202 protein-coding genes, 7 tRNA genes, 3 rRNA genes and 3 pseudogenes (2 of these 215 only partly in view) are annotated in these 230,136 nt (G+C 62.9%); 113 read left to right on the plus strand and 102 right to left on the minus strand.

Annotated features, from left to right (window positions below; genetic code table 11):
- On the minus strand, positions 1-2,136 hold the 5' portion of the coding sequence (locus HU763_RS18000; protein WP_186687874.1) for an FdhF/YdeP family oxidoreductase. The gene continues 195 nt to the left of window position 1, outside the view; 2,136 of the gene's 2,331 nt are visible here — the first part of the coding sequence; it begins with the start codon at positions 2,134-2,136; its stop codon lies off the left edge, out of view.
- Between the two features lie 214 nt (positions 2,137-2,350).
- On the opposite strand from HU763_RS18000, the gene moaA reads away from it, so the two are divergent.
- Positions 2,351-3,355, plus strand: a complete 1,005-nt coding sequence (gene moaA, locus HU763_RS18005) for a GTP 3',8-cyclase MoaA (RefSeq protein ID WP_186687877.1) — start codon at positions 2,351-2,353, stop codon at positions 3,353-3,355.
- Positions 3,356-3,375: 20 nt separating this feature from the next.
- Positions 3,376-4,275 (plus strand): bestrophin family protein, encoded by a 900-nt coding sequence (locus HU763_RS18010; RefSeq protein ID WP_186687880.1) that lies wholly within the window; start codon positions 3,376-3,378, stop codon positions 4,273-4,275.
- A 160-nt stretch (positions 4,276-4,435) separates the two neighbouring features.
- Here the strand turns inward: HU763_RS18010 and moaB are convergent, their stop codons facing one another.
- Positions 4,436-4,975, minus strand: a complete 540-nt coding sequence (moaB, locus tag HU763_RS18015) for a molybdenum cofactor biosynthesis protein B (RefSeq protein WP_170031469.1) — start codon at positions 4,973-4,975, stop codon at positions 4,436-4,438.
- Positions 4,976-5,115: 140 nt separating this feature from the next.
- Between moaB and HU763_RS18020 the strand changes: the two genes are divergently transcribed.
- Positions 5,116-6,003, plus strand: coding sequence for a LysR family transcriptional regulator (locus HU763_RS18020; protein WP_186687882.1), 888 nt, complete (start codon positions 5,116-5,118; stop codon positions 6,001-6,003).
- Between the two features lie 142 nt (positions 6,004-6,145).
- Positions 6,146-7,048, plus strand: coding sequence for a DUF6216 family protein (locus HU763_RS18025; RefSeq protein ID WP_186687883.1), 903 nt, complete (start codon positions 6,146-6,148; stop codon positions 7,046-7,048).
- On the opposite strand, the gene HU763_RS18030 is transcribed toward HU763_RS18025, so the two are convergent.
- Positions 7,014-7,784, minus strand: coding sequence for an AraC family transcriptional regulator (locus HU763_RS18030; protein WP_186687884.1), 771 nt, complete (start codon positions 7,782-7,784; stop codon positions 7,014-7,016). The genes HU763_RS18025 and HU763_RS18030 overlap by 35 nt on opposite strands.
- A gap of 344 nt (positions 7,785-8,128) precedes the next feature.
- On the opposite strand from HU763_RS18030, the gene HU763_RS18035 reads away from it, so the two are divergent.
- The 5 genes from HU763_RS18035 to HU763_RS18055 all read left to right on the plus strand — a co-directional run bounded on the left by HU763_RS18035 (position 8,129) and on the right by HU763_RS18055 (position 14,696).
- A complete protein-coding gene (locus tag HU763_RS18035) occupies positions 8,129-9,739 on the plus strand; it encodes an APC family permease (protein ID WP_186687885.1) in 1,611 nt (536 codons plus the stop codon).
- Positions 9,740-9,762: 23 nt separating this feature from the next.
- Positions 9,763-10,689 carry a 4-hydroxyproline epimerase gene (locus HU763_RS18040; RefSeq protein WP_186687886.1) on the plus strand — a complete coding sequence of 309 codons (927 nt, stop codon included), beginning with the start codon at positions 9,763-9,765 and terminating at the stop codon, positions 10,687-10,689.
- Positions 10,690-10,732: 43 nt separating this feature from the next.
- Positions 10,733-11,680 carry a dihydrodipicolinate synthase family protein gene (locus tag HU763_RS18045; RefSeq protein WP_186687887.1) on the plus strand — a complete coding sequence of 316 codons (948 nt, stop codon included), beginning with the start codon at positions 10,733-10,735 and terminating at the stop codon, positions 11,678-11,680.
- Between the two features lie 188 nt (positions 11,681-11,868).
- The gene (locus HU763_RS18050; RefSeq protein WP_186687889.1) at positions 11,869-13,446 is read left to right on the plus strand and encodes an aldehyde dehydrogenase (NADP(+)); all 1,578 of its coding nucleotides are present in this window, start codon (positions 11,869-11,871) and stop codon (positions 13,444-13,446) included.
- A gap of 2 nt (positions 13,447-13,448) precedes the next feature.
- A complete protein-coding gene (locus HU763_RS18055) occupies positions 13,449-14,696 on the plus strand; it encodes an NAD(P)/FAD-dependent oxidoreductase (protein WP_186687891.1) in 1,248 nt (415 codons plus the stop codon).
- Between the two features lie 123 nt (positions 14,697-14,819).
- On the opposite strand, the gene xenA is transcribed toward HU763_RS18055, so the two are convergent.
- Entirely contained in the window at positions 14,820-15,911 is a 1,092-nt protein-coding gene (gene xenA / locus HU763_RS18060) for a xenobiotic reductase XenA (protein ID WP_186687893.1), read from the minus strand.
- A 50-nt stretch (positions 15,912-15,961) separates the two neighbouring features.
- Here xenA and HU763_RS18065 point away from each other — a divergent pair, with 50 nt between their 5' ends.
- The gene (locus tag HU763_RS18065; protein WP_186687896.1) at positions 15,962-16,297 is read left to right on the plus strand and encodes an ArsR/SmtB family transcription factor; all 336 of its coding nucleotides are present in this window, start codon (positions 15,962-15,964) and stop codon (positions 16,295-16,297) included.
- A gap of 167 nt (positions 16,298-16,464) precedes the next feature.
- Here the strand turns inward: HU763_RS18065 and mqo are convergent, their stop codons facing one another.
- Complete coding sequence (mqo, locus tag HU763_RS18070) at positions 16,465-18,102, minus strand: malate dehydrogenase (quinone) (protein WP_186687899.1); 1,638 nt, start codon at positions 18,100-18,102, stop codon at positions 16,465-16,467.
- A gap of 328 nt (positions 18,103-18,430) precedes the next feature.
- Complete coding sequence (locus tag HU763_RS18075) at positions 18,431-18,622, minus strand: YhfL family protein (RefSeq protein ID WP_046616491.1); 192 nt, start codon at positions 18,620-18,622, stop codon at positions 18,431-18,433.
- A 461-nt stretch (positions 18,623-19,083) separates the two neighbouring features.
- Here HU763_RS18075 and HU763_RS18080 point away from each other — a divergent pair, with 461 nt between their 5' ends.
- Positions 19,084-19,347, plus strand: a complete 264-nt coding sequence (locus HU763_RS18080) for a hypothetical protein (protein WP_186687905.1) — start codon at positions 19,084-19,086, stop codon at positions 19,345-19,347.
- Positions 19,348-19,485: 138 nt separating this feature from the next.
- Positions 19,486-19,758 (plus strand): DUF3077 domain-containing protein, encoded by a 273-nt coding sequence (locus HU763_RS18085; RefSeq protein ID WP_186687908.1) that lies wholly within the window; start codon positions 19,486-19,488, stop codon positions 19,756-19,758.
- A 53-nt stretch (positions 19,759-19,811) separates the two neighbouring features.
- On the opposite strand, the gene HU763_RS18090 is transcribed toward HU763_RS18085, so the two are convergent.
- The 5 genes from HU763_RS18090 to dapA all read right to left on the minus strand — a co-directional run bounded on the left by HU763_RS18090 (position 19,812) and on the right by dapA (position 23,517).
- A tRNA-Ser gene (locus HU763_RS18090) sits at positions 19,812-19,901 on the minus strand.
- 91 nt (positions 19,902-19,992) lie between these two features.
- The gene (gene purC, locus HU763_RS18095) at positions 19,993-20,703 is read right to left on the minus strand and encodes a phosphoribosylaminoimidazolesuccinocarboxamide synthase (RefSeq protein ID WP_004375217.1); all 711 of its coding nucleotides are present in this window, start codon (positions 20,701-20,703) and stop codon (positions 19,993-19,995) included.
- A gap of 30 nt (positions 20,704-20,733) precedes the next feature.
- Positions 20,734-21,492: an MBL fold metallo-hydrolase gene (locus HU763_RS18100; protein WP_170031508.1), complete on the minus strand. Its 759-nt coding sequence runs from the start codon at positions 21,490-21,492 to the stop codon at positions 20,734-20,736.
- The gene (gene bamC / locus HU763_RS18105; RefSeq protein ID WP_170031511.1) at positions 21,493-22,614 is read right to left on the minus strand and encodes an outer membrane protein assembly factor BamC; all 1,122 of its coding nucleotides are present in this window, start codon (positions 22,612-22,614) and stop codon (positions 21,493-21,495) included.
- A gap of 15 nt (positions 22,615-22,629) precedes the next feature.
- A complete protein-coding gene (gene dapA, locus HU763_RS18110) occupies positions 22,630-23,517 on the minus strand; it encodes a 4-hydroxy-tetrahydrodipicolinate synthase (protein ID WP_186687911.1) in 888 nt (295 codons plus the stop codon).
- Between the two features lie 259 nt (positions 23,518-23,776).
- Here dapA and HU763_RS18115 point away from each other — a divergent pair, with 259 nt between their 5' ends.
- Together HU763_RS18115 and HU763_RS18120 are read left to right on the plus strand one after the other, a co-directional pair.
- A complete protein-coding gene (locus HU763_RS18115; protein ID WP_013973793.1) occupies positions 23,777-24,337 on the plus strand; it encodes a glycine cleavage system transcriptional repressor in 561 nt (186 codons plus the stop codon).
- A gap of 9 nt (positions 24,338-24,346) precedes the next feature.
- The gene (locus HU763_RS18120) at positions 24,347-24,820 is read left to right on the plus strand and encodes a peroxiredoxin (RefSeq protein ID WP_186603457.1); all 474 of its coding nucleotides are present in this window, start codon (positions 24,347-24,349) and stop codon (positions 24,818-24,820) included.
- A gap of 116 nt (positions 24,821-24,936) precedes the next feature.
- On the opposite strand, the gene HU763_RS18125 is transcribed toward HU763_RS18120, so the two are convergent.
- Positions 24,937-26,007 (minus strand): AI-2E family transporter, encoded by a 1,071-nt coding sequence (locus HU763_RS18125; protein ID WP_170031519.1) that lies wholly within the window; start codon positions 26,005-26,007, stop codon positions 24,937-24,939.
- Positions 26,008-26,026: 19 nt separating this feature from the next.
- A complete protein-coding gene (locus HU763_RS18130; RefSeq protein ID WP_012273752.1) occupies positions 26,027-26,266 on the minus strand; it encodes a sulfurtransferase TusA family protein in 240 nt (79 codons plus the stop codon).
- Between the two features lie 122 nt (positions 26,267-26,388).
- Between HU763_RS18130 and HU763_RS18135 the strand changes: the two genes are divergently transcribed.
- Positions 26,389-27,825 (plus strand): M48 family metalloprotease, encoded by a 1,437-nt coding sequence (locus HU763_RS18135; protein ID WP_186687913.1) that lies wholly within the window; start codon positions 26,389-26,391, stop codon positions 27,823-27,825.
- Between the two features lie 120 nt (positions 27,826-27,945).
- On the opposite strand, the gene nadA is transcribed toward HU763_RS18135, so the two are convergent.
- The gene (nadA, locus tag HU763_RS18140) at positions 27,946-29,004 is read right to left on the minus strand and encodes a quinolinate synthase NadA (RefSeq protein WP_170031525.1); all 1,059 of its coding nucleotides are present in this window, start codon (positions 29,002-29,004) and stop codon (positions 27,946-27,948) included.
- A 214-nt stretch (positions 29,005-29,218) separates the two neighbouring features.
- A complete protein-coding gene (locus tag HU763_RS18145; protein WP_186687915.1) occupies positions 29,219-30,727 on the minus strand; it encodes a YdgA family protein in 1,509 nt (502 codons plus the stop codon).
- Between the two features lie 445 nt (positions 30,728-31,172).
- Here HU763_RS18145 and HU763_RS18150 point away from each other — a divergent pair, with 445 nt between their 5' ends.
- The 4 genes and pseudogenes from HU763_RS18150 to HU763_RS18165 form a co-directional block, all read left to right on the plus strand.
- On the plus strand, positions 31,173-32,525 hold the full coding sequence (locus HU763_RS18150; RefSeq protein WP_186687917.1) for an APC family permease: 1,353 nt from the start codon (positions 31,173-31,175) through the stop codon (positions 32,523-32,525).
- Between the two features lie 66 nt (positions 32,526-32,591).
- Positions 32,592-34,655 carry a methyl-accepting chemotaxis protein gene (locus tag HU763_RS25215; RefSeq protein ID WP_186687919.1) on the plus strand — a complete coding sequence of 688 codons (2,064 nt, stop codon included), beginning with the start codon at positions 32,592-32,594 and terminating at the stop codon, positions 34,653-34,655.
- Between the two features lie 161 nt (positions 34,656-34,816).
- Entirely contained in the window at positions 34,817-35,776 is a 960-nt protein-coding gene (locus HU763_RS18160; RefSeq protein WP_186687921.1) for a cation diffusion facilitator family transporter, read from the plus strand.
- A gap of 215 nt (positions 35,777-35,991) precedes the next feature.
- Positions 35,992-36,260 (plus strand): annotated as a pseudogene (locus HU763_RS18165) (ATP-binding domain-containing protein); the annotation flags it as partial.
- A 159-nt stretch (positions 36,261-36,419) separates the two neighbouring features.
- Here HU763_RS18165 and HU763_RS18170 read toward each other — a convergent pair.
- Entirely contained in the window at positions 36,420-36,965 is a 546-nt protein-coding gene (locus HU763_RS18170; RefSeq protein WP_186687923.1) for a hypothetical protein, read from the minus strand.
- A gap of 475 nt (positions 36,966-37,440) precedes the next feature.
- Between HU763_RS18170 and HU763_RS25125 the strand changes: the two are divergent.
- A pseudogene (locus tag HU763_RS25125) lies at positions 37,441-37,581 on the plus strand (TIGR03756 family integrating conjugative element protein); the annotation flags it as partial.
- Positions 37,582-38,214: 633 nt separating this feature from the next.
- Here HU763_RS25125 and HU763_RS18175 read toward each other — a convergent pair.
- From HU763_RS18175 to HU763_RS18260, 18 genes are all read right to left on the minus strand, one after another.
- A tRNA-Lys gene (locus tag HU763_RS18175) sits at positions 38,215-38,290 on the minus strand.
- Between the two features lie 61 nt (positions 38,291-38,351).
- Positions 38,352-39,026 (minus strand): 7-cyano-7-deazaguanine synthase QueC, encoded by a 675-nt coding sequence (gene queC / locus HU763_RS18180; RefSeq protein ID WP_186687941.1) that lies wholly within the window; start codon positions 39,024-39,026, stop codon positions 38,352-38,354.
- Between the two features lie 13 nt (positions 39,027-39,039).
- Positions 39,040-39,687 (minus strand): 7-carboxy-7-deazaguanine synthase QueE, encoded by a 648-nt coding sequence (queE, locus tag HU763_RS18185; RefSeq protein ID WP_186687944.1) that lies wholly within the window; start codon positions 39,685-39,687, stop codon positions 39,040-39,042.
- Between the two features lie 160 nt (positions 39,688-39,847).
- A complete protein-coding gene (gene ybgF / locus HU763_RS18190) occupies positions 39,848-40,654 on the minus strand; it encodes a tol-pal system protein YbgF (protein WP_170031546.1) in 807 nt (268 codons plus the stop codon).
- A 6-nt stretch (positions 40,655-40,660) separates the two neighbouring features.
- Positions 40,661-41,161 (minus strand): peptidoglycan-associated lipoprotein Pal, encoded by a 501-nt coding sequence (gene pal, locus HU763_RS18195; RefSeq protein WP_015271469.1) that lies wholly within the window; start codon positions 41,159-41,161, stop codon positions 40,661-40,663.
- Positions 41,162-41,214: 53 nt separating this feature from the next.
- Positions 41,215-42,486 (minus strand): Tol-Pal system beta propeller repeat protein TolB, encoded by a 1,272-nt coding sequence (gene tolB, locus HU763_RS18200; RefSeq protein ID WP_189665821.1) that lies wholly within the window; start codon positions 42,484-42,486, stop codon positions 41,215-41,217.
- Between the two features lie 26 nt (positions 42,487-42,512).
- A complete protein-coding gene (gene tolA / locus HU763_RS18205; protein WP_186687949.1) occupies positions 42,513-43,622 on the minus strand; it encodes a cell envelope integrity protein TolA in 1,110 nt (369 codons plus the stop codon).
- Positions 43,622-44,074, minus strand: coding sequence for a protein TolR (gene tolR / locus HU763_RS18210; protein WP_003254760.1), 453 nt, complete (start codon positions 44,072-44,074; stop codon positions 43,622-43,624). The genes tolA and tolR overlap by 1 nt, the downstream gene beginning before the upstream one ends.
- Before the next feature lie 14 nt (positions 44,075-44,088).
- On the minus strand, positions 44,089-44,784 hold the full coding sequence (gene tolQ, locus HU763_RS18215; RefSeq protein ID WP_170031555.1) for a protein TolQ: 696 nt from the start codon (positions 44,782-44,784) through the stop codon (positions 44,089-44,091).
- 2 nt (positions 44,785-44,786) lie between these two features.
- The gene (ybgC, locus tag HU763_RS18220; RefSeq protein WP_170031559.1) at positions 44,787-45,239 is read right to left on the minus strand and encodes a tol-pal system-associated acyl-CoA thioesterase; all 453 of its coding nucleotides are present in this window, start codon (positions 45,237-45,239) and stop codon (positions 44,787-44,789) included.
- A 125-nt stretch (positions 45,240-45,364) separates the two neighbouring features.
- Positions 45,365-46,411 carry a Holliday junction branch migration DNA helicase RuvB gene (gene ruvB, locus HU763_RS18225; protein WP_170031562.1) on the minus strand — a complete coding sequence of 349 codons (1,047 nt, stop codon included), beginning with the start codon at positions 46,409-46,411 and terminating at the stop codon, positions 45,365-45,367.
- A complete protein-coding gene (ruvA, locus tag HU763_RS18230) occupies positions 46,408-47,025 on the minus strand; it encodes a Holliday junction branch migration protein RuvA (RefSeq protein ID WP_170031565.1) in 618 nt (205 codons plus the stop codon). Before ruvA ends, ruvB begins: the two co-directional genes overlap by 4 nt.
- Positions 47,026-47,134: 109 nt before the next feature.
- Positions 47,135-47,659: a crossover junction endodeoxyribonuclease RuvC gene (ruvC, locus tag HU763_RS18235; RefSeq protein WP_085622805.1), complete on the minus strand. Its 525-nt coding sequence runs from the start codon at positions 47,657-47,659 to the stop codon at positions 47,135-47,137.
- 186 nt (positions 47,660-47,845) lie between these two features.
- Positions 47,846-48,592 carry a YebC/PmpR family DNA-binding transcriptional regulator gene (locus HU763_RS18240; RefSeq protein WP_186687951.1) on the minus strand — a complete coding sequence of 249 codons (747 nt, stop codon included), beginning with the start codon at positions 48,590-48,592 and terminating at the stop codon, positions 47,846-47,848.
- Between the two features lie 114 nt (positions 48,593-48,706).
- Positions 48,707-50,482, minus strand: a complete 1,776-nt coding sequence (aspS, locus tag HU763_RS18245) for an aspartate--tRNA ligase (RefSeq protein WP_015271474.1) — start codon at positions 50,480-50,482, stop codon at positions 48,707-48,709.
- 93 nt (positions 50,483-50,575) lie between these two features.
- Positions 50,576-50,797 carry an FmdB family zinc ribbon protein gene (locus HU763_RS18250; protein WP_003254776.1) on the minus strand — a complete coding sequence of 74 codons (222 nt, stop codon included), beginning with the start codon at positions 50,795-50,797 and terminating at the stop codon, positions 50,576-50,578.
- Between the two features lie 92 nt (positions 50,798-50,889).
- Entirely contained in the window at positions 50,890-51,219 is a 330-nt protein-coding gene (locus tag HU763_RS18255) for a ribbon-helix-helix domain-containing protein (protein ID WP_186687954.1), read from the minus strand.
- 235 nt (positions 51,220-51,454) lie between these two features.
- Positions 51,455-51,928: a Dps family protein gene (locus HU763_RS18260; protein ID WP_170031573.1), complete on the minus strand. Its 474-nt coding sequence runs from the start codon at positions 51,926-51,928 to the stop codon at positions 51,455-51,457.
- 276 nt (positions 51,929-52,204) lie between these two features.
- Between HU763_RS18260 and HU763_RS24875 the strand changes: the two genes are divergently transcribed.
- On the plus strand, positions 52,205-52,798 hold the full coding sequence (locus tag HU763_RS24875; RefSeq protein WP_186687957.1) for a cold-shock protein: 594 nt from the start codon (positions 52,205-52,207) through the stop codon (positions 52,796-52,798).
- Positions 52,799-52,873: 75 nt separating this feature from the next.
- On the opposite strand, the gene HU763_RS18270 is transcribed toward HU763_RS24875, so the two are convergent.
- Both HU763_RS18270 and HU763_RS18275 read right to left on the minus strand, forming a co-directional pair.
- Entirely contained in the window at positions 52,874-53,080 is a 207-nt protein-coding gene (locus HU763_RS18270) for a SlyX family protein (protein ID WP_186687960.1), read from the minus strand.
- A 1-nt stretch (position 53,081) separates the two neighbouring features.
- Positions 53,082-53,501, minus strand: a complete 420-nt coding sequence (locus tag HU763_RS18275) for an HIT domain-containing protein (protein ID WP_186687963.1) — start codon at positions 53,499-53,501, stop codon at positions 53,082-53,084.
- 678 nt (positions 53,502-54,179) lie between these two features.
- Here HU763_RS18275 and HU763_RS18280 point away from each other — a divergent pair.
- The 3 genes from HU763_RS18280 (at position 54,180) to HU763_RS18290 (ending at position 58,334) form a co-directional block, all read left to right on the plus strand.
- Positions 54,180-55,484 carry an OprD family porin gene (locus tag HU763_RS18280; RefSeq protein ID WP_186675961.1) on the plus strand — a complete coding sequence of 435 codons (1,305 nt, stop codon included), beginning with the start codon at positions 54,180-54,182 and terminating at the stop codon, positions 55,482-55,484.
- Between the two features lie 160 nt (positions 55,485-55,644).
- A complete protein-coding gene (locus tag HU763_RS18285; protein ID WP_170031588.1) occupies positions 55,645-57,360 on the plus strand; it encodes a proline--tRNA ligase in 1,716 nt (571 codons plus the stop codon).
- A 20-nt stretch (positions 57,361-57,380) separates the two neighbouring features.
- Positions 57,381-58,334 carry a hypothetical protein gene (locus HU763_RS18290; protein ID WP_170031591.1) on the plus strand — a complete coding sequence of 318 codons (954 nt, stop codon included), beginning with the start codon at positions 57,381-57,383 and terminating at the stop codon, positions 58,332-58,334.
- A gap of 160 nt (positions 58,335-58,494) precedes the next feature.
- On the opposite strand, the gene dinB is transcribed toward HU763_RS18290, so the two are convergent.
- Positions 58,495-59,553 carry a DNA polymerase IV gene (gene dinB, locus HU763_RS18295; protein WP_186688139.1) on the minus strand — a complete coding sequence of 353 codons (1,059 nt, stop codon included), beginning with the start codon at positions 59,551-59,553 and terminating at the stop codon, positions 58,495-58,497.
- A gap of 220 nt (positions 59,554-59,773) precedes the next feature.
- Here dinB and HU763_RS18300 point away from each other — a divergent pair.
- From HU763_RS18300 to HU763_RS18320, 5 genes are all read left to right on the plus strand, one after another.
- Positions 59,774-59,850 (plus strand) — tRNA-Met (locus HU763_RS18300).
- Positions 59,851-59,986: 136 nt separating this feature from the next.
- Positions 59,987-60,063: transfer RNA gene (locus HU763_RS18305), tRNA-Met, on the plus strand.
- Positions 60,064-60,187: 124 nt separating this feature from the next.
- A tRNA-Met gene (locus HU763_RS18310) sits at positions 60,188-60,264 on the plus strand.
- Between the two features lie 261 nt (positions 60,265-60,525).
- Positions 60,526-63,168, plus strand: coding sequence for a bifunctional lysylphosphatidylglycerol flippase/synthetase MprF (gene mprF / locus HU763_RS18315; protein ID WP_186687965.1), 2,643 nt, complete (start codon positions 60,526-60,528; stop codon positions 63,166-63,168).
- Complete coding sequence (locus HU763_RS18320; RefSeq protein WP_186687967.1) at positions 63,168-64,460, plus strand: virulence factor family protein; 1,293 nt, start codon at positions 63,168-63,170, stop codon at positions 64,458-64,460. Before mprF ends, HU763_RS18320 begins: the two co-directional genes overlap by 1 nt.
- A gap of 179 nt (positions 64,461-64,639) precedes the next feature.
- Here the strand turns inward: HU763_RS18320 and HU763_RS18325 are convergent, their stop codons facing one another.
- Entirely contained in the window at positions 64,640-66,550 is a 1,911-nt protein-coding gene (locus HU763_RS18325) for a potassium transporter Kup (RefSeq protein WP_186687969.1), read from the minus strand.
- Between the two features lie 234 nt (positions 66,551-66,784).
- Here HU763_RS18325 and rimO point away from each other — a divergent pair, with 234 nt between their 5' ends.
- The 5 genes from rimO to tsaA all read left to right on the plus strand — a co-directional run bounded on the left by rimO (position 66,785) and on the right by tsaA (position 70,697).
- A complete protein-coding gene (gene rimO / locus HU763_RS18330; protein WP_186687971.1) occupies positions 66,785-68,116 on the plus strand; it encodes a 30S ribosomal protein S12 methylthiotransferase RimO in 1,332 nt (443 codons plus the stop codon).
- 130 nt (positions 68,117-68,246) lie between these two features.
- A complete protein-coding gene (locus HU763_RS18335) occupies positions 68,247-68,699 on the plus strand; it encodes a GNAT family N-acetyltransferase (RefSeq protein ID WP_170031605.1) in 453 nt (150 codons plus the stop codon).
- Positions 68,700-68,777: 78 nt separating this feature from the next.
- Positions 68,778-69,488, plus strand: coding sequence for an rRNA pseudouridine synthase (locus HU763_RS18340; RefSeq protein ID WP_186687973.1), 711 nt, complete (start codon positions 68,778-68,780; stop codon positions 69,486-69,488).
- A 48-nt stretch (positions 69,489-69,536) separates the two neighbouring features.
- On the plus strand, positions 69,537-69,998 hold the full coding sequence (locus HU763_RS18345; protein WP_170031611.1) for a YehS family protein: 462 nt from the start codon (positions 69,537-69,539) through the stop codon (positions 69,996-69,998).
- A 6-nt stretch (positions 69,999-70,004) separates the two neighbouring features.
- Complete coding sequence (gene tsaA, locus HU763_RS18350; protein ID WP_170031614.1) at positions 70,005-70,697, plus strand: tRNA (N6-threonylcarbamoyladenosine(37)-N6)-methyltransferase TrmO; 693 nt, start codon at positions 70,005-70,007, stop codon at positions 70,695-70,697.
- A gap of 202 nt (positions 70,698-70,899) precedes the next feature.
- On the opposite strand, the gene HU763_RS18355 is transcribed toward tsaA, so the two are convergent.
- The 4 genes from HU763_RS18355 to HU763_RS18370 all read right to left on the minus strand — a co-directional run bounded on the left by HU763_RS18355 (position 70,900) and on the right by HU763_RS18370 (position 75,349).
- A complete protein-coding gene (locus HU763_RS18355; RefSeq protein ID WP_170031617.1) occupies positions 70,900-72,222 on the minus strand; it encodes a dicarboxylate/amino acid:cation symporter in 1,323 nt (440 codons plus the stop codon).
- Positions 72,223-72,572: 350 nt separating this feature from the next.
- Positions 72,573-73,919 carry an ATP-binding protein gene (locus HU763_RS18360; RefSeq protein WP_186687976.1) on the minus strand — a complete coding sequence of 449 codons (1,347 nt, stop codon included), beginning with the start codon at positions 73,917-73,919 and terminating at the stop codon, positions 72,573-72,575.
- Positions 73,916-74,593 carry a response regulator gene (locus HU763_RS18365; RefSeq protein WP_186687979.1) on the minus strand — a complete coding sequence of 226 codons (678 nt, stop codon included), beginning with the start codon at positions 74,591-74,593 and terminating at the stop codon, positions 73,916-73,918. The genes HU763_RS18360 and HU763_RS18365 overlap by 4 nt, the downstream gene beginning before the upstream one ends.
- 150 nt (positions 74,594-74,743) lie before the next feature.
- The gene (locus tag HU763_RS18370; RefSeq protein WP_170031625.1) at positions 74,744-75,349 is read right to left on the minus strand and encodes an outer membrane beta-barrel protein; all 606 of its coding nucleotides are present in this window, start codon (positions 75,347-75,349) and stop codon (positions 74,744-74,746) included.
- 130 nt (positions 75,350-75,479) lie between these two features.
- On the opposite strand from HU763_RS18370, the gene HU763_RS18375 reads away from it, so the two are divergent.
- Positions 75,480-76,271, plus strand: a complete 792-nt coding sequence (locus tag HU763_RS18375) for a dienelactone hydrolase family protein (protein WP_186687982.1) — start codon at positions 75,480-75,482, stop codon at positions 76,269-76,271.
- A 66-nt stretch (positions 76,272-76,337) separates the two neighbouring features.
- The gene (locus HU763_RS18380; protein WP_186687985.1) at positions 76,338-77,039 is read left to right on the plus strand and encodes a 4'-phosphopantetheinyl transferase family protein; all 702 of its coding nucleotides are present in this window, start codon (positions 76,338-76,340) and stop codon (positions 77,037-77,039) included.
- Positions 77,040-77,042: 3 nt separating this feature from the next.
- Here the strand turns inward: HU763_RS18380 and HU763_RS18385 are convergent, their stop codons facing one another.
- Positions 77,043-78,650, minus strand: a complete 1,608-nt coding sequence (locus HU763_RS18385) for an ATP-binding protein (RefSeq protein WP_186687988.1) — start codon at positions 78,648-78,650, stop codon at positions 77,043-77,045.
- Positions 78,647-79,345: a response regulator gene (locus tag HU763_RS18390; protein WP_186687989.1), complete on the minus strand. Its 699-nt coding sequence runs from the start codon at positions 79,343-79,345 to the stop codon at positions 78,647-78,649. Before HU763_RS18390 ends, HU763_RS18385 begins: the two co-directional genes overlap by 4 nt.
- A gap of 830 nt (positions 79,346-80,175) precedes the next feature.
- On the opposite strand from HU763_RS18390, the gene HU763_RS18395 reads away from it, so the two are divergent.
- The 7 genes and pseudogenes from HU763_RS18395 to HU763_RS18430 all read left to right on the plus strand — a co-directional run bounded on the left by HU763_RS18395 (position 80,176) and on the right by HU763_RS18430 (position 88,065).
- Positions 80,176-83,055, plus strand: coding sequence for a ribonucleoside-diphosphate reductase subunit alpha (locus HU763_RS18395; protein ID WP_170031639.1), 2,880 nt, complete (start codon positions 80,176-80,178; stop codon positions 83,053-83,055).
- A gap of 268 nt (positions 83,056-83,323) precedes the next feature.
- On the plus strand, positions 83,324-84,574 hold the full coding sequence (locus HU763_RS18400; RefSeq protein WP_170031641.1) for a ribonucleotide-diphosphate reductase subunit beta: 1,251 nt from the start codon (positions 83,324-83,326) through the stop codon (positions 84,572-84,574).
- A 233-nt stretch (positions 84,575-84,807) separates the two neighbouring features.
- Positions 84,808-85,536: a hypothetical protein gene (locus HU763_RS18405; RefSeq protein ID WP_338053002.1), complete on the plus strand. Its 729-nt coding sequence runs from the start codon at positions 84,808-84,810 to the stop codon at positions 85,534-85,536.
- A pseudogene (locus HU763_RS25130) lies at positions 85,511-86,225 on the plus strand (TIGR03747 family integrating conjugative element membrane protein). Before HU763_RS18405 ends, HU763_RS25130 begins: the two are co-directional and overlap by 26 nt.
- Before the next feature lie 179 nt (positions 86,226-86,404).
- Positions 86,405-87,217, plus strand: coding sequence for an MrpH family fimbial adhesin (locus HU763_RS18420; protein WP_186687992.1), 813 nt, complete (start codon positions 86,405-86,407; stop codon positions 87,215-87,217).
- Positions 87,218-87,253: 36 nt separating this feature from the next.
- On the plus strand, positions 87,254-87,754 hold the full coding sequence (locus HU763_RS25135) for a fimbrial protein (RefSeq protein ID WP_186687993.1): 501 nt from the start codon (positions 87,254-87,256) through the stop codon (positions 87,752-87,754).
- Positions 87,754-88,065, plus strand: a complete 312-nt coding sequence (locus tag HU763_RS18430) for a hypothetical protein (protein WP_186687994.1) — start codon at positions 87,754-87,756, stop codon at positions 88,063-88,065. The genes HU763_RS25135 and HU763_RS18430 overlap by 1 nt, the downstream gene beginning before the upstream one ends.
- 404 nt (positions 88,066-88,469) lie before the next feature.
- Here the strand turns inward: HU763_RS18430 and HU763_RS18435 are convergent, their stop codons facing one another.
- Both HU763_RS18435 and HU763_RS18440 read right to left on the minus strand, forming a co-directional pair.
- Positions 88,470-92,111 carry a transporter substrate-binding domain-containing protein gene (locus tag HU763_RS18435; protein ID WP_186688141.1) on the minus strand — a complete coding sequence of 1,214 codons (3,642 nt, stop codon included), beginning with the start codon at positions 92,109-92,111 and terminating at the stop codon, positions 88,470-88,472.
- An 81-nt stretch (positions 92,112-92,192) separates the two neighbouring features.
- Positions 92,193-93,389, minus strand: a complete 1,197-nt coding sequence (locus tag HU763_RS18440) for an EAL domain-containing response regulator (RefSeq protein WP_186687996.1) — start codon at positions 93,387-93,389, stop codon at positions 92,193-92,195.
- Between the two features lie 203 nt (positions 93,390-93,592).
- Between HU763_RS18440 and HU763_RS18445 the strand changes: the two genes are divergently transcribed.
- The 12 genes from HU763_RS18445 to HU763_RS18500 all read left to right on the plus strand — a co-directional run bounded on the left by HU763_RS18445 (position 93,593) and on the right by HU763_RS18500 (position 104,146).
- Entirely contained in the window at positions 93,593-94,222 is a 630-nt protein-coding gene (locus HU763_RS18445) for a response regulator transcription factor (protein ID WP_186687999.1), read from the plus strand.
- 203 nt (positions 94,223-94,425) lie between these two features.
- Positions 94,426-94,950, plus strand: coding sequence for a fimbrial protein (locus tag HU763_RS18450; RefSeq protein ID WP_202883424.1), 525 nt, complete (start codon positions 94,426-94,428; stop codon positions 94,948-94,950).
- A gap of 70 nt (positions 94,951-95,020) precedes the next feature.
- Complete coding sequence (locus HU763_RS18455) at positions 95,021-95,545, plus strand: fimbrial protein (RefSeq protein WP_186688005.1); 525 nt, start codon at positions 95,021-95,023, stop codon at positions 95,543-95,545.
- A gap of 44 nt (positions 95,546-95,589) precedes the next feature.
- Positions 95,590-98,076, plus strand: a complete 2,487-nt coding sequence (locus tag HU763_RS18460; protein ID WP_202883425.1) for an outer membrane usher protein — start codon at positions 95,590-95,592, stop codon at positions 98,074-98,076.
- A gap of 21 nt (positions 98,077-98,097) precedes the next feature.
- Positions 98,098-98,856: a fimbria/pilus periplasmic chaperone gene (locus tag HU763_RS18465; protein WP_186688011.1), complete on the plus strand. Its 759-nt coding sequence runs from the start codon at positions 98,098-98,100 to the stop codon at positions 98,854-98,856.
- Positions 98,857-98,888: 32 nt separating this feature from the next.
- Positions 98,889-99,458 carry a fimbrial protein gene (locus HU763_RS18470; RefSeq protein ID WP_186688014.1) on the plus strand — a complete coding sequence of 190 codons (570 nt, stop codon included), beginning with the start codon at positions 98,889-98,891 and terminating at the stop codon, positions 99,456-99,458.
- A 9-nt stretch (positions 99,459-99,467) separates the two neighbouring features.
- On the plus strand, positions 99,468-99,947 hold the full coding sequence (locus tag HU763_RS18475; protein ID WP_186688017.1) for a fimbrial protein: 480 nt from the start codon (positions 99,468-99,470) through the stop codon (positions 99,945-99,947).
- Positions 99,944-100,447 (plus strand): fimbrial protein, encoded by a 504-nt coding sequence (locus HU763_RS18480; protein WP_186688019.1) that lies wholly within the window; start codon positions 99,944-99,946, stop codon positions 100,445-100,447. The genes HU763_RS18475 and HU763_RS18480 overlap by 4 nt, the downstream gene beginning before the upstream one ends.
- 8 nt (positions 100,448-100,455) lie before the next feature.
- Complete coding sequence (locus tag HU763_RS18485) at positions 100,456-100,989, plus strand: fimbrial protein (protein WP_186688022.1); 534 nt, start codon at positions 100,456-100,458, stop codon at positions 100,987-100,989.
- A 1,226-nt stretch (positions 100,990-102,215) separates the two neighbouring features.
- Positions 102,216-102,581, plus strand: a complete 366-nt coding sequence (locus tag HU763_RS25140) for an MrpH family fimbial adhesin (RefSeq protein ID WP_420831058.1) — start codon at positions 102,216-102,218, stop codon at positions 102,579-102,581.
- Positions 102,582-102,679: 98 nt separating this feature from the next.
- On the plus strand, positions 102,680-103,087 hold the full coding sequence (locus tag HU763_RS18495) for a hypothetical protein (protein WP_186688028.1): 408 nt from the start codon (positions 102,680-102,682) through the stop codon (positions 103,085-103,087).
- A 363-nt stretch (positions 103,088-103,450) separates the two neighbouring features.
- The gene (locus HU763_RS18500) at positions 103,451-104,146 is read left to right on the plus strand and encodes a hypothetical protein (protein WP_186688031.1); all 696 of its coding nucleotides are present in this window, start codon (positions 103,451-103,453) and stop codon (positions 104,144-104,146) included.
- Between the two features lie 169 nt (positions 104,147-104,315).
- Here the strand turns inward: HU763_RS18500 and HU763_RS18505 are convergent, their stop codons facing one another.
- From HU763_RS18505 to tagH, 16 genes are all read right to left on the minus strand, one after another.
- Positions 104,316-104,579, minus strand: a complete 264-nt coding sequence (locus tag HU763_RS18505; protein ID WP_186688033.1) for a hypothetical protein — start codon at positions 104,577-104,579, stop codon at positions 104,316-104,318.
- 150 nt (positions 104,580-104,729) lie between these two features.
- Positions 104,730-105,191 (minus strand): hypothetical protein, encoded by a 462-nt coding sequence (locus tag HU763_RS18510; protein WP_186688036.1) that lies wholly within the window; start codon positions 105,189-105,191, stop codon positions 104,730-104,732.
- A gap of 31 nt (positions 105,192-105,222) precedes the next feature.
- Positions 105,223-105,663: a hypothetical protein gene (locus HU763_RS18515; RefSeq protein WP_170031644.1), complete on the minus strand. Its 441-nt coding sequence runs from the start codon at positions 105,661-105,663 to the stop codon at positions 105,223-105,225.
- Positions 105,660-106,553, minus strand: coding sequence for an Ssp4 family T6SS effector (locus HU763_RS18520; RefSeq protein ID WP_170034259.1), 894 nt, complete (start codon positions 106,551-106,553; stop codon positions 105,660-105,662). The genes HU763_RS18515 and HU763_RS18520 overlap by 4 nt, the downstream gene beginning before the upstream one ends.
- A gap of 137 nt (positions 106,554-106,690) precedes the next feature.
- A complete protein-coding gene (tagQ, locus tag HU763_RS18525; protein ID WP_186688038.1) occupies positions 106,691-107,596 on the minus strand; it encodes a type VI secretion system-associated lipoprotein TagQ in 906 nt (301 codons plus the stop codon).
- 71 nt (positions 107,597-107,667) lie between these two features.
- Complete coding sequence (locus HU763_RS18530; protein ID WP_186688049.1) at positions 107,668-109,464, minus strand: formylglycine-generating enzyme family protein; 1,797 nt, start codon at positions 109,462-109,464, stop codon at positions 107,668-107,670.
- Positions 109,457-110,659: an ABC transporter permease family protein gene (locus tag HU763_RS18535; protein WP_186688052.1), complete on the minus strand. Its 1,203-nt coding sequence runs from the start codon at positions 110,657-110,659 to the stop codon at positions 109,457-109,459. Before HU763_RS18535 ends, HU763_RS18530 begins: the two co-directional genes overlap by 8 nt.
- Complete coding sequence (locus HU763_RS18540; RefSeq protein ID WP_170031656.1) at positions 110,659-111,363, minus strand: ATP-binding cassette domain-containing protein; 705 nt, start codon at positions 111,361-111,363, stop codon at positions 110,659-110,661. The genes HU763_RS18535 and HU763_RS18540 overlap by 1 nt, the downstream gene beginning before the upstream one ends.
- Positions 111,363-114,368, minus strand: a complete 3,006-nt coding sequence (locus HU763_RS18545; RefSeq protein ID WP_186688143.1) for a serine/threonine-protein kinase — start codon at positions 114,366-114,368, stop codon at positions 111,363-111,365. Before HU763_RS18545 ends, HU763_RS18540 begins: the two co-directional genes overlap by 1 nt.
- 8 nt (positions 114,369-114,376) lie before the next feature.
- Complete coding sequence (locus HU763_RS18550; RefSeq protein WP_170031659.1) at positions 114,377-115,096, minus strand: PP2C family protein-serine/threonine phosphatase; 720 nt, start codon at positions 115,094-115,096, stop codon at positions 114,377-114,379.
- Positions 115,093-115,749 (minus strand): type VI secretion system-associated protein TagF, encoded by a 657-nt coding sequence (tagF, locus tag HU763_RS18555; RefSeq protein WP_186688055.1) that lies wholly within the window; start codon positions 115,747-115,749, stop codon positions 115,093-115,095. Before tagF ends, HU763_RS18550 begins: the two co-directional genes overlap by 4 nt.
- A complete protein-coding gene (tssM, locus tag HU763_RS18560; protein WP_186688058.1) occupies positions 115,746-119,255 on the minus strand; it encodes a type VI secretion system membrane subunit TssM in 3,510 nt (1,169 codons plus the stop codon). The genes tagF and tssM overlap by 4 nt, the downstream gene beginning before the upstream one ends.
- Positions 119,252-120,559, minus strand: coding sequence for a DotU family type VI secretion system protein (locus HU763_RS18565; protein ID WP_186688060.1), 1,308 nt, complete (start codon positions 120,557-120,559; stop codon positions 119,252-119,254). The genes tssM and HU763_RS18565 overlap by 4 nt, the downstream gene beginning before the upstream one ends.
- A 6-nt stretch (positions 120,560-120,565) precedes the next feature.
- Complete coding sequence (tssK, locus tag HU763_RS18570) at positions 120,566-121,900, minus strand: type VI secretion system baseplate subunit TssK (RefSeq protein ID WP_186688066.1); 1,335 nt, start codon at positions 121,898-121,900, stop codon at positions 120,566-120,568.
- A 15-nt stretch (positions 121,901-121,915) separates the two neighbouring features.
- The gene (tssJ, locus tag HU763_RS18575) at positions 121,916-122,413 is read right to left on the minus strand and encodes a type VI secretion system lipoprotein TssJ (protein WP_170031675.1); all 498 of its coding nucleotides are present in this window, start codon (positions 122,411-122,413) and stop codon (positions 121,916-121,918) included.
- Between the two features lie 39 nt (positions 122,414-122,452).
- A complete protein-coding gene (tagH, locus tag HU763_RS18580; RefSeq protein WP_186688067.1) occupies positions 122,453-123,874 on the minus strand; it encodes a type VI secretion system-associated FHA domain protein TagH in 1,422 nt (473 codons plus the stop codon).
- Between the two features lie 395 nt (positions 123,875-124,269).
- Here tagH and tssA point away from each other — a divergent pair, with 395 nt between their 5' ends.
- From tssA to HU763_RS18695, 23 genes are all read left to right on the plus strand, one after another.
- The gene (gene tssA, locus HU763_RS18585; protein ID WP_186688075.1) at positions 124,270-125,307 is read left to right on the plus strand and encodes a type VI secretion system protein TssA; all 1,038 of its coding nucleotides are present in this window, start codon (positions 124,270-124,272) and stop codon (positions 125,305-125,307) included.
- A 72-nt stretch (positions 125,308-125,379) separates the two neighbouring features.
- Positions 125,380-125,895, plus strand: coding sequence for a type VI secretion system contractile sheath small subunit (tssB, locus tag HU763_RS18590; protein ID WP_025340314.1), 516 nt, complete (start codon positions 125,380-125,382; stop codon positions 125,893-125,895).
- 11 nt (positions 125,896-125,906) lie between these two features.
- Positions 125,907-127,403, plus strand: coding sequence for a type VI secretion system contractile sheath large subunit (gene tssC / locus HU763_RS18595; RefSeq protein ID WP_186688079.1), 1,497 nt, complete (start codon positions 125,907-125,909; stop codon positions 127,401-127,403).
- Positions 127,404-127,474: 71 nt separating this feature from the next.
- Positions 127,475-127,963 carry an Hcp family type VI secretion system effector gene (locus HU763_RS18600; protein WP_170031691.1) on the plus strand — a complete coding sequence of 163 codons (489 nt, stop codon included), beginning with the start codon at positions 127,475-127,477 and terminating at the stop codon, positions 127,961-127,963.
- 71 nt (positions 127,964-128,034) lie between these two features.
- Positions 128,035-128,475: a type VI secretion system amidase effector protein Tae4 gene (locus tag HU763_RS18605; protein WP_170031693.1), complete on the plus strand. Its 441-nt coding sequence runs from the start codon at positions 128,035-128,037 to the stop codon at positions 128,473-128,475.
- The gene (locus tag HU763_RS18610; protein WP_186688081.1) at positions 128,472-128,912 is read left to right on the plus strand and encodes a hypothetical protein; all 441 of its coding nucleotides are present in this window, start codon (positions 128,472-128,474) and stop codon (positions 128,910-128,912) included. Before HU763_RS18605 ends, HU763_RS18610 begins: the two co-directional genes overlap by 4 nt.
- Positions 128,906-129,421 carry a type VI secretion system baseplate subunit TssE gene (gene tssE, locus HU763_RS18615; protein WP_170031699.1) on the plus strand — a complete coding sequence of 172 codons (516 nt, stop codon included), beginning with the start codon at positions 128,906-128,908 and terminating at the stop codon, positions 129,419-129,421. Before HU763_RS18610 ends, tssE begins: the two co-directional genes overlap by 7 nt.
- Positions 129,418-131,280, plus strand: a complete 1,863-nt coding sequence (tssF, locus tag HU763_RS18620) for a type VI secretion system baseplate subunit TssF (protein WP_170031702.1) — start codon at positions 129,418-129,420, stop codon at positions 131,278-131,280. The genes tssE and tssF overlap by 4 nt, the downstream gene beginning before the upstream one ends.
- Positions 131,244-132,293: a type VI secretion system baseplate subunit TssG gene (gene tssG / locus HU763_RS18625; protein ID WP_420831059.1), complete on the plus strand. Its 1,050-nt coding sequence runs from the start codon at positions 131,244-131,246 to the stop codon at positions 132,291-132,293. Before tssF ends, tssG begins: the two co-directional genes overlap by 37 nt.
- Positions 132,286-134,961, plus strand: a complete 2,676-nt coding sequence (tssH, locus tag HU763_RS18630; protein ID WP_186688093.1) for a type VI secretion system ATPase TssH — start codon at positions 132,286-132,288, stop codon at positions 134,959-134,961. The genes tssG and tssH overlap by 8 nt, the downstream gene beginning before the upstream one ends.
- A gap of 11 nt (positions 134,962-134,972) precedes the next feature.
- Positions 134,973-136,910: a type VI secretion system Vgr family protein gene (locus tag HU763_RS18635; RefSeq protein ID WP_170031711.1), complete on the plus strand. Its 1,938-nt coding sequence runs from the start codon at positions 134,973-134,975 to the stop codon at positions 136,908-136,910.
- Between the two features lie 11 nt (positions 136,911-136,921).
- Positions 136,922-137,356, plus strand: coding sequence for a DcrB-related protein (locus HU763_RS18640; RefSeq protein ID WP_186688096.1), 435 nt, complete (start codon positions 136,922-136,924; stop codon positions 137,354-137,356).
- Positions 137,357-137,365: 9 nt separating this feature from the next.
- A complete protein-coding gene (locus tag HU763_RS18645) occupies positions 137,366-141,721 on the plus strand; it encodes an RHS repeat-associated core domain-containing protein (RefSeq protein ID WP_186688099.1) in 4,356 nt (1,451 codons plus the stop codon).
- A 1-nt stretch (position 141,722) separates the two neighbouring features.
- Complete coding sequence (locus HU763_RS18650) at positions 141,723-142,388, plus strand: hypothetical protein (protein ID WP_186688102.1); 666 nt, start codon at positions 141,723-141,725, stop codon at positions 142,386-142,388.
- Positions 142,389-142,429: 41 nt separating this feature from the next.
- Positions 142,430-143,080, plus strand: a complete 651-nt coding sequence (locus tag HU763_RS18655; protein WP_225931895.1) for a hypothetical protein — start codon at positions 142,430-142,432, stop codon at positions 143,078-143,080.
- A gap of 56 nt (positions 143,081-143,136) precedes the next feature.
- The gene (locus HU763_RS18660; protein WP_186688108.1) at positions 143,137-143,739 is read left to right on the plus strand and encodes a hypothetical protein; all 603 of its coding nucleotides are present in this window, start codon (positions 143,137-143,139) and stop codon (positions 143,737-143,739) included.
- Positions 143,740-144,022: 283 nt separating this feature from the next.
- Positions 144,023-145,261 (plus strand): OprD family porin, encoded by a 1,239-nt coding sequence (locus tag HU763_RS18665; RefSeq protein WP_186688111.1) that lies wholly within the window; start codon positions 144,023-144,025, stop codon positions 145,259-145,261.
- An 82-nt stretch (positions 145,262-145,343) separates the two neighbouring features.
- A complete protein-coding gene (locus HU763_RS18670; protein WP_170031729.1) occupies positions 145,344-146,150 on the plus strand; it encodes an NAD-dependent epimerase/dehydratase family protein in 807 nt (268 codons plus the stop codon).
- Positions 146,151-146,176: 26 nt separating this feature from the next.
- Positions 146,177-147,058 carry a glucurono-1,5-lactonase gene (locus tag HU763_RS18675; RefSeq protein WP_186688114.1) on the plus strand — a complete coding sequence of 294 codons (882 nt, stop codon included), beginning with the start codon at positions 146,177-146,179 and terminating at the stop codon, positions 147,056-147,058.
- 63 nt (positions 147,059-147,121) lie between these two features.
- On the plus strand, positions 147,122-148,093 hold the full coding sequence (locus HU763_RS18680) for a TRAP transporter substrate-binding protein (protein WP_186688115.1): 972 nt from the start codon (positions 147,122-147,124) through the stop codon (positions 148,091-148,093).
- Positions 148,094-148,157: 64 nt separating this feature from the next.
- Complete coding sequence (locus HU763_RS18685) at positions 148,158-148,685, plus strand: TRAP transporter small permease (protein ID WP_186688117.1); 528 nt, start codon at positions 148,158-148,160, stop codon at positions 148,683-148,685.
- The gene (locus HU763_RS18690) at positions 148,686-149,966 is read left to right on the plus strand and encodes a TRAP transporter large permease (RefSeq protein ID WP_170031742.1); all 1,281 of its coding nucleotides are present in this window, start codon (positions 148,686-148,688) and stop codon (positions 149,964-149,966) included. It begins immediately after the preceding gene.
- A 25-nt stretch (positions 149,967-149,991) separates the two neighbouring features.
- Positions 149,992-150,861: an aldose 1-epimerase gene (locus tag HU763_RS18695; RefSeq protein ID WP_186688119.1), complete on the plus strand. Its 870-nt coding sequence runs from the start codon at positions 149,992-149,994 to the stop codon at positions 150,859-150,861.
- 13 nt (positions 150,862-150,874) lie between these two features.
- Here HU763_RS18695 and HU763_RS18700 read toward each other — a convergent pair whose 3' ends face one another.
- From HU763_RS18700 to HU763_RS18765, 14 genes are all read right to left on the minus strand, one after another.
- A complete protein-coding gene (locus HU763_RS18700; RefSeq protein WP_170031748.1) occupies positions 150,875-151,771 on the minus strand; it encodes a LysR family transcriptional regulator in 897 nt (298 codons plus the stop codon).
- 111 nt (positions 151,772-151,882) lie between these two features.
- Positions 151,883-153,919 carry a pyridoxamine 5'-phosphate oxidase family protein gene (locus HU763_RS18705; RefSeq protein WP_186688120.1) on the minus strand — a complete coding sequence of 679 codons (2,037 nt, stop codon included), beginning with the start codon at positions 153,917-153,919 and terminating at the stop codon, positions 151,883-151,885.
- Positions 153,920-153,946: 27 nt separating this feature from the next.
- A complete protein-coding gene (locus HU763_RS18710; protein ID WP_170031754.1) occupies positions 153,947-154,576 on the minus strand; it encodes a glutathione S-transferase family protein in 630 nt (209 codons plus the stop codon).
- A gap of 174 nt (positions 154,577-154,750) precedes the next feature.
- The gene (locus tag HU763_RS18715) at positions 154,751-155,299 is read right to left on the minus strand and encodes a UPF0149 family protein (protein WP_186688122.1); all 549 of its coding nucleotides are present in this window, start codon (positions 155,297-155,299) and stop codon (positions 154,751-154,753) included.
- A gap of 91 nt (positions 155,300-155,390) precedes the next feature.
- Positions 155,391-156,380, minus strand: a complete 990-nt coding sequence (locus HU763_RS18720) for an asparaginase (protein WP_186688125.1) — start codon at positions 156,378-156,380, stop codon at positions 155,391-155,393.
- Positions 156,377-157,531, minus strand: coding sequence for a hypothetical protein (locus HU763_RS18725; RefSeq protein ID WP_186688128.1), 1,155 nt, complete (start codon positions 157,529-157,531; stop codon positions 156,377-156,379). The genes HU763_RS18720 and HU763_RS18725 overlap by 4 nt, the downstream gene beginning before the upstream one ends.
- 11 nt (positions 157,532-157,542) lie before the next feature.
- A complete protein-coding gene (locus HU763_RS18730) occupies positions 157,543-158,439 on the minus strand; it encodes a nitrilase family protein (protein WP_186688130.1) in 897 nt (298 codons plus the stop codon).
- 138 nt (positions 158,440-158,577) lie between these two features.
- Complete coding sequence (locus HU763_RS18735) at positions 158,578-160,524, minus strand: flavin monoamine oxidase family protein (RefSeq protein ID WP_186688132.1); 1,947 nt, start codon at positions 160,522-160,524, stop codon at positions 158,578-158,580.
- 144 nt (positions 160,525-160,668) lie between these two features.
- Positions 160,669-162,312: an acetolactate synthase large subunit gene (locus tag HU763_RS18740; RefSeq protein WP_200627349.1), complete on the minus strand. Its 1,644-nt coding sequence runs from the start codon at positions 162,310-162,312 to the stop codon at positions 160,669-160,671.
- A gap of 373 nt (positions 162,313-162,685) precedes the next feature.
- Positions 162,686-162,801, minus strand: a 5S ribosomal RNA gene (rrf, locus tag HU763_RS18745).
- 134 nt (positions 162,802-162,935) lie between these two features.
- Positions 162,936-165,827: ribosomal RNA gene (locus tag HU763_RS18750) — 23S ribosomal RNA — on the minus strand.
- Positions 165,828-166,072: 245 nt separating this feature from the next.
- Positions 166,073-166,148, minus strand: a tRNA-Ala gene (locus HU763_RS18755).
- A gap of 26 nt (positions 166,149-166,174) precedes the next feature.
- Positions 166,175-166,251 (minus strand) — tRNA-Ile (locus HU763_RS18760).
- Positions 166,252-166,336: 85 nt separating this feature from the next.
- Positions 166,337-167,873 (minus strand): 16S ribosomal RNA (locus HU763_RS18765).
- The 16S, 23S and 5S rRNA genes sit together here with 2 tRNA genes alongside, the layout of an rRNA operon.
- A gap of 457 nt (positions 167,874-168,330) precedes the next feature.
- Here HU763_RS18765 and HU763_RS18770 point away from each other — a divergent pair.
- Both HU763_RS18770 and HU763_RS18775 read left to right on the plus strand, forming a co-directional pair.
- Positions 168,331-169,227, plus strand: a complete 897-nt coding sequence (locus HU763_RS18770) for a formate/nitrite transporter family protein (RefSeq protein ID WP_170031776.1) — start codon at positions 168,331-168,333, stop codon at positions 169,225-169,227.
- 134 nt (positions 169,228-169,361) lie between these two features.
- A complete protein-coding gene (locus HU763_RS18775; RefSeq protein ID WP_217884017.1) occupies positions 169,362-171,947 on the plus strand; it encodes a bifunctional diguanylate cyclase/phosphodiesterase in 2,586 nt (861 codons plus the stop codon).
- A gap of 2 nt (positions 171,948-171,949) precedes the next feature.
- Here the strand turns inward: HU763_RS18775 and HU763_RS18780 are convergent, their stop codons facing one another.
- Together HU763_RS18780 and HU763_RS18785 are read right to left on the minus strand one after the other, a co-directional pair.
- The gene (locus tag HU763_RS18780; RefSeq protein WP_186690462.1) at positions 171,950-172,279 is read right to left on the minus strand and encodes a DUF2025 family protein; all 330 of its coding nucleotides are present in this window, start codon (positions 172,277-172,279) and stop codon (positions 171,950-171,952) included.
- Between the two features lie 118 nt (positions 172,280-172,397).
- Entirely contained in the window at positions 172,398-173,306 is a 909-nt protein-coding gene (locus HU763_RS18785; protein WP_186690464.1) for a LysR family transcriptional regulator, read from the minus strand.
- A 112-nt stretch (positions 173,307-173,418) separates the two neighbouring features.
- Between HU763_RS18785 and HU763_RS18790 the strand changes: the two genes are divergently transcribed.
- Entirely contained in the window at positions 173,419-174,177 is a 759-nt protein-coding gene (locus HU763_RS18790; protein ID WP_186690466.1) for an SDR family NAD(P)-dependent oxidoreductase, read from the plus strand.
- A gap of 86 nt (positions 174,178-174,263) precedes the next feature.
- On the opposite strand, the gene HU763_RS18795 is transcribed toward HU763_RS18790, so the two are convergent.
- The 7 genes from HU763_RS18795 to HU763_RS18820 all read right to left on the minus strand — a co-directional run bounded on the left by HU763_RS18795 (position 174,264) and on the right by HU763_RS18820 (position 179,124).
- Positions 174,264-175,127, minus strand: coding sequence for an efflux RND transporter periplasmic adaptor subunit (locus HU763_RS18795; protein ID WP_170031789.1), 864 nt, complete (start codon positions 175,125-175,127; stop codon positions 174,264-174,266).
- A 12-nt stretch (positions 175,128-175,139) separates the two neighbouring features.
- Positions 175,140-175,346, minus strand: a complete 207-nt coding sequence (locus HU763_RS18800) for a DUF1656 domain-containing protein (protein WP_170031792.1) — start codon at positions 175,344-175,346, stop codon at positions 175,140-175,142.
- Positions 175,333-177,321, minus strand: a complete 1,989-nt coding sequence (locus HU763_RS18805) for an FUSC family protein (protein ID WP_186690468.1) — start codon at positions 177,319-177,321, stop codon at positions 175,333-175,335. Before HU763_RS18805 ends, HU763_RS18800 begins: the two co-directional genes overlap by 14 nt.
- 237 nt (positions 177,322-177,558) lie before the next feature.
- Positions 177,559-177,675 carry a cytochrome c oxidase subunit CcoM gene (gene ccoM / locus HU763_RS24880; RefSeq protein WP_027918924.1) on the minus strand — a complete coding sequence of 39 codons (117 nt, stop codon included), beginning with the start codon at positions 177,673-177,675 and terminating at the stop codon, positions 177,559-177,561.
- A 135-nt stretch (positions 177,676-177,810) separates the two neighbouring features.
- Positions 177,811-177,972 carry a hypothetical protein gene (locus tag HU763_RS18810; protein ID WP_170031798.1) on the minus strand — a complete coding sequence of 54 codons (162 nt, stop codon included), beginning with the start codon at positions 177,970-177,972 and terminating at the stop codon, positions 177,811-177,813.
- A 67-nt stretch (positions 177,973-178,039) separates the two neighbouring features.
- Complete coding sequence (locus tag HU763_RS18815; RefSeq protein WP_186690470.1) at positions 178,040-178,366, minus strand: aspartate-semialdehyde dehydrogenase; 327 nt, start codon at positions 178,364-178,366, stop codon at positions 178,040-178,042.
- Between the two features lie 62 nt (positions 178,367-178,428).
- Positions 178,429-179,124, minus strand: a complete 696-nt coding sequence (locus HU763_RS18820) for a M949_RS01915 family surface polysaccharide biosynthesis protein (protein ID WP_186690472.1) — start codon at positions 179,122-179,124, stop codon at positions 178,429-178,431.
- A 176-nt stretch (positions 179,125-179,300) separates the two neighbouring features.
- Here HU763_RS18820 and rapA point away from each other — a divergent pair, with 176 nt between their 5' ends.
- Positions 179,301-182,147 (plus strand): RNA polymerase-associated protein RapA, encoded by a 2,847-nt coding sequence (gene rapA / locus HU763_RS18825; RefSeq protein WP_186690474.1) that lies wholly within the window; start codon positions 179,301-179,303, stop codon positions 182,145-182,147.
- A gap of 71 nt (positions 182,148-182,218) precedes the next feature.
- Here the strand turns inward: rapA and HU763_RS18830 are convergent, their stop codons facing one another.
- A complete protein-coding gene (locus HU763_RS18830; RefSeq protein ID WP_170031810.1) occupies positions 182,219-183,106 on the minus strand; it encodes an NAD(P)-dependent oxidoreductase in 888 nt (295 codons plus the stop codon).
- Positions 183,107-183,285: 179 nt separating this feature from the next.
- Positions 183,286-183,597 (minus strand): DUF2288 domain-containing protein, encoded by a 312-nt coding sequence (locus HU763_RS18835; RefSeq protein ID WP_170031813.1) that lies wholly within the window; start codon positions 183,595-183,597, stop codon positions 183,286-183,288.
- A gap of 359 nt (positions 183,598-183,956) precedes the next feature.
- On the opposite strand from HU763_RS18835, the gene HU763_RS18840 reads away from it, so the two are divergent.
- The 8 genes from HU763_RS18840 (at position 183,957) to nhaA (ending at position 192,891) form a co-directional block, all read left to right on the plus strand.
- Positions 183,957-185,072, plus strand: a complete 1,116-nt coding sequence (locus HU763_RS18840) for a branched-chain amino acid ABC transporter substrate-binding protein (RefSeq protein WP_186690476.1) — start codon at positions 183,957-183,959, stop codon at positions 185,070-185,072.
- Positions 185,073-185,257: 185 nt separating this feature from the next.
- Positions 185,258-186,181, plus strand: coding sequence for a high-affinity branched-chain amino acid ABC transporter permease LivH (gene livH / locus HU763_RS18845; protein WP_023379080.1), 924 nt, complete (start codon positions 185,258-185,260; stop codon positions 186,179-186,181).
- Positions 186,178-187,434 carry a high-affinity branched-chain amino acid ABC transporter permease LivM gene (locus HU763_RS18850; protein WP_186690477.1) on the plus strand — a complete coding sequence of 419 codons (1,257 nt, stop codon included), beginning with the start codon at positions 186,178-186,180 and terminating at the stop codon, positions 187,432-187,434. The genes livH and HU763_RS18850 overlap by 4 nt, the downstream gene beginning before the upstream one ends.
- A complete protein-coding gene (gene livG / locus HU763_RS18855) occupies positions 187,431-188,198 on the plus strand; it encodes a high-affinity branched-chain amino acid ABC transporter ATP-binding protein LivG (RefSeq protein WP_114169627.1) in 768 nt (255 codons plus the stop codon). The genes HU763_RS18850 and livG overlap by 4 nt, the downstream gene beginning before the upstream one ends.
- On the plus strand, positions 188,199-188,900 hold the full coding sequence (locus HU763_RS18860) for an ABC transporter ATP-binding protein (RefSeq protein ID WP_013973921.1): 702 nt from the start codon (positions 188,199-188,201) through the stop codon (positions 188,898-188,900). It abuts the gene before it with no gap.
- Between the two features lie 179 nt (positions 188,901-189,079).
- Positions 189,080-189,754: a COG3650 family protein gene (locus tag HU763_RS18865; protein WP_186690479.1), complete on the plus strand. Its 675-nt coding sequence runs from the start codon at positions 189,080-189,082 to the stop codon at positions 189,752-189,754.
- 103 nt (positions 189,755-189,857) lie between these two features.
- Positions 189,858-191,465: an NAD(P)/FAD-dependent oxidoreductase gene (locus HU763_RS18870; protein WP_170031825.1), complete on the plus strand. Its 1,608-nt coding sequence runs from the start codon at positions 189,858-189,860 to the stop codon at positions 191,463-191,465.
- A 250-nt stretch (positions 191,466-191,715) separates the two neighbouring features.
- On the plus strand, positions 191,716-192,891 hold the full coding sequence (gene nhaA, locus HU763_RS18875; protein ID WP_186690480.1) for a Na+/H+ antiporter NhaA: 1,176 nt from the start codon (positions 191,716-191,718) through the stop codon (positions 192,889-192,891).
- Positions 192,892-192,961: 70 nt separating this feature from the next.
- On the opposite strand, the gene HU763_RS18880 is transcribed toward nhaA, so the two are convergent.
- Positions 192,962-193,426 carry an outer membrane lipoprotein gene (locus HU763_RS18880; protein ID WP_009684613.1) on the minus strand — a complete coding sequence of 155 codons (465 nt, stop codon included), beginning with the start codon at positions 193,424-193,426 and terminating at the stop codon, positions 192,962-192,964.
- A gap of 146 nt (positions 193,427-193,572) precedes the next feature.
- Between HU763_RS18880 and HU763_RS18885 the strand changes: the two genes are divergently transcribed.
- On the plus strand, positions 193,573-193,806 hold the full coding sequence (locus HU763_RS18885) for a hypothetical protein (protein ID WP_170031831.1): 234 nt from the start codon (positions 193,573-193,575) through the stop codon (positions 193,804-193,806).
- Between the two features lie 183 nt (positions 193,807-193,989).
- Here HU763_RS18885 and pdxH read toward each other — a convergent pair whose 3' ends face one another.
- The 5 genes from pdxH to dinG all read right to left on the minus strand — a co-directional run bounded on the left by pdxH (position 193,990) and on the right by dinG (position 201,592).
- Positions 193,990-194,637: a pyridoxamine 5'-phosphate oxidase gene (pdxH, locus tag HU763_RS18890; protein WP_186690481.1), complete on the minus strand. Its 648-nt coding sequence runs from the start codon at positions 194,635-194,637 to the stop codon at positions 193,990-193,992.
- An 18-nt stretch (positions 194,638-194,655) separates the two neighbouring features.
- Positions 194,656-195,633, minus strand: coding sequence for an OmpA family protein (locus tag HU763_RS18895; RefSeq protein ID WP_186690482.1), 978 nt, complete (start codon positions 195,631-195,633; stop codon positions 194,656-194,658).
- Positions 195,634-195,732: 99 nt separating this feature from the next.
- Entirely contained in the window at positions 195,733-196,878 is a 1,146-nt protein-coding gene (locus HU763_RS18900; protein ID WP_186690485.1) for a serine hydrolase domain-containing protein, read from the minus strand.
- A gap of 255 nt (positions 196,879-197,133) precedes the next feature.
- A complete protein-coding gene (locus tag HU763_RS18905) occupies positions 197,134-199,368 on the minus strand; it encodes a beta-galactosidase (protein WP_186690491.1) in 2,235 nt (744 codons plus the stop codon).
- Between the two features lie 79 nt (positions 199,369-199,447).
- Complete coding sequence (gene dinG, locus HU763_RS18910; protein ID WP_186690487.1) at positions 199,448-201,592, minus strand: ATP-dependent DNA helicase DinG; 2,145 nt, start codon at positions 201,590-201,592, stop codon at positions 199,448-199,450.
- A 98-nt stretch (positions 201,593-201,690) separates the two neighbouring features.
- Here dinG and HU763_RS18915 point away from each other — a divergent pair, with 98 nt between their 5' ends.
- Positions 201,691-202,155 (plus strand): CopD family protein, encoded by a 465-nt coding sequence (locus HU763_RS18915; RefSeq protein WP_186690489.1) that lies wholly within the window; start codon positions 201,691-201,693, stop codon positions 202,153-202,155.
- A gap of 147 nt (positions 202,156-202,302) precedes the next feature.
- Here HU763_RS18915 and HU763_RS18920 read toward each other — a convergent pair whose 3' ends face one another.
- From HU763_RS18920 to HU763_RS18930, 3 genes are all read right to left on the minus strand, one after another.
- Entirely contained in the window at positions 202,303-203,061 is a 759-nt protein-coding gene (locus HU763_RS18920; protein ID WP_186685082.1) for a collagen-like protein, read from the minus strand.
- Positions 203,054-203,329, minus strand: coding sequence for a DUF1145 domain-containing protein (locus HU763_RS18925; protein ID WP_170031852.1), 276 nt, complete (start codon positions 203,327-203,329; stop codon positions 203,054-203,056). Before HU763_RS18925 ends, HU763_RS18920 begins: the two co-directional genes overlap by 8 nt.
- Before the next feature lie 218 nt (positions 203,330-203,547).
- A complete protein-coding gene (locus tag HU763_RS18930; protein ID WP_186685084.1) occupies positions 203,548-204,240 on the minus strand; it encodes a PA1041 family peptidoglycan-binding anchor lipoprotein in 693 nt (230 codons plus the stop codon).
- A 158-nt stretch (positions 204,241-204,398) separates the two neighbouring features.
- Here HU763_RS18930 and HU763_RS18935 point away from each other — a divergent pair, with 158 nt between their 5' ends.
- Genes HU763_RS18935 through HU763_RS18950 form a run of 4 tightly spaced genes read left to right on the plus strand, consistent with a single transcriptional unit; the run spans position 204,399 to position 206,061 of the window.
- Positions 204,399-204,893 (plus strand): DUF6231 family protein, encoded by a 495-nt coding sequence (locus tag HU763_RS18935; RefSeq protein ID WP_186685086.1) that lies wholly within the window; start codon positions 204,399-204,401, stop codon positions 204,891-204,893.
- 2 nt (positions 204,894-204,895) lie between these two features.
- A complete protein-coding gene (locus tag HU763_RS18940; protein WP_170031859.1) occupies positions 204,896-205,372 on the plus strand; it encodes a YchJ family protein in 477 nt (158 codons plus the stop codon).
- Position 205,373: 1 nt separating this feature from the next.
- The gene (locus HU763_RS18945; protein WP_186685089.1) at positions 205,374-205,856 is read left to right on the plus strand and encodes an LEA/WHy family protein; all 483 of its coding nucleotides are present in this window, start codon (positions 205,374-205,376) and stop codon (positions 205,854-205,856) included.
- Positions 205,857-205,863: 7 nt separating this feature from the next.
- Positions 205,864-206,061: an SEC-C metal-binding domain-containing protein gene (locus HU763_RS18950; protein ID WP_003258907.1), complete on the plus strand. Its 198-nt coding sequence runs from the start codon at positions 205,864-205,866 to the stop codon at positions 206,059-206,061.
- On the opposite strand, the gene HU763_RS18955 is transcribed toward HU763_RS18950, so the two are convergent.
- Positions 206,039-207,259 carry an MFS transporter gene (locus HU763_RS18955; RefSeq protein ID WP_225931896.1) on the minus strand — a complete coding sequence of 407 codons (1,221 nt, stop codon included), beginning with the start codon at positions 207,257-207,259 and terminating at the stop codon, positions 206,039-206,041. The two genes, HU763_RS18950 and HU763_RS18955, sit on opposite strands and share 23 nt — an antisense overlap.
- A gap of 155 nt (positions 207,260-207,414) precedes the next feature.
- Here HU763_RS18955 and HU763_RS18960 point away from each other — a divergent pair, with 155 nt between their 5' ends.
- From HU763_RS18960 to pdeM, 8 genes are all read left to right on the plus strand, one after another.
- Positions 207,415-208,788, plus strand: a complete 1,374-nt coding sequence (locus tag HU763_RS18960) for an aminotransferase-like domain-containing protein (RefSeq protein WP_186685090.1) — start codon at positions 207,415-207,417, stop codon at positions 208,786-208,788.
- An 85-nt stretch (positions 208,789-208,873) separates the two neighbouring features.
- Positions 208,874-211,315 (plus strand): penicillin acylase family protein, encoded by a 2,442-nt coding sequence (locus HU763_RS18965; RefSeq protein ID WP_186685091.1) that lies wholly within the window; start codon positions 208,874-208,876, stop codon positions 211,313-211,315.
- A gap of 104 nt (positions 211,316-211,419) precedes the next feature.
- Positions 211,420-211,761 (plus strand): hypothetical protein, encoded by a 342-nt coding sequence (locus HU763_RS18970; RefSeq protein WP_186685092.1) that lies wholly within the window; start codon positions 211,420-211,422, stop codon positions 211,759-211,761.
- 99 nt (positions 211,762-211,860) lie between these two features.
- Entirely contained in the window at positions 211,861-212,877 is a 1,017-nt protein-coding gene (locus tag HU763_RS18975; protein WP_186685093.1) for a ligase-associated DNA damage response exonuclease, read from the plus strand.
- Positions 212,874-214,532 carry an ATP-dependent DNA ligase gene (locus HU763_RS18980; RefSeq protein WP_186685094.1) on the plus strand — a complete coding sequence of 553 codons (1,659 nt, stop codon included), beginning with the start codon at positions 212,874-212,876 and terminating at the stop codon, positions 214,530-214,532. The genes HU763_RS18975 and HU763_RS18980 overlap by 4 nt, the downstream gene beginning before the upstream one ends.
- A 133-nt stretch (positions 214,533-214,665) precedes the next feature.
- On the plus strand, positions 214,666-215,781 hold the full coding sequence (locus HU763_RS18985) for a succinylglutamate desuccinylase/aspartoacylase family protein (RefSeq protein WP_170031876.1): 1,116 nt from the start codon (positions 214,666-214,668) through the stop codon (positions 215,779-215,781).
- A 67-nt stretch (positions 215,782-215,848) separates the two neighbouring features.
- A complete protein-coding gene (locus tag HU763_RS18990) occupies positions 215,849-218,302 on the plus strand; it encodes a ligase-associated DNA damage response DEXH box helicase (RefSeq protein WP_186685095.1) in 2,454 nt (817 codons plus the stop codon).
- Entirely contained in the window at positions 218,299-218,952 is a 654-nt protein-coding gene (gene pdeM, locus HU763_RS18995) for a ligase-associated DNA damage response endonuclease PdeM (RefSeq protein ID WP_186685097.1), read from the plus strand. Before HU763_RS18990 ends, pdeM begins: the two co-directional genes overlap by 4 nt.
- Before the next feature lie 4 nt (positions 218,953-218,956).
- Here pdeM and HU763_RS19000 read toward each other — a convergent pair whose 3' ends face one another.
- Both HU763_RS19000 and dcd read right to left on the minus strand, forming a co-directional pair.
- Entirely contained in the window at positions 218,957-219,184 is a 228-nt protein-coding gene (locus HU763_RS19000; protein WP_186677747.1) for a hypothetical protein, read from the minus strand.
- 93 nt (positions 219,185-219,277) lie between these two features.
- Complete coding sequence (dcd, locus tag HU763_RS19005) at positions 219,278-219,844, minus strand: dCTP deaminase (RefSeq protein ID WP_003254920.1); 567 nt, start codon at positions 219,842-219,844, stop codon at positions 219,278-219,280.
- Positions 219,845-220,172: 328 nt separating this feature from the next.
- Here dcd and HU763_RS19010 point away from each other — a divergent pair, with 328 nt between their 5' ends.
- Positions 220,173-220,382: a cold-shock protein gene (locus HU763_RS19010; protein WP_003254922.1), complete on the plus strand. Its 210-nt coding sequence runs from the start codon at positions 220,173-220,175 to the stop codon at positions 220,380-220,382.
- Between the two features lie 146 nt (positions 220,383-220,528).
- Here the strand turns inward: HU763_RS19010 and apbC are convergent, their stop codons facing one another.
- Entirely contained in the window at positions 220,529-221,623 is a 1,095-nt protein-coding gene (gene apbC / locus HU763_RS19015) for an iron-sulfur cluster carrier protein ApbC (RefSeq protein WP_186685099.1), read from the minus strand.
- 158 nt (positions 221,624-221,781) lie between these two features.
- Between apbC and metG the strand changes: the two genes are divergently transcribed.
- The 7 genes from metG to HU763_RS19050 all read left to right on the plus strand — a co-directional run bounded on the left by metG (position 221,782) and on the right by HU763_RS19050 (position 227,534).
- Positions 221,782-223,821 (plus strand): methionine--tRNA ligase, encoded by a 2,040-nt coding sequence (gene metG / locus HU763_RS19020; protein WP_170031891.1) that lies wholly within the window; start codon positions 221,782-221,784, stop codon positions 223,819-223,821.
- Between the two features lie 168 nt (positions 223,822-223,989).
- On the plus strand, positions 223,990-224,523 hold the full coding sequence (locus tag HU763_RS19025) for an Rnf-Nqr domain containing protein (protein ID WP_186685101.1): 534 nt from the start codon (positions 223,990-223,992) through the stop codon (positions 224,521-224,523).
- A complete protein-coding gene (locus tag HU763_RS19030) occupies positions 224,520-225,494 on the plus strand; it encodes an RnfABCDGE type electron transport complex subunit D (protein WP_186685103.1) in 975 nt (324 codons plus the stop codon). The genes HU763_RS19025 and HU763_RS19030 overlap by 4 nt, the downstream gene beginning before the upstream one ends.
- Positions 225,491-226,093, plus strand: coding sequence for an RnfABCDGE type electron transport complex subunit G (locus tag HU763_RS19035; RefSeq protein ID WP_186685105.1), 603 nt, complete (start codon positions 225,491-225,493; stop codon positions 226,091-226,093). Before HU763_RS19030 ends, HU763_RS19035 begins: the two co-directional genes overlap by 4 nt.
- Positions 226,086-226,610: an Rnf-Nqr domain containing protein gene (locus HU763_RS19040; RefSeq protein ID WP_186685107.1), complete on the plus strand. Its 525-nt coding sequence runs from the start codon at positions 226,086-226,088 to the stop codon at positions 226,608-226,610. Before HU763_RS19035 ends, HU763_RS19040 begins: the two co-directional genes overlap by 8 nt.
- 4 nt (positions 226,611-226,614) lie before the next feature.
- Positions 226,615-227,253 (plus strand): endonuclease III, encoded by a 639-nt coding sequence (gene nth / locus HU763_RS19045; RefSeq protein WP_186685109.1) that lies wholly within the window; start codon positions 226,615-226,617, stop codon positions 227,251-227,253.
- A gap of 104 nt (positions 227,254-227,357) precedes the next feature.
- The gene (locus HU763_RS19050; RefSeq protein WP_170031908.1) at positions 227,358-227,534 is read left to right on the plus strand and encodes a PA3496 family putative envelope integrity protein; all 177 of its coding nucleotides are present in this window, start codon (positions 227,358-227,360) and stop codon (positions 227,532-227,534) included.
- Between the two features lie 57 nt (positions 227,535-227,591).
- Here HU763_RS19050 and HU763_RS19055 read toward each other — a convergent pair whose 3' ends face one another.
- A complete protein-coding gene (locus tag HU763_RS19055; protein WP_186685111.1) occupies positions 227,592-228,215 on the minus strand; it encodes a response regulator transcription factor in 624 nt (207 codons plus the stop codon).
- A 361-nt stretch (positions 228,216-228,576) separates the two neighbouring features.
- Here HU763_RS19055 and HU763_RS19060 point away from each other — a divergent pair, with 361 nt between their 5' ends.
- The gene (locus HU763_RS19060; RefSeq protein WP_186685113.1) at positions 228,577-229,059 is read left to right on the plus strand and encodes a hypothetical protein; all 483 of its coding nucleotides are present in this window, start codon (positions 228,577-228,579) and stop codon (positions 229,057-229,059) included.
- Between the two features lie 69 nt (positions 229,060-229,128).
- Here the strand turns inward: HU763_RS19060 and HU763_RS19065 are convergent, their stop codons facing one another.
- Positions 229,129-230,136, minus strand: partial view of an argininosuccinate synthase gene (locus HU763_RS19065; RefSeq protein WP_013973956.1) — the 3' portion only. Its footprint extends 210 nt past the window's final position; 1,008 of the gene's 1,218 nt are visible here — the last part of the coding sequence; its start codon lies beyond the right edge, outside the window; the stop codon is at positions 229,129-229,131.

Below are 230,136 nucleotides of genomic sequence, written 5' to 3' on the forward strand. Positions count from 1 at the left end.
GCGCCGCTCCACGCCATCCTCCCACAGCGACACCAGGTCCACATGCTCGCCCGGCTCGAAGCCCATCCGGCGGATGTCGACCTCGTTGACGAATACCACTTCACGCAGGCCGAACACCCCGCGATAACGGTCGTCCAGGCCATACAGGGTGGTGTTGTACTGGTCGTGCGAACGCAGGGTCTGCAGGATCAGGTCGGGCTTGTCACCGCGCGCCAGCACCTTGGCATTCACCAGTTGCTCCGGCAACGACTGCGGGCTGAAGCGCGCCTTGCCGGTGGCCGTGCGCCATTTGCGCTCGGCGGCATGGTTGCCCAGGTGGAAGCCACCCGGGTGCTGCAGACGCTGGTTGAAATCGCTGAAGCCGGGGATCACATCGGCGATCATGCTGCGGATACGACCGTAATCGGCAACCGCGTATTCCCAGTCGATCGGCCGCTTGCCCAGGGTCGCCTGGGCCATGCCGGCGATGATCCACGGCTCCGAACGCAGGTGTGGCGAACGCGGGCGCAGTTGGCCGTGGGAAAGGTGCACCATGCTGAACGTGTCCTCCACGGTCACGCCTTGCGGCCCGCTGGCCTGCAGGTCGATTTCGGTACGCCCCAGGCAGGGCAGGATCAGCGCGTCGCGGCCAGTGACCAGGTGCGAGCGGTTGAGCTTGGTGGAAATCTGTACGGTCAGCGCGCAATTGCGCAGCGCCGCATGGGTGCGCGGCGTGTCCGGCGTGGCCTGGGCAAAGTTGCCGCCCAGGCCGATGAACACCTTGGCCCGTCCTTCTTCCATGGCCTTGATCGCCAACACCGCGTTGTGCCCATGGGCGCGCGGCACGCGGAAGCGGAAGCGCTTTTCCAGAGCGTCGAGCAGCGCCGGCCTGGGTTTTTCATCGATGCCCATGGTGCGGTCGCCCTGCACGTTGCTGTGGCCACGCACCGGCGACAGGCCGGCACCGGGTTTGCCAACGTTGCCGCGCAGCAGTTGCAGGTTGACGATTTCCTGTACCGTCGCCACCGAGTGGCGGTGCTGGGTCACGCCCATGGCCCAGCACATGATCACCCGCTCGGCCTTGCGATACATGCGCGCAGCCAGCTCGATCTCGGCCTGGGTCAGCCCCGATTGCTCGACGATGTGCGCCCACGGCGTAGCGTCCAGGGTGGCCAGGTAGGCGTCGATGCCACTGGTATGCTCGGCAATGAAGGCATGGTCGAACACCGCCGGTTCGCCGTTGGCCTGGGCTTCGCGCTCCCATTGCAGCAAGTACTTGGCCATGCCGCGCAACACCGCCATGTCGCCGCCCAGGGCCGGGCGGAAGTAGGCGGTATTGGTCGGTTCGGAGCCATTGCTGAGCATCTCGAACGGGTGTTGCGGGTGCTGGAAGCGCTCCAGGCCGCGCTCTTTCAGCGGGTTGAAGCAGACCACCTGGGCCCCACGCTTGACCGCTTCACGCAACGGTTCGAGCATGCGCGGGTGGTTGGTACCGGGGTTCTGGCCGATGACGAAGATCGCATCGGCCAGTTCCAGGTCGTGGAACACCACCGTGCCCTTGCCCACGCCAAGGGTTTCCGCCATGCCCACGCCACTGGCTTCGTGGCACATGTTCGAGCAGTCGGGGAAGTTGTTGGTGCCGTAGGCACGCACGAACAGCTGGTAGAGGAACGCCGCCTCGTTGCTGGCCCGCCCCGAGGTATAGAACTCGGCCTGGTCGGGCGAGTCGAGCGCGCGCAAGTGTTGGGCGACCAGGGCGAACGCCTCTTCCCAGCTGGTTTCAACGTAGTGGTCGGTGGCCGCGTCGTAGCGCATCGGGTGGGTCAGCCGGCCTTGGTATTCCAGCCAGTAGTCGCTCTGCGCGGCCAGCGCGCTGACGCTGTACCTGGCGAAGAACGCCGGGTCCACCGAGCGGCCGGTGGCCTCCCAGTTGACCGCCTTGGCGCCGTTTTCGCAGAACTTGACCATGTCGTTTTCCGGCGACTCGCCCCAGGCACAACCGGGGCAGTCGAAGCCGCCGTTCTGGTTGGTCTTGAGCATGGCGCGCAGGTTCTTGAAGGCATTGTCACTGCCCAGCCAGCTTTTGGTCACGCTCTTGAGCGCCCCCCAGCCGGCGGCGGCGCCCTTGTAGTCGCGGATATGTCGGTCCTGGCTCATGCGCTGAATCCTCACGCTTCGATGCTTTTTTTCAGCCTATGGAGCGCGGGGTAGAGCCGTCCAATCGAAAGATCTTACGGCGTGATAAGCGCTTTCGATCATGCGCCGGGGGTGATGATAGAAGCAGTCGATCAAATGGTCGGGCAAAGCAATTTGACGGCCTTGCCCCCAGGTTATAGCTTGGAGTGCAGTCCCAACCCATTCGAGCGCGAACGTGGAACAGAACAGCCGGGCCCTGATCGACGGCTTCAACCGGAAAATCGACTACCTGCGGATGTCGGTCACCGATCGCTGCGACTTCCGCTGTGTGTACTGCATGGCCGAAGACATGCAGTTTCTGCCACGCCAGCAAATCCTCAGCCTCGAAGAGCTGTTCGCGGTGGCCGAGCGCTTCGTCGCCCTCGGCACCCGCAAGATCCGCCTGACCGGTGGCGAACCGCTGGTGCGCCAGGGCATCGTCGACCTGTGCGGGCGCATCGCCGCCCTGCCCGGTTTGCGCGAGTTGTGCCTGACCAGCAATGGCTCGCAACTCGGGCGCCTGGCCCAGCCGCTGTTCGACGCTGGCGTGACCCGCCTGAACATCAGCCTCGACAGCCTGGATGCCGAGCGCTTCAGGCAGCTGACCCGTACCGGTGACCTGCACCAGGTGATCGCCGGCATCGACGCTGCGCGCCACGCCGGTTTCCAGCGCACCAAGCTCAACTGCGTGGTGCTCAAGGGCCGCAACGACCACGAACTGGTCGACCTGGTGCGCTTTGCCATCGACCGCGAGCTGGACATCACTTTCATCGAGGAGATGCCGCTGGGCGTGATCGACGAGCATGAGCGCGGCGAGTCGTTCTGCTCCAGCGACGAGGTGCGCGCGCGCCTGGCCGAGCACTTCACCCTGGTCGAATCGACCGAATCGTCGCAAGGCCCGGCGCGCTATTGGCGCCTGGCCGAAGCCGGCAACACCCGCATCGGTTTCATCTCGCCGCACAGCCACAACTTCTGCGCCACCTGCAACCGCGTGCGCCTCACCGTCGAGGGCCGCCTGCTGCTGTGCCTGGGCAACGAACATTCGGTGGACCTCAAGCAGGTGCTGCGCGCCCACCCGGGCAACGCCGAACGCCTGGAACAAGCCATTCGCGATTCGCTGCACCTCAAACCCTACCGCCATCACTTCGAAGTCGGTGGCGACGTGCAGATCCTGCGCTTCATGAACATGACCGGCGGCTAGGCCGCCGTCTCTGGATTGCCATGATCGTCCACCCCACTCCTGATGTGCTGCGCGTGCTGTTCACCCTCAAGGGCTCGATCGTCAAGCGCATTGCCCTGCGCTGCCTGATGATCACCTTGCTGGCCGCGCTGATCGTGCTGGTCGAGCGGCATTTCCCGGCGTTTTTCTACCCGGTCAGCGCCACCCCGTTCACCCTGCTCGGCCTGTCGCTGTCGATTTTCATGAGTTTTCGCAACAACGCCTGCTACGACCGTTGGTGGGAAGGGCGCAAGGCCTGGGGCAAGCTGATCATCGAAACCCGCTCGTTCGTGCGCGAGAGCCAGGTCATCGCCGACCCGGCCCTGCGCGTCGAGCTGTTGCGCAACCTGTGCGGCTTTGCCCATGCGCTGAATGCGCACCTGCGCAACGAGGACGAACTGGCGGCTGCCCGGCCCTGGCTGGCCCGGCCCGAAGCGCTCGGCAGCCACAATGTGTGCGACGCCATCCTGCGCGAAGTGGGCGAGCACTGCTCGCGGCTGGCGGAACAACAGCACATCAGTGACTGGCGCTACAGCCTGCTGGAACAGCGCCTGGTGGGCCTGACCGAGGTGCAGGCCACCTGCGAGCGGATCAAGGGCACGCCGTTGCCGTTCCCCTACACGCTGCTGCTGCACCGCACCATCTATATCTTCTGCCTGCTGCTGCCGTTTGCCCTGGCCGAGCCACTGGGCTGGCTGGCGCCGCTGTTCACCACCATCGTCGGGTACACCTTTTTCGGGCTGGATGCGATTGGCAACGAGCTGGAAGACCCATTCGGGCGCGATGAAAACGACTTGCCGACCGATGCCATGGTGCGCACCGTGGAGCGCGATGTACTGGCCGGATTGGGCGAACGACAGCTGCCGCCGGCGTTGTTGCCGGTGGGGTATGTGTTGAGCTGAAACTGCCATCGCAGGGCCGATGTAGGAGCGGCCTTGCGTCGCGAAAGGGCTGCGCAGCAGCCCCGGCAATCTTTGCATCAATGCGCAGGTACTGGGGCTGCTGCGCAGCCCTTTCGCGACGCAAGGCCGCTCCTACACGCGTCAGCCAGCCGTGAGTGAATCAGCCCCGGCTGGCGCAGGCCTCGATCGGCAGCAGGTGCTTGACAAAGTTGCACGGCCGGTGCCGCGCATCCAGCTGTTCCGCCAGGATCCCTTCCCAGGCCGTCCGGCAGGCCCCGGTGGAGCCTGGCAGGCAACACACCAGGGTGCGGTTGGCCAGCCCTGCGAACGCGCGGCTCTGCACGGTCGAGGTGCCGATATCCAGGATCGACAAGGCCCGGAACAACTCGCCAAACCCGTCGATGCGCTTGTCCAGCAGGCACTCGACCGCCTCCGGCGTGCTGTCGCGCCCGGTAAAACCGGTACCACCGGTGACCAGCACCACCTGCACCTGGTCGTCGGCAATCCAGGTAGCCACCTGGGCGCGGATCTTGTACAGGTCGTCCTTGAGCAGCGCCCGTGCCACCAGACGGTGGCCGACCTCCACCGAACGGCTGGCCAGCAGCTCGCCGGAGGTGTCGTTGTCAAAGGTTCGGGTGTCGCTGACAGTCAGCACGGCGATGTTGAGCGGTACGAAGACCGCGTCGGCTTGGACGCGCACGGCGAAGCTCCTTCAGTGGCATTGCAGCCACGCTAGAGGCATGGCCCGGGGGCGTCCAATCGATATGGCGTACCGGCTGATCAATGACATCTATCGCAAACGTGGGTTAAGGTCTGCACAACCCGATACCAGGCACTTCCATGGACATCAAGCAGCTCAAGTTCCTCATCGCCCTCGACCAGACCCGCCACTTCGGCCAGGCCGCGGCGCTGTGCCATATTACCCAGCCAACGCTGTCCATGCGCCTGCGCAACCTGGAGGACGAACTGGACCTGGTACTGGTCAAGCGCGGCCAGCGTTTCGAAGGCTTTACCGAAGCCGGCGAGCGCATCCTGGCCTGGGCCCGCACCCTGCTCGCCGCCCACGACGGCCTGCAGGCCGAGGCCGCCAGCTGCCGTGGCCAGGTGGTCGGCAGCCTGCGCCTGGGCACGGTGCCGCTGGCCAGCTTCAACCCCATGCACCTGCTGCTGCCGCTGCGTGAGAAATACCCCGAGCTGCACTTCCAGCTCAGCTCGCTGAGTTCGGAGCAGGTCATCGACGGGCTCAGCCGCAACCAGCTCGACCTGGGCATCTGCTACCTGGACCAGGTCAACACCAGCTTCTTCGAAGTGATCGAACTGGGCACCACCACCATGGGCCTGTTGCACGATACCCGGCACTTCCAGTTCGCCAGCGACACCCTGCGCTGGGACGAGCTCGGTGGCATTCCGCTGGGCCTGTTGAGCAAGGGCATGCACTACCGCCAGTCGCTGGACCTGAGCTTCCGCAGCCGCGGCCTGGAGCCGAATGCGGTGCTGGAAAGCGACTCCAGCTTCCAGCTGATCCAGGCCATCAACACCGGCATGTGCTGCGCGATCATGCCGCTGGACTGCGGCCTGGAAGACCTCAGCGAACACCTGCGCATCCTGCCGGTGGCCGACGCCGCCATCCACAGCCCGGTAGGCCTGCTGCTGCGCCGCAGCGAACCACGTTCGGCGATTGCCGAGCAGTGCTTTGCCGAGGCGCGGGCGTTGTTCGCTACCTGTTAATCGCTCAACAGCGAATTGTCCTACTGCACCCTAGGACTTTTCGCTAGCGACAGGCCGCTCCCGCCGCTTTTATCCTCCTTCACTCACCAGGCAGTGCGACAACGCGCAGCCATTTCTCATCCCATTTGTCCAAGGATCTGACATGACGACACCTTCAGCCGCTTCCACGCCATTGGTATGGAGTGCCGAAAACTTGGCCCCGCTAGGCGGCCTCGGCCTGTTGGTGATGGTGCTCTTGCTGGTGTCGTTTATCCACAGCAGGGCCGGGTCGCTGTACTTTCTGCGCGACCTGATCTGGCGCAGTTTCGGTGGAAAAACAGAGTTCGACGACCTCTCAGAACTGAACGAGATGCGTAAGGAGCTGCGTGAAATCGAATTTTTCAGATACGAGTTCAACATTCCTGCAAACAACTTGCGCGATGCAAGGCTCGCTCATCGCTGGATCGTGGACAATGGCTTTGCCCCAAGCGATATAGGCCGCAACCGCAAATATATGGATTGGAGCAATTTTGCTGCACCCACATTTGCAGTCAATCGATTCAGCCGATGGAAATTGGGGCTGACATTTGTCGCAATGCTTGGGCTCATTGGCACCTTTATGCCATTTTCGTTTTTCGGCGATTCCAAGTATTTGCTGGTGCATTTGAAAGACGCCCCCGACACGCCCTCGTTCTACCTCTCTACGGACAACATCAAGTTTGAAATGTGGCCAGACAAGGTCCTGACGCCGGAGCAATGCCGCTCAAACCAAACCCTGAAACCCTTCACAAAAGGCTTTCCTGAAAAGGACTTGGACACCGTTTGCTCATTTTTTATGGACCCCAACTACGAATCACACGTGGTGAATGGGCTCAAGGCGCAGCGTTCATTACTGGCAGGCATCGCGTTCGGCAGCATGGTGGGGTTGGTACTGCTGCTATTGAAACTTGCCCGTATGCATAGGGCACGATCGCTGTACCAGCAGTGGCAAAAACGCGCTCAATGCGGACTGCAGGCAACGCCATCGGCCACTACGTCGTCGCCTGCCGATACTGCCGCGGCGTAAAACCGGTCAGCTGCTTGAACTGGCGGCTGAAGGCGCTGTGGTCGGTATAGCCGCAGCGCATGGCCACTTCGGTGATCGGCAGGTCCGAGTGCAGCAGGCGATGGGCATGTTCGAGGCGCGCCTTGTGAATCATCTGCCGTGGCGTGAGGTGGAATACCCGCTTGCAGTAGCGCTCCAGCTGGGCCACGGAAATACCAGCTATCCGGGTCAGCTCGCGCATGCTGATCGGTTGGTGGAAATGCTGGCGGATGTGCTCGTCCACCGCCGCCAGGCGCTGGTAGGCCGGGTGGGTGTCGGCGGCTGACTGCAGGTCGACCGAGATGCCGACCAGGCCGATGATCTCCCCTGCCAGGTTGTACAGCGGGCGCTTGTGGGTCAGGCACCAGCCGGGCTCGCGGCTGCCATACAGGTGCAGTTCCAGCTGGTCTTCCAGCACCAGGCCTTCCTTGAGCACACGTCGATCCTGCTCGGTATAACCGGGGCCCAGCTGTGCCGGGAACACCTCGGCACTGGTCTTGCCCAGCAACGGTTGCAGGCGCTTGAGGCCGCAGCGCCGGACCAGGGTGTCGTTGGCCAGCACGTAGCGGGCAGCCGGGTCCTTGATGAAGATCGCCGCGTTGGGAATGGCATCGAGGATCGGTAGCAGCAAGGCCACACCGGCGAGCAGGGCCTCGAGGCTGGCGGGGCGGTGCTGGTCGAAGGACTGATACAGGGTTGCCAGGGGGGTGTCGCTCATCTGCTCTGTCTCGGTTTGCTGTGCCGGCCTCTTCGCGGGTAAACCCGCTCCCACAAGGGGCTTCACAGATCTTGAAGGCGGTGGGGTCCCTGTGGGAGCGGGTTAACCCGCGAAAGGGCCGGCACCGCCACTGCAGTTCTCAAGCCCTTGCCCTGTATGGCTTACAGCCTATCCAGCCGCCTTTCCCCAAGCCACTGCTTTTTTCCAACTGTGCCGATTTCGTCATCCACCCTGCAGAAAACCATCAAGAACCGCCGCCTTGATCGGTCCACTCTATGCCCCACGCAAGCCGCATCACGTGACATCAGAACTGCCTATCCAATAACCAACAAAAAGGCGCCCCCATGTCAGGCAAATTCAAGAAACAGTTGTCATTGCTGGACCTCACCTTCATCGGCCTAGGTGCCATCTTCGGCTCCGGCTGGCTGTTCGCCGCCAGCCACGTTTCGGCCATCGCCGGCCCGGCCGGTATCCTGTCCTGGTTCCTCGGCGGCTTTGCCGTGCTCTTGCTGGGCATCGTCTATTGCGAGCTGGGCGCCGCCCTGCCCCGCGCCGGTGGCGTGGTGCGCTACCCGGTGTACTCGCATGGCCCGCTGCTGGGCTACCTGATGGGCTTCATCACCCTGATCGCCTTTTCCAGCCTGATCGCCATCGAAGTGGTCGCCTCGCGCCAGTACGCCGCCGCCTGGTTCCCCGGGCTGACCAAGGCCGGCTCCAGCGAGCCGACCGTGCTCGGCTGGCTGGTGCAGTTCGCCCTGCTGGGGCTGTTCTTCTTCCTCAACTACCGCAGCGTGAAAACCTTCGCCAAGGCCAACAACCTGGTCAGCGTGTTCAAGTTCATCGTGCCGCTGCTGGTGATCGGCGTGCTGTTCACCTTCTTCAAGCCGGAAAACTTCGAGGTCCAGGGCTTTGCGCCGTTCGGCCTGTCCGGGGTGGAAATGGCGGTCTCGGCCGGTGGCATCATCTTCGCCTACCTGGGCCTGACGCCCATCATTTCGGTCGCCAGCGAGGTGAAGAACCCACAGCGCACCATCCCGATCGCGCTGATCCTCTCGGTGCTGCTGTCGACCGCCATCTATGCCCTGCTGCAACTGGCCTTCCTCGGCAGCGTGCCAACCGAAATGCTGGCCAACGGCTGGGCCAGCGTGGCCAAGGAACTGGCCCTGCCCTACCGTGACATCGCCCTGGCCCTGGGTGTCGGCTGGCTGGCCTACCTGGTGGTGGCCGACGCGGTGATCTCGCCCAGCGGCTGCGGCAACATCTATATGAACGCCACCCCACGCGTGGTCTATGGCTGGGCGCAGACCGGCACCTTCTTCAAGTACTTCACCCGTATCGATGCCGAGTCGGGCATCCCGCGCCCGGCGTTGTGGCTGACCTTTGCCCTGTCGGTGTTCTGGACCCTGCCGTTCCCGTCCTGGGAAGCGCTGATCAACGTGGTTTCCGCGGCCCTGGTACTGAGCTACGCCGTGGCCCCGGTCACCGTCGCCGCCCTGCGCCGCAATGCCCCTGACATGCCGCGCCCGTTCCGGGTCAAGGGCATGGGCGTGCTCGGCCCACTGTCGTTCATCATCGCCGCGCTGATCGTGTACTGGTCCGGCTGGAACACCGTGTCGTGGCTGCTGGCGCTGCAGATCGTGATGTTCGTGCTGTATCTGCTGTGCGGTCGCTTCGTGCCGACCCAGCACCTGTCGCTGGCCCAACAGGTGCGCTCGTCGGCGTGGCTGATCGGCTTCTATGCAGTGACCATCCTGCTGTCCTGGCTGGGCAGCTTCGGCGGCCTGGGGGTACTCGGCCACCCGTTCGACACCGTGGCCGTGGCCGCCTGCGCCCTGGGCGTCTACTACTGGGGCGCAGCCACCGGTGTACCGGCCCACCAGGTGCGCCTGGAAGGCGAGGATGAAAGCGAAGTTGGTGTTGAAACCTACAGCAGCCGTCCCGCTGTCGCTTCCTGAATCTCTAGCCAATGGACAAGCCCATGAAACACATCCACGTCATCGACTCGCATACCGGCGGCGAACCGACCCGCCTGGTGATGAAAGGCTTCCCGACACTGCACGGGCGCAGCATGGCCGAGCAACGCGACGAACTGCGCGAACTGCATGACCAATGGCGCCGCGCCTGCCTGCTGGAACCCCGCGGCAATGATGTGCTGGTCGGCGCGCTGTACTGCCCGCCGACCTCGGCCGACGCCACCTGCGGGGTGATCTTCTTCAACAACGCCGGCTACCTGAACATGTGCGGCCACGGCACCATCGGCCTGGTCGCCTCGCTGCAGCACCTGGGCCTGATTGCCCCGGGCGAACACAAGATCGACACCCCGGTCGGCCAGGTCATTGCAACCCTGCATGAGGACGGCGCCGTCACCGTCGGCAACGTGCCCTCCTACCGCTATCGCCAGCAGGTGGCGGTGGACGTGCCCGGGCACGGCGTGGTGCACGGCGACATCGCCTGGGGTGGCAACTGGTTCTTCCTGGTTTCCGAACACGGCCAGCGCATCGATCTGGACAACCGCGAGGCGCTGACCGACTACACCTGGGCCATGCTCAAGGCCCTCGAAGCCCAGGGCATCACCGGCGAGCACGGGGCGCCGATCGACCATGTCGAGCTGTTTGCCGACGACGCCACTGCCGACAGCCGCAACTTCGTGATGTGCCCCGGCAAGGCCTACGACCGCTCGCCGTGCGGCACCGGCACCAGCGCCAAGCTGGCCTGCCTGGCCGCCGACGGCAAGCTCGCTGAAGGCCAGACCTGGGTGCAGGCCAGCATTACCGGCAGCCAGTTCCACGGCCGCTACCAGCGCGACGGCGAACGCATTCGCCCGTTCATCACCGGCCGCGCCTACATGACCGCCGACAGCACCCTGCTGATCGACGAACAAGACCCGTTCGCCTGGGGCATCTGAGCCCCGGTTTTTTCCCAGACTGAATACCGCCAGGAGCAACACCATGACCAGCAACATCTTCACAGGCACCATGCCCGCCCTGATGACCCCGTGCACCGCCGAGCGCAAGCCGGACTTCGACGCCTTGGTGCGCAAGGGCCGCGAACTGATCGACCTCGGCATGAGCGCCGTGGTGTACTGCGGCTCGATGGGCGACTGGCCGCTGCTGACCGAAGCCGAGCGCCAGGAAGGCGTGGCCCGCCTGGTCGCCGCCGGCATCCCGACCATCGTCGGCACCGGTGCGGTGAACACCCGCGAAGCCGTATCCCACGCCGCCCACGCGGCCAAGGTGGGCGCTGCCGGCCTGATGGTCATCCCGCGTGTGCTCAGCCGCGGGGCCTCGCTGATTGCCCAGAAGCACCACTTCTCGGCGATCCTCGCTGCCGCGCCGAAGCTGCCGGCGGTGATCTACAACAGCCCGTACTACGGTTTCGCCACCCGCGCCGACCTGTTCTTCGAACTGCGCCGCGAATTCCCCAACCTGATCGGCTTCAAGGAGTTCGGCGGTGGCGCCGACCTGCGCTACGCCGCCGAGCACATCACCTCCAAGGATGACGACGTCACCTTGATGGTCGGCGTCGATACCCAGGTGGTGCATGGCTTCGTCAACTGCAACGCCACTGGCGCCATCACCGGCATCGGCAATGCCCTGCCACGCGAAGTGCTGCACCTGGTGAAGCTGAGCAAGCAAGCGGCCAAGGGCGATGCCAAGGCCCGGCGCCTGGCACGCGAGCTGGAAGCGGCGCTGGCGGTGCTGTCGTCGTTCGACGAAGGCTGCGACCTGGTGCTGTATTACAAGCACCTGATGGTGCTGAACGGCGACCGCGAATACAGCCTGCACTTCAACGAGACCGACGCCCTGACCGACGCCCAGCGCAACTATGCCGAACAGCAGTACGCGCTGTTCCGCAGCTGGTATGCCAGCTGGTCGGCCGAGCAGAACCTGGCCTGACTTATGCCCTGCGCGGCCCCTTGTAGGAGCGGCCTTGTGTCGCGACAGGGCTGCGAAGCAGCCCCGGGATTTCCGCGCCGGTACATGAATTGCCGGGGCTGCTACGCAGCCCTGTCGCGACACAAGGCCGCTCCTACAGGGGACGCGGTTTGCCTTGCTACCCGAACATGATTTCCCAAGGAGGCTCCATGACCCTCACAGGTAACCTGCTGATCGGCCAGACGCCGGTAACCGGCAGCCGCGTAGCCATCCGTGCCATCGACCCGGCCACTGGCCAGGCGCTGGAGCCGGCCTACCTCGGCGGCAGCGGCGAACACGTGGCCCAGGCCTGCGAACTGGCCTGGGCCGCGTTCGATGCCTACCGCGAAACCTCGCTCGAACAACGGGCGCAGTTCCTCGAAAGCATCGCCACGCAGATCGAAGCGCTGGGCGATGCGCTGATCGACCGCGCCGTGGCCGAAACCGGCCTGCCCCAGGCGCGGATCCAGGGCGAACGTGGCCGCACCTGCACCCAGCTGCGCACTTTCGCCCGCGTGGTACGGGCCGGTGAATGGCTGGACGTGCGGGTCGACAACGCCCTGCCCGAGCGCCAGCCCCTGCCCCGTGCCGACCTGCGCCAGCGCCAGGTGGCACTGGGGCCGGTGGCGGTGTTCGGCGCCAGCAATTTCCCCCTGGCCTTCTCGGTAGCCGGCGGCGATACCGCCTCGGCCCTGGCCGCCGGCTGCCCGGTGGTGGTCAAGGCCCATGGCGCGCACCCGGGCACCAGCGAACTGGTCGGCCAGGCGGTAGCCCGCGCGGTACAGCAGTGCGGCCTGCCAGCCGGCGTGTTTTCACTGTTGTACGGCTCTGGTCGGGAAGTGGGCATCGCCCTGGTCCGCGACCCGCGAATCAAGGCCGTTGGCTTTACCGGCTCGCGTAGCGGTGGCATTGCGCTGTGCCAGGCCGCGCAAGCGCGCCCGGAACCGATCCCGGTGTATGCCGAAATGAGCTCGATCAACCCGGTGTTCCTGTTCGACGCCGCCTTGCAGGCGCGCGCTGAGACGCTGGCGCAAGGCTTCGTCGCCTCGCTGACCCAGGGCGCCGGCCAGTTCTGCACCAACCCGGGCTTGGTCATTGCCCGCCAGGGGCCGGCGTTGCAGCGCTTCATCACCGCCGCCGGCGAGCAGGTAGCCAAGGCCGCTGCGCAAACCATGCTCACCCCTGGCATCTTCGCGGCCTACCAGGCCGGCGTCGCAGCCCTGGCTGCCAACGCCAATGCCCGCGTCGCCGCCACTGGCCAGGCCGGGCAAGGCCCCAACCAGTGCCAGGTGCAGCTGTTCGTCACCCAGGCCGAAGCGTTCCTCGCCGACCCGGCGTTGCAGGCCGAAGTGTTCGGCGCCGCATCGTTGGTGGTGGCCTGCGCCAGCGACGAGCAGGTCCGCCAGGTAGCCGAGCATCTGGAAGGCCAGCTGACCGCCACCCTGCAGCTGGACGATGGCGACATCGACAGTGCCCGCAAACTGTTGCCAACCCTCGAGCGCAAGGCCGGGCGCCTGCTGGTCAATGGCTGGCCGACCGGCGTCGAGGTGTGCGACGCGATGGTCCACGGCGGGCCGTTCCCGGCCACCTCCGATGCCCGCAGCACCTCGGTGGGCACGGCGGCGATCCTGCGCTTCCTGCGCCCGGTGTGCTACCAGGACTTCCCCGATGCCCTGTTGCCGCAGGCGTTGAAGCAGGGTAACCCGCTGCACTTGCGGCGCCTGCTCGACGGTAAACGGGAAAGCTGAGCATGCTCGATAACCGTGAAAGCGATATCGCCGTGGTCGGCGCCGGCATTGTCGGTGTCGCCTGCGCCTTGCAACTGGCCCGCCAGGGGCGCCGGGTCATGCTGATCGACCGCCAGGCACCCGGCCACGGCGCGTCCTACGGCAATGCCGGGCACCTGGCTACCGAGCAGGTGTTCCCGATTGCCGACCTGTCGATCCTCAAGCGCCTGCCACGCATGCTGCTGGACCCGATGGGCCCGCTGCGCCTGGACTGGAAATACCTGCCCAGGGCCATGCCCTGGTTCACCCGGCTGCTGCTCAACCTGCGCCCGGCGCCGTTCCAGCGCAGCGTGGCCGGTATCCGCCAGTTGAACGAAGGCAGCCTGGCCGCCTGGCAGCGGCTGCTGGGCTCGATCGGGCGCAGCACGCTGTTCCGCGAAGATGGCTCGCTGCTGGTGTTCGAGCGGCCCGAATCGCGCGCGGCACTGGAGGCCCTGCGCGCCCGCATGCAACAGCAGGCGGTGCCGGTCGACTTGTGGTCGGCGCAAAACGTGCGCGCAGCGGCGCCACAGCTCAACTCGTCGCTGCTGGGTGGGTTGTTCTTTCCGCGTACCGGGCACTTCATCGACCCTTACCGGGTGGTGTGCGAGCTGTTCGAAGCGGCCAAGGCCAGTGGCGTGCGTTTTGTCCAGGCGCAAGTCGAGGTTGGCCAGTTGCACAGCGGCGGGGTCAACCTGGCCAGCGACCAGGGCGCACTCAGTGCGCGCCAGGTGTTGATCAGCTGTGGCGCGCATTCTGCGCGGCTGACCGGCGCGCTGACCGGCAAGCGCGTACCGCTGGATACCGAGCGCGGCTACCACCTGATGCTGCCGGGCGAGCAGCAGCGCCTGCCGTTTGCGGTCACCTCACTGGAGCGCAAGTTCATCATGACGCCCATGGCCGAGGGCTTGCGCCTGGCGGGCACGGTCGAGTTCGCCGGGCTGGAGGCACCGCCGAGCATGCAGCGGGCCTGGCAGTTGCACCGCTTGAGCAAGGGCTTGTTCCAGCGGGAACTGAATGCCGAAGGGGCGACCCCGTGGATGGGGTTTCGGCCTTCGCTGCCAGACTCGTTGCCGGTGATCGACCGGGTGTGCGATGGGCGGGTGCTGCTGGCGTTCGGGCATCAGCACCTGGGGCTGACCCAGGCGGCGCTGACAGCGGAATGGGTGGGAAGGTTGGCTGAGATGGCCGGTGGACCGGAGATGGTGGCTTACCGGTTGGATCGGTTTTAGCCTGTGCTGGCCTCTTCGCGGGTGAACCCGCTCCCACAGGGATCGCACAGGCCTTGAGGGCAGTGGAGATCCTGTGGGAGCGGGTTTACCCGCGAATGGGCTGCAAAGCAGCCCCTTCATGCCTCAGCGATAACGCTCAAGCCAGTGCGCATAAGGCGCCGGCAAGGTCCAGGAGGCTTTCTCCACCCCCAGTTCCTTCGCCGCAAAGTAGGCCCAGTGCGGGTCCGCCAGATGCGCCCGGCCTACCGACACCAGGTCCAGCTGGTTGGCCTGCAGCGCCGCTTCCGCCAGTTGCGGCGTACCGAAGCCCCACGCCGACGTTACCGGCAGCTTCGCCTCACGGCGCACGCGCTCGGCAATCGACCCCATGAACGCCGGGCCCCACGGGATATTGGTCTCGGGGATGGTGAAACCGACACTCACGCTCAGCAAATCAAGGCCACCAGCCTTGAAGCGGCGCGCCAGCTCGATCGATTCTTCCAGGGTCTGCTCATCGCGGCCATCATATTCCAGCACCCCGAAGCGCGCGGTCAGCGGCAGGTTCTCCGGCCACACTTCGCGCACTGCCGCCAGGGTTTCCAGAAGGAAGCGGCTGCGGTTGTCGAAGCTGCCACCGTAGGCGTCGGTGCGCTTGTTGGAATGTTCGGAGAAGAAGCTCTGCCCCAGGTAACCATGGGCAAAGTGCAGCTCGATCCACTCGAAACCGGCATCACGTGCACGCCGCGCGGCATCGACGAAGTCCTGCTTGACCCGGGCGATGTCGGCCAGGGTCATCTCCCGCGGCACTTTCGGCAGGTGCGCGCCAAAGGCGATGGCAGACGGGGCGATGGTTTCCCAGCCACGCGCGTCGTCGGCGGCAATGTGGTCGTCTCCTTCCCACGGGCGGTTGGCGCTGGCCTTGCGCCCGGCGTGGGCAATCTGGATACCCGGCACGGCACCGGCGGCCTTGATCGCCTGCACCACCGGCACGAAGGCCTGGGCGTGGGCATCGCTCCAGATCCCGGCGCAACCGGGGGTGATACGCCCTTCCGGCGCCACCGCAGTGGCTTCGACTACCAGCAGGCCGGCACCGCCGCGGGCAAGGCCGGCCAGGTGCACATGGTGCCAATCGTTGATCATGCCGTCCTCGGCCATGTACTGGCACATGGGCGGAATGGCGATGCGGTTGCGCAGGGTGACATCCTTGAGGGTGTAGGGTTCGAACAGAGCGGACATAGGCAAGCTCCAGGGCTATGTGATTACGATTGTTCGATCATAATCGAACTATGGCAATTAATGATAGCCCCGTTATCATGATGCTCATGCGAGCCTACCAACATCCCAATTCCGAAGACCTGACCCTCGAACGCCTGCTCTATGCCCTGAGCGACCCGGTGCGCCTTGGCATCGTGCGCCACCTGGCGGGCGTGGCCGAAGCCAGCTGCGGCGAGCTGGACGGCGGCCGGCCGAAGTCGAGCATGTCCCACCACTTTCGCGTGCTGCGGGATGCGGGGCTGGTGCATACCCGCAATGTCGGGACGACCCACATGAATTCGCTGCGTAGCGAGATGCTGGCAGAGCGCTTCCCCGGGTTGCTGGACTGCATTCTGCGGCAGCAATGATTTTCCTGTGCCGGCCTCTTCGCGGGTAAACCCGCTCCCACACGGACCGCGTTGGCCACAGGCTTGGCGCTATCCCTGTGGGAGCGGGTTTACCCGCGAAAGGGCCCGAACAGGCAACAAAAAAGCCACGAGGTTTCCCCCGTGGCTTCTTTGACAACGATGGCCGCTTACAGCGCCATGTCGTTCTCAGGCTTGCTTTCCGCCGGCTGGCTCGGTGCAACCGTGGTACCGACGCTGGCGTCGATCACCGGTGGTTTCTCCAGCTGCAGCACTTCTGCGGTGTAGTTCCACTCTTTCTGGGTGGCCGCTGCCGAGTCGTTTAGCTTGGTACCGTAGCTTGGCACGATCTGCTTGATCTTGGCCTGCCACTCTGGGGTAGCGACCTTGTCCTTGAACACGGTTTCCAGCACGTTCAGCATGATCGGAGCTGCAGTCGAAGCACCTGGCGAAGCGCCCAGCAGGCCGGCAATGGTGCGGTCTTCGGAGGCAACCACTTCGGTGCCCAGCTTCAGCACACCGCCCTTCTCGGCATCACGCTTGATGATCTGCACGCGCTGGCCGGCCTGCCACAGTTTCCAGTCTTCCTTCTTGGCGTTCGGGAAGTAGGTACGCAGGGCTTCGAAGCGGTCATCGTCAGACAGCATCAGCTGGCCAGCGAGGTACTCGACCAGCGGGTACTGGTCGATACCGACCTTGGTCATCGGCCACACGTTGTGGGTGGTGGTGCTGCTCAGCAGGTCCAGGTACGAGCCGTTCTTCAGGAACTTGGTCGAGAAGGTGGCGAATGGGCCAAACAGGATCACCCGCTTGCCGTCCAGCACACGGGTGTCCAGGTGCGGTACCGACATGGGTGGCGCGCCGGTCGAGGCGATGCCGTAGGCCTTGGCCATGTGCTGCATGGCGATGGTCGGGTTCTCGGTCACCAGGAACGAGCCGCCCACCGGGAAGCCTGCGTATTCCTTGGCTTCAGGAATGCCCGACTTCTGCAGCAGCTTCAGTGCGCCGCCGCCGGCACCGATGAACAGGAACTTGGCGTCGGTGGCCGACTCGGTACCGTCCTTCAGGTTCTTGTACTCGACGTGCCAGGAGCCATCCTTGTTGCGGGTGATGTCCTGCACTTCGCTGGACAGCTTCAGGTCGAAGTTGTCCTGGGTTTTCAGGTGGCCGACGAACTGGCGGGTGATCTCGCCGAAGTTGACGTCGGTACCGATCGGGGTCCAGGTCACGGCTAGCTTCTGGTTCGGGTCGCGGCCTTCCATCATCAGCGGGACCCATTTGGCGATCTGCGCGTGGTCCTCGGAGTACTGCATCGGGCGGAACAGCGGGCTGGCTTGCAGCGCGTCGTAACGCTTCTTGAGGAACTTGATGTTGTCATCGCCCCACACGAAGCTCATGTGCGGCGTGGTGTTGATGAACGAGTGCGGGTTCTTCAGCACGCCCTGGCGCACCTGCCAGGCCCAGAACTGGCGGGAGATCTGGAAGGCCTCGTTGATTTCGATGGCCTTGCTGATGTTGACGTTGCCGTCTTTGTCTTCCGGGGTGTAGTTCAGCTCGGCCAGTGCGGAGTGGCCGGTACCGGCGTTGTTCCAGCCGTTGGAGCTTTCCTCGGCCACGCCGTCCAGGCGCTCGACCATTTCCATCGACCAGCTTGGCTCCAGCTCGTGCAGCCACACGGCCAGGGTGGAGCTCATGATGCCGCCGCCGACCAGCAGCACGTCTACTTTCTTGGTTTCTGCGGCGTACGCTTGCATGCAGCTTGCAGCGACAGCCAGGCCCAGCAAGGTCTTGCCAGCTTTCTTGAACATTGATCAATTCCAGTCAGGAGAACGGAGGGCGGGCCTGTGGCTGGCCCAGGTAACGCGTGTTCTTCAGCGCAGGCTTGTTGTGATCATTGTTCAGCAGCCAGAGAACCAGAAAACGACCCGGCCTTTCGTCGAATTGACCGACAGCGCTGAATCGTTTTTCCGGATTGTAACCGAATTGCCAGCACAAACAAATTGCCGCCCGGCGCGTCAAGGCGGCGGGTTGCCCCAGTGACGGATTGCCGCGCCGGCAAACAAAAACCCCCGGCCATGTACATGACCGGGGGCCTTGGATCACGCCGCAAGCGTCGCGATCAGGGTACCGCCAAGATTACTGCTGCTGAGGCAGTTTATCGATCGGGCCGCAGCCACCGATGATCTTGGAGATGGAAACCGAAGGGTGGAACAGGTAGTCGTAGCTGCAGTTTTTCGGCTGGTTGTAAACCTGGCCAGTGCAACCCGACAGCAGGGCAACACCCGAAACGACAGCAACGGCTACGGTAGCCTTGAACAGCTTTTTCATACTAAATCCTTTATATGAAATCATTTTCGGCCATCATTCTGATGGCGCCGGGATGATACAGAACCCGAGCCTTGGATCCAAGTCGCAATGTGCGCTCGCTAGTTGCTGTTGTAGGAGCGGCCTTGTGTCGCGATGGGCCGCAAAGCGGCCCCCGGCCTACAACCGAAACTCAGAATAATCCCCTTCCATGTAGGCAATTTCCCAAACATACTGCCAAACCGCTCAAACGGTTGCGACGGATTAAGTCGCGCTCTAGTCTCGGCTTGTCGTTGCGAATTCAACGACCGGCTTTGACAGGCCGACAATTTCCCGCACACGTGCACTGTTTATGGCGGCTGTACGTGGGGCACCTCGTGTGCGCCGAGTTACTCCGGGATCCTCGGTCTGTCAACCCATGTACAGCTGCCACCCTCTTGTTTGACAGCAAGTTCGCGGCGGCTCCAATGATCCTGGAGATGTGTATGCGCAAGATGGTCCCCGATCCACCCCACTCCCTCGACTCCACCCAGGCGCTGCAAGACACCCTGGTCCAATCCACAGAGTACGTACTCTGCGCGCTGTTCGTCGCTCGCCAATCCGTGCAACTCAAACCCGCTACGCCAAGTTCGATTGTGATGCAGGCCGTTATTCATGAAATGGAAGCGGTACAGGGGCTGGTCGAGTCGGCATTGATGCAATTGCAGATGCAGGCCCATTTACCGGCTGAGCCACGCACCTTGCACTAAGCAGGTCTGGCCTCTTCGCGGGTAAACCCGCTCCCACAGGAGGTAATCATTGCCCTCAAGTACTGCGCCGTACCTGTGGGAGCGGGTTCACCCGCGAAGAGGCCGGCCCAGACACCCAAGATTCCAGGGAGAAAAACAATGCCCACCGACGACTCAAAGCAACCCACCACAGCCGGCAAGACCTGCTTCTACCAAGGCGAAAACAACACCCACCCGCTATTCCGCATCGCACCCGGCATCCCCTGCCAGGACGCCCGCGAACAGGCCTCCGAACTGATGGGGTATGTCCGCGACCTGATCATCACCGGTCTGATGGACGGCGACCAGAAACTGATCTGGGCATCGCATTACCTCAGTGCGATGGCGAAGGCGCTGCTGGACGATGCCGAATTGGGGATGATGAAAAAATAAGCCACAACGAAAAAGCCCCTGGAAACTTGCGCTTCCAGGGGCTTCATCTTGTATGGCGGAGAGATAGGGATTTGAACCCTAGGTACTGTTGCCAGTACAACGGATTTCGAATCCGTCCCGTTCGACCACTCCGGCATCTCTCCAATGCCGCGCATCATACCAGCGTTCTTTTGAAAGGCAAATCTTTTTTTCAAAAAAATCGCGTGGTATCAGGCGCTTGCGTGAACGTAGCGCTTACAGCGGCACGCCCAGGCGCTTGGCAACTTCTTCGTAGGCTTCGATCACGTCGCCCAGGCCCTGGCGGAAGCGGTCCTTGTCCATCTTCTTGCGGGTCTCTTTGTCCCACAGGCGGCAGCCGTCCGGGCTGAACTCGTCGCCCAGCACGATCTGGCCGTGGAATACACCGAACTCCAGCTTGAAGTCGACCAGCAGCAGGCCGGCGTCATCGAACAGCTTGCTCAGCACTTCGTTGACTTTCAGCGACAGCTTTTTCATTTCCGCCAGTTGCTCGGCGGTGCCCCAGCCGAACGCGACAACGTGGGATTCGTTGATGAAGGGGTCGCCCTTCTCGTCGTTCTTCAGGAACAGCTCGAAGGTGGACGGCTCCAGCTTGATGCCCTCCTCCACGCCCAGGCGCTTGACCAGGCTGCCGGCGGCGTAGTTGCGCACCACGCACTCGACCGGGATCATGTCCAGCTTCTTCACCAGGCACTCGTTGTCGCCCAGCAGCTTGTCGAACTGGGTCGGCACGCCGGCTTCTTCCAGTTTCTGCATGATGAAGGCGTTGAACTTGTTGTTCACCATGCCTTTGCGGTCGAGCTGTTCGATGCGCTTGCCGTCGAACGCCGAAGTGTCGTTACGGAACAGCAGGATCAAGCGGTCGGCGTCGTCGGTCTTGTAAACCGATTTGGCCTTGCCGCGGTAGAGTTCGTCGCGTTTTTCCATGATTGGGCTCCGCTTGCTTGAGGTGTTGGGCTAGGCGATTTCACGCCAGTCGAGCCCGTGTTCCTGATTCGCCACCTGGAGCCAGTCCGGGTCGCACCCGAGGGTGTCGACGAAGCACTGGCGGGCCAAGTGTGGCAGGTTGTTCTTGCTGCTGAGGTGGGCCAGCACCAGGTGTTGCAGGTTGCTCCAGCCCAACTCGTGCACCAGGCGCGCGGCCTGGTGGTTGTTCAAATGCCCTTGCAGGCCACCCACCCGCCGCTTGAGGAAGGCCGGGTAGTGGCCACGCGCCAACAGGTCGCGGCAGTGGTTGGCCTCGATCAGCAGTGCATCCAGGCCCTGGTAACGCTCCAGCAGGCGCGCGTCGTACGAGCCCAGGTCGGTCAGCATGCCGAAGCGCCGCTGGCCATCGCCGACCACGTATTGCAGTGGTTCGTAGGCATCGTGCTCGACCCGTGCCGCGCTCACCTCCAGGCTGCCGATACGCAGGCTGTCGCCACAGGCGAGAAAACCGGCCACCTCCACCGGTTTGCGCAAGCCGCGCAAGGTCCCTTGGCTGAGGTAGACCGGTACATTGTAGCGCCGCGACAGCAAGCCGACCCCATGCACGTGGTCGGCATGTTCGTGGGTGACCAGTACCGCACTGAGCTGGGCCGGCAACACGCCGAGCAGCGCCAGGCGCCGCTCGGTCTCGCGCAGGGAAAAGCCGCAATCGACCAGGATGAACGTGTCACCACTGGCGATCAGCGTGCCGTTTCCCTGGCTGCCGCTTCCGAGTACCGCGAAGCGCACTTAGCCCAGGTGGTCCTGAATGGCGCTGAGCACGCGGCGGGCGACATCGGCCGGGGCCACGGTGTTGATGTTCTTCTCGACCGTGACCTGCACGCTGTCACCCACCTTGCTCAGGCGTACCTGATAACGCTCGGCACGGGCTTCACGCTCTTCCTTGGTCGGTTCGCTGCCGAACATGCGGCCGAAGAAGCCAGGCTCGTTCTGCTTGTCTTCGGGCTTTTCCGACAGGTTGATGTAGTACAGGCCCAGGCTGCGGTTGATGTCCTCGACGCGCCACTGGCCGCCCTGCTCCAGGGCACGGCCCACGCTGGACCAGGCACGGTCCAGGTCGGCGCCCAGGTACAGCACCGGGTTGCCACTGCCATCTTCGCTCAGGCTGACGCGGCTGGGGGCGTCGAAGTCGCGCGCGGCCAGCAGCGATACCGAACCGCCCTTCTCGGCGCTGCGGTTCATGCTGGCGAGCATTTCGTCGACCAGCAGGGCATCAGCGGCGGTATTGCTGGAGCTGGACGGGAAGTCCGGCTCGGCGGTGCTGCCGGCCGGGCGCTCGACGCTGACCACGTACACTTCGGAGGTGTTGCGCTGCACGCCAGGCTCCATGCGCACCCGCACGCGCACTTCGCTGTCACTGCTGCTGGCGGTGCTGGCCAGGCGCTGGCCGAGGGCGGCCGACAGTTCGTCGAAACGCTGCCAGGTGGTGTTGAATTCACCGGTCTGCGGGCGCTCTTCGGCGATGCGGAAGCCGTTGTCTTCGAAGAACTGGCGCGCCACCGGCCACACTTCGGCCGGCGAGTGCTGGGCCAGCACCCAACGGCTGCTGCCGCTGCGCTGCAGGCTGTAGTCGGTGACCTGGGCGGCGCCGCCGGTCAACGGTTGCGGGCGCGGCACCTCGAACTCGCCCGTGGCGTTGTCGTCGGCGACGTTACGCGGAATCGGCAGCAGCGGGTCAAGGCGCTTGATGTTGCTGGCGTCCGGCGGCAGCTGCATCGGCGCGGTCGGGTGCGCCTGCAGGTAATCGCTGCCGCGGTCGCGGAAATAGCCATCCTCGCCCCACAGCCAGCCACACCCACTGGTGCTGGAAATGATCAGGGCAAGGGCGGAAAGACCAGCCAGTCGCTTCATGCGGTGTACTTCCTCTTAAACCAGTACGCCGGACTGGCGCAAGGCAGTACGGACTTTTTCGTGGTAGCCTTCGCTCAGCCAGGTCAGCGGCAGGCGAATGCCTTTTTGCATCAGGCCCATTTCGACGAGTGCCCATTTCACCGGGATCGGGTTGGACTCGCAGAACAGGTCTTTGTGCAGCGGCATGAGTTTTTCGTTGATTGCGCGGGCCTTCTCGGCATTGCCCGCAAGGGCGGCCTCGCACAGGTCGGCCATTTCGCGCGGGGCGACGTTGGCGGTGACGGAAATGTTGCCCTTGCCGCCCATCAGGATCAGCTCGACGGCGGTCGGGTCGTCACCGGACAGGACGATGAAGTCGCTGTCGACGCCATCAAGGATGGCCTTGGCGCGGGCCAGGTCGCCGGTGGCTTCCTTGATGCCGATGATGTTCTTGACCTTCGACAGGCGGATCACGGTCTCGGCCTGCATGTCGCAGGAGGTGCGGCCGGGTACGTTGTAGAGGATCTGCGGGATGTCGACGGCTTCGGCAATGTGCTTGAAGTGCTGGTACAGGCCTTCCTGGGTCGGCTTGTTGTAGTACGGCACGACCAGCAGGCAGGCATCGGCACCGGCGCTCTTGGCGTTCTGGGTCAGGTGCACGGCTTCGGCAGTGGAGTTGGCACCGGTGCCGGCAATGACCGGCACGCGGCGGCTGCTGCGCTTGACCCGCTCGACCACGTGCTTGATGACCAGGATGTGCTCTTCGACATCCAGCGTGGCCGACTCGCCAGTGGTGCCGACAGCGACGATCGCGTGGGTGCCGTTTTCCAGGTGGAAGTCTACAAGTTTGTCGAGGCTGTCCCAGTCAAGACGCCCTTGTGCATCCATGGGAGTGACCAACGCCACCATACTGCCCGCAATCATGTAACTGCTCCTGCCGGAAAAAGAGAGCGGTAATGGTACTGGGGGCATCGGCCTTGCACAAGCGAAGCAGGCGGGCGGAGCATTCCCCTCGGCGCCTTATTTCGCTACCCTTGATGCTTTGATCGGTGCAGCGCGGCCCGCCGGGCCGTCGACCTTGCTCCCCGCCAGCGTCCACGACCTCGCATGCGAGCCCCGGGCCCTGCCGACAGGAGGCTTTCGCCCGTCCTGTGCCGACCGCTCATCGCTTTAGGAATGCTGCATGTCCACCCCCACCGTCCGCGAACAATTCCTTGTCATCAGTGCCCTGGGCCCGAACCCCATGGAACTGGCCAACGTCCTCAGCCGCGCTGCGTTCGAGAACCGCTGCGCGGTGGTCACCTCGCGCCTGAGCCGCCACGGCGAGACCAGCGCCCTGGTACTGCAGGTGGGCGGCAGCTGGGATGCCCTGGCACGCCTCGAAGCCATGCTGCCGGGCCTGGGCAAGAAGCACGGCCTGACCCTGGACGTGGTGCGCAGCGCCGACCAGGAAGTGCGCCCGCAGGCCCTGCCCTACGTGGCCTATGTCAGCGCCGCCTACCGCCCGGACATCATCAACGAGCTGTGCCAGTTCTTCCTCGACCACCGCGTCGAACTGGAAGCCATGACCTGCGACACCTACCTGGCGCCGCAAACCGGCAGCAGCATGCTCAATGCCCAGTTCACCGTGATCCTGCCGGCCGGTACCCAGATCAGCTGGCTGCGTGACCAGTTCCTGGACTTTGCCGATGCGCTGAACCTGGACGCGCTGATCGAGCCCTGGCGCCCACAGAACCCCATGTAAGGAGCCACCATGGCCGTAGCACTCGACCAACCGGTCGCCGATTTCCAGGCCCAGGCCACCAGCGGGCAGACCGTAAGCCTGGCCGAACTCAAGGGCCGCCAGGTGGTGGTGTACTTCTACCCGAAGGACAGCACGCCAGGCTGCACTACCGAAGGCCAGGGTTTCCGCGACCAGCATGACGCCTTTGCCGCAGCCAATACCGTGGTGTTCGGCGTGTCGCGCGATGGCATCAAGTCGCACGAGAACTTCAAGGCCAAGCAAGGCTTCCCGTTCGAGCTGATCAGCGACAAGGACGAGGCGCTGTGCCAGCTGTTCGACGTGATCAAGCTGAAAAAGCTGTATGGCAAGGAATATCTGGGCGTTGACCGCAGCACCTTCCTGATCGACAAGGATGGCGTGCTGCGCCAGGAATGGCGTGGGGTGAAGGTGCCGGGGCATGTGGATGCCGTGTTGGCTGCTGCCCAGGCCCTGAACAAGGCTTGAGATTGCGGTGGGCTGCTTTGCAGCCCTTCGCGGGCACGCCCGCTCCCACAGAAATCGAGCCGGAACCTGTGGGAGCGGGCGCGCCCGCGAAGGGCCGCAAAGCGGCCCCAATTACATCAAAGCATCGGCGAAACACTAGGCTCCTGCCGCGGCCAGGCATCCAGCACGGCCTTGATCAAGGTCGCCAGCGGGATCGCGAAGAAGATCCCCCAGAACCCCCACAACCCGCCAAATAGCAGCACCGCGCAAATGATCGCCACCGGGTGCAGGCTCACCGCCTCGGAGAACAGCAGCGGTACCAGCACGTTGCCGTCCAGCGCCTGGATGATCGCGTACACCGTCATCAGGTAGATGAACTGGTCACCCCAGCCCCACTGGAACAACGCAATCAGGGTCACCGGCACGGTCACCACCACTGCACCCACGTACGGCACCACCACCGACAGCCCCACCAGCAGGGCCAGCAGCGCGGCATAGTTGAGCCCGAGGCTGATGAAGGCGATGTAGGTGGCAATGCCGCAGATCAGGATCTCGATGCCCTTGCCGCGGATATAGTTGGCGATCTGCCGGTTCATCTCGCTGCCCACGCGGTTCAGCAGGGTGCGCTGGCGTGGCAGGTAGCCACTGACCCAACGGCCGATCAGTTCGCGGTCCTTGAGGAAGAAGAACACCAGGATCGGCACCAGCACCAGGTAGATCATGGCGTTGACCAGCAGCGGCAGGCTGGACAGCGAGAAGGTCAGTGCCCACTGGCCGAACTTGCCGATTTCTCCGCGCACCGACTCGATGGCATGCAGCACCTGCTCGTCCGACACCAGGTGCGGGTAGCGTTCGGGCAACAGCAACAGCAGCGACTGCCACTTGCCGAGCATGCCTGGCAGCTCGTTGAACAGGGTGATCAGCTGATGCCACAGCAGCGGCACCAGCACCAGCATGAACACGGCCAGCGCGCCCATGAACAGGGCGAACACCAGCAGCACCGCCAACCGGGTCGGCACCCGCAGGCGCTCCAGGGCATTGACCAGCCCCTGCATGAGGAACGCCAGCACCATGCCTGCCAGCACCGGTGCGAGCATGCCCCCCAAGGTAAGCACTGCGGTAAAAGCCAGGAACAACAAGACCGCCAGCACCACCGCTTCCTCATCGGAGAAGTAGCGCTGCATCCAGTCGCGAAGCACTTTGAACATTGACGATCCTTGGAAAGCCTCAGGCCTTGCGCAGCCAGTAAGTGTAGGTGCCAGCCTCGGCCGTCTCCTGCAGCAGGGTATGACCGGCCAGCTGGGCGAAAGTGCGGAAGTCGCGTTGCGAACCGGCGTCGGTGGCGATCACCTTGAGCACCGCGCCGCTGGCCAGGCGGTTGAGCTCCATCTTGGCCTTGAGCAGCGGCAACGGGCAATTCAGCCCGCTGGCGTCCAGCTCGGCGTCACAGGTCAGGGTGTCACTCATTGCGGGGCTCTCCAAAGGCGTTGCCAGGCTGCGGCCTGGTTGGGTCGGCTAGGATAGCGCCACTGGTCGCCAACGTGTGAGCCCGCTACAGTAGGTATCTTTGACCGACGCGAGTTTCATGCATGAATCTACTGCGCCCTACCCTGCTGACGCTGGCCTGCCTGTTGGCCCTCCCCGGCCATGCAGACGACCTGCCATCACTGGGCGACGCCAGTTCCGCAATCGTCTCGCCCCAACAGGAACACCAGCTTGGCCGCGCCTGGCTGAGCCTGTTGCGTGGCCAGGTCAACCAGCTGAACGATCCGCAGCTCAAGGACTATGTTGAAACCAGCGTGTACCGCCTGGCCGAAACCAGCCAGTTGCAGGACCGGCGCCTGGAATTCATCCTCATCGACAGCCGCGAACTGAACGCCTTCGCGGCCCCGGGCGGCATCGTCGGGGTCAACGGCGGGCTGTTCCTCAACGCCCAGACCGAAGGCGAGTACGCCTCGGTACTGGCCCACGAACTGGCGCACTTGTCGCAACGCCACTTCGCCCGCGGCGTCGAGGCCCAGCAGCGCATGCAGTTGCCGATGATGGCGGCGCTGCTGGCCGGTATCGTGCTGGCAGCCGGCGGCGGTGGCGATGCCGGTATCGGCGTGATCGCCGGCACCCAGGCGGCGGCGATCCAGGAACAGCGCCGCTTCTCGCGGCAGAACGAACAGGAAGCCGACCGCATCGGCATCCAGAACCTGGAAAAGGCCGGCTACGACCCGCGCAACATGCCAACCATGTTCGAGCGCCTGGCGCGGCAATACCGCTATGACGCCAAGCCGCCGGAGTTTTTGCTGACCCACCCGGTGACCGAGTCGCGTATCGCCGACACCCGCAACCGTGCCGAGCAGGCACCCAAGGGCGGCGTCGAGGACAGCATGCGCTACCAGCTGATCCGCGCGCGGGTGGCACTGACCTACGAAGGCACCCCAGGGCTGGCGGCCAAGCGCTTCCGCGCCCAGCTGGATGAAGACCCGAAGCTGGACGCCGCGCGCTACGGCCTGGCACTGGCGCAGATCAAAGGCGGCCAGCTCAACGAAGCGCGGGAGAACCTCAAGCCGTTGCTGGCCAAAGCGCCTAACGACATCACCTACAACCTGGCGCAAATAGACCTGGACATCACCAACAATCGCCTGGCCGATGCACAGCAGCGGGCCGAGCGCATGCAGGGGCTGTACCCGGACAACTACCCACTGAAGCAGGTACGTGCCGATCTGCTGGTGAAGCAGAACAAGCCTGCCGAGGCCGAAAAGGTATTGAACGAGCTGGTGAAAAGTCGCCCGGATGACCCGGACGTTTGGTACGACATGGCAGAAGTGCGCGGTTTGTCGGGCAATACCATCGGCCTGCACCGAGCCCGGGCTGAATACTTCACGCTGGTAGGCGATTTTGACCAGGCGATCCAGCAGCTGGATTACGCCAAGCGCCGGGCTGGCGGAAACTTCCCGCTGGCCTCGCAGATTGACCAGCGCCAGCGCGAGATCATGGAACAGCAGCGCATGGTTCGGGAGATGATGGGGCGCTGAAGATGCCGGGGGCGCTTTGCGCCCCTATCGCGACACAAGGCCACTCCTACAGGGGCTATGCGATCCCCTTGTAGGAGCGGCCTTGTGTCGCGATAGGGGCGCAAAGCGGCCCCAGCAATCTCAAGCGTTACCAGACAATTTCAGTCGTGCCGCCTGGGTAAAGTCCAGCATGCGGTTCAGCGGCTTGATCGCCTTCGGCACCAGTGCCGGGTCGACGAAGATCTCGTTGGTACCCTTGCGCAGGCAATCCAGCACCCGCTCCAGGGTATTCATCGCCATCCATGGGCAGTGCGCGCAGCTGCGGCACGCCGCGCCGTTACCGGCGGTCGGGGCTTCGACGAACTCCTTGTCCGGGCACAACTGCTGCATCTTGTAGAAGATGCCGCGGTCGGTGGCGACAATGAAGGTCTTGTTCGGCAGGGTCTGGGCAGCCTTGATCAGCTGGCTGGTGGAGCCGACCGCGTCGGCCAGCTCGATCACCGCCTCGGGCGATTCCGGGTGCACCAGGATCGCCGCGTCCGGGTACAGCGCTTTCATGTCGGCCAGCTGGCGCGACTTGAACTCTTCGTGAACGATGCAGGCACCGTCCCACAGCAGCATGTCGGCGCCGGTCTGCTTCTGGATGTAGCGGCCCAGGTGCTGGTCGGGGCCCCAGATGATGGTTTCGCCGTTGTCCATCAGGCTCTCGACGATCTCCAGCGCGCAGCTTGAAGTCACCACCCAGTCGGCACGGGCTTTCACCGCCGCGGAAGTGTTGGCATAGACCACCACGGTGCGCTCGGGGTGCTGGTCGCAGAAGGCCGAGAACTCCTCTACCGGGCAACCCAGGTCGAGCGAGCAGGTAGCCTCCAGGGTCGGCATCAGCACGCGCTTTTCCGGGGTGAGGATCTTGGCGGTCTCGCCCATGAAACGCACACCGGCAACCACTACGGTTTGCGCCGGGTGGTTCTTGCCGAAGCGGGCCATTTCCAGCGAGTCGGATACGCAGCCGCCGGTTTCTTCGGCCAGCGCCTGGATGACCGGGTCGCAGTAGTAATGGGCGACCAGTACGGCGTTCTGCGCCTTGAGCTCGGCAGCAATGGCCGCACGGTATTCGGCCTCCTGCTCGGCTGTCAGCGGGTTGGGCTGCTTGGCGTCGAGGTGGGCCTGAACCAACAGGCGTTCGGAAATCTGGGTCATGATCGCTGGACCTGCAGGCGCGTGCGCGCGTCGAATCGAGTGTATCACCCGGCCCTGGCAGATCGGCCAAGGGTGCCGGACGGCACACAGGCCGCCACGGCCCTCTGCGGGCGCGGATTATTATCGGAGGCCGAAGGCTACAGATAATCCAGCGATTTCTAAAGCGGTTTTTGTGTTGCCTGTGCCGGCGACCGGGCCGGCACAGGAGAAGCGATCAACCCTGCGGCGACAGGGCGCCCAGGTGCGAGGCCATGAGCATGGCGAACTCTTCCACGGTCATCTTCTGGCCGTTGAAGTCGACCATGCCGTCGGCATAGTGCAGGCTGCTCACCACATCGGTGCCCTGCACCGTGGCCATGCCGCTCTGCAGCGCCATCACCCCGACCATTTCCCCGGCCTGGCTCGATTGCAGGGCGATGGCCTGGGCGTCGGTCTGGCCGTCCAGCAGCGCCTGCAAGGTCGCCAGGTCACCAATCATCGGCTTGGACAGCGACAGCTTGCTCTTCACCTCGGTGATCAGCTGCTTGCCGAGCTGATCGGGTGGCAGGTCGAAGCTGGCCGGTGCGGCAAAGCCCATCGACAGGTCGAAGCGGCTTTCGCCATTGGCAGTCTTGAACGACAGGTTTTCCACCGCCACCCGCGGCTTGGCGGCCAGCAGCTTCTGCAGGTCGGCCTGGAACCGGGCTTTTTCTGCCTCGTCCATCTGGATTTCCGGCATCGGCTCGCCGGCGGCTGCAGCGGCCTCGAACTCCGGCAGGTGCGACTGGTACCACGCCGACAGCGCCTGCAGCGCCGGCGCATTGAGCGAAGAGACGCTTACCGCCATCTGCGCCTTGCCCACCGCCCGGTCATCCCAGCGGATATCCTCGACCTTGTACTCCACGCGGCCACCGACAGTGTCCGCCCCTTCCAGGGTTTGCCGAACATTCTGCTGCAGGCCCTTGACCAGCAGCACCTGCTGCTTGGGCCCCAGGGTGACCTTGGTTTCGGCCAGCGCCAGGTCGACGTTGCCCACATAGATGGCCTCGTGCCCGGTAGCCGACAACTGGCCATTAAGCTTCAGGCCCGTGAGCTCGACCGTGGCTGGCGGCTGGTCATCGCTTACCAGCTTCATCAGCAAACGGTCGGCCTGGCCGCTGACGGTCGAGGCCTTGCCTTGCTGGTCACCACTGACCTGCAGCTGCATGCCCGAGAAGTCGAGGCGGCTGCCGTCCGCTTCATCAAGCTTGACCGGCGCCAGCTGGATCAGGCTGGTCACATTGCCGCCGTAACCCAGGCTGGTCTGCGCGCTGACCGGAGCCTGCTCGCCGGCGGCCGCGAACCACGGCGCGGTGGTGTCGTCCTTCTGCAGCGTACTGCTGCTGAATGCCAGCACCGGCATCAGCTTGAACGCCTTGACCCGCGACCAGGGGAACGGGCCGTGCTCGATCTGGTCGGTCACGCCTACGTCGAAGTTCAGCACCTCGCCATCACCCAGGCGGATGTCCCGGGCCTTGAGCCGGTATTGGGCGGTACTGCTGAACCAATGCTGCTCCAGCGACACCCGCTCGATGCTCATGCTGCCGCCGGTGCTCACCAGCGCCTTGTCGAGTTCGGCGTTGCTGCGCGACAGGGCGTTGTCGAGCTCTGTGGGAAGCTGCTTGCCGGTGTACCAGGCGCCAGCGGGGATTGCGACGGCAATGGCGATAGCCAGGCCGGAAAGGATGCCAACTGATTTCTTCATGAATAGAACCGATTGCTGTCCGTAAGGGGTTCGTATGCGGCCCTGGGCCGCAGGACGCCAAGAGTACCACTGCAACCCCAGGCATGGCGCTGGGCCAGCTGGAGAAATTGCGTTTTGGGAAAGGCCTGACATTCGCCGCAAGGCGGCTCACTACTTGTAAATTTTTACGAACACACAAATTGATCAAAATCGCAAAAAAACGCGCAAAAACCGAACAAAAACCTGTTTTTATCGACACATATTTCAAATCAGTAACATCTTGTCATGTTTAACTTGACACCAACCTACGCATCGTTTTTTATTTTCACCACTTTGCGCGCTCCCCACGCGCCTCCCGCCGCTCCGACATAAAAGGTGAACAACATGGAGCCCACCCGCTCGCCCTTGCCGCATGCGCAATACCCCGTGCCCGTCGTTTACGCCCCGTCGCAGGAGCCATGCCAGCATGCAGCCTGACTACAGCGTTTCCGGCAACAGCCAACTGCGCAAAACCCTGCGCCTCTGGCACGTGATCATCATCGGCCTGGCCTACCTGACGCCGATGACCGTGTTCGACACCTTCGGTATCGTCTCCGGGATTACCGCCGGCCACGTACCCAGCGCCTACATCCTGGCGCTGGCCGGGATCCTGTTCACCGCCGTGAGCTATGGCACCCTGGTCAAACGCTTCCCGCAATCAGGCTCGGCCTACACCTACACCCAGCGCGCCATCAACCCGCACATGGGCTTCCTGGTCGGCTGGTCGTCGCTGCTCGACTACCTGCTGTTGCCGATGGTCAACGCGCTGCTGGCCAAGCTGTACCTTTCGGCCATGTTCCCGGAAGTACCGGAATGGATGTGGGTGGCCGCTTTCGTCACCCTGATCAGCCTGATCAACATGCGCAGCGTGAACCTGGTGGCGCACTTCAACCTGTTGTTCGTGGCCGTGCAGGTGGCGATCATCGCCGTGTTCATCTACCTGTGCGTGCGCGGCCTGGGCGAGGGTGAAGGGCTGGGTACCGCCTGGAGCCTGCTGCCGTTCGCCGACAACCAGACCCAGCTCAGCGCCCTGGCCGCCGGTGCGACCATCCTGTGCTTCTCGTTCCTCGGCTTCGACGCCGTCACCTGCCTGTCCGAAGAAACCCGCGACCCGGGCAAGACCATCCCGCGGGCAATCTTCCTCACCGCCCTGATCGGTGGCGTGGTGTTCATCACCGTGTCGTACTTCATCCAGGCCTACTTCCCGACCATGGCACGCTTCCACGACCATGAAGCGGCCCTGCCGGAAATCGCCCTGTATGTCGGCGGCAAGCTGTTCCAGTCGATTTTCATCGCCTGTACGGTGATCAATACCATCGCCTCGGGCCTGGCCTCGCAGACCAGCGTGTCGCGCCTGCTGTACGTGATGGGCCGCGACAACGTGATCCCGGCCAGCCTGTTCGCCCGCCTGCATTCGCGCTACAAGACGCCAGTGCTGAACATTGCCGTGGTCGGGCTGATCTCGCTGTCGGCGATCTTCTTCGACCTGGTCACCGCCACCTCGATCATCAACTTCGGCGCACTGGTCGCGTTCAGCTTCGTCAACCTGTCGGTGATCAACCATTGCTACCTGCGCGAAGGCAAGCGCCAGGGCCTGACCAACCAGCTGACCTACCTGGTGGTGCCCACCATCGGCTTCTGCATCATCGTCTCGCTGTGGCTCGACCTGAATGCCAACTCGCTGCTGTTCGGTGGGGTCTGGGCGCTGCTCGGCCTGTTGTACCTGGCCTGGCTGACCAAGGCGTTCCGGGACGCCCCGCCCAACTACATCGCTGAATGACCCATGCTGCCGCCAACGCCCGCGCCTGATCGCGGGCGTTGCATTTGCTCGAAAAGGAAAGCCCTGATGCCGCTGCGTCGCCTCTCCATCCAGTGGAAAATCACCCTGCTCGCCGGCCTGTGCCTGCTGGCAATCGTCGCCCTGCTGGTGACCAACTCGCTGGCCCAGGCCCGGCGCAGCGCGGCACTGGTCAACCAGGCCAGCAGCGAGATGCTCGACAGCAGCGCGCGCCTGCGCCTGCAAACCCTCGCCGAAAACCAGGCGCTGCGCATCCAGCGCTATTTCATGGACGCCTATCAGTACGCCAATGGCTTCGCCCGCCTGGTGCAGGTGCTCAAGGCCCGCGGCGGCAGCGACCTGCGCGCCGAACTGACGCGCCAGGCCCAGGCCAGCCTGGGCGCCAACCCGGATGTGATCGGCCTGTACCTGGTGTTCCAGCCCGACGCCCTTGGCCCGGACAGCCAGTATGTCGGCCAGGATGCCGCAGGCAGCAATGACAGCGGGCGCTTCTCGCTGTACTGGTCCCAGCCCCGCCCCGGCACCCTCGAGTTCGAAGCCATGCCGGAATCGATGCTTGGCGATGCCGGCATCGGCAGCAATGGCGTGGCCAAGAACCGCTGGCTGACCTGCCCGCAGGACACCGCCAGCGCTTGCGTGCTGGAGCCCTACCTCGACGAGGTGAATGGCCGCCAGGTGCTGATGACCAGCATCGCCCTGCCGCTGCTGGAGCATGGCAAGGTGGTCGGTGTGGTCGGCCTGGACATCGGCCTGGCCAACCTGCAGCAGCTGAGCCTGGACGGCCGCAGCGAACTGTTCGACGGCCAGGGCCAGGTCAGTATTGCCAGCGCCACGGGCCTGCTGGCTGGCAATAGCCGCGACGCCAGCACGCTCGGCAATCCGATGGACAAGACGGTCACCGAAGGCCTGCTGCGCGTGGCCCACCCTTTCACACCGATACCCGGCGCTGCGCCCTGGCAAGTGTTGCTGGACGTGCCGGAAAGCGCGCTGCAGGCCCCCGCCGTCGCCCTCAACCAGCGCCTGGGCAAGCACAACCAGAGCGCCAACCTGATCAGCCTGCTGGTGGGCCTGGGCGCTGCGCTAGCCGGCTTGTTGCTGGTCGGGTTGACTGCCCGCGGCGTGTCCCGGCCGATCCTGGCGGTGGCGGCGCGCCTGCAAGACATCGCCAGCGGTGAGGGCGACCTCACCCGGCGCCTGGACTACGCCCGGCAGGACGAACTGGGCCAGCTCACCGGTTGGTTCAACCGCTTCCTCGACAAGCTGCAGCCGGTGATCGCCCAGGTCAAAGGCTCACTGCAGCAAGCCCGCGACACCGCCGACCAGTCGGCAGGCATCGCCAGCCAGACCAGCAACGGCATGCAGCAACAGCACCGTGAAATCGAACAGGTGGCCACTGCGGCCAACGAAATGAGCGCCACCGCCCTGGATGTCGCCCATAACGCTTCGCAAGCAGCCCAGGCCGCACGCGCTGCCGACCAGGCCAGCCGCGAAGGCCTGCAACTGATCGACAGTACGCGCCAGGGTATCGACCGCCTCACCGCCGACATGGACGCCGCCATGGGCGAAGCGCGAGCATTGGAACACCGCAGCGGGCAGATCGGTTCGGTACTGGAGGTGATCCGCAGCATTGCCGAACAAACCAACCTGCTGGCGCTCAACGCCGCCATCGAGGCAGCCCGTGCCGGCGAAGCCGGGCGTGGTTTCGCCGTGGTCGCCGATGAAGTGCGCGGCCTGGCCCAGCGTACGCAGACCTCGGTGGAGGAAATTCGCCAGGTCATCGAAGGCTTGCAGCAAGGCACCCAGGATGTCGTCGATGCCATGCATGCAGGCCAGCGCCAGGCCCAGGACAGCGCCTCGCGCATGGAACAGGCGCTGCCGGCGCTGCAGCGCATCGGCGAGGCGGTGGCGGTGATCAGCGACATGAACCTGCAGATTGCCTCGGCCGCCGAAGAGCAGAGTGCGGTGGCCGAGGAAGTGAACCGCAACGTGGCTGGCATTCGCGATGTGACCGAATCGCTGGCGGGCCAGGCCGACGAATCGGCGCGCATCAGCCAGGCGCTGAACCGGCTGGCCAACCAGCAGCAGGCGCTGATGGAACAGTTCCGCGTCTAACCTGTCAGGGCCAATGCGCCTTTTCGCGGGCTTGCCCGCTCCCACAGGTTTTGTACCGACTCCGAAGGCGGCACCGGACCTGTGGGAGCGGGCGAGCCCGCGAAAAGGCGCATTGGCCCTGACAGGCGATACAGAATCAATGTTTTTACCGAGCACATCTTATGCAAACCGCAACCAGATCTACCTTCTTCGACATCACCAGCGAGCAGGGCCTGCTACGTACCTCGATCACCGTCACCCTGTTCATTGCCCTTATCGGTATCGCCTTCGGCCTGGCCTCCGGCTCGTTCTCCATCATCTTCGATGGCGTGTACTCGCTGGCCGACGCCAGCATGAGCGGGCTGTCGCTGGTGGTGGTCAGGCTGATCACTTCGCACACCACCAGCGTGCAGATGTCGCGCAAGCTGCGCGAGCGCTTCACCATGGGCTTCTGGCACCTGGAGCCGATGGTGCTGGCGCTGAACGGCATCCTGCTCAGCAGCGTGGCCATCTACGCACTGATCAACGCCGTCAGCAGCCTGCTGCAAGGCGGGCGCCACCTGGAGTTCGGCATCGCCATGGTCTACGCGGTGCTGACCGTCATCGCCTGCGTGACCATTGCCGTCATCGAGGCCCGCGCCAACCGCAGGCTGGGCTCGGATTTCGTGCGCATGGACGTCAAGGGTTGGGTAATGTCGGCCAGCATCACCGCCGCCCTGCTGATCGCCTTCTGCTTTGGCTACGCCGTGCAAGGCACGCCATGGGAGTGGCTGTCGCCGTACATCGACCCGGCGGTGCTGGCGCTGGTGTGCCTGGTGATCGTGCCACTGCCGATGTCGGTGGTGCGCCAGGCGCTTTCGGAGATTTTCCTGGTGACGCCGGGCGACCTCAAGTTGCATGTTGATGAAGTTGCCAAGGCTTTCGTCGCGCGCCACGGGTTGCAGTCGTACCGCGCCTATGTGGCCAAGGTCGGGCGTTCGCGGGAGATCGAGCTGTACTTCATCGTGCCCAAGGGCATGGCGGCGAAAACCATCGATGAATGGGATGCGTGGCGCAACGAGATCGGGGATGCGGTGGGTGGCGAAGGGCCGGACCGTTGGCTGACGGTGGTGTTTACCGGGGACCCGGAGTGGGCTGAGTAAAGCAGCTGACGGTCACTCGCCCGGTGCAGGTGCAGGAGCGGCCTTGTGTCGTGGTCGGGATGCAACAGCAGTGCATGATCTGCTGGGGCCGCTTTGCGGCCCGATCGCGACACAAGGCCGCTCCTACAAGCGGGCACAAGCCGGTTGATCGTATCTAGGCATTGAAAAACGAAAAAGCCCGCGGCCGTTGCCGGTAGCGGGCTTTGACGTAGCTGGTGGATAAGGAGCTTGACGCAACTATCACGCTAACCTCTGCCCACAAGTCGAAAGGCCAGGAGTGGGATTTCGTCGGGCTCTTCGACGACTTACGTCAGACCCGCTCTCACCCGATATCAATCCAGGCCGACGAGATGATGAGCTGAACCTTCTATATGTGGCCGTCACCCGAGCGATGAAGATCTTGGCGATCAACAGTCTGGTGCTGCCCCTTATGGAACGCTACGTCGACGCGCTCGCCCCCGGTGCACGTCAAGCGTGCGGCTGATTAAATAGAGGAAAAAACATGAGCAAGAAAATCGAACACCGCGCTGAGTTTGTCGCTATCCCATTCAAGAACGCGACTAGCGGCGCATGGATCTTCAAGAGCACCTCCTACCATCAGGGCAGTACATCGGTCGCCTAGTTGAATGACCCTCCCCTTCCTTCAAGGGGAGCAAATCTTGGCTTCGCGGTTTACAACAGTTTCGCGACGGATCTCTCCCGCCCCCTCATCCTTGACGATTTTTGCGATTTTGATGTAACACAAACCAGTAACGGCCTCATAGTCAGCTCCGGCCTCTGGAATAAAGTACAGGCTGGTAAAGCACTGATACCTTCGGCTTGATGGTACCCCTGCATAAACCAGAACAATAGGACTGCCCGGCTTAATATAAACTTCGGAGCTATTTTTTACTCTATCACCACCCGGCACTCCCAGCATGCGGTCATTGAACTTACGATTATTTGCAACAGCCAACGACCTTGAATTAACTATTCCAGCACCAGGCACGGACCAATCGACACAGGTACTATCTGGTACCAGGCGAACCGTTTGATCAGTTATAACTCTTAGCCTACTTGAGGTCGCAGCCGACGGCTCCTGGTATGCCGTGGTAAAAGATTTTAGATTTGCCACTGTGGAACAGCCGGACAGCATCAATACCGAAATAAAAATCGAACCACATTTCCAAATGCATTTCTTGTTTTGCATGACTTATGTCCTATAAACTGTCAGCAGACTGGAATACACCACCTCTCGCCATTAACCAAACACGCACTGAACGGACGTTGATTTAGTTCAAGACGGCTGGCACTAACCCGGAAAATGCCTCATGCATATTTCATATGAGGAAGTTGTCTATTCCCCAAAGGACACTGCTCGGACCGGTACAGCTTCGATGAATGGCCGAACCTCCCTCTTCACCATCGCCACTGTTTCTCTCTACATCGTGCCGCATCAGCTTGGACTTAGTATTGCCTCAAGGGCAGGATTGTGATCCTAGTGAAGATTCGCTTCAAGAAGAGATTCCTCTAGTCCTGTCATAAAATCCGAGCATCCTCTGTTTCCTATTTTCTGCTGCGCGTGAAGGGCTGATCCGTTTTCCTAAATCGGTCCCCACCCAAGGTGCAGCTCCATGACTCACAACCGTGCAAGGGAGCGATGATGAGGCGCCCCCAGACTCACCCTGACCGGTCTTCTTACAGCAGCACTCCCGTTCTCAGCATCAGCGGCCATCAGCTCGGCGGCGATTATCGCCTCCACCCGTTCGCCTACCTGCCTTGAGTACAAAGTGGTCGGCATCTGCTACTGGCTGCTCTGCACGCCTGCTGCGGATATCGAGACTACTCCCAGAGAAAACTACCCCCACGGAAATTCGCAGCCTACTCGAACTCGAGTCACCTACCGCCTACGAATTACTCGCCGCGCTACCAAAGCAGAAGCGCCCTGACAAATATCCGCTGGAGCAAATTTCCGCACCTACGACGGAGCTCTCACACGAACTGGGGTGGGATGGCCTGGCACTCTCTGGACTGACCTTGGCCTCCCCCCATGCAGCCTCTCGGAAGACGCTTTCGACCCTGCCACCCTGATGGACATAGCGCCATCGGTCAACGCCGTCGGGTCGTATAGGTGGAGCTGACACCTCAGCTATAACTGCAGTTTTTTAAAGCATGCCGGAATAGGTAGGACTGGCCGTGGCGGAAAAACGATGATCTGCCTCAGCTACGAAGCTGTTTTTGATGATTTTTTCTTTGAGCACTAGGCGCAGGTGGGAGCGGAATGAAGGCAGGTGCTAACGCTGGCTGGACCAACGAAAAAGCCCGCAAACCAATGCAGGCTGCGGGCTATTTCATATTGAATCACGATGAAGCGAGCCTAAGGTTCGCTCCAAACGGCTGCAAGACTAGACATGGCTGGGACAAGCCCTCTTTCTAGCACTCACGAACCGCTGTGAATATGGTGGGTCGTGTAGGATTCGAACCTACGACCAATTGGTTAAAAGCCAACTGCTCTACCAACTGAGCTAACGACCCGTTGGATGGCGCGTATAATACTGATTTCTAACGGGAAATCAACACCCCACCACAACTTTTTTTAAAAATATCGCGTCGGGTCGGCAACACCGGCGGCCTTGAAGCCTTCGGCACGCAGGCGGCAGCTGTCGCATTTGCCACAAGCACGGCCGTCATCATCGGCCTGGTAGCAGGAAACGGTCAGGCTGTAGTCCACACCACGGGCCAAGCCGGCCTGCACGATCTGCGCCTTGCTCATGTTCTGCAGCGGCGCCTGGATACGGAAGCCCTGCCCTTCGACACCGGCTTTGGTCGCCAGGTTGGCCATGCGCTCGAAGGCTTCGACGAACTCGGGACGGCAGTCCGGGTAGCCGGAATAATCCACCGCGTTGACGCCAATGAAGATATCGCGGGCTTCCAGCACTTCTGCCCAACCCAGGGCCAGCGACAGGAATACGGTGTTGCGCGCCGGCACATAGGTGACCGGGATGCCTTCACCCGGAGCTTCCGGCACGTCGATGCTGCTGTCGGTCAAAGCCGAGCCGCCGATGCCGTTCAGGTTCAGGCCAATCACCTTGTGCTCGACCACGCCCAGGTCGCGGGCAACGCGGTCGGCGGCGTTCAGCTCGGCGCGGTGGCGCTGGCCATAGTCGAAGCTCATGGTATAGCAGCTATAGCCTTCGGCCTTGGCCATGGCGACCACGGTGGCCGAGTCCAGGCCACCGGACAACAGGATTACTGCGCGTTTCTCGCTCATGTGTAGTTGCTCCTCAACGTCCGGGTTCGTCGTTCCACAGCAGCTTGTGCAGCTGCAGCTGAAAGCGCACAGGCAGGTTGTCGGCGACAATCCAGTCGGCCAGCTCGCTGGCGTTCAGCTGCTGGTAGCTGGGCGAAAACAGCACCTCACCAGCACGCTCGGCGAGGTTGTACTGGATGAGTTTGGAAACCGCCCAGTCGTAGTCCTCGCGGGAACAGATGACGAACTTGACCTGGTCGTTGCCGGTCAGCTGCTCGATGTTCTCGTAGCGGTTACGGTGCGACTCCTCGGAGCCGGGGGTCTTCAGGTCGAGCACACGGCTGACCCGGGTATCGGTGCCGGCAATATCCAGCGCACCGCTGGTTTCCAGCGAAACCTCGTAACCGGCGTCACACAGGCGCTGCAGCAATGGCAAGGCGTTGGGCTGGGCCAATGGCTCGCCACCGGTCACGCAGACGTAGCGCGGCTTGAAGCTGGCGACCTGCTCCAGGATCGAATCGAGGGTGCGCAGGGTGCCGCCACTGAAGGCATAGGCACTGTCGCAGTACTGGCAGCGCAGGGGGCAACCGGTGAGGCGCACGAATACCGTGGGCAACCCAGCCGTTCGTGTTTCACCCTGCAAAGAGTAAAAGACTTCGGTGATGCGTAATGTGTCTTGCATGCTCGCCACGGGCGTGACAGCTAAACAGGCTGTCCGCCTCCGTCAGGCACTGTCGCGAACTCGACATAGCGTTATCCGCAACAGCGTGTTTACGAAAAAAGGGCAGTGATTCTAACGAAAAAACCCGCGACAGGCGCGGGTTTCTTTCAAACGGTACGGCTCAGAGCTTCTGCAGGTCACGTTGCGCCAGTTGCGCGGCCGAGGTGCCGGGGTACTGGCTGATGACTTGTTGCAGGATACCCTTGACCTTGTCGGTATGGCCCATGCGGCGCTCGACATCGGCCAGCTTGTACAGCGAATCCGGTACCTTGCTGTGCTTCGGATACTTCTGGCTGACCTGGGCGAAGGCCTGGCTGGCAGCTGGCAGGTCGCCCTTGGCCAGGTTCACCTCACCCAGCCAGTACTGGGCATTGCCGGCATACTGGCTGTTGGGGTACTTGCGCAGGAAGGCGTTGAACGCCTGGCTGGCCTTGTCGAAGTCTTTCTGCTTGATCAGGTCGAAAGCGGCATCGTAGTAGAGCTTTTCTTTCGCCGGATCACCGGGCTCGCTACTGGCGGCCGGTTGTTGCGCAGCAGCACCTGCTGCTGCATCGGGGGCGGCACTGGAGGCACCACCACCGGAGGAATTGTCAGGGGTCGCGGCAGGCGCGGCGCCACTGTTGATGCGACGGTCCAGGTCCTGGTAACGCTCCAGGTTTTCCTGCTTCATGCGCGACACATCGTTCTGCAGCTCTTCGATGATGCCTTGCTGGCGGGAAAGCTGATCCTGCATCTGTTGCAGCTGCATGAACAGCTGGCCCTGTGCAGAGGCAGGGGCCGAAGCCCCTGACCCGGCATAGGCGCCGCTCGTGCCATAACCCGCGGGCGGATAACTGCCCCCGTTGTCATCAACTACAGGAACCTCAGCCCAGGCCGCGAGCGGCAGGCTGAGTGCGAGGACGGTTACTACACGGCGGCCCATACGCATGAGAACTTACTTACGCAGTTCTACGCGACGGTTCTGAGCCCAGGACTGCTCGTCGTTGCCAGTGGCAACCGGACGCTCTTCACCGTAGGAGACCAGTTCCAGCTGAGCAGGGGAAACGCCCTGCAGAACCAGGTAGCGCTGGACGGCCTTGGCACGACGCTCACCCAGAGCCATGTTGTACTCGCGGGTGCCGCGCTCGTCGGTGTTGCCTTCCAGAACAACGCGGTTGCCGTTGGCTTTCAGGTCCTTGGCGTGAACGTCCAGAGCGCGCATGGCTTCTGGCTTCAGGTCCGAGCTGTCGTATTCGAAGTAGAAGGTGGTGATTGCGCGCAGAGCAGCTTCTTCGCTCAGGGAGCCGTCAACAGCACCAGCGTTGGCACCGTAGCCAGCGTTCGGGTCTACAGCAGCGCCTTCGCCTGCGTTGTCACCGCCCTTCGAGGAGCAACCTACAGCTACGGCCATGGCCAGAGCCAGCGCAGCAAATTTACCAAACTTCAGCATTTCCATCGTGAAACTCCTAATGAAACCCCAGTGTGTTAAGCAAAAGTATTACGCCGCAATCAGTTCAGGTAAGGGGACCAGGACGGTTCTCTGACTTCGCCTTGAGCGGTAGGAAGTGGGAGCCTCACGCGTCCATTAAGCGACACGAGCATCAAGACTCCCCGGCCCTGCTGGCGGGTGGCGTAGATTAGCATGGTGCCGTTTGGCGCAACAGTGGGAGACTCATCAAGACTCGTCTCCGAGAGAATCTTTACACTTCCGCGCTGCAAATCCTGGGCCGCAACCTTGAAGTTGGTGAAGCCCTGCTGGCGATGGATCATCACCAGGGTCTTTTCGTCCGCCGACAGTTTCGGGTTGGCGTTGTAGTTACCGATGAAAGTGACGCGCTCGGCACCACCGCCACCGACCGACTGCTTGTAGATCTGCGGCTTGCCGCCACGGTCGGAGGTGAAGTACAGGGTGTTGCCGTCCTTGCCCCAGAACGGCTCGGTATTGATACCCGGGCCTGCGGTGACACGGCTGATCTGGCGCGAGGCCACGTTCATCACGTAGATGTCCGGGTTACCGTCCTTCGACAGCACGAACGCCAGGCGGGTACCGTCCGGCGACCAGGCTGGTGCGCCATTGAGGCCTTCGAAGTTGGTGACCTGCTCGCGGCGGCCGGTATCGATGTGCTGGATGAAGATGCGTGGGCGCTTCTGCTCGAACGAGACATAGGCGATACGCTTGCCATCCGGCGCAAAGCGTGGCGACAGGATCGGTTCACGCGATTGCAGCAGGGTCACTGCACGTGCACCGTCGTAGTCCGAACGCTGCAGGGTGTAGCGGGTGTTGTTGGTGGAGAAACGCTCGGCCGTCACGTACAGCATGCGGGTGGAGAACGCACCCTTGATGCCGGTGAGCTTCTCGAACGACTGGTCGGAAATGTAGTGGGCCATGTCACGCAGCTGGTCGACGCTGCCCGCCACGCTGCCGGTCAGCACTTGCTGCTCGGTGGCGACGTTGAACAGCGCGTACTGCACCTGCAGGCGACCGCCCGACGGCACGATGCTGCCGACCATCACATACTGTGCGCCCAGTGCTTTCCAGTCACGGAAGATCACTTCGCTGGCCTGCGACGGCTGGCTGATCATGTTCTGCCGCGGAATCGGCGAGTAGTAGCCGGAGTTGCGCAGGTCGTTACCGATGATGTCGGCCATGTCTTCCGGCAGCACGCTGCCGCCCTGCAGACCGAACGGCACTACCGCGATGGGCGTGGCCCGGTCGCTGCCGCTGGTGACCAGGATGTTCTTTTCCTCTGCCACGGCCATGCCTGCCACGCAGCACAGCATGACCAGCAGCCCTCTCAGACGTTTAATCACAACGCTAGATCCTCAGGTGTAAATGTCATCTTGAACGAACGATATTGGTTGAAATCGCTCGGCTTCATACCCTGCATTTCGGTCAGGCGACCGATGTTCTTCACCGCAGCCACCGCCGAACTGTCATACGGGCCGTCACCACTGGACCGGGCCACGCTGACGTTGGTGATGGTACCGTCCGGCAACATGTTGATCTGCAGGACCACCGTCATGCCCTTGCGCGCGGAAGGCGGACGTGCCCAGCCCTCGGCCGCGCGCAAGCGGATCAGGTCGTCGAAGTCACCGGCCACCTGGTCACCCTGCTCGTCGGCCAGCGCCTGCTGCCGTTCGGTGGTGTCGGACAACAGCTCGGCCAGGGCCTGGGCTTTCTTGTCTTCTGCCGCCTTGCGGGCCGCTTCCTGTGCCTTTTTCTTCTGGGCGTCTGCAGCGGCCTTCTTCTTGGCCTCTTCAGCTGCCTTTTTCTTCGCTTCCTCGGCTGCCGCTTTCTTCTTGGCGTCCTCGGCTGCTTTCTTCTTGGCCTCTTCGGCCGCCTTTTTCTTGGCGTCCTCGACGGCTTGTTTCTTCGCCTCTTCAGCGGCCTCTTTCTTGGCCTCTTCTTCGGCTTTTTTCTTGGCTTCTTCCTCGGCCTTCTTCTTGGCGATGTCAGCCTGCTGCTTCTCGGCGGCCTTCTTCGCCTCCTCGGCCTTCTTGGCTTCGGCGGCTTTCTTGGCCTCGGCAGCCTTGGCGGCTTCGGCAGCGGCTTCGGCCTTCTTGGCTTCGGCAGCCTCGCGTGCCTCTTCGGCCTTTTGAGCGGCGTCGGCTTTCTTTTGTTCCGCGGCCTTCACGGCCTCCTGCTCGACCTTCTTCTGTTCCAACTGCTCGACCTCGGTCTGGCGCGAAGCGGTTTTCTTCGCTTCCCCGGCAATCTTCTGATTGGTCTGGGTGGTCGCCTGGCTCTTGGACTTGAGCTGGTACAGGGTAGCCTGAACGATCGGCTTGGATGGCGGCAGCTCAGGCGTCATGGCAAAACTGACGAACAGCAGGGCGAACACCAGCACATGCAGGCCGATGGCCCAGATACTGGGCCAGAAGTAGCTTTCCGAGGCGGATGGCTCTCGCTGTTGCATCAGGGCGCCTCGGTAATCAGGCCAACGTTACCGACACCGGCCTTCTGCAACCCGCCCATGGCACCCATGACCGCGCCATAGTCGACAGCCTTGTCGCCACGAATGAACACCTGGGTCTGCTTGCCCTGGTCACGGCCGGCAGCAATGATCTTGGTAACTGCGTCGGTCATGGCTGGCAAGGTCATGGCCTTGTCCATCTGCTTGTCGGTATCGACTTCGCTGCCGAGGTTCCAGTAATAGGTCTTGTCGGCCTTGATGGAGATGGTGAGGATCTGGACGTTGTTGTCCTGCGGCAAGGCTTCGCTGGAAACCTTGGGCAGGTCGACCTTCACGCCCTGGTTGAGCATGGGCGCCGTCACCATGAAGATGACCAGCAGCACCAGCATCACGTCGATGTAGGGCACCACGTTCATCTCGGCGACGGGCTTGCGTTTGTGGCGAACTCGGGCCATGGGCTTCTACCTGATTACTCTTCGCTGGTGTGCACTTTACGGTGCAGGATCGCCTGGAACTCGTCGGCGAAGGTGTAGTAACGACCGATCAGCACTTCGCTGCGCGCCGAGAAGCGGTTGTAGGCGATGACCGCCGGGATTGCCGCGAACAGGCCGATGGCAGTGGCGACCAGCGCCTCGGCGATACCCGGGGCGACCGTGGCCAGGGTGGCCTGCTGGGCGCTGGCCAGGCCGCGGAAGGAGTTCATGATGCCCCACACGGTACCGAACAGGCCGATGTACGGGCTGGTCGAACCAACGGTGGCCAGGAACGGCAGGCTCTGCTCGAGTTTTTCTTCCTCGCGCGAAATGGCCACGCGCATGGCACGGGCAACGCCTTCCATGACCGCGTCAGGGTCAACCCCCGGCTGCTGGCGCAGGCGCGAGAATTCCTTGAAGCCGGCACGGAACACCTGCTCGACACCGGAATCCGGGTCCGGGTTGCTGCCTGCCTGACGGTACAGCTTGGACAGGTCGATGCCCGACCAGAAGCGCTCCTCGAAGGCATCCAGCGCACGACGACCGGCGCGCAGCATGGTGCTGCGCTGGAAGATCATGATCCATGAAGTGACCGAGGCGGCCACCAGGGTCAGCATTACCAGCTGTACCACCACGCTGGCATTGCTGACCAGACTCCACATGGAGGTATGGTCGACGACGTTAGCTTCCACGCTTATTCTCCTGCGTTCGATTGATTACCCGAGCCGTCCGCCGCAAAGGCGTCGCGCAGCTCCGGGGGTATGGCTCGGGGTTTGAAAGTGTCGGCGCGCACGGCGGCCACCAGGAACTGCCCTTCGCAGAGCAGCGTTTCATCCTTTTCCCGCCAGACCTGCTGCACGAAGCGCAGGCTGGCGCGATTGAGTTCAGTGACATGCGCGGTGACCCGCAGCTCGTCGTCCAGGCGCGCCGGCGCGTGGTAACGCGCTTCGCTGGAATGGACCACGAACAACAGGTTTTCCCCGGCCAGTTGCGCCTGGGAAAAGCCCAGGTGCCGCAGCCGCTCGGTGCGCGCACGTTCCATGAATTTCAGGTAGTTGACGTAATACACCACGCCACCGGCATCGGTATCTTCGTAATAGACGCGACAACGGTGTGCGAACGGTTCCAGGCCATTTTGCGCGCGCATACTCTAGTGCTTACTCCTCAGCTTGCCAATCCGCTGTGGCAACTGTTTTTTCTTCATTAATGTCTTATTGCCAGCGCACCCTCGGCGTGCCAGCGCTAGGACCACGAAAAGCCGTTTTCGATCTGTCAGTCATCGCCCGTTTCGGAAAAATCCCCACCCTCCCCCAGGCGCCCGGGCACATTCAGGCCAAAGTGCAGGTAGGCATGCCGGGTAACCACACGGCCACGCGGGGTACGCATGATGTAGCCTTGCTGGATCAGGTACGGTTCGAGCACATCCTCGATGGTATGACGCTCTTCGCTGATGGCGGCGGCCAGGTTGTCCACCCCCACCGGGCCACCGTCGAATTTCTCGATCATGGTCAGCAGCAGGCGGCGGTCGGAATGGTCGAAACCGCGCTCGTCGACGTCCAGCAGGTTGAGCGCCATGTCGGCCACGGCCTTGGTGATCTGGCCCTTGCCGCGCACCTCGGCGTAGTCGCGCACGCGGCGCAGCAGGCGGTTGGCAATACGCGGCGTGCCACGGGCCCGGCGGGCGATCTCGTAGGCGCCCTGGTCCTCGATGGCCAGGCCGAGGATGCCGGCCGAACGACTGACGATGGTGGCCAGGTCCCTGTCGCTGTAGAACTCCAGGCGCTGGACGATACCGAAGCGGTCGCGCAGCGGGTTGGTGAGCATGCCGGCACGGGTGGTGGCCCCGACCAGGGTGAACGGTGGCAGGTCGAGCTTGATCGAGCGGGCCGCCGGCCCTTCGCCGATCATGATGTCCAGCTGGAAGTCTTCCATTGCCGGGTACAGCACTTCTTCGACGACTGGTGACAGGCGGTGGATCTCGTCGATGAACAGCACGTCGTGCGGCTCGAGGTTGGTCAGCATGGCCGCCAGGTCGCCCGGGCGCTCGAGGATCGGCCCCGAGGTGCTCTTGACCGACACGCCCATTTCCTGGGCGATGATGTTGGCCAGGGTGGTCTTGCCGAGACCCGGCGGGCCGAAGATCAGGGTATGGTCAAGCGACTCGCTGCGGCCACGGGCGGCCTGGATGAACAGCGCCATCTGCTCGCGTACCACCGGCTGGCCGATGTACTCGTCCAGCCGCAGCGGGCGGATCGCACGGTCCTGGACTTCTTCACGGTCGCGGCCACTGGCGGCGATCAGGCGGTCGGCTTCGATCACTTGGTAATCATCCCTTTCAGGCTGCGGCGGATCAGCTCTTCACTGCTCAGGCCAGCCTTGTCCTTGATCGCGGCGATCGCCTTGCTGGCTTCCTGCGGCTTGTAGCCCAGCGAAACCAGGGCGCTGACGGCATCAGCCTCGGCCGTGGAGCTGCTGCTGACCGGCAGCGGCCCATCGGAGACCAGGGTGAACATGGCTGGCGAGGTTTCCCAGGCCTTGAAGCGGTCCTTGAGTTCGACCAGCAGGCGTTCGGCGGTCTTCTTGCCGACCCCCGGCACGCGCACCAACGCCGACGTGTCCTGGGCCTGCACACAGCGCACCAGCTCGTCGACTTCCAGGCCGGACATCAGCGCCAGCGCCAGCTTCGGCCCCACGCCATTGAGGCGGATGAGCTCACGGAACAGCTCGCGCTCGCGCTTTTCGGCAAAACCGTAGAGCAGGTGGGCGTCTTCGCGCACCACCAGGTGGGTGTGCACGGTGACGCTTTCGCCCACCTTGGGCAGACGGTACAGCGTGGTCATCGGCACTTCCAGCTCGTAACCCACGCCGTTGACGTCGATAATCAGGTGCGGCGGCTGTTTCTCCGCCAGGGTGCCGCGCAAACGTCCAATCACGTTCCGATCCTTCCTCTCGGGGAGCCGGTCAAAGACCGCTCAACCCTATCAGCAAATGCGGCGGGTGCACGTATCACCCGCACAAAATGTGTATCAGGGCATGAAGCGCCTACAGACGCAAGCGCCCGCCGCGTCGCCGCGCCGTGGCCAGGCCGTGCGGCACCAGGCTGGAGCGGGTATGCGCATGGCACAGGGCGATGGCCAGGGCGTCGGAGGCGTCGATCTGCGGCTTTTGCGTCAGTTTCAGCAGGTGCATGACCATCATCATCACCTGTTCCTTGTTGGCCCCGCCGGTGCCGGCTACCGCCTGCTTGACCTGGGTGGCGCTGTACTCGGCGATTTCCAGGCCGGCTTCGGCGGCAGCGACGATGGCCGCGCCACGGGCCTGGCCGAGCTTGAGCGCCGAATCGGCGTTGCGGGCCATGAACACCCGCTCGATGCCCATGGTCACCGGGCCGTGCTGGCTGATGATTTCACTGACACCGCGAAAAACGATCTGCAGCCGCTCGTGCAACTCGCCGCTGCCGGTGCGGATGCAGCCCGACGCCACGTACTCGCAACCACGGGCGGTCTGGCGTACCACGCCATAGCCGGTGATGCGCGAGCCGGGGTCGATACCAAGAATCAGAGTCATAGTGCCCGTCTAAAAATTGATGCATCCCTGCAAACTGTGCCGGCCCCTTCGCGGGTAAACCCGCTCCCACAGGTACTGCACCCCATTCAGGGTCGGTGCAGTACCTGTGGGAGCGGGTTTACCCGCGAAGGGGCCGGCACAAGCGCAGACAAATTTGAAGACCCGGCATGGAACGCCAGGACCACCTTAGCCGAGGTTTTCCATGATCTCATCGGAAATCTGGGCATTGGAGTAGACGTTCTGTACGTCATCCAGGTCTTCGAGCATGTCGATCAGCTTGAGCACCTTCTCGGCACCGTCCTGGTCAAGTTCGGCGCTGGTGGTGGGCTGCATGACGATTTCCGCGTCAGCGGCCTTGAACCCCGCCTCTTCCAGGGCATTGCGCACGGCATAGAAGCTGTTGAACGAGGTGAACACCTCGAACGAGCCGTCATCGTTGGCCACCACGTCATCGGCATCGGCTTCCATCGCCGCTTCCATCAGCGCATCTTCTTCCACGCCGGGGGCAAAGCTGATCTGCCCCTTGCGCTCGAACAGGTACGCCACCGAACCGTCGGTGCCGAGGTTGCCGCCACACTTGGCAAACGCATGGCGCACGGCAGCGGCCGTGCGGTTACGGTTGTCGGTCATGGCCTCGACCATGATCGCCACGCCGCCCGGGCCGTAGCCTTCGTAGCTGAGCTCTTCGACGTTGTCGCTTTCGTTGGTGCCAGCACCACGGGCCACGGCGCGGTCGATGATGTCGCGGCTCATGTTGGCGCCCAGCGCCTTGTCCAGCGCCAGGCGCAGGCGCGGGTTGGAGGCCGGGTCAGGGCCGCCCTGCTTGGCGGCGACCGTCAGCTCGCGGATCCACTTGGTGAAGATCTTGCCTCTCTTGGCATCCTGGCGCTCTTTGCGGTGCTTGATGTTCGCCCACTTGGAATGACCAGCCATAACGACTCCGAATCCTTTGAATCACAAACAGCCCCGCCCCTGTACGGGGCGGGACGGGAAATTGCCTGCGCCGAAACGCAAAGGCGCATCCCTGTGGATGCGCCCGAGGACTGCTTACTCGACCTTGGTCTGTTCGCGCAGTCGGATGTGCAGCTCGCGCAGGGCCTTGGCGTCGACCATGCCAGGGGCCTGGGTCATGACGCACGCGGCGCTCTGGGTTTTCGGGAAGGCGATCACTTCACGGATCGACTGGGCGCCGGTCATCAGCATGACCAGGCGGTCCAGGCCGAAGGCCAGGCCACCGTGAGGCGGAGCGCCGAACTTCAGTGCGTCGAGCAGGAAGCCGAACTTCTCTTCCTGTTCTGCCGCTTCGATGCCCAGCAGGCGGAACACGGCCTGTTGCATCTCCTTGCGGTGGATACGGATCGAACCGCCACCCAGCTCGGTACCGTTCAGGACCATGTCGTAGGCACGCGACAGGGCTGCGGCCGGGTTGGCCTCGAGCTCTTCCGGGGTGCACTTCGGCGCGGTGAACGGGTGGTGCAGCGCAGTGAAGCTGCCGTCTTCGTTCTCTTCGAACATCGGGAAGTCGACCACCCACATCGGCGCCCACTCGCAGGTCAGCAGCTCGAAGTCGTGGCCCAGGCGGATACGCAGCGCGCCCAGGGCTTCGCTGACCACCTTGAACTTGTCGGCACCGAAGAACACGATGTCGCCGTCAACCGCACCAACGCGGTCGAGGATGGTATTGAGGTTGGCCTCGGGAATGTTCTTGACGATCGGCGACTGCAGGCCTTCGACGCCCTTGGCGCGCTCGTTGACCTTGATGTAGGCCAGGCCCTTGGCACCGTAGATGCCGACGAACTTGGTGTACTCGTCGATCTTGCTGCGCGGCATGCTGGCACCGCCTGGCAGGCGCAGGGCGGTAACACGGCACTTCGGATCGTTGGCCGGGCCGGCGAACACCTTGAAGTCCACGTCCTTCAGCTGGTCGGCGACGTCGACCAGTTCCAGCGGGATACGCAGGTCCGGCTTGTCGGAACCGTAGCGGCGCATGGCTTCTTCGAAGGTCATGTGCGGGAATTCGCCGAATTCCAGGTCCAGCACTTCCTTGAACAGCTTGCGGATCATGCTTTCGGTCAGGCCCATGATCTCGCTTTCATCGAGGAAGCTAGTCTCGATGTCGATCTGGGTGAATTCCGGCTGGCGGTCGGCCCGCAGGTCTTCGTCACGGAAGCACTTGGCGATCTGGTAGTAGCGGTCGAAGCCGGCGACCATCAGCAGCTGCTTGAACAGCTGCGGCGACTGCGGCAGGGCGAAGAAGCTGCCGGCGTGGGTACGGCTTGGCACCAGGTAGTCACGCGCGCCTTCCGGGGTGGCCCGGGTCAGGATCGGCGTCTCGACATCGAGGAAGCCGTTTTCGTCGAGGAAGCGACGGATGCTGCTGGTGATGCGCGAACGCAGGCGCAGCTTGTCGGCCATTTCCGGGCGACGCAGGTCGATGAAGCGATAACGCAGGCGGGTTTCCTCGCCGACGTCGGAGTATTCGTTGAGCGGGAACGGCGGGGTTTCCGCTTCGTTGAGCACGTTCAGCTGGTAGCCGAGAATCTCGATGGCACCGGACGCCATGTTGGCATTCACCGCACCCTCAGGGCGCTTGCGCACCTTGCCGGTGATCTGCACGACGTACTCGCTGCGCACGCGGTCGGCAGCGGCGAAGGTTTCGGCGCGATCCGGGTCGAACACGACCTGGGCCATGCCTTCGCGGTCACGGATGTCGAGGAAGATCACCCCGCCGTGGTCGCGGCGACGATGGACCCAGCCGCAAAGGGTGACTTCCTGGCCGTCCAGGCTCTCGTTCAGTTGGCCGCAATAATGGCTGCGCATCATGATGGTGGTTTCGCTTCTCGTGATTCGTGTATTCGGTGGAGGCCTTGGCCGCCCGGAGGGCTAATACTGCAAGACCCGGTCACAGCATTCAACTCAGTCGGCCTTGTCGCCGCCTGCCAGATTCTTTTTCGCCCCGGTCTTGAAGTCGGTTTCGTACCAACCATTACCGCTCAGGCGGAAGCCTGGCACCGACAGCAGCTTCTTCAGCGCCGGCGCCTGGCAGGCCGGGCAATCGGTCAGCGGCGCGGCGCTGATCTTCTGCAGTACTTCCATGCGGTGCTCGCAGGATGCACATTGATAGTCATAAAGGGGCATGGGTGTCTCTCGTCAACCATAACGCTGGCTGCCGGGGCAGCAAAAAGCGGGATTATATATGGTTAGCAAGCACTGCGCAGCCCGCCCGGCGATCAGCGCGTGCTTGGTGGGTCCTGCAGCCAGGCGACGCAGATCACCCGGATCAACCCGCTGAAATTGCGCACCCCACCCTGGCGCAGGTGCACTTCGCGGTCGACGTAGGACAGCACGGCGCTGACCGAACAGCGGTTGGCCGCAGCGATGCGTTCGAGGATACCCCAGTAGACGGCTTCCAGGCGCAGGCACGTGGAAAAACCGTTGAGCCTGACCGAACGCGACACCGGCTGGGTCTGCTGCATGTCGAAATCCGCCTTGAACGGATCGATGCACTGTTTACCGGGCCAGCACCCCTGGCCAGCCACACGCTTGCTCGCTTGCATCATGCGCCACTTCTCCTCGTCACAGGTAGCAGGTGGCCTATGAAGCGCTGACGAGCGCGGTGAGAGCAGCGGCAAAATGTTCCTGATCAGAATCCACGGCGGATGTGCGCCAGGCAGGAGCGGCCTGGCGTCGCGATGGGCTGCGCAGCAGCCCGGCGATTGGTGCACTTACGCTGAACCTTGGGGCTGCTGCGCAGCCCATCGCGACGCAAGGCCGCTCCTACAGACAGACTGGCGATTACTGGCCGTCGAGCAGCACTCGCAACATCCAGGCGGTCTTCTCATGCACCTGCATGCGCTGGGTCAGCAGGTCGGCGGTCGGTTCGTCACTGACCTTGTCCACCACCGGGAAGATGCTGCGCGCGGTACGCACCACAGCCTCCTGGCCCTGCACCAGCTGACGGATCATCTCGTCTGCAGGCGGTACCCCTTCCTCCTCCTTGATCGAGGAGTGCCGCGCATAGAAGGCATAGGACCCCGGCGCCGGGAAGCCCAGGGCGCGAATGCGCTCGGCGATCGAGTCGACCGCCAGCGCCAGCTCGTTGTACTGCTCTTCGAACATCAGGTGCAGGGTGCGGAACGACGGGCCGGTGACGTTCCAATGGAAGTTATGGGTTTTCAGATACAGCACATAGGTATCCGACAACAGGCGGGACAGCCCATCGACGATGGACTTGCGATCTTCTTCACTGATACCGATATCGATTGCCATGAAGTTCCCCTTTCCATAAGGCTTGAGACTCAAGCGGGTGCCGACCACTTTAGCAACACTTGACGCAGGGTGCATGCGACATGGCGCAGCACAGCGCCTGGCAGCCTGTGGTTTGAGTAGCCTGCGGCTTTACTGTTAAATAGGCAGCGTGCCACCCGTGCGGACTGTCATTGCCGGGTGCATAGGCCGGCCTGTCACGTGTTCGCGCTCTACACCTCATGCGCACCGCGCCGCCGGCTCTTCCTGTGACCAGCCTTATCAACTGTGAGCCAACCCATGTTCAAGATCGTCCATCTGGTGACGGGCGTGGCAGCCTTGCTGCTATCGCTCATACCCAGCCTGAAAACCGATGCAACTCCCTTCCTGCAGCAACCCGATGCGGTCTACCTGGCCCTGCTCGGCCTGCTCAACCTGATCCTGGCCCCGGTGCTGCCGCTGTACTATCGCGGCGCCCGCCAGCAGTTGCAGCACCTGGCTTGCGCGCTGCTGGTGGTGGCGGTGGTAGTGCAGACCCTGACCCTGCTGGCCCGCCCGGAAATGGGCAACCTCGCCGCACTGGTCTGCGCCGCCCTGGCCGTGGCCGCACACCTGGCCGCAGGCCTGGCCCGCAGCCCGCGCAAGGCACGCGCCAGCCAGCCCGCCACGCAGGACTCCGGCAACCGTGATACCGGTACCGTCAAGTGGTTCAACACGTCCAAAGGCTTCGGCTTCATTTCCCGCGATTCGGGCGATGATATCTTCGTGCACTTTCGCGCCATTCGCGGCGAAGGCCACCGCATCCTGGTCGAGGGCCAGCGCGTGGAGTTTTCGGTGATGCACCGCGACAAGGGCCTGCAGGCCGAAGACGTGGTCGCTGTGACCCGCCGCTGATCATCTGCAACGGCTATCCCTGCAAGGCGGGCTCGCCGGCCTTGCAGGGCTGCTGCTCATCCAGCCGTATCGGCTTCAATAATGAGGCGGCGGCGCCTCTTCCCCTTCGTTGCCGTACTGGCCGACCATCTCTTCGTAACGCTTGATCAGCTCGGCCATCTGCAATTGCAGGCGCTCGATCACCCGTGCCTGCTCGACCACAACGTCATTCAGCGCCTGGATGGCGTCATCCTGGAACGCCTGGCGGGTTTCCAGCTCGACCACTCGCATTTCCAACGACATATCAGGCCTCTAGGTAACCTTCGAGTTTCAATTCACCCAGGCGCTGGCGTATGGCTTGCACCTGCTCGTCGCCATACGCCACTGCCGGGCACTTGCCCCACACCGGCGCAGGCCAGGCAGCGTCGTGGTGGTGACGCACGATTACGTGCACATGCAGCTGACTGACCACATTGCCAAGGGCGGCAACGTTCATCTTGTCGGCGTTGTAGCTGGCCTTCAGCGCCCCAGCCAGGTAGCTGGCTTCCTGCCACAACTGCTGCTGGTCCGCCGCATCCAGTTCGAACACCTCACGGATACCAGCACGCCGGGGCACCAGGATGAACCAGGGGTAGTTGGCATCGCTGCTCAGCAGCAACTGACACAGCGGAAAATTTCCCAGCACCAGGCAATCCTGCTGCAAACGCGAATCGAGGACGAACACGGCATATCTCCTTGAGGCAGAACCCACCCGCTACACGCGGAATACAGGGCAGCAAGGATACCTTGCACGTTCCCGGTAACACAGCGCTACTTTTCGCACCAAAATGAGGCCTGCTGCGCCTCACTCACCACCCATAAATGACTCTGGTTGAACTAGTTGCGGTAACACATTGACTTTCATGGCAGCTTTTTTGATTCGAATGATTATCGGCTGCGATAGCATCACAACCCGCTTCGCCCCGTGTTTACGGTACCTTCCGACCTCCGGTAGCAGATTTTGTGAAAATTTCATGAAGTGTTGCGTATTTTGAGCACGCTTGTTGCATTCCCTCCACGCCAAGTCGGCACGACATCTGCTACGGCAGCTGTACGCGACAAATGACAACAGCGGCATTGGTTACCAGGGAGTTTGCCGCGCCTGCCTGCATGTACAAATGCAAGGCGGCGACGGAAACAACGCTGGCGTTGTACGACCCTTTACCGGGGCGTGATTTGCGACATGGAAACACCTGTAAGCGACATGGCAAAAAAGTTCCGTAAAGGATGCATATAGCCATATCGCCAACAACAGTCAGCGTGCTATACATTTTCGCCGACATAACAAGAAAGAGCTGCACCATATAACTAAAACAGATGGCCGCAGCGGTACTCTTCCTAAAAACCAAAGGAGCAAATCACGATGCGCGTGATGAAGTGGAGCATGATCGCCCTGGCCGTTGCGGCAGGCACCTCGCAGTTGGCTTTGGCCTCTTCCCAGGACGAGTCCAAAGGCTTCATCGAAGACAGTACGCTGAACCTGAAGACCCGCGCCATGTACATGAACCGCGACTTCAAGCACGGCGCAGGCAACATCGCCGACCCAAGCAAATCCAGCGGTTTCAAGAGCGGCCACCGCGAAGATAGCGGCGCCTCGCTGCTGGGCGTCTTCGAATCCGGTTACACCCAGGGCACCATCGGTGTCGGCCTCGACGTGATGGCCATGGGCAGCGTCAAGTTCGATGGCGGCAAGGGCACCTCAGGCAACGGCCTGTTCCGCACCGACAGCGACGGCCACCCGGAAGATTCGCAGGGCAAAGGCGGCGCAGCCGTCAAGTTCCGCCTGTCCGACACCACCCTGAAGTACGGCCGCCAGTTCGTGGCCAGCCCGGTCTTCGCAACCGACGACAGCCGCCTGCTGCCAGAAGTGGCTGAAGGTACCTTGATCACCAGCAAGGAAATCAAAGGCCTCGAGCTGACCGCAGGTCGCTTCACCGCGCTGAGCTCGCAGACCGGCATGGGCAAGGACAGCATCAACGGCCCGCACTCGCCAGGCCTGACTTCGGCCAACATTGCTGGCGCGACCTACTCGTTCACCGACAACTTCATCGGCACCTTGGCAGCCTCTGACGTTGATGACTACTTCAAGAAGCAGTACATCAACCTCAACTACAACCTGCCGATCGATGACAGCCAGGCGCTGAACTTCGACTTCAACGGCTACCGCTCCAAAGACCAGGGCCAGGCCCTGTACGGCGAGCTGGACAACAAACTCTGGAGCCTGGCAGCTGCCTACAGCCTCGGCGGCCACAAATTCACCCTGGCCTATCAGCGCTCCAGCGGTGATACCGGCTACCTGTACGGCGTCGATGGTAACGGCACCATCTTCGTGTCCAACTCCATCCAGATCTCCGACTTCGTCGGCCGTGAAGAAAAATCCTGGCAGGCCCGTTACGACCTGAACATGGCTTCCTACGGCGTGCCTGGCCTGAGCTTCATGACTCGCTATGTCTACGGTGACAACATCGAGACCCTGGCGAACACCGAAGGCAAGGAACACGAACTGAACGTCGAGTCCAAGTACGTGATCCAGGAAGGCCCAGCCAAGGACCTGTCGTTCCGCGTACGCTATGCCGTGTACCGCGCCAACGATGCGTACGAAGCCGAGTACGCTAAAGACAACAACGACCTGCGCCTGATCGTGGAATACCCGCTGAGCATCCTGTAAGCCTGGCTTGCAGTGCCCCGCACCTGAAAAAGCCCGGCGATCACGCCGGGCTTTTTCTTGGCTGACAAGCGTCACGCCCTGGGGCATCCTGTACGCCTTCGTTTCGCCCCCGTACAATGCGGGGTCATTTCAATGTCTTAGGCAATCGACACGGCTCACCATGCGCACCAGTCAATATTTGCTCGCCACCCAGAAAGAAACCCCTGCCGACGCAGTGGTCATCAGCCATCAGCTCATGCTGCGTGCCGGCATGATCCGCAAACTGGCCTCCGGCCTGTACACCTGGCTGCCGATGGGCTTGCGGGTGATGCGCAAGGTCGAGGCCGTGGTGCGTGAGGAAATGAACGCCGCCGGCGCCCTGGAAGTGCTGATGCCCAGCATCCAGCCCGCCGAACTGTGGCAGGAATCCGGCCGCTGGGAACAGTACGGCCCCGAGCTGCTGCGCCTGAAGGACCGCCACCAGCGCGACTTCTGCGTCGGCCCGACCCACGAAGAAGTCATCACCGACCTGGCCCGCAACGAGCTGTCCAGCTATAAACAGCTGCCGCTCAACATGTACCAGATCCAGACCAAGTTCCGTGACGAGATCCGCCCGCGCTTCGGCCTGATGCGCGGCCGTGAATTCATCATGAAGGACGCCTACTCGTTCCATGCCGACCAGGCTTCCCTGCAGGAAACCTACGACCGCATGCACCAGGCATACACCAACATCTTCACCCGCCTGGGCCTGGACTTCCGCCCAGTGCAGGCCGACACCGGCTCCATCGGTGGCAGCTACTCGCACGAGTTCCACGTGCTGGCCGAGTCCGGCGAAGACGACGTGATATTCAGCGACAGCTCTGACTACGCCGCCAACATCGAGAAGGCCGAGGCCATCCCGCGGGAAACCGTGCGCCCTGCGCCTACCGAGGAGCTGCGCCTGGTCGACACGCCGAACGCCAAGACCATCGCCCAGCTGGTGGAAAACTTCGGCCTGCCGATCGAAAAAACCGTCAAGACCCTGATCGTGCATGGCGCGGAACAGGGCAAGCTGGTTGCGCTGATCGTGCGTGGCGACCACGAACTCAACGAAATCAAGGCAGCCAAGCTGGAACAGGTAGCCGACCCGCTGGTCATGGCCAGCGACGCCGAACTGCGCGAGGCGATTGGTGCCGGCGCCGGTTCGCTCGGCCCGTTGAACCTGCCGCTGGAAATCATCATCGACCGTTCGGTTGCCCTGATGAGCGACTTCGGCATCGGTGCCAACATCGACGACAAGCACTACTTCGGCGTGAACTGGGAGCGCGACCTGCCGGTGCCACAGGTTGCCGACCTGCGTAACGTGGTCGAAGGCGACCCGAGCCCGGACGGCCAGGGCACCCTGGTGATCAAGCGCGGCATCGAAGTGGGCCACATCTTCCAGCTGGGCACCAAGTACAGCGAGGCACTGAAGTGCCAGGTACTGGGCGAGAACGGCAAGCCGGTCACCCTGGCCATGGGCTGCTACGGTATCGGCGTGTCCCGCGTGGTTGCCGCTGCCATCGAGCAGAACCACGACGACAAGGGCATCATCTGGAATGACGCCCTGGCCCCGTTCCAGATCGCCCTGGTACCGCTGCGCTACGAAACCGACGTGGTCCGCGAGGCGACCGACAAGCTGTATGCCGAGTTGACCGCCGCCGGTTACGAAGTGCTGCTGGACGACCGCGACAAGAAGACCAGCCCCGGCATCAAGTTTGCCGACATGGAGCTGATCGGCATCCCGCACCGCATCGTCGTCAGCGATCGCGGCCTGGCCGAAGGCAACCTGGAATACAAGCACCGCACCGAGCAGGACGCCCAGGCATTGCCGCTCGCCGAAGTGCTGACCTTCCTGCAGGCCCGCGTTCGCCGCTGATAACCAATGCACGAGTGATCATGTACAAGCGAAGTACCTTTACCCTGGGGGGCGCCGCACTGTGCGGCGCCCTGCTCGTCAGCGGTTGCGCCAACCAGATGTCCCAGCGCAGCGACCATGAGGAGCGCGTCGAGCGCAAACTGCTCGAGCACACCCTGCAGATCGATGTCGGCGAGCCGAAGGTGATGGAGCTTCCGCAACGCCGTGTGCGTGTGCATGAGCAGCAGCGCTTCGAAGTCACCGAGTTCGAAGTCACCCGCCGCTATGACCGCTATACGCCCTACCAGCCCTGGCGGGAGATCTACGAGATCCCGCTGGGGGCAGTGGCCGTGGTGGCGGGCGTCGGCGCCAACGTGGTCAACGTCTTCGCCCTGGGCAACCTGCCGGACAGCATCACCCACGACTGGCTCAGCTATGGTGTGGACGGGCTCAACCCGTTCATGAACGTGCCGTCCAACGGCCGTGCCCAGCAGAACCTGGCCGGGATCAGCGAAGTGCAGAAGGGCAAGCGCGAGGAATCCACCAGCGTGCCGTGGAGCGAACGCCTGGTCGAAGTCAAGGCCGGCAGGATGACCCACGAGCTGACCACCGACAGGAATGGCGTGCTGCGCCTGAACCTGCTCGACAGCCCGTTCTCCGAGCAGAACCTCAACCACATCGGCACCCTGCACCTGCAGGTGGTCGACGAGGACAACGCGGTACGTGGCGATGCCAGCCTGCTGGTCAGCGCCACCCTGCGCAACAAGTTGCTCGAGGCCCACGAATTGATCTTCGATGACCTTGAGGACGACGACGTCGGCCAATGGGTACACCGGGTCAAGCGCCTGTCCGAACTGGGCCTGGAAGAAGAAGCCAGTGAAATGGAGCAGAGCCTGATCGAGCTGACTCGCAACGATCCGGAGCTGCAGCAGGAGTTTCTGCAGTCACTGACCAAGGCCACTGGCCGCCTGGTCGCTGACCCTGGCGCGCAATAACCGGCATCACGCACTACCTGGTAGGAGCGGCCTTGTGTCGCGATGGGCTGCGAAGCAGCCCCGGCAATTCATGCATCAAGGCTGAAATCATGGGGCTGCTTCGCAGCCCATCGCGACACAAGGCCGCTCCTACAGGGGCCGCGTTAAATTGGCGGGCCATTTATCGAGGCGGGAACAGCTCCAGCTGCTCATGCGCCCCGCGCAAATCGCGCAACCTCACCCCCACCCCCAGCAAGCGTACCGGCTTGCCCCCACGGGCAAACGCCTGCCCCAGCAATTGCCGATAACTCTCCAGGTCCCGGCCTGCCCCGGCCTGCTCCAGGGTGGTCTGGCTGAAGTCATGGAACTTGACCTTGACGAAGGGTTTTTCCGGCCGGTAACTGCTGTCCATGCGGGCGATGCGCTCGTCCAGGCTGGCCAGCAGTTCGGGCAACCGAGCCAGGCAACTGGCCAAGTCCGGCAAGTCGGTGTCGTAGGTGTTTTCCACGCTGACTGACTGGCGGCGGCTGTCATTGTGTACCGCACGCTCATCGATACCACGCGCCAGCCCCCACAAGCGCTCGCCAAAACTGCCGAACTCACGCACCAGCGCCAGCCGCGACCATTCGCGCAGCTCCAGGCAGGTGTCGATCCCCAGCCGCGTCAGCTTGTCTGCCGTCACCTTGCCCACCCCGTGCAACCTGGCCACCGGCAAGGCCGCGACGAATGCTTCCACTTCGCCCGGGGTAATCACGAACAGCCCGTTGGGCTTGCGCCAGTCACTGGCGATCTTGGCCAGGAACTTGTTCGGCGCCACACCAGCCGAGACAGTGATATGCAGGGTGCGGGCGACGCGGCGACGAATATCCTCGGCGATGCGCGTGGCACTGCCCGAATACCACTGGCTGTCCGTCACATCCAGGTATGCCTCGTCCAGCGACAACGGTTCGATCAGCTCGGTGTAGTCACGGAAGATCGTGTGGATTTCCCGCGAGGCCTCACGGTAGGCCTCGAAGCGCGGCTTGACGATCAACAGGTCGGGGCACAGTTTCAGGGCATGCCGTGAGGACATGGCCGAACGCACACCATAGGCGCGCGCCTCATAGTTGCAAGTGGCAATCACCCCACGGTGATCCGGTGAGCCCCCTACTGCCATCGGCCGTCCGGCCAGGCGCGGGTCGTCACGCATTTCGATGGCGGCATAGAAGCAATCGCAGTCGACATGGATGATCTTGCGCAAGGACATGGATGACCGTCAGCACTGTAAATTCATACAGATAGTATCGCATGCGTACTGTTATGAAACAGCTCACCCGCGTCGGCACGCGATAATCGGCCTGAAAGCCCCGTCGTGCCTGAGCTGCACGCGACTGAAGACGCTAAGGGGTTGAACAAAAAAGGTTTTTCCGCAATATTTGCTTGACAATGGGAAGCAAATCCGTAGAATTCGATCTCACAGGCGCGGGATGGAGCAGCCTGGTAGCTCGTCGGGCTCATAACCCGAAGGTCGTCGGTTCAAATCCGGCTCCCGCAACCAGATTCGAGAAAAGGCCACTGTTAACGCAGTGGCCTTTTTCTTTGTGCGCAGAAAACCTCTGCCAGCAAAAATGCTCGAGAAATCAAACGTTAGCGCTTGACACCCCCGCCACACACTGTAGAATCCGCCCCACTGACGCGGGATGGAGCAGCCTGGTAGCTCGTCGGGCTCATAACCCGAAGGTCGTCGGTTCAAATCCGGCTCCCGCAACCAGATTCAAGAAAAGGCCACTGTAGACACAGTGGCCTTTTTCTTTGCCCGTAAAAATGTGCATCGCTAGCCTGAAACGCAAAAACCTTGACAGCGACTGCTCAAGCTGTAGAATGCGCCCCTCTGACGCGGGATGGAGCAGCCTGGTAGCTCGTCGGGCTCATAACCCGAAGGTCGTCGGTTCAAATCCGGCTCCCGCAACCAGATTCGTCAGAACAAACCCCGCCTGTGTAACAGCAGCGCGGGGTTTGTTGCTTTTCCATCCCCTGCTTTTCGTCGCTGCCGTTTTCCCCGCCTTGCCGCCAACCCGCACGCTTGAGAGCTCGCACCGAGGATGAACTATCTTTAACCCTGCCAGCCCGCTGAAAATGCCGGAGGCCGGAGTAACATTGGATACGTTTTTCTAAGGGACTATCACTTGGCCATCTCTTCCGTTCTCCTCGCGCTGCCAGCCCGGGGCAATCCATGACTTCGCACAATCCCGAAACGCCGGTGCCGCTCGCCTCGGCACTACCCGGTGCCGCGCAGCGCCTGCCCTTGCTCGAACGCCTGAGCCGCTATCGCCAGCCGATTGGCCTGATGGTGACCCTGGTATTGTTCGCCATGGCCTTGATCGCCTGCCGCCACCTGCTGAGCGAGCTGGACATCTATGCCCTGCACGATGCCATGCTCAGCGTGCCAGCCCAGGCATTGCTGGGTGCGTTACTGGCTACCGTGCTCGGCTTCGTCATTCTGCTGGGTTACGAATGGTCGGCCAGCCGCTATGCCGGCGTGCAGCTGCCGGCGCGCAGCCTGGTGCTGGGCGGTTTCAGTGCCTTTGCCATCGGCAACGCCATCGGCCTGTCGATGCTTTCCGGTGGTTCGGTGCGCTACCGCCTTTATGCACGGCAAGGGGTGGGCGCAGGCGAAGTGGCACGGATGACCGTCTTCGCCAGCCTGTCACTGGGCTGCGCGCTGCCACCGCTGGCCGCCCTGGCGACCTTGACCGATCTGCCGGCAGCCTCGGCCGCCCTGGGCTTGCCAGCTGGCTTGCTGGCAGCTATTGCCAGCGCCGTGCTGCTGCTGTGTGGGGTGATGGTGGTCGGCTTGTACCGCCGACGCCTGGCCGAGCAGCCCTTGGCCGACAACCTGCTGGTACAGCTGGGCCGCCGCACGCTGCGCCTGCCCGGCGCGCGCCTGGCCGCCATGCAACTGCTTATCACTGCGCTGGATGTCGCCGCGGCTGCTACCGTGCTGTATCTGCTGCTACCCGAAGCCCCGCCGTTCGGCGCCTTTGTCCTGGTGTACCTGCTGGCCCTGGCCGCAGGCGTGCTCAGCCACGTACCGGGCGGCGTCGGGGTATTCGAAGCGATCCTGCTGGCAGCCTTCGCCGACCAGCTTGGCGCAGCCCCGCTGGCGGCGGCCCTGCTGCTGTATCGGCTGATCTACGTCGTGCTGCCCCTGCTGCTGGCCTGCGTGTTGCTGCTGGCCAACGAAGCCCGGCGCCTGCTGTTCGCCCAGCAGGCGATCAAGGCGGCTTCCGGGCTGGCGGCGCCAGTTCTGTCGATCCTGGTATTCCTATCCGGTGTGGTGCTGCTGTTTTCCGGGGCCACGCCCGAGATCGACACGCGCCTGGAGCACATGGGCTTCCTGGTGCCGCACCGCCTGATCGATGCCTCGCACTTCGGCGCCAGCCTGATCGGCGTGCTGTGCCTGTTGCTGGCCCAAGGCCTGCGCCGACGCCTGTCCGCCGCTTGGCTGCTGACCACGGTACTGCTGCTGGTCGGCGCGCTGCTGTCGCTGCTCAAGGGGTTCGACTGGGAAGAAGCCAGCCTGCTGACCTCGACCGCCGCCCTGCTCGCCCTGTTCCGCCGTTCTTTCTATCGCCCCAGCCGCTTGCTGGAACTGCCGTTCTCGCCAGTGTTCCTGGTGGCCAGCGCCTGCGTGGTCGGGGCATCGGTATGGCTGTTGCTGTTCGCCTACCAGGATGTGCCCTACAGCCATCAGCTGTGGTGGCAGTTCACCCTTGATGCCGACGCGCCACGTGGCCTGCGCGCCGCCATGGGTAGCGCACTGCTGCTGGCGGCCGTGGCTCTGACCTGGTTGCTGCGCACCGCACCGCCTGTGATCCACCTGCCCGATGAACAGGAACTGCAGCGCGCCAACCGCATTCTGCTGGCCTCTGACCAGCCCGATGGCGGCCTGGCCCTGACCGGCGACAAGGCGCTGCTGTTCCACCCGGGCGACAACGCCTTCCTCATGTACGCGCGCCGTGGCCGCAGCCTGGTGGCCCTGTATGACCCGATCGGCCCGGCCCAGGAACGCGCCGAGATGATCTGGCAATTCCGTGACCTGTGCGACCTGCACCATGCCCGGCCGGTGTTCTACCAGGTGCGCGCCGAGAACCTGCCGTTCTACATGGACATCGGCCTGACCGCTCTGAAACTGGGCGAAGAAGCACGGGTCGACCTGCGCCGTTTCGACCTGGAAGCCAAGGGCAAGGAGATGAAGGACCTGCGCTACACCTGGAACCGCGGCGGCCGTGACGGTTTGAGCCTGGAAATCCACGAACCCGGCCACGCCCCGCTGGCAGAGCTGAAGGAAATTTCCGATGCCTGGCTCGGCGGCAAGAACGTCCGCGAGAAAGGCTTCTCGCTGGGGCGCTTCAGCCCTGAGTACCTGCAGCACTTCCGCATTGCCCTGATCCGCTTCCAGGGCCGCCCGGTGGCCTTCGCCAACCTGCTGGAAACCCACGGCAAGGAGCTGGCCAGCCTCGACCTGATGCGCGCGCACCCCGAGGCGCCGAAGCTGACCATGGAATTCATGATGATCGGCCTGATCCTGCACTACAAAAGCCATGACTACGCCCGCTTCAGCCTGGGCATGGTACCGCTTTCCGGCCTGCAGCCGCGGCGTGGCGCACCGCTGACCCAGCGCCTGGGTTCGATGGTGTTCCGCCGCGGCGAGCAGCTGTACAACTTCCAGGGGCTCCGTCGCTTCAAGGACAAATTCCAACCGGACTGGGAACCCCGCTACATGGCCGTGCCGGCCGGGCTTGACCCGCTGGTGGCACTGGCCGACACCGCCGCCCTGATCGCAGGCGGCTTGACTGGATTGGTGAAACGTTGATGACCCGTCGCTTTTGGCTGTACTTGCTGATTCCCCTGCTGCTGGCCGCCCTGGGGGGTGCGCTGGCGTTCTGGCTGTGGACGCACCCGGCCCCCGAGGCGCGCCTGGAGCAACTGAGCATCAATGACACGCCGATTACCCGCGTGACGCCAGGCGTGCACCCCAAGGCCCGGGTGGCCATCGGTGTGCCGCAGGACCAGGCACTGACCGACAAGCAGCTGCTGGACTTGGCCAAGGCCGGCGAAGCGCAACTGGTGCAGGTGATCCTGCCGCCCAATGACTGCAGCAAGCAGCAGCAAGCCATGGACCAGGCCCTGGCCCAGTTGCCGCAGAAGCCGACCCTGGTTGCCGGTATCGGCCCTGGCGCGGCCCAGGCCTGGCGCTGGCTGGCCAGCCAGAATGACGACAAGGCGCGGGCGATTTCAGTGGACTTCAGCCTGGAACAACCCGGTTGCCAGGCGCCACTGCCGAAATCGGCCGCCCACGGGCACTGGAATGTCGCCTGGAACGACAACCCGGATGACGCCAGCGCCGCTTTCGTGCGTGACCAGGCCAATGCTGAAACCAGCATCAGCGACTACGACATCCACCTGCCCCAGGTGCTCAAGGCGCAACTGACCCAGGCCCTGGTCGGCCACGACGGCAACGCCCTGGCCATCCCGGTGGTCGAGGTGCCTGCCGGGCAAACCACCGACACGGTCACCCTGTTCCTCTCGGGTGATGGCGGCTGGCGTGACCTGGACCGTGACGTGGCCGGGGAAATGGCCAAGCTGGGCTACCCGGTGGTGGGCATCGACACGCTGCGCTACTACTGGCAGCACAAGACCCCGGAACAAAGCGCCGCCGACCTGTCCGAGCTGATGCAGCATTACCGGCAGAAATGGGGCACCAAGCGCTTCGTGCTGACCGGCTATTCGTTCGGTGCCGACGTGCTGCCGGCGATCTACAACCGCCTGCCGGTCGAGGACCAGCAGCGTATCGACGCGGTGATGCTGCTGGCCTTTGCCCGCAGTGGCAGCTTCGAGATCGAAGTCGAAGGCTGGCTCGGCAAGGAAGGCCAGGAAGCCCCGACCGGGCCGGAAATGGCCAGGCTGCCGGCGTCCAAGGTGGTGTGCGTGTACGGCGTCGAGGAAACCGACGAGAGCGGCTGCACCGACAAGACTGCGGTAGGCGAGCGTCTGAAACTGCCAGGTGGGCACCACTTCGACGAGAACTACCCGGCACTGGCCAAGCGCCTGATCGGCGAGATCGAGACGCGTCAGGGCAAGTCGAACGTGGCTGCACAGAACTGATAGCCCCTGAGGCCCATTCGCGGGCACACCCGCTCCCACAGGTACTGAAGCCGCGCTTGCAGGCGTGGCTTCAGCCGCGATCACCGGCACAGCCGGTGCCAGCCACCGCACCGCCTGCTTCGCGGATAAATCCGCTCCTACAGTTTGAATGCCTTAAGAGCCCGCGCCTGCCCTGAAAATCAGATTTCGACCTGGGTCCCCAACTCGATCACCCGGTTCAACGGCAGGTTGAAGAAGCGCAGGTTGCCGTTGGCGTTCTTCAACAGGAATGCGAACAGGTTGCCGCGCCAGCGCGACATACCCTCCAGCCGCGATGCGATCACCGTCTCGCGGCTGAGGAAGTAGGTGGTGCGCATCGGGGTGAAGTCCAGCTCGTCCAGGTGGCACAGGCGCAACGCCGCCGGCACATCCGGTTCATCCATGAAGCCAAAGTGCAACAGCACGCGGAAGAACCCGTCGCCATAGGCCTCCACCTCAAAACGCTCCTGCTCCGGCACCCGCGGCCGGTCCTCGCTGACCACCGTCAACAGTACCACCTGGCTGTGCAGCACCTGGTTATGCAGCATGTTGTGCAACAGCGCATGGGGCACGGCATCGGAGCGCGCCGTGAGGAACACCGCCGTGCCTTCGACCCGGTGCGGCGGCTGGATGCGGATACTGCTGATGAACAGTTGCAGCGGCAGCGCGCCTTCGTCGATACGCTCCACCAGGATCTGCTTGCCGCGTTTCCAGGTACTCATCAGCAGGTACAGCACGCCCCCTGCCAGCACCGGGAAGGCACCGCCCTGGGCAATCTTCGGCACGTTGGCAGCAAAGAACAGCCCGTCGACCAGCAGGAACCCCAGCAGAATCGGCACTGCCAGCAGCGGCGGCCACTTCCACAGCAGCAGCATCACCGCCGATACCAGGATAGTGGTCATCAGCATGGTACCGGTCACCGCCACGCCATAGGCCGCCGCCAGGGCGCCGGACGACTCGAAACCAACCACCAGCAATACCACGCCGACCATCAACGTCCAGTTGATCGCGCCAATGTAGATCTGCCCCTGTTCGTCACTGGAGGTGTGCTGGATCTGCATCCGCGGGATATAGCCCAGCTGGATGGCCTGGCGGGTCAGGGAAAACGCCCCGGAGATCACCGCCTGCGAAGCAATCACCGTGGCCAGGGTCGCCAGGCCGACCATCGGCAGCAGCGCCCAGCCCGGCGCCAGCAGGTAGAACGGGTTACGGGCGGCCTCCGCATCCTGCAGCAGCAACGCGCCCTGGCCAAAGTAGTTGAGCACCAGCCCCGGCAGCACCAGGGCAAACCAGGCCCGGGCGATCGGCTTGCGGCCAAAGTGGCCCATGTCGGCATACAGCGCCTCGGCACCGGTCAGCGCCAGCACCACCGCCCCGAGAATGGCGACGCCCATGCCGGGGTGAACCACGAAGAAGTTCACCGCCCAGATCGGGTTGAATGCCTTGAGCACTTCCGGGCTCTGCGAGATGCCATACACCCCCAGCGAGCCCAGCGCCACGAACCAGGTGACCATGATCGGGCCGAACAGCTTGCCGATCTTGTCGGTGCCGTGCTTCTGCACCAGGAACAGCGCTACCAGTATCACCAGCGAAATCGGCACCACCCAGTGGTCGATGCCCTCGAACGCCAGGCCCATGCCTTCCACCGCCGAGAGTACCGACACGGCCGGGGTGATCATGCTGTCGCCGTAGAACAGCGAAGCCCCAATCAAGCCGCACACCACCATCAGCGTGCGCAACCGCGGGTACGCCGCCGTGGCCCGCCGCGCCAATGCGGTCAGTGCCATGGTGCCACCTTCGCCCTGGTTGTCGGCACGCAGGATGAACATCACGTACTTGAACGACACCACCCATAACAGCGACCAGAGGATCAGCGATAGAATCCCCAGCACGCCGTCATGGTTGACCGGCACCCCGTAACCGCCGGTGAAGACTTCCTTGAGGGTATATAACGGGCTGGTACCGATATCGCCATAAACCACCCCGACCGCTGCCACCAGCAGGCTCAGCGACCGCGTCGCGCCCTGCTTCCCCTCGTGCCCGCCCTCGGCGTGACTGCTTGCCTGAACCATCGACCACTCCCGCAGACGGCCTTGTAGACCTTGGTATTCTCAATTCCTGCCCAGGCTGGCCTGCAACCTGGCGCAATGGCGCGAAGCATAGCGCAGCGTTCGTCGTATTTCTGCTGGTCAAGCGACGCAGTGCTCGCTAGAATTGCGCACTTTTTGATCAGAGGCGCCAAAAGCGCCCGTCAAGATCGCCCCCGATTCCGGCCGGGCGACCTGCATTCAATTCCGAGGTTAGTCATGTCCACCACGCCCGCCACCCCCAAGGTAGGTTTCGTAAGCCTGGGTTGCCCGAAAGCCCTGGTCGATTCCGAGCGCATCCTGACCCAGCTGCGCATGGAAGGCTATGAAGTCGTGCCCACCTATGAGGACGCCGACGTGGTGGTGGTCAACACCTGCGGCTTCATCGACAGCGCCAAGGCCGAGTCGCTGGAAGTGATCGGCGAAGCGATCAAGGAAAACGGCAAGGTCATCGTCACCGGCTGCATGGGTGTCGAGGAAGGCAGCATCCGTGAGGTGCACCCGAGCGTGCTGTCGGTCACCGGCCCGCAGCAGTACGAGCAGGTGGTCAACGCCGTGCACGAAGTGGTGCCGCCACGCCAGGACCACAACCCGCTGATCGACCTGGTGCCGCCGCAGGGCGTCAAGCTGACCCCGCGCCACTATGCGTACCTGAAAATTTCCGAAGGCTGCAACCACAGCTGCAGCTTCTGCATCATCCCGTCGATGCGCGGCAAACTGGTCAGCCGCCCGGTCGGTGAAGTGCTGAGCGAGGCCGAGCGCCTGGTCAAGGCCGGGGTCAAGGAGATCCTGGTAATTTCCCAGGACACCAGCGCCTACGGCGTCGACGTCAAGTACAAGACCGACTTCTGGAATGGCCGCCCGGTCAAGACCCGCATGCTCGAGCTGTGCGAAGCCCTGAGCAGCCTGGGCGCCTGGGTCCGCCTGCACTATGTCTACCCGTACCCGAACGTCGACGACGTGATCCCGCTGATGGCCGCCGGCAAGATCCTGCCGTACCTGGACATCCCGTTCCAGCATGCCAGCCCGAAAGTGCTCAAGGCCATGAAGCGCCCGGCCTTCGAAGACCGCACCCTGGCCCGCATCAAGCAATGGCGCGAACAGTGCCCGGAGCTGGTGATCCGCTCCACCTTCATCGTCGGCTTCCCGGGCGAGACCGAGGAAGACTTCCAGTACCTGCTTGACTGGCTGAGCGAAGCCCAGCTGGACCGCGTGGGCTGCTTCCAGTACTCGCCGGTGGAAGGCGCCCCGGCCAACGACCTGGGCCTGGAAGAAGTACCGGACGAGGTCAAGCAGGACCGTTGGGACCGCTTCATGGCCCACCAGCAGGCCATCAGTGCTGCCCGCCTGCAGCTGCGTATCGGCAAGGAGATCGACGTGCTGATCGACGAAGTCGAAGAACAGGGCTCGGTTGGCCGCAGCTTCTTCGACGCCCCGGAAATCGACGGCAGCGTGTTCATCGACGGCGATCATGGCTTCAAGCCAGGCGACAAGGTGCGTTGCCGGGTGGTGGATGCCGACGAGTACGACCTCTGGGCTGAACCGATCTGACCCCGCGGTAGCACGAAAAGGCCCTGTTCCGGCTGCCGGAGCAGGGCCTTTTTGCATCAGGGCAGCGGGTGAGCGCTGACTGACGGCTGGCCTGCTATGTTGTCAGGGTGCCCCTCGAGGAATCCTGCCCATGCATTCGACAATGACCTTGCAAACCCCGCGCTTGAGGGACTACGACGAACTGGTACAGGTGTGGGAAGACTCGGTACGCGCCACCCACGACTTTCTGCCTGAGGGCTACATCCAGTTGCTGCGCGAACACGTGCTGCGCCGCTACCTCGATGCGGTGATGCTGGTCTGCTGCAAGGATCGCCAACGCATCTGTGGCTTCGCCGGGGTCGCCAACGGGCGCGTGGACATGCTGTTCGTCGCCCCGGACTACCGCGGCAAAGGGGTTGGCAAGCGCCTCTTGCACTATGCCATCGACGAGCTGAATGCCGAACGCCTGGACGTCAACGAACAGAACCCACAGGCCCTGGGCTTCTACCTGCATGAAGGCTTCGAGGTGATTGGCCGTTCGGCAACCGATGGCCTGGGCCAGCCCTACCCGTTGCTGCACATGCGCCTGCGCAAAACGGCGTAAATGACACAGATTCCCAGCCCCTGCGCCGCGCAGGCAGGTACAATGCAGTCTTTCCCCTGCCTTTGCGAAAACGCCGTCATGTCCGAACCCGTCCGCCTGTCCAAACGCCTCATCGAGCAGCTCGGCTGTTCCCGCCGCGAGGCCGAGCTGTATATCGAAGGCGGCTGGGTCACGGTCGATGGCCTGGTGGTCGAACAGCCGCAGTTCAAGGTCGCGCAGCAGCGCGTCGAGTTGCTGCCTGGCGCCCGTGCCGAAACGCTGGAGCCGGTCACCCTGCTGCTGAACCAGCCGGCGGGAGCAAGCAGCGAAGCCGCCCGCGCCGAGATGAGCATGAGCAACCTCAGCGCGGCCCACCGCGAAGGCGTACGTGCCCTGCACGGGCACTTTGCCCGGCAGGCCTGCGTGGCACCGCTGGAGCCCGGCGCCAGCGGCCTGCAGGTATTTACCCAGGACTGGCGGGTAACCCGCAAGATCGACGCCGACCTGCGCCGCCTGGAGCAGGAGTTCATCGTTGAAGTGCGCGGCGAGACCACGCCCCAGGCGCTGGAACGCCTGGCACGCGGGGCCAGCCGCAATGACCGCGAGCTGCCCAGGGCCAAGGCCAGCTGGCAGAACGAGACCCACCTGCGCATGGCCCTGAAGAACCCGCAGCCAGGGCAGATTGCCGAGCTGTGCGCGTACCTGCGCCTGGAGCTGGTCAGCATGCGCCGCATCCGCCTGGGCGGTGTGTCGATGGGCAAGCTACCGCTGGGCCAGTGGCGCTACCTGGCCGCTACCGAACGTTTCTAAGCAATACGCCGCGCCCACAGCGCGGCACCTGAACAGGATTCTGCAGCAATGAACCACAACGACGTCCTGCGCAGCCTGCGCTACATGCTCAAGGTGAACGACGCCAAGATGGCCGAGATCATCGGGCTAACCGGCCTCGACGTGCATCCCCTGGTGCTGGCCACCTACCTGAAGAAGGAAGACGAGGAAGGCTTCGTGCGTTGCCCGGAGCGGGTCATGGCGCACTTTCTCGATGGCCTGGTGATCCACCGTCGCGGCAAGGATGACAGCCGCCCGCAGCAGCCGATCGAACTGCCGGTGACCAACAACCTGATCCTGAAGAAGCTGCGGGTAGCCTTCGAGCTCAAGGAAGATGACCTGCATGCCATCCTCAAATCGGTCAACTTCCCGGTCAGCAAACCCGAGCTCAGCGCGCTGTTCCGCAAGGTCGGCCATGACAACTATCGCCCGTGTGGCGACCAGTTGCTGCGCAACTTCCTCAAGGGCCTGACCCTGCGCGTACGTGGCTGAGCAGCCATGCAGCATACGGTTGCTCCGGTCGGTTTCGTCCGCTCCTGTTTCAAAGAGAAGTTCGCCATCCCGCGCCAGCCACAGCTGGCGCCCGCGGCACGCGGCGTGCTCGAGCTGTTGCCGCCGTTCGACCAGGGTGATGCGGTCGCGGGCCTGGAGCAGGTCAGCCATGTCTGGCTGCTGTTCCTGTTCCACCAGGCGCTGGAGGACAAGCCACGCCTGAAGGTGCGCCCGCCGCGCCTGGGCGGCAACAAGAGCATGGGGGTGTTCGCCACCCGCGCGACCCACAGGCCCAATGGCATCGGCCAATCGGTGGTGCGCCTCGAGGGCGTGGAGCCCGGGCGCCTGCTGCTGTCCGGGATCGACCTGCTCGATGGCACGCCGGTGCTGGACATCAAGCCCTATGTGCCCTACGCCGACAGCATCGCCGGCGCCAGCAACCAGATGGCCAGCGAAGCGCCTGCCGCGATCAGCGTGCAGTGGAGCGACAATGCCCTGCCCCAGGCCCGCGAGCATGCCTTGCGCCTGGGTGAGCCGGTGGTCGAGCTGATCGAGCAATGCCTGGCGCAGGACCCACGGCCGGCCTACCAGGTGCCCGCGGCAGAGCGGGTGTATGGGGTGAAGTTCTGGGATGTGCAGGTGCGCTGGCATTACCCGCAGCCGGAGGTGATCCGAGTGCTGGAGGTGGTGCCCGCCTGATCTCGGACCCGCCTGGAGCCCCTTTGTAGGAGCGGCTTTGCGTCGCGAAGGGCTGCGCAGCAGCCCCGGCGATCTTGCTGGAAGGCTGAAACCCTGGGGGCGCTACGCACCCCTTCGCGACGCAAGGCCGCTCCTACACAGGGGCCGCGCGGGCATGAAAAAGGCGACCCTAGGGTCGCCTTTTGGTTTTACAGCAGCGCGATCAGCGAGCCGGGCCTTCAGCAACACCCAGGTCGTCGGTTGGACGGTTATCGACCAGCGGCGCACCACCGGAGGCCAGCTCCGAGGCCAGCTTGTCGTTGTCCATTTCCTTGACCCACTTGGCCACGACCACGGTAGCCACAGCGTTGCCCACCAGGTTGGTCAGGGCGCGGGCTTCGGACATGAAGCGGTCGATGCCGAGGATCAGCGCCAGGCCGGCAACCGGCAGGTGGCCGACGGCGGACAGGGTCGCAGCCAGGACGATGAAGCCCGAACCGGTAACGCCGGCAGCACCTTTGGAAGCCACCAGCAGCACCAGCAGCAGGGTGATCTGGTGAGTGATGTCCATGGTGGTGTCGGTGGCCTGGGCAATGAACACCGCAGCCATGGTCAGGTAGATCGAGGTGCCGTCCAGGTTGAACGAGTAACCGGTCGGGATGACCAGGCCAACCACCGACTTCTTCGCACCCAGGCGCTCCATCTTGGCCAGCATGCGTGGCAGGGCCGATTCCGAAGAGGAAGTACCCAGCACGATCAGCAGTTCTTCACGGATGTAGCGGATCAGCTTGAGCACGCTGAAACCATGGGCGCGGCAGATGCCACCCAGCACCACCAGCACGAACAGCAGGCAGGTGATGTAGAAGCAGGCCATCAGGTAGCCCAGCTGCACCAGCGAGCCAACGCCGTACTGGCCGATGGTGAAGGCCATGGCGCCGAAGGCACCGACCGGGGCCAGCTTCATGATCATGTTGATGATGTTGAACATGACATGGGCGAAGCGGTCGATCAGGTCCAGCACCGGCTTGCCGTAGCTGCCCAGGCGGTGCAAGGCGAAGCCGAACAGCACGGAGAACATCAGCACCTGCAGGATGTCGCCATTGGCGAAGGCGCCGACCACGGTGTTGGGGATGACGTTGAGCAGGAAGCCGACGGTAGTCTGCTGCGCGCCGGCGGCGGCATAGGCAGCCACGCTGCTGGCGTTCAGGGTGTTGACGTCGATGTGCATGCCAGCGCCCGGCTGGACCACGTTGACCACCACCAGGCCGATGATCAGGGCGATGGTGGAGACGATTTCAAAGTACAGCAGCGCGTAGCCGCCCGTCTTGCCGACCGACTTCATGCTCTGCATGCCGGCGATGCCGCTGACCACGGTACAGAAGATGATCGGGGCGATGACCATCTTGATCAGTTTGACGAAGCCGTCACCCAAGGGTTTGAGGGCAACGCCGGTTTCCGGGTAATAGTGGCCGAGCAGGATGCCGATGGTGATGGCGACCAACACCTGGACATACAGGGATTTGTACAGCGGCTGACGTGTCGTCATGGCTAAATTTCCTCAAGTGTGCCGGTTCACCCTTCCCAGGGCGATGCGGCACCTGAATCGCTAACCCTCCTGCACCTGGAGGGATTTGTCGTTGTGTTCGAGCTGCCTGGGCAGGCCTCTGCGAGGATCAATAGCAAGGGTGGTGCCAAAATGCCCAGCAAGGGTGCAGGTGCCGTATTTGCTGGGGATAAATGCCCAACGACGGGGCGATCTGGCTGGGCAAGGCTGGCGGATTTCCGCCCGCTGGCGGGATTTGTACAGGGGAGATGGCGGGAATCCGCCCGCTGGGGTTTTGCCGGTAGCGGCGCTTTCGCGGGTTCACTTGCGAAAAGGCCGCTACCGGCGAGCACTCAATCCAGGTTGAAGGTGATCCTGAATGCCGCGCCGCCCAGTGGCGAATCGCCCAGGCTCAACGCCGCGTCATAACTGTCGACGATGTCCTTGACCACCGCCAACCCGATGCCCTGCCCCGGGTGCTGGCTGTCCAGCCGCTCCCCGCGCTCGAGGATGCGCTCACGCTGATCGGCCGGCACCCCGGGGCCATCGTCCTCGACGCACAAGGTCAACTGCCCGGGCGCCTGTGCCAGGCTCACCCGCACCTGGCCCAGGCTCAGGCGGTAGGCGTTTTCCAGCAGGTTGCCCAGCAGCTCCAGCAACGCCCCCTGCTCCATCGGCACCTGCGCCGCATCGGGCAGTTGCAGGGTCACGTCGACCCGTTTGTCCCGATAGACCTTGGCCAAGGTGCTGCACAGGCTGTCGAGCACCGGCCGCAACGCCACGCTGTGGCGAACCAGGCCGCTCTTGCGCAGGCTAGCGCGTTGCAGCTGGTAGTCGATCTGCTGGCTCATGCGCTCGATCTGGCTTTGCAGCACCCGCGCCTGCTCGCGCTCGCCGCTACGCTGCTGCAGGCTTTCGCCCACCCCTTGCAGCACTGCCAACGGCGTCTTCAGGCTGTGCGCCAGGTCGTCGAGCGAATCACGGTAGCGCTGGCGCTGCTCGCGCTCGCTGCGCAGCAGGCGGTTCAACGAGCCGGTCAGGCGCAACAGTTCACGCGGGTGCTCACCGCTCAGGCCATCGCGCGCGCCCGCCTCCACCTCGTCCAGCTCGCGGCTGAGCCGGCGCAACGAGCGCAGGCCCCAGGTCAGCCCGGCCCACAGCAGCGCCAGCAGCACCAGCAAGGCCGCGCCAAAACCGAGGTAGAGCTTTTCACGCAGGCCGTCGAGGGTATGCTGGTATTCGCGCACCGGCTGCAGGGCGACGATGCTGTAGGCCGCGCTCTGGCCACCCAGCAGCTTGATCTCGACGTCGTAGACGAAGAACTCCTCGCCATCGGCCTGGCGAATGCGCGCGAACTCGTTGCCGCGGCCATCGTAACGCGGGCGGTAGTTGACGTTCTGCGCGGCGGTGGCCCGCGACTGCCAGACCAGGTTGCCGTCGCGATCGAAGATATAGCCGAGCAACCCGGTGTATGGCAGATTGTAGCGCTCATCCGGCAGCAGCGTGGGCATCTGCAATTGGCCATGCTCGATGCGCGCGGCAGAAATCAGCGTGGTCACGTCCGAGGCCAGGCGTTGTTCGATCGACTCCTGCAGGGCCAGGCTGAAGGCCTTCTGCAAGGCTGGCAGCAGCGCCAGCATGAACAGCAGCGCCAGCACCGCCGCCGCCAGCATCAGGCGTACCCGCAGGGAACGCATCATCGGCAGCGCTCGGTGAACAAGTAGCCCAGGCCGCGCACGGTGTCGATGGGCTTGAAGCCGCGCTCGCCCTCGAGCTTGCGGCGCAGGCGGCCAACCAGCACTTCGATGACATTCGGGTCGCGTTCCTCGTCACCCGGGTACAGCTGCTCCATCAGGCGGTCCTTGGCCACCACCTGCTGGTGATGGCGCATGAGGTATTCGAGGATACGGTACTCGTATGCGGTCAGTGCCAGGGGCTGTTCGTCGAGGCTGGCCTGCTTGCGGTTGAGGTCGAGTACCAGGGGGCCGGCGGCGATGGTCGACTGGGTGAAGCCGCTGGAGCGGCGCAGCAGCGCGTTCAGGCGGGCCTCGAGTTCTTCGAACTGGAACGGTTTGACCAGGTAATCGTCGGCACCGGCGGCCAGGCCTTCAACCTTGTCCTGCCAATTGCCACGGGCGGTGAGGATGAGGATGGGGAAGGTCTGGTCCTGGCTGCGCAGCCGGGTGATCAGCTCCAGGCCGCTGATGCCGGGCAGGCCCAGGTCGATGATGGCCAGGTCGAAATGGTACTGCCCGGCCTGGTACAGCGCTTCCTCGGCATCGCCTACGGCCTCGACCACATGGCCGCTTTCGCCCAGGCGGGTAAAGAGGTGATGGCGAAGCAGGGCTTCGTCCTCGACCACCAGCAGTTTCATGTGCAGCTCCTTGATGTGTATTGCCTGTACCGGCCCTTTCGCGGGCACGCCCGCTCCCACAGGGATTGCACAACCGCCGAGGCTTGTGCAGCACCTGCGGGAGCGGGCGTGCCCGCGAAAGGGCCGGTACAGGATAACCCGGCTCGCCCGTCAGAACTTGTAGGAAGCCGCCAGGTAGGTCTGCGCGCTGCTGGTCAGGCGCAGGGTGCCGTCCTTCGGCCCGCCATGTGCGCCCACTTCGGTGGCGGCATTGCTGCGCAGGTAACGATAGCCCAGCTCGACCGAAGCCTTGTCGGTGATGTCCTGGATGACGCCGGCCTGCAGGCCGTAGGCATAGCCGTAGTCGGTATCGCGGCTCGCACCTGGCGAGTCCTGGGTCAGCTTGGTGACGCCCAGGCTGCCACCGCCGAACAGCTTGGTGGTGTCGCCTACCGGCAGGAACAGGTCATAGCTGCCCAGCAGGTTCTCCTGGCGCAGCTTGAGGCCGCTGTGGTCGCCCGAGACGTTGTCATAGGTCATGTAGTAGCGGCCCTGGTCATTGATCTTGCCCAGGCGCACGCCCCAGGTGTCATCCTTGCCGATGATGCCGTCGGCGTTGAGGTGGTCGGTGTTGCGCTGCAGCAGGCCGGACTTGCGAACCTTGTCGCTGGTCTGGCCATAGGTCAGGCTGGCGAAGTTGTCGTCGGCGGCCTGGGCCGAGGTGATGCCAGCGGCGCAGACGGCCATGGCGGCGAGCAGGGTATTGAAGGTTTTCATGGCTGGATACTCCAGTTGGGTGCGCTGTTACTGTCTGGAAGCTAGAGTAAGCAGGGCACCCTGAACCGCGACTGAACCCTGGCTGAACACCGGCTGAACGAACCGTTTGCAAGAACAAGGAGTAGTGACCATGCGCGCCCTGCTGGCCCTGACCCTGATGTGCAGCGCCGCCCTCGCCCAAGCGGCGGTACAAACCCGTGAGATCCCCTACCAGGACGCCGATGGCAATCGCCTGGTTGGCTACTACGCCTATGACGACGCCGTCGAAGGCAAACGCCCCGGCATCGTTGTGGTGCATGAATGGTGGGGGCTCAACGACTACGCCAAGCGCCGTGCCCGCGACCTGGCGGCGCTGGGCTACAACGCGCTGGCCATCGATATGTATGGCGATGGCAAGCACACCGAGCACCCCGCCGATGCCCAGGCCTTCATGGCCGAGGCGCTGAAGGACCCGAAAGCTGCCGAGCGCCGCTTCGACGCTGGGCTTGAACTGCTGAAACTGCAGCCCAATACCAACAAGCATCAACTGGGGGCGGTAGGCTACTGCTTCGGTGGCAAGGTGGTGCTGGATGCCGCGCGGCGCGGTGAGAAGCTGGATGGCGTGGTGAGCTTCCACGGCGCGCTGGTCACGCAGACCCCGGCCAGGCCCGGTAAGGTGCGGGCGGATATCCTGGTCGAACACGGTGCGGCGGACAGCATGGTGACCCCGCAGCAGGTAGCCGCGTTCAAGGCCGAAATGGATGCGGCGAAGGTCAACTACCAGTTCGTCAGCATCGATGGGGCCAAGCACGGGTTTACCAACCCGGACGCAGACCGCTTGAGCCATGGCGAGCATGGTGGGCCGGATATCGGCTACAACAAGGCAGCGGATGAAAGCTCCTGGGCGGACATGCAGGCGTTCTTCAAGAAGGTCTTCAAGTAAACCACGCGAGGGGCCGCTTTGCGGCCCCATCTCCCACGCCGCCGCCTCGGCTGGCACAATAGCCCCATGAATACACTCCCTGCCTGCTGCGCCCCTCTCCAGCATCACTGGCCCCTACCCCGCCCATTACCCGGCGCGGTGCTGGTCAGTTGCGCCTTCGACCCCAGCCGCCTGGCCCCCGACGACTTCCAGCGTGCCGGGGTGGTGCCAAGCGCCAGCCTGCAGCGCTCGGTAGCCAAGCGCCAGGCCGAGTACCTGGCCGGCCGGGTCTGCGCCCGCGCTGCACTGCAGCGCCTGGACGGCCGGGACTACGTGCCCGGCACCCACGAAGACCGCTCGCCGATCTGGCCCGCCGGCATCCACGGCTCAATCACCCATGGCAAGGGCTGGGCCGCCGCCGTGGTCGCCGCCGAGGGCAGTTGCCAGGGCCTGGGCCTGGATCAGGAAACGCTGCTGGACGATGAACGCGGCGAACGGCTGATGGGCGAAATCCTCACCCCGGCCGAGCTCGAACGCCTGGACCGCAACCAGCTCGGCCTTGCCGTGACCCTGACCTTCTCGCTGAAGGAAAGCCTGTTCAAGACCCTCTACCCGCTGACCCAGCAACGCTTCTATTTCGAGCACGCCGAAGTGCTGGAATGGTCCAGCGAAGGCCTGGCCCGCCTGCGCCTGCTCACCGACCTGTCGCCGCAGTGGCGGCAGGGTGCCGAGCTGCAGGGCCAGTTCTGCCTGCAGGACGGCCACCTGCTGAGCCTGGTCAGCGTCTGATCGTCATGCCGGTGGCTGCTGGCGTGGCCAGTTCAGGCTGAAGCAGGCACCTCCCAGCGCGGCACTGCGCCCCACCGTAGCCCGGCCGGCGTGCCAGTAGATGATGCGCCGTACGATCGACAGGCCCAGGCCATGCCCGCCCGAGGCGCGGGTACGGCTGTCATCGAGCCGGGTGAACGGCGTGAAGATGCGGTCCCAGACGCCCTCCGGAATCCCCGGGCCGTCGTCTTCCACATCGATGCGACAGCGCTGTTGCCCCAACTGGTAGCTCAGGCGCACCTCGCCCTCGGCATGGCGCATGGCGTTGCCCACCAGGTTCTGCAGGGCCCGGTGCAGGTAACGCGGCTCGGCCTCGACCCAGGCGCCTTCGGCATCGGCGCCCTGGCATTCACCGCGCAATACGCGTACCCCGGCCCGCAGCGGCGCCAGTTCTGCGATCACCCGCTCGAACAAGGCATCCAGGTCGACCCGCTCGAACTTCAGTGCAGGTGCCCCCTGCTCCAGGCGGGCATAGGTGAGCATTTCGTCGACCAGCTTGTCGAGGTCCTGGATATCCCCGTCCATGCCAGCCAGGTGCTTGGCCCGGGCTTGCTCGGTAGTGGCGCTTTCGATCATCTCCAGGCCAAAGCGCAGGCGTGCCACTGGCGTGCGCAGCTCGTGGGAAACCGCACGCACCAGCTCGCGCTGCATGCTCAACGAGCGCTGCAGGTGCTCGGCCATGCCGTTGAACGCTGCCGCCAAGCGCCCTACCGAGTCGGCATCGTCGGCTGGCACGCGGGTGTCCAGGCTGCCCTGGGCGATGCGCGTGGCCGCCACCTCCAGGCCCGACACGCGGCGCTCCAGCTGACGCACCAGCAGGTACACCACCAGGCCGATCAGGCACAGGCCGAGGAAGGCGATCAGGATCAACAGCTGCGGCGGATAAGGATTGAGCTGGTACAGCGGGCCGATTTCCAGTACCCAGGGCGAACCGGCCAAGCCGGCGAATACGCGGATCGAGTCGCCATCCTTGCCCAGCGCCATGACCGTGTCGCCCTCCTCGACCCGGCGCCGCTGGTCGTCGTCCAGGCTCACCCGCTCGATGCGCTGCAGGGCCACGCCAAAGCCAAAGCCCTTGTCGCGCTTGAGCTGCTCCAGGCGCTGCTGCTGTTCTGTCACCGGGTAGCGCACCAGCTCGTCGGCCAGCAGGTACAGGGTGGCCCGCGCCAGCTGCTCGCTGACCTGCTTGACCTCGGCGACCAGCAGTACGTCCTGCTGGCCAACCTTGCGCAATACCTGGGCGGCGTGCGGGCCGGTCTTTTCGACGACCACCAGGCCGCGGCCCAGACGCGCCCGCTGGCCGCCATCCAGCGCCCGCGCGGTGATTGGCTGCAGGGTCAGCGGCACCCCGAGCAGGCGCTCCCACATCAGCAGCGAGCGCTTGCGCTCGGTGTCGTTCTGCAGGGCCAGGTTGTCGGCCATCAGGCTGAAGGTACCCTGGGCCAGGCGCTCGCGATGCTGGGCGGCACGCACCTCGTTGACCAGGTGCAGGCTCAGCGCCCCGAGCAGGGCCACCAGCACCAGCACGGCCAGCATGCCGCCGTAGATGCGCAGGAAGATCGAGTTGTTCATGACGCCTCGCCGACGAACAGGTAGCCCTTGCTGCGCAGGGTCTTGATCAACCTTGGCTGGAGCGGGTCGTCGCCGATCTTGGGGCGAATCTTCGAAATGCGGATGTCGATGGAACGGTCTTGGCCGTCGTAGCCGACGCCGCGCAACGCGGTGAAGATCTGCTCGCGGGTCAGCACCCGGCCGGCGTTGCTGGCCAGCAACCAGAGCAGGTCGAATTCGGCGCCGGTCAGTTCGATCAGCTGTTCGCCCAGGCGCGCCTCGCGCAGGCGGTTGTCGATGCGCAGGGCACCGAAGGCCAGCGCCTGGGCTTTGCTGTCCGCTGCCTCGCTGCGGCGCAGCAGGGCCTGGATGCGCGCCAGCAGCAGGCGTGGGCGCACCGGTTTGCACACGTAGTCATCGGCCCCCAGGTCCAGGCCCTGGACCTGGTCGAGCTCGTCGCTGCGGGCGGTGAGCATGAGGATCGGCCCGGAGTACTGGCTGCGCACCCGCCGGCAGATGCTCAGGCCATCCTCGCCGGGCAGCATGAGGTCGAGGATGACCAGGTCGGGCTGGCCGTCGACGATGCGCCGCGCGGCACGCGCGCCATCGCCTTCGACGCTGACCTCGAAGCCGTTGGCCTGCAGGTACTCGGCGGTGAGCTCGGCCAGGCGCTGGTCGTCTTCGACGATGAGGATGCGGGGTGCGAGGTGGTCCATGGCTTGTGCCTATGTTTGTTGTTTTTCTATGGCCTGCGCCGGCCTTTTCGCGGGTGAACCCGCTCCCACAAGGACCGCACCGCTTTCGAACCCTGTGCAGTACCTGTGGGAGCGGGTTCACCCGCGAAAGGGCCAGCACAGGCAACATAACCCTTTAACCAAAAAGCAACATCCCCTCGGAATACTACGGCTGTCATCCGGTACTGCCAACCTGCCAGCACCCCCCCGACTGAACCGTTTTTTGTGATAGGGTTCGCGCCCGAAAAATTCTGCCCAGAGGCAGCAGAACGCAGAAAAATACTGCAAACCACTTGGCACAAGGCCTACAGCGAATACCCACCATTCACTCACAAAGTACGCACAAGTTATCCACAGGCGATCGCCTTGCAAAGCCCCCGATACCGCATTATCTTGTATCCCGATCGCAGCGAACCACTAGATATTGGGGTTCGTGCAAAATCACACACAAAAGTCAACCCGCAAAATCAAGCGATTTTTCGGCTGAGCTTCAAGTGATTTCAGCAGCCAAACCGCTCCTGCGGAGGCGACCGAGGCAAGCCCTTCCAGGGCCTTGTTCGGGTATGGGTGTGGCAGGCCAGGCCTGGCATCCATCAGCAACAGTTTTTGGGCACGGCCCAGAACCTTTGACTTCGGCCAGGGAGCGGCAAGCCATTGCCCCTTATTCCTGAGTCTGTCCCGAAGTCGGTACGCCCGTGCGGGCGGATGCGCATGCCTTTGCGCAGCCCCCGCCAGGCCATCGGGCAAGTGGACGGAACGGTGGGCGCCCAAAAGGCGCCTGAACAATATAGAAACTGTGGAGACACCCACCCATGCAAACCGATACGACTCGCGAGAACCCGCAGGCCAAGGTGCCGCAGGCCGCCGATTCCACCCAGGATCTGGCTGCCACCGCCCCCGGCCAACTGCGCGTGATCAAGCGTAACGGCACTGTCGTCCCCTACACCGACGACAAGATCACCGTGGCCATCACCAAGGCGTTCCTCGCAGTTGAAGGCGGTACCGCCGCCGCTTCGTCGCGCATCCACGACACCGTTGCACGCCTGACCGAGCAGGTCACCGCCACGTTCAAGCGTCGCATGCCATCGGGTGGCACCATCCACATCGAAGAAATCCAGGACCAGGTCGAACTGGCCCTGATGCGCGCCGGCGAGCAGAAAGTCGCCCGTGACTACGTGATCTACCGCGAGCAGCGCGCCAAGGAGCGTGCCACCCGCGTCAACACCGAAGCCGTGGTCGAGCCGCACCCAAGCATTCGCATCACCCTGGCCGACGGCAGCCTGGCGCCGCTCGACATGGCCCGCCTGAACACCATCATCAGCGAAGCCTGCGAAGGCCTGGCCGAGGTCGATGGCGACCTGATCCAGCGCGACACCCTGAAGAACCTGTACGACGGCGTAGCCATCAAGGACGTCAACACCGCCCTGGTGATGACCGCCCGTACCCTGGTCGAGCGCGAGCCGAACTACTCGTTCGTCACCGCCCGCCTGCTGATGGACACCCTGCGCGCCGAAGGCCTGGGCTTCCTCGGCGTCGCCGAGAGCGCCACCCACCACGAAATGGCCGAGCTGTACGCCAAGGCCCTGCCGGCCTACGTCGAGAAAGGCGTCGAGTTCGAGCTGCTGGACCCGGCCCTGAAAGGCTACGACCTGGAGCGCCTGGGCAAGGCCATCGACCACGAGCGTGACCAGCAATTCACCTACCTGGGCCTGCAGACCCTGTACGACCGCTACTTCATCCACAAGGATGGCGTGCGCTTCGAGCTGCCGCAGGTATTCTTCATGCGTGTGGCCATGGGCCTGGCGCTGGCAGAGAAAGACAAGGAAGCCCGCGCGATCGAGTTCTACAACCTGTTGTCGTCCTTCGACTACATGGCCTCGACCCCGACCCTGTTCAACGCCGGTACCCTGCGCCCGCAGCTGTCCAGCTGCTACCTGACCACCGTGCCGGACGACCTGTCGGGCATCTACCACGCGATCCACGACAACGCCATGCTGTCGAAATTCGCCGGTGGCCTGGGCAACGACTGGACCCCGGTACGTGCACTGGGCTCGTACATCAAGGGCACCAACGGCAAGTCGCAAGGCGTCGTGCCGTTCCTGAAAGTGGTCAACGACACCGCCGTTGCCGTGAACCAGGGTGGCAAGCGCAAGGGCGCCGTGTGTGCCTACCTGGAAACCTGGCACCTGGACATCGAAGAATTCATCGAGCTGCGCAAGAACACCGGTGATGACCGCCGTCGTACCCACGACATGAACACCGCCAACTGGATCCCTGACCTGTTCATGAAGCGGGTCTTCGATGACGGCAAGTGGACCCTGTTCTCGCCCTCGGAAGTGCCAGACCTGCACGACCTGACCGGCAAGGCCTTCGAAGAGCGCTACGAGTACTACGAAGCCCTGACCGAGTACAACAAGATCAAGGTGTTCAAGACCGTCCAGGCCAAAGACCTGTGGCGCAAGATGCTGTCGATGCTGTTCGAGACCGGCCACCCGTGGCTGACCTTCAAGGACCCGTGCAACCTGCGTTCGCCGCAGCAGCACGTGGGCGTGGTGCACAGCTCGAACCTGTGCACCGAGATCACCCTGAACACCAACAAGGACGAGATCGCGGTCTGCAACCTGGGCTCGATCAACCTGCCGAACCACATCGTCGACGGCAAGCTGGACACCGCCAAGCTGCAACGCACCGTGAACACCGCCGTGCGCATGCTCGACAACGTGATCGACATCAACTACTACTCGGTGCCGCAAGCGCGCAACTCGAACTTCAAGCACCGCCCGGTCGGCCTGGGCATCATGGGCTTCCAGGATGCGCTGTACCTGCAGCACATTCCGTACGGTTCCGATGCAGCCGTCGAGTTCGCCGACAAGTCGATGGAAGCGGTCAGCTACTATGCGATCCAGGCGTCCTGCGATCTGGCCGACGAGCGCGGTGCATACGAGACCTTCCAGGGTTCGCTGTGGTCCAAGGGCATCCTGCCGCTGGATTCGCAACAGATCCTGATCGAGGCCCGTGGTGCCAAGTACATCGACGTCAACCTGGAAGAGTCCCTGGACTGGGGCCCGGTACGCGAGCGCGTCAAGAAAGGTATTCGTAACTCGAACATCATGGCCATCGCGCCGACCGCGACCATCGCCAACATTACCGGCGTGTCGCAGTCGATCGAGCCGACCTACCAGAACCTGTACGTGAAATCGAACCTGTCGGGCGAGTTCACCGTGATCAACCCGTACCTGGTCCGCGACCTGAAGGCCCGTGGCCTGTGGGACTCGGTGATGATCAACGACCTGAAGTACTACGACGGTTCGGTGCAGCAGATCGAGCGTATCCCGCAAGAGCTGAAGGACCTGTACGCCACCGCGTTCGAAGTCGAGACCAAGTGGATCGTCGATGCCGCCTCGCGTCGCCAGAAGTGGATCGACCAGGCTCAGTCGCTGAACCTCTACATCGCCGGCGCTTCGGGCAAGAAGCTCGACGTGACCTACCGCATGGCCTGGTACCGTGGTCTGAAGACCACCTACTACCTCCGTGCCCTGGCCGCGACCAGCACCGAGAAGTCGACCATCAACACCGGCAAGCTCAACGCCGTTTCCAGCGGCGGCGACAGCGCCCCGGTCCAGGCAGCCGGCCCTGCGCCAGTGCCGAAGGCCTGCGCGATCGACGAGCCTGACTGCGAAGCCTGCCAGTAAGGCTTGGCTGAGGCTTCCCCCCGGGAAGCCTCTTTTCCGTGTAGCCACACGGAACCCTGTGGGAGCGGGTTTACCCGCGAAGAGGCCGGCACTGCCGCCTCCCGCCCCACAGCCAAACACAATAGGCCCGGGCGCCAATGCCCAGGCCAGCCCCTCAAAGGGCACTCAGATTTGCGTGCACTGCTGTACCCCATCCGGGGCCAAAGCAACGCAACCAAGATCCACTGGCCATACTTCACAGATGGCCCTCAAGCAGGAGAATCTCACCATGCTGAGCTGGGACGAATTCGATAAAGAAGACGGCGAAGTCGCCGCCAAAGGCAATACCCCTGCGCAGGCCGCTGCCGCTGCCACCCTCGACAAGCTCGACAGCGCCGGTGGTGCCGCTGCCCTGGAAGCCCGTGCCGCCAGTGCCGACGACTCCGACGCGGTGAAGCGCGCCAAGGCTGCCCTGAACGACCTCGACATTGCCGAAGGCCTGGCCGAGCTGGAAGGCTCCAGCGCCCGCGTGCGCGTTGACGAAAAGCGCATGATCAACTGCCGCGCCGACCTCAACCAGCTGGTCCCGTTCAAGTACGACTGGGCCTGGCAGAAGTACCTGGACGGCTGCGCCAACCACTGGATGCCGCAAGAGGTCAACATGACCGCCGACATCGCCCTGTGGAAGAGCATGGACGGCCTGACCGAAGACGAGCGTCGCATCGTCATGCGCAACCTCGGCTTCTTCTCCACCGCCGACTCGCTGGTGGCCAACAACCTGGCCCTGGCCGTGTACCGCCTGATCACCAACCCGGAGTGCCGCCAGTACATCCTGCGCCAGGCCTTCGAAGAGGCGATCCACACCCACGCCTACCAGTACTGCATCGAGTCGCTGGGCATGGATGAAGGCGAGATCTTCAACATGTACCACGAGATCCCGTCGGTGGCGAAGAAAGCCGCCTGGGGCCTGAAGTACACCCGCGCCATCTCCGACCCGGAATTCAACACCGGCACCGTCGAAACCGACAAGGAGCTGCTGCGCAACCTGATCGCCTACTACTGCGTGCTGGAAGGCATCTTCTTCTACTGCGGCTTCACCCAGATCCTGTCCATGGGCCGCCGCAACAAGATGACCGGCGTCGCCGAGCAGTTCCAGTACATCCTGCGTGACGAGTCGATGCACCTGAACTTCGGTATCGACGTGATCAACCAGATCAAGATCGAGAACCCGCACCTGTGGGACGCGGCGATGAAGGAAGAAGCGACCCAGATGATCCTGCAAGGGACCCAGCTGGAGATCGAATACGCCCGTGACACCATGCCACGCGGCGTGCTGGGCATGAACGCGGCGATGATGGAGGACTACCTCAAGTTCATCGCCAACCGTCGCCTGACCCAGATTGGCCTGAAGGAAGAGTACCCGGGGACTACCAACCCGTTCCCGTGGATGAGCGAGATCATGGACTTGAAGAAAGAGAAGAACTTCTTCGAGACCCGTGTGATCGAGTATCAGACGGGTGGGGCGTTGAGCTGGGACTGATAGTTCGGGCCGTAGGTTTTCACCACTGCCTGAAATTTTTTCACCAACACTGAACTGAAGCTGCCCTTATTTTTCAGCGAGAACCGAACGAATTTCAGATTTTCCGAGTTCTCGCACCAAATAAGCGCATGAAATGAAAAAAGCCACCTGAGCCGCAAAGGCCGAGGTGGCTTTTTCGTATATGCCGAAGAACGGCTAAACCACCGCCCGACTACACCGGCATTGAAAGGCAGCTGCGCATAGCGTTTCCAAACCAGTTTCCATTGGTCTCGCTGAGGATCCAAGTCGAGCCGTCCCCCTGGCTCGCATGGCCGCATGCCACTAGATCCAGGCTCTGTCTGCACGGTTTCCGCGAAAGGCCAATTACGGGAGATCCGGAAACAGTGGTACAGGACTGCGTCGTACGGCTTGGGGCAATTCTTGAGTTTGTTCGAACAGGTGCAGATCCTGCATTGCGTGATGCTGAGTTCCAAAAAGAATTCACCTCGTATTGGAACATGCAGCTTGATATTTCTCCTCAAGATGTCTTGCTGCTGGAGAGGCCTAAGGCGGCATCAGAACTGTTTGCAACCAGCGACCCCCGCCCTGGCCGGCGCACCCGCACCGCCTGGCTTGCACCAGATGTTCGATTACTCAGAACGCATATCAACCGTACGATTGGGTTAAGCGCGAAAATCAAAGCACCGGTCGTCGCAGGCTTCTATCTGAAGTTACTGACCTACCCCGATATCCAATGTCCAACTCCTGATCGCCTACTGGAATGGCCGACACCGCACCTCAGCCCAGACGATAGCAAGCAATTCCTGACCTGGTTCTCCGGAAAGGGCTCACTGGCCTATCGGTGGCTTGTACTTGAATTACCCGGTCCCACAGGAGCGCCTCTGTATTGCCTAGATGTCCGTTCTTACAGTAAACAACCAGATCATGGCCGCTGGTATGGCTTTCGCTCGGGGATCAGGTAAGCGCTTTGAATGTGGGGTTCATGGAGCGCTTACTGAAAAACAAAGCGCCTTAGCAGAACAATTCCTGCAAGTCGTGAAGGGCTTGTTAGCTAAAGGGGCCAAGACAATTCACCTGATCATCGCCGCGCCAAACAGCGTGGTATTCAATCTGGGGCGCATCTATGATCGGAGACTGCTACCTTCGGCCATTGTCTATCAATACGAACGGTCATGGCTGGTCACCGAAGCTTATGACTGGCTGATCGTGAAGACCGGGATGCTCAGCTGGGTCCAGGGGATGGAGTCGATCGCCACGCCGGGCCCCGCAACGAGTTGGACATGCGCCACTGGGCCGCGCAAAGCGTTACAACGGTCCAGAACTATGTGCTGGCGGCTCTCTTCACCGTCCTGATGTTTTGCGTCCGCTTGGTCGTGCTACTGATGACCATACCGCTGTTCGCCATGGCGGCACTGACGGGTCTGGTCGACGGCCTGGTGCGCCGGGATCTGCGCAAATTCGGCATAGGTCGCGAATCCAGCTATCTCTATCACAAGGCCCGCGCAACGATCATGCCATTGGCTATTTTCCCTGGACCTTCTACTTGGCACTCCCGATCAGCATCAGTCCCATGGTGATGCTGCTACCTTCCGCTGCCTTGCTCGGCGTGTCCGTGAGCATTACGGCGGCTAGCTTCAAGAAATATCTCTAAACGACTTGATGCAGAATGCTTACTCCCGGATTTTCAGCTATCGAATCGCTTTTGACTAGCTGATTACTACGCACTTGACCTAGGAATTTTCCCACGCAACCACCAGACATATCTTAAAGAAATTTAAACTTTTTTACGATACATTTGAACTTATCATTAATACCACCCCGGACTTAAGAATGCGACTCGCCGCTGTCATTTCTCTGCTTTTTTTAACCTTACAAAATTCAGCCGCTGTCACAATAGAAACAATCGGCGCAAGATATGAACAAGGCGGTACTAGATATTATTTCGTTATCACTGATTGGTACAAATCCGGAACAAAATTCTGCCAAAGCCAAAGCGGTGGAAAATGTTACTTAGCAATATATGGAATTCATGGACCTGGCAACTATATGAACATGATAGGAAGCAATTACAAGTGGTCAGATCTAAAAACCAACACTTCAATGCTTGACCTGTATTACCAAATGAGATCAAAAGGCGGCTTCACAATCCCTTTTGACGGAAGCCTATTTGTCCCTACAAGCGTGAAAGTTAAAGACGACTTCTGCATAGGCTTCGCTCAAGCCTCGACCACCGCCACTACCGGAGGGGTTGTGGGACCAATAGGACCTTGCACACAGGTTCAAAAACCGACACTAACTTGTTACGCAACTGGAAGCATCATAATAGACCATGGTGCACTTAGCCATAAATCCATAGATGGGAAATCAGCTGGAGCGCAGCTTTCTTTCAGGTGTAAAGGAGCTGCGACAAGTGTTTTTCTAAAATCTAGCGAAACGGACACAGACGGTGTACAACTAACAACGAATGGCAATTTATACTCAAAGTTAACTATTGAAAACAAGGATCTAGCAAGAGGCGTCATCATACCAATTGAAAATGACGTAGCCAAACGAATTTATATCAAGTCAACATTAAAAACTAAAGGACCGGTTATGCCAGGAAAATTCTTAGGCTCATCAGTAATTACCATTTCCTTACCGTAACCTGGCAAGCTCATAAATTAATAGACATTATCAGAAATGGCTTACATAAATCTCCCAAACGCCCTCTTACTAGCCATCGCATTTTATTCCCTAACTGCCACGGCCAACGCCAGCTTAAGCCAAATAACTGCGACTATAAAAGGTGTCGTCTACGCTGACCCTCCCTGCATCGTCAATAATAACTCACCAATTATCGGATCATTCGGAGACGTAGATGTAGAAAAAATTGATGGGAATCATAAAACCATTACCTTAAATTACTCTCTTGACTGCAGCCGAGCAGTCAGCAATAACTTAAGGTTTTATATATCCGGCAAGAGTACCGAATTCGATCGCTGGGCATTATATGTCCCAGACCACAAAAACATCGGAATAACCTTTAAAAGAGACGGCCATTATCACGCAATTAATACGTACTACTCATTAAACCCATTAAACCCACCAACTCTACAAGCCGTTTTGATTAAGCGGCCTGACGGCGATATCAATGGCGGCCCATTCAGATCCTCCGCCACCTTAGTAGTTGAGTACCAATAGTGGACACAATTTCATCTACATTTTTTGCAATCGCCAGCTTTACGTCAAACGCTGCAAATACACCTGCATTCTCGGCAGAATATTTCGACTTCAAACCTATCAACATAACGACAAAAGTGAAAATAGTGCAGTGTAATTTTTCACACACATCGCAGCAGAAATTCATATATGACACTCCCGGCAGCCCACACCTGAGCAACAGAGGGCTGACCAAGGGAAACCAAACATTTAAAGAATTTGCATATGCTGCTACTCCAAAAGAAAAGCAGCGTACCTTTGGATGCCATCTTATCAATAAAAAGCTTGGATAGTAAACGCGTAACCGGCTGCAACAACTCTTAATAGCAGCCTTTGCAGAGTAACAGCACTACCAACATTCACAACACAAATTCACAGCTCAACCCCGGCACAACCAAGGCACCAGAACGCATGTAAGCTCAAGAATATTACTCTAGATTTTTCCGCTTAATCAAGATGACCCAAAGCTGGCCTGGTTTCATGCAAGGGTGCGTTCGATAAGCGCTTATTTAAGCGCCATAGAGACATCGTGGATGTCCAACAATTATCGGATCGTCAATGAAATTTTCAACCAGCTCTAGCCGGATGGAGATTAAAACTCATAAAGCCCACCTAGAGTGTTTTTTGGACTTTTCAAATTTATAGAATACTCGACAAAGACACTATTGAAGCCCCCCACAGCAAATACAACTTGCACCTAGCCGACCAGCGATAACATGAGTGCCTGATTTAACCTCTCAATAGCCTTCTTAAGCTGATCAACCGCGTGCTCCAACTCCTGTGAAGGTATCTGGGCAAGTAAACACACCGCCTCCAACTGCCGACAGGATTCGACCACCTGATCACCCCTGACCACTCGCGCAGCACCTTTCATGCGATGCGCAAGCTCGCCGAGCTTGTTGGTGTCCCTCTCACGCAGCAATACACTTAACTGCTCACAGTCACTGCGGTTGTTCTTGATCAGCTCGTCGAGTATCTGGCGAAACTTCACCGGCTCGCTACTGATCATCAGCTCCAACGGCCCCAGGTCAATGACCTGCGACGTCTGAGGTGGCAGCATCAGCTGTTCCTGCTGACAGTGTTCAATGGTCTCCTCGGAATATGCATCTTCCGGCTGCAACGCGCGTAGCCGAGCATCCAACTCATCCAGACCCACTGGTTTAATTAGGCAATCGTTCATACCAGCCTGAATGCACAACTCGATTTCTTCTGGTTGAGCGTCTGCCGTCAGACCGATGATCACGGTCGCAGCCAAGCCCTGTTCCTGCTCGGACTGGCGTACGGCACGGGTGAAATCGGTACCGTTCATTACCGGCATATGGCAGTCTGTGATAATGATGTCGAAGGGTTGCTCGCACCAACGCGCGTAAGCCAGCTTACCATTCTCTGCCTCGAATACGTCATGGCCGAGGTAGTTCAGTTGCTGATGCAACACTTGGCGATTGATCCGGTGGTCGTCAACCACCAACACCTGCAATCGATACCGGGGAACATCTTGGGTCAAGGCAGACACCTGATCGAACTCGATCGGCTCCAACACTTGCAAGCGCATCTGGACGTCGACCCGAGTGCCCCGCCCCAGGGTACTGGTCAGGTCCACTCTGCCCCCCATCATTTCGCATAGCGATCGGCTGATCACCAACCCCAGCCCAGTCCCTTCGGTATGCTGGACATTGCGGTGGGCCTGGGCAAAAGGTCTGAACAAGCGCTCTTGATCGCCCGTGCTGATACCCACGCCAGTATCTTCGACACTCAGGTTGACTGTAAGCAGGCTGGCATCCATCAACATCCCAGCAATACAGACAGTGATCCTTCCCTCTTCGGTGAACTTGATTGCATTGCTAACTAGATTGGAAAGAATCTGTTTGAAACGCAGGGCATCGATGAGCACATCACAGTTGATGCTCGAGTCGATCTCGAGGACCAAGGTCAGGCGTTTCTGCCGTGCCAGGCCCTCAAACACACGCGCCACCGATTCCACAAGCTCTCGAAGGTTGGCGCGCTTGGGCGACAGGCTCAGGCGTCCAGACTCGATTCGAGCGATGTCCAGGATATCGCCGATCAACTCCAGCAGGCTCTTTGCCGAGGCATGGGCGATTTCAATGCTGGCGCGATCAATCGGCTTGTCATCCGCACGCTTGAGGGCGAGTTCGAGAATGCCGATCACAGCATTCATCGGTGTTCGGATCTCATGGCTCATGGTGGCCAGGAAACTGGTCTTGGCGCGGCTGGCATCGTCGGCAAGTGTCTTAGCCTCTTGCAGTTGTTGAACCAGCTCGCGGTGCTCGGTTATGTCCAACCAGCCGCAGATAACCCCTTTGATCTGGCCGGTAGAATCCCGAAAGGGTTGAACCCAGTGATTGATCCAAACTTCTCTGCCCTGCAATACGATAGCATGCACCGACTCGATGGTCTGGCCGTCACGCATGGCTTGCAGGTAACTACGATGAAAGTCCGGGCGGCTCTCGAAGTTCTCCTTAGGCAGCTGGCGCACTGTCTTATTTAGCACCTGATCAGCGCTCAGGCCGACACTTTCCAGGTAGCTGCGATTGCACGACAGCATGCGCCCTTTGATATCGCGTACATACAGCGGCGGAGGCATGCAATCGGTCAGGGTTTCGACAAACTGCAACTGATCGTTGAGCATTCGCTCGGCTTTGAGCCTTGCTTTGATCTGGCGCCGCAGGTAGAACACCCATACCAGCAACAGCACCAGCAGCACTACAGCAGCGGCGACGATTTCCTTGATCACCCGCTGATAATCGACCCAGGTCTGTCCACTCATTCCCGGTGGCGAGCGCCAGCGATTGGAAATGGCATTGAGCTCGTCGGGTGCAACGGTCTGCAAAACCTTGTCGATGATTGACTGAAGCTCGACATCACTGCGGCGCATCGCGAAGTTTGTTGTGGATGGCCCCAGATCGAGCATTTGATTGATGGCCAATCTGTCACGGAATAACCGCTCAATGTAGTAGCGCGCGGCAGGCAGCGACACCATGGCCGCATCGGTCTTGCCCTGGTAAAGCAGATTCATCGCATCCAACGAACTACCCGCTTCCATCACTACAGTTTCCGGATAACGTTTGCGCAATTGCCGGATTGCCACGTGACCTGTAGGAACAGCCACCCGCTTTTCATCCAAGCTCCCCAGTTTTCCTTGTTGATCAACGCTACTGAGCAGAACAAAAGGACTGTTGAGCAGCGACCGGGAAAAGCGCAGGTACTCTTCCCTTTCTGGACTGGCCGTCATCAACGCCAGATCGGCTTGACCTAGATTTACCGCTTCGATGATTTGCGGGAGGCCGCCACTGCGCGTAACCACTTCAAAATGCAGGCCAGTCGTGAGGGTGATCACCTCAAGGAGATCGGCTATCGCCCCCGAAAATACACCGTTCGAATCAAAGAACGCACCCGGCGCGAAATCATCATTGATCACCAGACGTACCACCGGGTGTCGCTGGATCCAGCGCACCTGCTCTGCCGTCAGGTCGACAGACTCTTCACCGGGAATGAAGCTATTGCCCACCCAGCGTTTGGCCAAGGTGCGCAATTGCTCTTCACCGATAGTCTCGATGGCGGTATTGATCAATTGCAGCAACCGCGTGTTGCCGGCCGCTAACGCATAACTGTAATCGCCGCCCCGCACGCCTGCGAAACGTTCAAAACGGACATAGTTGTAGAACGCACGGTTGATTAGGAAATATGCACTGTACAAGTCATCTAAGTACACATCCGCCTGGCCAAAGGCGGCAGCGGCTATCGCCTTTTCATGGCTGCCATAAACTCGAATATGGGCCCGAGGGTAGCGCTTCTTGACCTCGACGCTGTGTTCATCAGTGATCGCTACGCGCAACCCGGCAAGGTCGGAGGGCGATTGCCTTCTTTCAGAGCTGCGCTTGAACACCGCCAACCGATCCCTGGCATAGGGCGTGCTTAGCCACAGGTCCGGACTTGGCTCCGTGCTGCCGTGGGTGCTGATCACATCAACGCGCCCGGCCTGCAACGCCTTGCGTGCCTCCTGCTCGTTGCCGTAGGTCACTATCTTGACTTGTAAGCCTAATAGCTGCGCGACCAAAGCTGTGACATCGGCACTGATGCCTTCGTACAGGCTATCTTGGACATTGACCGAAAATGGCGCAGACTCGGTCTGTGACACACCGACCCTGAGTTCAGCCTTATGGCGCAGCCATTGCCAGTCCTCTATCGAAATCGCCATATCGTGGCGATCGATTTGCAACCGGCTGGCCAGCGTCCTAGGAACCGCAGGCAGTGAGTTCGCCAGCACTGAAGCGCAGCTCAACATCAGGCCAATGGATAAGCAGACAATACGTAGATACATGCTAGATAAGAGCCGAAGCAATCTGGGGTGGCTGACAAGACGGCGCAATGATAGTTCAAAGCAGTTACCGTCGCTCATTCATTACAAGCCGCCTTGCTCCGTGCTTTGGGTGCAAAAGTCGATCAGATGACGCTCCGGCATGGGGCGAGCAAACAAAAAGCCTTGGGCAAGGGTACCGCCCAGCTCGATCAGCCGAGCCTGTTGCACCACGGTCTCTACCCCTTCGATGACTAGCGAGATACCCAGTGCCTGGGCCAATGCCACCGCACAGCTGATGATCGCGGCACTCTTGTGCTGGCTTTGCATCTTGCGTACAAATACGCGATCAAGCTTGACCTGGGTAAAAGGTAGTTCGCTAAGCCGGTCCAGTGAGGAGTAACCTGCGCCAAAATCATCCATGGCCAAACCGCAACCGAGAATACGCAACCGTACAAGATTCTCTAAACTACTCGCGGGCGCGCTGATCAAGGAGGACTCGGTAATTTCGAACGTGACGCTGGTGGCAGACACCTGGGCGCGTTTGAGCATGAGTGAGATGCGCTCAGTCAGCGCGGTACAAGCAAGCTGTGATGGATGCAGGTTGAACGCCAGATTGATCGCCCTGCCCTCCAGTTTCAGTCTTTGCTGCAGCGAAAGGCCCTGCTCGAACAATTGCCAGAACAACCGGTCGATAAGGTTGTGCGCTTCCATCACGGAGAGAAAGTGCGCAGGTGTCAACACCCCCCATTGCGGATGCTTCCAGCGTGCGAGCACTTCTGCGCCGACCATCAGGTTACCTTGAAGCGTGACTTTAGGCTGGTAGTAGGCCTCGAACTCACCGTTGGCTAGCCCCTGCTGCACATCGCTCAGGGTGGGGAGTTCTGCAGGCGACAAACGTTGTGGGACGGCACTGCATAACTCTCGGTAGCGCTTGACCAATTGACTGAATTCTTCAAGTTTGAACGGCTTGCCAAGATCGCCCAGAAAGGTCAGACCCAGACAGTGGATCATCGCGACCGTGGCCTGGCGCAAAACGGGGTCAAGTTCGCTGCACAAAACCACCGCCCTGACCTTGCCAGCGCTACTGACATGGCGTAGCAATGCCAAACCATCCATGCCTGCCATTTTAAGGTCGCATAGAAGGATGTCCACCGTGTCGCAAGCGGATAATTGGCTAATTGCTTCATTGCCATCTGACGCTTGCAAAATCGGACCTGGTAGGAGTTTTTTCAGCGCCGTCACGGTAACGAGGCGCTGAAAGGGTTCATCCTCCAGCACCAAAACAGTCAAATCTTGCATTGCAGGTCTACACATGGCCCATTGAACGACAAACAGTGTGCAAATAAGCCAAGGTCCTTTCCATCAGAATTTTCCTGCGCTACGCTAGAATTTTCCCAGCGCGAACCGGGAAGGATTACAGCGCAGTGCTGCATAGAGCATACTGTCATCCGATGCAGCGAGACTACACACCTCGCAACAAAATCATTTCAAGGTAGGCTTATATGCATAGCGTTTTAATAGTTGACGACCACCCAGTCATTCGAATGGCAGTTCGCGTTCTATTGGAAAAGCACGGCATGCGCGTAGCCGGCGAAACAGATAATGGCATAGATGCAATCCAGCTCGCACGTGAACTCGCCCCTCAGGTGGTTATTCTTGATATTGGCATTCCTAAGCTGGACGGATTTACCGTTATATCGAGAATAAAAGCGCTGGATGTGCGTAGCGAGATATTGATTTTGACTTCACACCCCGCCGACTCGGTTTGTCGACGCTGCATCCAGCTGGGAGCACGCGGCTTTGTCAATAAGGAAGAGGATTTAGCCAGTCTGATTTCAGCAATCAAGGCAGTGGTTTCCGGCTACACCTTTTTTCCTGTCCTCACGTTTGATAGCGTAACCTCAACCGAACAGCCAACTGAGATGGAGTTAATTCGCTCGCTGACCGACCGAGAAATGACAGTATTGCAATATTTAGCCCAAGGTTATTCAAATAAGCAGATCAGTGAAATCCTTCTACTCAGCAACAAGACTGTAAGCACCTATAAAATCCGAATACTACAAAAACTGGGAATCTCCTCACTGATAGATCTTGCCGAGTTCGCCAAACGCAACTCATTGATTTCTCGATAGCCAGCGAGAAGACCCCTAGGAAATTTCTTAGGGCTGCTTCAGCAACGTCCTACATACATCTTCCATAACTTCCTCTAGGCTAACCCCACCTCAACGGTACGCAGGCATTCGAGATAAACACCTGCTCCATTGAGTTCCCCATCAAGGATTCCAACATCACCTAGGAGTATCAGATGCAAGTTCGTTCGTTGGCTGGTGCAATCATGGCCGTCACCTTGGCAGCAACTTCGGCGGCCAGTTTTGCCAAAGATCAGGGGCATGGTGTGATTACCTTCAAAGGCGCGATTATCGATGCGCCCTGCTCCATCGCTCAAGAGTCGCAATACCAGACTGTCGATTTGGATCAAGTTTCCAACGTCGCCCTGAAGAACGGTGGCAAATCCAACCCGAAAACGTTCAAGATCGAACTGCGAGGCTGTGAACTGGGCGCCCTGAAGTCGGCCACCGCCACGTTCACCGGCTCGCCGGCCGCCAACCCTGATCTGCTTGCAATCAAAGGTACCGCTCAAGGTGCGAGCCTGGCCATTGCCGACCACACCGGCGCGCTGATCAAGCTGGGCGACGCATCGCCTGCCCAGACGCTGAGTGATGGCGACACCTTCCTGCAGTTCAGTGCCTACCTGCAGGGCGATATGGTGACGCCAGGTGGTGGTGGTCAAGCGACGCCTGCCGAAATCGTACCGGGCGACTTCGAAACCTTCGCCAACTTCACCCTCGCCTATCAGTAACGGACGCCGTCACTGAAGTAACCCGCAGTGCGCACGGCTGCGTACTGCGGGGGAGCTCGCGGAGGTTTGGATGATTCGCTCAAGCGCGCTGGTACTGGCCCTCTGCACGTTGGGCGTACCCGTCTGTGCTGCCGATGTATTCAAGGGACGTGTACAACTGACCGGAAGCATCGTCGATAGCGCCTGCACTATTCGTATGGGTAATGACAGCCAGACCATTGCCTTCAATCCATTGGCACTCAATAGCCTGGTCAGCGGCAATACGTCGGCCAAGCAATCGCTGAAGATCGCTATCAGGGACTGCTTTACTTCGACAACAGCGCGTGACATCGCCCCTTCGCAACGCTTCAGGCTGACATTCGAAGGTCAGCCCGAGGGCAAGAACTTTGCCATTCAGGGCGCTGCGAAAGGCATTGCACTGCGGATTGAAGATGAACACGGGAAGTTGATTTCTCCCGGCGAGTCCATAGAGCACAACACCGACACTGCCGACCGTTTGCTACTCAACTATTCGCTGACGCTTGTCGGCAGCGGACATGCACTGGAAACGGGCGACTATAACGCCACGATCAAACTGAGTATTCAGCACTTCTGAACTGCAAGCACTCAGTGTGCAGTTTCGCTCAAGGATTTAATCACGTGGAACACCATAAGTTACTGGCCGCCACGGCATTGTGCTGTGCCGCGACGTGGGCAAATGCAGCCGGAGAATTCCAATTCAACACCGATGTCCTGGAACTCAAGGATCGCGAGAACCTTGATCTTGGGGTGTTCGCCTCGGCCAACTTCATTATGCCCGGCCAATACAACCTTTTGGTCCACGTGAACCGCGACACATTGACGGAGTATGCCGTCGACTATATTCCGGCCGATCACGACCCCAAAAACAGCGTAGCCTGTCTTTCGCCGGCGTTGGTCAATGAACTGGGTCTCAAGACACACGTCCTAAAGTCACTCAAGTGGTGGCATGACGGCGCCTGCCTGGACCTCAGCAGTGTCCCGGGCATGCAGGCCCGTGGCGAGCTGGGCCCCTCGGCCCTGTATCTGAGCATCCCTCAGGATCAGCTGGAATACACCGCACCGAACTGGGATCCGCCCTCACGTTGGGATGACGGTGTTTACGGCGTGCTGCTGGACTACAACCTCAACGCACAGACCACTGAGCGTCGGCAAGGCAAAGGCCGCAGCGACAACCTAAGTGGCAATGGCACCGCTGGCATCAACCTCGGCGCCTGGCGGTTGCGCGGCGACTGGCAAACCCAGATGCAACGCAGTGACGACCAGCCATCGCTCAATCAGTTCGCCTGGAGCCGCTTTTATGCCTTGCGCGCCGTGCCGTCGCTGCGCTCGAACCTGATCGTCGGTGAGGACTATCTGGACTCCAGTCTGTTCGGCAGCTTCCGCTACACCGGCGCTAACCTGAGCAGCAACGACAACATGTTGCCCCCCAACCTAAGAGGGTATGCTCCGGAAGTCACTGGCGTGGCGCGGACCAACGCGCGCGTGGTGATTCGTCAACAAGACCGGGTGCTCTATGACACCCAAGTGCCGCCCGGTGCGTTTCGTATCCAAGACCTCAACGATGCAGTCTCTGGCCAGCTTGACGTGCGCGTCGAAGAACAAGACGGCAGCGTCCAGGAGTTCCAGCTGGACACCGCCAGTATCCCCTACCTGACCCGTCCCGGCACCGTTCGCTACAAACTGGCCGCCGGCAAACCTTCCGATTGGGAGCACCAGATGGACGGGCCGGCGTTCGCCACCGGTGAGTTTTCCTGGGGGGTGAGCAATGGCTGGTCGCTGTATGGCGGCAGCCTCGGTGCCAAGGACTACGGTTCCCTGGCCGTGGGCATAGGCCGCGACCTGATGGCCTTCGGAGCGCTGTCGTTCGACGTCACCCAGTCGCGCGCGACGCTGCAGGACGATACGCTCAGCGGCAAGTCCTACCGTGCCAGTTATTCCAAGCGTTTCGATGAATACGACAGCCAGGTTACCTTCGCCGGTTATCGGTTCTCCGAGCGAAACTACCTGAGCATGAACGAATTCATCGAGGCCCAGCGTGGCAGCCAGTCGTTGAACCAAAGCAAGGAGCTGTACACAGCGACCTTGAGCAAGCAGTTTCGGAATTCCGCGCTCAGCCTGTACTTCAACTACAACCATCAGACGTACTGGAACAGCCAGGCGAGCGACCGCTACAGCCTGTCGCTGTCGCGCTACTTCGATGTCGGTGGCCTGAAAAACCTCAGCCTGTCGCTGACTGCGTACCAGAACAAGGCCAACGGCACCTCCGAGGACGGTGCTTATCTCTCGGTGAGCATCCCCTGGGGCAGCAGCGGTTCGGTCAGCTACAACTCCTCGGTCAATCGCGGCGATACCAGCCACAGTCTGAGCTACTACGACCGTATCGATGAGCGCAACCACTACATGGTCAGCGCCGGCCAGGCTTCAAATGGTCAAACCGCCAGCGGTTACCTGTCCCACGACGGTGACCTGGCTCAGGTCGTTGCCAGCGCCAGCTACCAGGCCGGCGAGTACACCTCGGCTGGGTTGTCCCTGCAGGGCGGTGCCACCCTCACCGGGTACGGTGCCGCGCTGCACCGGAGCAACGTCATGGGCGGCACTCGGCTGCTGGTCGACACCCAAGGCGTAGCCGACGTCCCGGTCCGCGGCAACGGCGGAATCACTCGCACCAACCGTTTCGGCAAGGCCGTGGTCACCGACGTCAACAGTTACTACCGCAACCAGACCAGCATCGTATTGGACAGCCTGGCCGATGACGTCGAGGCCACGCAGTCAATCACCCAGGCGACCCTGACCGAAGGCGCAATTGGCTATCGCCGCTTCGATGTGATCGCAGGCCACAAAGCCATGGTCGTCATTCGCATGAACAACCACCGTGCGCCACCGTTCGGCGCCTCGGTACAGAACAGCCGCGGCCAGGAAACCGGCATTGTCGGTGAGGGCGGCTCGACCTACCTGAGCGGCATGAAACCGGGGGAAACCATGTCGTTGCATTGGGACGGCAGCGCACGCTGCCACTTCACCCTGCCCGACCCCGTGGTCTCGCCCGACCGACAACTGGAGCTGCTGTGCCTGCCGGCCAGCGACGCGGACAACGCCACTGCTTGATTCACCACACCAGGTACATTCATGAACACAAGCTACAAACGCACCACCCTGACCCTGCTCGCCCTGTTGAGCACCTGCGCGGCGCAAACCAGCTTGGCCGCGATATCGCTCGACCGCACCCGCGTGATCTTCACTGGCAGCGAAAAGTCGGTCAGTCTCAGCATCAGCAACCAGAACACCCAGCTGCCCTACCTGGCCCAAGCCTGGATCGAAAACGAACAGGCCGAGAAGATCACTACCCCATTGGTGGTGGTACCGCCGATCCAGCGCCTAGAAGCCGGGGCCAACAGCCAGGTGAAAATCCAGGGCCTGCCTGCGCTCGGTCAGTTGCCCCAGGACCGCGAATCGCTGTTCTATTTCAACCTGCGCGAAATACCCCCACGCAGCGACAAACCCAATACCTTGCAGATCGCCCTGCAGACGCGGGTCAAGTTGTTCTATCGACCTGCGGCGATCGCGCCGAGGGCGGGTGTCAACCAAGCTCCCTGGCAGGAACAACTGACCCTGACACGCCAGAACGACCGCTACCAGGTGAACAACCCGACGCCCTACTACATAACACTGATCGATGCTGCGCCCAACCTCAAGGCTGACGGCGTCACCGGTTTCAAGCCGCTGATGATCGCCCCCAAAGGCCAGCTCGATCTGGGGGTGAGCAGCAAGGTGCTGGGCGACAAGCCAGTGCTGACCTACGTCAACGACTACGGCGGCCGTCCGCAGTTGCAGTTCAGTTGCGCTGCCGGCACCTGCAAGGCCAGCCCCGTTGCCAACAAACAGTAAATTCCCATGCTGTGTTCCTGTGAGGGCCAATCATGAAGATCGGACGCCGTAGTGCCCTGGCCGTCTTGCTGTGCGGGGCCAGCCTCTCGACTCACGCGGCCAGCCCTGCGCAATCGGCCGAGTTCCAGGTCACCGGCACCCTGCTTGAGAGCGCCTGCTACCTGGACCCCAGCTCCGCCTACCAGCGCTTGTCATTGGGTGAGCTGAGCACCACTCGCCTATCGCACATAGGCGACCAAGGCACGCCCGTGCCCCTGCACCTGAAGCTGCAGGGCTGTGTGCGCAGCGACGGCGGTCGTCATGACGAGCAGCAAGGCTCGCTGGTGTGGAGCTCCATCGAGCCGGTGGCGGCTGTGACATTCCAGGCGGTGGCCGACGCCGACACTCCATCGCTGATCAAGGTGGTCGGTGCCGAGGGGTTCGGCCTGCGCTTGCTCGATGTCCAGGGCAATGACGTGCGCCTGGGCCGCACTGCCCCGGCCTGGTTCGTCTCGCCCGGTGACAGCCAGCTGACCTATTACATTCGCCCCGAGCGCACGACGGCCCCACTGCGCCCGGGGGCTTTTCGCGCCAGCCTCAATGTGAATCTGGCATATGACTGAGGTCCCATCATGACTGTCGCACGTCTCGCTCTGCTTGCCCTGCTGCTTGGCTGCGGTCCTTTGGCCCAGGCCGCTGAGCAACTGCTGACGATCAAAGGTGTTATCTATGCGGCGATTCCCTGCGTGATCAACAAAAACGCGCCCATCAGCGCCCCGTTCAATGATGTTCAGATTGCCAGTATCGATGGCCAGTACAAGACCATCTCCATTGACTATTCGCTCGATTGCAGCCGCTCGGCCACCAATGAACTGCGGATGCAAGTGCGGGGATACCCGGCCTTCGACCCCACGACGCTTGAGATACCCGGATACGACAACATCGGTATCGCATTGAAGAAGGACGGCGAACGGTGGGCGCTCAACAGCTGGTCCAACTTCGATACGCGTAAACAACCCGTGCTGCAAGCCGTGCTGGTCAAGCGCGATGCCAGCGAAATCAAAGCCGGCGCGTTCAAGGCCAGCGCAACCCTGGTGGTGGACTATCGATGAGCCTCCTACATCGCACTTTGGCAATACTGTCGATCGCTGCCCTGCCCTTGTCGTGCGTCGAGGCAGGCAATCTTGAGTTCAGCGGGACGCTGTTGGCGCCGTCTGGTTGTACCGTCAGCGACAAAGGCGGGCGTATCGACGTACGTTTCACGCAAAACATCGCCGTCAACCGCATTGATGGCGAGCGCTATCGCCAGGCGATCCCCTACCAGATCGAGTGTCCGGGGGTCACCGATTACAACATCACCTGGCACATGCGCCTGACCCTCAAGGGGATACCCGCATCTTTCGACACCACCGCGCTGCAAACCTCGGAAAACGATCTGGGCATCAGAGTCCTGCTTGGCGGTACCGCATTGGCGCCCAACGAGCCACGAGAGATCGATGTCCGTGCATCGATACCGCCCGTGCTGGAAGCCGTACCGGTAAAGCTCGCTGGCGCTGCATTGCCTAGCACCGAATTTACTGCTTCGGCGCTCTTGATGGCTGAGCTCTACTAGGAGGATCCATGGGCAAGTGGGCCATTACCCTGGGCGCCTGGGCTGCTATCAGCCTCTGCTTGCCGGCGACCCAGGCTGCAGAAGACAACTTGTACTTTTCCGGCACCTTAGTAAATGAGCCTTGTGCGCTCGCCGAAAGGGATAAATTGATCGAAATGAACTTCGAGAGCGTGATCGACAAGGACCTTTACCTGAACGGCAGGACCAAGGGACGCCCCATCGAGTTACACCTGCAGAACTGCGACCTGGACGTCGGCAAGCGCATGGTCAACATCACCTTCAGCGGCAACGAGAGCAGCGAACCACCCGGGCTTCTTGTGCTGCGGAGCACAACCGTGCAAGGCTTGCTGGTGGGGCTGGAGACAACGCAAGGCGTAGCGCTGCCGTTGAACAAGACCCACCGCATCGGCGTGCTGAGCAGTGGCGACAACCTGCTCAGCTTCAACGCTTACCTGCAAGGCGATCCCAAGGTACTGGCCAACCGCACACTCGGCCAAGGCGACTTCGAGGCGTCCCTGACCTTTGCTTTGAGTTACGAGTGATCATCATGGAGAAATTTTATGTAACAGCGTTGCGCTGCCCCTAGCAGCGATGCTGCTTGGTAGTATGTCGGCCACGCACGCGTTATCGTCATTCAAACGACAAAGACTTAGTACGTCCTTGGAGGCGTACGTTACCATTTCGAGTTGACTAGCTGGGGATGAGCTAATGCCTCCCCCTGCACATAGAGCGACCCTGAAACTTATTATATGCTGCTTTGATTTTAGTGCACACATTAATGACCATTCAGTAGGAGATTACGCCGACTGGGACGTTTCCGCTCGCCCTAACTCTAACATGGGAGACATGTTGAAGGATTTGGAAAACAAGGGATTTCGGGTTCCGCTCAGTTGATCAATTTTTGTATATTCAAATATCGGCCTTCTAATTTTTGTATCGGTTTGTAGCTCAAATGAGATAGGACGGCTCAGTTGCTCCTGCCTACCCCTTCGGATGAGGCCTGTACAGCAAGGTTACAGTTAATGACAAGGACCACACGGCAAACATAGATATGCCAATCACGCAGCGACAGCTCACGCCGTTAACAGTTACCTCGACACTGGTTAAGCGCGGGGACGTTTTGCTAAGTCAATTCATTGGGTCAACAGTGCTAGATTTTCCATTGTAGGCTTCTGTACAAATTTTTATTGCATCCTTAAGAGTGGTCGCCGCCAGCCCTCGAAAACCTTCTTACACGCAGAATGCAAGATATATTTTATCATGATCAATTATCAGTTCGCGCAAATTAAATCAAGGAGTATTTGGAGCGATGAGAGTACTTGTTCGCCTTATATGGCTTTGGTCTGTTTTCGTTATTTCTTATTCTGCGGTCGCGGTAGAGATAGAATCTACCGGAAGCAGGAACGAAGAAAATGGAGTTCGTTATTTCTTTACCGTTACCCAGTGGGAAGGGGGGGGCGATAACTTTTGCCGGGACCTTTCAGCGCGCATCTGCAATTTAACCATAGCAGGAGTTTTGGGCCCAGGCCATCTCGCGTCAAGCAGCTATTATTGGTACAACTTGCGACCTAATAGCACTATGACGGATCTTCGTACTACCATGTCCAATAGCATAGGCGTAGGGTCGACGGCTTTCACAATACCCTTTAGAGGCTCGATTTTTGTGCCGGGCGCCCGCCATAGTGTATGTATTAGCTTTGTGCAACAGTTTGTTTATGGCGGCGACACCAAAACTCGGTTTGATCCCGTTGGCCCTTGTAGGTCGACCATGGAGCCGCCGGCGAAGTGTGACATCAATGGTTCTCCAACCATTAATCATGGCTCAGTTTCTGACAATATCAACACCCTTAACCTTAGTTCAGCGCAAACGACTCTGCGATTGACATGTACTGGGAAAGGAACCGTAATGGCTAGTGCAAGCAAAGAGAGCCCAACAGGCATCAAACTACGAGCCGATGGTAGTCTGTATTCCAAGATCACAATTGAAGGTAAACCTGCCGCTGCTGGTGTTCGCATAAATGTGGAGAGCGGTTTGGCTACTCCCATCACCATCAAGTCACAGCTGTATAGCAATGGTGCTGTTAAGCCAGGTGCTTTTTCTGGGTCTACTGTGCTGACAATCGCTCCCCCTTGATCGGCGAGCTGGCTGTCAGCGCTGCAGGACATAGCTTGATCGTGTCCCGGGAAGTGGTGTAACTGAACCAGCCGAAGGCGCCCTGCGGGCGAAAGAGGATGGTCATCGTGGTTCTTGGCTCTCTCGAACATCTTCACCAGCAATTCAGCAAGCTGCCAGCCCGGGAACTTCCCACCACCTCGAAAATACTGATTCCACCAAGGGTTATGCCGCAACTTCTTCACCTCAGCATCGACCAATGGGACAGGTTGAAAAATTATAGCAACATAAAAAAACTTCGCTCAACTCGAGACGGTCGTGGCAGCTATACGGTAGAAGAGCTTGAGCAAATCGCCCGTGAAATCCGCTCCTCGAATAGCCCTGTTGATCAGAGGAAAAGTTTAGAAACAGCTATACGGAGCGGCTTTTACTATGAACTTCAGGAAGCCAGGGACAAACTCTCAGTCTGCGAACGGCATTTCTCCTACCTCATACAGCAAAACGCCCTTGAAAAAAACAGGTACTAAATTCTAAAGTTTATCTACCCAAACATCTTGTTGACGACTTTACCAACAACCACATTCGCTCAATGATCCTAGCTCGCAAATTTAAAGCACTCAATTTTCGCAAATTGGTACGGCCCACCCTTTTTTGTCCGTCGCGAAGACATACCAGCTATTGAGGAGACAATACGAACTACTTCTAAGACTAAATACGGTCTAGCTTGTGCATCACGCCGCGTTTCCCCATCTCCTTCAACACCAGTAATCACGTGAACCAAAGCTGCCTCCATACTTCACGTGCCGACCCAGACGATTCAGTATTACCGTGATATTGGAACCCTCTCACATCACCCCGAGAGCCTGAGCCTAATAAGCCACGAAGATGTATTGAAATTCCATCAAAACTTTGCGACACCTTCCGACCTGGGGCAAGAACTCAACATCAGTTCCAAGGTGGTAACTCGTGTCCTGCAACGACTAGGAATATCACCGGTGGCAGGACCATCTATCACAGGAACAACAAGCCAAATATTTGCTCGATCAGTATTACCGGCAGACCTCAAGCATCGAGTCAACCCTTATAACGATGACTTCAGCATATATTGGTTAAGAAATGATATATCAACTATTGCACAGACAGCCAAAGAGCTAGGGCTTAGCCTACCAGACACATCACGCCTAATTAAGCTTTTCATAAAACCTACACGTGCGCCTTGCTACCGACATTATCACGGCATTTCACCTAAAGACAAAGCTAAACTGCAACCCCTATTGCGCACACTAGTACCACTGACTGATATCTTGTCAGCGCACAGTATGTCCCATCATAATTTTTCGCGCCGCTTCATGAACCCTAGATTTGTTAGAAAGGTCAAAGTTGGTAAAGTAGAATACCTCACTCAAGATGACGCTGAAAAGATTACATCATTATTGGCCGAGTATTGCACCACAATGGAAGCGGACAAGATTCTAGGAACTCCGAAAGGCGGAGAAATAAAGCTGATCAAGAGGCATAAAATTCGCCAACACTTTCTGCCTCACACAACTACAAACACCCCTTGTACAAAATTAACGAAATTCTAACAATTACAAAAGCAGTGAATAACTGAAACAAAGACCGATCTCAGCATTTTCGTTCCTACCCAAGTAGAAAGCATGGGTAGCACGCCCCAATAAATTTATGATTTTATCTTGACCCACTATCCCATCCAACTAAATACCACAGTGAATTGCGCTGGTTCTCTTCTCATGGTTAGGAGCCCTCTCCGATTTCGTCAAAACTGAAAAACTCCTGAGAAAATTCGGACTTCATGAAATCTAAATTCAGTATTTGTGAATTCCCGAATGGGCGAGTCTCCCGTACCAAGGCAATGCGTTTCAGATTGTGGTGAAAACCTACGCGGGCGAAGCATAGAGAAGGCTGCCGATTGGCAGCCTTTTTTTCGCCTGGATCCACCGCGTCGTCTGTTTCGCGGGCTTGCCCGCTCCCACAGGTAATGCGCGGGCTCAGGCTCATGCTTGGACCTGTGGGAGCGGCCGTGGCCGCGAACACCGGCGCAGCCGGTGCCATGCACCGCGTCGCCTGCTTCGCGGGCTTGCCCGCGCCCACAAATGCCGGTGACACCCACAGCTAGTTCATTTGCCTGCCTACAACACCACCGCCCTGCTACTTCCCTTCACCAACCGGCTCGACCCGCTGCACCACGATCTGCATATGGCTCGCCATGTCAGTCAGTATCACCTCCCCCTCCTTGTACTCCGGGGTGATCATCAGCGAGCGGACAAAATGCTCGTTACCACCTTCGCGCTTTTGCACGTTCTCGAACGCCACGATGATCGTGTCGTTGCGCCAGTTGCTGATGTCGAAACCGCCCGCAGCAACGAACTCACTAATGTCGCGCTCGTCGTTGAACACATTGGCCGGCAGGATCAGCAGGCGTTCCTTGAGAAACACCTGATAATATTGGCGAGGCCCCACCGGCCAGTTCTGCTCCACCACGTGCTCGATGCGCCAGTGATGGACGTTGTTCTCATAAACCACGACGCGCTCGACCTTGTGCCCGTTGCAAGCAACGAGCAAGGGCAATAGCAAACCACCGAGCCAGGTACGCTTTCGGCGCAAACTCATCCCGATCCCCTCGTTACATCAGAGACAGGTGTCATTTAGAGGTTTTAGCCGCGCGACGGTTGAATTTACGGATGTCCCGATACTCCACCAGGCGCACGCGCATCTCCCGGTAACGCTGGCTGTTGATGATCAGCAGAGCCAGCAAACCGAACACCAGGACGGAAATATACCCCCCCATGTGCGGGCGATAACCGTAGCTGGGCAATGCGGCGAGCAAGGCAACCACGAGGATGCCGATCACACCGCGCACGCCCCAGGCAAAGCCACGTACCATGGCGATATGCGAGGCGGCGCTCACTACACCGGCTGCCGCCAGCACCATCACCGAGAGTTCAGGGTCTGAACTGCGCATATAGGTGGAGAACACCAGCGAGACGGTGCCGCCCAGCGCCATGCAGGAAAAGAAAAACTCGGCAATGAACACGCCGAAATAACGGGAAAGGAATGCTTGCAGTTCCTGGCCATGGGTCATTCGTCAATTTCCTCATAAAGCCCCACGGCAACCGACTGCACGAAGCTACTGCTGGCAAAACCCGACAAGCCGCCAATCGAGTCCTTGATCAAGGTACGCGTGGCGTGCTGGATTTGGGTGGGGGTGAAACGCTTGATCGCGGTACCCGCCGCCTGCTTCAGCTTCAGCTGCTTGGCGGTGAGCGACGGGTGCTTGATCTGCAGAAGTTCCTCGGCCAGGGCCTTGCGCTGCTGCCGCGACAGGCTCTGGAACAGCTCTCTCCAGCCCTTGCCGGTCGCCGCTTTGCGTGCCTGCAGGAAACGCACGGTGTTCAGGCTCGATGCGCCCACACCGGCCAGCGCTACGCCGTCGAGTATGCTCATTACCGTCTGGACCGTGTCATTACTGTCGAGCCAGTCGTTCTGCCCAGGGTCGAACACTTCGTTGAACACCCGGTACCCGCCCATCATGCACTGCCCGGTCCCGGCCGCTGCGGCGGCATAACCGACCGCCGTCAACACCATGCTGGCGCCGCCAGTGAAGGGTACGGCAATGGTGCCGCTGAACATGACGACCCAACCCAGGTAGGCCGACAGGCAACTCAAACTGGCGTTCACGGCCTCTGCCATCACCTTGCGCTCACGAGCGCCGGTCTGCAGCTGGGTCATGAACTGTTCAGGTGACTTGTAAGGTGGCGCCTCCTGCAAAATCACGCGCTTGGGCGCGATGCTGCAGATCGGCTTGAATTCGCGCAGGACGATCACGTTGTACTGGGCATCGATGTAGACAACACCCGCGCCAACGATACCCGGGTCGGAATCGATGGCCCTGAACAACTTCTGCTGGTCGACGGTCAACAGCAGCCGCTGGCGGGCCATTTGCTGCTGGTAGCCGCCGAGCACGCCGGACATCAGGTCGGTCACGACAACTCTCCTTGGTTCGAAAAGCCGCTGCGCCGGCCCACGCACGCCCCGTGCAGGTCAGGCGACCTGCCTGGGGCGGCACGTGCACCGGCGCAAGCGCAAGCGCAAGCGCAACGGAGCGTGAGTTACACGTTCGGGCAAGGCACCGGCGCCCAGTCACCCATGTCGGGGCTGCGGCACATCTTGTTGACCTGGTCGACGCCAGCATTGGCCACCTGCTGGGCCTCGGCTTTCTTGGTCGTGGCCTTCTGCAGGGTCTTCTCGGTGGCGACCGCCTCTTGCGGCACGTTCTTGTTCACCTTCACGGCCTGGGTCTTCTTCTTGCCAGTGGTGGTCTTCGGCGGTTCAGCCACGGTCGCTACGTCGGTACGGGCCACGCCGACCTGCTTGAGGTCCTGCTCGTAGGCCTGGGTATAGTTGTCGAGGTTTTCCGCGACGCGGCCGTTGACGGTGGCCAGCAGCTTGTTCGACTCCTGCAGGCCGGAGACGATCTCGGCCAGGCGCTTGCGCCCTTCGGTGTCGTTGATGCGGTTGGCCTTGCGGCCTTCGATCAGGCTGGTGAATTCACGCTGGTAGCAGCTCTGCGAAGCCTTGGCATAGGCCGTGGTGCGGTCCAGGTCGGCAGCGCTCTTGTCGATGTCGGTGGCGTACGAGGCAATGCGCTGCTTGTCGTCGCTGATCTGCTTCTGGCGCTCGGTGTAGTAACCGGCCGCGCCGCCCACCAGGGCACCGCCCGCCGCACCGATGGCAGCGTTGCGGCCGCGGTTGTCGCCGTCGACCAAGGCACCGGTCAGGGCACCGCCGAGGGCACCGATGACCGCGCCGGTCGCTACCGAGCGGGTCATGTCGCCGTCGGTGGCGCGCAGGTGCTGCACCGGCTCGTAGCAGCTCGGGTAGTACTCGACCTTGGTCGTGGCACCCACCTTGGACACGGGTGAGCTGGAGCAGCCCGCCATCAGGACAGTGCTGAAACCTGCGGCGAGCAGCAGGGCGGAACGGGCATGGGAAGCCGTGAAGATGGTCTTGAACATGTCACTCTCTCACGTGGGTGGTTAAAACGGGGGGCCTCATGCCACCCCGCGCTTGCGTCAGGCAGAAGCCACTACGAAGGCCGCGCGGCGGCCGATGCCAGGAGCTCCTTGAGGATCGTCGCCGGGTCGGCCCGCCGGTTCTGGCGGTACTCCCCAACGTGGCGAACGAACAGGGTCGCGCGGCTCACCAGGCTCTGGCCCAGGACCGGCTTGCGATTGAGTTCTTCCTTGACCCGCTGGAACTGCGCCTGGATCACCGCATCGGTGTAGCGCGTGCCGCTGGCCAGGTTGTCGATGTAGATCGCCACCGCGCCATCGAGCGCAGCGCGGCCGTTGCTGATGGCCGCGGCATACATGCGCACGCTGGTCTGGTCGCCACGCGCCTGGGCCTCGGCCTGGGTGTTGCGCAGGTTGGTCAGGCGGATGTTGTAGTTGTTGATGGTCTCGGCCACCAGGGCGGCGGACTGGATCAGGTTGCCGGCCGCCTCTTCGCGCTGGCGGCCGATCAGCGACACGCTGCGCTTGAGCTCTTCGTTGACCAGCCCCAGCTCGGCCTGCTGGCGCGGGTCGGTGGTGGCGGCGATGAGGCTGTCCAGGCGCTTGGTCGGGTCCTCGGCGGCATCGATGTCGTCGGTCAGGCTGGCCAGGCGCCCTTGCTTCTGCCACTGCTCGAACAGTTCCTGGTAACGCGAACGGGGCGCCGACAGGGCCCCGATGGCCACCCGGAAGCCGGTGGTCTCGTTGCGCTGCTCGGTACCGTCAGCACCAAACAGCGGGTACTCGCGGCGCATGCCGGTGAACAGCGTGCCCTCGCCTTCCAGGTAGTTGCCGCCCTTGACCACGAAGCCGCCATAGGCGCCCTGCAGGCGCCCAGCGTGCACCAGCTGGAACGACTCCTGGACCATTTCCGCAGCATTGCCGATCACATCGAACAGCCCCAGCGGGTTCGGCAGCCGGGTGCCGATGGGCATCAGCCGTGCCGCCTGGCCGCTGCCGCCAGCCACCTGGTTGTACACCGCCCAGTCGCTGAGCGGCCCGTCGCTGTCACTGCCCTGGACCTTGCGCGGGAACAGCCGCCCTTCGAGTTCCTGGCGGCTTACCGCAGAACCGCCACGGGCAGCGAACTCCCACTCCACTTCAGTGGGCAGGCGCACGAAACCGATCCCGCCGTCCTCGGCCTTGCTGCCCCGGCCACTGACCGGCAGCAGGTCGCGGTGATACTTGAGCAGCCAGGCACTGTAGACCGCGACAAAGCGTTCGGCCTCGAAGCGCGACAGCTTGACCTTGGGCAGGCGCCCGGCCGCCGAGGTCTCGGGCTGGCAGGCCGGCGCCGCCTCGCCGCTGGCCAGCGACTGGGCCTGGGCCATTACCTGGGCATACTGGCGGGCGCTGACCTCGTACTTGCCAATGAAATACATCATTGGCTTGAGCGGGCCGGCCTGGTCGAGCTTGGGCAGGCTGGGGGCGACCGCCTTCTGCCACTCGGGCGACAGGTCCTGGAGGCTGAACTGGCCATTGATGAAGTCACGCCGGTAACCGGAAATGAACGACTGCTGGTAGCCGGCCTCGCCTTCGCTGAACGGGTAGCCAAGGTTGACCTCGCGGTCGTCCAGGCTGCCCTGGGCCAGTACGTAGACGCTGCGCAGCACCAGCTCGCCGCCGCACGGCAGCGGCAGGCTGACGTCACCGGGCAAGGGCTTGGGGTTGTCCAGCTTGCTGGTATCCACCGCCGCTGCCGGGGCGCTGGCCGCAGCGCTGTCGACTGGCTTGGCCGGCTTGGCCGGCAGCTCCTCGGCGCCCGGCGAACAAGCCGCCAGGCCCAGCGTGGTCAGAAGCAGGGCCGCAGCCCCGAGGCGAAGTTCAGACATCACGGATTCCTTGGCTGGCATCGATGCGTGTCACCCGCCAGCCGCCCACGGCAGCAGCGGCGGCGCTGGCCAGCAGCACCGCAGACAACGCAACGAAGTAATGCATCGGCAACAGGTGGCTGGCGTACTCGCCGGGCACCTGGGTGAAGATCCGGTTGAGGCCCTGCTCGGCCAGCAGGTACAGGCCGCCGGCAACGGCCGCCGCCAGCACGCCGCTGTACAGCGCCTGTAGCACCACGAACAGCAGCAGCGCGGCCGTACCGAACCCCAGCAGGCGCAGCACCGCCAGCTCGCGCTGCTTGCGCTGCACTGCCGCCACTGCGCCAGCGGCGATGGCAGCCACGGCGCCGGCCACGGCCAGGCTGGTGATGACCCAGAACACCAGGTCGAGGTTGCGGCTCAGGGCCTGCACCTGGGCGATCTGCGCCGCCTGGGTCGATACCAGCCATTTGCGTTCGGCAAAATAGGCGCGCAGCGGCTCGACATCGGCCAGCCCCCGGGCATACAGACGAAACGCCGGGTAGATCCGCCCGGCATCGCTGCCTGCGGCCTCGCCCGGCCAGCCCAGCGCCGGCACAGCGCGCCCGTCGCGGTAATCCTCGACCGCTTCGAGCAGGGCCAGCGAAGCGAACAGGCCATCGCGTTCGAACGCCGCCAGCGGCAGCACCGCGGCCACCTGCAAGCGCGTCTGGCGCCACTGCAGCTGGCCGGCCTGCTGGCGGCTGAAGCTGGCCTGCAACTCATCACCGGCAGCGGCACCGAGCTTCTCGGCAGCGGTAAAGCTCAATACCACCTGTTGCAGGCCCTGCGGTGGCGGCACCTGTTGCAACAACGGGTCACCGGCAGCGGTCGGCAGCATCTCGACGGTCACCGCGCGCCCTTGGGCCGGCAGCAACAGCTCGGCGGTGGCAGCGATCTGCCGGGTGCGCGCAATGGCGAAGGCAACGTCCGGTCGCTGAGCCAGGGCCTGGATGAAATCGGCATGGAAACGGCCACCGCCCAGGGGAATGATTTCGCGCACACTCGGGTCGCGTTGCAGCCGCTCGGTCAGGCTGCCGACCAGGCCGAACTTGAGCCCGAACAGCACCAGCAAGGGTGCGATCACCGCAACCAGCGCCAGCACGCTGCACGCCGACAGCCGCGCATCGTTGCGGTAGTCCTGCCAGGCCAGGCCGGCGATCAGCCACGGGCGCATCAGACGGCCTGCACCAGGCTGGCGGTGACGCCGCCGTCGGCATCGCGCCGGCAGGCCATGCGCAGCACGTCCAGCCCGGCCCGGCGCGCCAGCGCTTCGTCATGGGTGGCGAGCACGCAGGTTACCTGGCGCGCCTGGGCCTCGCGCAGCAGCAACTGCATGACCCGCTCGGCGTTCACCGGGTCCAGCGCCGCGGTAGGCTCGTCGGCCAGCAGCAACGCCGGCGCATGCGCCAAGGCCCGGGCGCAGCTGACCCGCTGGCGTTGCCCCAGCGACAACGCGGCAGGCTTCTTGGCCAGCTGGTCATGCACATCCAGCGCCTCGGCCAGGCGTTCGACGCTGCCGTCCTCGCCCAGCCCCAACAGCTGCCGCGGCAGGCGGATATTGCCCCGCACATCGAGGAAGCCGAGCAAGCCGCCGGCCTGCAGCACATAGCCCAGCTGGCGGCTGCGCAGCGCCGCCAGCTGGTCGAGACGGCGCTGGCGCCACAGGCCAGCCACATCGGCGCCAGCAAAGACGAAACCCTCGGCGGCATCCGGCGCCAGCACCAGCGCCAGCAGGTCGAGCAAGGTACTCTTGCCACAGCCGCTGGGGCCGACCAGCGCCACCCGTGCCCCAGCCGCCAGCTGCAGCCGGTCGATCTGCAGGCTGTAGCGCTGGGCACCCTGCCCGCGCGTCTTGCGCACCCCGTGCAGGCTGATCATCACGGCAGCGTCGACAGTGGTACACGGTACAGGGCGTCGCCCGGCTCGGCCTTGCCGAAGCGCACCCAGTTGGCCATGTCGTTGTGGAAGGTTTCGTACAGGCGGATCTTCGAGTCCAGTTCGTCGATGAAGTCCTCTTGTTCGGCCACCGACAGCGACAACCACAGGTCCTCGGTCATGCTCAGCGACTTGCTGCGGTATGGCAGGCCTTCGAGGTATTCGCCCAGCACCCCGCCCTGGGCCAGGTTGGCGCCTTTGCGCAAGGCCCCCGGATCGCGGCTCATGTAGGCACTGGCGCTGGCAATCTCGTTGAAGAAATCACCGGGCGAACTGCGGGTCTTGCGTGCGGCGTCGACGATCAGCTTCAGCGACTGCTGCAGGTCATTGAGCTGCAACTTGGTCAGCATCACGCACACCTGCAGGCTCGGCAGTGCCGGGTTGGTCAGGTCGCGGTCGGCGGCCCAGGCGCTGACCAGCTGCGGCGCCTGGCTGGCAGCGTGCCGGCCGAGGAAGTCCATGTGCATGGCGTAACCGATCGCCTGCGACTTGGCCGCCAGGCTCGCGCCCGTGGCCAACTGCGGTACTGGCTGTGGCTGTTGTTCACGCACCTGGTGCGCCAGCTCGGCGAAGGTCGAGCCGATCTCGCGCACGCGCTCGCCAAAGGCGCCCACATCGCCGCCCGGCACGCCCACGTACAGGTCGCCGATCTGCGGGTTGCTGTCGGCGGTGAGCACGCGGTACTGGCTTTCGGCCGAGCCATGGTTGTTCACCCCGGCGGGGGTGCGCAGGTGCAGGGCGTAGATCTTGATCTGCTTGCTCAGCGCGGCCTGGCGAACCTCGGCCTCGTTCATCTGGGTGCTGCTGTACGGGTCGTTCTTGCGCAGGGCGCCAGCATCGCTGACCAGCAGGACGATGCGCCCGCCATAGCCCGACCAGTCCATGCCTTCCACGGCCTGCATCACCCCGGCAAAGGCATCCTCATTGAACGAGTGGCTGGAAACGCTGGTGGCCTTGACCTGCGCCGCGGCCTTGAGGAAGCGCGCCGGGTCGCGGCCCTCCTCCAGGCTGACCAGGGTCTTGCTCAGGTAGTCCAGGCCCGGTGTGCGCTTGACGCTGTTGCGAAAGCCCACCAAGCCGAAGCTGACGTTGTCCAGTTCGCCGCGTGCGGCCAGTTGCGCCTGCAGTTCGCTGACCACCTGGCGCACGCGGTCGATGTAGGGTTGCATCGATACCGAAGTGTCGACCACCAGGACGATGCCGGTACGGAAGCGGTTGTCCGTCGCCACCGCCGCGCCGGCAGCCGTGGCCGCCTGGCTGCGGGAGCTGCTGCCGGGGTCGATGGAGGCGACGTTGAGCAACTGCACCGGCTGGCCGTCGGCGCCGAAGCTTTCACGGTAGTCGAAGATCGGCATCAGGTAGAACTGGTTCTGCGGCACCGCGCTGGCGGCCGGCTCCAGGGCCAGCACCTGGGGTACCTGGTCGGGCTGGTTCTGCGCCTTGAGCAAGTCGGCGCGGGCCTTGCCGGTGTCGTCGAGCAGTTGCTGCAGGTCTTCGGCCTGGCGCATGAACATCATTGGCGAACGGCCGGAACGCTCGGTGAATTTCAGCACCAGGCTTTGCTTCCAGTCGCTGGTTTGTGCCGCCGGCAACCAGCCGTCGCGCTGGCCGCTGCTGGAGGCACCCACTTCCAGCCAGGGCTGGCCGTCGATGTCCTTGCGCTGGTACACGTACAGCACCGAGAACGCCGGCAGCGGCTCACCCGCGCCGTCGCCGGGCTGGGCCAGCAATTGCGCTTCGGGCTTGCTCAGCACGCGTTGGAACAGGGTTTTCTTGCCTGGCATCAACAACGGCCGGCCGTCTTCGCTGGCAGCTGGTGGCGGCGCGGTCGGCGCCAGCGGGTCACTCGCGGTTTGTGCCAGCGGTGGTTGCGCAACCGGCTGCTCATTGCCAGAGCGCAACCAGAAGAAGGTCGCGCCCAGGCCCAGCGCTGCGGCAATGGCCACGGCCAGTATGGCCTTGGCCGGCTTGCCCGAGGCGGGTTGCGGCGGCGCAGCGGGCCGGGTCGGCTGCGGCTTTGGCGCAGGTGCAGGTGCGGCGACCGGCTTGGCCGTGGCCTGCGGGATATCGATGGACACCGGTGTCAGCCCACCCAGCTCGGCCTTGCCCGGCAGCGCGACCGGCAATGGGCGGATCACCGTGCTGTCCGCGCTGTCGGCTGGCAGGCGGTCGAGTGCAGCCAGCAACGCCGCGGCATCGGCGAAGCGTTGCTCAGGGTCCTTGGCCAGCAGCCCGCGCAGGATATCCTGATAGCGCCCATGCTCGATGGGCAGTTCCGGCAGCGGCTCGGTCAGGTGGGCCAGCGCAGTCGACAAGGCATCGGTGCCCCGGTAGGGCAGCTCGCCGACGAGGATCTCGTACAGCACCACCCCGAGCGCATAGAGGTCGGCGCGGCCATCGATGTCCATGCCCCGCGCCTGCTCCGGGCTCATGTAGCTGGGGGTGCCGACGGCGAAGCCGGCCTGGGTGAACTGGGTGCGGTCATCCAGCGACTTGGCGATGCCGAAGTCGGAGAGCACCGCCGTGCCGTCGGCACGGAACAGGATGTTGGCCGGTTTCACGTCGCGGTGCACCAGCCCCTGGGCGTGGGCATAGCCCAGCGCCTGGGCGATCTGCCGCACGTACAGCAAGCCCTGCTCAGGGGTAAGCCCGGCAGCGATGCGCTCCTTGAGGGTCCCGCTGGGCAGGTACTCCATGGCCATGTAGTACAGCTCGCCGACATTACCGATGTCGTGGATGGTGGCAATGTGCGGATGCGCCAACCGCGCCAGGGTGCGCCCTTCGCGCAGGAAGCGCTCGCAGAAGGTAGGGTCGGCGGCAAGGCTCGCGGCCATCACCTTCAGCGCCACCTTGCGCTGCAGCGAGCGCTGGGTCGCCAGGTAGACACTGGCCATGGCGCCTTGGCCAATCTCGCTGTCGATGTCGAATCCGGGGATCTGCATGTTCAGGGTGCTCTTCAATTCGCCTTCACCACCACGGCGGTAATGTTGTCGGGGGCGCCACGGGTCAGCCCCAGGTGCACCAGGCTGCGGACCACCTGGTAGGGGTCGGCGTGGCCGAGCACGTCGGCGATCTCGTGGTCTTCGGCAGTCTTGTTCAAGCCGTCGCTGCACAGCAGGTAGGTATCGCCGGGCTGTACCTGCACGTTCACCGCCTGCAGTTCGAGCTGGTCCTCCACGCCGATGGCGCGGGTGACGATGTTGCCGCGCGGGTGCACCCGCGCTTCGGCCTCGTTGAGCAGGCCGCTGTCCTGCAGTTCCTGGACATAGCTGTGGTCATGCGACAGGCGTTCGATGCGGCCATCGCGCAGGCGATACAGGCGGCTGTCACCGGCCCACAAGCCCACGGCCCGGTCGCCGCGTGCGGCCAGCAGCACCACCGTGCTGCCCATCATCGCCACGCCCCGGCGCAGGGTTTCCTCACGCACCACGCGGTTGACCCGGGCCAGAGTGTCGCGCAAGGCCTGGGCGAAATCCTCCAGCCCATCGATGAGCGGCAACTGGCGCAGGCTGTCCACCGCCAGGCTGCTCACGTAGTCACCGGCGGCGTGCCCGCCCATGCCATCGGCAACGGCCCACAGGCCATCCCAGGTCAACTCCAGGCAGGCGTCTTCGTTGATCTTGCGGACCATGCCCACATGGCTGTAGCTGGCCGCGCTGTAGTGCACACGGTTCATGCGGGTTGCGCCTCGCTGCCGAGCAGGAACGCGGCGAACTGGTCGCTACGCGGCAGGCCCTGGCTACGCAGCAGGCCAGGGGCGATTCGCTCGCTGCCCTGCCCCCACCACAGGCTCATGCCTTGGCAGGCGCATTCGGCCAGGGCCAGTGCCCGGCCCTGCGGGGTAACGCCGTCCAGCCGCTGCAACCCGCCCACGGTCACCCGGGGCCCCTGCAACAGCGGCCTGGCCTGGCTGAACGGCTGCAAGGCCGCCTCGAAACGCTCGAACGACGCATCCGCGTCAAGCGTGCCCAGCAACGCCGCCTCGACCGCTTCGAACCAGTCATCGGCACCGCCGACGATGCCTGCGAGCGCCACGCCGGGTTCCAGTACCTGCACCACGCTCAGCGGAAAATACCGCCCGACCCGGTCGATGCTCGGCATCAGTACGCCGACCACCGCCTCCGGGCCACACACCCCGGGTGCCAGGGCAAAGCGCCACAACGGGCTGACCAGGTAGGCCTGTAGCCAACCCTCGCCAAGCGCCTGCTGGCTGGCCTGGATACCGGCGGCCAGCCACTGGTCCCAGGGCTGGATGAAGGTCTGCGGCAAGCCGCGGCTGACGAAGTCGCCGCGGCAGGCCAGTTTTCCGTAGAAACCGACGTCGTTCACAGATGCTCCGGCAGGCTGAAACCGCTGACCACTCGGCTGCGGAACGGGTTGAAGGCACTGCTGGCGCGCAGCTCGTAGGACACGCTGGCGCCATCCACGCGCAAGCGCAGGTTGAAGCGCTCTGGCGAGCTGCCGGCCACCAGGTCGGACTGGTCGAGCAGGCGGAACCACGCCCATGGGCCTTCCACCGTCAGCCCCGAACGGCCGCTGGCCGCGGGCGGCGCGATCGACAGGCGGACCACGCCGATGCTGTTGGGGTTGGGCCACTGCAGCGCCACCGGGCGGCTCGGGCCGTGGTCGTAACTGACTTGCTGGCCGTCGAGGTCGAGCAGGAACTGGGTGATGCTCGCGTCCATCGCCACCGGCTTGAGTTCGAACCGCACGCTTGGCTGCAGGCCGTTGCCGCTGCGGAAGAAGGCATCGCGGATGGTCGCCGCGCGCTGGAAGGTGTACAGCACGTTGCTGCCGATGCCCAGCTTCTGCGCCGCGCCCGGCTGCCAGCTCCACGGTGTGCTGGAGGTATTGACGTAGGGTTGCAGGTACTTGCGGAAGTAGTTGTCCATCACCCCGCCGACGCCGAAGAACTGGCCGAAGTCTTCCAGCGTGGCGTCACGCGCACTGCCGGCCACCATCGGGTAGCGGCCACTGAGCGACTGGCGGTAGACATTCAGCACTTCGCTGGCCCAGGCGGCATTGAGCTGGTTGCGCACCCCGCCCATGACGATACCGTGGGTCGAGCCAAGTACCGAGCTGACCAGGTTCTGTACCACCTTGGGCTGGCGTGCCGCGCCCAGGGCCACCCGTTGCGCCGCGGCCTGGGCCTGGTTCTTGGCCTCGCCGAGCAAGGCGTCGCCACTGGCCCCGACCATGGCGCTAACCTGCACGTAGAGCGCATTGAGGTCGGTGAGCAAGCCGTCGATGGCGGCGGGCTGGCCTTCGCCGCTGCCGACCAGCGTGGCCAGCTCGGCGAAGTGCGTGGTCACCGGGTCCTGCGGGCGTGCAGCGGGGCTGTCGACGGGCAGCGGCGCGTCACCGAGCAACCCGCCAAGGCGCTGGCGCAGCTGGTCGACGCCGGCCTGCTCAGCCTTGTCCTGGACCTTGTCGAGAGTGGTTGGCTGCGCCAGGTTGGTTTCACGCGCCACCGCCTGCAGCAACTGCTTCATCGGCGAGGTCGGCCCGGACAACACGCGCAACACGTCAGCGGCCTGGCCGACACTGGTGATCGGCACGAAGTCCAGGTCGTCGAGCAGGGCATCCCAATGACGGATGTAATCCTGGTAGTAGAGCTGCTGCACATCGTCGGCCAGGCGCCTGGCATCGCCCGCCTCGCCCGGCGCGCGGCCCAGTACCCAGCGTTCCTCGGCCAGGGTGGTGCTCTGCGCCAGGCTGGCGGAGAGGAATGCCTGGCGATAGCCCTGCACGGTGAACAGCCCCGGCAGCGGCTCGCTCAGCGGCTTGCCGCTCTTGAAACGAAATACCAGGGCGGCATCGCGCCCGGCAGCGTCGCTGACGCGGAAGTCGTCGACCCCGCTGGGCAGCTTCTGGCGCTTGACCCGGTCGTACACCCGCTGGGCTACCGGCAGTTGCTGCAACTGGCGACGGGTATCGTCGATCAGGCGCTGGTCCAGGCGTGCATTCGGCGGGCGTTTCTCGAACAGCGCCGCCAGGTGCTGCTCCAGGGCCTGACGCAGGTCAGGCGCCAGGTCGCGAGGCAACTGGCGCTCCCAGTCGAGGGTGATCCAGGCCTTGATGAAGTCCGGGTCGTAGTGCTCGGCATCGGCCAGCATCAGGTAGGCCTTGAGGCCTTCGTAAAGGTAATCGGAGGGCCCGCCGGCATACAGCTGCTCCTCGATGCGGGTGACCAGGCGCGGGGCGAAGATGGCGATCAGCAGCTTGCGGTACAGGCTCTGCGATTCGCTTTCGAGCATGTCGCCCTGGTACAGGCCCAGGCCCTCGGCCCAGCTGGGTGGGTCGTCGGCCAGGTGGCGCACGGCGTTGAGCAGCGGCAGCACGTCGACCACGTTGCGCTGCGCGGGGCTCAGGCCTTGCACGCTTTTGCCCAGCGGCTGCAGGCGGCTGTCGACCTCGGCGATGTATTGCTGGTTGGCGCGGTAACTGAGGGTCCACAAGGTGCCGACCAACAGCACCAGGGCCACGCTCAGGGCCAGCGCGCCCCGGGCGATCCAGCGGCGCCGCTGCTCCACCTTGGGGTTGCTGCCAACCAGGCCGCGCTCGGCGAAGGCCACCGCGGTGAACAGCCGCTCGATGAAATAGCTGCGCCCGCTACCGCTCTGGCGTGCCAGGTGCGCACGGTCCAGGCCCATGCTCTGGGCCATGCTGCCGATCAGCCGGTCGATCGGGCTGCCTTCCTGGGTGCCGCTGGTGAAGTACACACCGCGCAGCAACGCCCGCGCCTCGAAGGCGTTGGGCTTGAAGATGCCGTCGAGGAACAGCTTGAGGTTGCCACGCAGGGCGGCGAACTGCTGCACGAAGCCGTAGATCAGGTCGCGCCGGGCCGGGTCGCGTTCCTGTTGCAGGCGCTCGACCAGGCGCTCGCCGAGGCGCTGTTCGAGCAACCCGAACTCGTTGTCGAACTGTGCCAACGGGCCGTCACCGCCCTGTTCGAGGGTATCCAGCGGGAACGTCATGCCCCACACCTGGGCACGCTCGTCCTTGCCCAGGTTGTCGAAGAACTCCATGAAGCCCGGCACCAGGTCGAGCTTGGTCAGCATCAGGTACACGGGGAAGCGCACACCCAGCTGGCTGTACAGTTCCTGGATGCGCGCACGGATCGCCGCGGCATGCGCGGCGCGCTCGGCATCGCTGCCCAGCAGCAGGTCGGACAAGCTGATGGCGATGAACGCGCCGTCGATCGGGCGGCGCGAGCGCTGGGTCTTGAGCAGGTCGAGAAAGCCCAGCCAGGCCGCCTTGTCGACCTGGGCGTGGCTATCCTGGGTGGTGTAGCGTCCGGCGGTGTCGAGCAGCACGGCCTGGTCGGTGAACCACCAGTCGCAGTTGCGCGTGCCGCCGACACCACGGATGGCACCCTCGCCCAGTTGCGCGGCCAGCGGGAAGTGCAGGCCCGAATTGACCAGCGCGGTGGTCTTGCCCGAGCCGGGCGGGCCGATTATCACGTACCACGGCAGCTCGTACAGGTTGCGCCGTTCGTCACCGCCCAGGCGGGCTTTCTTCAGCAGGGCCAGGGCTTCGTCCATGCGCTGGCGCAGCGCCGCCAGCTCTTCGCTGGTGGCCACGCTGGCAGGGTCCGGGGCGGTCTCTGCGGCCAGGCTCTGCATGACCTTGGCCGCCTGTCGGCGTGCCTGCACGATGCGCCAGGCGCGGTAGCCGCCCCACAGGGCGAACAGCAGGATGATCAGCAACCAGCGTGGCGTCGGCGGCGCCAGCATTTCCAGCAACGGCCCGACGAACCAGATGATCAGGCTGAGGGCGATCAGGCCCAGCAGCGGGATTACCCAGCGAATGACAAAACTGAAAAACGCCTTCACTCGACGCCCTCCGCCAGAACGGTGATTTCAACCCGGCGATTCTTCGCCCGGCCCTGCGCGGTGTCGTTCGACGCCAGCGGCTCGGTGTCGCTCAACCCTTGGGCACTGAAGCGCTCGGGTTGCCCGGTGCGCGCGGCGAGGATGCCCTTGACCTCTTCGGCGCGCGCCTGCGACAACGCCCAGTTGGACGGGAAGCGCAGCGTGGCGATGCGCTGGTTGTCGCTGTGCCCGGTGACCCGGACGTTGCCCTTGACCTTGGCCAGCGCCTCGGCAATGCGCAGCATCAGCGGCTGGAAATCGCCCTTGATGCTGGCGCTGGCGCTGGCGAACAGTTCGTCGCCGCGAATGGTCACCACCGAGCGGTCGACCGCGTCTTCGACGGCGACCCGGCCGGCCTTGATGTCCTCGGCGAGGAACCCGGCCAGGCGCGGGCGCTCCACCGGCTTGGGCTGCAGCACCGGGCGGTCCATGGCCTGCACCGGGATTTCACCCAGCGCGTGGATACCGCGGAACACCGGCTCGGCATCGGCGGCCAGCTTCAGGCGCAGGCCGAACAACAACAGCAACAGCAGCGCCACGGCCACCGCCAGGCCCACCCAGGGCGGCACGAACTGGGCCAGGCGGTCACGGCTGACCGCCACCCCGCGCCAGTGTGGCGAGAGTTCACGCTCACGCTCGCCACGGGCGCTGCGGATCGCCGCCGCGGTGCGCTCGCGCAGCGCTTCGAGCTGGGCACGGCCATCTTTCATGACCCGGTAGCGGCCCTCGAAGCCGAGGCTGGTGCACAGGTACAACAGCTCCAGCAGGTTGAGGCGTTCGCGCGGGCTTTGCAGGCAGTGCTCCATCAGCTGGAACACCTTCTCACCGCCCCAGGCCTCGTTGTGCACGGTGATCAGCAAGCTCTGCCGACTCCAGTCGCTGGCACTGCCCCACGGTGTGCTGAGCACCGCCTCGTCCAGCGCGGTACACAGCGCATAGCGCGCCAGCAGCACCTCGTTGCGCACCACCCCGGCAGCTTCGGCGCGGGTTTCGAACTGGCGCAGATAGGCCAGCAACTGCGCGCGCAGGCTGGCCGGCGCCGAGTGGGCGATGGTGTTGCGCAGGCGGGTAAGCAAGGCCAGCAACGGCCCGGCCGCCTGCTCCAGCGGGTTGAGGCCGACGCCCTGGCCTGGCGCCAGGGGCTCGGCCGGCACCTGCAAGGGCGGCTGCTGCGGGGCCGCCGCGGCAGGCTGCGGGGCCGCGCGGCCACCGGGGCGCGGCATGAACTGGGTACGGTCGTTGGCCTGCGGATCGTCCGGGTGCATCGCGGGTTATCCTCGAATGGCCCAGAAGGCCAGGCTCAGGCCGGGGAACTCACCGGCGACGTAAAAGGCAAAGCCACCCGAGTGCTGCAACTGCTTCCAGTGCTCGCTGCCCCGGTCGAGCTCGAAGTAGGTGGAACCGGCATGGAACGGAATCTGCCGTGGCGCCACCGGCAACGGCAGCAGGCCGATGCCCGGCAGCTGCAGGTTGACCAGGTCGCGGATGTGCTCCACCGAACCGATCTTGCTCTGTTGGCCGAAGCGGCTGCGCAGGGTCTCGCTGGGGACGTCGGCGCGCACCACCAGGATGAAGCTGGCGCTATCGAGCAGGCTGCGGTCGGCGAGCATGCCGACGTGGATGCCGTAGGCCTTCTCGACGATGGGAATAGCCACCGCCTTGCTGTCGATCAGGGTCGACAAGGCTTCGCGCAAGGCGGCCATCACCGGCGCGAAGGTCGCCGCCAGGTCGTCGTGCTGATAGACCGGAAAGCTGTGCGGGCGCCGGCCATCGCGGGTGAAGGTGGCGAACTCGCCGGCCAGCGCCACCAGCTCGCTGTACAGCCGCTCGGGGTGCAACGGGCTCAGCTGGTTGAGGTGCTCGACCAGCGGCTGGGCGCGGTTGACCAGTTGCAGCAGCATGAAGTCGGCAATCTCCGACGCGCCGCCATTGGCCGAGGCAACCACCCTGCCAGCCAGTGCTTCGCCACGCTGGTGCAACAGGCCCAGCAACTCGCCGCAGAAACCGGACAGCTGCTGGCTGGCCGCCACGTCGAGTACCGGCGGGATGTAGCTGTCATCCACCACCAGCGCGCGGTCGGCGCGTTTCTCGCGGATGCGCAGCATGCCGAGGGCGGCGTAGTCGCTCAGGCCGTCCTCGCTGCGCAACAGGCGCAGGGCGCGGCTGCCGAGCGCCAGCGGGGCACGGTTCTCGAACGGCGCGTTGTCGTCACGCACTTCGCTGACCCGGCTGATGTAGCGGGCGCCAGCCACGGCCTCGCCTTCGTCGACGGTGTCGCGGGCCCCGGCCCGCTTGAGCGGCAGCCCCAGGTAAAGCACGCCGTCGCGCAGCTCGTCGGGCACTTCCAGCGGTGCCGGCGGCAGGTCGTCACGGGGGATGTCGAACGGCGTGCCGTCGGGCAGCAAACCGCGGGCGCTGAGAATCGCCACCTTGCCCTGGGCCAGCAGGCCCTGGTCGAGCAGCAGCTCGGAAAAGCCCCAGGCGGCTACGTTCAACGGGCGGCTGCGGGTATCGACCAAGTGTTCGAGGTAGCGATCATGCTGTTGGAAGTGCTGGGTCGTGATGAACATGCCTTCCGACCAGACCACGCGATTGTTCCAGGACATGGGGACTCCGATTGCCTAGCGGGCAGGTTCAGGTTGGGGGGTGGCCACGGCGCTGCGCACGGCGCGCACATCGAGGCTGATCTGATAGTCGCGCGGCGGCACTGGCAGCACGCTGCGCCACTGGGCCTGGTCGATCTCGCGATAGCCGACCACCAGGCCGACCTGGCGAGTGGCGGGATCGAGCGGGCGTTCGAGGCGCAATTGCCCGCCCGGCTGCAACAGCACTTCGTCCTGGTCGATCAGGTCGGCGCCGAGGGTGGCCTGGGCGCGCTCGGCCAATGCGAAGTAATCGGCACGGGCGAAGGCCGCGCTGTTCTTCAGCTCGTACAGGCGCACCCGTACCGGCGCAGGCGCGCCGCCAGGGCCCGGGTTGAGGCCGGCAGCAGCACTGAAATACAGGGTCACGGCCGGGCTGGCCGGGGCCTTGTCGGCGACGGGGGCAACAGCCTCGTCCTTGCTGCAGGCACCGAGCAGCACCAGGCTCAGGGCCGCGACCAGTCGTATTGCTTTCATCCTTGTCCTCATGACGTACCGTGGTCTTCCCGGGCGTGCTCAGCTACGTTGCGAACGGCTGCTGTGGGCCTCGTAGGCGCGGGCGAATTCGCGGCCGAACAGCTCCTGGAAATCATCTTCGGCTTCGCGGGAGATTTGCCCGTAAAGCTCGGTGAACTGCTGCCAGCAGTGCGCCTGGCGCGAACCGCCGAACAGCTTGGCCAGCCCGGCCGCAGGTGCCAGGCGCTGCTCCAGGCGCGCCGGCTGGAAACAGCCGAGCAGGTGCTTGATCGCCGCCTGCACGCCCGCCATCACCGCCAGCTGGTGGGCGCGCAGGTCATCGAAGCTCTCGCGCACGGCCTGGTCCGGCGCCAGGAACGCTTGGTTGCCGTGACGCAGCAACAGCAGCAAGGCCTCGTCGGCATTGGGGGCGAATTTCAACGGGTTGTTCTGCACCGGGGCGATGGTCGTCTGCTGCATGCGAAACTCGCCTTTCAGGCTGCTGCGCGCCCGCAGTACGTCGATCAGGCCTTCGACCATCAAGCGGTAGCTGCGGCCGATGGCCTCCATTTGGGCGGCGGCATCGGCGGCGTCGATACGCAGGTGCTCGATACCAGCGCCACGCAGGAATGCCTGCAGCAATGCGTCGCTGGTCGCGGCCGCTACAGGTGCAACAGGCGCTGGCGCGACTGCTGCGCTCGCCGCCGGCTGTGCAGGAACTGCCGGAGCAGCTGGTACAGGTGGCGCTGTCGGTATCGGTGGCAGTGTCGGCGCTGGCGTTGGCACTGGCTCAGGTGCCACGGCTGGCGCGGGTGCCGGGGTCGAGCCAAGCAGGTCCCAGTCTTCCGGGATCATCCCTGGCGCTGCGGCGGCGGCCGGCGCAGCCGGGATCACCGGGGTTGGCGGGATCACCGGGGTTGGCGGACGAAAGTCGTGCTGCTGGGCCGGTACATGGTCGGGCTGGCTGACTGGCGGCACGCTCGCGGGGCCGAGGAAGTCGAACAGGTCAGGCAGCGTGTCGTGGTTCGACGCGCCTTGCAGGAATGCTGCCGGCGCACCGGATATCGCCGGGGCGGGGACGGCCGGAGCCGCTACCTGGTTGGCCATCAGCGCTTCGAAACTGTGCGCCTGGGGCTGGCCATCGAGGCTGCCGGGCAAGCTCGCGTCGATGCGCGCCTGGATCTCGTATTCACCAATGCGGATAACTTCGCCATCCATCAGCGGCTCACTGTTACCGCGACGCAGGCGAATACCGGCGCGAACTAATTCCACACCGTTCGTACTGTCATCGGTTAAATAATACCGCCCATCCTTGAACTGGATCATGCAATGCCTGGCCGATACCAACCGCTCCGGGTCGGGAAGTACCCAGTCGTTGTCCGCCGAACGGCCAAGCGTGATGGCACCGGTTTCCAGCCGCATCTCCGGGCATTGCCCCGGGGTAATCTTGTGGTAACTGGTGATAGTTAGGCAAAGTGCCATCATGCCTCCTTGCATCCGTTTTAAACGTCGATCCATCCATTTGAGTTATTTACCGCAGCCACTCAAATATTGCTGCACCCCTTGATTATCGGGGGTCTCGCGCAAAGCACCGACTATACGACGGGTATGCAGCGCCACTGCCGAGGCCAGCCGAAGGGAACCGGACGAGTGGTGCTCGGTTACTGCCAACGAAGTCACAAGTGAAACTCGGGGGCGCGTAGCTTACCTTGACACTCGCGAATAAATAAACCATAAATGCGCAACTTCGAAGTGCCAAAACAATATCATTGTGATATCACGCCGGCACTCTTTGGAAAGTTTGTGCGCCAGTTCACACTTGCAACTTCGCACAACAACACGCCCTCACCAAGGGCCGATAGGGAGATCGAATTCTGGTGAACGCATCGCCGTTGCTCGCCGCTGTTTCCGCTGACTTCCCCTGCGGCGATGACCTCGAATATGACGCCGAGTTTCTGCAACTGGAGCGTGACGCCCAGGGCCGCCCCGAGCGCGTCATGGGCGATGCCATCCAGCCTGCCGAACCGCCGCAGTGGCGCGATATCGAGCAAGCCAGCACGACCTTGCTGCAACGCAGCAAGGACCTGCGCATCACCCATTTCCTGCTGCAGGCCAACCTGGCCCTGCACGGCCTCCCGGGGCTGGCCGCCAGCCTGGAGCTGATCCGCGACCTGCTCGGCGAGTATTGGCTGCACCTGCACCCGCAACTGGACGCCGCTGACGACAACGACCCCACGGTACGGGTCAATGCCCTGGCCGGCCTCACCTGCGACACCAACATCGCGCTGCTGCGCGATGCCGTGCTGGTGCGTTCGCGCGCCTTCGGCCCGGTCACCCTGCGCGCGGCCCTGCACGCCGCAGGCGTACAGCATTTCGCCAGCGAACAGCTCAGCGCCGAGGAACTGGCCGCCGCCCTGCGTGACGCCGACGCCGACCAGTTGCACCAGTGCCAGGAGGCGCTGCGGCTGGCCCGCGAGGCGGTGGACGCCATCGAAAGCCGGGTCAACGACCAGGTCGGGTCGGAGCGTGGCATCGACCTGTCGGCCCTGCGCCAGCCGCTGCGCCAGGTGCAGCAGGTGCTGGCTGACTACTGCCCCGACGGTGCCGGCACGGCCGCGCAAGCCGTTGACGCGCCACTCGCCGAGCACGATGACCCGCAGCCGCTGATCGCCAGTGTCACCCCTACCGCACGGCCCGCTGCCCGCCCAGGCGAAGTCAACAGCCGCGAAGACGTGCAGCAGAGCCTTGACCGCCTGCTGCAGTACTACGCCCGCCACGAGCCATCGAGCCCGCTGCCGGTGCTGCTGCACCGGGCGAAGAAACTGGTCAATGCCGATTTCGCAACCATTGTTCGCGACCTGATCCCCGATGGCTGGTCGCAATTCGAGAACCTGCGCGGCCCCGAGGACAACTGACGTCCTCGGCCCGCATCAACACCGACGCCCGCAACGAACAGCGCCGCCACACCGGCGACCAGGAGGAACAACGTGGCGAAAGACAGCTCCCAGAAATTCATCGCGCGCAACCGTGCGCCACGGGTGCAGATCGAATATGACGTCGAACTCTACGGCGCCGAGAAGAAAGTCCAGTTGCCGTTCGTCATGGGCGTGCTTTCGGACCTGGCCGGCAAGCCGGCCGAGCCGCTGCCAGCAGTGGCCGAGCGCAAGTTCCTGGAAATCGACGTCGACAACTTCGACTCGCGCCTGAAGGCGATGAAGCCCCGCGTGGCCTTCAACGTGCCCAACGAACTGACCGGCGAAGGCAACCTGAGCCTGGACATCACCTTCGAGAGCATGGACGACTTCAGCCCGGCCGCCGTGGCACGCAAGGTCGATGCCCTGAACCAGCTGCTGGAAGCCCGCACCCAGCTGGCCAACCTGCTGACCTACATGGACGGCAAGACCGGTGCCGAGGACATCATCCTCAAAGCGATCAAGGACCCGGCCCTGCTGCAGGCCCTGGCCAGCGCGCCGAAACCCGTCGACAACGAGCCCAAGGCCTGAGGAGACAGCCCATGACCGATCCACTGCGCGACGCCCAGGCCCAGCCGGCCGCAGCCACCCAGGACCCGAGCGAGTTCGCCAACCTGCTGCTGCAGGAATTCAAACCCAAGACCGAACGAGCCAAGGAAGCGGTCGAAAGCGCCGTGCGTACCCTGGCCGAGCAGGCCCTGGCGCAGACCAACCTGGTGTCCAACGATGCCATTGGCTCGATCGAGCAGATCATTGCCGCCATCGACGCCAAGCTGACTGCCCAGGTCAACCAGATCATCCATCACAACGACTTCCAGCAGCTGGAAAGTGCCTGGCGCGGCCTGCACTACCTGGTCAACAACACCGAGAGCGACGAGCAGCTGAAGATCCGTGTGCTCAACGTCTCGAAGACCGACCTGCACAAAACCTTGAAGAAATTCAAGGGTACCGCCTGGGACCAGAGCCCGATCTTCAAGAAGCTGTACGAGGAAGAATACGGCCAGTTCGGCGGCGAACCCTACGGCTGCCTGGTCGGCGACTACTACTTCGACCAGTCGCCACCCGACGTCGAGCTGCTGGGCGAAATGTCGAAGATCTGCGCCTCGATGCACGCGCCGTTCATTGCCGCCGCCTCGCCGACCGTGATGGGCATGGGCTCGTGGCAGGAACTGAGCAACCCGCGCGACCTGACCAAGATCTTCACCACCCCGGAATACGCTGGCTGGCGCTCGCTGCGTGAGTCCGAAGACTCGCGCTACATCGGCCTGACCATGCCGCGCTTCCTGGCACGCCTGCCGTACGGCGCCAAGACCGACCCGGTCGAGGCGTTCGCCTTCGAAGAAGACACCGATGGCGCCGACAGCAGCAAGTACACCTGGGCCAACGCCGCCTATGCCATGGCGGTGAACATCAACCGCTCGTTCAAGTACTACGGCTGGTGCTCGCGCATTCGTGGCGTGGAGTCGGGTGGCGAGGTGCAGGGCCTGCCGGCGCACACCTTCCCCACCGACGACGGTGGTGTGGACATGAAGTGCCCGACCGAAATCGCCATTTCCGACCGCCGCGAAGCGGAGCTGGCCAAGAATGGCTTCATGCCGCTGCTGCACAAGAAGAACACCGACTTCGCCGCCTTCATCGGCGCCCAGTCGCTGCAGAAGCCGGCCGAGTACGACGACCCGGACGCCACCGCCAACGCCAACCTGGCCGCGCGCCTGCCGTACCTGTTCGCCACCTGCCGCTTCGCGCACTACCTGAAGTGCATCGTTCGCGACAAGATCGGCTCGTTCAAGGAAAAGGACGAGATGCAGCGTTGGCTGCAGGACTGGATCCTCAACTATGTCGACGGCGACCCGGCGCACTCCACCGAGACCACCAAGGCCCAGCACCCGCTGGCAGCGGCCGAGGTCGTGGTCGAGGACGTCGAAGGCAACCCGGGTTACTACAACTCGCGCTTCTACCTGCGCCCGCACTACCAGCTCGAAGGGCTGACCGTGTCGCTGCGCCTGGTATCGAAGCTGCCTTCGGCCAAAGGGGCGTAAACGCCCCAGGGGCTGCCTGACAGCCCCAACTGCACCCAACCGCCAACCTGACACGTAATACCGAGGACATCATGGCTGTAGATATTTTCATCAAGATCGGCGACATCAAGGGCGAGTCCCACGACAAGGGCCACAAGGACGAAATCGACGTGCTCAACTGGAGCTGGGGCATGTCCCAGTCCGGCAACATGCACATGGGTAGCGGTGGCGGTTCGGGCAAGGTCAACATCCAGGACCTGTCGATCACCAAGTACATCGACAAGTCGACCCCCAACCTGATGGCCCACTGCTCCAGCGGCAAGCACATCGACAAGGTCAAGCTGACCGTGCGCAAGGCCGGCGGCGAGAGCCAGGTCGAGTACCTGATCATCAACCTCGAAGAGGTCATCATCAGCTCGCTGAGCACCGGTGGCTCGGGCAACGACGACCGCCTGACCGAGAACGTGACCCTGAACTTCGCCAAGGTCACCGTCGACTATCAGCCGCAGAAAGCCGACGGCACCAAGGAAGGCGGCCCGATCAAGTACGGCTGGAACATCCGTTCCAACGTCAAGATCTGACCGACCGCGCCTGCGCCGCCTTGGCTGGCGCGGGCGCCTTCCCCTACCCTCACCCGCTCACGGTGAAACCCATGGCCAAGCCTTCTTTCATCAACCTCTGGAATGCCTACCCAACCGACTCCTCGCCTTGCGACGGCGGCTGGGACAACCAGTGCGCCATTCGCATGAGCATCGCGCTCAATGGCGAACATACCATCAAGGTGAATGCCGGTACCTACAGCGAACCGCGCTGTGCCCATGGCCATGCCCGGGGTGCCGAGTCGCTGGCCAACTGGCTGTGGAAGCACCATCTCGGTGCCCCGCTGCAACTGAGTGGCAGCGCAAGCGACCGCCTCAAGCTCAGCGACAAGCGCGGCATCATCTTCTTCAAGGATTGTTTTGCCCGTGCCGGGCAGGCCTTCGACAACCGTACCGGCGATCACATCGACCTGTGGGACAGAGGCCGGGTCACGGGCTATTTCGCCGACCAGGCGCATCGTTCCAAGGCCGTCTGGTTCTGGGAGCTGAAATGAACCGTGTGTGCAAAGCCCTGCCGGCCCTGCTGGTCGCGTTCGCCCTGAATGCCTGTGCGCAGGCCCCTGCTCCGTCGTCGAGCGCGGCGCCTGAAGTCACCCTTGGCGGCAAACAGCTGGCGCTGGTAAACCACCAGGGCCGCTGCGCGCTGCGCCAGGCCGATGCTTCGCTGCTGCAGCTGGACATGCCCTGGCCGTGCCAGCTCAGCCCCGAGCGCGCGGGCGGCAAGCCTCGCGTGGAGCAGTTCAATGGTGCGCAGATCATCATTGTCAGCCATGTGCAGCCAGACCCGTCGCAGCCCGGCCGTTGCGCTAGCCAGTACCAGGCCGTGCGCCAGCTGGGCGAGCGCCTGGAGCCATCCATCGTGGCCCATGGCGGCAGCTGTGCGAACGGCCCTGTAGACCAGAAGAACTTCGTGGGGCTGTTCGAGTGGTAGCCGATATTGCCGCCCGCGACCGTCTGCAGCCCTCGCTGCTGGACCGTCTGACCGACGACGACCCGGGCAACCCGCAGGAAGCGCCGGACAAGCGCGTACTCAGCCTGCACCAGCTCAAGGCCTCGGTACTGCGCGACCTTGCCTGGTTGCTCAACACCACCTCGCTGCTGGACAGCGCCGCCACCTTGGGCACCCCGGCCGGTGCGTCGGTGATCAACTACGGCCTGCCGGCCCTGGCCGGCAACAGCGCCTCGAACATCGACCTGGCCGCCCTGGAGCGCATCATCCACCAGGCCATCGCCACCTACGAGCCACGTATTCTCGCCCATACCCTCAAGGTGCGTGCCCAGGCCGCCCCCGGCGAGATGAATGCCAACGCCCTGAGTTTCGAGATCGAAGGCGACCTGTGGGCCCAGCCGGCGGCCTTGCCGTTGCTGCTGCAGACCGAGGTGGACCTGGAGTCCGGCCACGTACGCGTGGCCCCGGCCGAACGCCGGAGGCGTGCATGAACCCGCGCCTGCTTGAGCTGTACAACCAGGAATTGCAGCACATCCGCGAGAGTGCCGCGGAGTTCGCCAGGGAATACCCGAAGATCGCCGGGCGCCTGACGCTGTCCGGGATCGAGTGTGCCGACCCTTATGTCGAGCGCCTGCTCGAAGGCTTCGCCTACCTCACCGCACGGGTGCAGCTGAAGCTGGACGCCGAATACCCGACCTTCACCCACAACCTGCTGGAAATCGCCTACCCGCACTACCTGGCGCCGACCCCGTCGATGACCGTGGTGCAACTGCAGACCGACCCCGACGAGGGCTCCCTGGCCGCCGGTTTCCGCCTGCCGCGGGACAGCGTGCTGCGTGCCAACCTAGGACGCAACTCGCAAACCCCGTGCGAGTTCCGCAGCACCCAGGACGTTACCCTGTGGCCCTTGCAGGTGGCCCGCGCCGAGTACTTCGGCAACCCCGGCGCGGTGCTCGGGCGCCTGGCCGGCAGCGTGCCCCAGGCCCGCGCCGGCCTGCGCCTGACCCTGCGCAGTGGCGCCGAGGTGCCGTTCTGCAGCTTGCCGCTCAGCCATTTGCCGCTGTACCTCAACGGCGCCGACGAGACGCCGTTCCGCCTCTACGAGCAACTGCTGGGCAGCGCCTGCGCGGTGTTCGTGCGCCAACCTGGCGCCGACTGGGTAGAGCGCATTCCAGTCGAACAGGCGCTGCGCCCGTGTGGCTTCGACGACCGCGAAGCAGCGTTGCCGGTGGTGCCCCAGGCCTTCCAGGGCTACCGCCTGCTGCAGGAATACTTCGCCCTGCCGCAGCGTTTTCTGTTCGTCGATTTCGCCGGGTTGGAGCGAGCGGTCCAGCGCTGCACCGGGCAGACCCTGGAAGTGCTGGTGTTGTTCGAGCGTTTCGAGCAGAGCCTGGAGAGCAGCGTCGGTGCCGACCAGTTCGTGCCGTTCTGCACCCCGGCGATCAACCTGTTCCCGCGGCGGGTCGACCGCCTGCACCTGACCGACCGGGTGCACGAACACCACGTGATCGCCGACCGTACCCGGCCCACCGATTTCGAGATCCATTCGCTGCAACGCGTTACCGGCCACGGCACCGGCCCGGACCAGGAATTCCTGCCGTTCTACGCCGTGCGCGACCCGTCGCGCTATGGCCGCGACCAGGCCTACTACATCGTGCGCCGCGAGCCGCGCGTGTTGTCCAGCGACCAGCGCCGCAACGGTACGCGCTCCAGCTACATGGGCAGCGAGACGTTCATCAGCCTGGTCGACGGCCAGCAGGCGCCCTACCGCCACGACCTGCGCCAGCTGGGTATCAGCGCCCTGTGCAGCAACCGCGACCTGCCCCTGTTCATGAACGTTGGCGACGGGCGCAGCGACTTCAGCCTGGCCGACAGCGCACCGGTCGCTGGCGTGCGTTGCCTGGCCGGCCCCAGCCGGCCCAAGGCCAGCCATGCCCATGACAACCGTGCCTGGCGCCTGATCAGCCAGCTGTCGCTCAACTACCTGTCGCTGGCCGAGCACGGCCAGGGCGCCGCCGCCCTGCGCGAATTGCTGCGCCTGTATGGCGACCCGCAGGACAGCGCGCTGAACCTGCAGATCGACGGCCTGCGCGAGGTCAGCAGCAAACCCTGTACGCGACGCCTGCCGATGCCCGGGCCGATCGTTTTCGGGCGGGGCCTGGAGATCACCCTGACCTTCGACGAAAACGCCTTCCGCGGCACCGGCGTGTTCCTGCTCGGCGCGGTGTTCGAACGGTTCCTGACCCGCTATGTGTCGATCAACAGCTTCACCGAAACGGTACTGCGCACCAGTGAACGTGGCGAGATCATGCGCTGGGCGGCCAAACCGGGGCGCAGGCCGACCTTATGAATACCTTGCAGGCCATGCAGGACGAGCCCTGGGCGTACGACTTCTTCCAGGCGCTGCGCCGCCTCGAGGCGCAGTACCCCGAGCTGCCACGCTTCGGCCATTCGTTGCGCCTGGCCGACGAGCCGGTGCGCCTGGGCCAGCGCCTGGACTGCGGGTTCGCCCCGGCGACCCTGGCCTCGGTCAGCGCCGACGGCGACCAGCCGGCGCGCCTGGAGCAGTTTTTCTTCGGCCTCGGTGGCCCCAACGGGCCGTTGCCGCTGCACCTCACCGAATACATGCGCGAGCGCCAGCGCAACCATGCCGACGCGACCAGCAAGGCGTTCCTCGATGTTTTCCATCACCGCCTGCTGAGCCTGTTCTACCGCGCCTGGGCCGAAGCGCGCCCGACGGTCAGCCACGATCGCCCGGGCGACGACTACTGGGCCGCGCGCCTGGCCGCGCTCAGTGGCCGTGGCCAGCCGGAACTGCAGGGCCAGGGCGCACTGGCCGACACCGCCAAACTGCACTGGTCCGGCCACCTGAGCGCGCAAACCCGCTACCCGGACGGCCTGTGCAGCATCCTCGCCGGCTATTTCGGCGTGCCGGTGCGCCTGGAAGAATACGTCGGCCAGTGGCTTGAACTGCCCGAACGCAGCCAGCTCGGCGTGCGCGCCAACCGCCTGGGCGTGGACCTGTGCCTGGGCCGCTACGTCTGGGACCGCCAGCACAAGTTCCGGCTGTGCCTCGGCCCGCTCAGCCTCGACCAGTACCACGCCCTGCTGCCTGGCGGGCAGGCCTTCGTCGAGCTGGCGGCATGGGTCGCCGAATACCTGGGCCAGGAACTGGACTGGGATCTCAACCTGATCCTCGCGCAGGACCAGGTACCTGCGCTGCAACTCAATGCCGGCCAACGCCTGGGTTTCGATACCTGGCTCGGCCACCTTCCGCACGATGCACGCGACCTGAAGCTGGCCCGCTACTATGCCGACCAGCCGGCCGCCGCCCACCACACAAGGAACCAGGACCATGGGTGAAATCAGCCGCGCCGCGCTGTTCGGCAAACTCAACAGCATTGCCTACAAGGCCATCGAGGCCGCTACGGTGTTCTGCAAGCTGCGGGGCAACCCCTATGTCGAACTGGTGCACTGGTTGCACCAGTTGCTGCAATTGCAGGACAGCGACCTGCACCGCATCGTGCGCCAGTTCGATGTCGAGCCGGCGCGCCTGGCGCGCGACCTGACCGACGCCCTGGACCGGCTGCCGCGCGGTTCGACCTCGATCACCGACCTGTCCTCGCAGGTTGAAGAGGCGGTCGAACGCGGCTGGGTATACGGCAGCCTGATGTTCGGTGAAAGCCAGGTGCGCAGCGGCTACCTGCTGGTCGGCATCCTCAAGACTCCGAGCCTGCGCCATGCCTTGCTGGGGCTGTCGAGCGAGTTCGCCAAGCTCAAGGTCGAGGCGTTGAGCGAACGCTTCAGCGAATACGTCGGCGACTCGCCGGAAAACCATCTGGGCGCCACCGACGGCTTCAGTGCTGCACAGCCTGGCGAAGCCAGCGGCGCCGTGGCGCCGGCAGCGATGGGCAAGCAGGAAGCGCTCAAGCGCTTTACCGTCGACCTGACCGAACAGGCCCGCAGCGGCAAGCTCGACCCGATCGTCGGCCGTGACGAGGAGATCCGCCAGCTGGTCGATATCCTCATGCGCCGCCGGCAGAACAACCCGATCCTCACCGGTGAGGCCGGTGTCGGCAAGACCGCCGTGGTCGAAGGCTTCGCCTTGCGCATCGTCGCCGGCGACGTGCCGCCGGCGCTCAAGGATGTCGAGCTGCGCAGCCTGGACGTCGGCCTGCTGCAGGCCGGCGCCAGCATGAAAGGCGAGTTCGAACAGCGCCTGCGCCAGGTGATCGAGGATGTGCAGGCCTCGCCCAAGCCGATCATCCTGTTCATCGATGAAGCCCATACCCTGGTCGGTGCCGGTGGCGCCGCCGGCACCGGCGATGCGGCCAACCTGCTCAAGCCGGCACTCGCCCGTGGCAGCCTGCGCACGGTGGCGGCAACCACCTGGGCCGAGTACAAGAAGCACATCGAGAAAGACCCAGCCCTGACCCGCCGCTTCCAGGTGGTGCAGGTGGACGAGCCGAGCGAAGCCAAGGCCCTGCTGATGATGCGTGGGGTGGCCTCGACCATGGAGCAGCACCATCAGGTGCAGATCCTCGACGAAGCCCTCGAGGCCGCGGTCAAGCTGTCGCACCGTTACATCCCGGCGCGCCAGCTGCCGGACAAATCGGTGAGCCTGCTCGATACCGCCTGCGCACGCGTGGCCATCAGCCTGCACGCGGTGCCGGCCGAGGTCGACGACAGCCGCCGCCGCATCGAGGCGCTGGAGGTCGAGCAGGCAATCATCGCCCGTGAAGCCGCCATTGGCGTGCCCACCGGGCAGCGCCAGGCCCAGGCCGACAGCCTGCTGGCCGAGGAGCGCCAACGCCTGGCCGCCCTGGAAAGCCGCTGGGCCGAGGAAAAGGCCCTGGTCGACCAACTGCTGGCCACCCGCGCCCAACTGCGCGAGCAAGCCGGGGTGGTCGACCAGGACGCTGCGCTGCCAGGTAACCCTGAGCTGCGCGAAACGCTGGCCGACCTGCAGCAGCGCCTGGGCGCCCTGCAAGGCGAGAGCCCGTTGATCCTGCCGACCGTGGACTACCAGGCCGTCGCCTCGGTGGTGGCCGACTGGACCGGGATTCCGGTGGGGCGCATGGCGCGCAACGAGATCGAGACCGTGCTCAACCTCGACAGCCTGCTGGCCAAGCGCATCATCGGCCAGGACCATGCGCTGAGCATGATCGCCAAGCGCATCCAGACCTCCCGTGCCGGCCTCGACAACCCGAACAAACCGATTGGCGTGTTCATGCTCGCCGGTACCTCCGGGGTGGGCAAGACCGAAACCGCGCTGGCCCTGGCCGAGGCGTTGTACGGCGGTGAGCAGAACCTGATCACCATCAACATGAGCGAGTTCCAGGAGGCGCACACCGTCTCGACCCTCAAGGGCGCCCCGCCCGGCTACGTCGGTTACGGCGAAGGCGGCGTGCTGACCGAGGCCGTGCGCCGCCGGCCATACAGCGTGGTGCTGCTGGACGAGGTGGAAAAGGCCCACCCGGACGTGCACGAGATCTTCTTCCAGGTGTTCGACAAGGGTGTGATGGAGGATGGCGAAGGCCGTCAGATCGACTTCCGCAATACCCTGATCCTGCTCACCACCAACGCCGGCACCGAGCTGATCGCGCGCACCTGCAGCGACCCGCAGGCCCTGCCCGACCCGGAGGCGGTGGCCAGCCAGCTGCGCAAGCCGCTGCTGGACATCTTCCCGCCGGCGCTGCTCGGGCGCCTGGTGACCATCCCCTACTACCCACTCAGCGACGCCATGCTCAAGGCCATCACCCGCCTGCAGCTGGAGCGCATCCGCAAGCGCGTGGAAGGCACGCACAAGGTCGGCTTTGCCTACGACGACGAGGTGGTGGAGCTGATCGTCTCGCGCTGTACCGAAACCGAAAGCGGTGGCCGCATGATCGACGCCATCCTCACCAACGGCCTGCTGCCGGACATGAGCCGCGAGTTCCTCACCCGCATGCTCGAAGGCAAGCCGCTGGCCAGTGTGCGCATCAGCCGCCGCGACAATGACTTGCACTATGACTTCGGCGCAGCCGACTGACAGGACCGACCATGCTGTTCACGCAGTTCACGCGCCTGGCGCAGATCAACAGCCCGTTGGGGCCGGACAAGCTGATCCTGGCCGAAATGGGCGGCAGCGACGAGCTCGGCCGCCTGTTCGACTATGAGCTGCAGCTGACCAGCGACGACCCGGCCATCGACCTCAATGCCCTGCTGGGCAAGCCGATGAGCCTGAGCGTGCAACTGAGCCTCGGCACCTCACGCTACTTCCACGGCATCGTCGCCCGCTGCAGCCAGTCGGTGGACCAGGGCCAGTTCGCCAGCTACCGGGTCACCCTGCGGCCGTGGCTGTGGCTGCTGACCCGCACCAGCGACTGCCGCATCTTCCAGCACCTGAGCGCGCCGCAGATCATCAAGCAGGTGTTCCGCGACCTGGGCTTTTCCGACTTCGAGGATGCCCTCAGCCGTAGCTACCGCGAACGCGAATACTGCGTGCAGTACCGCGAGACCAGCTTCGACTTCGTCAGCCGGCTGATGGAAGAGGAAGGCATCTACTACTTCTTCCGCCATGAAGCGCAGCGCCACGTGCTGGTGCTGGCCGATGCCTACGGCGCGCACCCGCAGATGCCTGGCTACGAAAGCGTGCCCTACTACCCGCCGGACGGGCAGCACCGCGAGCGTGACCACATCAATGACTGGCACCTGGCCCAGGAAGTGCAGCCAGGCTCGCTGGAGCTCAACGACTATGACTTCCAGCGCCCCAGCGCGCGCATCGACGTGCGCTCGGCCATGCCGCGCCCGCACCAGGCCGGTGACTACCCGTTGTACGACTACCCCGGCGCCTACCAGCAAAGCCAGGACGGCGAGCACTACGCGCGCACGCGCCTGGAGTCGCTGCAGAGCCTGCACGAGCGGGTCGAGCTGCGCGGCAATGCCCGCGGCCTGGGCAGCGGCCACCTGTTCAGCCTCAGCGGTTTCACCCGCCAGGACCAGAACCGCGAATACCTGATCGTCGGCGCACGCTACTACGTGCATCAGGAGCGCCTGGAAAGCGGCACCGGCAGCGGCGCCGCGCAGTTCGAGAGCAACCTCAGCTGCATCGACGCCCAGCAGAGTTTCCGCCCGCAGGGCAGCACCGTGCGGCCGATCGTCAAGGGCCCGCAGACCGCCGTGGTGGTCGGCCCCGCTGGCGAGGAGATCTGGACCGACCAGTATGGCCGGGTGAAGGTGCACTTCCACTGGGACCGCCACGACCAGTCCAACGAGAACAGCTCGTGCTGGATCCGCGTATCGCAGGCCTGGGCTGGCAAGAACTGGGGCTCGATGCAGATCCCGCGGATTGGCCAGGAGGTGATCGTCAGCTTCCTCGAAGGCGACCCCGACCGGCCGATCATCACTGGCCGCGTGTACAACGCCGAACAGAGCGTGCCCTACGACCTGCCCGCCAATGCCACGCAAAGCGGCATGAAGAGCCGTTCGAGCAAGGGCGGCAGCCCGGCCAACTTCAATGAAATCCGCATGGAAGACAAGAAAGGCGCCGAGCAGTTGTACATCCATGCCGAGCGCAACCTGGACACCGTGGTCGAGCAGTGCGAGACGCTGGCGGTCGGCATCAACCGCACCCAGACGGTGGGCATGCTGGAAACCATCACCATCGGCCAGGACCGCATCCGTGCCGTGCGCCGCGACGACATGTTGCTGGTCGGTGCCAGCAAGACCGACAGCGTCAGCACCAGCTACCTGATCGAGGTCGGGGAAAACCTGCGGCTGGTCTGTGGCAAGAGCGTGATCGAGCTCAACGCCAGCGGCCAAATCAACATCAGCTGCGAGCAGTTCAGCTTCCATGCCAAGCAGAACGGCGAGATCAATACCGACGGCACCCTCGACCTGAACGTCGGCAGCGGTGCGCAGACCGCACCCGACAACCAGGGTGTGAAAAAGACCATCGACGACTCGGTGAAGGCGATCTTCTCCGGCTCCGACCAGTAACGAGACCTGTCATGAGTTATCGCGTCAACGAATTCCGCCTGGCCCTGCCCGATGCCGCCGTGCAGGACAGCAGCATCAACATCCTGCGCTTCGAGGCCCTGGCCACCTCGCTGATCATCAGCCGCAGCCTGCTGGCCGAGGGCGAGACCCTGCAGAGCAATTTCGACGGCCAGTTGCAGCGCCTGCAGCAACAGGTCAAGGACCTGCGCATGCAGCCCGCCCAGGCCGTGCAGGTAGGCGCCGGCCAGGCGATCGCCGCCATCGAGCTGAGCAGCCAGTTCAGCAAGGGCCAGGAAAAGGTCCACCAGTACCAGCTGGCCCTGGTGCTGCCCGGCACGCGCAAGATGTTTGCCCTGAGCTACGTCAAGGCCAGCCCGCTGGGCGCGGCCGAAGCAGCGCACTGGGCAGCCATCAAGCAGTCGCTCGACTTCGACAACCTCGGCTGAGCCTGGGCCATGTCCGACGCTTTGTGGGCCGCCCGCGAAGGCGACGCGCTGATGCACACCTCGATATTGGCCGACATTGTCGGGGGGGTGCTGGAAATCGCCGCCACCGTGGCCATCGGTGCCCTGGCCACCGCCGCCGTGGCTGCGGCATTCGGCCTGACCGTGGCCACCGGCGGCCTGGGCTGCTTCGTGCTGGGCGCGGTGGTCGGCCTGGTGGTCGGCGTGGTCATGGCCAAGACCGGTGCCGATACGGGCTTGAGCCGATTATGCGAGGGCATCGGCAACTTCCTGTTCCCGCCATCGGTGCAGGCCACCATCATCAGTGGCTCGTCGGACACCCGCACCAACGGCAAGCGCGCGGCGCGCGCTGCCGGCGTCGTCACTGGCCCGCCGGCAGCGCTGGAGCAAGCCGGCGCGGAAGGCGCCGAGGCCCAGGAGGAAAGCTTCCTGGACATGGCCAAGGGCTTCTTCTCGCAGATGTGGCGGCCGACCGTGGCCGCGCCCGCCGCCAATACCTTGCCGGTACCGGACGACAAGGTCCTGTGCAGCAAGCACCCGCCGATGCCACCGCAGTACCTGGCCGAGGGTTCCAGCAAGGTGCTGATCAACGGCCACCCGGCCTGCCGCAGCGGTGACCGCAGCACCTGCGAAGCGGTGATCGTCGATGGCGGCCTGGTGTCGAACAACGTGCGCATCGGCGGCGAACCGATCGTGGTGCGCGAGATTCGCAGCGGCAAGACGCCCGGCATCGGCCTGGCGGTGACCGCATTGATGCTGCTGCGCGGGCGTGGCGGCAAGTTCTACAGCAAGTTCGGCTGCATGTTGGTGGGCGGCGTGAGCAGCGTGGTTACCGGCCAGGTGACCAGCGCCCTCACCCAGGCCATGGCCGGTTCGCCCAACCCGGTACACGCAGCTACCGGCGGCAAGGTCCTGTGTGGCGAGGAAGACCTCGACTTCACCGTGCAAGCCACCCTGCCGATCGCCTGGCAACGCTTCTACAACAGCCACGACGAGCGTGTCGATGGCCTGTTCGGCGCGGGTTGGAGCCTGCCCTATGAAGTTTCGGTGCAGGTCGATGCAGACGACCGCCTGGTGTTGGTCGACGAGCAGGCGCGCCGGGTCGATATGGGCATCATTACCCTGGGCGATGCGGTGTTCAGCGTCGGTGAAGGGCTGAGCGTACGCCGGGCGCACAACGGCGAGCTGCTGACCGAAAGCCGCGAAGGCGAGTATCGGCTGTTCCAGCCAACCCCGGGGCGGCCCGATCGACTGCGCCTGAGCCAGATCGGCGATCGCAATGACAACCGGATCTATCTGGATTACGACCAGCAGGGCCGCCTCTGCCAGTTGCGCGACACCTTCGACCAGGTGCGTGTCCAGCTCGGCTACAGCGAGCAATGGCCACAGCGTGTGAGCCACATCGACTTCCACGCGGCGAGCGGCGAATCGCAACGCCTGGCCAGCTATGGCTACGACGCCAACGGTGACCTCGCTCAGGTACAGGATGGCGCAGGCCAGCCGCTGCGCAGCTTCGCCTACGACCCCGCCCGACGCATGATCGAACACCGTACCGGCGGCGGCCTGTGTTGCTACTACGAATGGGCGCAGCATGAGGACGGTTGGCGGGTGGTGCGGCACTGGACCAGCGGCGGCGACAGCTACGCCTTCGAATACGACGTCGCCGCCGGCATCACCCGGGTGACCGACAGCCTTGGCCGCGTTGCCGTGCGCCACTGGAACCAGCAGTACCAGATCACCGCCTATACCGATGCCCTTGAGCGCACCTGGCGCTTCGAATGGAATGACGAGCGCCAGCTGCTCGCGGCCAGCGACCCCATGGATGGCCGCTGGCAGTTCTTCTACGATGAGTCGGGCAACCTTGCCGAGACCGTCGACCCGCTGGGGCGTAGCGAGTCGACCGAATGGCTCGAACACTGGTCGCTGCCGCGCAGTCAGACGGACCAGGCAGGGCAGCGCCGGACCTTCGCCTATGACCAACGGGGCAACTGCACGCGCCAGACCGACCCGTTGGGCCAGCACACCCGCTATCGCCATGACAGCCAGGGCAACCCTGTCGAAATCATCGATGCCAACGGTTCCAGCCGCCACCTGCGCTGGAACGAACGGGGCCTGCTGGTCGAACAGCGGGACTGCTCCGGCTACCTGACCCGCCTCGCCTACGACCCCTTGGGCCATCTGCAATCGATTACCGACGCCCAGGGCGAGCGCACCGACTACCGGCATGACGACAAAGGCCGCTTGCGCAGCGTGACCTTGCCCGATGGCCGCAGCGAAACATTCGCCCTCGATGCCAGCGGCCTATTGGCCCACCACATCGACACGGCAGGTCACGTTACCCAATACCGGCGTAACCGCCGTGGCCAGTTGCAGCTGCGCATCGATGCGCTCGGTCGACAAGTCCGCTACCACCATGACGACTATGGGCGCCTGCTTGCGCTGTACAACGAAAATGGCGAGGCCTACGGTTTCGAATGGGATGCAGGCGACCGGCTGATCGCCGAGCGCGATCTGGACGGTGGCCTGCGGCGCTACCAGTACGACCCGCTGGACAATCTTGTCCAGGTCACCTTCCTGCCTGCGCCGGGCAGCGACGAGGCACCCATCATTCACCGCATGGCCTATGACGCAGGCGGCCGCCTGCTGACCCGCCATACCGATGAGGGACGCACCGACTACTGCAACGACCCACTGGACAACGTGGTTGCGATCCGTCGTACCACTGTGGATGGCCAGGTCGAGGAACTGGGCTTCGCCTTCGATGCGCTGGGCCAGTTGCTCGAGGAACACAGCGCGCAGGGCAGCGTGCAGTACCAGTATGACCCGCTCGGCAATCTCACCCGCACGCGAGTACCCGACGGCCGCTGGATCAACCGCCTGTACTACGGCAGCGGGCACCTGCACCAGATCAACCTCGATGGCCAGGCGGTGTGCGATTTCGAGCGTGACCGCGTCCACCGGGAGACGCTGCGCCTGCAGGGTAACCTGGCGATTCAACGCCAGTACGACCGTGGCGGACGCTTGCGCACCCTGCTCCGTCGCCCGGCAGCCCAGCCCAGCCGGCTGCCGGCGCCAGACCAGCAGCGGTACCAGTTCGACGCCGCCGACCAATTGGCCGTACGCGAGGTGCAGCACCCCGGCAACGGGTATCTGCAGGTCTATCAGCATGATGGCTGCGGCCATGTCCTGGGCCGTCAGGACAGCCCCGCCGGCCAGCGCGAAGCGTTCCGCTACGACCCGGCCGGGAACCTGCTTGACCCGCAGGCGGCAGGCGCCGGGCTGGTCCGACACAACCGCGTGCTCACTTTCGAGGACAAGCGCTATCGCTACGATGGCTTCGGTCGCCTGGTGGAAAAACGCAGCCGCCGACGCGGTACCCAGCATTTTCGCTACGACGCCGAGCACCGGCTGGTCCAGGTGCGCAACCTGCAACCTGGGCGGGAACGCATCATCGACATGCGCTACGACCCGATGGGCCGGCGCACCGAGAAGATCGAATCGACGCTCGACGGCCAAGTGGTTGGCCGCACCCGCTTCAGCTGGAGTGGCCTGCGCCTGCTCGGCGAGCAGCACAATGGCCGGCAGGCGTTGTACCTGTACGAAGACGATGGCCATGAACCGCTGGCCCGGGTGGATGGCCAGGGTGCTCATCAGCAGGTGCTGCATTACCACAATGACATCAATGGCCTGCCGGAACAGTTGACCGATGACACCGGCGAGGCCGTGTGGTCGGCGCGCTACCTGAGCTGGGGTGCAAGCTGGGATGAACAGCGGGCCAGCCGTCTGCCGGAAGATCAGAACCTGCGCTTCCAGGGCCAGTACCTGGACCGCGAAACCGGCCTGCACTACAACCTGTTCCGCTTCTACGACCCGGAGATAGGCCGCTTTACCCAGCCAGACCCAATCGGTTTGGCCGGTGGTTTGAACCTTTACGAGTTTGCACCGAACCCATTCACGTGGATTGACCCATGGGGGCTGCTCAAGGAAGGCGAAACCGCAGGATTCGGCACCGATGCTCATAAAAAAGACGGCCACGATGCCCATGAAATCATGCGTCACAAGTTCATGCAGGAAAAAGGTATCGCCACGACTAACCGGGTAAAAGGCAACCCGGCGATGGCGCTCAAGCGTAGCCACCACAATATGGTTCACGACGAGGAGCGCCGTTTGCGAGCACTACGAGGGCTGGGGCCAAACCAGATGCTCAAGCGCGGCAAACTGGAAATCCGACTGATGTCCTCAGCTATCTACAACACATTGGTGTCCCGTAATATCGTGACCCTGGACCAACTCCGCACCGCCAGGCGGCTCGCCCGGTCGTATGCAAAAAGCAAGGGATGTTATTGACATGCATTCAATGAAAATCGTGTTTACCGACGAAGACAAAGGCTTCGGTCAGGTGGGTGGCAGCGTCCGCATGGACGACCCAGGCTTGTGGCCTCTGGCGCCCGACACCAAGGAGCCGATGACGCCTTTGTGTACGGTCACGGAAAACTTCCTGCCGGCTAAAATCTTTCCGCCCGGCATGGCTGCCACGGTATTCATCACCGCTCGAAAGCAGCGCGCCGGCGGCTTCAAGCAGTCTGTTGTCAGCCGCTACTCACTTCATGAGCAAGCGGAGCTACCCGGTATCCACAATGGTTATGCACGGTTCATTCTCCACCGGCTGTGTAAGGAGGAGTTAACCGCCCCGCCTGGAACGCTCTTGCTGGAGCGCCGTTATATCGACTTCGAGCCGATGACCGAAGAGGAATTCTCCGAAGAGCACGCTGACGAAGACTCCGGTCTGGGCATTAGCAAGCAACTCGGTCGAGCAGCCTGGATGCAAGATCCCATCTATGTTCCAGACCGGTACTTGCTCCTTTTGCAACTGACCGACTATGAAATCAGCCGCTGGGCTCCCGAGCAGGAAGGGATCTTCCTGGATGGCATCGGTTACATCTATCTGGACAAGCAAGCCCGGCGGAAAAACCAAGGCGACGAAGCCGGGTTCTTTTTCGTTCAGTACGCCTGAATGCCCCGTCAAAGCTCAAAGGGCTTGCCATGAACAGGATCGTGCTATCCCAACAAGATCGCGGCTTCGGCCAGATCGGTGGTGCGCCTTTGCTCAAGGACCTTTCCTTGTGGCCGGTCAACCCGCAAACCGGCGGACTGATGACGCCCATCCTGACCCTGACCGAACAGTTCCAACCGGCCCGGTTCGTCCCGCCAGGCATAGCTATCACGGTTTTTCTCGCCGTCGAGCAACAGCAGGACGGTGGCTTCAGCCGCCCGCTCCAGCGTCGCTATACAGTCAATCTGCAGTCTGAACTGGAGAACGTCATCAACGCCGGCTTTGCCCGGGTCATCCTGCATGAGCTCGCCAGCCAGCCACTGGAGCCCAGCAATCCCCCCTTGCTGCTGGAACGAGCGTTCATCGACTTTGAAGAAATGACTGACGAGGAGCATGACGAGGAGCATGAGGACGAGGACAGCGGGATCGGCCTGAGCAAACCCAGCGGCCGCCCCTGCTGGCTGCAGGACCCGATCTACGAACCACCGCGCTACATGTTCATGATGCAACTGGTGGACGCCGACGTGGCCGAAGCCAGCCCGCAGCATGCTGGGCTGTTCGGCGAAGGCATCGGTTATCTGTTCGTGGACATGCAGGCGCGCCGTGGCAAGGAAGGCGACGACGCCGGTTTCTTCTTCATTCAGTTCACCTGAATGGGCTGCCGACTCCAGACGACCGTCCATAAGCAGCAAGGGCCGAGAAGATTCACGTGAACATCTACCATTTCGACAACTCGCCGTCTCCTTGGGGAGACTGGGGCGCGGTACTGCTCCAGGGCATGATCGCCTGGGATGAACATACCGATGTGGACAGCATCAGGCGCGCTGGGCCGTACACGCCGCCTGCGTATATCCGCTCGGGTTCGCTGGTGCTCACCCAGCCGGTCAAGGAAGGCCTGGAACGAAGCGGCCTGAAAGGCATCAGTCGGTATGAGCACCTGGAAAAAACCCACATCGTGCAGCTTGACTGGCTGCACTGGGATACCCGCAAGCCCATCACCGATTACCTCGAGCTGGAAGGTGGGCCGACCTCGATCATCGACTGCCTGCCGCATGACCCTGCGCTTGCCGCAAGCATGCCGGCGTATTGGCAGGCATTCGTCGTAGGCAAGCTCAACCTGCTCAAGGACCCACGGCACGAACCTGCCGACCTCGGCCAGTATCTCCAGGTGCTCAAGGCCGACGAAAAAGCCGATTTCTTCAAAGGGGATGTCTATCGCGGGTACTTCCTCAGTGAAAGAGCCAAAGCGTGGCTGGAACAGCAATGTCCTGGTTGCTTTACATTCACCCTGCTGCACTACGCGGAGCGTTGACAGCCCCGCTGCCGCTTGCTAATAATCGCCCACAGTTGTACGACAACACATAACAAAAACAACAATCCGTGGACGAACCCATGTCGGCACTCACCCCGCTGCATCCCCGCCTGTTGCACCCTCCTCTTTCCCCAGCCAGCGGGCTTACGCCGCTGAGCAGCTAGCGCCCGGTTACCGCACATCCACCCAGGCCCTCACCGGCCCTTCACCTACCCGCCCCGCCGCAGGCCGCCTGCGCGTGCCCGGTGGTCGGGTTGCCACACCCTTAGGGAGCACAACAATAATGAAAATCTGCCAAACCCTGCCCTTCGCCCTGCTGGGTGCCGGGGCCATCGCCAGCCTGCCGGGCACCAGCTTCGCCGCCGGTTTTGTCGACGATGCCAAGGCCACGCTGGGGCTGCGCAACTTCTACATCAACCGCAACTTCACCAACCCTGGCAACCCACAGGGCAAAGCCGAGGAATGGACGCAGAGCTTCATCCTCGATGCCCGCTCGGGGTTCACCGAAGGGCCGGTCGGGTTCGGTGTGGATGTGCTGGGGCTGTGGTCGGTCAAGCTCGACGGCGGCGGTGGCACCTACGGTACGGCGCTGCTGCCGCGCCATGATGATGGCAAGCCGGCGGATGACTATGGCCGCCTGGCGGTGGCGGGCAAGCTGCGGATCTCGAAGACCGAACTGAAGGTAGGCGAATGGATGCCGGTGCTGCCGATACTGCGCTCGGATGACGGGCGCTCGTTGCCGCAGACCTTCCGTGGCGGGCAGGTGACCTCCAACGAGATCGCCGGGCTGACCCTGTACGGCGGGCAATTTCGCGGCAACAGCCCACGCAACGACGCCAGCATGGACGACATGAGCTACGGCGGTGGTGTGTCGGACCGCTTCAACTTTGCCGGCGGCGAGTACAAGTTCAACCAGGACCGTACCCTGGTGGGGTTGTGGAACGCGGTACTCAAGGACGTCTACCAGCAGCAGTACCTGCAACTGAGCCATAGCCAGCCGCTTGGCGCCTGGACCCTGGGCGCCAACCTGAGCTACTTCCATGGCGACGAGGACGGTTCCGAACGCGCGGGCGAACTGGACAACAAGACCTGGTCCGGCATGTTCTCGGCCAAGTACGCCGGCAACACCTTCTGGGTCGGGCTGCAGAAGGTCGACGGCGATGCCTGGATGCGTGTCAACGGCACCAGTGGCGGGACCCTGGCCAACGACAGCTACAACTCCAGCTTCGACAATGCCAACGAGCGTTCATGGCAGGTACGCCATGATTTCAACTTCGTCACCGTGGGGGTGCCGGGGTTGACCTTGATGAACCGCTATATCAGCGGGCGCGATGTTCACAGCGGGGGCGTGACCGACGGCAAGGAGTGGGTGCGCGAGACCGAGCTGGCGTATGTGATCCAGAGCGGGCCGTTCAAGGATTTGAGCGTGAAATGGCGGAACTCGTCGATTCGCCGGGATTACAGCAACAACGAGTTCGATGAGAACCGCTTGATCTTCAACTACCCGTTGTCGCTGCTGTGATGTGATTGACAACCATCACAAGCAACCACAATAATCGGCACAGTCATACGACAACTTACAACAATCACAAAAAGAGCCGGCCATGACCACCACTCCCCTCAATCGCCTGCTGCTCACCGGAGCGGCAGGCGGCCTGGGCAAGGTCCTTCGCGAACGCCTGCAAGGCTACGCCGAGGTCCTGCGCCTTTCCGATATCAAGCCCATGGCACCTGCTGCGGGCCCGCATGAAGAGGTCATCGTCTGTGACCTGGCCGACAAAGCGGCAGTGCATGCCCTGGTCGAGGGCGTGGATGCCATCCTGCACTTTGGCGGCGTTTCCACCGAGCATGCGTTCGAAGACATCCTCGGCCCGAACATCTGCGGTGTGTTCCACGTGTACGAGGCAGCGCGCAAGCACGGCGTCAGGCGCATCATCTTCGCCAGCTCCAACCACACCATCGGTTTCTACCGCCAGGACCAGCGCATCGACGCCCATTCGCCGCGCCGTCCCGACAGCTACTACGGGCTGTCCAAGTGCTACGGCGAAGACCTGGCCAGTTTCTATTACGACCGCTACGGTATCGAGACAGTCAGCATCCGCATCGGCTCCTCGTTCCCGCAGCCACAGAACCCGCGCATGCTCTGCACCTGGCTGAGCTATGACGACCTGGTGCAACTGATCGAGCGCGGGCTGTTCACGCCCGATGTCGGCCACACCATCGTCTATGGCGCATCCGACAACCGCACCGTGTGGTGGGACAACCGCCATGCCGCGCACCTGGGCTACCGGCCCAAGGACAGTTCCGAAACCTTCCGCAGCGTCGTGGAAGCCCAGCCGGCACCTGCCGCCGATGACCCGAGCATGGTCTATCAGGGCGGTGCCTTCACCGCGGCAGGCCCGTTCGACTGACCCTACGCATGCCTGGAGGCAAGGCCATGAACTGCGAACTGATCGTCGACGCCCGCAATGGCACCGGCGAAAGCCCCGTGTGGCACCCTGACGAACAAGCCCTGTACTGGGTCGATATTCCTGCGCGCCAGCTGCACCGCTGGCAGGCGGCTGATGGCGCGCACCAGGTCTGGCAAGGCGATGAGATGCTCGCCTGTATCGCCCGTAGCGGCGACGGCTGGGTGGCCGGCATGGAAAGCGGCATCTTTGCGCTGCGGGCGAAGGCTGACGGCAGCCTGGACAAGCGCCTGCTCGGCGGCGTGCAGCACGCCCAGGCCGGGATGCGCTTCAATGACGGCCGCTGTGACCGCCAAGGCCGCTTCTGGGCCGGCACCATGCTGCTCGACATGCCGCAAGGCGCCCATGTCGGCGCCTTGTACCGGCTTGACGGCGAAGGCCGGCTACAACTGCAGCAGGACGGCATGATCGTGCCCAATGGCTTGGCGTTCAGCCCTGACGGCCGGCGCATGTACCTGTCCGACTCGCACCCCAACGTGCAGAAGATCTGGGTGTTCGATTACGACATCGACAGCGGCACGCCACATGGCAAACGGCTGTTCGTCGACATGCGCGGCTACCCTGGCCGCCCTGATGGTGCCGCGATCGACCAGGACGGTTGCTATTGGATTTGCGGCAATGACGCCGGCCAGATCCACCGTTTCACCCCCGACGGCCGCCTCGACCGCTCACTCGACGTACCGGTGAAAAAGCCGTCGATGTGCGCCTTTGGCGGTGCCAACCTGGACACCCTGTACGTCACCTCGATCCGCCCCACCGGCATCGACCTCAGCGACCAGCCCCTGGCTGGCGGGGTGTTTGCCCTGAGCCCTGGCACCAAGGGCCTGGAGGAGCCTGCCTACCGGGGTTGAGCCCCACGCCGCAGCCACACTTGCACGCCCGAAACCGGATAATAAAAACCACGGAGTTTCATCATGACGTTCAAACGCAAACTGCTCCTCGCGGTACTCCCTCTCGCCATCAGCCTGCCCCTGCCCGCCTCGGCCCTGGACATCAAGTTCGCCGAGATCCACCCGGCCGGCTACCCGACCGTGGTCGCCGAGCAGAACATGGGCAACAAGCTTGAGCAGGCCAGCAATGGCGAGATCACCTTCAAGATGTTCCCCGGTGGCGTACTGGGTTCGGAAAAGGAGGTCATCGAACAGGCGCAGATCGGCGCCGTGCAGATGACCCGCGTCAGCCTGGGGATCGTCGGCCCGGTGGTGCCGGACGTGAACGTGTTCAACATGCCGTTCGTGTTCCGTGACCATGAGCACATGCGCAAGGTCATCGACGGCGAGATCGGCCAGGAAATCCTCGACAAGATCACCAACTCCGATTTCAACCTGGTAGCCCTGGCCTGGATGGACGGTGGCTCGCGCAGCCTCTACACGAAGAAGCCGGTGCGCAGCCTGGAAGACCTCAAGGGCATGAAGATTCGCGTACAGGGCAACCCGTTGTTCATCGACATGATGAACGCCATGGGCGGCAACGGCATCGCCATGGACACCGGCGAGATCTTCAGTGCCCTGCAGACCGGCGTGATCGACGGTGCCGAGAACAACCCGCCGACCCTGCTCGAGCACAACCACTACCAGAACGCCAAGTACTACACCCTGACCGGCCACCTGATCCTGCCCGAGCCAGTGGTCATGTCCAAGACCACCTGGAACAAGCTCACCCCGGAGCAGCAGGCATTGGTGAAGAAGGTGGCCCGCGAGGCGCAGATGGAAGAGCGCGTGCTGTGGGACGCCAAAACCGCGGCCAGCGAAGAGAAACTCAAGGCCGCCGGTGTCGAGTTCATCAGCGTGGACAAGAAGCCGTTCTACGACGCCACCGCTTCGGTGCGCGAAAAGTACGGTGCACAGTACGCCGACCTGATGAAACGTATCGACGCGGTCCAGTAACCACGGCCTTTTCCCCGAACGACTTCGGCAGTGCGGCCGCCGCCCTGCCGCTTTGGTGATGCCCATGAAAGACTTTGCCCTGCGTGTGAACGACACGCTGTACCGCGGCTGCATCTGGATCGCCGGCCTGTCGATCCTGGCCATGTCGCTGATCATCCCCTGGGGCATCTTCGCCCGTTACGTGCTCGGGGCCGGCTCCAGCTGGCCGGAACCGGTAGCGATCCTGCTGATGGTGGTATTCACCTTCATCGGCGCCGCTGCCAGCTATCGCGCCGGGGCGCACATGGCGGTGGCGATGCTCACCGACCGCCTGCCTGCACAACAGCGCCAGTGGCTGGCCTTGCTGGTACAGGTGTTGATGGTGCTGATCTGCGTGTTCATGACGGTCTACGGCGCCAAGCTGTGCGTCACCACCTGGAACCAGTACCTGGCATCCCTGCCAGGTGTGCGGGTGGGCATGGCCTATGCGCCGATCCCGGTTGGTGGGGTGCTGACCCTGGTGTTCGTGGTGGAAAAACTTCTGTTGGGCGATCAGAGCCAGCGCAAGGTGGTGCGTATCGAGCAGCTTGAAGAAAACGAAGGAGCAGCATAGATGGATGCGTTGATTCTGTTGGGCAGTTTCGTAGCGCTCATCCTGCTCGGCATGCCGGTGGCCTACGCCCTGGGCCTGTCGGCGCTGATCGGCGCCTGGTGGATCGACATCCCGTTGCAGGCGATGATGATCCAGGTGGCCAGCGGGGTGAACAAATTCTCGCTGCTGGCCATTCCGTTCTTCGTGCTGGCCGGTGCGATCATGGCCGAGGGCGGCATGTCGCGACGGCTGGTAGCCTTCGCCGGGGTGCTGGTGGGCTTCGTGCGTGGTGGGCTGTCATTGGTCAACATCATGGCCTCGACCTTCTTCGGGGCGATTTCCGGCTCGTCGGTGGCGGACACGGCGTCGGTGGGCTCGGTGCTGATTCCAGAAATGGAGCGCAAGGGCTACCCGCGCGAATTCTCCACGGCGGTCACCGTCAGCGGCTCGGTGCAGGCGCTGCTGACACCGCCCAGCCACAACTCGGTACTGTACTCGCTGGCCGCCGGCGGCTCGGTGTCGATCGCCTCGCTGTTCATGGCCGGGGTGATGCCAGGGCTGCTGCTGAGCGCGGTGATGATGGGCCTGTGCCTGTTGTTCGCGAAAAAACGCAACTACCCCAAGGGCGAAGTCATACCGCTGCGCCAGGCACTGAAGATTGCCGGTGAGGCGCTGTGGGGGCTGATGGCCATGGTGATCATCCTCGGCGGTATTCTGTCGGGGGTGTTCACCGCGACCGAGTCGGCGGCCGTGGCGGTGGTGTGGTCGTTCTTCGTGACCATGTTCATCTACCGCGACTACAAGTGGCGCGACCTGCCCAAGCTGATGCACCGCACGGTGCGGACCATTTCCATCGTGATGATCCTGATCGGCTTCGCCGCCAGCTTCGGCTACGTGATGACGCTGATGCAGATCCCGTCGAAGATCACCACGGCATTCCTGACCCTGTCGGACAACCGCTACGTGATCCTCATGTGCATCAATTTCATGCTGTTGCTGCTGGGCACGGTAATGGACATGGCACCGCTGATCCTGATCCTTACGCCGATCCTGCTGCCGGTGGTCACCGGTATCGGTGTGGACCCGGTGCACTTCGGCATGATCATGCTGGTCAACCTGGGCATCGGCTTGATCACGCCGCCGGTAGGGGCGGTGCTGTTCGTTGGTTCGGCCATCGGCAAGGTGAGCATCGAGTCGACGGTGAAGGCGCTGCTGCCGTTCTACCTGGCGCTGTTCCTGGTACTGCTGGCCGTGACCTACATCCCGGCTATTTCGCTGTGGCTGCCAGGCCTGCTGCTGTGACCTGGAAGCAGCCGAGGCGCCTGGCATGGTCGTGACCGAACTGCATCTGCACGACCGCCTGACCCGCCTGAGCCTGGCCCCGGAGCTGGGCGCCAGCCTGGTCAACTGGCAGGTGAAGGCGACCGGGCAGGCGTTGCTGCGCCATTCCGGCGCCGACGCGCTGGCCAGCGGTTCGCCACGCCGCCTGGCCTGCTACCCACTGGCGCCTTGGTCCAACCGCATTGCCGAGGGTGGCTTTGCCCGCCCCGGGGGCTGGCAGGCATTGCTACCGAACACCACGCATGATCCGTACCCGATCCATGGCAGTGCCTGGCAGCAGGCCTGGCAGGTCGCCTGGCACAGCGAAGGGCATGCGCGGCTGACGCTGGTCAGCGAAGTCCCCTTCGCCTACCAGGCAACGCTCGATATTCACCTGCATGAAGGTGCACTGGTACTGGGCCTGCAGGTTACCCACCGCGATGCGCGGGCGACCTGGTATGGATTGGGGCTGCACCCGTACTTCCCTCGATACCCCGACACCAGGCTGTATGCGCCAGCGAACAAGGTGTGGCTGGCGGACATGGGGCGGTTGCCTTCGTACCAGGCGCCGGTGCCGCAGCCATGGTGTTTCAATACGATGGGGGGGTTGCCGGAGGCGCTGGTTGACCACGCCTTCAGTGGCTGGCCGGGCGAATGCGTGATCGAACAGCCCAGCGCCGGCTACCGACTGGCATGCCGTGCCAGCGGCGCGGAGCACTTCTTGTTGTTCTGCCCGCAAGGGCAAGGCTTTTTCTGCTTCGAGCCGGTCAGCCATCCGGTCAATGCGCACCACCTGCCGGGGCGCCCGGGGTTGCGCTTGTTACAGCAGGGGGACGCGCTGAACCTGACGTTCACGATGCAGTACCAGGCGCTCTAAGGGTACCGGGGTATCAATCCAGCTGCTGAGCCCTCAGCGCCTGCGCCAGCATGTCGATGAACGCCCGGACCTTGGCCGAACCGTACTTGCTCTCCCGGTGCAGCACATGGATCGGCCAGGGCGCCTCCTCGTACTCGGCCAGCAGCACCTGCAACTGCCCACTGGCCAGTTCATCCGCGACCTGGTACGACAGCAGGCGGGCAATGCCCAACCCGCCACTGGCGGCGGCGATTGCCCCGTCATTGCTGGTGACCGTCAAGCGCGGTTTGACGCGCACCAGGGTCGGTTCCTCGGCCACCCCGAAACGCCAGCCGGCGCGTGGCGACAGGTTGGTGGTGCCGATCACCGCATGCCCGGCCAGGTCGGACGGGTGCTTCGGCACGCCATGGCGCGCCAGGTATTCGGGAGAGGCACACAGCATGCGCCGGACCCTGCCCACGCGCAGTGCTTTCAGCCCGGAGTCCGGCAAGGGTCCGATGCGAACGGCCACGTCCATGCCCTCTTCGACCATGTTGACGATGCGGTCGAGGAAGTAGGCGGAAACGTCAACTTCAGGGTACTGCTGCAGGTAGCGGACGATACACGGCATGACGAACTTCTTGCCGAACAGGATGGGCGCAGTGACGGCCAGGTCGCCCTTGGGCGTCGAGTTGATGCCGGCGGCGGCTTCGTTGGCCTCGTGGATACTGGCGAGGATATGCCGGCTATCTTCCAGGTAGCGGTTACCGGCTTCGGTCAGGCGGACGCTGCGGGTGGTGCGCAGCAGCAACTTGACCCCGAGCTGTTCTTCCAGGGCGCTGACGGCACGGGTAACCGCCGCAGGAGAGATGTCCAGGCGCCGAGCAGCGGCGGCGAAGCTTTCCAGTTCGCCGGTGGCGACGAACACCTTCATCAGGTGGATCTGGTCCATGCGGGCTCCTGGTGGGCATGAGGTGCCGGGATTATCTTTCATCTGGGCGTTTTGTGCTGCTGTTGCGTCCGCGGGCCGCTCCTGCAACAGCCCGCGGAAGAGGCAGGCGAATCACGCATCCAGTACCAACGCTTGCCCGCCTTCTGCCACCTTGGCCGGCACGGCACAACAGATCAGCACCGAACCGGCCTCCGGCAGTTCGGCCGGTGGGTTCGGGTAATGCACCTGGCCACTCACCAGCCGGGTCTTGCAGGTACCGCACGATCCCCCTCGGCAACTGAATTCCGGGGCCAATCCGCGTGCCTCGGCCAGCTCCAGCAACGTGCCGCTACCGGGCGCCCAGCGCGCCTCCTTGGCCGAAGCGGCAAAGTACACGGGCACCGCCTCGCTGGCAGCCGGCGGCTGCTGCAGGCTGGGCTGGCCCGCGTCGGTGTGCCGCCGAAGCGTCGAAGGGCCGAAGGCTTCGGCGTGGATCTGCGCATCCGGTACATGCACCCCGCGCAGCCCCTCATACAACTGCTGGGTAAAACTGCCCGGGCCGCACAGGTAGAAATCGTAGTCACCCAGCGCCAGCGTTGCCTTGACCTGCTCGATCCCCAACCGACCAGCGAATTGGTAATCACGCCCCAGCAACGCCTGCTCTTCCGGCTGGCTCAGGGCACGGTGCACCTGCAGCAGGCCGCCGGCCCGTTGCTGCAAGCCTGCCAGCTCGTCACGAAACGGCAGGTCGGCCAGGCTGCGTGCCCCATGGAACAGGTGGACAGGCCGTGCCTGCTGCGTATTCAACTGTTCGCGCAGCATGGCCAGCAACGGCGTGATACCCACCCCTGCGCCAATCAGCACCAGCGGCCGGGTGCTGTGCGGGTCCAGCACGAAGCTCCCCATGGGCGCACGCACATTCAGCACATCGCCCGCGCTTATGCGCTCATGCAAGTGCCGCGACGCCGGGCCCTGAGCCTTGACGCTGATGCGCAGGTAGCGGTCGGAAGGCGCGCTGGACAAACTGTAGGTGCGGATCAGCGCCGCCTCGCCAGCGCGCTGCACCTGCACCGGTACATGCTGCCCCGCGGCAAAGGTCACCTTGCTGCCGGCAGGCGGTTCAAGGTAGAACGAGCGGATATCGTGGCTTTCCTGTTCTACCCGCAGCACACGCCACGGCTGCCATTGGCGCTGCTGCTGACGTCGCTGCAGGCGCGCTTCGGCTTCTTCCCAGGTGCCGGTCGCCAGGCTGGTGGGCGCATATTCCTTGAACGCCCAGCGCAGGGACACGGCCGCCGGGCGCCACACCACCTGCTCGACGTCCAGCGTCCACAAGCGCTCGGCACCGTCGAAGGCCTGGCTGGCCGGGTTATCCAGCAGAATTTCGCTACGCCCGTAGAGCTGCAGCACATTGCCCGTGGCGAAGTCGATGAAAAGCAACCCTGCGCGTGGGTTCACCAACAGGTTGCCCAAGGTGTTGAAGTGCAGGTTGCCGGCATAGTCGGGGATGGTCAGGCGATTGCCTTCGACCTTGATGAAGCCGGGCCGGCCGCCACGGTGGGAGACATCCACCGAGCGCTGGCCAGCGCCATGCTCGATATAGCTGGCGACAAAAAAAGTGTCGGCTGCGCGGATCATGTCGACAGCCGTTGCATCCAGCGTCACCGCATCGACACGCCCCTGGGCGGGTTCGATGACGCGCGTGTATTCGCGCAACTGGATGTACTGCGGGCAGTTGCCGAACGATTGCTCGACCGTGACCTGCAGTTGGCCGTTGACGCCCTGGTGGATCTGCCCGTTGAGGCGGTTGCGCCGACGCGTGTGCAGTTCGATACCCAGCAGGCCGACCGCCTGCCCGGCGCTCAGCCCGGCGGTGGCGGGGTCGTCTGCCGGCAGCTGGGTGTCGATCGTCAGCTGGCGAGGGTCCGGCGAGCTGACAAAGCCTTCCGGCCCTTCCAGTACGGTCGCCCAAGGGCGGCCCAGGGCATCCACGCTGGCGGCGATCATGAACGGCAGCTGATGATAGAAGGTACGGTGCTGCTCGGGCATGTAGTCGCGAATCACCTTCCGCCCGAACGCCTCCATGCGCTCCGCGACACCGACCTTTTCCTGCAGGGTTTTCTCGCCCGCATGCCAGGGCGAGGGGCGGTGGTCCGGGTTCTGTTGCATGGCGGCGTTCCTCGTGCTGAAGAACTGTCAGGCGCTGGTCTGCAAGCCGATCACGGTGCGCGGCATCGGCACGAAGCCCGGCAGCGCCTCGATCCTGGCCAGCCAGTTGCGTACGTTGGCGTAGGGCTCCAGCGACACGTTGCCTTCTGGTGCATGGGCGATGTACGAGTAGTTGGCGATGTCGGCAATGGTCGGGGTATCACCCGCCAGGAAGGGTGCCTTGGCCAGTTCGGCGTCGATCACCTTGAGCAAGGTGTGGGCACGGGCAATCACTTCATCGGTATTGAACGAAGCACCGAATACCGTCACCAAGCGCGCGGCGGCAGGGCCGAATGCCAGTGGGCCGGCTGCGACCGACAGCCAGCGTTGCACGCGGGCGGCAGCGGCAGGTTCCTCGGGCAGCCAGGTGCCGTTGTCATACTTTTTCGCCAGGTAGACGAGGATGGCGTTGGAATCGGCAATCACCGTGCCGTTGTCATCAATCACCGGCACCTGGCCGAACGGGTTCAGCGCCAGGAAGTCGGGTTGCTTGTGCGCACCTTTGGCCAGGTCGACGAAGACCAGCTCGGTGGGCAGCTTCAGCAGCGCAAGCATCAGCTCGATGCGGTGGGCGTGGCCGGACTTGGGGAAGTTGTAAAGCTTGATCGGGTTCGACATGGGCTTGGCTCCTGGTCAGCTCCGGGGTGGGCTGATGGAGCACATGCTGCACGGGTTCGCCTGGCAACAGAATCAGTGCGCCGGGGAAACCATAATTTCGCCTGGCGCAATAATGCTGACGCAGGTGCCGGCCAGAGCCCCCGCGAGCATCCGCCGCAGGGGCACCCGCAGGATTCAGTGCAGCTTGAAGTAGCGGAATAGCCCGCGTGCTGCCTCGATCACCTGAGGTACGCAAGCCTGGATGTCCTCTTCGCTCATCTGGTCCAGCAGCTCGAAGTTATCCTCCAGCCCATGCAGCGAAATGGCCTTGAGCAACTGATCCTGCTGCGCAGGCAGCGGCTCCCAGCCAGCGACCTGAGTCCCGCGCATGTAGCCAAAGCACCACTCCTCCATGACGATCACCGTGCCCTGCTCGCCTTCGCTTTCCTCGAACAGCGGCTCGAACTGGTCGATGTCATCATTCAGTTGTTCCGCCACCTGGTTGGCATAGCGCAGCATCAACGCCGTATAGGCCTCTTCATGCGCCGGCTTCTTGAATTTCGGCACCTTGCCGCCCGCCACCACGGGCAGCCATTGCTCCGGAGCGACGCTGACCGGCGAGCTGGCCAGCGCCGTGAAAAAACCATTGAGCTCGGCCAGGTTCAGCACCGAGTAATCGTTGCCGTAGGTGATCAGCAGGTCTTCGAGGCGGTCGAGTTCTTTTTCGCTGAGGGCGGGTAGCATGGGGTGGGCATCCTGAGAAGCAAAAGTGTGTGCACCCTAGCACAGAACCGCCCAAGGGCTGCCCGCGGTTGTCGACCCGCGGGCAGTTTGCTCAGCCTGGCAACAGGCTTTGCAGCAGGTGCTGCCTGCCGCTGCCGATCAACAACCACAACAGAATGCGACACTTGCGCGGGCAAAGCTGCCCGGCCATGTGTACACCTTTGCCTTGCAGGTCGATCTCGGCTCCGGCAAACCCATAGGTGGCGCGGGCTGTAGGGCCGCTGCCTGTGCGGGTGGCGACGATTACCGGCAAGGCGGGCACCAGCGTATCCAGCACCTGGGCCCAACAAGCGGAAACATGCCCCGCGCCAAATCCGGCAATGACCAGCCCCTGGTAACCGAGCGTGGCAACGGCCTGCAACATTGCTGTATCCGCGTCAAGGCAGGCTTCCAGCAGTGCAACGCGATGTTCGCTGCGTTGCGGTAGCGGCAGCACCTCCCGCCGTGTAGCCGGTTGGCGATAGACCACCACGCCCTCGACGACATCGCCCAGCGCGCCACCACCGGGCGACTCGAATGCAGCCATCGCCAGGCTGGCGCTCTTGCGCACCCTTGCTGCGCTGTGGACCTGATCATTCATCAGCACCAATACGCCGCGCCCACGGCTGCCCGGCGCCAGCGCAACGTGCGCCGCACCCAGCAGGTTGGCCGGGCCGTCGCAGCCCGGCTGGCTGGCCGCGCGCATGGCACCGGTCATCACGATTGGCGCATCGAACGGCCACAGCAGATCGAGGAAATACGCCGTTTCTTCAAGGCTGTCGGTCCCTTGGGTGAGGATTACCGCCTGCGCTCCACGCTCCACCTCTGCGCGCGCCCAGGCCAACACGTCGAGCAGCGTCGCAAAGCCCAGCGAGGCGCTGGGGAGCAGGCCCAGCGTGGCCATTTCAAGCTGGGCCATCTCGCGCAGTTGCGGCACGCTTGCCAGCAAGGCGTCGCAACCAAGCCTGGGCACCACCGCGCATCCATTGGCGCTTGCCTGCATGCTCACCGTGCCGCCCAGGCTGCCGATCGACAGTTTCGGCAGGTGTGTTTGCGCGCTCATGCAACACCTCCTGCCAGCAGGCCAACCAGCGGCACGATCCCTAGCGTACTGACGGCCATCGACAGCACATTTCCCAGGTAGCCGTGCATATAGGCCGGCAAGCGCTGGGTAATGGCCACTGCCAGCGGGGGCGCCACCAGCGCGCCGAGCACGGCACTGCCCACCACGACTTGCCAGCTACCACCATGGGCAAGCACAGCGGCCGGGACGATCGAGACGATGGGGATGTAGGTGGGGTACCACCCTCGCGCCTGCCATTGACGACGCCAGAACAACACCCCGACCAGTGAAGCCAACGCCTGCCCGGCGACCATCGGCAACAGCAGCAGCGAACCGTAGGCCGGCGCTGCTGGGGCCAGCATGTAAGCCAGGACCACGCCCAGCAGCAGCCCGAGGCTGGCCAGCTCATTACCGAAGAATGGCGCTTCGCTGAAATCGGCCAGGACACGTCGCAAGGTCCAGACAACGCCGTAATCGAGTTGCGCAGCAACGGGTTCGCGTACCGCGGGTTTGTGACTGTGCCGCACCCATGACGGAAAGCGCCGGCACAGCATGAACGCAACCAGGCTTGCCAACGCCATGCCGCTGACGTTGCCGACCACCACCGGCAACTGCAGCGGATAACACAGGTAGTTGACCATCAACAGACTGGCCGGGGTGACCAGCACCGCCCCCAGCAGTGCGCCGCTGAGCGTGACCCGCCAACCCGCGCCGTACAGCAGCACCATGGCTGCCGGCAGCGATACGAAGGCGACGAAGGTCGGCTGCCAGGTGCCACTGGCCAAGGTCCAGCCCCAGAACGCGTGGCTGAGCAGCAGGCCCAACAGCGAGCTGGTGAATACCCATGGCCATAGCCCGCTGCCATAGCAGATGGCAAAACCCTGCCAACGATACCCGTGCACCTGGGCCAGGTGCGCCAGGCAAGCCCCCAGCAGCAAGCCCAGGGCGGGCAGTTCGTGCTTGTAGAACGCCACCTCACTGATATCCCCGACGATCCAGCGCAACCGGCTCAGTGGCTGGTCGAGTGTCGCCGCCAGTTGCGTGTAGTCCGGCCAGTGGCCGTGGGCGAGGCTGGCAGCCAGCGCCGCCAGCAGGCTGACGAACAGCACCAGGGACAAATGCTTCCGATCCAGAGCATGCAAGGTTTTCATGTGCGACCTCCTCAACGCGGCATCGCGGCATGCAGGCGATAACCCAGGGTCGCGTCATAGAGATCGGTACGGCGGTCCCGTGGCAGGTCGTTGAGGCTGTTCCAGATCGGTGCCGAGCGGGCACTGCTGAGGTCGACATCGGCAAAGACAATGCTCTCCTCTTCGGCACTGGCCACCTCGCCGATGGGCCAGCCATTGGTGCCGGCAATCAACGAACAACCCAGGAAGCGCCCGCCCCGCTCATGGCCTATGCGGTTGGCTGCGGCTATGTAGAGGTTGTTGACGTGTGCCGCGGTCATGGTCAGATAGGAAGCCATGCAGCGCCCCGTGTCATCGAACAACGGTGGTGGGGTCCACACCCAGTTGTTCAGGCTGCAGATAATGTCGGCGCCTTGTGCTGCCATCAGCCGTGGCACTTCAGGGAACCAGATGTCCCAGCAGATCAGCAGGCCGATACGCCCGATCGGTGTCTCGAATACCGGAAAACCCAGGTTGCCGGGGGTGAACCAGAGCTTCTCCTGATTCCACAGGTGGGCCTTGCGATAATGCCCCAGCAGGCCTTCAGGGCCGAACAGTACGGCACTGTCGTAGAGCTTCAGCCCGTCGCGTTCGGCAAAACCTGCAGCCAGGTAGACCTGATATTCCCTGGCGAAATCCGCCCAGGCTTTCAGGCTGACGCCTGCTTCCAGGGTTTCGGCGTGGGCATAGGCCTCGGCGCGGGTGCGGAAGGTGTAGCCGGTGTTGGCCAGCTCTGGTAGCACGATCAGGTTGGCGCCTTCACGCACGGCGCGACGGGCCAATGCCAGGCCTTTGCTGAGGTTGCCGTCGCAATGCTCGAGCCCGACCTGCGGGTCGTACTGGATGACGGCGATGCGTACTGGACTGACGGCGGGACAATGTGCAGACATGGCAGCTTCCTTCTTGTGGTTGTTTTGGAAGGGCGCCAGTAAAGCGGGGTTGGGCTGGGGAGTGACAGTCAGGACACTCCCACCAGCTCGAAGGAAAGAGAAAAGAGATATTGTAGGAATGGCCCTACGATCAACACGCTAACAGCCTTGGATCCTGACTTGATAGTGCGGGTAATGGTCCAGGCTGAAACCACCGTGAAACTGCGCTGATGTTCTATCGCAAAGGTTGATCACCACATCCACAGCCGTTCGTAAACACGGCTCGGTCCAGCCGGCGTCAACAGAGAAGGACTCTCCAGCCAGATACAGGCCTGACTGGGCGCTGAAGTCGCGGTTGTATTTCATCAGGTTTACCGCATCGTAATAAGTGCCTGCGCGGTACAGCTTTGCACATCCCAGGGCGTTCTTATCTGTCATCCATCGTTGTATGCGGATGTTGCGAGTGTCAATGTAGGGTGATATGGCCTCGCCTATGTTGCTGCATCGCAGCAGAATTCGATCAAGCTCGCTCACGCATTTCTGCCCCAACTCCTCGTCGGAAAATGCGGCCAGCTTCGTTGCATCGTCCTCCCAGGTATAACTCAGCAGGATGCAGTCTTCTGGATAACTATCGTTGTACCGATAGGCATACACGTCATGGACAAAACTGTCGGTTACCAGAATCTGGGGCACCGCTGACTTACGGTCCAGGAAGCGCTTGTTCAGCGGAGCATAGACCTTGCAGCTCGTCTCCCAGTGGGCATGCTTCCAGGCATCCATGATCGCCTGCGGCAGTATCTGGCGGTTGAAACCGTCAAGACGGATGTTGGTTTCGATCAACCAGGATGGGGTAGTCAAGATCACACTGTCGAAGTCTTGGTATTGCAGGCTCTCTTCAAGCGGATCACTGCAGTGCCAACGATAACCGACCCGCAATTGGCCATTCTCCAGTTTCTGTAGCGAACAGACCGAGGTGTCGGTGAGTAGCCCATGCTCTCGTTGCAACAGGTGCTCGTACAGCGAGGACCCGCCCAGGCCGACGTTCAGAAACAGCAGACTTTCGTCCATCGCCGCGAGCCCGATGTACGCTGGCCCCTGGAACATCAACCCTTTACTGTCAGGCACACGGCTGTCTTCGAGGTGCGGTGCAGCATAGGGCAGCCCCTCTTGATCAACACGCCCATGCACCAACTGCAAGTGGCTACTGAAGCCAAAGATCGCTGTACGTAGCGGATACAGGCAGCAGACGTCATAGAACGCTCCCCAACTGCCATCGCCAATGCCGATCGCATAGAAGATTGCCGATTCGTCGCTGCTCATGCCTAATCCGCCAAAGTCACCAGGGTTTGCAGGATCCCAAGCCGCCAGGGTGGGTAAATGCACGAGTTCTCGGAACGATAATCGGTGATAGCGTTCAACGATGGCCGACCACATCGACTCCCACCCATAAGTGCCATAAACCGTAGCGATACGCTCGGCAAAGCGCGTCGCAAAATGGTGCCACTTGTCATAGACCTGTTGAAGTATCGGGGTGGGCGGAGGTGTCTTGCCTTCCGGGTTACGCCAGATCAGCAGCGCAGGATCGCCACCCCCCTCCAACTGGCCATCACGAAGATATATTCCCGTGGCATTGACCCAAGGTGTACCCGGATTCGGAAAATCGGAAATGCGCAGGTCGAACAGCTTGGCGTAGTAGGCCATAAGCGAGCGCCCGTCTTTAGGGGGTTCACCGGTTCTGTTGAAAAACGGCATGCGCATGGCCCCCATCTCGAAAGGAGTTGTCGGCTGCTTGTGAGTTCCAGTGCTATTCACCAAGGTCAGGTGACGCCCGCCAACACGCTGCGACTGCTCGATCAAGGAGATCCGGGTGAAGCCGCAACGCAATAGTTCTCGAGCCGCAGTCAGCCCGGTAATACCGGCACCCACGATGCAAATCCGGTGGTCTGGCTGAGTGGCTCGTGCAACGCCTTTTTCCTGTTCGATCAGACGGCGGTAGTCAAAGCAGAGATCAGGAGGGTTGGGGTAACGCGCGGCCCACGGTTGCATGGGCAGGGAGGGCTCAATGGCGAGGTCTGCAGGATGGTTGTGGGTTGAACCGATGGTCATGTTGTCGTGCTCTTCATGGGTTGAAGAACCGAGCGTGAACATTTCCCAAAGGGGTGAAGGGGTTGTTAATTAGCACCCGCCGGCAGCCACAGGATCGGCAGATACCTGTGGCTGACGGATAGGCGGCAACTGAGCTGTTACGTTTTACACCGCCAGCGCGCGCTCACGCAGCTCGCTGTTGAGGATGCGGTCGTTCTCGCTGTAGTCGACCGGGCAGTCGATCACGTGCACACCTGGGGTCTTGATGCAGTGCTCGAGCAGCGGCAGCAGGCCGTCGGCGCTTTCCACGCGGTGGCCATTGGCACCATAGGCTTCGGCGTACTTGACGAAGTCCGGGTTGCCATAGTCCAGGCCGAAATCGGTGAAGCCCATGTTGGCCTGCTTCCAGCGGATCATGCCGTAGCCGTCGTCACGCAGGATCACCACGGTGATGTGCATCCCTAAGCGTACTGCCGTTTCCAGCTCTTGGCTGTTCATCATGAAGCCGCCGTCGCCGCACACCGAGATCACTGGGCGGTCCGGATGCACCAGATGCGCTGCCATCGCCGATGGCAGGCCGGCGCCCATGGTCGCCAGGGCGTTGTCCAGCAGCACGGTGTTGGGCTTGTGCGCCTTGTAGTTGCGGGCGAACCAGATCTTGTAGATGCCGTTGTCCAGGGCGACGATGCCTTCGGACGGCAGTACGCGACGGATGTCGGCCACCAGGCGCTGCGGGTAGACCGGGAAGCGGTTGTCGTCGGCGCCTTCGGCAATCTGCGCTTCGTTGGCTTCACGGATGGCCATCAGGCGGGTGAAGTCCCAGTGCGAGGTGTCGCTCAGCGCTTCGCCGATCTGCCAGACGGCGTTGGCGATGTCACCGATCACTTCCACCTGCGGGAAGTACACGGCATCCACTTCAGCGGAGCGGAAGTTGATGTGGATGACCTCGGTGCCGCCACGGACCATGAAGAATGGCGGCTTCTCGATCACGTCGTGGCCGATGTTGACGATCAGGTCGGCGGCTTCGACGGCGCGGTGCACGAAGTCACCCGAAGAAAGCGCAGCGTTACCGAGGAAACGCGGATGGCGCTCGTCGACTACACCTTTACCCATCTGCGTGGTGATGAACGGGATGCCAGTCTTGTCGATCAGCTGCTTGAGGACCTTGGCGGTCATCTTGCGGTTGGCGCCGGCACCAATCACCAGGATCGGGTTGCGCGCATTCTGCAGTTTCTCCACCGCAGCTTCGATGGCCTTGTGCTCGGCCAGCGGGCGGCGGTGCAGGCTTGGCGGAATCGGCAGGCTGTCGGTCTGCTCGGCGGCGATGTCTTCTGGCAGTTCCAGGTGGACCGCACCCGGTTTTTCTTCTTCAGCCAGGCGGAAGGCTTCGCGCATGCGGGCCGGGATGTTGTCGGCCGAGGCGAACTGGTGGGTGTACTTGGTGATGGGGTCCATCATGCCGCACACGTCGATGATCTGGAAACGGCCCTGCTTGGACTTCTTGATCGGCTTCTGGCCGGTGATCATCATCATCGGCATGCCGCCCAGGTAGGCATAGGCGCTGGCGGTAACCAGGTTGGTGGCGCCGGGGCCGAGGGTGGACAGACTGACGCCGGTCTTGCCGGTCAGGCGACCGTAGGTGGCAGCCATGAAACCTGCGGACTGCTCGTGACGGGTGAGTACCAGTTTGATCTTCGACTTGCGCAGGGATTCCAGCAGGTCGAGGTTTTCTTCACCGGGAATACCGAATACATACTCGACACCTTCGTTTTCCAGGCATTGCACAACGACATCGGCGGCCTTGGCCATCTTGCTTGCTACCTCAAGTGATGGGACGGTGGAAGTCCGGAAATGCGCAGCACGGTACGCTGGCATCGCTTGGCTCAGGGCCAGAAGTGCCCCGAATCAAAGTCTTGACGAAAGGTCGGTACGGAAAAGTCACGCTGATTTGGCGGAATGTTGCCCAGCGCTGTAGGAGCGGCCTTGCGTCGCGATCGGTGTAGGAGCGGCTTTAGCCGCGAAACAGGCGACGCGGTTTGCCAGGTAGATCGGGGTTGCAGGGTGGCGGCCGCTGTGCGGCCGATCGCGACGCAAGGCCGCTCCTACAGGGCGCGCGCTTGTTTTGCCGGCGCAAAGACAAAACCCCTACCTGCATGCGCAGATAGGGGTTTTGCGAAATGAATCTTGACGATGACCTACTCTCACATGGGGAAGCCCCACACTACCATCGGCGATGCATCGTTTCACTACTGAGTTCGGGATGGGATCAGGTGGTTCCAATGCTCTATGGTCGTCAAGAAATTCTGTTGCCAGAAGGTCCTGATAGACACTCCAGCGAATCCGGATATGTGATGTTCGTGGTTCGTTGCGAACTTTCGGTTCGTATCATCTTCACCACCGCAATCTGCGTCAGCAAATTGCTTGGGTGTTATATGGTCAAGCCTCACGGGCAATTAGTATTGGTTAGCTCAACGCCTCACAGCGCTTACACACCCAACCTATCAACGTCGTAGTCTTCGACGGCCCTTCAGGGAACTCAAGGTTCCAGTGAGATCTCATCTTGAGGCAAGTTTCCCGCTTAGATGCTTTCAGCGGTTATCTCTTCCGAACATAGCTACCCGGCAATGCCACTGGCGTGACAACCGGAACACCAGAGGTTCGTCCACTCCGGTCCTCTCGTACTAGGAGCAGCCCCTCTCAAATCTCAAACGTCCACGGCAGATAGGGACCGAACTGTCTCACGACGTTCTAAACCCAGCTCGCGTACCACTTTAAATGGCGAACAGCCATACCCTTGGGACCGGCTTCAGCCCCAGGATGTGATGAGCCGACATCGAGGTGCCAAACACCGCCGTCGATATGAACTCTTGGGCGGTATCAGCCTGTTATCCCCGGAGTACCTTTTATCCGTTGAGCGATGGCCCTTCCATACAGAACCACCGGATCACTAAGACCTACTTTCGTACCTGCTCGACGTGTTTGTCTCGCAGTCAAGCGCGCTTTTGCCTTTATACTCTACGACCGATTTCCGACCGGTCTGAGCGCACCTTCGTACTCCTCCGTTACTCTTTGGGAGGAGACCGCCCCAGTCAAACTACCCACCATACACTGTCCTCGATCCGGATAACGGACCTGAGTTAGAACCTCAAAGTTGCCAGGGTGGTATTTCAAGGATGGCTCCATGAGAACTGGCGTCCCCACTTCAAAGCCTCCCACCTATCCTACACAAGCAAATTCAAAGTCCAGTGCAAAGCTATAGTAAAGGTTCACGGGGTCTTTCCGTCTAGCCGCGGATACACTGCATCTTCACAGCGATTTCAATTTCACTGAGTCTCGGGTGGAGACAGCGCCGCCATCGTTACGCCATTCGTGCAGGTCGGAACTTACCCGACAAGGAATTTCGCTACCTTAGGACCGTTATAGTTACGGCCGCCGTTTACCGGGGCTTCGATCAAGAGCTTCGCTTGCGCTAACCCCATCAATTAACCTTCCGGCACCGGGCAGGCGTCACACCCTATACGTCCACTTTCGTGTTTGCAGAGTGCTGTGTTTTTAATAAACAGTCGCAGCGGCCTGGTATCTTCGACCGGCATGGGCTTACGGAGCAAGTCCTTCACCCTCGCCGGCGCACCTTCTCCCGAAGTTACGGTGCCATTTTGCCTAGTTCCTTCACCCGAGTTCTCTCAAGCGCCTTGGTATTCTCTACCTAACCACCTGTGTCGGTTTGGGGTACGGTTCCCAGTTATCTGAAGCTTAGGAGCTTTTCTTGGAAGCATGGTATCAACCACTTCGTCGCCTAAAGGCAACTCGTCATCAGCTCTCGGCCTTGAAATCCCGGATTTGCCTAAGATTTCAGCCTACCACCTTAAACCTGGACAACCAACGCCAGGCTGGCCTAACCTTCTCCGTCCCTCCATCGCAATAACTGGAAGTACAGGAATATTAACCTGTTTTCCATCGACTACGCTTTTCAGCCTCGCCTTAGGGACCGACTAACCCTGCGTCGATTAACGTTGCGCAGGAAACCTTGGTCTTTCGGCGTGCGAGTTTTTCACTCGCATTGTCGTTACTCATGTCAGCATTCGCACTTCTGATACCTCCAGCAAGCTTCTCAACTCACCTTCACAGGCTTACAGAACGCTCCTCTACCGCGTCATCAAAGATGACACCCGTAGCTTCGGTGCATGGTTTGAGCCCCGTTACATCTTCCGCGCAGGCCGACTCGACTAGTGAGCTATTACGCTTTCTTTAAAGGGTGGCTGCTTCTAAGCCAACCTCCTAGCTGTCTAAGCCTTCCCACATCGTTTCCCACTTAACCATGACTTTGGGACCTTAGCTGACGGTCTGGGTTGTTTCCCTTTTCACGACGGACGTTAGCACCCGCCGTGTGTCTCCCATGCTCGGCACTTCCAGGTATTCGGAGTTTGCATCGGTTTGGTAAGTCGGGATGACCCCCTAGCCGAAACAGTGCTCTACCCCCTGGAGTGATACATGAGGCGCTACCTAAATAGCTTTCGAGGAGAACCAGCTATCTCCGAGCTTGATTAGCCTTTCACTCCGATCCACAGGTCATCCGCTAACTTTTCAACGGTAGTCGGTTCGGTCCTCCAGTCAGTGTTACCTAACCTTCAACCTGCCCATGGATAGATCGCCCGGTTTCGGGTCTATACCCAGCGACTAAACGCCCTATTAAGACTCGCTTTCGCTACGCCTCCCCTATTCGGTTAAGCTCGCCACTGAATATAAGTCGCTGACCCATTATACAAAAGGTACGCAGTCACCTAACAAAGTAGGCTCCCACTGCTTGTACGCATACGGTTTCAGGTTCTATTTCACTCCCCTCTCCGGGGTTCTTTTCGCCTTTCCCTCACGGTACTGGTTCACTATCGGTCAGTCAGTAGTATTTAGCCTTGGAGGATGGTCCCCCCATGTTCAGACAAAGTTTCTCGTGCTCCGTCCTACTCGATTTCATTGACAAGAGATTTTCGTGTACGGGGCTATCACCCACTATGGCCGCACTTTCCAGAGCGTTCCACTAATCTCAAATCAACTTAAGGGCTGGTCCCCGTTCGCTCGCCACTACTAAGGGAATCTCGGTTGATTTCTTTTCCTCAGGGTACTTAGATGTTTCAGTTCCCCTGGTTCGCCTCTTGCACCTATGTATTCAGTACAAGATACTCAGCTTGTGCTGAGTGGGTTCCCCCATTCAGAGATCTCTGGATCACAGTCTGTTTGCCGACTCCCCAAAGCTTATCGCAGGCTACCACGTCTTTCATCGCCTCTGACTGCCAAGGCATCCACCGTATGCGCTTCTTCACTTGACCATATAACCCCAAGCAATCTGGTTATACTGTGAAGACGACATTCGCCGAAAATTCGCATGTTGCTCTTTCGAGCAGAACTCACAAATTTTACCTTAGCCTGATTAACCAGCAGTGAAACTGGCCATCAGTCTATATCTATCACATATCCGAATTTTTAAAGAACGATCTGACAAAAGCCAGAAATCAACATTCACATTGGAATGCTCATTTCTAAGTTCTGAGCAGTGCTGCGAAACCTGAAAGAGTGGTGGAGCCAAGCGGGATCGAACCGCTGACCTCCTGCGTGCAAGGCAGGCGCTCTCCCAGCTGAGCTATGGCCCCGTGTATTCTAGGCCGCACCAAGTAATTGGTAGGTCTGGGCAGATTTGAACTGCCGACCTCACCCTTATCAGGGGTGCGCTCTAACCAACTGAGCTACAGACCTATAACAGGGTCGCGTTACAGCATCGTCTTTTACAATGAATCAAGCAATTCGTGTGGGAGCTCATCAGCAGGCTGATGTCGTCGATTAAGGAGGTGATCCAGCCGCAGGTTCCCCTACGGCTACCTTGTTACGACTTCACCCCAGTCATGAATCACACCGTGGTAACCGTCCTCCCGAAGGTTAGACTAGCTACTTCTGGTGCAACCCACTCCCATGGTGTGACGGGCGGTGTGTACAAGGCCCGGGAACGTATTCACCGCGACATTCTGATTCGCGATTACTAGCGATTCCGACTTCACGCAGTCGAGTTGCAGACTGCGATCCGGACTACGATCGGTTTTGTGAGATTAGCTCCACCTCGCGGCTTGGCAACCCTCTGTACCGACCATTGTAGCACGTGTGTAGCCCAGGCCGTAAGGGCCATGATGACTTGACGTCATCCCCACCTTCCTCCGGTTTGTCACCGGCAGTCTCCTTAGAGTGCCCACCATAACGTGCTGGTAACTAAGGACAAGGGTTGCGCTCGTTACGGGACTTAACCCAACATCTCACGACACGAGCTGACGACAGCCATGCAGCACCTGTGTCAGAGTTCCCGAAGGCACCAATCCATCTCTGGAAAGTTCTCTGCATGTCAAGGCCTGGTAAGGTTCTTCGCGTTGCTTCGAATTAAACCACATGCTCCACCGCTTGTGCGGGCCCCCGTCAATTCATTTGAGTTTTAACCTTGCGGCCGTACTCCCCAGGCGGTCAACTTAATGCGTTAGCTGCGCCACTAAAATCTCAAGGATTCCAACGGCTAGTTGACATCGTTTACGGCGTGGACTACCAGGGTATCTAATCCTGTTTGCTCCCCACGCTTTCGCACCTCAGTGTCAGTATCAGTCCAGGTGGTCGCCTTCGCCACTGGTGTTCCTTCCTATATCTACGCATTTCACCGCTACACAGGAAATTCCACCACCCTCTACCGTACTCTAGCTCGCCAGTTTTGGATGCAGTTCCCAGGTTGAGCCCGGGGCTTTCACATCCAACTTAACGAACCACCTACGCGCGCTTTACGCCCAGTAATTCCGATTAACGCTTGCACCCTCTGTATTACCGCGGCTGCTGGCACAGAGTTAGCCGGTGCTTATTCTGTCGGTAACGTCAAAACAGCAAGGTATTAACTTACTGCCCTTCCTCCCAACTTAAAGTGCTTTACAATCCGAAGACCTTCTTCACACACGCGGCATGGCTGGATCAGGCTTTCGCCCATTGTCCAATATTCCCCACTGCTGCCTCCCGTAGGAGTCTGGACCGTGTCTCAGTTCCAGTGTGACTGATCATCCTCTCAGACCAGTTACGGATCGTCGCCTTGGTGAGCCATTACCTCACCAACTAGCTAATCCGACCTAGGCTCATCTGATAGCGTGAGGTCCGAAGATCCCCCACTTTCTCCCGTAGGACGTATGCGGTATTAGCGTTCCTTTCGAAACGTTGTCCCCCACTACCAGGCAGATTCCTAGGCATTACTCACCCGTCCGCCGCTGAATCAAGGAGCAAGCTCCCGTCATCCGCTCGACTTGCATGTGTTAGGCCTGCCGCCAGCGTTCAATCTGAGCCATGATCAAACTCTTCAGTTCAATACTGCTTGGGTTTTTAAGAAACCCTAAACTTGGCTCAGCAATCTCAAATGACTATGTGATTTCTCGCATGGCCACTTGTGATGCTGATAATCTTTGTGACTATCAGTCCGTACTCACAAGCACCCACACGAATTGCTTGATTCGATTTGTTAAAGAGCGTTTGGTTAAGATCGTTTCATCTCAACCGAGGCGCGCATTCTACGCTTTCCTCATTTGCTGTCAAGCGTTTATTTTGAAGTTTTTTACCGCCAGCTTCTTTCGAAACCTTTGAACTTCAATCACTTACCGCTTGCCCCGAAGCGTTCATCGCTGCGAGGAGGCGAATAATACGCGCTTTGAAATCAGAGTCAACACCTTGATCTGAAAAAACTTTCTGCAGCGCCAGCGATGACCCGGCAACTAATCAAAACGCCGTGGATCTGTAAAGGAACACCCCCAACGGAGCGGAGCGGCCATGAGCGATGCGCAAAGCGAGAAAACCCCGGGCCTGTCGGCGGATGAGGAACAGGAAGTCAGCTTGAACCAACCGCCCCGCGCGGCGGTACTGCACGAGATCATTCGCTACCAGGGCGACCAGGAGCTGGAGCGGACCCTCGCTGCACTGTGGTGGTCGGCCCTGGCTGCCGGTTTGTCCATGGGCCTCTCACTCATGGCCATGGGCCTGTTCTACGCCCGCCTCCCTCAAGGCGAAAGTGCCCAGGTGGTCGCCAGCATCGGCTACAGTGCCGGCTTTCTTGCCGTGATCCTGGCGCGTCAGCAGCTGTTCACGGAAAACACCCTGACCGCCGTATTGCCGGTCATGACCTCTCCCACCCTGGCCAATTTCGGGCGCCTGCTGCGGCTGTGGTGCGTGGTACTGCTTGGCAACCTGGCCGGCACCCTGCTGGTGGCCTGGGTCATGCTGGAGCTGCCGATCTTCGACGCCAAGACCGACGTAGCCTTCCTCGAGGTGGGGCGCAAGGTCATGCACAACGATATCAGCCAGATGTTCGCCAAAGGCATCGTGTCCGGCTGGATGATCGCCACCATGGTGTGGATGATTCCGTCGATGGAGCACGCCAAGATCTGGATCATCCTGATGATCACCTACCTGATGGCCCTGGGCGACTTCACCCATATCGTGGTCGGCTCGGTCGAAGTGTCCTACCTGGTGTGGGCCGGCGATGAAACCTGGCGCAGTTTCTGGCTGGAGTTCGCCCTGCCGACACTGGCCGGCAACATCATCGGCGGCAGCTTCATCTTCGGCTTGATCAGCCATGCGCAGGTGCGCAGTGACAGCGGCAAGCCCCCCTCGCGCTTGCTGAAAGGCAACCCGGCAGGCGGGCGTCGCCGCAACGACGGCCAAACGTAAGCCCAAGAACGCCGGCTCGCCCGGCGCCCTGCATTTTTGTCGGCGGCCGGGCTGCCACGCTCAAGCTGGCCTATCCTGATTGAACCTCCTTCCTGAATGCTTGGCGGGAGGTTTCCTGAAGGAGCCGCTCGCGCATGGCCAGGACCGCCAACCTTGCACCCGCCAGCCCCACACCGCGCTTCCAGGTGCGCCGCCTCATCGCCGGCTTCAGCGCTGTTTTCGGCTTGGCCTGCCTGGTTATCGTCGGCGCACTGTTCAATATCGCCGGCACGCTTGACCAGCAGGAGCGCCAGCGCAGTGCCATGCAGGCGAACCAGGCGCTGGAACAACGCCTTCTCGCCTCGCGCCAGTTCCTGTCCGCCTACGCGGTATGGGATGCCGCCTACGAGCACCTGGCAGGGCAGACCGACTGGAAATGGGCCTATGAAGAAAAGAACGTGGGTGAGTCGTTGTACAGCGCCAGCGGCTACGAAGGGGTATTCGTGGTGGATGACACGCGTACCACCTACGGTTTGTTCAAAGGCCAGCCTACCCAGGCGGCGGCCAGTACCTATATAGAGGAAGCGCTGCAGCCGATCATCGACCAGGCCCGTGCGGCGGCCATACCCCGTGAACAAATCAGCCGTTTCGTCCTGTTCAATGGTTGGCCGGCGGTACTCAGTGCCGCGGCAGTGCGCCCGGACCGGGAGGTCAGCGAGAACGAGGTGAGCCAGGCGCCGGTGATGCTGTTTGTCGATCAGCTCACCAAGGACAAGCTGGCACGGCTGGGCACCGGTGTCGGCCTGAACAACCTGCACGTGGAAAAGGACGACGTCGGGGAGCACGAGCATCTGCACATCGACCTCGGCAACACCGGCTTCCACCTGTCCTGGAACAACCCGATGCCGGGGCGCCAGCTGTTGCAGGCGGTAATGCCGCCGCTGGCAGGTGCCTTGCTGATTCTCGGCCTGGCCATGCTGTACCTGTTCCGCCATGCCTTGCGCAGTTCGCGGGCGATCGACCTCACGCTCGCCCGCCTGCAGCAGAGCAACCAGGCCCTGGAGGCTAGCGAACAGCGCTTTCGCGCAGTAGCCGAGTCGGCATCCGACTGGATCTGGGAAACTGACCGACAGCAACGCCTGAGCTATCTGTCGCAACGCTTCACCAAGGTCACCGGCTACCCGGTGGGCGACTGGCTCGGCCAGCCGCTTAACCAATTGCTGGCCTGCGATACCACCCCCCTCTCGCCGTGGCTGGATGCCCTGGCCATGGCCGATCCGCAACAACTGGCCAACCTGCGCTGCACCTACCGCGACCAGAATGGCCAGAACCGCTATTGCCGGATTTCGGCCCGTGCCATCTGGTACGACGGCAAACCCGTCGGTTATCGCGGCACCGCCAGCGACATCACCGATGAAGTCGATGCGCACGCCCGCATCCAGCACCTGTCGCTGCACGACCCGCTGACCGGGCTGGCCAACCGCAACAAGCTCGCCCGGCACCTGGAGCAGGCGCTGCTGCGCGGCAGTGACTCGCCGCCGATGACCTTGCTGCTGCTGGACCTCGACGACTTCAAACCGATCAACGACACCCTCGGCCATACCGCCGGCGACGCCGTGCTGCTGGAAGTGGCTACGCGCCTGCGCGACAGCACGCGTGATGGCGACCTGGTCGCACGCCTGGGCGGCGACGAATTCATCCTGGTGCTCAGCGGCATGGACAACCGCAGCGAAATCGACAGTTTCTGTGCGCGCCTGATCGCCCTGCTGCAGCAGCCCATCGTGTTCGACAGCCAGCCCCTGCACGTCGGCGCCAGCATCGGCGTAGCCCAGACCCGCACCCAAGGCTACGATGCCGGCGAGCTGATCCGCTGCGCCGACATCGCGCTGTACCAGGCCAAGGCCGATGGCAAGAATACCTGGCGCTATTTCGCTGTCGAGATGAACCAGCAGATCCAGTACCGCCGCCAGCTGGAGAACGACATGCGCCGGGCCCTGCGCAACCAGGAGTTCGTATTGCATTACCAGCCGCGCTACCGCCTCAACGACCTGCGCATCGTCGCCGTCGAAGCCTTGCTGCGCTGGCAGCACCCACAAGAAGGGCTGCTCGGGCCGGATACCTTCATCCCGCTGGCCGAACACAGCGACATCATCGTCGCGCTGGGCCGCTGGGTGCTGCGCGAAGCCTGCCGCACCGCCCTGCACTGGCCTGCCGACGTGCTGGTTTCGGTAAACCTGTCACCGGCCCAGTTCCTGCGCAGCGATGTGGTGGCGGACGTGCGCGAGATCCTGCTGGACACTGCATTCCCTGCCCAGCGCCTGGAGCTGGAAATCACCGAAAATGTGATGCTCAACGATATCGAAGGCGCGCTGGGCACCATGCTGGCACTCAAGGAACTGGGTGTGCGCCTGAACATGGACGACTTCGGCACCGGTTATTCGTCACTGGGCTACCTGCGCACCTACCCGTTCGACAGCATCAAGATCGACAAACGCTTCATCGGCGGCCTCGGCAGCGGTGGCGGCAGCGACCGCGCCGTGGTCCAGGCCATCATCAGCCTGGGCAAGGCGCTGGGGCTGACGGTGACGGCAGAAGGGGTAGAGAGCGAGCAGCAGCTCGAGATGCTGGAGAAGGACCTCTGCCATGAAGTGCAAGGTTATTATCTCAGCCGGCCACTGGACAGTACGGGGCTCGAGGCGTTGTGGCAGCAAGCCGCCGAACGCTCGGCCCCGTACCTGTAGCGTCAGCATGGCTGCTGCAGGCTGCGTGCGGCGATGATTTCCGGCAGATCGTGACGACGCATGTAGGCACGCAGCGGCTCACCGATGTTCAAGCGCTCATCGACGTGCTGTTCCAGCAACAACGCCAACCGTTCGCGGCACAGCACCATGCGCTGCCCCTGCTCGGGCCGCCAGACAAACTCGCTGCAAGGTGTGATGCTGGCATCGGCCACGTCCATGCCGAACGCGTCCTCGGAAAAGCGCACGATGTGCACGCCGCGCTTGCCATTGAAACCGACAAAGCCCTTGAGCTGCTCGGCAGCGTTGCAGATGTCCTGAGAAGTGATGGCCATGACGTAACCTCGCAAAGAAATCGGAAGATACGCACGCCAGGCGGAAGGTCGCCTCTGCGGGCAACTCATGGGCGAAGCCTAACGCAAGCCGCGGCACGGATGCCACGCTTTTCACCGCTCAGTTGCCGCCGTCGACCTGTGAGCGCAGGACCTCGCCCAGCCATTGCATGAACGCCTGTACCCGGCGCGGCACGTGCCGTTGCCGGACATACAGCAGTGACACCGGCATGGCCGGCGCCTGCCAGTCCGGCAGCACGGCAACCAACTCGCCGCGCCGCAGGTGCTCGGTCACGGCCACCGCCGGCACCTGGATCAGCCCCAGCCCGGCCAGGCAAGCAGCCGAATACGCCTCGGCATTGTTGACCGTGACCACACCGGCCATGGCCTGGTAGCGCACTTCATTGCTGTGCACGTATTCGAACCCGGCGCTGCGCCCGCCCAGGGTGCGCACATAGTGCACCAACTGGTGCCCGGCCAGGTCCTGCAACGTGCGAGGCACACCGTAGCGAGCCAGGTAGGTTGGGCTGGCACAATTGCACATGCTCAGTTGCCCGACCGGCCGCGCCGCTACATCCAGGTCATGCAGGGCACCGATGCGCATCACGCAATCGAAGCCTTCGCGCAACAGGTCGACCTGGCGATCGGTGCAACTCAGCTCCACTTCCAGGCGTGGAAAGCGCTGCAGGAACTGCGGCAGCAGCGGGATGATCAACCGACGGGCCATCATCGTCGGCAGGTCGATACGCAGGCGCCCGGCCAGCTCGGCATCGTCGGCCCGGAACAGGCTTTCGATCTCGTCCATGCCCGACAGCAGGTCCTTGCTGCGCTCATACAGCAACACGCCGTCCTGGGTTGCCCGCACCCGGCGGGTGGTGCGGTTGAACAGCTGCGTACCGAGCATGCGCTCCAGCGCCCTCACCTGCTCCGACACGGTCGAACGTGGCAGCCCCAGGCTTTCTGCCGCCAAGGTGAAACTGCTGACTTCACTGACTCGCACAAAGGTGCGCAACAACTCCAGCTTGTTCACTCAGGCCTCCTGCTATCCGGTTTTACCGAACAGTATTTCCATTTTCGCTGGATTTAACAGTACCTGGCTGACCAATAACCTGTCCTCATCCACCCACCATGAGGTATTCACCATGACTCGCAAGATTGCCCTCATCACTGGCGCCAGCCGCGGCCTTGGCCGCAACGCCGCCGAACACCTGGCTGCACGCGGTATCGATGTGATCGGCACCTACCACAGCAAGGCGGACGAAGCCCAGGGCGTGGCCGCCCGCCTGGAACAAGCCGGGGTCAAGGCCGCCATGTTGCCGCTGGACGTTGGCGACAGCGGCAGTTTCGCCGGCTTCGCCGAGCGCCTGGCAACCACCCTGCAACAGCAGTTTGGCCGCGAGCGTTTCGACTTTCTGGTGAACAATGCCGGGATCGGGCTGAACGTGCCGTATACCGAGACCAGCGAGGCGCAGTTCGACCAATTGCTGAACATCCAGTTGAAAGGGCCGTTCTTCCTTACCCAACGGCTGTTGCCGCTGTTGGTGGACAATGGCCGCATCGTCAATATCTCCACCGGCCTGGCGCGCTTCGCCCTGCCAGGGTATGCCGCCTATGCCGCGATGAAGGGCGCGATGGAAGTGCTGACCCGCTACCAGGCCAAGGAACTCGGCACGCGCGGCATTCGGGTGAACATTCTGGCGCCGGGGGCGATCGAGACCGATTTCGGCGGCGGTGTGGTAAGGGATAACCGCCAGGTGAATGAATACATCGCCGGCAACACGGCATTGGGGCGGGTGGGACTGCCGGATGATATCGGCGCGGCGATTGCGCTGTTGCTCGAAGACGGCAATGGCTGGATCACCGGGCAGCGGCTGGAGGTGTCGGGCGGGATGTTTCTCTGAACCGCGAATTTCCGGGCCGCGTTGCGGCCCATCTCGACACCAGGCCGCTCACAGCAATACAAACCGCTGCGCAACGGCCTTGGCAGCTACTTCAAGTCCTCATGCACCTGCACACTCGCCGTCATCCCCGCACTCAGGGCCACCCCCTCCGGCACCTGGTCCAGACGAATGCGTACCGGGATGCGCTGCGCCAGGCGCACCCAGTTGAAGGTCGGTTCCACCTCCGGCAGCAACTGGCTGTCCGGGTTGCTGTTGCGATCGGTGATGCCGCGGCTGATACTCTCCACGTGCCCTTGCATCGGCTCGCCTGCGCCCATCAGCCAGACTTTCACCGTGTCCCCCACGCGGATGCGCGGCAGCTTGGTTTCCTCGAAATAGGCCTGGATATAGAAGGTCGCATCATCCACCAGCGCCATCACCGATTCCCCGGCGTTGACATAGTTGCCTTCGGCCAACCGCAGGTTGGTGATATGCCCGCTGCGAGGTGCTCGTACCTCACTACGTGCCAGGTTGATCCTGGCAATCTGCAACTGCGCCTCGGCCTCGTGCAATTGGCCACGCGCTATGGCCGCATTGATCTGGGCGTTTTCACGCAGCTCGGCACTGATCGCTTCTGGCCCAAGGGCGGTACGCCGCGCCGCTTCACGCTCGCGCAGGCGCAGCTGCTGGGCGCGGGTTTCGGTCACGGCGCTGGCTTGGTCGAACGCCGCCTGGAAGCGCTCGCGGTCGATGCTCATCAACAGGTCGCCCGCCTTGACCTGTTGGTTGTCACGAACCTTCAGCTCTCGCACCCAGCCCGATACGTCGGGGGCAATCACCACCACGTCGGCGCGCACGCGGGCATCGCGCGTCCAGGGGGTGAGCATGTAGTACTGCCACAGCTGGTAGCCGGCGAACACGGCCAGGGCCACCACACACAAGGTCACCAGAATACGTACGGCCGCACGCATCGAAACACTCCTTTATAAGGGCCCCAGCAGTCGCACCACCAGGAACAACACACAAACGAACAGTGCCGCGTCGAACAGCGCTTCATGCCAGATCCAGCGCCCCAACGGCGTGGCCTGCACCACCAGGCGCAACACGCCGGTAAGCACCAGCGCCAGCAACACATAGACCAGGAACGGGCTGAACAGCACACCGCCCATTTCCCATTCACGCAACCCCATGGGCTTCCTCCTGCCAGCGGCACCACTTGGCCCAGCTTTTCTGTAATTGCAACACCGCCCCTTCGGCCAAGCGCAGCGGGTCGCTCGACGGCTGCCGGCGCAAGGCCGCTATGAACGCTTCGCTGCTGGCATCCAGGTACTGGCCACGCCCAGGCGCCGGCCCCTTGGCCAGCACCGTCTCCAGCTGCTGGAGGTATTCGCGCTCGGCCTGGCCCAGCGGTGCCTGGGCCACTGCCAGGCACATGCGCAGGTGTACCAGTTCATCACCGATATCCAGCCCGTGCAGGCCGTCATCCCAGCGCTTGCGCTCATTGTCGGGCAGTTCACTGGCATGCCGCGCCAGCTGCATCAGGCGGTCGGCCATACGCCCGCCGAACCAGGTGTCGGCCCCGCGCAGGTCACGCCGGGTCAGGCGCACCAGGTCGCTCTGGGTCGCCGCGCGCAGGCGCCGGCCCAGCCAGGCCGGGTGACGGAACACCAGCAAGCGGAAGGCCATCACCGCTGCCGACACCCCCACCAGCATGGCCAAGGCACTGTTGAGCAGGGTGGCCACGCCAAACTGCATGGCGTTGAGCGGCGACACCAGCACGATGAAGTGCAGGCAATACGAGGTGGCCGTGGCCCCGGTGCGTGGGTGCGCCATGCCCAGTGCCCCCAGAAACAGCGGCACGCCCATGCCCAGGCAGAGCATGGCGAAGCTGCTCCATTGCGGCAGCAGTATCTGCCCGACCAGAAACGCGGTGGGTACCGCCAGGAAGATCCCCCGCAAGAAGCTCAGACCGATCTGGGCGCCGTTCTCACGGCTGGCGAACAGGCTGCACACCACACAGGTCAGCACCAGCCCACCCGGTGCCGACGGCCACGCCGTGGCCAACCAGAAGCCGCTCATCACCAGAAAGGCCAACGCACTGCGTGAGCCGAACAACAGGGCAAGCGACCAGTCACGATGCACCGCCAGGCCTTGCGACACATCCTTCGGCGCCCTGCCCGCCTCCACGTCCTCCAGCGCCTGGCCGGCGGCCATGGCGTAATCCAGCAGCAAGGCCATGCGCGCCAGGCAGAAATGTTCCGCCGAACTGATCTGCTCCGCGTGCGCGGCATCCCAGATGCGCTGGCGCAGCAACAGCAGGCTGGGCGGGTCGGGCTTGCCCAGCAACGCGCGCACCTGCTCCAGCCAAGGCGCCAGGTGTTCGGTCTCGTGTTGGTCAAGTTGTCGCCATTGGCGGCGCACCGAGCGGGAAATCCGCAGCAGTACCATCAGCTTCTGGCTCAGGCCACGAATGGCGCGGGCACGTTGGCGCCCGCGGTTGCCTTCGAACCAGGCGTGTTCGCGCTGGCTATCGATGGCCACGATACGCCCCAGGCTCTCCAGCAGGCCTTTGCGCGCCTCGTCTTCGCCACCCAGCATGGCACTGGCCGCCTGCAGGCCGTTCTGCCAGGCCTGGCGGGCCTGCCCGCCCAGTTGCTGTTCGACGCGCATGGGCCACAGCAGCGCACTGCTGGCGGTGGCACAGAAGATCCCCAGGCAGATCTCGGTGCAGCGTGCGACGGCCTGGTCGAACACCTGCAGCGGATGGTCGATGGCCGGCAAGGCGATGATCGCGGCGGTGTAGCCGGCCAGCACGAAGGCATAGGCCCAGGCGCTGCGCAATTGGGTGGAAGCGGCAGTGCACAGGGCCAGCCACAGGGCCAGGGTAAGCAGGAACAGGCCGGGGGCCTGGGCGAACAGGCCGATGAACAGCACCGACATGAGCGTGCCGACCAGCGTCCCGGCCAGCCGCGCCAGGCCCTTCTGCACCACCATGCCGGACAGCGGCTGGGCAACGATGAAAGCCGTCATCAACGCCCAGGCCGGTTGCTCCAGGCCCCAGCGCATCGCCAGCCACAGGGCCAGGCCGCCACCGAGCAGGGTCTTGATGGCGAACTTGACGGCGAGACTGCTGGGGGCGAACAGGGCCTGGAGGGTGATAGGCACGAGGCGGACCTTGCGGGGATGACTTGTTCAAAGATAGACAATGGCAGGAAGAATAAAGCGAAACCTATTAATTAGCTAGCTAATCATCTTGATAGCGGCGAGCATTCCTGCTCCGGCGTTTTCGCGGGCAGCCCCGCTGCCACTCGAACCGCGCCCAGCGCGACACAAAATCGCCGGCAAAAAAAATGGGCGACCGAAGTCGCCCCAAATGCCTTGCGTGCTCGTGTACCCGAAAGGTCAGCGCGGCTTGCGCTTGTGCGAGTCCTTCCAGATGAAAATGCCCAGACCGGCAAAGAATGCAAACATCAACCCGACCGTTACCACCCCGGCGATAACCACATTGTCGAAGAACATGCTGGCCTCCCCATTCGTTTGCCGTTGTCCGATGGGTGCACGTTAACCAATGTCAGGGGCGGGAAAATTGATCGGGGTCAATGGTGCCCGGGGCCGGGCACGCGAGGCGGGTGCAGGGTTGACCTGCGTCAAGTTTCAGCGCTTCTTCGGCTTGCCCTTGGGCTTCTTTTTCTTGCCGGTATTCAGCGGCAGCGCCTGTTCGAATGCGTTGCGCATTTCGTTCAGGCGCTTTTCCTTGAGGTCGTGGGCGCGCTTGGCGCGTTCGGCATCGAAATCGATGAGGTTGTCTTGGCTCATGGGTGGGCTCGACGATCAACTGAGACTTGCATGATGAAGCCAGGCGCTGGCGCTGACCAGCCCCACCTCAGACTTCGATGTCCACCAGCAACCCTTGGCGTGCGTGCTCGCCCAACAGCGGCGCCACCGGGACGGTGTTGTCGGCGTTGACCTCATCACCCGGCATCGCGCTGTAGCGCTCGTCGTCGTCCTTGCGCCGGCGTTGCTGGCGGCGTTGCTCGTCGCGCAGCAGCAGCGCCTGCTCCTGCGGGTCACGCTGGCGCTTGAGGTCGATGGCAGTTTCACTGGATGCCGGCTGCGTCGGTACCACCGGCTTGATGTCGGGGGTCGGCTTGACCGGATCCTGTTGTGAAGTCACCGGTGCGGCACTGAGCGGAATGAGCGGTGGCAACATGAAGGTTCTCCTATGCCCTCTGTATCGGCAGGTGCAGATTTACCTGAAGGCATGGTCAAGCTTTATTCGGCTTCGTCGTCAGTATCGTCGTCGGCTGGCGGGCTGGCCTCGCTCCAGGGGCGCTTGTAAACCTGCTGCCAGACCGCGTCCATGTGCTCGCGCAGCACCTGCGGTGCGGATTTGAGCGAGGCACTGTCCTCGCGCTCACCGCCGATCGGCTCTTCACCCGCCGGGGTAATCAGCGACTGGCCGGTGATGGTGTAGCTGGCCTGCCCTTCGCGCATCTCGATGGCAATGTCATGCGGGTCGATGCCGCCGCCACAGAAGGCGTGGCTGGCAACCGTCACCTCGGCGACACCGTCCTTGTTCAGGTCACTGACGTCGCTGACGTCGTTGTAGAAATCCACATCCAGGTCCAGCCCCGGGCAAGTGGTTTCCTGCTCGATCTGCCAGCGCGCCTTGAACGCGTCGTTTTCGGCGCTGCGCCCGTACAACGTGGCCTTGAGCACCACCTTGTCCACTTCCTGTTCACTTTCCGGGTCGCTGGCCTGGCCATCGCTGCGGCTCAGTACCAGCAGGCCTTCACCGTCGCGGTCACGAAAATGCACGCTCTTGATCGGCGTCTGCACGCCCAGTACTTCGAGCTGCTCCATCGGGATGGCGGGCAAGGTGGCGAAATTCTTCTGTTCGCAGGCGGCCAGCAGCAACAGGCTGCCCACGGCGATCGAGGTGCTGATCCAGCGGTGCTTGGCAGACATGGTGATCCGGGGCCCTCTTCAGCAGCACGGTATGAGCGATGAAACGGCTAGACTGTGGCATGGCGTGAGTCGGCCTGTTGCTGCATTTTGCACACCTTTCGGTACGCACGGCACTTTGGTCCGACCGGCCGATCCGTTAACATAATCGGCTTTTTCATCGCGGGAGTTCAGGCAGTATGGCGCAGCAGTATCAACCGGGGCAACGCTGGATCAGCGACAGCGAAGCCGAGCTCGGCCTGGGTACCATCCTGGCGCAGGATGGCCGCCTGTTGACCGTGCTCTACCCGGCCACTGGCGACACCCGCCAATATTCCCTGCGCAATGCGCCGCTGACCCGCGTGCGCTTCTCGCCGGGCGACCAGATCACCCACTTCGAAGGCTGGAAGCTGACTGTGCGCGAGGTCGAGGACATCGACGGGCTGATGGTCTATCACGGCCTGGACGGGCAGAACCAGCCACGCACCCTGCCAGAAACCCAGCTGTCGAACTTCATCCAGTTCCGCCTGGCCAGCGACCGCCTGTTCGCCGGGCAGATCGACCCGCTGTCGTGGTTCAGCCTGCGCTACAACACCCTGCAGCACACCAGCAAACAGATGCAATCGGCGTTGTGGGGCCTGGGCGGCTGCCGCGCCCAACCCATCGCCCACCAGTTGCACATTGCCCGCGAAGTGGCGGACCGCAGCGCGCCGCGTGTCCTGCTGGCCGACGAAGTGGGCCTGGGCAAGACCATCGAAGCCGGCCTGGTGATCCACCGTCAGCTGTTGTCGGGCCGCGCCAGCCGCGTGCTGATCCTGGTACCGGAAAACCTCCAGCACCAGTGGCTGGTGGAAATGCGCCGGCGCTTCAACCTGCAGGTGGCGCTGTTCGACGCAGAACGCTTCATCGAAAGCGATGCCAGCAACCCGTTCGAGGATGCCCAGCTGGCGCTGGTGGCCCTGGAGTGGCTGGTCGACGACGAAAAGGCCCAGGACGCACTGTTCGCCGCCGGCTGGGACCTGATGGTAGTCGACGAAGCCCACCACCTGGTCTGGCACGAAGACCAGGTCAGTGCCGAATATGGCCTGGTCGAACAACTGGCCCAGGTGATCCCGGGCGTACTGCTGCTCACCGCCACCCCCGAACAGCTCGGCCAGGACAGCCACTTCGCCCGCCTGCGCCTGCTCGACCCCAACCGTTTCCATGACCTGGCGGCCTTCCGCGCCGAGAGCGAACACTATCGCCCGGTGGCCGAAGCCGTGCAGGAGCTGCTCGACGAAGGCCGCCTGTCTCCCAAGGCCCACGCTACCATCCAGGGCTTCCTCGGTGCCGAAGGCGAAGCCCTGCTGGCCGCCGTCAGCGACGGCGATACCCAGGCCAGCGCACGGCTGATCCGCGAGCTGCTCGACCGCCACGGCACCGGCCGCGTTCTGTTCCGCAACACCCGCGCGGCCATCCAGGGCTTCCCTGAGCGCCAGCTGCACCCCTACCCGCTGGCCACGCCCGAGCAATACCGCGAGCTGCCAGCCGGCGAGCATGCCGAGCTGTACCCGGAAGTCGCTTTCCAGGCCCAGGGCGAAGTGGCCGACGAGGAGCGCTGGTGGCGTTTCGACCCGCGCGTCGACTGGCTGATCGACACCCTGAAGATGCTCAAGCGCACCAAGGTACTGGTGATCTGCGCCCATGCCGAAACCGCGATGGACCTGGAGGACGCCCTGCGCGTGCGCTCCGGCATCCCGGCCTCGGTATTCCATGAGGGCATGAGCATCCTCGAACGCGACCGTGCCGCCGCCTACTTCGCCGATGAAGAATTCGGCGCGCAGGTGCTGATCTGCTCCGAGATCGGTAGCGAAGGCCGCAACTTCCAGTTTGCCCACCACCTGGTGATGTTCGACCTGCCGGCGCACCCGGACCTGCTTGAACAGCGCATCGGCCGCCTCGACCGGATCGGCCAGAAGCACACCATTCAGTTGCACGTCCCGTACCTGCAGGACAGCCCGCAAGAGCGCCTGTTCCAGTGGTACCACGAAGGCCTCAACGCTTTCCTCAACACCTGCCCGACCGGCAACGCCCTGCAGCACCAGTTCGGCCCGCGCCTGCTGCCGCTGCTCGAAGGGGGCGAAAGCAAGGCCTGGGAGGCACTGGTGGCCGACGCCCGCAGCGAGCGCGAACGCCTGGAAGCCGAACTGCATACCGGCCGTGACCGCCTGCTGGAACTGAACTCCGGCGGCGGCGGTGAAGGCCAGGCGCTGGCCGAGGCAATTCTCGAACAGGACGACCAGTTCGCCCTGCCGATCTACATGGAAACCCTGTTCGACGCATTCGGCATCGACAGCGAAGACCATTCGGAAAACGCCCTGATCCTCAAGCCGAGCGAGAAGATGCTCGACGCCAGCTTCCCGCTGGGTGACGACGAAGGCGTGACCATCACCTACGACCGCGGCCAGGCCCTGTCGCGCGAGGACATGCAGTTCCTCACCTGGGAACACCCGATGGTGCAAGGCGGCATGGACCTGGTGCTGTCCGGTTCGATGGGCAACACCGCCGTGGCGCTGATCAAGAACAAGGCGCTCAAGCCCGGCACCGTGCTGCTTGAGTTGCTGTTCGTCAGTGAAGTGGTGGCGCCGCGCAGCCTGCAACTGGGCCGTTACCTGCCACCGGCGGCGCTGCGCTGCCTGCTCGATGCCAACGGCAACGACCTGGCATCACGGGTGGCCTTCGAAACCCTCAACGACCAGCTCGAGAGCGTACCGCGCGCCAGCGCCAACAAGTTCGTCCAGGCCCAGCGCGACGTGCTGGCCAAGCGCATCAGCAGTGGCGAGGCCAAAGTCCTGCCGGCCCACGTCGAGCGCGTGGCCGAAGCCCAGCGCCGCCTGGCGGCGGAAGCCGACGAAGAGCTGGCCCGCCTGGTTGCACTGCAAGCGGTCAACCCGAGCGTGCGCGACAGCGAGATTGAGGCGCTGCGCAAGCAGCGTGAAGAGGGCCTGGCGATGCTGGAAAAAGCAGCCCTGCGCCTGGAAGCCATCCGCGTGCTGGTGGCAGGCTAGCCGGCCAGGCCACCCGGCGCCGCTGTGGTGTTGCAGTTGCCGCAGCGGCTGCAACACCAACAGCGGTGTGATCAACCCTTGCTGCGGTACAGTTCGACCAGGGTCGCCGGGTCTTTTTCCAGGTAGCCCTGGCTGGCATGCAAGCGCATCAGTTGTGCGGCGAGGCCACTGAGTGGCGTCGCCGCGCCTTGCTCGCGGGATAGCTTCACCGCACCATCAAGGTCCTTGAGCAGCGTACGCACATGCCATTTGATCGGCTCGAAGCGGCTTTCGGCCATTTGCGGCGCGAGGATCTGCAGCGGCCTGGAATCGGCAAAACCGCCCGCCAGTGCTTCGGCGATCAGTGTCGCATCCACCCCCGACTGTTCCGCCAGCGCCACCACTTCGGCGATTACCAGGGCATTGCAGGCCACGATCATCTGGTTGCAGGCCTTGGTTACCTGCCCTGCCCCCACCGCACCCATGTGCGTCACGCGCTGGCCAAGTACCTGCAACACCGGGCGCGCGCGCTCCAGGTCCGCCGCCGCGCCACCGACCATGATCGCCAGGGTGCCGGCTTCGGCACCCGGTGTGCCGCCTGACACCGGGGCATCCAGCCAGGCCATGCCGCACAGGGCCGCCAGCTCGGCAGCCATTTCTCGCGTCGCGGTAGGTTCCAGGCTGGAGAAATCGACCAGCAACTGGCCACGGCGCCCACCCTGGGCAATGCCTTGCTCACCGAACACCACTTCGCGCACCACGGCGGTGTCGGCCAGGCACAGCAGCAGCATGTCGCTGTCGCGGCACAGTTCGGCAGGGCTGCTGGCCAGGCGCGCGCCGGCGGCGAGGAGCGCGGCACACTTGCCCGGGCTGCGGTTCCAAACGGTCAGCGGGTAGCCTGCGGCCAGCAGGCGTCGGCACATGGGCAGGCCCATCAGACCGATGCCGGCGAATCCAAGCGAAGGTAGTGCAGTACTCATCAATGACTCCTGACTGGTCGAACATTACCCAGGCTGCCCAGGAACTTGCAGCAACGGTGGGGTATTACGCATCCCGTAAACTGTTACCGCCACGCCGAATTGTTACTTCCCTCCACTCGCCCTGAGCGCCACCAAGCACCAGAATGGAGCTGTTGCGCATTTTCGCGCACCAAAAACGATCACGCCTCGGCTGGGCGCTTCACCTGAATCACGATGAACGGTGAAACCACCACGGCCCAGATCTCTGGATCGCGGCTTTGCAGCTCTTGGGCCTGCTCGGCGGTCACCGGGCCGACAGTGCCATCACTACGCCACTTGGCGAAGATCTCGCTGCGATTCTCGGCCATTGCCTCGGCAACGGTGATCAGGTCCAGGCTCGGGTCGACCCAAATCAGGTCACCCTTGGCCCAGAAACGCTCCAACGCTTTCCACTCGATGATTGCCGTCTCGCCAAGCAATTTGGCATAGAGGGTGCTTGTGTGATCAGTCATGGGTGGTATCCGCAAAAATCGGTCAATTAAAAAGGCCGGCATTTTTGCAGAAAAACCCGGTTTCAAATATGTAATTTGGTCGATTGATCCCGAACTTGTGGGGCGGGATCGCAGATGCAGGCAGTTTGATGGCGCTTTTTTGTATCTTTGTGTCGACCAAGCGACAACCCAGGAAACAGGCACTTTTCGAACGCTTTTCAAGCGCTTGGACAGCGCTCTACACTGTACCGGTACAGTTCCGGGACATGTTCCGGGGGAAGGTGGGCTTGCGCGTTGGCATGGCCACGCCGCAAATCCCGCCCGGTCTGTAGCCCTGGCCGCCAGGACTATAAGAATTACAACAGAATGAGTGGAGCACTATGATCAAGATTTCCAAGCTGTTCGCCGCAATGGTTCTGGCCGGGGTAGCCAGCCATTCGTTTGCCGCCGATACCATCAAGATCGGGATCGCAGGCCCCAAGACCGGCCCTGTGACCCAGTACGGCGACATGCAGTTCATCGGCGCCAAGCAAGCCATCAAGGATATCAACGCCAAGGGCGGCGTCGATGGCAAGATGCTCGAAGCCAAGGAATACGACGACGCCTGCGACCCTAAACAGGCCGTGGCAGTCGCCAACAAGGTGGTCAACGACGGCGTCAAGTTCGTCATCGGCCACCTGTGCTCCAGCTCCACCCAACCAGCGTCCGACATCTACGAAGACGAAGGCGTGATCATGATCACCCCGGCCGCCACCTCGCCGGAAATCACCGCCCGTGGCTACAAGCTGATCTTCCGCACCATCGGCCTGGACAGCGCCCAGGGCCCGGCCGCCGGCAACTACATCGCCGACCACGTCAAGCCGAAAGTGGTTGCGGTACTCCACGACAAGCAGCAGTACGGTGAAGGCATCGCCACCGCGGTCAAGCAGACCCTCGAGAAGAAAGGCACCAAGGTCGCCGTGTTCGAAGGCCTGAACGCCGGTGACAAGGACTTCTCCTCGATCATCCAGAAGCTCAAGCAGAACAACGTCGATTTCGTCTACTACGGCGGCTACCACCCGGAGCTGGGCCTGATCCTGCGCCAGGCTCAGGAAAAAGGCCTGAAAGCCAAGTTCATGGGCCCGGAAGGCGTGGGTAACGACTCCATCTCGCAGATCGCCCAGAACGCCTCCGAAGGCCTGCTGGTGACCCTGCCGAAGTCGTTCGACGCCGACCCTGAGAACAAGGCCATCGTCGATGCCATCAAGGCTGACGGCAAGGACCCAAGCGGCCCGTTCGTATTCCCGGCCTACTCGGCTGTCGAGCTGATCGCCCAAGGTATCAAGGCAGCCAAGTCCGAAGACACCGACAAGGTAGCCGAGGCCATCCACGCCGGCTCCTTCAAGACCCCGACCGGCACCCTGTCCTACGACGAGAAAGGCGACCTGAAAGACTTCAAGTTCGTGGTCTACGAATGGCACTTCGGCAAGCCGAAGACCGAAGTCTCCCCTCAGTAACTGCGTGACTAATAGCTGACCTAGGAGCCCACTGTGCGAGCAGTGGGCTTTGTTTTACGAGGTTCATGGGCCTGATCCCCGCGATCCGGGGGCGGGTTCACCTGAAAATCTTAAAACCGTCACCCGCGGTTTCCTGGCCGTACCCCCGCCAGCGAAATGCAAATCAGGTTTTTAGGAGCGCTGTAATGCCTGAGATCTACCATTTCTTCCAACAACTGGTTAATGGATTGACCATTGGCAGCACCTATGCCTTGATCGCCATCGGCTACACGATGGTGTACGGCATCATTGGCATGATCAACTTCGCCCACGGCGAGGTGTACATGATCGGTTCCTATGTGGCCTTCATCGCCCTGGCGGGCCTGGCCATGATGGGTATCCATTCGCTGCCGATCCTGATGACCGTTGCCTTCGTCGCGACGATCTTCGTTACCAGTGCCTATGGCTACAGCATCGAACGGGTTGCCTACCGCCCCCTGCGCAACAGCAACCGCCTGATCCCGCTGATTTCCGCCATCGGCATGTCGATCTTCCTGCAGAACACCGTCTTGCTGTCGCAAGACTCCAAGGACAAGTCCATCCCCAACCTGATCCCCGGAAGCTTCTCGTTCGGGCCGGGCGGTGCGGAAGAAGTTCTGGTTTCCTACATGCAGATCCTGGTGTTCGTGGTCACCCTGGTGGCCATGACCTGCCTCACCCTGTTCATCTCCCGTTCCCGCTTGGGCCGTGCCTGCCGCGCCTGTGCCGAGGACATCAAGATGGCCAACCTGCTGGGCATCAACACCAACAACATCATCGCCCTCACCTTCGTCATCGGTGCCGCCCTGGCGGCGGTGGCGGCCGTGCTGCTGAGCATGCAGTACGGGGTGATCAACCCCAACGCCGGTTTCCTGGTGGGCCTGAAGGCCTTCACCGCGGCGGTGCTGGGTGGCATCGGCAGCATCCCGGGCGCCATGCTCGGCGGGCTGGTGCTGGGCGTGGCCGAAGCGTTCGGTGCCGATATCTTCGGCGACCAGTACAAGGACGTGGTGGCATTCGGCTTGTTGGTTCTTGTCCTGCTATTCCGGCCGACCGGCATCCTGGGCCGCCCGGAGGTTGAAAAAGTATGAACAGAAATCTCAAACAGGCGTTCTTCAGCGCCTTGCTGGTATGGGCCGTGGCCTTCCCGGTGCTGGGCCTGAAACTGAGCATCGACGGCATCAGCCTGGCGGTGCACAGCCAAGGGTCGTTCACCATCAGTATCATCGCCGTGTGTTCGCTGCTGATGTTCCTGCGCGTGCTGTTCGACAGGCAGTGGAGCGCGGTGATGGGCCGCCGCTCGGAGCGCAAGCTGATCCCGCCAGCCGTCAGCAACTACCTGACCCTGCCGAAAACCCAGCGCTACGTGATCATGGGCCTGATCGTCGCGGCCCTGGTCTGGCCATTCTTTGGCTCGCGCGGTGCGGTGGACATCGCCACGCTGATCCTGATCTACGTGCTGCTGGGCCTGGGCCTGAACATCGTGGTCGGCCTGGCCGGCCTGCTCGACCTCGGCTACGTCGGTTTCTACGCCGTCGGTGCCTACAGCTACGCGATGCTCTCGCACTACCTGGGCTGGAGCTTCTGGGTATGCCTGCCGATCGCCGGCCTGATGGCCGCCACCTTCGGCTTCCTGCTCGGCTTCCCGGTGCTGCGCCTGCGCGGTGACTACCTGGCGATCGTGACCCTCGGCTTCGGCGAGATCATCCGCCTGTTCCTGCGCAACCTCACCGACTGGACCGGCGGCCCCAACGGCATCAGCAACATCCCCAAGCCGGAGTTCTTCGGCCTGACCTTCGAACGCCGTGCCGCCGAGGGCATGCAGACCTTCCATGAGTTCTTCGGGCTGGAATACAACTCGATCAACAAGGTCATCTTCCTCTACCTGGTGGCCCTGCTGCTGGCCCTGCTGGCGCTGTTCGTGATCAACCGCCTGCTGCGCATGCCGATCGGCCGCGCCTGGGAAGCCCTGCGCGAAGACGAGATCGCCTGCCGTGCCCTGGGCCTGAACCCGACCGTGATCAAGCTTTCGGCCTTCACCCTGGGTGCCTGCTTCGCCGGTTTCGCCGGCAGCTTCTTCGCCGCGCGCCAAGGCCTGGTGACGCCGGAGTCGTTCACCTTCATCGAGTCGGCGATCATCCTCGCCATCGTCGTGCTCGGCGGCATGGGTTCACAGCTGGGCGTGATTCTCGCGGCCATCGTGATGATCCTGCTGCCAGAGCTGATGCGTGAGTTCAGCGAATACCGGATGCTGATGTTCGGTGCGCTGATGGTGTTGATGATGATCTGGCGTCCGCAAGGCTTGCTGCCTATGCAACGACCACACATGGAGCTGCATCGATGAGCCGTGAAATTCTGCAAGTCAGCGGCCTGAGCATGCGCTTCGGCGGCTTGTTGGCGGTCAATGGCGTGGGCCTGACCGTCAAGGAAAAACAGGTGGTGGCACTGATCGGCCCGAACGGCGCCGGCAAGACCACGGTGTTCAACTGCCTGACCGGCTTCTACAAGCCCAGCGGCGGCACCATCCTGCTCGACGGCCAGCCGATCCAGGGCCTGGCCGGCCACCAGATCGCCCGCAAGGGCGTGGTGCGGACTTTCCAGAACGTGCGCCTGTTCAAGGAAATGACCGCACTGGAAAACCTGCTGATTGCCCAGCACCGTCACCTGAACACCAACTTCTTCGCCGGCCTGTTCAAGACCCCGAGCTTCCGCCGCAGTGAGAAGGAGGCCATGGAACGCGCGCAGTACTGGCTGGAAAAGGTCAACCTGACTGAATTCGCCAACCGTACCGCCGGCACCCTCGCCTACGGCCAGCAGCGTCGCCTGGAAATCGCCCGCTGCATGATGACCCAACCGCGGATCATCATGCTCGACGAGCCTGCAGCTGGCCTGAACCCCAAGGAAACCGAAGACCTCAAGGCCTTGATCGCGTACCTGCGTGAGTCTCACAACGTCACCGTGCTGCTGATCGAGCACGACATGAAGCTGGTGATGAGCATTTCCGACCACATCGTCGTGATCAACCAGGGCACCCCCCTCGCCCACGGCACCCCGGAGGAAATCCGCGACAACCCTGAAGTGATCAAAGCCTACCTGGGGGAAGCGTAAATGCTGAAGTTCGAGAACGTTTCTACCTTCTACGGCAAGATCCAGGCGCTGCACAGCGTCAACGTGGAAATCAACCAGGGCGAGATCGTCACCCTGATCGGTGCCAACGGTGCTGGCAAGTCGACCTTGCTGATGACCCTGTGCGGCTCACCGCAGGCGCATAGCGGCAGCATCAAGTACCTGGGTGAAGAACTGGTTGGCCAGCCATCCTCGCACATCATGCGCAAGAGCATCGCGGTGGTGCCGGAAGGCCGCCGTGTGTTCTCGCGCCTGACCGTCGAGGAAAACCTCGCGATGGGTGGCTTCTTCACCGACAAGGGCGATTACCAGGAGCAGCTGGACAAGGTGCTGCAGCTGTTCCCGCGCCTGAAGGAGCGTTATATCCAGCGTGGCGGCACCATGTCCGGTGGCGAGCAGCAGATGCTCGCCATTGGCCGGGCGCTGATGAGCAAGCCCAAGCTGCTGCTGCTCGACGAGCCCTCGCTGGGCCTGGCGCCGATCATCATCCAGCAGATCTTCGACATCATCGAACAATTGCGCCGTGATGGCGTGACCGTGTTCCTGGTGGAGCAGAACGCCAACCAGGCGCTGAAGATCGCTGACCGGGCCTATGTGCTGGAGAACGGCCGGGTCGTGATGCAAGGCACCGGTGAGGCACTGCTGACAGACCCGAAGGTGCGCGACGCGTATCTGGGGGGTTGATCGGGAAAAAGGGCCTTCGGACCCTTTTTTCTGCCTGCCGGATTTTGTATCGCCTGTGCCGGCCTCTTCGCGGGCTTACCCGCGAAGAGGCCGGCACAGGTTTACCAAAGGCTTGTGATCCACACCGAGCCTGAGTAACGTGGCCAGCTCTTTGGCAAAGATTCTCCGGAGCCCGCCCCATGCGCCTCACTCCCACCCTGCTACTCACCGCTCTGTTGCCCTTGTTCGGTGGTTGCCAGCTCATGGCCGACGCCCCCAGCGACCCGAACATCGGCACCACGCGCATGCAGGGCGAACTGCGTGCCGCCGGTGGCCAGCTGCTGTTCAAGCCATGCAGCGAAAGCCGCACCTTCGTGATCAACGACGTCGCCGCCACTGGCATCCTGCAAGAAGCCGCCAACCTGGCCAAGGACGCCAACGACAAACTGTTCGCCGATGTCCGCGGTCGCCTCACCGGCAGCAAGCAGGCCAGCACCGACGGCCAGCTGGAAGTACGCCAGCTGTATCGCCTGGAACCGTCCATCCGCGCCTGTGAAGACCCCAACTTCAAACAGTTGACCCTGCGTGCCAACGGCCATGAGCCGGGCTGGGACATCAAGGCCAGCGGCAAGGGCATGGTGCTCAACCGCATCGGTCAGCCCCCCCTGCCCCTGCCGTTCCTCGAAGAGCAAGTGCCCGGTGGCGGCCTGACCCTGACCAGCGAAGCCAACGGCCAGCACGTGGAACTCTGGGCCGCGCCGCAACGCTGCGTGGACAGCGCCACCGGCGCCATCTATCACCTGCGCACCGAACTGCGCATCGACGGCAACACCCTGCAGGGCTGCGGTTACTACGGCGGCGCACGCGACAACTGATCGCCGGGCACTTTTATCCTGCCAGTCGGGGTTGCGAACAGCTTATACTTGGCGGTTTGTGTAAAGCCGCCGGCCGCCCATGGCCGGGATACTGGACCCTGCCATGCTACGAATCACCGAACTGAAGCTGCCCCTGGACCATCCCGACGAAGCCCTGCGTGAAGCCATCGTCCAGCGCCTGGGCATTCGCGACGAGCAACTGCTCAGCTTCAACCTGTTCAAGCGCAGCTACGATGCGCGCAAGAAGAACAGCGAGCTGCTGTTCATCTACACCATCGACCTGGAAGCCAGCAACGAAGCCGAGCTGCTCAGCAAGTTCGCCGACGATCGCAACATTGGCCCGGCGCCCGACGTGACCTACAAGTTCGTCGGCCAGGCCCCGGCCAACCTGCAGGAACGCCCGATCGTGGTCGGCTTCGGCCCGTGCGGCATCTTCGCCGGCCTGCTGCTGGCGCAGATGGGCTTCAAGCCGATCATCCTCGAACGTGGCAAGGAAGTGCGCCAGCGCACCAAGGACACCTGGGGCCTGTGGCGCAAGAGCGTGCTCAACCCCGAGTCCAACGTGCAGTTCGGCGAAGGCGGCGCCGGGACCTTCTCCGATGGCAAGCTGTACAGCCAGATCAAGGACCCGCAACACCACGGCCGCAAAGTGCTGGAAGAGTTCGTCAAGGCCGGTGCGCCGGACGAAATCCTGTACATCAACAAGCCGCACATCGGTACCTTCCGCCTGACCGGCATGGTCGAGCAGATGCGCCAGGACATGATCGCCCTGGGCGCTGAAGTACGCTTCCAGCAGAAGGTCACCGACCTGCTGATCGACGACGGCCAACTGACCGGCGTGGTGCTGGAGAGCGGTGAGCAACTGCACTCGCGCCACGTGGTGTTGGCCCTCGGCCACAGTGCCCGCGACACCTTCCGCATGCTGCACGCCAAGGGCGTATACATGGAAGCCAAGCCGTTCTCGGTGGGCTTCCGTATCGAGCACCCGCAAACCCTGATCGACAAGGCGCGCCTGGGCAAATACGCCGGCCACCCGAAACTCGGTGCTGCCGATTACAAGCTGGTGTACCACGCCAGCAATGGCCGTTCGGTGTACAGCTTCTGCATGTGCCCAGGCGGCACCGTGGTCGCCGCCACCAGCGAACCAGGCCGGGTGGTCACCAACGGCATGAGCCAGTACTCACGCAACGAGCGCAATGCCAACTCCGGTATCGTCGTCGGCATCGACCCCGAACGCGACTACCCCGGCGGCCCGCTGGCCGGCATCGAACTGCAGGAACGCCTGGAAGCCCATGCCTATGTGATGGGCGGCAGCAACTACCAGGCCCCGGCACAACTGGTGGGTGACTTCGTCGCCGGCCGGCCCTCGACCGCGCTGGGCAGTGTCGAGCCGTCCTACAAGCCAGGCGTGACCCTGGGCGACCTGGCGCCGAGCCTGCCAGACTTCGCCATCGAGGCGATCCGCGAGGCATTGCCGGCGTTCGACCGGCAGATCAAGGGCTACAACCTGCACGATGCGGTGTTGACCGGGATCGAGACACGTACCTCGTCGCCATTGCGCATCACCCGCGGTGAGGACTTCCAGAGCCTGAACCTCAAGGGGCTGTTCCCGGCGGGTGAAGGGGCTGGGTACGCGGGCGGGATTCTGTCGGCAGGCGTCGATGGTATTCGCATTGCCGAGGCGGTGGCGCGGGATATGCTCGGCCTCTGACGGTTCATGGCCTGTGAGGGCGCTTTCGCGGGCAAAACCGCGAAAGCCGCCCTGTAGGCGCAAGAAAAATCCGAGAAAACATCAGACTTCCCTTGCCCCCTATTTCCCATTCTGCATCTAGGCTTCCTCCAGCCCAGCCCAGTAACAACATATAACAAAAAAGAATATAGTTTTTATTTTAAAGCATATCTTCACAGGCTAGGGTGTACGCCATTTCCATCCGTAACTGCCCATGGAGAGCCTATAGCCCGTGCGTAGCCTGTTAGCCCGTTTCCTCCAGCTCGAAGCCGCCAGCGGCCTGCTGCTGATCGCTGCGGCCATATTGGCCCTGGTCATCAACAATTCGCCGCTGTCATACCTGTACAGCGGCCTGCTCGACGTGCCTGTCGCCGTACAGGTCGGCGCGTTGCACATCGCCAAACCATTGCTGTTGTGGATCAACGACGGCCTGATGGCGCTGTTTTTCCTGCTGATCGGCCTGGAAGTGAAGCGCGAGGTGGTCGACGGCCACCTGTCGAAACCGTCCCAGGTAATCTTGCCTGCCACCGCTGCCGTGGGCGGCATGGTGATACCGGCACTGATCTACTGGTTCATCAACCGTGACAACCCCGCAGCCGTGGCTGGTTGGGCAATCCCCACCGCCACCGACATCGCCTTCGCCCTCGGCGTGCTGGCCCTGCTGGGCAAGCGCGTGCCGGTGTCGCTGAAACTGTTCCTGATGACCCTGGCGATCATCGACGACCTGGGCGCGATCATCGTCATTGCCCTGTTCTATTCAGGCACCTTGTCGAGCCTGTCGCTGTTGCTGGCCGCCGCCTGCCTGGTGGTACTGGTGGCGCTGAACCGGCTTGGCGTGGTCAAGCTTGGGCCTTACATGATCGTTGGCCTGATCCTGTGGGTCTGCGTGCTCAAAAGCGGCGTGCATGCCACCCTGGCTGGCGTTGCCCTGGCGCTGTGCATCCCGCTGCGTACTCGGCATGCCGAGCGCTCGCCATCGCTTGCCCTGGAACATGCCCTGCACCCGTGGGTCGCCTACGCCATCCTGCCGTTGTTCGCCTTCGCCAATGCCGGTGTATCGCTGGCAGGCATGAGTGTGGACAGCTTTACCCACCCTGTGCCACTGGGCATTGCCGTCGGGCTGCTGCTGGGCAAGACCGTGGGCGTCTTCGGCTTGACCTGGGTCGCGGTCAAACTGCGCCTGGCCGCTTTGCCTGCGGGTGCCAGCTGGGGCCAATTGCTGGGCGTGGCGATCCTCTGTGGTATCGGCTTCACCATGAGCCTGTTCGTTGGCTCACTCGCCTTTGTCCCAGGCAGCAGCGAGTTCGCCGGGATGGACCGCATGGGTATTCTCACCGGTTCGTTCCTTGCCGCCGTGTTCGGCTACGCCGTAACCGCCATGGCCAGCCGCAAGCCCAGCGCTGGTTGAGCTGACCACGGCATGAAAAAACCCCGACTGGCGTGCAGCCATGTCGGGGTTTTTTCTTGTTGCGCTACGGTCAGTGCGAGACGCGGCTGGTACCGTCGACGGTCATGATGCGTACGCGGTCGCCAACGCGGAAGATCTCGTTCTCCTGCACCGCCTGCACATAGGCGCGCATGCTGCCATCGTCCTCGCGCACGGTGATTTCCACGCCCTGGGTACGGGTCAGGCCTTCTTCGGCCGCGGAACCGGCCAGGCCACCGGCAACAGCGCCAATCACGGCAGCCACGATGCTGCCACGGCCGCCACCCACGGCGCTGCCGGCCACGCCACCGACGATGGCACCGGCGCCGCCGCCGATCGGGGTCTTGGTACCCTCGATCTTGACCGGGCGCAGGGATTCGATGGTGCCCATGCGCACGGTCTGCACGCGGCGGGCCTCATCACGGGAGTAGCTGTCACCGGTCAGGCTCGAGGCACAGCCACCCAGCAACAACGACATGGTGGTGAAGGTCGCCACCAGCAAAGCGGATTTACGCATGGGTAAAGTCTCCATAAGTCGGGTGCTCATTAGACGCTGCACGTTGACGACTGTCACGGTACAAACGCAATAAAGTTGCTTTCATTCAGCCGAGGTACAGCCTGCCTGGCTGTATCAGGCCATTTCAAGTGAGACCAAGGATAGCCATGGATTACTTCATCGTCGTGGTTGCCACCGTTGCCGGGCTGTATTTCCACGGGTGGTTGTATGTGCGCATGCGCCGCTGGATGGACCGTGACCTGGCGCTGTCGCTAGCCGGGGCGGACCCTGGCAAGCGGGCGTACATGCTGCAAAAGCTGGAACAGGCGCGGCTGGAGAAGGTGCGGCGCAAACAGTTGGCGGGGTGGCTGGAGCGCGAGGCGGCGGGGTATCCGGGGTAGTCTGATCGATTGTCGGGGCTGCTGCGCAGCCCATCGCGACACAAGGCCGCTCCTACAGGGAACTGAGCTACACCCCAGATATTGGACACCTGTTCATCATCTGGGGCGCAGCTCAAACGCGTCCGTTGCTGGGGTGCGACCCCGGCCTGTGGTGTGCAAGGGCCGCAAGGCGGCCCCGCAATGTCAGGGCGCCAGGCGCTCGCGCAGCCATTGCCCATCGACCAAGCGGTAGTTCAGCCGGTCATGCAAGCGGCTGGCCCGGCCCTGCCAGAACTCGACCCGCTCCGGCAGCAACCGGTACCCGCCCCAATGCTCCGGGCAATGCGGCTGGGTATCGGAGAAGCGCGCCTCGGTGGCCTTGACCAGGCTTTCCAGTTCCTCACGGCCGGCAATCACCCGGCTCTGCGGCGAGGCCCAAGCGCCCAGGCGGCTGCCCAATGGACGCACCTGGTAGTAGGCATCCGATTCCTCGGCCGTGACCTTTTCCACCCGCCCTTCGATGCGCACCTGACGCTCCAGCGCCGGCCAGAAGAAGGTCATGGCGGCGTAGGGGTTGGCCAGCAGTTGCTGGCCCTTGGCGCTGTCGTAGTTGGTGAAAAAGGTGAAACCACGCTCATCGAGCCCCTTGAGCAGCAAAACGCGGCAATGGGGGCGGCCGTCGGCATCGACGGTGGCCAGGGTCATGGCATTGGCTTCTACCGGTACCTGCTCGGTTTTCACCGCATCGGCGAACCACTGGTGGAACAGGGCGAACGGCTCCGCCGGGGCCTGGGCTTCGGCCAGGCCATCTCGGGTGTAGTCGCGGCGCATATCAGCCAGGGATTGGGTCATTGCTGCGTTCCTTGACGATCAGTTGGTCTTCGCAGGGCTGTTGGCAGCTACTTTCTTGTCAGCGGTAGCTTTCTTGGCCACGGGCTTGGCCGGGGCGGCTTTTTTCTTGGCCGCAGTCTTGGCTGGCGCCTTGGCCTTGGCTGCAGGCTTCTTCGCCGCAGCCTTGGCCGCCGGCTTGCTGTCGGCAGCCTTGGCGGCTGGGGCCTTGGTGTCCTGCACCGCCACCATCGAGGCTGGCGCCGGGGCCGGGGCGGCTTGCTGGTACTTGGCCAACAGCGCAACCATGGTGTTCTGCGGAGTCAGCAGCATTTCCACGCGACGGTTCAAGGCGCGGCCCTCGGCACTGTCATTGGCCGCGCGCGGCATGACCGAGCCCATGCCCTTGAGGTTCAGGCGGTCACGCTGCAGGCCGCTGAGGCGGAAGATGGCCGACACCGAAGCGGCGCGCTCCAGGCTGAGCTTCTGGTTCGCCGCAGCGGCACCGCTGCTGTCGGCATGGCCGAGCACCAGCACGGCAGTCTTGGCATCGCCTTCGACGGTCTTGGCCACGCGGGTAATCGGGCCCAAGGACATCGGCAACAGCATGCTCGGGCGGTCAGGGTTGTATGAGCTGTCCACTGGGAGGGTCACGGCCAGCACGTTGTCGCGGCGCTCAAGCTCCAGCTTGCTGCCCTTGATGGCTTCACGCAGCTTGGGCTCGTATTCGTCCAGCCAGGCCTGGGTGGCCTTCTCGTCGATCTTGGGCACCACCGGCCCCTTGGCCTGCTTCTGCTCACCACCGAATGGCCACCACCAACGGCTGGCGCTCTCGGACTTGGCGTCGGCCTTGGCCACGTTTTCAGTAACGGCTTGCTTCACTTCCTGCTCGGCAACCTTGTCCGAACCGAAGGGCCACCAGCTCGAGCCGCTGTCCTTCGAGGCGTCCTGGGGGTGACTGGCGCAGCCGGTAACGGCGGTCAGGCACAGGGCGAGTGCTAAGGTTTTATGTGAAGACATCAGCGATACACCATGAAATAGAAAGAAATTTTGCCCACACACTTCAGGCATTGGCATTGAGGATAGTCAAAGGGATGCGGCAATACCCGCATTACCCGATCAAAGGCAGCCTGCGAGCACGCGCACCAGCTTCTGGGCCCGTGGGTCCATGAGCACGTATGGGCCAAGGGTATTGACCACGAAGCCGAAGGCGACATCGTACTCCGGGTCGGCGAAACCGACCGAACCGCCGGCACCGGGGTGGCCGAAGGCGCGCGCGCCGAGGCCGAAAGTGGCATTGGCCACCTCGGGCTGGTCGAGCATGCAACCCAGGCCAAAACGGGTCTGGGTGAGCAAGGTGCGGTCCTGGCCGAGGCTGTGCTCACGGGTCAGTTCATCGAGCAGCTCGGATTCGAGCAGGCTGCCATCCAACAGCCCGGCGTAAAAGCCCGCCAGGCTGCGCGCGTTGCCATGCCCGTTGGCCGCAGGCTGCTGCATGCGCCGCCATTCCGGCTTGTTGGTGCTGGTAAGGATGGCTGGCGGATTGGTGAAGGCACGGGTCGAAAGCGCCTCTGGCTCGCGCATGGTCACCTGCAGCAGGCGCTGCGCCGCGGCATCCCCGGGGTTGCCCTTGCCACGGGCGATATGCGCCACGCGGTAAAATTCTTCGTCGGCCAGGCCGACATGGAAATCCAGCCCCAATGGGCGCGCAGTACGGGCCACGATCGAGTCGCCAGGGCCACGACCATCGGCGCGGCGGATCAGCTCGCCGATCAACCAGCCGTAGGTGATGGCAGCATAGCCGTGCTCGGTGCCAGGTGCCCACCAGGGCGTCTCGGCGGCCAGGGCAGCGACCATGGCCTGCCAGTCATACAGGGCTTCGGCCGGTAGCAACTCGCGGATGGCCGGCAGGCCGGCACGATGGCTGAGCAGCTGACGCAGGGTGATAGCCTGTTTGCCGGCCTGGGCGAACTCGGGCCAGTAGTTGGCCACCGGAGCGTCCAGGGCCAGCTTGCCCTCACCGACCAGTTGCAGGGCAGTAACCGCAGTGAAGGTCTTGGTACAGGAGAACAGGTTGGCGATGGTGTCGCTGTGCCAGGCCTGCTGGCCATCCTTGTCGGCACTGCCGGCCCACAGGTCGACGACGGTTTCGCCACCGACCTGGATGCACAGCGCGGCGCCACGCTCCTGGGGATCATCGAACAGCGCGGCGAACGCCTCGCGCACGGCTTCGAACTTCAGCTCATAGTGACCCTGGATCTGCACCCGCTGTTCTCCGTACGACCATTTCCGAAAAATGGTGTGCATTGTTTCAGTAGTTTGGCGTTTTGCAAACTGGCTTGGGCTGGGTGGTCGCGACGAATGGTGCCACCAGCCGCGCCACGTCCCCTCCAGGAGCAGCGGCCTGGTGTCGCGATGGGCTGCGTAGCAGCCATGGGTGCCGCGTTGGTGCCGAGATTGCCGGGGCCGCCTTGCGGCCCTTTCGCGACACAAGGCCGCTCCTACACAGGCCTGTCTGAGTTATGGGGCAGGCTTTTCCAGCTCGGCGCGCAGCTGGCCCATGGCCTGCAGGTTGCTCTTGCGCACGGCCTCGACAAACCCCGGATAAGGCATGTCGGTGATCGCTACCAGCCCGAGATGGCCGTTCTCGCCATCGAGCAACCGCCCGCTGGCCGGCTGATCGAGATACTGGAACCAGTGCGCGCCGACGATCATCGGCTGTGCCAGCGCCGCCTTGAGGAAATTGCCGTAGGCCGGGCCACGGTCTTCTTCCCGAGCCAGCTCCAGCGGCCCCGGCCAGAACGGCCCACGGTCACGCGAGCCGAACTGGAACTCGGACACCAGCACCGGCTTGTCCAGCTCGGCCAGGCTGGCGAAGTCGTAGCCATCCTGCGGCTTGAGCGTATAGAAGTTGAAGCTGAGCACATCGCAGAATTCGGCACAGGCCTTGACCGCCTCGGGCGTGCTGACCGCATACCGCCCCCCCAGCAACAGGTGATTCGGCGCATGCCACTTCAACGAGTCGGCAATCGTCTTGAAGTAGGTTTCGGCAAACACCTGCTGGAAATACTGGTAGTCACGCTCGATTTCCGGGTGCTCCGGGTTGGGCAGCGGCGCTTCGAAGCCCGGATCCTCCATCAGTTCCCAGGCGCTCAGTTCGATGCCCCAAGCCTTGGACAGCCCCTCCTGGTTACGGTACTTGTCGCGCAACTGCTTGAGGAAGGCGCGCTTGGCCGGCACATCGGTGGTCAGGCGCAGCGTGCCGTAGGCCAGGCCGTAGCGTGCCTTGGGGTCACTGCCGGGGGCGGCCCAGGCCAGTTCATTGTCGGCGAAATAACCGATCAGCCAGGGGTCGTCACGGTGATCGCGGGCGGCAATGGCCACGGCGCGCTCGGTGGCCATGGCAAAACGTGGGTCGAACGGGTCGGGCATGCTGCCCCACCAGTCCATGCCGGTGCTGATGCTGGCGTAATCGCCCACGATCGACAGCGGCAAGGTGTACGGCATGCGCCGGGCCTGGCCCAGGGCCGGCTCGCTCCAGTTGCCGAGCGTGTTGAAACCCCAGGCCTGCAGGCGGTCGAGCGCGTGCGCCTGCCAACGGGCAGCATCCAGCGCTGGCGGTGGGCAGTTGGCCGGCTGCCCGCCTGCTGCCGGCGGGCAAGGTTTGCCGTAGGTGCGCTGCAGGTTGGCGGCATAGAAGTCGAACCAGCGCCCCTGCTTGAAGTGGCGCCCTTGTGACGAGGCATTGCCGTCGTCGTTGTTGCCTTCGCCATAGAAGGCGGCCAGCGCATCACCTTGGCCCGGCAAGGCCTTGAACATGCCCTCGCGGCCGGTGACGTAGGTGCGCCCGCCATCCGCCGCCACGGCATTCACCCCCAACGAGTAGAACGGGTGCCCTTCCGGTGTCACCAGGTACCAGCGGCCATCGCGCTTTTCCGTACGGAAGAAGCCTTTGGCCTCGAACGCCGGCCCGGCCAGCAAGCCACCGTAGGCGTCCAGTTGCTGTTTGCCACGTTCTGCCAGCCAGCCCTTGAGCTGTTGCTGCTCACGCGTATCGGCTGCCTTGAGCTGTTCGTCGTCAGCCACTTTCTCTGGCCAATGGCCCCGCGTGGACTGGCCATAGGCATCGATCAGCTCACGATAGGCCGCCTGATAAGCCTGGTCGTCATCCTGAATGCCAACCCGCTCGATCAACAAGCTCTGCGCCACCTTGGGGCTGGGGATGCTCAGGCTGACCGAGGCCACCTGCTTGAGGTCTACCGCACCGGCGCTGCTGGCCAGCAACAAGCGCTGGCCATCATGGCTCCAGGGCATCGGTGGGCCGGCGCGCATGCCCTGGCTGAGCGGCGAGCGGGCCGTCAGCGGTACCATCACGGTCTGGGCAGGGCCGGCTGGCAAGTCGATGCGGCTGGTCAGCGCGCTGCCATCGCTGCCCTGCACCGTGACATCCACGGTCAGCGCCCAGTCCATTGCGCTTTGCAGGCGCAAGGTCAGGAACTGCCCAGCGGACCAGTCCCACACCCCGCTTTGCGGGCTCAGGCGCAGGGTTGGCCGCTGGGCCGGGTTGAACACCACCCGTCGCAACACTTCGCCTTCAGCCGTCTGCTCCGCATTGTACTGGGGCATGCCGGCATCCTCGGTCAGCACATTGACCACCGAGGCTGGGCGCACGAAGCTGAAGAGCGTCTGTTGCCCCGCCAGCAAGGGCGAGCTGAACAACAAGGCGAGAACGGCGGGCAAGGTGCGGCGGACCATAAGGCTGAAGCTCTCCTTCAGGGCCTTCATGGCCCACGACTGAGTGATGGACAACGCGCCGGAGCAAGTGCTCCGGCAGTCAGGCAATCTCCCGCCGGAACGGCGGCAGCGCATTGAGAATAGCCTTGCCATAGCGCTGGGTGACCAGCCGCCGATCAAGCAAGGTGATAACGCCGCGATCCTGTTCGGTTCGCAGCAGGCGACCACAGGCCTGGATCAGCCGCAGCGAGGCATCGGGCACCGCAATTTCCATGAACGGGTTGCCACCACGCGCCTCGATCCACTCCGCCAGTGCCGCTTCGACCGGGTCGTCGGGTACGGCGAAGGGGATCTTGGCAATCACCACGTGTTCGCAGTACGCCCCCGGCAGATCGACCCCCTCGGCAAAGCTGGCGAGGCCGAACAGCACACTGTGCTGGCCATCGTCGACCCGCGCCTTGTGCTTGTTCAGGGTTTCCTGCTTGGACAGGTTGCCCTGGATCAGCACCAGTTTGCGCCAGTCCCGGTCGAGGCCATCGAACACATCCTGCATCTGCTTGCGTGAGGAGAACAGCACCAGCGCACCACGGGCATCCTCGACGATGCTCGGCAACTCGCGGATGATCGCGGCGGTGTGCGCCGTGGCATCGCGCGGGTCGGCCTTGAGGTCGGGGACCCGCAGCAAGCCGGCATCGCCATGCACGAACGGGCTGGGCACCACGCAGGTGACCGCATCACGCGGCAGGCCCGAGCGCATGCGGAAGCGGTCGAACTTGCCCAGCGCGGTCAGTGTCGCGGAGGTCACCAACGCGCCGTGGGCAACGTTCCACAGGCTGCGACGAAGCATATCCGCGGCCAGGATGGGGCTGGCATTGACCTCGATATCGAACAGTGCACCGCTCTCGGCCAGGGTCAGCCAGCGGGCCATGGGCGGGCTGTCTTCGGGGTCTTCGGCGGTAAACGCCGTCCACAGTTCCCAGTTGCCCTGGGCGCGGGTGACCAAACTGCCGAACAGCGGATACCACTCCTCGGCCTGGTGGCTGGCGATACCGATGTTGACCTCGCCGTCCATGCCTTCCTTGAGCAGGTCGGCCAGCCGGGTGAACAGGTCGTTGAGGCGGGCGAAGCCCTTTTTCAGCTCGATGCCCACTTCGCGAATCTGCTCGGGCACCACGCCGCCTTCGAAACGGTAGCGCGGGCGCTCACGGCCTTCGTTGTCCTCGCCGGGACGGAAATCGGCCACCTGCTCGCACAGGGTGAACATGAACTGCTGCTGGGTGCGCACCTCCCGCGCCAGTTCGGGCACCTGCTCGATGTACTTGCCCAGGTCGCCGGGCAACGGGTGCTGGGCCAACAGCTTGGTCAGGTTCTTGGCAGTCTGCTCCAGCCAGTCGGCGGTGGAGCGCAGGCGCGAGTAATGGGCGAAATGGCCAATGGCCTTGTCTGGCAGGTGGTGGCCTTCGTCGAACACGTACATGGTATCGCGCGGGTCGGGCAATACCGCGCCGCCGCCCAGGGCCAGGTCGGCCAGGACCATGTCATGGTTGGTGACGATCACATCGACCTTGCCCATGCCTTCGCGCGCCTTGTAGAACACGCACTGCTGGAAGTTCGGGCAATGGCGGCCGGTGCACTGGCTATGGTCGGTGGTCAGGCGTGCCCAGTCCTGGTCTTCCAGGGCTTCTGGCCAGCTGTCGCGGTCGCCGTCCCAGCGGTTGCCGGCAAGCTTCTCGATCATGCTGTTGAACAGCTTCTGGCTGCGCTCGTCGACTTCGATGCGGAAGCCTTCTTCCTCGAACAGCTGGGCGGTGGCCGACTGGGCGTGCCCTTCCTGCAGCAGGATGTCGAGCTTGGACAGGCACAGGTAGCGGCCGCGGCCCTTGGCCAGGGCGAAGCTGAAGTTGAGCCCGCTGCTGCGCATCAGGTCGGGCAGGTCCTTGAACACGATCTGCTCCTGCAACGCCACGGTCGCCGTAGCGATCACCAGGCGCTTGCCGGCGGCCTTGGCAGCCGGAATGGCGGCCAGGCTGTAGGCCACCGTCTTGCCGGTACCGGTGCCTGCCTCCACCGCCACCACGGCCGGTTCGCCAGCACGACGGCCTTCGTCGTCGCAGGCGATGTCGCCGAGCACCTTGGCCACTTCGGCGATCATCAGACGCTGGCCATAGCGCGGCTTGAGGCTCTTGGCTTCGAGAAAACGCGTATAGGCGCCCTGGATGGTGGCTTTGAGTTCGTTGCTGATCATGGTCTGCAGGCGCCCGCCGGGCTGGATATATTTTCAGTGTTTCGCATGGGGCGGCTATCATACCCCGCTCTTGCCCTTTGTGCCGCATGGAGATCCGGATGCTTGCCTTTGCCCTGCCCTACACATTGCATGTATTAGCCGCCCTGGTGTGGGTTGGCGGCATGTTCTTCGCCTGGCTGGTACTGCGCCCGGCAACGGTTGCAGCCCTGGAAGGGCCTGCGCGCTTGCGTTTGTGGGTGGAAGTGTTCCGACGCTTCTTCGGCTGGGTCTGGCTGGCCGTGGCGATTCTGGCGATAAGTGGTATCGGCATGTTGCACATGCGCTTCAGCGGCTTCGAGACCGCACCCAAGTACGTGCAGGTGATGATGGGTGGCGGCATCGCCATGTTCGCCCTGTTCATGCGCGTCCAGGCGCTGCTGCTGCCGGAACTGAAAGCAGCCGTGCAGGCCGAGGACTGGCCGACGGGTGCAGCGGTACTCGGGCGGATTCGGCGGATGGTGGGGATCAACCTGCTGCTGGGCCTGACGGTGGTTGCCGTGGCCAGTTCGCGCCTGATGGCCTGACGGGTTGCCCCCCTGTTAGGAGCGGCCTTGTGTCGCGATGGGCTGCGCAGCAGCCCCATAAATCAATGCAAAAACGCTGAAATCGGGGGCTGCTGCGCAGCCCATCGCGACACAAGGCCGCTCCTACAAGGGGATGCAGCAAGGCTTCTACAGGCGTTGCAGGATCAACTCACCGGTCGCCCCCGGCGCCCCTGGCTGACCCGGCTGCCCCGGGCGGCCATTGGCCCCGGCCTCGGTGCTGTACACCAGGCAGCCCTTGCTGGCCCCGCCCTTACCTGCCTTGCCTGGCGCCCCGGCCTTGCCCGCTGCGCCGCCGTCCAGGCGCACCATGATGCGCTCCTGCGGGAAACCCTGCGGCACGCTCAGGCGAATGCGCCCACCCGGTGCACCATCCTGGCCGTTGCCGCCGTCGTCGCCATTGGCACCACGGCTGGCCTGGCCCCAGGTACAGCCGCCGGCCTGGCCGTTGGCGCCATCGAGCCCCACATACCCGGGAGCACCCGTGCCACCACGGGCATCGATCGCCAGCCGCTCGGCATCCAGTTCGGCCAGCTTGAGGTCCAGGCTACGCCCCGAACGCGCGGCCCGCTGGTACGTGCCCGCCGCGCCTGGCGCACTGAATTCGCTGCCCTCGGCCAGCCGTGCACTGCGCGCCTCGATCAGCAACGGGCTGTCAGACGGCGCAATGGCGATACGCGCGTCCCGCCCCAACTGCAGCTGGTCGACCTTCAATTCCGCCAGCGTGGCCGGCAACAACAGGGTGGCGGCATCGGCCACGCGCAACTGCGCAAGATGCACAGTGGCCGACTTGTTTGGCAGGCGCAGCATGGAGTTGGCTGCCACCTCCAGGCTCTCGGCCTGGGCCAGGGGAACGGCCAGCATGGCCAGCAACATCAGATTACGCATTTCGCGGCGCCTCCTGCGCACGGGGGATGGACATGACATGGAAGATACCCGTCAGCAGGATCTGCAACCGATCGAACCAGCGATGGCTGCGCCCGCGCAGGCTGCCATTGAAGAACAGCACTTCGAGCACGTGCAGGCCGAGCAAGGCGATACCCGCAGCATTGATCAGCAGATTGAACGGCAAGGGTTGCGGCATCAATTGATTGAAAAACACCACGCCCCAGAATGCGACCGTCAGGACCTTGCCCAGGCCCAGGATGAATTTCATATCCCGCCCCCATGGATTGTTGTTATGTCGAGACGCCCGTTCGAGCGGGCCGTGCGAACCACATTAACTGCAATGCCAAGGCAGGCGCCAGCGCCGCTTGGTGGAGAGGCCGCGCCATCCGTCGCTTGCAGGCGTGCCACTGACGGTGCCGCTGGCCACGAGCGGCTGTCGCCGCGGGACGCGCCCGTGCCACTGCTCAAGGCACGGGCGCAGGCGCTCTAACGCTGGATCTTGATTTCGGTACGGCGGTTCATGGCACGCCCCTCGGCCGTGGCGTTGTCTGCCACCGGCTGGGTTTCACCGGCACCGACCACCGACACGAAGCTGCTGCGCGGCACACCGCTCTCGACCAGATAATCGGTCACCGCGTGGGCCCGCCGCTCGGACAGCTTCTGGTTGTATTGGTCGGAGCCGACGCTGTCGGTGTGACCGCTGACGCTCAGACGGGCGGACGGTGCTTCCTGCTTGAGCCGGGTGGCAACGGTGTTGAGGCGCTCCTTGTCGCTGGCGGTCAGGCGCGCAGAATCGAATTCGAAGTGCACATCGCGGATGACGATGACTTCTTCCTTCTGCACCACCACTTCCTCGACCACCGGTGCCGGCTCAGGCGGGCAACCGTTGGCATCCACCTGCACGCCGCGCGGGGTGCCGGGGCACTTGTCACGGCTGTCCGGCACGCCGTCGCCGTCCTCGTCGCCATCGCCATGGGCCCAGCAGTAGCCTGCCGCCAGGCTACCGCCCACCAAGGCACCCCAGCCAGCCCAGCTGGAACTCTCGATGGCGCCCAAGGCAGCGCCGCCTACACCCCCGACGGCAGCACATTTCGGCCAGTCGGTCTTTTGCAAACCTGCACAACCAGTCAACACACTGGTGAGCAGGACCAGGGGTATCGCTGTGCGTACTATGCTCATTTCTTTGCTTCTCCTAGGGGGAATCGGCATAAGGCCGATCTCTCGGAGTAAAGACCGCGCATGCCATCCCTGCCAGCAATAAGCCACGACGCGGTCACATGCCTCTTTGCCCATACGCTGTGGCCCGCTAGTCTTGGACGACTTGAAGAGGACTTGCAATGAACGACCGCTTTTCCCAGCGCACCCCGCAGCAGGCCCTGGCTGCCCTGCTCGATCGTTTCACCCCGCAACGCCTGCTGCTGGTGGGCACGCGCTTTCCGGCACTGGACGCCTTCGCCCAGGCCCACCCGCAAGTGACCATCGCCACCGCAGCCCCCGGCCCGCTGCCGGCCGAACTGGCGGCGCAGCGCTTTGACCTGGCGCTACTGGTGGACTGCCTGGAGCATCTGCCCAAGCGCACCGGCCTGGAACTGCTCGGCGGGGTGCGCAACCTCAATGCCAGCCGGGTTGCAGTGCTGGCCGACCTGGCCGCCTGCGGCTGGCAGGACACCGACTTTTTTGCCCTGGCCCTGTCGGCCAGCGAGAAATTCTGCCGGGACGAGCAGGTCCTGAGCCTGTTCACCTATGATCTACATGACTACAAGCAGGTACCGGACTGGCTCAATGCCAAGTTCTGGGCCAACCCGGAAAACTTTGGCAAGTACTGGTGGTGATGATGAGTGTCTCGGTCTGCCCTTGCGGCAGTGGCAACCTGCTCGACGCCTGCTGCGGGCACTACCATGCCGGCACCCCGGCGCCGGATGCCCAGGCGCTGATGCGCTCACGTTACAGTGCCTATGTGCTGGGCCTGGTCGACTACCTGGTGGCCACCACCCTGCCGGCCCAGCAAGCCGGCCTGGACCGTGCCGCCATGGCCGCCTGGAGTGCCCAGAGCACCTGGCTGGGCCTGGAGGTGGAAGCGGCAGAAGTGCTGGGCGGCCAGCCTGAACATGCCTTTGTGACCTTCACCGCACGCTGGCACGACCAGGATGGCGATCACCAACACCGCGAACGCTCGGCCTTCGTCCAGCATGCCGGGCATTGGTATTTCATCGATCCGACGGTCGGGCTCAAGGCCGGGCGCAACGATCCCTGCCCCTGCGCCAGCGGCCAGAAGTTCAAGAAATGCTGCGCCAGCTACGTAGGTAGCTGAGATGATCGCCCCCGCCCGCCTGCTGCTCGCTCCGCTGCTCGCCTGCCTGGCCCTGCTGGCGGGCTGCAGCAGCTGGGGCGGCGATGACTGGCGCGAACCCGAGGTGCACCTGGTCGAGGTCGAGACGGTCAAGGCCAGGTTGCTGGAACAGGAGTTCGTGCTGCACCTGCAGGTCGTCAACCCGAATGACAGCCGCCTGTTCATCCGCAACCTGTCCTATGCCATACGCCTCAACGACCTGCTGCTGGTGCAGGACGAAACCAGCCTGTGGCGCAGTGTCGGCGGGCATGCCCGGCGTACCTTCAAGATCACCGCGCGAACCAACCTGTGGCAGCACCTGAAACCACTGGCCAAGCTGCTCAAGAGCGGTGAGCCGCTGCACTACAGCCTGCAGGGCGAACTGGCGACCGGCTTGCTCATGCATCGGGACCTGCACTTGTCGCGCAGTGGTGAGATAATCCCCGGCGATTACCACCCGGAGTAACCCTGCAATGTCCCAGCAACCCCACGTTCATGGCCCTGACTGCAACCACGACCATGATCACCACCACGATCATGGCCACGTTCACGGCCCGCACTGCAACCACGGCCACCAGGAGCCGGTACGCAACGCCCTGAAAGACGTTGGCCGTAACGACCCATGCCCGTGCGGTAGCCAGAAAAAGTTCAAGAAGTGCCACGGCGCCTGACCTGAACAGCACGTGCGCGCCCCGCCAGCGGGCCGCGCAGTGCATGGCCACAGGCCAGAAGCAGCACGATGCACAGTGCCATGCAGATGGCATTGGTACCCTTCCAGCCGACCGAGCCCAGCAACAGCGACGGGCTGAATGCGCCAACGGTGGCGAACAGGGCGATGGCCAGGTCGTTCTTCCCTTGCATGTGCATGGCCGACGGGCTGTGCTGCAGCGTTTGCGCCAGCAACGCCCCGCCGCCCACGTAGGTCAGGTTCCAGCCAAGGCCAAGGGCTATCAACGACAAGGTCATCATCGCGTAACTGTGCGACCACAGGTTCATGGCCGTGCAACCGATCAACAGGCCCAGGCCGGCGCAGAGGGTGGCCCTGATCCCGAGCTTGTGGATGATGGCGCCGGTGAAGAACGACGGGGCGAACATGGCAATCACATGCCATTGAATCGCCAGGCGCACGTCGGAGAAATCCTCATGCAGGTGTTTCATGTGCATGGAAGCCTGGATCATCAGCAAGTTCATGACCCCGTAACCCAGCGCGGCCACGACCATGGCCACGACCAGCACCGGGCTGAGCGGTTCGCTGGTTGCAGCAGACGCGTTTCTCGCTGGCACCCGGATCGCCCCTGTGGCCTCGCCGGGCAGGCAGGCGGCAATCAGCAAGGACATCGCCGCCAGGCCGACAAAAGCGGCGTAACACAGCGAAAACAGCGGGTAGCCGCCAACGTCGCGGAGCCACTCGGTGAGTGCCGGCCCAACCACGGCAGCCATCACACCGCCGGCCACAACCAGGGAAAGCGCTTTGGGTTTCAGGCTCTGTGCCAGGTTGTCGGTAGCGGCAAAGCGGTTAAAGTTGGCGAACGCAATGTAGATACCCAACGCCGAGTGGCTGATCACCAGGGTCGCGAAGTGCTGTTGCTGCACCGCCAGGTAGCCGGTAATGCCGGACACGGCCAAAGGTATCGAGCCCAGCATGAATGCCCGCTTGCGGCCAATACGGCCCATCAGCCTGGAGACCGGGTAAGTGGCCAGCATCATGCACAGGAACTGAAAACCGTAAGGCACAGTGGACCAGGTGCTGGCAGGCGCCAGCGCCGCCCCGACAGTGGCAGCCATGGTCACCGACATGACCGCTGTCGTCAGGTTGATCGATTGCGCCGTGAAATACAGGTAGGTGCGCCGCGGAAGTGTGCTCGACATGGCATGTGCTCAGGTGGGTGGACGGTCACGTATCCGGCACTTGCAACGGCACCGGCGGGGGCATGGTGGCAGCTGCCGCGCCCTGAAACGCAAACAGTCGACGCACTTTCCGGTTAACTGTTAGGCTGTTTTTTCTAACAGTCGGCGGACCCGCCATGCGCCCGAACAGCCTGCATGACCAATTGAAACAGCGCCTCGAAGCCGGCGAGTGGCTGCCTGGCCAGCGCATGCCATCTATCCGCAAGCTAACCGCGGCGGCTGACTGCACTTATCACGATGTCGTCTCCAGCTATGCCCGGCTGGTCAGCGAAGGTGTGCTGACCGCCATCCCAGGCCGCGGCTACTTTGTCGCCTGTAGCAGCCGGCAGCCAGGTACATCAGATACCGGCCCTGCCGAGCCCCCGGCAGGCATGGCCGACGACCCATTGTTCACGCTGCTGCAAAGTGGCCGGCACTACACCAAGCTCGGCAGCGGCTGGCTGCCACCGGCCTGGCGTGACACCGAGCTGCTGGCCAAGGCGATACGCCGCACTGCGCGGCTGGAGCAGAGTTCGCTGGCGGAATATGGCGACATCCAGGGCTACCTGCCCATGCGCAGGCAACTGTCCATGCACCTGCAGCGCCTGACCCGGATCGAAGCCCGCCCCAGCCAGTTGCTGACCACCCTGGGCGCCACGCAGGCACTGGACCTGGTTGCGCGGTTGCTGATCAAGCCCGGCGATCACGTGTTGGTCGACGAGCCCGGCAATGGCAACCTGATCAAGCTGATCCAGCTGGCCGGTGGCCAGGTACTTGGCGTGCGGCGTACCCAGGACGGGCCGGACGTGGAGGACATCAAAGCCCAGCTGGCCAGGCACAAGGTCAAGGCGTTCTTCTGCAACAGCAACTTCCATAACCCGACCGGCGGCAACATCAGCCCGCACATTGCCTTCGGCATCCTGCGCCTGGCGACGGAGCACGACTTCTTCGTGGTCGAGGACGACGTGTATGGCGACTTCAGCCTGGGCATGCGCCAGACCCTCGCCGAACTGGACAACCTCGAGCGGGTCATCTACATCGGCAGTTTCTCCAAGTGCCTGTCCGCGTCACTGCGCGTTGGTTACATCGCCTGTTCGGCTTCGCTGATCGAACCGCTGACGCGTCTGAAACTGCTGACCTGCGTTGCCGTGCCAGCGTTTTGCGAACGTTTCGTCAACACCATCTTGTCCGATGGCACCTATGCCCGGCACATGAAAGACCTGCAGCAGCGCATGATCCGCCAGCAGGCGCAAACCCAGCAATTGTTGCGAGCGCGTGGCTGGCAGTTCGACGTAAAGCCACAAGGCGGTATGTTCCTGTGGGTCTATCACCCTGAGCTGGCCGACCTGCAGCCGTTCATGCAGCGCCTGGAGCAGCACAAGGTGCTCCTGATGCCGGGCTCGGCCTTCGCCGTGAGCCGGGACTATCAACGCCATGCACGCATCAATTGCACGCATTTTTCCGATGCCTTGGCCATCCACTTCAAGGTTTGTACCGGCGCTGGCAAATAAAGCGCCCAAGGACCTTGCATGGCGCCTGCGCGCTTACTACCTTAGCGCCTTTCCAAAACCGCCACGCCTTGCAGGAGCCCTTGTCATGGCCGCCCCCGCCTTCCCCCCCTTCCGCCCGCGGTTCGTAACCGCCGCCACGCTGCTCGGCATGCTCGGGCTGGCCGGCTGCCAGACGGGCGGCTACCAGGGCAGCGTGCCACCGGCCAGTGGCGTGCAGCCGCTCAAGGGCCTGGCGCAGAACGTCTCGGTACGGCGCAATGCCATGGGTGCGCCACTGATCGAAAGCAGCAGCTTCCATGACGCGCTGTTCAGCCTGGGCTACGTGCATGCCGGCGACCGTATCGAACAGATGGTGGCCATGCGCCTGCTGGCGCAGGGCCGCCTGGCCGAACTGGCCGGCAGCGACGCGCTGGACATCGACCGGCTGATGCGCGCCGCCAACCTCAAGCAGAGCGCCGCCCAGCAGTACGCCGAAGCATCGCCACGGCTCAAGCGCTTTTTCGAGGTGTATGCACGCGGGGTCAACGCTTACCTGTTCCGCTACCGCGACAGGCTGCCGGCCGGCCTGGCCAGCAGTGGCTATCGTCCCGAATACTGGAAGCCCGAGGATTCGGCGCTGATCTTCAGCCTGTACGCCTTCAGCCAGTCAGTGAACCTGCAGGAAGAACTGAGTGCCCTGGTCCTGGCGCAGAAAGCCGGCAGCGACAAGCTGGCCTGGCTGTTGCCCGGCGCCCCGGACGAGCCATTGGCCGAAGCAGAAGTAGACAAGCTCAAGGGCCTGAACCTGGCCAGCCAGTTGCCTGGCCTGCCAGCCCTGGCCGCCGCCAGCCAGAAGCTCGCCGACCTCGACCTGCTGGGCAGCCCCGGTTCGGCCAACCTGGCCCTGGCGCCGCAACGCAGCCGCAGCGGCAAGAGCCTGCTGGCCAGCGACAGCCGCGCCGCCTGGGCCCTGAGCCCGGTGCAGATCCACACCGGCAAGTACCAGGTCGCCGGGCTGTCGTTGCCCGGCCTGCCCATCGTGCTGGCCGGTTACAACGGCAAGCTGGCCTGGAGCAGCAGCGCGGTCATGGCCGACAACCAGGACCTGTACCTGGAACAACTGCGACATCAGGGCAGCCAGGTGAGCTACCTGGCCGACGGCAAATGGCTGCCGGCTCGCGCCCGTAGCGAAACCTTCTTCGTCCGTGGCCAGCGCCCGTTGCGCGAAGTGATGTATGACACCCGCCACGGTACCCTGCTGGCCCAGCCAGGCAATGCCAGCCTGGGCCTGGCGCTGAACCTGCCGCAGGTCAAGGGTGACCGCAGCCTGGATGCGCTGTTCGACCTGACCCGGGCGCAGAGCGTGGAGCGCGCCTTCGACAGTACCCGTGAAGTGACTGCCGCCGCCCTCAACTTCGTCTTCGCCGAGCCCGAGCACATCGGCTGGCAAGTCAGTGGCCGCTACCCCAACCGCCGCGACGGCCAGGGCCTGCTGCCATCGCCGGGCTGGGACGGCCGCTACGACTGGGACGGCTTTGCCGACCCGATGCTGCACCCTTACGACCAGGACCCGCCTGCCGGCTGGATCGGCCACGCCAACCAGCGCAGCCTGCCGCGCGGCTATGGCATGCAACTGTCCAGCACCTGGTACTACCCCGAGCGGGCCGAACGCCAGGCGCAGCTGGCCGCCAATGGCCGTCACGACAGCCGCAGCCTGATGGCCCTGCAGAACGACCAGGTCACCCTGCTGGGCGACAAGCTCAAGCAGGTGTTCGACGCCCCTGGCATGGCCCAGCCGCTGCAGCAGGCAATCGACGCCCTGCCCGCCGCCCAGCGTGACAAGGCCCGCGACGCGCTGGCCCGGCTCAAGGCCTTCGATGGCCGCCTGAGCCCGGTGTCGGCCGATGCCGCCCTGTACCAACTGTTCCTCCAGGAAGTCGCGCGACAAACCTTCCTCGACGACCTCGGGCCGGAATCCAGCCCGGCCTGGCAGGCTTTCGTCAGCAATGCGCGGTTGTCGTTCTCGGCCCAGGCTGACCACCTGCTGGGGCGCGACGACAGCCCGCTCTGGGATGACCGCAACACCCCGCAGAAAGAAGACAAGCCGGCCATCCTGGCGCGCAGCCTGGCTGGCGCCATCGACGCGGGCACCACGCAACTGGGGGCCGACCGCCGCGCCTGGCAGTGGGGCAAGCTGCACCAGTACCGCTGGCCGGCACCGGCCTACCACGGCCTGGGCGATGCCATCAGCCGCTCGCCGCAGGCTGCCGGTGGTGATTTCACCACCCTGGCCTTGACGCCCTACGCCTGGGGCAGCGACTTCGATACCCGCCTGCCAGCCTCGGCACGGATGATCGTCGACTTCGGCCAGGCCGAGCCGTTGCAGGTGCTGACCAGCAGTGGACAGTCCGGCAACCCGGCCAGCGCACACTACAGCGACGGGCTGGATGCCTGGTTCAAGGGGCGCTTCATGAGCCTGCCGCTGCAGCAGCAGAACTTCGGGCGCGCGTATGGCAATCAGCGTTTGACGTTGGTGCCTGGCCGCTAGTGGACCGTTTCCTGCTGACCCGCAGCCGGCCAGCTACCTAGCATCCTCGGTGCCGCACTGTTCCCCGACAGCTGCGGCACACTTCCATCAAGAGGATGATGAACATGGCTACAGAAACCCTGAAAATTGAAATTTCCTGGCCGGATACGCTCAAAGTTCCAGCTGGCGCTACCGTCAATGCACAACTTTGGGTAGGTACCGCCATCGCCGACTACCGCATGATCAGCGACGGAGATGCCAGCGCCCCTGCTGTCACTTCACCGGCCAAGCTGGAAATCACTTATGACACCGAGGACCTGCGGCCAAGCAGCGCCGACACCGTATGGGATCACTTCCGTACCGCTCCCTACCTGATGCATGACGGCAAACGCCTGAACATCTCCCGCGTTGCCAAGATCAGTATCGAAGACGCCAGAAAGTCGGGCTGGAAGATCGCTATTTCCTGACGCGGTCCGGGCAGCCCTCGAGAGGGCTGCCCTCACACATCGAACTTGCCGCGGCCCTCGACACTCTGAGCTAGCAAGCCCTATCCCAGACGTTGAGCCATGGACCTCGTCATCGCCCGCCCCGAAGGCCTGTACTGCCCGCCCGGTGATTTCTATATCGACCCGTGGCGGCCCGTGGACCGAGCTGTGATCACCCATGGCCACGGCGACCACGCCCGCATCGGCAATCGCCATTACCTGGCCGCCAGCCCTGGCGCCGGCATCCTGCGCAGCCGCCTCGGCCAGGACATCAATTTGCAGACCCTGGCCTACGGCGAACGCCTGCTGCACCATGGCGTTACCCTGAGCCTGCACCCGGCCGGGCATGTCCTGGGCTCGGCGCAGGTGCGCCTGGAGTACCAGGGCGAGGTCTGGGTCGCCTCCGGTGACTACAAGGTGGAGCCGGACGCCACCTGCGCACCGTTCGAACCGGTGCCCTGCCACACCTTCATCACCGAATCGACCTTCGGCCTGCCCATCTACCGCTGGCCCAGCCAAGGCGAAATTTTCTCCGGGATCAATGCCTGGTGGCGCGCCAACTGCGCACAGGGCAAGGCCAGCGTGCTGTTCTGCTACGCCTTCGGCAAGGCCCAGCGGATCCTCCACGGGCTGGACGCCAGCATTGGCCCGATCCTGGTGCATGGCGCCGTCGAGCCGCTCAACCGGGTATATCGGGAAGCTGGCGTGTACTTGCCAGAGACCCGCTACGCCGGTGATATCCCGCGCAACGACCCGCTGCTGCGCCAGGCATTGGTCCTGGCTCCACCCTCGGCCGCTGGCAGCAGCTGGATGCGCCGTTTCGGCGACTACAGCGATGCCTTCGCCAGTGGCTGGATGCTGTTGCGTGGCACCCGCCGACGGCGCGGGGTGGACCGTGGCTTCGTGCTCTCGGACCATGCCGATTGGCCGGGGTTGCTCTGGGCCATCGGCCAGACCGGCGCGGAACGGGTGATGGTCACCCACGGGTCAGTCAATGTGCTGGTGCGCTACCTGAACGAACAAGGCCTCGATGCCCGCGCCTTCGCGACCGAATACGGCGAGGAAGACGACGCTGTCGCCACGGGGCCAAACGCATGAAAGCGTTCGCCGACCTGTACCTGAGGCTGGATGCGACCACCTCCAGCGTTGCCAAGCTGCAGGCCTTGCGTGACTACTTCAGCACCGCCCCAGCTGCGGATGCCGCCTGGGCCGTGTACTTCTTGGCCGGTGGCCGGCCGCGCCAACTTGTGCCTACGCGGGTGCTGCGCGAACTGGCCACTGCGTTGGCCGGGCTGCCGGACTGGCTGTTCGAGGAAAGCTACCAGGCCGTTGGCGACCTGGCCGAGACCATTTCCCTGCTGGTGCCGCAAAGCCATCACGCGAGCGACGATGGCTTGGCCCACTGGGTCGAACACCATCTGCTGCCATTGCGCGGCCTGCCCGTCGATCAGCTTCAGCAACGCCTGGCGCCATTGTGGGCCCAGCTGGACCGCCCCAGCCTGATGCTGTGCCTGAAGCTTATCACTGGCAGCTTTCGCGTTGGCGTATCGAAGCTGCTGGTCACCCGTGCCCTGGCGCAACTGGCCGGGCTGGATGCCAAACGCGTGGCCCAGCGCCTGGTCGGCTACACCGACATCAGCCACCGCCCCACCGCCGCCAGCTACCAGAGCCTGGTCGCCCCGGCATCAGACGATGAGCATGGCCAGCGTGGCGGCCAGCCCTACCCGTTCTTTCTGGCTCACCCTCTGCAAGTGCCGAGCGAACAGTTCGATGCAGTGCTCGGCTCGCCAAACGACTGGCAGATCGAATGGAAGTGGGACGGTATTCGCGCCCAGGTGGTCAAACGCGACGGCCAGCTGTGGGTCTGGTCGCGCGGCGAGGAACTGGTCACCGAGCGCTTTCCCGAGCTACACAGCCTGGCGCAGACCCTGCCCGACGGGGTCGTGCTCGATGGCGAGATCCTGGTGTGGAAACCGGGCAGCTCGGCGGAACAGCTGGCGGTACAGCCTTTTGCCCTGTTGCAGCAGCGCCTGGGCCGCAAGACCTTGGGCAAGAAGCTGCTGAGCGATGCGCCGGTGGTCCTGCAGGCCTACGACCTGCTGGAATGGCAGGGCGAGGACTGGCGCAGCCGGCCGCAGCACGCGCGCCGCCGGCAGCTGGAACGGGTGCTCGAGGCACAGCCATTGGCCCCGGTGCTGCTCTCGCCGCTGCTCGAAGGCCCGGACTGGGCCGACCTTGCCCGCCAGCGCGAACAGTCACGCAGCCTGGGGGTGGAAGGCTTGATGCTGAAGCAGCGCGAGGCCTTGTATGGCGTAGGGCGGACCAAGGACATGGGCACCTGGTGGAAGTGGAAGATCGACCCGTTCAGCGTCGATGCCGTGCTGATCTATGCCCAGCGCGGCCATGGCCGGCGGGCCAGCCTGTACAGCGACTACACCTTCGCCGTGTGGGACGCGCCGGCCGGCACCCCGGGGCGGGCGCTGGTACCTTTTGCCAAGGCCTATTCAGGGCTCAGCGACGAAGAGATGCGCAAGGTCGACGCCATCATCCGCAAGACCACGGTCGAAACCTTCGGCCCGGTACGCAGCGTGGCACCGACGCTGGTATTCGAGTTGGGTTTCGAGGGCATCGCCCTGTCCCGGAGGCACAAGAGCGGCATTGCCGTGCGCTTTCCGCGGATGCTGCGCTGGCGGCTGGACAAGCCGGTTGAAGAGGCGGACGACCTGGCGACCCTGCAGGCCCTGCTGGCTTGAGACAATTCGCACCGCGAACCAGACCGCGCGCTGATCCAACTGATAGCGGATGAGGCGCAGTCACGCAATCTATGCTTCTATCTGTGTGCCGACCCGTGTCGCAGACCGTTTTCGCCACGCCATCAGGACGACCATGCACCATTCAACCCACGACCTGCTGTCCCCCGTTCCGGGCATCACCCGCCAGCTGCACAGCTTCCACTTCGGCCCCCGCGGTGGCGGCAAGGTGTATATCCAGGCCTCGCTGCATGCCGACGAGTTGCCGGGCATGCTGGTGGCCTGGCATCTCAAGCGCCGCCTGGCTGAACTGGAACAGCAAGGCCGCCTGCAGCGCGAGATCATCCTGGTACCCGTGGCCAACCCGGTCGGCCTGGAACAGGTGCTGCTGGACGCACCGCTGGGGCGTTTCGAACTGCAAAGCGGTGAGAACTTCAACCGCAACTTCGTCGACCTGTCGGACAGCATCGGCGATCAGATCGAAGAACACCTGACCCAGGACCCGGCGCATAATCTCGCCTTGATCCGCGAGTACCTGCGCCGTGGCCTGGATGCGCACCCTGCACGCACACCGCTGCAAGCCCAGCGCCTGATCCTGCAGCGGCTGGCCTGCGATGCCGACATGGTGCTGGACCTGCATTGCGATTTCGAAGCTGTGGAGCACCTGTACACCACCCCGGACGCCTGGGTGCAGATCGAGCCCCTGGCCCGCTATCTGGGCGCGCAGGCCAGCCTGCTGGCCACCGACTCGGGCGGGCAGTCGTTCGATGAGTGCTTCAGCCTGGTCTGGTGGCAGTTGCAGCAGCGCTTCGGCAAGCGCTTCCCGATTCCGTTGGGCTGCTGCTCGGTGACTGTCGAGTTGCGCGGGCAGGCCGATGTCAGCCATGACCTGGCCAGCAAGGACTGCCAGGCGATCCTCGACTTCCTGACCTACAGCGGGGTCATCGAAGGCGCCCACGCCGCCCTGCCCGCGTTGCGCAGCCCCGCTACCCCACTGGCCGCGGTCGAGCCCGTGGTCGCCCCGTTGGGCGGGCTGCTGGTGTACCACGCCAAGCCTGGGCAAACCCTCGAGGCTGGCCAGCTGATCGCCGAAGTGATCGACCCGCTCAGCGACCGCGTGACTGCCGTGCGCAACGATCAGCCCGGTCTGCTGTATGCGCGCAGCGTACGGCGCATGGCCACCGCCGGCATGGTCATCGCCCATGTGGCCGGTGAGCAGGTATGCCGCAGCGGCTACCTGCTGGCCAATTGATCAGGTAAAACCATTGCATCTGGCCGGTTGTCTGTAGAAACACAGCCCGCCAAGGACGCCATGCCCGATGCCCGCCGCCACCGACCTCGCCAGTGCCTGGTTCGCCAAGCGTGGCTGGAAGCCGTTCGCTTTCCAGCGCCGTGTCTGGGCCGCCGTGGCACGCGGCGAATCTGGCCTGCTGCATGCCAGTACCGGTGCCGGCAAAACCTACGCGGTATGGCTCGCCGCGCTACGCGCCTTCAAGGCCGAAGCCCAGGGGCGACAGGCTGCGCCGTTGCAGGTGCTGTGGGTTACGCCGATGCGTGCCCTGGCCGCTGACACCGCCCGCGCCTTGCAGGCGCCGCTGGACGAGCTCGGCCTGCCCTGGAGCGTGGGCGTGCGCAGCGGCGATACCGGCAGTGCCGAACGTGCCCGCCAAGCGCGACGCCTGCCCAGTGTGCTGGTCACCACCCCCGAAAGCCTGACCCTGCTGCTGACCCGCGCACAGGCCCGCGACGATTTCGCCACGCTGCGCCTGGTGGTGGTGGACGAATGGCACGAACTGCTGGGCAACAAGCGCGGCGTACAACTGCAACTGGCCCTGGCCCGCCTGCGCCGCTGGCACCCTGGCCTGCCGACCTGGGGCCTGTCCGCCACCCTCGGCAACCTTCAGCACGCGCTGGAGGTGTTGCTGCCGCAGGGTGGCCTGCTGGTGCAAGGCAGGCAAGACAAGCCGCTGCTGGTCGATACCCTGCTGCCGGCAGCCATCGAGCGCTTCCCCTGGGCCGGGCACATGGGCCTGAAGATGCTTGAACAGGTCTGCCAGGAAATCGACGCCAGTAGCAGCTGCCTGGTGTTCACCAACACCCGGGCACAGGCCGAACTGTGGTACCAGGCGCTGCTCGACGCACGCCCCGACTGGGCCGGGTTGATCGCCCTGCACCACGCTTCACTGGCCCGCGAGACCCGTGACTGGGTGGAGCGCAGCCTCAAGCAGGGCGGCCTGAAAGCGGTGGTCTGCACCTCCAGCCTGGACCTTGGCGTGGACTTTCTCCCAGTGGAGCGCGTGCTGCAGATTGGCTCGGCCAAGGGTATTGCCCGGCTGATGCAGCGGGCCGGGCGCTCCGGCCACGCGCCAGGGCGGCGCTCGCGGGTTACGTTGGTGCCCACCCACAGCCTGGAACTGGTCGAGGCAGCTGCCGCCAGGCAGGCCCTGGCCGCCGGGCACATCGAGGCGCGGTATTCGCCACGCCTGTGCATGGACGTGCTGGTGCAACACCTGGTCAGCATGGCCCTGGGCAGTGGTTTTCACGCCGAACTGTTGCTCGAGGAAGTGCGCAGCACCTGGGCCTTCCGCGAATTGCGTGACAGCCAGTGGCAATGGGCGCTGGACTTCGTCTGTCATGGCGGCAGCTCGCTCAGCGCCTACCCCGACTACCAGCGGGTCGAGCGCCAGGCCGACGGCATTTACCGGGTCGCCAGCGAACGCTTGGCACGCCGCCACCGCATGAGCATCGGCACCATCGTCAGCGACGCCAGCCTGCAACTCAAGTACTGGAGCAAGGGCGGTGGGGGCAAAGCGCTGGGCAGCGTCGAAGAAGCCTTCATCGCCCGCTTGCGGCCTGGCGATACCTTGCTGTTCGCCGGGCGCGTGCTGGAACTGGTACGCGTGGAAAACATGACCGCCTACGTGCGCCGTAGCAGCGCCCGCAAGGCCGCGGTTGCCCGCTGGAACGGCGGCCGCATGCCGCTCTCCAGCGAACTGGCCGAGGCTCTGGTCGGCCAGCTGGATGCAGCAGCACAAGGGCGTTTCGAGGGCCCGGAAATGCGCGTGGCGCGCCCGCTGCTGGCCTTGCAGGCGCAATGGTCGGCGCTGCCGTCCACCGCCACGTTGCTGGCCGAAACCTTCAAATCCCGCCAGGGCTGGCATCTGTTCCTGTACCCGTTCGCCGGGCGCATGGCCAACCTTGGCCTGGCCAACCTGATTGCCTGGCGGGTGAGCCGCGTGCAGCCGCTGTCGGTCTCGATCGCTGTCAACGACTATGGCTTCGAACTGCTCAGCCCCGGCAACGTGGATTGGGCGATCCACCTGCCGCAGGCACTGGCTACAGAGCACCTGCTCGACGACGTGCTGGCCAGCCTCAACGCGGGTGAAATGGCATTGCGGCGTTTTCGCGAGATCGCCCAGATTGCCGGGCTGGTGTTTGGCGGCTATCCGGCAGCGCAGAAAAGCCTGCGACAGATTCAGGCGTCCAGTGGCCTGTTCTACGAGGTCTTTCGCAAGCATGACGCCGACAACTTGCTGCTGGGCCAGGCGCGAGACGAAGTGTTGAATGAGGAACTGGAGATCGAGCGGCTGCATCGGCAACTGCTGAAAATGGAGCGCCTGCGGCTCGACCTGCGGCTGCTGCAACGGCCGGGGCCGTTGGCGTTTGCCTTGCTGGTGGAGGGCATGCGCGAAACCTTGAGCACCGAGAAACTGGCAGACCGGATTGCACGGATGGTCGCCGAACTGGAAAGCGCAGCGAGTAATACTCAATGACCGACCTATTGGCCATCGAACACTGTGGCCAGCAGCTCTGGCTGCTTTCCGACAAGGCCATCTACTGGCCGGCACGCCGCGCCCTGCTGGTCGCCGACGTGCACATCGGCAAGGCGGCAAGCTATCGCGCCCTGCACCAGCCGGTACCGCGCGGTACCACTGCCGCGACGCTGGCCCGCCTGGATGCCCTGTTGGCCGCGCATGATTGCGAGCAACTGATCGTTCTGGGCGACTTCCTGCATGCACGCGCGGCGCGAGCGCCAGCGACGCTGGCCAGGCTGCAGACCTGGCGCGAACGGCACAAGACCGTGAAGATCGTGCTGATACGCGGCAATCATGATCGTAGCGCCGGCGATCCACCCACTTCTCTTGGCATCGAGGTACTGGACGAACCCTGGCTTCTGGAACCCTTCGCGCTACAGCACGAACCGCATGCTCATCCAACACACCCAGTGCTGGCCGGCCATGTCCACCCGGTCTTCGTCCTGCGCGGCAAGGCGCGACAGCGCCTGCGCCTGCCGTGCTTCATGGTCGACGGCCAGGTCAGCCTGCTGCCGGCGTTCGGCGAGTTCACCGGGGGTTGGGAAATTACGCCTACGGTTACCAGCCGCGTCTACCTGGCCGGTGCAGGGCGCGTCTGGGCGCTTTAGCGGTTCAGGCGACAGGCGCCGGAGGCGGTTCGTCAGGCAGAGTCGGCTCGCCCGGTTCCATGGGCGGTGTTTCGCCCGGCTCCGGCGGCTGTGGCGTATCTGGATCAGGCTGGTGGGGCACGCCCCCCGCCTGCATCGGCAGCGGGTGCGCCAGCAGTGACCAGGACAACAACCCCACATGGTTGGGCTGCAGGACTGCCAGCTTGGCACTGATTGCGGGATGGAGTTTCATTGGCTGCTCCTGACAAGGCCGCTGCGCATCATGCGCATCGGCATTATCCCGTTGGAGTGCCAAAGGCGCGGGTAATTCCCCGCGCTTGTCGGCTCAGGTACGCGGCAGGGTGACGCCGCGCTGGCCCTGGTACTTGCCGCCACGGTCCTTGTACGACACTTCACATTCTTCGTCGGACTGCAGGAACAGCATCTGCGCCACCCCTTCGTTGGCGTAGATCTTGGCCGGCAACGTGGTGGTGTTGGAGAACTCCAGTGTCACGTGGCCTTCCCATTCGGGTTCGAGCGGGGTGACGTTGACGATGATGCCGCAACGGGCATAGGTGCTCTTGCCCAGGCAGATGGTCAGCACGTCACGCGGAATGCGGAAGTACTCGACGGTGCGCGCCAGGGCGAAGGAGTTCGGCGGGATGATGCAGACGTCGCTCTTGATGTCGACGAAACTACCGGCATCGAAGTTCTTCGGGTCGACGGTGGCCGAGTTGATGTTGGTGAACACCTTGAATTCGTCGGCGCAGCGCACGTCGTAGCCGTAGCTGGAGACGCCGAAGGAAATTACCCGGTTGTCCTGCTCGCCGCGCACCTGGCGCTCGACGAACGGTTCGATCATGCCGTGTTCCTGCGCCATGCGGCGAATCCACTTGTCCGATTTGATGCTCATGGCGGGATGTCCTAGAAGAGTTGCGAGGGGAAAAACCAGACGCGCATCTTACCGGTCCCCGCGCCCAGGTTAAAGTTCCATGCCTCATCCCGCGCCGGGCGGGGGTTTGCGCCGCCGTCGATCCGAATTCGCCTAAAGCGCCTTCTGACCATTGGCAGGTTGCGGAAAGTGGGGTAAGGTGACGCCACTGTGCTGCACGTGACACCGAGAATCTCTAGTTTGATGCACGATCCTGATCGGCCCATCGCTGAATTTTCTGCTCTCTTTGCGCTCAGTCCCGGGCAGGGTTTTTCCTGACCGTTATCAAATTGTCCAAGGAGACAGAAAAATGTCCAACCGTCAATCCGGTGTTGTTAAGTGGTTCAACGATGAGAAAGGCTACGGCTTCATCACCCCTCAGTCGGGCGATGACCTGTTCGTGCACTTCAAAGCCATCCAAGCTGACGGCTTCAAAACCCTGAAAGAAGGCCAGGCTGTTACTTTCGTCGCTACCCGCGGCCAGAAAGGCATGCAGGCTGAAGAAGTTCAGATCGCCTAAGTCGATCGAGCTTTTTAGCTTTCAGAAAAACCCGCCTTCCGGCGGGTTTTTTTATGCCTGATGGGTTGAGCCTCGTAGCGCCTGGGAGAGCGAGCGCCGCGCGGGCGGCGCTCGCTCTCCCAGGCGCTACGAGGCTCAAGCCAACATCAATCCTCGCTGATGGTAATGCTCGGCATTGCCGGTGCAGCCGCTTCCTGCAGCACGATCCGCGCCCCGACCTGGCGCGCCAGCTCCTGATAGACCATGGCGATCTGGCTTTCCGGCTCGGCGATGGCGGTCGGCTTGCCATTGTCGGCCTGTTCACGGATAAGCATCGACAGCGGCAACGAGGCCAGCAGGTCGACACCATACTGGCTCGCCAGCTTTTCGCCACCGCCTTCACCGAACAGGTGCTCGGCATGGCCGCAGTTCGAGCAGATGTGCACGGCCATGTTTTCCACCACGCCCAGTACCGGGATGTTGACCTTGCGGAACATCTCCACGCCCTTCCTGGCATCCAGCAAGGCCAGGTCCTGCGGCGTAGTGACGATGACCGAGCCTGCCACCGGCACCTTCTGCGCCAGGGTCAGCTGGATATCACCGGTACCCGGCGGCATGTCGATCACCAGGTAGTCCAGGTCGTCCCAGGCAGTCTGGGTCACCAGTTGCAGCAGCGCACCGGAAACCATCGGCCCGCGCCAGACCATCGGCGTGTTGTCGTCGGTGAGAAAGGCCATGGACATCACTTCCACGCCATGCGCCTTGATCGGCACGAACCACTTCTGGTCACGGATCTGCGGGCGGGTCCCTTCGGCGATACCGAACATCACGCCCTGGCTGGGGCCGTAGATATCGGCATCGAGAATACCCACCCGAGCACCTTCGCGGGCCAGGGCCAGGGCCAGGTTGGCCGCGGTGGTCGACTTGCCCACCCCGCCCTTGCCCGAGGCCACGGCGATGATGTTCTTGACGTTGGCCATGGCCGGCACCTGGGCCTGGGCCTTGTGCGCGGCGACCACGCAATCGATCGACACCTGGACACTGCTGACGCCCGCGAGGTTGCCGATGGCGGTCTGCAGCACCTGGGCCCAGCCGTTCTTGAACAGCCCTGCGGCATAACCCAGCTGCAACTGCACGCTGACCTGGCCGCCCTGGATATCGATGGCGCGCACGCAGCCGGCGCTGACCGGATCCTGGTTCAGATAGGGGTCGGTGTACTGGCGAAGCACGCCTTCGACGGCGGCACGGGTGACGGCACTCATGGAGACTCCCATTGGCAAACTGAATGTAAAACAGGCGCCTATCCTAACCCGTCAATCGTCAGCAGATGTGCATGCGGGGTGAAATATCTTCGCCAGCCCTTTATAGTGGCCGATCAACCTCATTTTTACTCCGTCGCCAGATAAGTAGCCGAGCCACCATGTCCGAGCCACGTCAGATTCTCGTCACCAGCGCCTTGCCCTATGCCAACGGATCGATCCACCTTGGCCATATGCTCGAGTACATCCAGACAGACATGTGGGTCCGCTTCCAGAAGCTGCGCGGCAACCAGTGCATCTATGTCTGCGCCGACGACGCCCACGGTTCGGCCATCATGCTGCGCGCCGAGAAGGAAGGCATCACCCCGGAGCAGCTAATCGCCAACGTCCAGGCCGAACACAGCAGCGACTTTGCCGACTTCCTGGTGGACTTCGATAACTTCCACTCCACCCACAGCGAAGAGAACCGCGAGCTGTCGAGCCTGATCTACACGCGCCTGCGTGAAGCCGGGCACATCGCCACCCGTTCGGTGACCCAGTACTTCGACCCGGAAAAGGGCATGTTCCTCGCCGACCGGTTCATCAAGGGCACCTGCCCCAAGTGCGCCGCCGAAGACCAGTACGGCGACAACTGCGAAAAATGCGGCGCCACCTATGCGCCCACCGAACTGAAGAACCCCAAGTCGGCCATTTCCGGTGCCACCCCGGTACTGCGTGATTCCCAGCACTTCTTCTTCAAGCTGCCGGACTTCCAGGCCATGCTGCAGCAGTGGACCCGCAGCGGCACGCTGCAGGATGCGGTGGCCAACAAGCTGGCCGAATGGCTGGACTCGGGCCTGCAGGAGTGGGACATCTCCCGCGATGCGCCGTATTTCGGCTTCGAGATCCCGGGCGAGCCCGGCAAATACTTTTACGTATGGCTGGATGCACCGATCGGCTACATGGCCAGCTTCAAGAACCTCTGCGCACGCCGCCCGGAGCTGGACTTCGATGCCTTCTGGAACGAGGGCTCCAAGGCCGAGCTGTACCACTTCATCGGCAAGGACATCGTCAACTTCCACGCCCTGTTCTGGCCGGCCATGCTCGAAGGCGCCGGCTTCCGCAAGCCGACTGCGGTCAATGTCCACGGCTACCTGACCGTGAACGGCGCCAAGATGTCCAAGTCGCGTGGCACCTTCATCAAGGCCCGCACCTACCTCGACCACCTGCAGCCCGAATACCTGCGTTACTACTACGCGGCCAAACTGGGCCGTGGCGTCGATGACCTGGACCTGAACCTGGAAGACTTCGTGCAGAAGGTCAACTCCGACCTGGTCGGCAAGGTGGTCAACATCGCCAGCCGCTGCGCCGGTTTCATTCACAAGGGCAATGCAGGCGTGATGGTTGCTGGCGATGCCGCACCCGAGCTGAGCGAAGCCTTCCTGGCGGCCGCCCCGTCGATCGCCGAGGCCTATGAAGGCCGCGACTTCGGCCGTGCCATGCGCGAGATCATGGCACTGGCTGACCGCGCCAACGCCTGGATCGCCGACAAGGCGCCGTGGTCGCTGGCCAAACAGGAAGGCAAGCAGGATGAAGTGCAGGCCATCTGCGCCCAGGGCATCAACCTGTTCCGCCAACTGGTGATCTTCCTCAAGCCGGTGCTGCCAGTGCTGGCTGCCGACGCCGAAGCCTTCCTCAACGTGGCCCCGTTGACCTGGAACGACCACCAGTCGCGCCTGGAAAACCACCAGCTGAACCCGTTCAAAGCGCTGATGAGCCGCATCGAGCCAGCCAAGGTCGAAGCCATGGTCGCCGCCAGCAAGGAAGACCTGTTGGCCGCCGAAGCCAAGGCCCCGGTCGGCAACGGCGAGCTGGCCAAGGACCCACTGTCGGCGGAAATCGAATTCGATACCTTCGCAGCCGTCGACCTGCGCGTAGCCCTTATCGTCAAGGCCGAAGCCGTACCGGGTGCCGACAAGCTGCTGCAACTGACCCTGGACATCGGCGACGAGCGCCGCAACGTGTTCTCGGGCATCAAGTCGGCCTACCCTGACCCGTCCAAGCTGGAAGGTCGCCTGACCATGATGGTGGCCAACCTCAAACCGCGGAAGATGCGCTTCGGCGTCTCCGAGGGCATGGTCATGGCGGCAGGCCCTGGCGGTGAAGAGATCTACCTGCTGAGCCCGGACAGCGGCGCCAAGCCAGGCCAGCGCATCAAGTAACCGGACGTGCCGGGGGGCTGCTGCGCAGCCCATCGCGACCCAGGGCCGCCCCTCCAGAAGATCACGTGTCCCTGTAGGAGCGGTCTTGTGTCGCAATGGGCCGCAAGGCGGCCCCACACTCTCTTCCAAACCCGGACAATCGCCGCGATTCCCGGCTATCGTCATGTCATGAGCGATTACCTTCTGGTCCTGATCAGTGCCGCGCTGGTCAATCACCTATGCTTGTCACCACCGCCGGGCCCCAGGCTGCACCTGCATGTGCATGGCCTTGCCTGCGCGCTATGCATCGCACTGGGAGTGGTCGGCGCAAGGCTCGCGATGCCCCTGCTGGGCGAAGGTCTTGAGCTGTTCCTGCTGTTGCCCTGGCTGGCACTGCTCGCCTGGGGTGTGCCGTGGCTGCTGGCACGCTGGCAACCCGCCTGGCCAGTGGCGCAACTGCCCGCGCTACTACTGAGCAACGCGGCGGTGCTCGGGTTGGCCCTGCAACAGGCAAGCGACGAAGACACCGGGTTCGCCACCTTGCTGCAAGGGCTGCTGGCCGGCGCCAGCTTCTGGCTGGCGCTGGTCTTGTTCGCCGACCTGCGCCAGCGCTGCAGCCACGCCGACATCCCTGGCGTTCTGCGCGGCCTGCCGATCGAGTTGCTCGGTGCCGGGGTGATGGCCATGGCATTTTCCGGCTTCAACGGATTGTTCAGCCAATGAGCGCCAAGCCCGACCCGCGGCTGCGCACCAGCATGGGCCTGGTGTTGCTGGCCTGCGTACCCGGCTTGCTGGTCTTGTCATGGCTACATGGCTGGGGGTTGCTGCTGAACCTGTTGCTGTGCGCCAGTGCCGCAATGCTGTGCGAAGCCCTGTTGCTGCGGTTGCGCGGGCAAGCGCCGAGCCCCGCGCTGAACGACGGCAGCGCCCTGGTAACTGCCGTACTGTTGGCCGCCGCACTGCCCACCCAGGCGCCCTGGTGGCTACCGGTGACCGCCGCCAGCATTGCCATCGGTATCGGCAAGCAGGCCTTCGGCGGGGTCGGGCGCAACCTGTTCAATCCGGCCATGGTCGGTTATGTCTTCGTGCTGCTGAGCTTCCCGTTGCAAATGAACCATTGGCCCGAGCCGGCACCCGGCCTGCTCGACAGCCTGCAACAAGTCTTCGCCGGCGGCGAACAGATCGATGCCTGGGCCCGGCCGACACTGCTCGATGGCCTGCGCCACAATCGCAGCCTGACCATCGATGAGCTGTTCGCCAGCCACCCGGGCTTTGGCAGCATCGGCGGGCGTGGCAGCGAATGGGTGAACCTGGCGTTCCTGTTCGGCGGCCTGTTCCTGCTGCAGCGCAAGGTAATCAGCTGGCATGCGCCGGCTGGCTTGCTCGCAGGCCTGCTGCTTTTCAGCCTGCTGGGCTGGAACGGATCGGGCTCGGACTCCAACGGCTCGCCCTTGCTGCACCTGTTTTCCGGCTCGACCATGATGGCCGCCTTCTTCATCGCCACCGAACCGGTGTCCGGCCCCCGGCATGAGTGGGCCAGGCTGCTGTTCGGCGTGGGTGCGGGTTTGCTGATCTACCTGATCCGCACCTGGGGCAGCTATCCGGATGGCACGGCGTTCGCCATCCTGCTGATGAACCTCCTGGCGCCGAGCCTTGAGCGCCTGGCGGCGCAGCGCCAGCAGGTTGCCCGATGAATCGCCTGGTTCGCGATACAGCACTGTTGCTGGTGATTGCAGCACTGGCCTTGTCGGCCACCCTGGCCTGGCGGCATTGGACAAGTCCGGTCATCGCCGATGCAGCGAAACAGCTGCAAGGTCGTCAACGGCTGGCGGTGTTGCCTGACGGCAGCTACGACAACCAGCCACTGGACAATCCACTGTCCAGGCCCGCCGCACAGCGAGCAAACAGCCGCATCCTGGCGGCTTACCGGGCCACGCTGGCGGGAAAACCGGCCGCCATCATTCTGGTTACCCAGACCCAAGGCTATGCCGGCCCGATCGTGCTGAGCGTCGCTATCAGCACAGACGGTCGGCTGATCGGCAGCCAGGTACTCGAACAACAGGAAAGCCCCGGGCTGGGAGCACGCCTGGGGGACCCACAGGTGAACTGGTTAGGGCAATTTGCCAGTCGACAGCTGGGCGACCATTGGGCGCTGAAACGTGACCAGGGCGACTTCGACCAGTTGGCCGGCGCCACCGTGACCTCACGCGCAGTGATCAGCGCACTGCAAGAAGCGCTCGGTTATTTCGACGAGCAGCGCAACGTGCTGCTGGAGGGCACCCAGGATGAATAGGTTCCATCTGCTTGGCACAAGCCTGGTGCCGCTGCTGGGCGCCACCCGGACACTGAGCGAAGGCGCTACCATCGGTGTGTGCGCGGTGTTGATGAGCGGCCTGCACCAGTTGCTGCTAGCGCCTCTGCGCCACAGGCTTGCCGGGTGGGCGCTCATGCTGGCCAGCCTGCTGTTGCTGGCGGCGCTGGCCAGTTGCCTGCAACTGGCGCTGCGTGCCTGGCTGCTACCGCTGGCACTCGCCCTCGGCCACTACCCCGCGTTGCTGTGCGTGCAATGCCTGGCCACCGACCACTTGCTGCCCATCCAAGGGCGCTGGCGTCTGCTTGCCAGGTACCTTGCCGCATTGCTTGCCAGCTGCCTGTTGCTCGGTGCCAGCCGGCAATGGCTGGCGGAGATTGCCGGCCTGCACCTGGCCAACCTGGCCCCCGGCGCCCTGATACTGCTCGGACTGCTGTGGGCCTTGTACAATCGCCTGCATACGGGCCCTGCCCACCCACGTCGTCAAGGAACGCCCTGATTTCATGAATGCCGCCAAACGCCTGGAGATCTTTCGCAGGCTGCACGAAGACAACCCCGAGCCGAAGACCGAACTGGCCTACTCCACCCCGTTCGAACTGCTGGTCGCCGTGACCCTGTCCGCGCAAGCCACCGACGTGGGCGTCAACAAGGCCACTGCCCGCCTGTTTCCGGTCGCCAACACCCCCGAAGCCATCCATGCCCTGGGCGTCGAAGGCCTGAGCGAGTACATCAAGACCATCGGCCTGTATAACAGCAAGGCGAAAAACGTCATCGAGGCCTGTCGGCTGCTGATCGAGCGCCATGGCGGCCAGGTACCGCAGACCCGCGAAGCGCTGGAGGCGTTGCCTGGCGTAGGCCGCAAGACCGCCAACGTGGTGCTGAACACCGCGTTTCGCCAACCGACCATGGCGGTGGATACCCATATCTTCAGGGTCAGCAACCGCACAGGCATCGCGCCAGGCAAGACGGTGCTGGAAGTGGAGAAAAAGCTGATCAAGTTCGTCCCCAAGGAGTACCTGCTCGACGCCCACCACTGGTTGATCCTGCACGGGCGCTATGTGTGCCAGGCCCGTAAACCAAGGTGCGGCAGCTGCCGCATCGAAGATCTGTGCGAGTACAAGCACAAGACTTCAAACGATTGAGTCAATAGACAAAAACCACGCGCAGCGATTGAAAAAATCTTTTTTACCAGAGTCTGCTTTCTGGTTATAAGGACGGCCAATGGCCCCTTGGCTTGGAGCGACTCATGAGTAGCGATAAAGACGACCTGTCGATCGAAGATGATTTTGTTGCCGCAGAGGATGAAGCGGAACCCCCGGTGGAAATCGCAAAGACCAACCTCAGCAAACGCCGCACCATTGACAACATGCTGGAAGAAAGGCGCCTGCAGAAACAGCTGGCCGATTTCGACTACGACCTGTAGGCGCAAGGCCTGCAACGCTGGCAAAGCCTCCGGGCTGGAGGCTTTGCGGCCTGGCGCTCAGTTCAGCCCATGACGCTGCGCCAGCTCGATCAGATCGACCAGCGACCGTGCATTGAGCTTGAGCAACAGGCGTGATTTGTAGGTACTGACCGTCTTGTTGCTGAGGAACATGCTGTCGGCAATCTCCTTGTTCGAACGCCCTCTCGCCAGCTGTTGCAACACCGTCATCTCGCGTGCCGAGAGGCGGTTGACCATATCCGTCTCGCTCCCTCCTCCCTTGCCACGTGACGCATGCAGGGCCTGGTTGGGGAAATAGCTGTAGCCCGACAACACGGCCTTGATGGCGCTCAGCAGTTCGGTGAGCTCCTGCTGCTTGCACACATACCCTGCAGCCCCTGCCTGCATGCAACGCATCGAGAAATTGCCGGGCGCCTGCGACGTCAGTACCAGCACTTTGCTGCCAGGGCTGAAGGTGGTCATGCGGGCGATGACCTCCAGCCCGTCCAGTTTCGGGATGCCGATATCCAGCACCACGATATCCGGCAGGTGCTGGCGAGTCAGCTGCAGCGCAGCCACGCCGTTGTCGGTCTCCGCCACGACGTCATAACCATGCCGCTCCATCAGCATGCGCACGGCCAGGCGTATGACCGGATGATCATCCACGATGAGCACTTTATTCATGCGATATCCATTCATTGTTCTGCTTTGGCACGCCACGATAACCGACAGAACGCGGGATGGCGCGACGATTTGCCGAAGAAACAGATGAACAGATGAAACCTACAATACTTACAGAAATTTCCTACACATAACTACTACGCCTGTAACAACAAACTTCCTGAATAAGGAAGTAAATACTATTCCCCGTCTTTCAACACCCCATTCAAGGCCACTCTTCCCGTTGAGAAGTTTCAACCCGGGCCATTGAAAAATCCTCGTCGCCGCACCGGACAGCGATGATTCGTCGCCGGGGAAACAGTCCAGTCTTCAGTTGAGCAGCACAGTAAGGCAACAATGGGTGAAAACGCCGGAGACAGCCCTCATGCCCGAAAGACAACCTGTCGCCCCGCTGACGATCATTGCCATCTTCGCGGGCATCATCGAATCCTCCGCACTTGCTACCTTGCCGTTTCTCAGCGAAGCCAGCCAGAATCTCTATACTTGGTTCCTGGTTGGGTTTCCGTTCTTTCTGACAGCATTGTTTTTTCTGACACTCAACTTCAACTACAAGTCGTTCTACAACCCGTCATCGGATAACACGGCAAGCGACACTCCCCCGACCCCAGGTACCAAGAGCACGCCAAGCGCGCCCCGCAAGCTCAGCGAGGCCGTACATGGCGAACCTGTCACGATCATGTTTTCCGGGCCCGATGCTTGTCAGTTGATGGAACAGCAACTCCTGCTGGCACTGGCCCAACCGCTGCAAACGCCCAGGACATGGCGCTTTTGCAACCTGGATAAACGCCAATGTGCACAGTTGTCGGTCAGCCCGCTGGAAGAAGATGCCGCATCCCGAGGCGGATGAGCGCTGCAGGTTTGCAGCAAGCAAAAAAAACCCCGGCCGGGCCGGGGTTTCCATGGCATGCGCCAGCAATCAGAGCAGCGAACGGCCCTTGTTGGCGGCAATGCGCATCCGCAGTGCGTTGAGCTTGATGAAGCCGGCAGCGTCCGCCTGGTTGTAGGCGCCGCCATCTTCCTCGAAGGTGGCGATGTTGGCGTCGAACAGCGAGTCGTCCGACTTGCGGCCGACCACGGTGACATTGCCTTTGTACAGCTTCAGACGCACCACGCCGTTCACGTTGACCTGCGAAGCGTCGATCATCTGCTGCAGCATCAGGCGCTCCGGGCTCCACCAGTAACCGGTGTAGATCAGGCTGGCATACTTCGGCATCAGCTCATCCTTCAGGTGAGCGACTTCGCGGTCCAGGGTGATCGACTCGATGGCACGGTGAGCCTTGAGCATGATGGTGCCGCCAGGGGTTTCGTAGCAACCACGCGACTTCATGCCGACGTAACGGTTCTCGACGATGTCGAGACGGCCGATGCCATTGGCACCACCGATACGGTTCAGGTCGGCCAGCACGGTGGCCGGGGTCTTCTCGACGCCGTCGATGGCAACGATGTCACCGTTGCGGTAGGTCAGCTCGATGTAGGTGGCCTGGTCCGGGGCGTTCTCGGGCGAGACGCTCCAGCGCCACATGTCTTCTTCGTGCTCGGTCCAGGTATCTTCCAGGACACCGCCTTCGTAGGAGATGTGCAGCAGGTTGGCGTCCATCGAGTATGGCGACTTCTTCTTGCCGTGACGCTCGATCGGAATACCATGCTTCTCGGCATAGTCCATCAGCTTTTCGCGGGACAGCAGGTCCCACTCGCGCCATGGAGCGATGACCTTGACGCCTGGTTTCAGGGCATACGCACCCAGCTCGAAACGCACCTGGTCGTTACCCTTGCCGGTGGCGCCGTGGGAAATGGCGTCAGCGCCGGTTTCGTTGGCGATTTCGATCAGGCGCTTGGCGATCAGCGGACGTGCGATGGAGGTACCCAGCAGGTACTCACCTTCGTAGACGGTGTTGGCGCGGAACATCGGGAACACGAAATCACG

It is taken from the genome of Pseudomonas anuradhapurensis (genome assembly GCF_014269225.2).
In the GTDB taxonomy this organism is placed as follows: Bacteria; Pseudomonadota; Gammaproteobacteria; order Pseudomonadales; family Pseudomonadaceae; genus Aquipseudomonas; species Aquipseudomonas anuradhapurensis.

Excerpts from the sequence above, each read along its gene's own strand:
- HU763_RS18665 (WP_186688111.1), top strand. The coding sequence starts at position 144,023 with ATGAAAATCTGCCAAACCCTGCCCTTCGCCCTGCTGGGTGCCGGGGCC.
- HU763_RS18045 (WP_186687887.1), top strand. The coding sequence starts at position 10,733 with ATGACCAGCAACATCTTCACAGGCACCATGCCCGCCCTGATGACCCCG.
- HU763_RS18505 (WP_186688033.1), bottom strand. The coding sequence starts at position 104,579 with ATGAGCCTGAGCCCGCGCATTACCTGTGGGAGCGGGCAAGCCCGCGAA.
- HU763_RS18830 (WP_170031810.1), bottom strand. The coding sequence starts at position 183,106 with ATGAGTACTGCACTACCTTCGCTTGGATTCGCCGGCATCGGTCTGATG.
- HU763_RS18400 (WP_170031641.1), top strand. The coding sequence starts at position 83,324 with ATGCTGAGCTGGGACGAATTCGATAAAGAAGACGGCGAAGTCGCCGCC.
- HU763_RS18965 (WP_186685091.1), top strand. The coding sequence starts at position 208,874 with ATGGCCGCCCCCGCCTTCCCCCCCTTCCGCCCGCGGTTCGTAACCGCC.
- queE (WP_186687944.1), bottom strand. The coding sequence starts at position 39,687 with ATGCAAGACACATTACGCATCACCGAAGTCTTTTACTCTTTGCAGGGT.
- HU763_RS18390 (WP_186687989.1), bottom strand. The coding sequence starts at position 79,345 with ATGGACCACCTCGCACCCCGCATCCTCATCGTCGAAGACGACCAGCGC.
- rimO (WP_186687971.1), top strand. The coding sequence starts at position 66,785 with ATGTCCACCACGCCCGCCACCCCCAAGGTAGGTTTCGTAAGCCTGGGT.
- HU763_RS18470 (WP_186688014.1), top strand. The coding sequence starts at position 98,889 with ATGAAGATCGGACGCCGTAGTGCCCTGGCCGTCTTGCTGTGCGGGGCC.
- HU763_RS18930 (WP_186685084.1), bottom strand. The coding sequence starts at position 204,240 with ATGAGCATAGTACGCACAGCGATACCCCTGGTCCTGCTCACCAGTGTG.
- HU763_RS18880 (WP_009684613.1), bottom strand. The coding sequence starts at position 193,426 with ATGCGTAAATCCGCTTTGCTGGTGGCGACCTTCACCACCATGTCGTTG.
- HU763_RS18035 (WP_186687885.1), top strand. The coding sequence starts at position 8,129 with ATGTCAGGCAAATTCAAGAAACAGTTGTCATTGCTGGACCTCACCTTC.
- HU763_RS18290 (WP_170031591.1), top strand. The coding sequence starts at position 57,381 with ATGTACAAGCGAAGTACCTTTACCCTGGGGGGCGCCGCACTGTGCGGC.
- HU763_RS18925 (WP_170031852.1), bottom strand. The coding sequence starts at position 203,329 with ATGAAATTCATCCTGGGCCTGGGCAAGGTCCTGACGGTCGCATTCTGG.
- HU763_RS18700 (WP_170031748.1), bottom strand. The coding sequence starts at position 151,771 with ATGGACCAGATCCACCTGATGAAGGTGTTCGTCGCCACCGGCGAACTG.
- HU763_RS18670 (WP_170031729.1), top strand. The coding sequence starts at position 145,344 with ATGACCACCACTCCCCTCAATCGCCTGCTGCTCACCGGAGCGGCAGGC.
- HU763_RS18445 (WP_186687999.1), top strand. The coding sequence starts at position 93,593 with ATGCATAGCGTTTTAATAGTTGACGACCACCCAGTCATTCGAATGGCA.
- metG (WP_170031891.1), top strand. The coding sequence starts at position 221,782 with ATGTCCGAGCCACGTCAGATTCTCGTCACCAGCGCCTTGCCCTATGCC.
- HU763_RS18320 (WP_186687967.1), top strand. The coding sequence starts at position 63,168 with ATGACCCGTCGCTTTTGGCTGTACTTGCTGATTCCCCTGCTGCTGGCC.
- tolR (WP_003254760.1), bottom strand. The coding sequence starts at position 44,074 with ATGGCCCGAGTTCGCCACAAACGCAAGCCCGTCGCCGAGATGAACGTG.
- tssK (WP_186688066.1), bottom strand. The coding sequence starts at position 121,900 with ATGTCCTGGAACAATCGCGTGGTCTGGTCGGAAGGCATGTTCATCACG.
- HU763_RS18375 (WP_186687982.1), top strand. The coding sequence starts at position 75,480 with ATGCGCGCCCTGCTGGCCCTGACCCTGATGTGCAGCGCCGCCCTCGCC.
- HU763_RS18515 (WP_170031644.1), bottom strand. The coding sequence starts at position 105,663 with ATGACCCATGGCCAGGAACTGCAAGCATTCCTTTCCCGTTATTTCGGC.
- HU763_RS18145 (WP_186687915.1), bottom strand. The coding sequence starts at position 30,727 with ATGAAGAAATCAGTTGGCATCCTTTCCGGCCTGGCTATCGCCATTGCC.
- bamC (WP_170031511.1), bottom strand. The coding sequence starts at position 22,614 with ATGAAGCGACTGGCTGGTCTTTCCGCCCTTGCCCTGATCATTTCCAGC.
- HU763_RS18510 (WP_186688036.1), bottom strand. The coding sequence starts at position 105,191 with ATGAGTTTGCGCCGAAAGCGTACCTGGCTCGGTGGTTTGCTATTGCCC.
- HU763_RS18465 (WP_186688011.1), top strand. The coding sequence starts at position 98,098 with ATGAACACAAGCTACAAACGCACCACCCTGACCCTGCTCGCCCTGTTG.
- aspS (WP_015271474.1), bottom strand. The coding sequence starts at position 50,482 with ATGATGCGCAGCCATTATTGCGGCCAACTGAACGAGAGCCTGGACGGC.
- HU763_RS18270 (WP_186687960.1), bottom strand. The coding sequence starts at position 53,080 with ATGTCGTTGGAAATGCGAGTGGTCGAGCTGGAAACCCGCCAGGCGTTC.
- xenA (WP_186687893.1), bottom strand. The coding sequence starts at position 15,911 with ATGTCCGCTCTGTTCGAACCCTACACCCTCAAGGATGTCACCCTGCGC.
- HU763_RS19030 (WP_186685103.1), top strand. The coding sequence starts at position 224,520 with ATGAGCGCCAAGCCCGACCCGCGGCTGCGCACCAGCATGGGCCTGGTG.
- queC (WP_186687941.1), bottom strand. The coding sequence starts at position 39,026 with ATGAGCGAGAAACGCGCAGTAATCCTGTTGTCCGGTGGCCTGGACTCG.
- HU763_RS18010 (WP_186687880.1), top strand. The coding sequence starts at position 3,376 with ATGATCGTCCACCCCACTCCTGATGTGCTGCGCGTGCTGTTCACCCTC.
- HU763_RS18550 (WP_170031659.1), bottom strand. The coding sequence starts at position 115,096 with ATGAACCGTGTGCACTACAGCGCGGCCAGCTACAGCCATGTGGGCATG.
- HU763_RS18530 (WP_186688049.1), bottom strand. The coding sequence starts at position 109,464 with ATGTCTGAACTTCGCCTCGGGGCTGCGGCCCTGCTTCTGACCACGCTG.
- tssC (WP_186688079.1), top strand. The coding sequence starts at position 125,907 with ATGACCGATCCACTGCGCGACGCCCAGGCCCAGCCGGCCGCAGCCACC.
- HU763_RS18085 (WP_186687908.1), top strand. The coding sequence starts at position 19,486 with ATGCCCACCGACGACTCAAAGCAACCCACCACAGCCGGCAAGACCTGC.
- tsaA (WP_170031614.1), top strand. The coding sequence starts at position 70,005 with ATGCAGCATACGGTTGCTCCGGTCGGTTTCGTCCGCTCCTGTTTCAAA.
- HU763_RS18780 (WP_186690462.1), bottom strand. The coding sequence starts at position 172,279 with ATGGCCATCACTTCTCAGGACATCTGCAACGCTGCCGAGCAGCTCAAG.
- HU763_RS18120 (WP_186603457.1), top strand. The coding sequence starts at position 24,347 with ATGGCCGTAGCACTCGACCAACCGGTCGCCGATTTCCAGGCCCAGGCC.
- HU763_RS18705 (WP_186688120.1), bottom strand. The coding sequence starts at position 153,919 with ATGCAACAGAACCCGGACCACCGCCCCTCGCCCTGGCATGCGGGCGAG.
- tagH (WP_186688067.1), bottom strand. The coding sequence starts at position 123,874 with ATGGCACTTTGCCTAACTATCACCAGTTACCACAAGATTACCCCGGGG.
- HU763_RS18835 (WP_170031813.1), bottom strand. The coding sequence starts at position 183,597 with ATGACTGATCACACAAGCACCCTCTATGCCAAATTGCTTGGCGAGACG.
- tssF (WP_170031702.1), top strand. The coding sequence starts at position 129,418 with ATGAACCCGCGCCTGCTTGAGCTGTACAACCAGGAATTGCAGCACATC.
- HU763_RS18385 (WP_186687988.1), bottom strand. The coding sequence starts at position 78,650 with ATGAACAACTCGATCTTCCTGCGCATCTACGGCGGCATGCTGGCCGTG.
- HU763_RS18770 (WP_170031776.1), top strand. The coding sequence starts at position 168,331 with ATGAGCGATGCGCAAAGCGAGAAAACCCCGGGCCTGTCGGCGGATGAG.
- HU763_RS18360 (WP_186687976.1), bottom strand. The coding sequence starts at position 73,919 with ATGATGCGTTCCCTGCGGGTACGCCTGATGCTGGCGGCGGCGGTGCTG.
- HU763_RS18920 (WP_186685082.1), bottom strand. The coding sequence starts at position 203,061 with ATGCGTAATCTGATGTTGCTGGCCATGCTGGCCGTTCCCCTGGCCCAG.
- HU763_RS18720 (WP_186688125.1), bottom strand. The coding sequence starts at position 156,380 with ATGAGCGCGCAAACACACCTGCCGAAACTGTCGATCGGCAGCCTGGGC.
- HU763_RS18820 (WP_186690472.1), bottom strand. The coding sequence starts at position 179,124 with ATGTCTGCCAAGCACCGCTGGATCAGCACCTCGATCGCCGTGGGCAGC.
- HU763_RS18795 (WP_170031789.1), bottom strand. The coding sequence starts at position 175,127 with ATGCGTGCGGCCGTACGTATTCTGGTGACCTTGTGTGTGGTGGCCCTG.
- HU763_RS18020 (WP_186687882.1), top strand. The coding sequence starts at position 5,116 with ATGGACATCAAGCAGCTCAAGTTCCTCATCGCCCTCGACCAGACCCGC.
- HU763_RS18735 (WP_186688132.1), bottom strand. The coding sequence starts at position 160,524 with ATGACCATCGGTTCAACCCACAACCATCCTGCAGACCTCGCCATTGAG.
- HU763_RS18990 (WP_186685095.1), top strand. The coding sequence starts at position 215,849 with ATGCCCGCCGCCACCGACCTCGCCAGTGCCTGGTTCGCCAAGCGTGGC.
- HU763_RS18025 (WP_186687883.1), top strand. The coding sequence starts at position 6,146 with ATGACGACACCTTCAGCCGCTTCCACGCCATTGGTATGGAGTGCCGAA.
- HU763_RS18255 (WP_186687954.1), bottom strand. The coding sequence starts at position 51,219 with ATGATGCAAGCGAGCAAGCGTGTGGCTGGCCAGGGGTGCTGGCCCGGT.
- HU763_RS18645 (WP_186688099.1), top strand. The coding sequence starts at position 137,366 with ATGTCCGACGCTTTGTGGGCCGCCCGCGAAGGCGACGCGCTGATGCAC.
- HU763_RS18800 (WP_170031792.1), bottom strand. The coding sequence starts at position 175,346 with ATGGGGTTGCGTGAATGGGAAATGGGCGGTGTGCTGTTCAGCCCGTTC.
- HU763_RS18240 (WP_186687951.1), bottom strand. The coding sequence starts at position 48,592 with ATGGCTGGTCATTCCAAGTGGGCGAACATCAAGCACCGCAAAGAGCGC.
- HU763_RS18480 (WP_186688019.1), top strand. The coding sequence starts at position 99,944 with ATGAGCCTCCTACATCGCACTTTGGCAATACTGTCGATCGCTGCCCTG.
- HU763_RS18675 (WP_186688114.1), top strand. The coding sequence starts at position 146,177 with ATGAACTGCGAACTGATCGTCGACGCCCGCAATGGCACCGGCGAAAGC.
- HU763_RS18440 (WP_186687996.1), bottom strand. The coding sequence starts at position 93,389 with ATGCAAGATTTGACTGTTTTGGTGCTGGAGGATGAACCCTTTCAGCGC.
- HU763_RS18695 (WP_186688119.1), top strand. The coding sequence starts at position 149,992 with ATGGTCGTGACCGAACTGCATCTGCACGACCGCCTGACCCGCCTGAGC.
- HU763_RS18250 (WP_003254776.1), bottom strand. The coding sequence starts at position 50,797 with ATGCCCCTTTATGACTATCAATGTGCATCCTGCGAGCACCGCATGGAA.
- HU763_RS18730 (WP_186688130.1), bottom strand. The coding sequence starts at position 158,439 with ATGTCTGCACATTGTCCCGCCGTCAGTCCAGTACGCATCGCCGTCATC.
- HU763_RS18710 (WP_170031754.1), bottom strand. The coding sequence starts at position 154,576 with ATGTCGAACCCGATCAAGCTTTACAACTTCCCCAAGTCCGGCCACGCC.
- HU763_RS18485 (WP_186688022.1), top strand. The coding sequence starts at position 100,456 with ATGGGCAAGTGGGCCATTACCCTGGGCGCCTGGGCTGCTATCAGCCTC.
- HU763_RS18865 (WP_186690479.1), top strand. The coding sequence starts at position 189,080 with ATGCGCCTCACTCCCACCCTGCTACTCACCGCTCTGTTGCCCTTGTTC.
- livG (WP_114169627.1), top strand. The coding sequence starts at position 187,431 with ATGAGCCGTGAAATTCTGCAAGTCAGCGGCCTGAGCATGCGCTTCGGC.
- HU763_RS19040 (WP_186685107.1), top strand. The coding sequence starts at position 226,086 with ATGAATAGGTTCCATCTGCTTGGCACAAGCCTGGTGCCGCTGCTGGGC.
- HU763_RS18940 (WP_170031859.1), top strand. The coding sequence starts at position 204,896 with ATGAGTGTCTCGGTCTGCCCTTGCGGCAGTGGCAACCTGCTCGACGCC.
- HU763_RS18370 (WP_170031625.1), bottom strand. The coding sequence starts at position 75,349 with ATGAAAACCTTCAATACCCTGCTCGCCGCCATGGCCGTCTGCGCCGCT.
- HU763_RS25140 (WP_420831058.1), top strand. The coding sequence starts at position 102,216 with ATGGAGCCGCCGGCGAAGTGTGACATCAATGGTTCTCCAACCATTAAT.
- nadA (WP_170031525.1), bottom strand. The coding sequence starts at position 29,004 with ATGACCCAGATTTCCGAACGCCTGTTGGTTCAGGCCCACCTCGACGCC.
- nth (WP_186685109.1), top strand. The coding sequence starts at position 226,615 with ATGAATGCCGCCAAACGCCTGGAGATCTTTCGCAGGCTGCACGAAGAC.
- HU763_RS18535 (WP_186688052.1), bottom strand. The coding sequence starts at position 110,659 with ATGCGCCCGTGGCTGATCGCCGGCCTGGCCTGGCAGGACTACCGCAAC.
- ccoM (WP_027918924.1), bottom strand. The coding sequence starts at position 177,675 with ATGTTCTTCGACAATGTGGTTATCGCCGGGGTGGTAACGGTCGGGTTG.
- HU763_RS18040 (WP_186687886.1), top strand. The coding sequence starts at position 9,763 with ATGAAACACATCCACGTCATCGACTCGCATACCGGCGGCGAACCGACC.
- ruvC (WP_085622805.1), bottom strand. The coding sequence starts at position 47,659 with ATGACTCTGATTCTTGGTATCGACCCCGGCTCGCGCATCACCGGCTAT.
- tagQ (WP_186688038.1), bottom strand. The coding sequence starts at position 107,596 with ATGTTCAAGACCATCTTCACGGCTTCCCATGCCCGTTCCGCCCTGCTG.
- ybgF (WP_170031546.1), bottom strand. The coding sequence starts at position 40,654 with ATGCGTATGGGCCGCCGTGTAGTAACCGTCCTCGCACTCAGCCTGCCG.
- HU763_RS18960 (WP_186685090.1), top strand. The coding sequence starts at position 207,415 with ATGCGCCCGAACAGCCTGCATGACCAATTGAAACAGCGCCTCGAAGCC.
- HU763_RS18325 (WP_186687969.1), bottom strand. The coding sequence starts at position 66,550 with ATGGTTCAGGCAAGCAGTCACGCCGAGGGCGGGCACGAGGGGAAGCAG.
- HU763_RS18125 (WP_170031519.1), bottom strand. The coding sequence starts at position 26,007 with ATGTTCAAAGTGCTTCGCGACTGGATGCAGCGCTACTTCTCCGATGAG.
- HU763_RS18915 (WP_186690489.1), top strand. The coding sequence starts at position 201,691 with ATGCTTGCCTTTGCCCTGCCCTACACATTGCATGTATTAGCCGCCCTG.
- HU763_RS18725 (WP_186688128.1), bottom strand. The coding sequence starts at position 157,531 with ATGAAAACCTTGCATGCTCTGGATCGGAAGCATTTGTCCCTGGTGCTG.
- tssH (WP_186688093.1), top strand. The coding sequence starts at position 132,286 with ATGGGTGAAATCAGCCGCGCCGCGCTGTTCGGCAAACTCAACAGCATT.
- HU763_RS18380 (WP_186687985.1), top strand. The coding sequence starts at position 76,338 with ATGAATACACTCCCTGCCTGCTGCGCCCCTCTCCAGCATCACTGGCCC.
- HU763_RS18065 (WP_186687896.1), top strand. The coding sequence starts at position 15,962 with ATGGCAATTAATGATAGCCCCGTTATCATGATGCTCATGCGAGCCTAC.
- ybgC (WP_170031559.1), bottom strand. The coding sequence starts at position 45,239 with ATGCGCGCGCAAAATGGCCTGGAACCGTTCGCACACCGTTGTCGCGTC.
- HU763_RS18540 (WP_170031656.1), bottom strand. The coding sequence starts at position 111,363 with ATGATCAGCCTGCACGGGGTGCGCAAGACGCGCGGGCAGGGTGCCCAG.
- HU763_RS18610 (WP_186688081.1), top strand. The coding sequence starts at position 128,472 with ATGAACCGTGTGTGCAAAGCCCTGCCGGCCCTGCTGGTCGCGTTCGCC.
- rapA (WP_186690474.1), top strand. The coding sequence starts at position 179,301 with ATGGCGCAGCAGTATCAACCGGGGCAACGCTGGATCAGCGACAGCGAA.
- HU763_RS18030 (WP_186687884.1), bottom strand. The coding sequence starts at position 7,784 with ATGAGCGACACCCCCCTGGCAACCCTGTATCAGTCCTTCGACCAGCAC.
- HU763_RS18975 (WP_186685093.1), top strand. The coding sequence starts at position 211,861 with ATGGACCTCGTCATCGCCCGCCCCGAAGGCCTGTACTGCCCGCCCGGT.
- HU763_RS18950 (WP_003258907.1), top strand. The coding sequence starts at position 205,864 with ATGTCCCAGCAACCCCACGTTCATGGCCCTGACTGCAACCACGACCAT.
- HU763_RS18355 (WP_170031617.1), bottom strand. The coding sequence starts at position 72,222 with ATGACGACACGTCAGCCGCTGTACAAATCCCTGTATGTCCAGGTGTTG.
- HU763_RS18860 (WP_013973921.1), top strand. The coding sequence starts at position 188,199 with ATGCTGAAGTTCGAGAACGTTTCTACCTTCTACGGCAAGATCCAGGCG.
- HU763_RS18850 (WP_186690477.1), top strand. The coding sequence starts at position 186,178 with ATGAACAGAAATCTCAAACAGGCGTTCTTCAGCGCCTTGCTGGTATGG.
- HU763_RS18885 (WP_170031831.1), top strand. The coding sequence starts at position 193,573 with ATGGATTACTTCATCGTCGTGGTTGCCACCGTTGCCGGGCTGTATTTC.
- purC (WP_004375217.1), bottom strand. The coding sequence starts at position 20,703 with ATGGAAAAACGCGACGAACTCTACCGCGGCAAGGCCAAATCGGTTTAC.
- HU763_RS18955 (WP_225931896.1), bottom strand. The coding sequence starts at position 207,259 with ATGTCGAGCACACTTCCGCGGCGCACCTACCTGTATTTCACGGCGCAA.
- HU763_RS19000 (WP_186677747.1), bottom strand. The coding sequence starts at position 219,184 with ATGAAACTCCATCCCGCAATCAGTGCCAAGCTGGCAGTCCTGCAGCCC.
- HU763_RS18050 (WP_186687889.1), top strand. The coding sequence starts at position 11,869 with ATGACCCTCACAGGTAACCTGCTGATCGGCCAGACGCCGGTAACCGGC.
- HU763_RS18435 (WP_186688141.1), bottom strand. The coding sequence starts at position 92,111 with ATGTATCTACGTATTGTCTGCTTATCCATTGGCCTGATGTTGAGCTGC.
- HU763_RS18150 (WP_186687917.1), top strand. The coding sequence starts at position 31,173 with ATGCAGCCTGACTACAGCGTTTCCGGCAACAGCCAACTGCGCAAAACC.
- HU763_RS18895 (WP_186690482.1), bottom strand. The coding sequence starts at position 195,633 with ATGTCTTCACATAAAACCTTAGCACTCGCCCTGTGCCTGACCGCCGTT.
- HU763_RS18260 (WP_170031573.1), bottom strand. The coding sequence starts at position 51,928 with ATGGCAATCGATATCGGTATCAGTGAAGAAGATCGCAAGTCCATCGTC.
- HU763_RS24875 (WP_186687957.1), top strand. The coding sequence starts at position 52,205 with ATGTTCAAGATCGTCCATCTGGTGACGGGCGTGGCAGCCTTGCTGCTA.
- HU763_RS19060 (WP_186685113.1), top strand. The coding sequence starts at position 228,577 with ATGCCCGAAAGACAACCTGTCGCCCCGCTGACGATCATTGCCATCTTC.
- HU763_RS18335 (WP_170031605.1), top strand. The coding sequence starts at position 68,247 with ATGCATTCGACAATGACCTTGCAAACCCCGCGCTTGAGGGACTACGAC.
- HU763_RS18170 (WP_186687923.1), bottom strand. The coding sequence starts at position 36,965 with ATGCAAAACAAGAAATGCATTTGGAAATGTGGTTCGATTTTTATTTCG.
- HU763_RS18605 (WP_170031693.1), top strand. The coding sequence starts at position 128,035 with ATGGCCAAGCCTTCTTTCATCAACCTCTGGAATGCCTACCCAACCGAC.
- HU763_RS18495 (WP_186688028.1), top strand. The coding sequence starts at position 102,680 with ATGGTCATCGTGGTTCTTGGCTCTCTCGAACATCTTCACCAGCAATTC.
- HU763_RS18285 (WP_170031588.1), top strand. The coding sequence starts at position 55,645 with ATGCGCACCAGTCAATATTTGCTCGCCACCCAGAAAGAAACCCCTGCC.
- livH (WP_023379080.1), top strand. The coding sequence starts at position 185,258 with ATGCCTGAGATCTACCATTTCTTCCAACAACTGGTTAATGGATTGACC.
- HU763_RS18115 (WP_013973793.1), top strand. The coding sequence starts at position 23,777 with ATGTCCACCCCCACCGTCCGCGAACAATTCCTTGTCATCAGTGCCCTG.
- mprF (WP_186687965.1), top strand. The coding sequence starts at position 60,526 with ATGACTTCGCACAATCCCGAAACGCCGGTGCCGCTCGCCTCGGCACTA.
- HU763_RS18450 (WP_202883424.1), top strand. The coding sequence starts at position 94,426 with ATGGCCGTCACCTTGGCAGCAACTTCGGCGGCCAGTTTTGCCAAAGAT.
- HU763_RS18640 (WP_186688096.1), top strand. The coding sequence starts at position 136,922 with ATGAGTTATCGCGTCAACGAATTCCGCCTGGCCCTGCCCGATGCCGCC.
- HU763_RS18455 (WP_186688005.1), top strand. The coding sequence starts at position 95,021 with ATGATTCGCTCAAGCGCGCTGGTACTGGCCCTCTGCACGTTGGGCGTA.
- HU763_RS18635 (WP_170031711.1), top strand. The coding sequence starts at position 134,973 with ATGCTGTTCACGCAGTTCACGCGCCTGGCGCAGATCAACAGCCCGTTG.
- HU763_RS18775 (WP_217884017.1), top strand. The coding sequence starts at position 169,362 with ATGGCCAGGACCGCCAACCTTGCACCCGCCAGCCCCACACCGCGCTTC.
- HU763_RS18520 (WP_170034259.1), bottom strand. The coding sequence starts at position 106,553 with ATGTCCGGCGTGCTCGGCGGCTACCAGCAGCAAATGGCCCGCCAGCGG.
- dinG (WP_186690487.1), bottom strand. The coding sequence starts at position 201,592 with ATGATCAGCAACGAACTCAAAGCCACCATCCAGGGCGCCTATACGCGT.
- dcd (WP_003254920.1), bottom strand. The coding sequence starts at position 219,844 with ATGAGCATCAAATCGGACAAGTGGATTCGCCGCATGGCGCAGGAACAC.
- HU763_RS18075 (WP_046616491.1), bottom strand. The coding sequence starts at position 18,622 with ATGAAAAAGCTGTTCAAGGCTACCGTAGCCGTTGCTGTCGTTTCGGGT.
- HU763_RS18280 (WP_186675961.1), top strand. The coding sequence starts at position 54,180 with ATGCGCGTGATGAAGTGGAGCATGATCGCCCTGGCCGTTGCGGCAGGC.
- HU763_RS19025 (WP_186685101.1), top strand. The coding sequence starts at position 223,990 with ATGAGCGATTACCTTCTGGTCCTGATCAGTGCCGCGCTGGTCAATCAC.
- HU763_RS25215 (WP_186687919.1), top strand. The coding sequence starts at position 32,592 with ATGCCGCTGCGTCGCCTCTCCATCCAGTGGAAAATCACCCTGCTCGCC.
- HU763_RS19050 (WP_170031908.1), top strand. The coding sequence starts at position 227,358 with ATGAGTAGCGATAAAGACGACCTGTCGATCGAAGATGATTTTGTTGCC.
- HU763_RS18840 (WP_186690476.1), top strand. The coding sequence starts at position 183,957 with ATGATCAAGATTTCCAAGCTGTTCGCCGCAATGGTTCTGGCCGGGGTA.
- HU763_RS19035 (WP_186685105.1), top strand. The coding sequence starts at position 225,491 with ATGAATCGCCTGGTTCGCGATACAGCACTGTTGCTGGTGATTGCAGCA.
- HU763_RS18600 (WP_170031691.1), top strand. The coding sequence starts at position 127,475 with ATGGCTGTAGATATTTTCATCAAGATCGGCGACATCAAGGGCGAGTCC.
- HU763_RS18870 (WP_170031825.1), top strand. The coding sequence starts at position 189,858 with ATGCTACGAATCACCGAACTGAAGCTGCCCCTGGACCATCCCGACGAA.
- HU763_RS18420 (WP_186687992.1), top strand. The coding sequence starts at position 86,405 with ATGCGACTCGCCGCTGTCATTTCTCTGCTTTTTTTAACCTTACAAAAT.
- HU763_RS18395 (WP_170031639.1), top strand. The coding sequence starts at position 80,176 with ATGCAAACCGATACGACTCGCGAGAACCCGCAGGCCAAGGTGCCGCAG.
- HU763_RS18790 (WP_186690466.1), top strand. The coding sequence starts at position 173,419 with ATGACTCGCAAGATTGCCCTCATCACTGGCGCCAGCCGCGGCCTTGGC.
- HU763_RS18345 (WP_170031611.1), top strand. The coding sequence starts at position 69,537 with ATGAACCACAACGACGTCCTGCGCAGCCTGCGCTACATGCTCAAGGTG.
- pdxH (WP_186690481.1), bottom strand. The coding sequence starts at position 194,637 with ATGACCCAATCCCTGGCTGATATGCGCCGCGACTACACCCGAGATGGC.
- HU763_RS19055 (WP_186685111.1), bottom strand. The coding sequence starts at position 228,215 with ATGAATAAAGTGCTCATCGTGGATGATCATCCGGTCATACGCCTGGCC.
- apbC (WP_186685099.1), bottom strand. The coding sequence starts at position 221,623 with ATGAGTGCCGTCACCCGTGCCGCCGTCGAAGGCGTGCTTCGCCAGTAC.
- HU763_RS18740 (WP_200627349.1), bottom strand. The coding sequence starts at position 162,312 with ATGGCCAAGGCCGCCGATGTCGTTGTGCAATGCCTGGAAAACGAAGGT.
- tssJ (WP_170031675.1), bottom strand. The coding sequence starts at position 122,413 with ATGAAAGCAATACGACTGGTCGCGGCCCTGAGCCTGGTGCTGCTCGGT.
- HU763_RS18135 (WP_186687913.1), top strand. The coding sequence starts at position 26,389 with ATGAATCTACTGCGCCCTACCCTGCTGACGCTGGCCTGCCTGTTGGCC.
- HU763_RS25135 (WP_186687993.1), top strand. The coding sequence starts at position 87,254 with ATGGCTTACATAAATCTCCCAAACGCCCTCTTACTAGCCATCGCATTT.
- HU763_RS18715 (WP_186688122.1), bottom strand. The coding sequence starts at position 155,299 with ATGCTACCCGCCCTCAGCGAAAAAGAACTCGACCGCCTCGAAGACCTG.
- HU763_RS18130 (WP_012273752.1), bottom strand. The coding sequence starts at position 26,266 with ATGAGTGACACCCTGACCTGTGACGCCGAGCTGGACGCCAGCGGGCTG.
- HU763_RS18690 (WP_170031742.1), top strand. The coding sequence starts at position 148,686 with ATGGATGCGTTGATTCTGTTGGGCAGTTTCGTAGCGCTCATCCTGCTC.
- HU763_RS18810 (WP_170031798.1), bottom strand. The coding sequence starts at position 177,972 with ATGAGCCAAGACAACCTCATCGATTTCGATGCCGAACGCGCCAAGCGC.
- dapA (WP_186687911.1), bottom strand. The coding sequence starts at position 23,517 with ATGATTGCGGGCAGTATGGTGGCGTTGGTCACTCCCATGGATGCACAA.
- HU763_RS18565 (WP_186688060.1), bottom strand. The coding sequence starts at position 120,559 with ATGCACCCGGACGATCCGCAGGCCAACGACCGTACCCAGTTCATGCCG.
- HU763_RS18685 (WP_186688117.1), top strand. The coding sequence starts at position 148,158 with ATGAAAGACTTTGCCCTGCGTGTGAACGACACGCTGTACCGCGGCTGC.
- mqo (WP_186687899.1), bottom strand. The coding sequence starts at position 18,102 with ATGTTCAAGAAAGCTGGCAAGACCTTGCTGGGCCTGGCTGTCGCTGCA.
- HU763_RS18365 (WP_186687979.1), bottom strand. The coding sequence starts at position 74,593 with ATGAAACTGCTGGTGGTCGAGGACGAAGCCCTGCTTCGCCATCACCTC.
- HU763_RS18340 (WP_186687973.1), top strand. The coding sequence starts at position 68,778 with ATGTCCGAACCCGTCCGCCTGTCCAAACGCCTCATCGAGCAGCTCGGC.
- HU763_RS19010 (WP_003254922.1), top strand. The coding sequence starts at position 220,173 with ATGTCCAACCGTCAATCCGGTGTTGTTAAGTGGTTCAACGATGAGAAA.
- pdeM (WP_186685097.1), top strand. The coding sequence starts at position 218,299 with ATGACCGACCTATTGGCCATCGAACACTGTGGCCAGCAGCTCTGGCTG.
- HU763_RS18980 (WP_186685094.1), top strand. The coding sequence starts at position 212,874 with ATGAAAGCGTTCGCCGACCTGTACCTGAGGCTGGATGCGACCACCTCC.
- tolA (WP_186687949.1), bottom strand. The coding sequence starts at position 43,622 with ATGCAACAGCGAGAGCCATCCGCCTCGGAAAGCTACTTCTGGCCCAGT.
- pal (WP_015271469.1), bottom strand. The coding sequence starts at position 41,161 with ATGGAAATGCTGAAGTTTGGTAAATTTGCTGCGCTGGCTCTGGCCATG.
- HU763_RS18160 (WP_186687921.1), top strand. The coding sequence starts at position 34,817 with ATGCAAACCGCAACCAGATCTACCTTCTTCGACATCACCAGCGAGCAG.
- HU763_RS18970 (WP_186685092.1), top strand. The coding sequence starts at position 211,420 with ATGGCTACAGAAACCCTGAAAATTGAAATTTCCTGGCCGGATACGCTC.
- HU763_RS18905 (WP_186690491.1), bottom strand. The coding sequence starts at position 199,368 with ATGGTCCGCCGCACCTTGCCCGCCGTTCTCGCCTTGTTGTTCAGCTCG.
- HU763_RS18935 (WP_186685086.1), top strand. The coding sequence starts at position 204,399 with ATGAACGACCGCTTTTCCCAGCGCACCCCGCAGCAGGCCCTGGCTGCC.
- HU763_RS18945 (WP_186685089.1), top strand. The coding sequence starts at position 205,374 with ATGATCGCCCCCGCCCGCCTGCTGCTCGCTCCGCTGCTCGCCTGCCTG.
- HU763_RS18680 (WP_186688115.1), top strand. The coding sequence starts at position 147,122 with ATGACGTTCAAACGCAAACTGCTCCTCGCGGTACTCCCTCTCGCCATC.
- HU763_RS18055 (WP_186687891.1), top strand. The coding sequence starts at position 13,449 with ATGCTCGATAACCGTGAAAGCGATATCGCCGTGGTCGGCGCCGGCATT.
- tolB (WP_189665821.1), bottom strand. The coding sequence starts at position 42,486 with ATGCTGTGCTGCGTGGCAGGCATGGCCGTGGCAGAGGAAAAGAACATC.
- HU763_RS18815 (WP_186690470.1), bottom strand. The coding sequence starts at position 178,366 with ATGTTGCCACCGCTCATTCCGCTCAGTGCCGCACCGGTGACTTCACAA.
- HU763_RS18475 (WP_186688017.1), top strand. The coding sequence starts at position 99,468 with ATGACTGTCGCACGTCTCGCTCTGCTTGCCCTGCTGCTTGGCTGCGGT.
- HU763_RS18080 (WP_186687905.1), top strand. The coding sequence starts at position 19,084 with ATGCGCAAGATGGTCCCCGATCCACCCCACTCCCTCGACTCCACCCAG.
- HU763_RS18985 (WP_170031876.1), top strand. The coding sequence starts at position 214,666 with ATGCACCATTCAACCCACGACCTGCTGTCCCCCGTTCCGGGCATCACC.
- HU763_RS18650 (WP_186688102.1), top strand. The coding sequence starts at position 141,723 with ATGCATTCAATGAAAATCGTGTTTACCGACGAAGACAAAGGCTTCGGT.